Genomic DNA, 230,686 nt, shown 5'->3' on the forward strand with positions numbered 1-230,686 from the left:
GTTGAAGTTTTCGACGATCCGCTCTTTTTTTACCGATTTTGGGATTACAACGACTTCACGCTGAACAAGCCAACGCAACACGACCTGGGCGACGGACTTATTGTGTTTTGACGCGATCGATGTCAGCACTTCGTTGCCGAACAGGTTGCCCCTTCCTTCAGCGAACGGTGCCCACGACTGGTGCTGCACTCCCTGCTCCTTCATAAAAGCGCCATTCTCAATCTGCTGATAAAACGGGTGCGTTTCGACCTGGTTAACGGCAGGCACGATTTCATTATGCATGATGAGGTCCATCAGACGGTCGGGCAGGAAGTTGCTGACACCGATCGCCTTGATTTTACCTTCGCGGTACAGGTCTTCCATTGCACGCCAAGCGCCGTAGTAATCGCCGAACGGCTGGTGAATAAGATATAGATCGAGATAGTCGAGCTGTAGCTTTTTTAAGGATTTGGAAAAAGCCAGCTTGGCGCGCTCGTAGTCGGCATCCTGAACCCAGAGCTTGGTCGTAATGAACAGCTCCTCACGCGGTATGCCGCTGCGCTTGATCGCACGTCCGACCGCTTCCTCATTCAGATAACCGGAGGCGGTGTCGATCAGACGGTAACCAGCCATCAGCGCTTCATATACGGAGTTCTCGCATTCTTCAGCATCTGGAACTTGGTAGACACCAAAGCCGATGATCGGCATTTTCACACCATTGTTTAATGTTACAGTTTGCATTGTAATTCCTCCTAGGGTTTAAGTGTAAAACAGCAAACGGCGCGTATCCCGGGAATCGGGCACTGCAACGCTAATTCCACATACGGCTGAATTTGCATTACAATAAGCTTAGAACCTTCGTGCTACACGAAGGCAAGCGTCTTATAAATTTTTTTTCGAGGAGGGTTTCACATGCATACGGTTAAAGAAGCCGCCAAGATAACGGGACTCACCGAGCACGCCGTGCGTTTTTACACGGATAAAGGCCTGGTGCCAAGCGTACAGCGCAATCAAAACAACATTCGGATGTTCGACGATGAATCGATCAACTGGTTGCATGGCGTCAAATGTCTCAAGCAATCCGGGATGCCAATTGAATTTATCAAAAAGTATATAGATCTATGTCTCGAAGGGGATTCGACCATCCCGCAACGCTTCGCACTCATGATGGAGCATAAAGAAGCGGCCCTCGTTCAGCTCGAAGAAGCCAAACGGCATATTGCACATTTGGAACAAAAGACCGTGCTATATCAGGCCATTTTGGACCAACGTATTCCGGACACGACCAACCCTGGTAACTGGGACAAAATTCAACATATGCACGCTGACGTATTTTACTCGCCCTCTGTTCATAAGGTGTGAGCGATATTCAAGCACATCAACAGGTTTGGAGAAAACCCTCGGTTTAAAACTCTTGATTGGCTTGCAATGAACAAGATTCATGTCAGTCCAGATTGAACTAAAGGGAAACGTTAGTGGAATAATATACATTAATGAGCAGGTACTTCGGTATCCTGCTCTTTTTATTAAATTAATGGGCAGGTTAGCATAAAAGATTATCTTAACGTTCAGAATTACCTTTAATAAGTACATCATTGCGCTATATTATAATTAATTATCGATATGAATTCTCCAAGGAAACTTAATTGTGCACAAATAGTTGCGAAATGAAAACGGTGCATAACTATAATTCTATTAAGAGGAGGGATAGGATGGATTGGCTTATGAGGATGAATCGGGCGTTGGATTACATCGAATTGAATCTAACCGAAAAGATCGAATTGAAGGAAATTGCTCAATGTGCTTGTTGTTCTTCACATCAGTTCCAGAGAATGTTCTCATTCATTACTGATGTGTCTCTTGCGGAATATATAAGGAGAAGACGGCTTACACTCGCTGCAATTGAATTGCAGAATAGTGATATAAGAGTTGTTGACATTGCTATAAAGTATGGTTATGAATCTCCAGTTTCATTCGCAAGGGCTTTTCAATCGTTGCATGGTGTTAACCCAGCAATGGCTCGAGAAGAAGGGACAGCTCTCAAAGCCTATCCTCGGCTTTCCTTCCTTATTTCAATTAAAGGGGAAAAGGCTATGAACTACCGTATCGAGACAAAAGAATCCTTTCAAGTATTCGGAATTGAAAAAGTGCTTCAACTAAACGGAGTGGATACACCAGCAGAATTATGGAAGCAAAGCCATGCTAACGGCGAGGTTGAAAGGCTTGCGAACAATGCAGGCGATTTACCAGCCTTTTTAAATCAGGACTATCATAAAGTGCATGCTGTTTGTAGTTACAAAAAAACAGATGAGAATAGTTTTTCGTATATGCTGTCCGCATTTAAAGGGGATTCAAGTAAAACTGATGGGTACACAAGTATAACAATACCAGCTCAAACATGGGTAATTTTCCCATCTGATCTGTTCACATGGAATAAATTTGATGAAACAATTGAGACATTATATAAACGCTTCTTCTCCGAATGGCTTCCCACTGCTGGATATGAACAGGTCGATGGAATGGAATTTGAGATTACAGGAGGTAAAGACGGGCTTAATTTTGTTGAGCTATGGTTTGCAGTAAGGAAAATAAATAAGGTGTGATTGTATAAGAACGTCTTCTTTTTTAATTATAATTAAAACAAAATTTTTTCAGCTAACGGGAAACTATAATTGATTAAACGACGAAAATGAATCTGCCTGTGTTGGACCGGCAGCTTCATTACGTTAACGGGCAGGATTGTTCAATAACTTCGCGAATACTTTAAAATGGATAATTTTCGTGAAGTCAGTGTTAGCTGAAAGATACGCAAAAATAAAATGATGAAAGGCGGATTCTATTGAAGCCAGGGATTATAGTTCTTCTTAATGGTACTTCAAGTTCTGGAAAGACAAGCATATCTAATGAATTATTAACTCAAATTGATATCCCATTTCAACATTTATCATTTGATAATTTTATTAATGGGGTATTTCATAGTTATAAAGATTTCGTTAATAGCACATATCCGAGTATTGAAACAAATGGTGCAGAGGATGGACAATTAATAAATCAAATTCTTGCAGATCCGTTGATTTCATTATACTACTCGACAATAAAACTATTTTCTGCGATGGGAAACAACGTAGTTGTAGATTCTGTTATAGGTAATGACAAATGGTTCAATACTTGTATTGAATTATTATCAGATCACCCTGTCTTATTCGTAGTAGTTAAATGTTCAAAGGAAGAACTTGCTAGAAGAGAACAACTTAGAGGAGACAGGGAGATTGGTTTAGCAAGTTCACAATACGATAACGTGTATTGCTTTAATGAATATGATCTTGAATTTAATACTGAAATAATGAGATCGAGTGAGTGTGCTAATGAGATATTAAATTTTATAAGATCTAATAAAGAATACACTGCTTTTAAGAAGTTGATTAAGGGGGAAAGTGTAAGTAAGTAGTCCAAAGAAGGCGTATCCATCAGCTAACATCATATTCACGCTTCGGGTCATTCGGCTCTCGGTCCTGTTAAACTAACGGGAAACGATAGTTCAATAATATGAAGAAAGCAGCAGATCAATGTGATCGGCTGCTTTTGTTCAAATAATAGGCAGGATAGTCAAATATCCAGAAAAAGAATCCTTTGTACCGAAAATCAAAATTTTCGGCAATTTTTTGGGGAATCCATATTGCTTTTCCGCAGCGTCTACAAAGTCAAAAATCGATAAAAGATATAAGAGAAAACGAATGTCAATACAAACGATACAAGAGATAACTTTCGATCACTATTCCACGCTCGAAATCCGTTAGCCACATATAAAACAATCACTGAAAAGAGAATGATTAAAACGTTACTCCAAAACAGCAAATTTAAAAGTACAGTTAAGGCAGTCAAACACCATATAACTGTAAACTATAGAGGATACTTCGATAAATATTTTTTAAGCATGTGCTCCTCCTGAAAATCCGTAATGAATTATTAACCTAATCTTATTCGTCACGGTTTGATTAATACCTTTATAGTCGATCATTGTGAACGGCTGTTTTGTTAAGTTATTAGGCAGGTTAGGTTAGTTATAGGATATACATTACCGATGTTTAATGCTAGATTGTAATTTAAGCAATCAGAAGAAAAAGAGAGATAGAGGACCGAGTCATGATGAAAAAAGTGTTACAAATAACTATACTATCAACTTTAGTGTTAACCCTTGTTGCTTGTTCTGTTACAAAAGATGGTGAACAATTATCAAGCGAACAAGGTCAAGCATATGAAAATGCAACCGCTACTGATTATGCGAGGTTTTTCAAAGGTAGAGGACAGACTGTTGTCTTTGCTAATGGAACCTCCCTGCACTATGAAATTGCAGAAAACCATACAGACTCCATGGGTAGCGAAAACGATGGCGATTGGGTAGTCAAAGAGTCCTCGGAACAGCTTATTGTAAGTGTCAACAGCGAAGAAATCAATATTACGGATGCTCTTAAGGAAAAAGGCTATTTTTACTATAGCTATCGGGATGATGTTAACATTCTGCATCGACTATATATCGTTAGAAATGCAGGCGGTACCAAGGATTACGCAGAACGCTGGTACTCCCAAGCTGAATTGCTACCTGAGCTTGGCATGAGTGGAGGTTCAAGAGGACTCAGCGGACCTTTGGGAACGGCAATTATGTCTGCCGAAGTTGAAGTGAAATATGATAATGTTGATCTTGATTTTGCACTACAAAAGCATTTAAAACAATATTGGAACGAATATGGGCAAGACTCATTGTAATCCATAAGCTAACGGGTAGATAGCTTTAATAAAACCAAGAAAGCAGCTGACCAACGTGATTGGCTGCTTTTTGTTCAACTAACGGACAGAATACCACGAAGCTTAGGAGGAGTAGGAAGATGATTTGGGGTGTAATTATTGAAGGGATGTCTACTGTAGGAAAAACATCATTATTTTCTGCTATAAAGAGATTACATAGTCAAACACCGAATAGTGAAAAAACTATAGTTGCAGTAAGTGAACACTATTCACAAGTATTGCATTCATACCAAGGTGTTTTAAGATCCATGGATAAGGAAGAACATATTTCACTTCTAAGTCGACATGTTGATTATCTTGAACAACAATACGATTGGATTAACTCTCTTGGTCATTCAAAACCATCAAAAGGTATATTCTTTCTTTTAGAGAGGTTTCATATAAATCATAGAGCCGAATTTAAAGCCTCTCCTGAGATCGAGTTGCTTGAGAAACGTCTATCCAGCATGAATGCACATTGTGTACTCTTAACCTTGCCCCCGGATGCAGTTGAGCCTAGGTTTATTGAAAGTCGCGGTGAAGCGTGGAAGTCATATGTGATGGGAAAGTCTACTACTACCCAAGTATGTGAAACGTTTTTAGATAATCAAGAAAACCTTCGAATGGCTACGAAACAATCGTTTATTCCAACTTTAGAGATTAACACAGATGAAGCGGATTGGGATGCTTATGCGAAACAAGTCCTTACGGATTTACGTTAAAAGGTGGTGTTCAACGATGAGACGAAGAGGGGGAAATCGAAATGAAGACAATCAAGTGCATGATGGACCACCTGTACTGGGCAGACGGACGTATCTTGGACGCGCTCGAGGAGAGTGGGACGCAGAACAAGGACCTTCTGAAACTCGTTCGGCACGTTGCGGTCGCGGAACGAGTCTGGCTGTCTCGATTGCAGGGCAAGGGAAGTACGCAATATTCGTTGTGGGAGGAATCGGAAGACCTGACGGCGATCCGGACGATGTTCGAAGAAAACGCTGAGCAATATCGCGTCTATATCGAAGGGCTTGAGGAATCTGAGTTGGACGAAATGATCGACTATGCGAATCAGAGCGGGGTTCCATTCCGAACATCCGTCCGGGACATCCTGTTGCAGGTCCTCTTACATGGGCAATATCACCGGGGACAGATCAACCGGGCAATTCGGATCGAATCGGCAGAACCTGTCCAAGTGGATTACATCACGTTCGCGAGGCTCTAACGGGCAGGATAGTGTGGCCTATAGAGGACTGGATATTCATAGATAGGTTTCTTAATAAGAGGAAAAGAAACCTATCCCGAGGATAACCGAAAGAGGATTAGCGAATATAGATTTCAATCAATCATTAAACTCAACAAACACATGCATATACTTATCTAATCCTGGAAGACCGGTCGTTTCTTTGATATCCAAAAATTTAAGTTTTTCTTCCCAGTCCACTCTTTCTTGGTCGGACTCATCAGCAGCTACTTCAAAAATATATGCTAGAACAAAGGCATCGATACTCGAGACTCCGTTTATCAATTGTACCCAATCTTGGGGAAGAGCTACTTGGTTCTTACCCACTGCGATGCTCTTACCAGAGAAATTAAGAATCAATTCCTGTTCTTGATTTTTAATCGTAGTCAGTTTGTTCTTTCCATCCCATTTAATTGTTGCTCCGGATGCTTTAAAGACATCCTTCACTGGAACATAAATGGAGTTATACGTCGTTGTAGTCAACTTGTGGTTCTTTGTGATATTTAGTTCTATCTTTTTTAATGAAGGATTATATGTATACGCGGCACGTTCCTTAAAAGGTAGATCTTTTAAAGGTTGGTCCTTAGCAGATGCAACCGACACTACACCCACAACTAAAGATGACATCAACAATAGAGAAATTATTCGCTTCATCTTGATTCCTCCTTAAGTATTGTTATTCACGTAACATAAACGCTACAAGCCGAGAAAAGGTTTCCTTTAAAATCCATTTGTATGAACGGTGATATATCTTTTTTTTCCAAAACGAAAATTATCCATTAATCTAACGGGCAGGATTGCTTCATCAATTATCGAATGCTTTAACGAACATTTCTATTTAAGGGAGCTTAGGCATGGAAATTAAGATACGAGAAATTGTAGCGAATGATTATAATGAAGTTGTTTTTTTATGGAACGATGTGCTTGGAATTTGCAATGTTAATGATGAAAACTTTCGAGTTATTACAGAAAAAATGAATGAGGAGGGGAATTACAAAACATTTGTTGCATTATTTGAAAATGATGTGGTTGGTTTTCTAACTGTAGTTCAGGCATTAGCTATAGGGGTTTCGATTGGTTATTTACATATACAAGCTCTGGCCGTAAAAAAGGAATTTCAGCATCGTGGGGTAGGTACAAAACTATTAAGACACACTGAAAATTATGCTAAAGAACTCGGAATATCTAGTATTATTTTATGCAGCGGATTCAAGCGAACTGACGCCCATGCGTTCTATGAGCATAATGGCTATGACAAAGATTCATACTGCTTTGATAAGGCTGTTAACCTGGACTAGTAAGTAATAATTAAATCAAATTAATCAATTATTTCCTTTACTTGAGAGGGGATTGAGACGTATAATCCGTTCAGACATCAGAGCAAGAAGAGGGGAAAAATGATTATGAATAACGGGTTGATCAACGCTATTATCGCGTATATTATGTGGGGGTTCTCCCGCTTTATTGGAAGTTGTTTAGCGAAGTGCCGGCAGGCGAGATTCTATCACATCGGGTTGTCTGGTCATTCGTTTTCATGGGTATTCTGGTCGCCGCCCAGCGCCGCTGGGGTGATATAAAGCGAGTTGCGACTAATCGCTCGCTCCTGCTGTCGCTCGCCGCGAGCGGACTGCTGATTGCTGCCAATTGGCTCATCTTCATCTGGGCAGTCAACAACGGCCATGTCGTAGAGACAAGCCTTGGCTATTATTTGAATCCATTGCTGAACGTGTTGTTAGCGGTCGCCTTCCTTCGTGAGAAACCAAACCGCGGACAATGGCTTGCGATTGCCATTGCTGGCGTCGCGGTACTCATCATCGCGATTGACTATGGGCGTTTTCCGTGGGTCGCGATCTCGCTGGCTGCGTCATTTGGTTTGTATGGCCTGGCGAAGAAGAAGATCAAGCAGGACGCTTCTATAGGCTTATTTTCGGAGACGGCTGTAGTCCTGCCTGTCGCGCTCGGCTACTGGATCTATTTGGCCGTCGTGGGGAAAACGACGGCATGGACGCTGCCTGCACCGACGTTCATCGAATTGCTTCTTTCCGGCGTAGTCACGGCGCTGCCGCTGCTCTTTTTTGCGCGTGCAGCCGCCCGGATGTCGCTGTCAACCCTCGGCTTCGTTCAGTACATCGGGCCGACGATCATGCTGTTACTGAGCATATTTGTATTCAAGGAATCGGTCTCGCCGGTTCTGCTCGTTGGCTTTGCGCTCATCTGGACGGCGCTTGTCGTATACGCTACAGCATCGATTCGCGGCACGAAACTCGCGAAGGCGAGCTGATGATAAAGGACCTTAGTAGGGATGAAGTGGAAAGCCCTGGAGCATCAATCAAATGAAAGGTGTGGGATTACCATGATTACAGCCACACTTAGCAAATGGGGAAATAGCAGTGCAATTCGCATTCCTAACCAATTACTTAAGCATCTTAATCTGGAAGAAGGCTCGGAAATTGAAATTTTGGTGACAGCAGATAATGAATTGTTGTTACGTCCAAAAACCAAGCCTGAAGAGTCCAATGAGGAACTACGTAACCATCTAAAGAATTTGCTCTCTAAAGTGAAACAGGATACAAGACATAAAGTAATAGACTTTGGCACGGAAGGGAACGAGCTACTTTAATCATTCCCAGCGAGGCGACCGACCGATGAAGTAACGGGTCTTGCTGTTGTATGTGGCTTAATGAGCCAATCCCTATGAAATCAGTTCTACGCAATGTCCGTTCTATTTTGGCATAATTTAAGATTATTAGCTGTTCGTTTACCAAAATTCACGTCTAACTCAGAGACGTGGATTTTTTTACATACCTAAATAGATTCGTCCATCCTTGACGCTTCGAACAAGAGCCGAAAGGCACTTATAAGTTGGAAAGAAAGATTTTTAATCCTCTGAAATTCTTTCCAATTATAGTATGATAATACTATCGCTAGCTTCTTCAAACATGGCCTGATTTATCTCTGCGGCTAACGGGCAAAGGCCATATCGAATGACCACGAAGACCATCCTATAGATAAAGATAAGGAGATCCAAATATGACAGTAACTTCGATCATGGAACAAATCCGAATTATTGAATACGATCCCTCCTATGCTGCCGCAGTTGCTGATATGTGGAACCGCAGTAACGAAAGTTGGGGAGGTGGCACCAACCAGAGAACGGAAGATACTGTTCGCCGGGAGATGGAGACTTCGTCCAATCTTCATGTATTTCTTGCCGTTCATGAGACAGAGGTTGTTGGCTTCTGCAGTTTTGCCCACTACCGTTATGACGAGAATGCCCTGTATGTACCGCTATTGAATGTGCGCCCCGATTATCACGGCTACAAGGTCGGACGTAATCTGATCCTGAACGCCGTTCGCAAGACCGTGGAAGCGGGATGGCCTCGCCTGGATCTGTTCACATGGGCAGGCAACACCAAGGCTGTACCGATGTACAAGAAATGCGGATTCTTTTGGGAGAAAAAAGATGATAACGTGCATCTCATGAACTTTATCCCGACCATCTTGCAGACGGAAGCACTTGCTCCTTATTTTGAGGAGCTGGATTGGTACGCAGACAGCACGCGTGAACTCGTCATTGAGCCGGATGGCCGACGGGTGCGTGGTTTCGATTTCTTTGATTATTCCTGGAAAAAGGGAGATATCTCCTTGCGAGCCGAATTCGAGAAGTCTGGTCGCGGGCTGACGGCTCTCGAAACACCAGATTACGAAATCTCAACAGAGATCGATGATCATGATCTCGTATTTGGTTCCGCATACAAGGTTCGCTATCGGATCGCGAACCGCTCAACTTCCGAGTTGAAATTCGAGATCAAGGGCCAGGACAACAAAAATATTCGTTTTGCGTTGGACGTTGCAAGAACGGTTGCTTCGGGAGAAACGGTAATTGTGGAGGGTGAGTTCCACCTTGATCCGGTTCAAGAGGAGCAAAGCCAGAATAAGACTCATCCCGTCGTCACGAGTACATGGCTGATCGGTGGCAGAAAGGCCGAGTTTCGTACGGGCGTTGCCCCGAAATTCCCGGCCAAGATCAACACAGCGTTGCCCGTAAAAGAGCTCTATACAGGCATCCCGGCCGAGCTGTACCTGAACGTAGAGAATAATTTTGATTCCGAAGCGGAATTCACTTTTGACCTGCCGGAGGATGCATTTCTAGAGTGGACAGAACCTTCGGTGCGCTTCACGGTCCCTTCAAAAGGCAAAGCCTCTGTACCGGTAACCTTCACCTTGCGTTCGTATGGTCTCTATTCGAGAGAAGTAGAGGTAACGGCTGTTCCGACGGATAGACAGGCGGTCTCTTTCACAACCAAGCTGTCTGTTCTGATGAAAGGTACACAAGGACGTTATGGCGGGAAAACGGAGATCAGTGGGTGGCCGTGAACGGTGCATTCTCCCTCCATATGAGTAAGCAAGAGAACAACATGTGGATTGAATACCCTGGCTCGGTTCACACGTTCTGGTGGACCTATCCAAAGCTGGGTAAGCCATTTGCAGAAGAGTTTTCTAAGAAACAAGCCAAGGAAGTGAACATCTATCCGGAGGGAGAAAACCAGGTTCTCGAAGCACTGTATGAATCGGAAGACTTTCCTGGTTTGGAGATCAAGTCCGTTGCCAAGCTGTCTGCTAATGGAATCGCTGAATTTCACCACGAGATTGGGAATACTCGCAGCGCAGAGCTGGAAGAAGATATGTTCTTGATGACGAACTTCGGTTTCTTCGGCAATCGGCTTATTCTCCCGTACCAAGGCCGTTATGTGGATATGGGTGATGCGTACTCTGGCGATCCGAGCCATTGGGACAGCTCCCAAATTACAGAGAACTGGCTGTTCTGTAAGGAAGAGTACGGTGCTTGCGGTATCTATTGGGACCCTTCCCTGAAGCTGCTTCGTCCGGAACATACACTGGGGTTGCAGCATGAGCTTGGCCGAATTCCAGCAGGAGCCGTTGTACGAACAAAGGCGACCGTATTTGCTCTGAACACCTTTGCCAAATGGCATGATTTCCGAGCTTTCGCTCGTAAACAGCCGATCACGGTTGTACCGACGCTGGACAACCATCTTGAGCTGGAATTGGGTGGTGGTAATCCGTTCGCCCAGGATGTGCTGACAGCAGAACTAATTGAACGGAAAATGGTTCCGCTCGCCGGACAGCTGGAACTGTACGTGCAGAATGGTGGCGCAACGGAGCATTTAGCTGGTGATATGGAATTAAATCGAGAGCAGGATCTGCGCTCTGCTAAATTGGAGTTCTCCCCTAAGGAAAAGGGTACGACCGAAGAACACGATCTTGGCTGGAAGGTTCAGGCCATATATCGAGGTGAGGATCGGATTCATGAACGGACCGCCCTTTGGTATCCGCAGACAGGAACAGCCGTTGATTGCGTGATTGAAGAAGGTCCAGCAGGTCCTGTGTACACGGTGATCAACGGAGTTCTTTCGTTGGCAGCTGCCCCTGGCTTCGGAAGTGTCGTGCATTCCTTGAAGTACCAGGGTGAAGAATGGCTGGACAGTACGTATCCGGAAGCAGCTCCACGTTCATGGTGGAATCCATGGTATGGCGGACTTGGTGTGGGTATCCCTGGTATGAACGGTTTCAGCCGTCAGTTGGAACAAAGAAGTGCAACTTGGACGGAGCGGAAGGATGACTACGGTAACGTCTGGAAAGGAATTCAGATCACGACTCGCATCGAGAAGCATGAAGCGAATCGGGGAATCACGGTACAGCAGCATTATCTCATGCTGCCGGGCGTTCCTGTTCTCTGTGAGTTGCATTCGGTTACGAACGAAAGTGGATTGGCGCTGGATTACTCGCTAGCGGAGGAACATTTCTTCAAACCTTCGCCTGTCTTTGCTGATGGTTGGCTGGAACACCCCGAGCAAGGGCGGTACCCTCTCGGAAAGGTAGACGGATATCTTCAGTCCAAGGGTTTCTTGCGAATGGGTGCAGTTTCGCGTAAAGACATGCTCCATGCAGTGAATCGTTACCCTAATCAGAATGCTGCGGGGTTTGTGAACAATGTGGTGCTTGGTCACAATGTGTATCACAATCTGCCACTGTTGAACGGGAAACGGTCTGGACAGAGCCGACCTATCTGATCTTGGGCAAATTCCTCTGAATCCAGAGGATGTACGTGGCCTTCTGCAGCTAAACTTTGCAACTTCAAAAGGTGAAAAGGAGGCTTAACATGCCGATTATTGATATTCATATTCATCTGTCGGACATCGACAGCTTTCATCGAACGGCGATCGATTTATCGAAAGTGGATTATTCTGCCGCTGGCCTCAAGGCGGAGTTTGATAAGAACGACGTTATTCTTGGCATCGGCATGGGGGTTACGGAGCAGTCGAAGGGAGCATTCCCGGATTCCAGTTCTCCCAACCCGATGGGACTTGATTTGGAAGAAACCGTTCCGTCATTCCTCATGGAATGCGTCGGCATTAATCCAAACCAGCTTGGTGGTGAACACGCTCAGGACGAGCTGGATCGGATTGAAGCACGATTGCAGGCGCCTGAGGTAGCTGGAATCAAACTATATGCGGGGTACTATCATCACTACGTATATGACAAGATTTACACTCCAGTCTATGAACTGGCAGCCAAGTATAATGTGCCGGTGGTTATTCATACAGGGGATACGTACTCCATGAATGGTTTGCTCAAGTATGCACATCCGCTAACCGTAGACGAATTAGCCTTTCAACAGCGCGGTGTGAATTTTATGATCTGTCATTTGGGAGATCCTTGGGTGATGGATGCTGCTGAAGTCGTGGCGAAGAACCCGAACGTTTACGCAGATTTGTCTGGTCTTGTGGTCGGTGATCGGCCCCAATTCGAACGGTTTATGAACGAATCCTTGTTCATGGATCATTTCCGCCGGGCGCTGGTGTATTCAGATCATTACGAGAAAATGCTGTTCGGAACTGACTGGCCGCTTGCGCCGATCGATCTGTATGCCGAATTCGTCCGCCGACTTGTGCCGGAGCAGCATCATGAGAAGGTATTCTACGAGAATGCTTTTGGACTATTTCCGCGTATTAAACAGCGAATTGCAGATCTGGGTTAGGCACCAGATCATTAGTATCTGAGGGGAATGTATGCCATGTATGTCATGGAAGACATACGATGTTGATGCTGGATTCCTATCATGTAAGCTAAGCTCCTGACACTTCTGGTGGCAGGAGCCTTTTTTATCCGGGAAAACAGTGAATTCTACCTACGGCTAACTTGGAATGAGTAAGGGATTAGGAGAACAAAGGTTGAGTTACCATCTTCATATATTTTTTTAAGTCGTCTTTTGCATGTGAGTGTTGCTCCCATACCCCAAGGCTCCAACTCATATAACGGATGCCAAGATAACGGGACGCCAGAGAGAAGTATTTTTCGAATTGCTCTTGTGGAATATCGTATCCGTGGGAACTTAGAGCCTCCCGATATATCGCTACTTGTTTTAAGTGGCTACAGCGTAAAGGAATATCGAAGAACAGGGAGCCATACCTTGCTTCCTCCCAATCGATAAAATAAACATTCTCATTGTTATGTACCAGTACGTTTCCGGGATTCAGATCATTATGGAGCATCGTATGCATATGTTCATCTTTGATTAGAACTTCAAGATCATCAACGATGCTACTGGCTACAGCTTCAATTTTCGATATGATCGGTAATCCAAATTCCTCAATGAATGCCGGACTTTCTATAGCGGTGTTCCACGAAGGTCTCCAACGTTTTTCCATCATGTCGATGATGTGATTTCGATCCACAGTGGGTATCCAGGGAAGTTCTTTTTCGACCCCATATTCGTTCCATGTATGTAAGCCAGCGCTCGTAATTCTTTATTCTGAAGCAGTTCCATATCCAGATGGCTATAATCGGTTTGGTAGTCCACATCCTGAATGCAGATCAAGCTGCGATCTTCAGTATGAGGTTCATTTGATAGACTAAAGGGCACATTAGCCCCTTGTGAAAATAATCTGGACAAGGCGGAGCGTTCAATGAACGTAGCCTTCTTCGTAACGAGAGAAAGGTCCGTTTTTACTCCATTTACTATGAGCTCAATATGATGTCGAAGCAATTCTACGGCCTGAAATCCTGCTTGAATAGAGTTACTTTCCATGCTTAGGATGTGAGCATCCGAGAATACATACTTATTAATCGTTTGTTCTATTAATGGTTGTACTGTGATAGGTTCCATACTCATCTGTTATCTCCTTTCTGTCGGTCAGTTAGTAGCATTTTTAATATTATCATTGAGGACTGGCTCTGCCAGAAGCATAAAGTTATTAATAAATCCATCTTTCTGAAGGAATATGGCTTCCATTTTTTGAGTGTTCATATCATAATAATAGATTCCTCGTTTCTGATCTGTACCTGCATCTGCTTGAATATTTTCCCCTAGGAAATAGAAACCTTGTCCGTCTTTAGACAAGAACAATCCACCGCTAGCCTTAATCGGGAGGTCAATCTTCTTTCGTAGTCCTGTTTTAATATCAACGATACTGTATTCAATTGGATATTTGTTAATATGTTTTGCCGTGGCAATCAGAATCTGATCTCCCCTTGCGGATAGAGTTAGAATTTGTTCCTTGTCCAGTTCAACAACCTTACGTGTCTGTTTCGAAATTCCATCAATCTCGATGATGGTATGTTTTGGAGGAACCATAGGCGTTTGGTTTTTATTAGACTCTTCCATCTGATGAAATTGCTCATCTTCTGAGAACTGAATGGCATAGGTTTTGCTCGTTTCCGGATTATATGTAATTTCCCATGTGGTTGTATCCGAGTCATTGTCATTTAATATAGTTATTTCATGACTTTCTTTATCAAAGAACATGACTTTGACAGGGCGTTCTCCCTTCTTTACTGCAGCTAGTACCAATGTATTGTCAACGGTATTCGGAATAATCGTATTGATTGCAAATAAGCCTGAGCTCATCTGCTGAGTCGTTTTTGTCTTTAGATCATAAGAAAATAACTCATCACCCTTACCTTCTCCACTTCCTGAATAGTAAATGGTTTCATCGGCTAAAGAAGCTACGGTTAAGGGGTATTGGGAGTTATAAGGTAGTTCCGCCGTTTTAGTTATAGATTTAGTAAGAAAGTCATAGGTGTATACATTCATGATCATGCCGTCACTGGTATCCGTTCCATTCACATATTCCGTGTTCGTAATCGAAATATATTCTTGTGGCTCAATAGTTGTCATTTCAAGTGGGTTCACTTCTTTCACTTGATTTTTTCCTGAACTACATCCCCAAGAAGAAGTAGAACAATCATAACTAAAATGAATTTTGCTCGGAAAAATTTGCTTTTCATGATCTCATCATCCTTTTCATCAGAGAAGATACTATAAGGCGACGTAAAATCGTCTTCTTTATAATATATTTTTTTTAACCGTGTAGGAGTATCAGTCTTTAAATAAAGAGAAAAAGACCATTTAAATGAAAAAATCAAGAATAAATGGCCATAAGGAATGTTCGTTGCCTTCTCTAAAAAAAATATTTTCTGCAAACGTTTTTCTTGCTGAAAGATTAGATACGATCTACCGATATAAAGTTATCCCATACAAAATTGGACACTAACATCGTAGAAACGGAAGGTGGATTTATTGTTAATCGCGAAGGCGAGAGAACGCATGATCAACATGTCGTTCAGAGTCAAATTACCGCTGATGATCAGTTTGCTGGTAACAATCGTATTGGTGGTAACAGCGATACTCTCTTACAGCGTAGCGGCTATCATTACGCTGGACAAAAGTAAGGATGAAATTAAAGCAACTTCTGACCGGATTGGTGCAGGTTTGCTTACCTCACTAACGCTGGAAGAACAATCGACGTTTCTGATTACAGCGCATCGCACTTTCCGGGATTTACTGGAGATTCGAAATACGGAAGGACAGAGTGACGAAACATTTTTCTCGGAAAATAGTGAACTGGTGGATAAGGCCAACGGAATTTTAGCAGACAGCTTGGCAGGGATGAAGGGCAACAGCGTTCTTATTCTGTTGGACCGAAAAGGTACCGTTGTTGCAGCAAACAATCCTGAAATACTCGGTGGGGAACGCACCAGCCGTACGTATTTCCAACAGGCCATGCAAGGGCAGAACTTCATCAGCGAAGGTGTGATCTCTGAATCGTTAGGGACACTGGGGACCGTCTCTGCCATGCCGATCTATAATGATAACAAGGAAGTGGAGGGCGTGCTCGCATCTACGGCCTCGACCTCATTTTTTGTGAACCAGCTGCAGGACATCAAAATTAATGAAGAAGGTAAGGTCATTATTCTGGATCGTGTAGGCACCGTGATGTTTAATTCCGCAGATGAGAAGACGGAGGGACAGAAGCTGGAATCCGGTGAATATCAATCACTGGTTGATCTGCCTTCAAATGGAGAGCTGCAACAAGGTGAAATTAGCACGGAGGATAAAGTTGTATTCTATTCCAAAATCCCGAGAGCGGACTGGACAATTATTGTTGAAGATAAGTTAAGTGATGTACGGAAACCCTTGGTTGCTATGGCCAATAAAATGTATATTGTATTGTTTAGTGCCATTGCGGTATCTGTCATTGCAGGCATACTAATCTCGCTGCTTGTCACCAAACCAATCTCGAAACTGACTGTATTGTTCAGACAACTTGCTAGCGGAGATCTCACAGTACAAGCTGAGGGAACATATAGCGGGGAATTCAAGCAACTGGTGGAGAGTTTCAATACAATGGCAGAAGACAATAAACAATTGATCTCCAGCATGAACCACTCTATCGGTGTTCTGAATGCAAGTACAACCGAGCTGGACAGGTCCACACAGCAGACGTCGGCATCTATTGCGGATACAACGACGACCGCAATGGAAATATCACGGGCGATGGAATCTCAGGCGAATGATACGGAAGCCATTGTGGATAAATTCATGAATGTGGGCAACAAGATTGAGAATGTGAACGAGATGTCCCAGGCGGTCAAGCAAAGGGCGGATGGAATTACCGAAGCATTCAAAAATAATCAAGCCGTTATTGATGCACTTATCGCGGTGAATGATCAGAACGAGAGCGAAGTTCGCAATATCTCGCAGACTACTCTACAACTCGCTGAGAGCTCTTCCGACATTCATCAGATCACAGGCACCATCGCCGAGATTGCGAATCAGACCAAGCTGCTTGCCCTGAATGCTTCCATTGAGGCTGCAAGAGCAGGGGAGCATGGGCGTGGTTTCGCTGTGGTTGCTTCCGAGATTCGCAAGCTTGCTGAACAGACAACGTCACAGTCCGAGGACATCAAGCGAATTGTAGGCAGAACGATTGAACATGTTGATCAGAACAATAGCAGTGTACAAGCGATCGAGGCGATTACACAACAGCAGAAGAGCAGTGTTAACCAGACCAAAGAGACCTTTACTTTTGTCACCCAAAACATGAATGACATGATGGATCAGGTTCAGGCTATCGCTTCCGAGATTGAATCCATTGAACGTGATAAGGATGACGTTATTGGAGCAGCACAGAATTTGTCAGCATCAGGGGAAGAAGTATCTGCATCTGTAGAGGAAGTGTCGGCTACAATGCAGGAACAGTCCGGCATGACCGAGCATTTGGCAGATATGGTGCAGACCATTAATGGATTGACCAAACAACTTGCCGAAGAATCATCCCGGTTCAAAATAAAATAGAAACAAGAAACAAGAAACAAGAAACAAGAAACATGGGGCATGTAGCACATGGGTGTTAAAACTGTAACGTTCTTGGTTCATTTCGAACTAAGAACCTCCTTTGAAAGTAATAAATACTAATCCGATACCCCAGCATACAACTGAACCTCCAAGCCCTATTTAGTTAAGGGCGAGGAGGTTTGTTTTTTATAAAAAAAGATCTGATGACATTGGATAAATCCTTTATGTAAAAAGTGAGGTTAACAACGAAACATTTACTGTCTTATTTACGTTTGAATAGGAAAGTAATGTAAATTTAGAGTGAGAAGGTGGTAACTTGATGCAAACACGAAGAAAAGTATTCATTTCCTTCATCGCGTGTCTCTTATTCATTCCTTCAGTAGCTTCGGCTAAAGAAGCTCAATTGAAGGCACCTGTGGTCAAAGCAGTGAAAGTGAAAAAAATCTGTCCTTCAGTGATTCTTGAACCACTTCAAACGCTCATAGACGAATATGAACTGAATAAAACAGAAGAAAAGATCGAAGTGAGTATTATGCTTAGATATGATCTAAACATATCCAAACAAAAGTTTTTGAAAACGAAATTCTCTGCGTTCAAGGACGCTGTCACCGACAAGGAGGGATTTGGGGGATACAGTTTTTTTGCCAAGTTGACGATTACCGAAATAGAGGAAGTGAGTACATGGGAGGCAATCTCTACCATCTCACTCCCATCGGACACGGTGTCCATCTATTAAGTATGTTTATGTTGAGAAGCCTAGAGTAAGCTGATTCTATGGAATCTAGCGAAGTATAAGGTTTTTTTTATGATGTTTCAAAAATATAGGAGGGCAGTATTTATCCAATTCCTCTGACAGAGATAATAAATCAGAGCTGTTTTGGATGCTCATCCATTTTTTGCGAACTCAGTTTATGTATACATAGAGAAGGTGAAGATATATTTTCCTCTGAGAATCGCGTAAGGGGGGATTCCTCAGGAAACGATCAGATTTAAGCTTACAGCGGGTAGCTACACCATAGGAGTCTTAGCTTACGATTCTGCTACGTATGCCTTGGATTGGACGGGGCAAATATCGATTCCGTGACAGATTTATAGGAAGAGAAATTTATAACAAAAGCCGGTCAACCCTTATGGGTGCCGGCTTTTGTCCTATTTGTAGTTTCAAGATCAGTGAGGTTATCGTACGAACCAACTGAGCGGCTGCGACGAAGTGTCTGCGGTATCCCGAAGATCATGGGCCTTGACATTGCTGCCGTAGATCATGGAATCACTGCTCAGTCGATAGGAAGGGAAGCTGTTCTCTGATTGCAGGCGAAGGCAAGGCTCGAAATAGATCTGTTGCTGTTTGTTAATGAGAAAAGGAAGCGAATCCGATTCAATCCGAATGTCATCACTGTCCGGCTCGCTAACGATCAGAAGCACTGCAGTACCATCACATCCGCATCCATCGGTGTCATAAAACAGCTTGAAATAGCCTGGCCGATCTCCCAGCATCGCGTTAAGTCTTGATTCTGCCAGCGGACTGACCTGAATGATCATAACGTCGTTCACACTCCTCTAATACCTTATGAATTCGCTTACAATCTAATATATGGAACATGAATGCAGAATAGAAGGTAAAATAAATGAAAAGAAGCGAAATCGCATTCATATAAGGCTTATCTACAAGGAAAACAGATATTACATATCTCAATGAGTGAGGAGTTTTTTGAGGACATACCCATGGAGAGATGTCGCTGATTCAGTCAAGCAACGGTACACAGATCGTGAATGCCTACGACAAGCTGTTTATTTGACTCGTGAATATGCCTCGGAATGAAACCCATTTCATCCCGATACCTTATCTGGTATGATAAGCAGGAATATTAGAGAAAAAGGATGGTTCCACATATGACACCGATTACTATATATGACATCGCCAAAGAAGCGAACGTATCCGTATCCACGGTCTCCCGTGTGCTGAATGATACGGCACCTGTGCGTGCAAGCACGAGGGAGAAGATCATGTCCATCATTGATAAACACCAGTTCCAACCCAACGCGCAGGCGCGCAGTCTGATCAAGAAAGAAACGGGAACGATTGCGATCATCCTGCCGGACATTACGAATCCTTTCTTTCCGGAAGTGTTCTGGGGAGCGGAGAACGAGGCACGTGGATTGGGGTATACATTCTTCCTGTGCAATACGGCCGGGGATTACAGCCGGGAGTCCGAGTATTTGTCCATTTTGCGCGAGAAGCGGGTAGATGGCATTATTTTTCTCGGTGGACGAATCAATATGCAGGTCTGTCCGGATGACATGGCTCAGGAATTGATTGATATGGGCAAACGCATGCCGATCGTGCTGGTTAATGGCAATATTGCCAAAGGTGGATTCCACCGCGTGTACACGGATGAAGGGGCAGGGGCGGTTTTGGCTGCTGAGCATTTGCTCGAACTGGGACATCGGGATTTTGCTTTTGTGGGCGGTTTGAAGGAGTTGTCTACCACGATGGTTAAGGTCAAAGCCATTCAGAAAAAACTGCGTGAGCATGGACTCGAAATTCCCAAAGAACGCCAACTGCTCGGAAGCTTCTCCATTGAAGACGGCAAACGAGAGATGTCCAAGCTGCTGGATCGCGGAAATCCTCCAACTGCGGTGATCTGTGTGAACGACTACACGGCAATTGGTGCGATTAAGGCGACCATTGAGCATGGCTTATCGATTCCCAAGGATATTTCCATTGTCGGTTTTGATGATACGCCGCTCGCCAGCGCGGTTATACCGGAATTAACGACCGTATCCCAGAATACGTATCAGCTGGGTAAGCTGGCCGTAGATAAGCTGCATGAGCTGATTAATCAGGGCAATCCGAAGAAACAAACTGTTCTGCAACCAGATCTTGTTGTACGCCAGAGTAGTGGACATGCACCACGATAATTGGGGAATGTTTGGAAAAGAAAGCGTTGACATTCCTTCGGAGGGTGAAATATAATGAGGTCGTGAATGAAACCCCTTTCATAAACTGGAACGGGTTTTAATTTTAAACTTTATGAAACCCATTTCATGAAACGGGTTTCAGTTGTCTGATCTTCCATTCATATTTCGAGGGGGCGTACGGTATGAGAAAAAGTTTAAAGGTCATTTCGTTATTGATGTTGGTCATGGTTATGGGTTTGACAGCCTGTAGCAAGGGGGATAGCGGTGCAGCTGGCGGCAAGGTCGATCTTAGCATGACGATCTGGGGCTCGGAGGATGAGAAGAAGATTTATCAGGAGAGACTCGACATTGTGAAGCAAACCTATCCCGATATTAATGTGAAACTGAACGTTGTTGCCGGGGACTATGACCAAAAGGTCCAGACAATGATCGCCGGAGGAACTGCACCGGACATCATGATGATTGCCGAGAACTATCAGGCGTACGCCTCCAAAAATCAAATTGTTCCGCTGGATGATATGATCCAGGCCAACAATGTGAATATGTCAGAGCGTTATTCGGACGACATTGCAAACCTGATGAAATTCGATGGTAAACAGTTCGGAATGCCGGACCGCGCAGGAGCGATGGTGCTCTTTTATAACAAGGATCTGTTTGACAAGGCTGGGGTGGAATATCCGACCAAAGAATGGACACAGGAGGATTTGCTCGCCGCTGCTCAGAAGCTGACGGTGAAGGAGAATGGCAAAACGGTTCAATGGGGTTACTACCCGGGCAGCTGGTGGCCGCAATGGATGCAGCTGATTTATCAAAACGGTGGTTCCCTGTTTGATGAGAGCGGCAAACCTACCTTTAATACCGAACCTGTACGTAAAGCGTTGCAATTCATGAATGACCTTACCTTCACACATGGTGTGGGGCCGACACCAACGGAAATTGCCGACATGGGAAATATCGGTGCTGACCCATTGTTCGCCCAAGGCAAGATTGCGATGGAAACGACGGGATTCTGGAATATCGGTTCACTTGCCAAGGTGGAAGGCATCAATTGGGACATTTCTCCGATATGGGGAGAGACCAACGCATTCTTCAATGGCTTCACGATTACGAACGCATCCAAGCATAAGGAAGAGGCATTCAAAATCATTGAGGCGCTGACTACACCTGAAGCACAATTGCCGATGATCAAAGCGGGTCAGGATGCCCCGGCTACGAAGGCCGGCCTGTCCAGTGATGAGTTCCTGAATGCAGAATACGGCGGCAAGAAAATCAACATGGCTGCTTTCAGCGAATCCACCATTTACGCAGAACCATTCAATCCGCAATGGAATGAAATGATGAAGCTCATTAATGACAAGCTGGGTGTCTACTTCAACGATAAAGCCTCACTGGACGATACGGTGACTGAAATTCAGAGCGGACTGGAAAGAATCTACAAATAGCATCGACAGGGAGCAGACGGAATTCGGCATGAATCCGGGTTCCGTCTGCTCGCTTCGTTATGGGAGGGCTTAACGTGAGAAAAAAGGACGGGAAATGGTTTTATATTTTCATCTCGCCTTGGCTGATTGGATTCCTTGGACTTACCCTGGGTCCGATTCTGTTTTCCATCTACATGAGCTTCACCAATTGGGATCTGTTCCAGTCTCCTGAATTCATCGGTGTGGACAATTACAAAAACCTGCTGACCGATGATCCGATCTTCTGGAAATCCGTCGGCAATACCTTCTTCTACGCATTAATATCGATTCCGCTGGGCATGTCCATCTCGCTCTGGATCGCCTATTACCTTAACAAAAAAATTAAGGGTATTACCTTTTTTCGCATCCTGTTCTATCTGCCTTCCGTCGTTCCGGTGGTTGCAAGCTCACTACTCTTCATCCATCTGCTTGCGCCAACGGAAGGGTTAATTAACCAGGGGCTTGCCATCTTCGGCATTCAGGGTCCTGCGTGGCTTCTCGATCCAAACTGGGTTAAGCCTGCCTTGATTCTCATGTCACTATGGGGCGTTGGGGGCGGCGTGGTACTGCTGCTGGCGGGTATGAAAGGTATCCCTCAGGAGCTGTACGAGGCCGCCGCCATTGATGGGGCGAAGAGCTCGCAATCCTTCTTCCACATTACATTTCCGATGCTGACTCCCGTCATCTTCTTCAATCTCGTCACCGGAATGATCGGAGCGCTCCAGACGTTCGCACAGGTATTCATCGTCACAGCAGGTGGACCAGACAATGCCAGTCAGATGGTCGTTCCTTACCTGTTCCAGAATGCGTTCCAGTTCTACAAGATGGGGTATGCATCGGCCATTGCCTGGGTGCTGTTCATCATCATCATGGCGTTGACCCTGGTTGTGTTCCGTTCGTCGGCGCTATGGGTGCATTACGAGGAGGGAAAAGCCAATGAGTAATCCATCCACTGTGGAGAAAACGATATCCTACATCTTTCTGATTCTGGTTGGGGTGCTGCTTGCTTCCCCTTTCCTGTACATGATCTCCATTGCCTTGGCGAGTGATGCTACAACAGTAAAATCAGCCTTTACCTTCATACCACTCGAATTCCAATGGTCCAATTTCTACACAATCTTCACGAATAACAATCTGGGTACGTATCTGAAAAATTCAGTCATTATTACCGTGATTACCATTGTCGGATCGGTATTGTCCGCTTCGGTCGTATCTTACGGCTTCGCTCGGATCAAGGCGAGAGGCAGTCGGTTCCTGTTCATTGTACTGCTCAGTACAATGATGATTCCGGGCGAAGTGACGATGGTGCCGCAGTTCATCATCTTCCGCCATCTGGACTGGATCAATACATTCTTTCCATTGATCGTACCGAGCTTCTTCGCTGGAGCGTTCAATGTATTTCTCATTCGGCAGTTCGTCATGAGCATTCCGAAGTCGCTGGATGAAGCTGCCATGATCGACGGCATGGGACATCCGGGAATCTACTGGAAGATCATTATGCCGCTCACGTATCCGATACTTGCTGCCATCGCCATTTTCTCATTCTCCTATAACTGGGGGAACTTCATGGGGCCGCTCATTTACATCAATGATCCGGAGAAAATGCCACTCGCGCTCGGTGTTCAGCTTCTGACTACCGTAGGTGGGGACAGATGCCGCCATGGAACCTCGTTATGATTGCTTCCCTGTTCCTGACCATTCCGATGGTGCTGGTGTATCTGTTCGGTCAGCGTTATGTCTATGAAGCGAATATCAGTGGCGGCAGCAGCGGAATCAAGTAACGGGAGGTGCAGCATTGCAGAACCAGCCAAGCGTGAAAGCCAGCGACCGAATACGATACTGCACATGGGGAAAGGGGCGTATGCATCATGGATCATAACAACCCCCCTTTTGAGAACGACAGGAATGATAACCATGTTCATACCAAGCATGATTACAAAAATCGGATTCGGCATGACAGGAATGAACATAACAAGCATCGCCGGTGGTGCAAGCAGAGCTACATTCTGATGAGTGTGGCCCTGGTCGCGCTGCTTGCTGGAGGAGGAATTATCATCAATCATTTTGTCAACGAATCATCCAAAACAATTGCATTCCAAGGTGAACCGGTACGTCTGAAGCTGGAGCAGTCCTATGATCATTTTGAAGGCTGGGGTACGTCGCTCGCGTGGTGGGCCAACAATCTTGGAGGATGGAAAGATCAATCAAAGGTCGATGAAGTCATGGACCTGGTATTTGACCCGGAGAAAGGACTTGGTCTGAACATTGTTCGCTACAACATTGGCGGAGAGGAGAATCCCGACATGAAGGCCCTTCGGCCCGGAGGCGATGTTCCCGGCTTCCAGCCTGAACCCGGCGTGTGGGACTGGGAGGCAGATGCAGGACAACGTGCCATATTACAGGGTTCTCTCGAACGTGGGGTCAACATTGCCGAAGCGTTCTCCAATTCACCACCCTACTGGATGACAATCAGCGGTTCGGTTACGGGTGCGGTGGATGGCAGCAACAATCTGCGAGAGGATCAGTATGATGCATTTGCAGATTATCTGACCGAGGTCGTGAAGCATTATCGCGATGAGTGGGGCATTACGTTCCGCACGCTTGACCCGCTCAATGAACCATCCTCGGACTGGTGGAAGAAGGGCAATATGCAGGAAGGCAGCCATTTTACCAATGACAAACAGGCCAAGATTATCCAGAAGGTTGCGGCATCGCTCAAAAGTAAAGGACTGGATGATACGGTCATCAGTGCTGCGGACGATAACAGCATTGACGAGACCGTTCACAATTTCAGCCTCTATGATCAGGACACGCTCGATGTGATCGACCAGATTAATACGCACTCCTATAATGGTAGCAAAATGGAAGAACTGCGCACGCTGGCTGAACGGTATGGCAAGAAACTGTGGATGTCCGAGTACGGAACAGGCGGTAGCGAACCGCATAGTCACGAGGACATGACTTCCGTGCAGGAACTGGCGGAGCGCATCATGTTTGATCTGAAAATCATGCAGCCTTCTGCATGGGTGTATTGGCAGGCCGTTGAAGATGAAGGTGCCAACAATAACTGGGGCTTTATTCATGCCAACTTTAATGGAGAAGAGCAGTATGAGATGACCAAGCAGTATTATGGCATGGCCCAGTTTACGAAGTTCATCCGTCCAGGTGCAAAGATTATTCCAACAGATGATGGGCGAACACTGGCTGCCTATGATGCAGAGCAGAAGAGACTGGTATTGGTCATTCGCAATGAGTTATCTGCCGGAACTACAGCATTTGAACTGGGGGCGTTTGACCTCAATAGTACGTCTACGGCACAGGTGTACCAGACGTCACCGGATCGGAACATGGAGGAGCTTGAAGATGTTCCGGTGTATGCCAATGGATTGGAAGTATCGACTGCGGACAATTCTATCACCACCGTGGTATTGGAAGGCATAACAATGCAGGCGAACTGAGGGTTAAGCAATATCTAATTTTGAATTACAGGACATATGAACTTAAACACAGAGAAGGAGGGCTTATCTTTGACAGAGAAACCATCCCTTTTGCTTCAGGAGCAGGAGAAGAGTATACAGGCCAGCGCTGAGCGCAGCGTTCAATCCGAACTGACTTACGATCAACGCAGCTTCATCATGAATGGAGAACGAGTCTTTCTGAACAGTGCTACCATCCATTATTTCCGCATGCCGAGGGAGGAATGGAGGGAAGTATTAATGAAGGCAAAGCTGGCTGGCATGAATTGCATTGATACCTATTTTGCCTGGAACGTGCATGAACCGGAAGAAGGACAATGGTCGTTCGAGGGTGACAATGATTGTGGAGCCTTTCTGGACCTTTGTGCAGAGTTAGGCATGTACGTCATCGCGAGGCCGGGTCCGTTTATTTGCGCTGAATGGGATTTCGGCGGCTTCCCGTATTGGCTGGAAACGAAGCCGGGAATCAAGTTCCGACAAAATAATGAAGCCTATCTCTATTATGTAGATCTGTATTTTGACCGAATTATTCCAATCATCCGCGAGCGCCAGCTATCTGCCGGAGGCACAGTTATTCTCGTACAGGTCGAGAATGAATACGAATATCTGATGGATGATGCAGCAGCGAGTGCTCATATGAACCATCTTCGGGATAGCTTGCTTTTACGAGGGATCGACGTTCCGCTTATCACCTGTGTGGGTGGTGCGGAGGGCACAATCGAAGGGGCCAACTTCTGGTCGGGTGCTGATGGGCATTATGCGAAGCTTCGGGAGAAGCAGCCGGATACACCGAAGATCGTTACAGAATTTTGGACGGGATGGTTTGAAAATTGGGGTGGGCCTTCTGCCATTCAGAAGACGGCGCCATTGTTTGAGAAACGCATGATGGAAATTCTTCGCACCGGCTATACCGGAATCAGTCATTACATGTTCTACGGCGGGACCAACTTTGGCGGATACGGTGGCAGAACCGTGGGCAGCAGCGATATTTTCATGATTACCTCTTACGATTATGATGCGCCGCTGAACGAGTACGGGCGGGTGACGGCCAAGTATGCTGTAGCCAAAACGTTATCCTATGTTGTCCATGCGTTTGGAACATTGCTGATGGAGACGGAGGAAGTGCCAGCAGAGCAGATCAAGGTGCGTCATCCACACGGCGTTTCGGTACGAGGCAGGTCTAAAGGCAGCGAGAAGATATGGTTCCTTGAGAGTCACAAGGATGAGCGGGAGACGGTTCACGTCACGCTGGAGGAAGGCCGGACGCTCCCTGTATCTCTGAATCCGGGGCAGATTATTCCGATACTGGACAGGGTGGAGATTGCCGAGAATGTATACCTGACAGGCGGCACGATGATTACGGGCAATGAAGTAGTGCACGGGGAATTGACTCTGTTCATCATTGCGGATGCGGGACAGCGTTCAGTCGTGGAACTGGAAACGAACGCCTTGAATGTAAAGCGTAGCAACATGCAAGTACTGGTTGAACATGATCAGTTAAACGGAGCCTATCGCTTCGATCTGGTACATTTCCGAGAGCCAGGCATCATTCATCTGGAGGCAAGCGGTATCTCCATTCGGTTTGTGATACTGGACAAGGAAATGATGGATCGCACGTGGAGAATCGATGGAGGTGGAGAGCCGGATCAGCTGCGATATGCAATCGGATTTGATGATATTGATGTCTCCCTTTCAGGGCAGGTCACAGGGATGATCTCTGATCCGAATCGAAATATTTTGCTTCTCGGGAGCTGGACGGAAGGTGAACGGACGTTGACTGGACATGAGTTCATACACGGAGAAGGAAACGATTCACAGAGCGGCGTACAGGATGGACATGTTCAGGAGTCATCCGCAGCCATTCAGCATGCGCAGTTCACAACGCCACCAATGCCACCGAAACTGTCGGGTTCCCCTGAGCTGTCTCGTGTGACATTGACAGCGGAACAGCGTGCTTCGAGTGGTCAACCCGATCATTTTTCCCAGTACGGACAGGATTTTGGGTATTTGTTGTACGAGTGCGACTTCGACCGTCCGGAGGATGGAATCACCACGCTCATTCTGCCGGATCTTCAGGACACGGCCAGAATATATGTTAATCGTGTGGAGAAAGCGCTGGTGCGTCAAGTTGGTGCAGCCGGTGTCCAGGTGCAGACGACGAAAGGAAAGAATACACTTCAGGTGCTGGTACAGCATATGGGCAGGCTGAATTTTTCTCCATATTTGGGTGAAAGCAAAGGTCTGGCAGGACCTGTGTATATCGGTGGTTCCGTTCAGGATATCCGCCGGAATTGGCGGACTGAGCATGGGGTGGTTCACCTTGATGAAGTGAATCAGCTTCAGGAGGCTCCGCTTCTGAGCAGAAGCTTTACGCTGGATGGCATGGACCGTGCGATTCTCGTTGGAGCGGTGAGCCAGGGGTTACGCATCAATGGCATGGATGTGCCGATGGATGGATATCAGGACTGGTTTTCGTTCAACACATTGGATCTTTCCATTTACTTACGACCGGGAGAGATCAACACGCTGGAGATGCCTTATCGCAGAACACCCTTGAACCGGTTGGAACTGATCCTTTACCGGAGCGAAGAGGAGTTGAAGGATTGGCGCATGGCAGGTACGGATGCCTTGCTGCCGCAACAATGGGAGACGTATGAGGCATCAAATGAGTCAGGTGATCTCACTAAAAGTGGGCAGGCTGCTGGCTATAGTGGCAATCGTAGTGCCATTTCTGTGGGTAGCGATTCGCATGGTCAGCCTGTTTGGTACCGCTGGCGCTTCTCCAAATCAGCTGTGCCAGAACAGTACCGAGTGAACCTGATGCTTCGCCTTACCGGGATGAGCAAGGGAACACTTCATCTGAACGGGCATCATCTGGGACGTTACTGGCAGATCGGTCCGCAAGAGGATTACAAAATTCCGGTATCCTGGCTGCAGGATGAGAATGAATTGCTGCTGTTTGATGAGGAAGGCCGGACGCCAGAACGGGTGCGCTTCTTGTATGATAACTTGTCCCAGTATCCATGGGTTGTGGTCGAGTAAATCTTCTTTTTATTGTACCCTGCAAGGGAACGGGGTCTGTTCTAATCAGTCGTGTCCTGTTCTAGGTAGTCGCCTTTATTCTCTTAGCCTCTCTTAGCGGAGACTGCTCGGATAATTGAATCTATAGATTCTGAATCTCCGGGCAGCTCGGTTAAGATGGATGGACGATGAGGATCGCTATTACCACTTATTGAAACCGTTTACATAATAGAATAGCGTGTAGTCACATGATCTGTGAGGGGGTGATGTTTGGCAAAAGAAAGATATTCCTGTCCCACATTTTGGATAAGGAGATGACCCATGTTCACAACGAAAAGATGGAGTACAAGGTTATTCACTACTTGTAAGTACGGCATGATCATCCTGCTCGGAGCTGTGCTTCTATTCATCACGTTATTTCCCAATACAGCCAGAGCAGCAACCAGTGTATACACGATCTCGGCTTTTACCAATACGAGCGAATCCAATCTGTATATCTACGAATCCTACAATGCGACGAATTACGGTTTGCTTAAAGGGCCTGCCTATACACCCCCGGCCAATCTGATCCGTGATCCCAGCATCATGAAGCATACGGATGGGCTGTATTATGTCGTTTATACTACGAACTGGTCAGGCAATACGATCGGCATTGCATCCAGCCCGGATAAGGTGAACTGGACGTTTGTCCGGAATATTACGCTATCTGCACCCACCACGATTGCACATACCTGGGCACCGGAATGGTTCAAAGACAGTAATGGCAGTCTGAACATCATCGTGTCCATCTCCCCAGGCAACTATGAGAACTTCAAACCTTATGTCATCACGGCCACCAATGCAACGCTGTCTTCCACAACGTGGTCTGCTGCCACAGAGCTTGCAGGCATTGCACCCAACTACATCGATACCTTCATCGTTAAGACCGGCTCAACTTATCACGCATTTACGAAGAATGAGACAACCAAATATATCGAATATGCTACAGCTACTTCTCTCACCGGACCTTACACGTTCAAAGGGACAGGCGATTGGGCCGGCTGGGGCTCATGGGTAGAGGGACCTGCGCTCGTCCAGCTGGATAACGGTTCCTGGCGAATCTATTTTGATGCTTATTCCACGCAAAAATATTATTACAGCGACTCTGCCGACGGGTTCCAGACCTGGAGTACAAAGCAGGAGCTTGCCGGTCTGACCGGATTGGTTCGGCACATGACTGTGTTGAAGGAGACAGGACAGCCAGGCGATATTCGAAGGTTGGAATCGTACAATGTGCCCGGCAGCTATATCCGCCATTACAACTATCAGGCCCAAATTGACACCAATGTCAGCCCCGCGGTGGATTCACAGTTTCGCATCGTTCCTGGATTGGCTGATTCATCAGGGGTATCGTTCGAGTCCATCAATTATCCGGGCTACTTCTTGAGGCATTACAACTATGACATTGTACTTGTGAAAAATGATGGCAGTGCAACCTTCAAAAGTGATGCCACGTTCAAGCGTGTTCATGGTCTTGCCAACTCTTCCTGGACTTCTTATGCATCCTTGAATTACCCTGACCGTTACTTGAGACATGTGAACAGCGTGCTTCGATTGGAACCGATCGTAACGGCAGTTGACAAGTCGGACGCCACCTTCAGGGAGATTGCACAGTAAAGCGTGAAAAGGTTCAATTAAACTCATTTTACTTCTGAAGGAGTGAATCGAATGAAATGGTTGAAACGAATGGCGGCTCTGTTGATGACAGGCAGTTTGCTCACAGGAAGTCTGGGCTTGGGTACGGAAGCATCCGCTGCGGGTTCTTATACAGCCACGGCTGATCCCTCGAAGCAATATCAGACGATCGAAGGTTGGGGAACGTCCCTTGCCTGGTGGGGGAAGGTGGTTGGAGAGTACTCCAATCGGGATGAATATGCGGAAAAGATGTTTAGCCCTACCAACGGGCTCGGTCTGAATGTTCTTCGTTATAACATTGGAGGCGGCGATAATCCTTCATCGAATGTTCTGGAATATCGCAAAGCCGTGCCGGGATATCAGCCTTCCCCGGGCGTGTATGACTGGAATGCAGATGCCAATCAGAGGTATATGCTGCAAGCAGCCAAATCATATGGAGTTAACGTCGTTGAAGCCTTTGCGAATTCTGCACCCTACTGGATGACGATTAGCGGAAGTGTATCCGGTTTCGGCGAATGGTGGCAATAATCTCAAGTCGGATTATTATGATGATTTTGCTGATTATCTCACAGAGGTCGTGAAGCATTTCCGGGATAACTGGGGCATCACGTTCGATACGGTAACCCCGCTTAATGAACCGATCTCCACTTGGTGGAAGCTGGGCAATAATCAGGAGGGCATGCACTTTGATCGAGCAGATCAGAACACGATTCTGAGCCAGGTGCAATCTTCACTCACAGCAAAGGGACTGTCAACAAAGCTGAGCGCACCGGAAGAATACAGTCTGGATGACACAACTACTTCCTTCAACAGTTACAGCAGTGCTGTGAAGTCTGCGATCAGTCAGATTAACACACATACCTATGGGGGCAGCAATCGTGCATCGTTGCGGAATACAGCGACTTCAACGGGAAAACATCTCTGGACCTCAGAATATGGAGACGGGGATGCCAGCGGACTAACGATGTCACGCACGATCCTTAAGGATATACGCAACATGGGAGCCAGTGCGTGGGTGTACTGGCAGGCTGTAGATAGTGCGGATGGTTGGGGATTTTTCAAAAACGTACTGAATAACACGCAAACGACCAGCTACACCGTGAATCAGAAATATTATGTCATGGGCAACTACAGCAAGTTTATTCGTCCCGGAACCAAGATCATCGGCATGAGTGATGCCAATACACTTGCCGCCTATGATGCTTCTTCCGGCAAAGTGGTACTGGTGACTACCAATTCGGATTCGAGTGATACAGCGGTGACGTATGATTTGAGTCAGTTTACAAGTGTTGGATCGTCTGCTCAAGTGTATCGGACATCCTCTACGGAGAAGTTGCAGCAATTGACCAACATCAACATTCAGAATAAAAAGTTTACAGCGACCGCCAAGGCGGGCTCGGTTACGACCTATGTCATATCCGGCGCGACGTATAATGGCAGCACAGGATATGAATCCGGGGCGATCTACAAGCTGATCAACCGGAACAGCGGTCTCGCTCTGGATGTCAATGGGGCTTCCACTGTCGGGGGTGCAACGATTATCCAGTGGAACGATAATGGCGCAGCGAACCAGCAATGGAAGTTGGAGTCTGCGGGCAACGGTTATTATAAAATCCGTAACGTAGGCAGTGGTCTGCTGCTGGATGTAAATCAGAGTTCCACGCAGGGTGGAGCTGCATTGATCCAGTGGCAGGATAACGGCGGCAACAATCAGCAGTGGCTGCCCGTGGACGTTGGGGGTTATCTTGTTCTTGTGAACCGCAACAGTGGTCTAACAGTAGATATCAATCAAGGGTCCATGAGTGCGGGAGCTTCAACAATCCAATGGGCTGACAATGGCGGGGCCAATCAGCAATGGAGCCTCGTTAAGGTCAATTAGCTTCTGTCCATGTTTGGAGCAGCGTCAGGAGGTGAGGGAGGGGAGAGGCATCAGCTGAAGCTATGAAAAAGCCGCGGTGCTCCGCGGCTGCATGAAGGCCAATCATGATCCGCCCTGTGTATGAGCAGGCTAACCAGAATGTGCTGGTTAGCCTGCTTCGGTATGTTTGACCTGACTGGTCGACTTGACCGACTTGGTGTGAGCATCCTTCCGTCATCTTCATTCTTCGTTTAATCCGGCTTCCAGCGCCTTACCAATGGCTTCCAGTCTGGACGTGACGCCAAGCTTGCTGTATATGCGATTGATATGCGTTTTTATGGTGCCTGTCCCGATATTCATGCGGCTCGCGATTTCACGGTTTGCATGTCCATGGGACATATGGATCAGTACCAGCCGCTCTTTCGGGGTGAGTGAACCGACGGTTTCCATCAGGTGGGGAGCCGTGGAATCCTGCCCGAAAAGAGGGCGGGGGTTGAAGGCCTCAAGCACCTGCTTCACATAAGAGGTGGACGGTTTATTTCTGATGCTCCATTCATGGCTAGGCTTCAGCTGCATATAGGACTGGATCAACCCGGCTGAGGCGGCGCTCTCCTGCAAAAACAGGGTAATAAAATCTTCGGCTTCTGCCAGATGAAGCGCTTGGCCTATATAGATCAGTGCGGCATCCATTCGTCCCGAGCCGGAGAATGCCAGTGCATGAAGTAGATTAGTTTCAATAGCTTCGATGGGGCGTTTCTCCTGTTCAGTCAGTTGATCAAGCCGTTCAATCAGCGGCAGGGCCTGCTCTGTTTTGCCCATTAGGATGAGAAAGCGTGCCAATTGCAAATAGATATGCAAATGATAGATGGAGATGGGATCTGTGGCAGCAAGTTTCCACCGACCAATCCAGTCGATGGCCTGTCTGGTATCACCATTCATCAGGAGCATGCGAGCGAGCTCTGCCTGCACGTGAATGACGGCATCATCCATCTGCTGCTCTTCCAGTTCAGCCACTGCTTCGTTCAGGTATTGCACCGCTTCTTGATGCCGTTGCTGAAGAGTTAGGCTGCGCGCCATGTAGATCCAGCCGGGAAGGCGGATGCTTGCGCGATGTTGTGTATCTTCAAACAGATCAGCGGCTTCCATGCCCAGTTGAATATAATGCTGTGCTTGGTCCATTTCATTCCAGTGATAGTGCAGCTCGCCGAATCCAATATAGAGCCAAGCCAGCACAGGCTGATTCAGATTGCGCATCAGTTCGATAATGTGCAGCAGAAAGGGCTCTGCGATAGGCTTGGCAAGCTGTCCGAATTGACCGCGGAATGCACCAAGCATGGTAGGATGGGCAGGCCCGTCAAACATACCAAGAATAAAGTTGCCCATATGGGGCAGATGCTCCTGGAACTGCTGAAGATTGTTCAGTGCAGCCAGATTGTTCTGTTCGTTGAACGTCGAGTAGAGCGAACGCATTAGCACCAGATTGCCGGATACCGATTGGCGCTCAGTTTCAGTCCAGTTCGCCCCGTCTGAGGCAAGCCTGCGTTCCATTTTGCGCAGTTCGGATTCAAAGCGTATACTTTGGCGTCCGAATAGGAGCGAGAGCAGATAGGAGAAGTGCAGGGTGGGCCGGGCAAGCAGCACGTATTCAGGCAAAGCCCCCAGCCAGCGGCCAATCGTCGACCATTCACGCATGAGGGTACGATCCACCATGTTCTCCAGCAGATCGGCCACCTGATCATAGTTGCCTGCGGCTAGCCATTGCTCTATGGCTTCTTCGGGCATGTGCTGCGACATGCACCACTCGGCAGCCCTGCGTCGTCGTTCATTCTCCCTGCCGGGATATAACTTCATGAGCTGAGCGAGCAAAAACGCGGAGAACAGGGGGTGAAAACGATACCAGCCTCCTGCATCATGTAGCGGAATCAGAAACAGGCCTGATTTCTCGGCTTCATCCAGCATAAGTCCGGGCTGTGGGTGCTGGCTGACGGCTCCGCACAGAGCGGCGTTGAAGCGTGGCAACACACTGCAGTCCATCAGAAATTGCTGCATTGCCGGAGCAAGGTCGCGGAATACTTCCTCCAGCAAGTAGGATTCAAACAAGCGAGGGTTACTCGTAAGCTCTTTGAGCACGTGGTATGTGCTATGCTTTTCCATCGCGAGAGCAGCAAGCTTCAATGCAGCAATCCAACCTTCGGTACGATCCACGAAGGAACGTGAGGTCTGTTCGGGCAGCTCCAGTTTCATCAGATCACGGAAAAACATAATTCCTTCCGCCTCCGTAAACCGCATATCATCGGCTTCAATATGGAGCACTGCCTGTTCAAGCTCCAGTTTGGCAAGTGAAAGATCGGGCAGTTCACGGCTGATCAGAATAACATGCAGGCTGGCAGGCATGAATTCAAGGAAATAAGCAAAGGCGTGCCTGATTTCATCCGCCTGAATGAAATGGAAATCGTCCAGCACGATAATCAGCGGCCCAGCCATTCGACTGAGTTCATTCAATAGATATACCGTCGCCATCTCGTTGTCGCCACTGAGGAGCAGGTGATTGAACGCATAGAGCTTCACACCGAATTCAGGCAGGGCGGTTTGAATACCGGCTGCGATATATTGCCAGAATCGGATAAGCTCGTTATCTCCGGCATCTAGTGATATCCACACCAGCGGCTGTGTGATCTGGCTGCACCAGCGGCTGACCAGCGTTGTCTTCCCATATCCGGCAGGCGAAGTGACCAGCGTTAATTTTCGAAAAAGTCCTTCAGCGAGTAGATGATTCAGACGTTCACGCTCCAGTGTGGGAACATGGAGGTAGGGCAAGCTCAGCTTGGATTGAAGGGTCATCAACATATATGTTTCCTTTCCTGATCATTCGGAGTATATCCCCCATAATTCGACAAAAACACAGGAATTCCTCTTCATCTGCTTGTCCTTCCGAATTCGCGCATGCTATATTGGAGAGATGTGAGGAGATGAGGATATGAAGCTGGTGTCCTGGAATGTTAATGGATTACGGGCGTGTGTAACCAAAGGATTCATGGATTATTATGATGAGAGTCAGGCCGATATTTTTTGTTTGCAGGAAACGAAGCTTCAGGCTGGTCAGATCGAGATGGATCTGGGAGAAGACGTGTATCAATACTGGAATTATGCGGTGAAAAAAGGATACTCCGGCACAGCCATATTTACTCGAATCAAGCCGTTATCCGTCTGGTACGGAATAGAGGAAGACAGCGAGCCGGAAGGCCGGATGATTACGCTGGAGTTTGACCATTTTTACCTGATCAATGTGTATACCCCCAACGCAAAGCGGGATCTGACCCGACTTCCTTACCGACTGGAATGGGAGGATCGATTCCGGGAATATGTGCTGCAATTGGAGCAGACCAAGCCGGTGATCATGTGTGGAGACCTGAATGTAGCCCATCAGGAGATCGATCTGAAGAATCCAAAGTCCAATCTGGGCAACTCGGGATTTACGCTCGAAGAGCGAGCCAAGATGACCGATCTGCTGGCCGCAGGGTATGTGGACAGTTTCCGCCATCTGTATCCGGATCGGACGGATGTGTACAGCTGGTGGTCTTATATGCCGAAGGTCAGAGAGCGGAATGTGGGCTGGCGTATCGACTATTTTCTGGTGTCCAATCAACTGACTTCGAAGGTGAAAGACGCACATATCGATTGTCTGTAAGTTTAAAATAAAGTCGCGACGTTTGTAAAAAAGATGCGATGTTTAAAACAAAGTCGCGATGTTTATAAAAAAGTTGCGAAGTTTTACCCCTTTGGATATGATTGTCTAAAGGGGTGTTTTTGTGGCGAAAAGAAAAAGAACATCTAAAGTCGATAAGTGGATTAAAGAAGGTAGAGGAACTGGAAGTGGGGCAGATTATCAACCATGGCTAAAAATTCAAGATGTTTCCTCATTAGGTCGGTCAACGAGGTTAAAAGGTATAAAAGCCGGCAGACAATATGAGTTTTTATCGGATTTGGAACGAAATTACTTTTATTTGACTGAATTTTCCGATGTTGTCTTAGATATTCGTGAACAATTTCCTTTATTACCACAAGAAGAGACGATTGTCATTGCGGAAGAGCTTGAAATAAACACCCAACTGATCCAAAAACAGGCGATCCAATTGTTATGACAACGGACTTTTTATTAACAGTTGATAAGGGTCAAGGTGTATTTGAAGTCGCTCATACTATCAAAATGAAAGATAAGTTACTAGAAGAGCGTGTGTTAGAGAAATTCGAAATTGAACGGGAATACTGGGAGCGTAAAGGTACTAGTTGGGGTATTGTAACAGAAGAAGAAATCGATAAGACTATGGCTAGAAATATTAGTTATATCCATGATTACTTTGATATTCGTAGCTATGATGTATATCGAGAAATGGCTAACCAACATATAGAAGATTTATCAATGTCTCTTATGAATCGTCTATTGAATAATTCGCAAAGTATCCGGGAAATTACTAGTGAGTTTGATGCAGATACACACTTGCCTTTTGGAAGTGGTGTTACGTTGTTTTATCATCTGCTAGCTAAAAAAATAATGGTTACAGATATGTACAAGCCAATTGATTTAGAGCAACCAATTGATGTTAAGTATATTGATGAAAGTAAATTGGAGAAGGTGAAGTACGGATGATTTATATTAATCAGGTATTTCAATATGTAACAGATTCAAAAAGAATTCGGGTAATAGATATGGAAGAACCGCATGTCTATATAGTTAATATTGACACCAACAGTGCTATGCCACGCAAAGAGCTATACTCTAGTCTAACCACAGATATCAAGCAAGGTGAACTGTTAGCGATTAGTGATCCTTATGCAAAGGTGATTTCCGAAGATGATTTAACAGAGGTGCAGATTCGTAAGCGTGAAGAAGATTGGGGAGATATACAAAAATACTGTGTCCCCAATATGCCAGATTTGCTCCAAAAGCAAGGAAGAGAAAGCAAGATTCGTGAAATCGTTCAAGAGAGCAACTTAGGCAAGACAAAGGTTAAAAAGCTACTAACTCGATATTGGCAGCGTGGCATGACCAAAAACGCCATGTTACCTGACTACTCTAATTCAGGTGGTAAAGGTAAAACGAAAGCTTTAACGAAAGAAAAAGTTGGTCGTCCTAGAAGAGTAAATATAAATAATGAATATCAAATCGGTATTAACATTACAGAAGAAGTAAAGGTCCAAATTGAACACGTTATCAATAAGTACTACAGGAAAAAGAATAAATACTCTTTAAAAGATGTTTATAATTTTATGCTACGTGACTTCTATTCTAATCGCTATAAGGAAAACGGTGAGCTGAAATACCGTATTTGGGATGCTACCCAAACCCCTCATATCATCAGTTTTACTATTGGTTTAAAAAGCTTGAAGATCCGAAAAAAGATATTCAATTTCGTAAAAGTACGAAAGAGTATGAGTTGAAGCATCGCCCGATTTTAAGTAATTCTAAATTGGAAACAAATGGTCCTGGAACTAGATTTCAGATTGATGCAACTATTGCGGATATTTATTTAGTTAGTTCGCTTGATGTAAATAAAGTAATTGGACGACCAGTTATTTATGCGGTATTAGATGTGTATTCACGTATTATCACAGGTCTCTACGTTGGACTAGAAGGTCCATCATGGGTTGGTGCAATGATGGCTTTAGATAATATGGTTGCAGACAAAGTAGAATTTTGTAAGCAATATGGAATTGATATAACTCCTGAGCAATGGCCAACACATCATTTGCCTGAAATAATTATTGCTGACCGAGGTGAGTTTGAAGGTTATTCGGTAGACAACTTAATTAATAATCTTAATATTAAAATTGAGAATACTACGGCTTACCGTGGAGATTTGAAAGGGATTGTTGAAAGAAAGTTCCGTACGTTTAACGGAAAGGTAAAGCAAAAGGCACCTGGAGCAATTCAAAAGGAATTTCGAGAGCGTGGTGATCAGGATTATCGCTTAAATGCTACGCTGAATTTAAAGGAATTTACGTCTCTTATTATCACAATGGCGCTGCATCACAACCAAAAAGTCATTGAAAAATACCCTGTTGAAAAAGAAATGGTTGCTGAAGAATTAGTACCAACGCCAATTAATTTATGGAATTGGGGCATTCAAAATCGCAAAGGAAGGCTAAGAACAATTGATAGAAATATTCTTCGCTTGAACGTGCTACCACGAGGAAAGGCGACAATTTCAAGGGCTGGCATCAAGTTTAAAAATCTCTTATATGGTTCTCAAAGAGCGATTGAAGAAGATTGGTATTTGAAGTTGAAAAATAGAAGTGTAGAAATTGTTTATGACCCCGACACGTTGAAAAAATCTATATTCCACACGATGACGGAATGGACTTTGAGACGTGTGTTTTGTTAGAACCAAGTCAGCAATATAAAGAAGATTTCTTAGAAGAAATTGTATTCCAACAGCAACTCCGGAATGAACTAGAGGAAATAGAACGTACAAATCAAATTCAACACACCGTAAATACTGATGCAGCAATGGAAGAAATTATTAAAAAAGCTGTGAGGAACAAAAAACAATCTTATAACCAACCAACGAGTAAGAAAGCCAAAATAGCTTCTATTCGTGACAACAAGGATGTTGAAAAACAATTAAATCGTGAATCTGAAAAATTTGATTTATCGCCTAATAAAGTTAGTGAATCAGCTGAAGTAATCAACTTCGCTACAAAAGAGAAAGTCGATGAGACACCACCGAAGAAATTACCCTCACGCCTAATGCAAAAACTAAAGAAGAAACGAGATGAGGAATTTGGGAAAAACAAATGACATGGTTGTCTTAAAAGGGGAGTTTAAGAAAGGCGTCTATAAGGAACAACCTTTAAGTGAATATACCAATAATCCTTTCATCGAAGCCCTTCCACCGATTTTTAGTGAGGATGATGTGCTAGAAAGATTTATGGTGACTCCCCGAATTAGCGAGCAAGATAAATTAAGTGCAACGAATATTCGTTATCACGTATTAAAACGTGTAAGGAACTTTATACAGCCGTTGCCGATTCACTTTGAGGTTGAGCGTCGGTTATCCACCCTGATTCGGCGAGGTTATTTAGCACGAAATCCATTAGACATAACATTTTTAGAGCGTGTTCGAGTGTTGCATGAATTACGTGAAGAGGAAGAGCTTGCACATAAGCATATCAAGGACCGTTTAAATTATATTCGCTCTACAGCAGATAGTTTATCAATTATAGGTATCTCTGGTATAGGCAAAACCACGGCAATTGAACGCTTGCTGCTCATGTATCCGCAAGTGATTAAGCATGAAACTTATGAAGGACAATCTTTCAATCGTACACAAATTGTTTGGCTTAAAATCGATTGTCCATATGATGGTAGTTTGTCAACGCTTTGTAAAAGTTTCTTTAAGGCAATTGATGATTTACTAGGTACGAGATATTTAGAAAAATACGGTTATTTGAATCGAGTCACATCGACAATGTTGTTGCACATGACCTCACTGGCGAGTATGTATGGCATTGGTGTTTTAGTCATTGATGAAATACAACACTTACTGCATTCAAAAAATGATCAGGAAGAAATGCTGAATTTTTTTGTAACACTGTCTAATACAGTTGGTATTCCCACGGTCTTAATTGGCACTTCTAAGGCACAAAAGCTATTTAAGGGGAACTTCAGGCAGGCTAGACGGGCTGCAAGTGATGGAGCTATTATTTGGGATCGTATGGCGGAGGATAGTGAAGAATGGGAGTTCTTCCTTGAAACGCTTTGGGAATTACAGTGCTTAAAATCCTATTCCGAGCTTACAGAGAATACGAAAAAGGCATTTTACTATGAGTGCCAAGGAATTACTGCTGTCGCTGTCAATTTGTTTATTCTAGCACAAGAACGAGCTTTATTCGATGAAAATAACCCGAATGAAATAATTACTCCACAAGTATTAAAAAAGACTGCTAAAGAAGATATGCAAACGATTCAACCAATGATGACAGCGATTCGGACGAACAATTTAGCTGACATGATGAAATATGAAGATATCATGATCAATCTGGATGAAGTCATGCTGAATCATAAGCGAAACACAGAAATAGCAGGACGTATTCAGGAGGCGTTTAAAGAGCGCAAAAATACAATCGAGTATAAACGACAAGACACGATTGAAAACTTAAGTGTTGAAGTAGCAGCCCTGGGTATTTTTGATAGTTTGAAAGATAAAGACATTAAAAAAATCGTACAAAAAATTGTTGGGGAAAATCCATTTGATATAGACTTTCATCAACTAAAATCAGATGTAATTCAGCAGGCGATTAACTTAAATCAACAAAAGAAAGATAATAAAGCAAAGGAAAATATGAAAAAGGCAGAGGTTCTCCCATTACTTAAGCTAAGAAAGCGAGCATTAGACAAAAAACAACATCCTCATGAACTATTGAAAGCAAATGGGTACATTAAAAATCCTTTGGAAGAATTCTATTAGGAGGTAATTCAATGCTGCCATTCTTTACGGATCCATATCCAAATGAGTTGATTTATTCGGCGATTGCACGTTATCACTTTTACAGTGGAAATATTGATTACAAAGATACGTTGGAAGAGGTATTTCAAAGTCGCTCTGTGATTCCGAGTGTAGAGATTGGCAGCCATTTTCATGCCTTGGTCCAACAGATGGGAAATCATTATTCGGTAGAGAAGTTGTTAGCGAAACATACCATTTACCCGTTTTATGCCCCGTTCCTTTCCAAACAACGACAGCAAGAGATTATGCAGGACGTCCAAGGTGATGGCAAAGGTCTTTACACAAGGCTAGGTATGGTTTCAGGAGGTATTTGCAAAAAAGATGGATTATACTATTGTTCACAATGCGCCCAGGCTGATATTGATAAATATGGTGAACCATACATACATCGGGAACACCAATTGCAAGGTATAAATTTGTGCGCACATCACGATTTACAACTGAAGAAATATCCAGATGATTTCACCGAACAAAGTAGAATCAAATTTATTCGGTTTGAGGCAAAAAGAATGGATTTTTCAATTTTAGAGGAAGTTAAGTCCCTTGATAATACTGATATTCAAGTAAAGTTAGCAAAAATGGCATATCGACTATTAAATATTGATATAAATGCAATTTCACGCAAGGATATTTTTAAAAGGTATCGATTGCTTCTTAGAGAAAAGAATTTAATTACTACGGCAAATCGAATAAGGCAAAATGAGTTATTTGATACATTCCAAGCAAGGTTTCCAATAGGGTTCTTAGAAAAGTATGATTCAGGGTTAAAACAGGAAAATGAGTACAATTGGTTAAAGGTATTAACTCGTAATGAGGAACGTCATGTACATCCTTTTCGCCATTTGTTGTTTCTATACTTTTTAGAAAAAGATGTAGAGAAGCTTTTGCATGTTGGAGATGATGCAGGTTCATTTGGTACAGGTCCATGGCCATGCTTAAATAAGGCTGCTGATCATTATAAGCAACTGGTAATCAAAAATGTAACGATTACTAGAGATTTTAAATCAATTTCTCCTATTGGGACGTTTAAGTGTTCTTGTGGCTTTATTTATGCCAGAAAGGGTCCTGATAAATCGAACGAAGATATATATCGCATTGGTCGTGTAAAAGCATTGGGAGATACTTGGAAAGCAAAATTAAAAGCTTTAGCAAACGGAGAGGGTCTAAGCATAAGGGCCAAAGCCGAAATACTCGGGGTTGATTCTAAGACAGTGAAAAAATATTCATCTATGGACGGGCAAAACAAAAAGGCCAAAAGTAAAAAAACTTCTCCATTGTTACTACGATACCGTGAGCAACTACTTAAAGGAATAAAGCAATATCCTAATGAATCAAGAACTCAAATTAGAGGACGCTTTCAAAGGGAATATACCTACTTGTATCGCCATGATAAGGAATGGCTATTTAAACAGTTGCCTAGAATTCGGACAATGGGGAAACCAAAAGCAATTGTGGATTGGGAAGCCCGTGATCTTGAATATTTATCAAAGGTGAAAGAGCTTTACAAAGAACTTATTATGCTAAATAAGCCTGTTCGAATTACTATTTCGATTGTTGGAAAACGTCTTGGAATATTATCGAACTTAGAGAAGCATCTTCATAGGCTGCCACAAACTAAACAGTTTCTTGATGAAATCACAGAAACGGCACAGCAATTCCAAATCCGACGATGTTGTAAAATTATAGACCAAATGTTGCAGAAACAAGAACCTGTTAGTTTATGGAAAGTGCAACGAATTGGTGCTGTGAAATCACATCATTTTCGTCAAATAAGACCACATATAGGGTCATATATACAAATGAAACAGGAAGTGGACGATTATGAGCGCACAACAAGTTAAAATTAAATGGCCATTTGGAAAAGACGAAAAGGTAAAGCTAATATGGATTGGAGATCCTTTTCGGTATGACAATAAAATAATGCTGCATGCGTATTTTCGGGCAAGGGGAGTCACAATGAAAATACTATTGGACTGGGGTACGTTGCCTTGCTTGGCTATCCAACATTATTATAGCGATGGAGTAATTACCACTAGTCAGCCACCGCAGGGTGCCAAGGAGGTAGATATTACAATTTATCCTAATAGAGTGCATTACTATGAGAAGCCATGGAAAATCCAAGGAAGCTATGACCCTGCAACCTCACGCAGTTTCATATTTTCCTTTGATAGCAAGCAAGTCATTCTGCCATTCATTGAAGTGTTACGTAGTATATTAGCACCGAACGGCTTTCTTTTATATCGCTTGCTTGAATCAAATTCATTTCCTCAATTTTTCACAGAAACATATGAAACAAATAGGATTCATCTTAGCTTTTCATCACTGTATGAATTAAAATACACCAAAACAACTTTCATTTATCAATTGGTTTGGCTATTAACGAATCGTGATTTACGTCAGGTCTATGAAAGCATCGCCTTTACATGGTTGCAAGAACAGTCATTGAAATTCGAATGGAACTTTACACAGCCAATTATTGTCACTGCACGTGTAAAAGAGGACAATAATACATGGACTGTACTACAAATTGTAAATGTAAAAAATAAGCATATTCCTTATGAAAATATCTCGATTTCACATCCGGAAATACAACATTCAGAGAAGTCAAAAGAAGCGAAGAAATATACATATCGTTCCCTAAACAAAAACGATGATGAAGAAGGCTTTACATTAGACGAGCAAGTAGATGGATCCACGGAGGATTTGATTTAGTACAGATGAATCAGTTGAAACATGAATATACATCGGTGCCAATAGTCAAACGAATAAAACGAGGTTCATCCAAGCAACGTTTGGAAGAGGACAAAATACAAAGAGGTACTATGGAGAGAATAATTCTATTCATTCTACAGCAGATAGTGGCGGACAGCAATTGGCAAGGGGTTTAGAACATCAAATGCTACATGAGATTAAAGCCCAAGGGGAGCTACAGGAATTTATTAATGTCTTGAAAGTATTGGAACAGTATCCAGAGATAAAAGCAATTAGAGCATTTACCGATGTATTACCAGAGGTCCTAGGAGAACGAAAATTTACAAAGCTAAGCGATGGTATTGCAAAGAGACGTTATGTAATTGCTGAAGTATATGTGGTACATGGCAGTCGATTCAATATTATTGAGGTAGAACGCGAAACCCGTTCTTTATCTACTCTTATTTTATATTCTCCCTCAAAACAAGACTGGAGTACGATTTATCATAATCTGCTTATAAATCTTGTAAATGCTAGCGGAGCATGGTCCAGAAAATCTTTAAAAACTATTGAAACTAGAGGAATAAAAATTGTTAAATGCAAACATAGCCGTAAAGGAATAAGACATAGATCAAATATGTTGTTAAACAAATTAATGTAACAATTCGATTATATTCATAAGCAGAGTTGTTTAACCGAGGACACTTTTGACTAGACAGAATTAGAGATGTAAGAATTAAATATAACGAGGGGGAGCTTAAATGTCTAAGGCATTAAGAGAGTTTAAGCAATTTATAAAGAAAAATGTTGATGATTTATCTAATTATGAGATAAAGCTGGCGAAGAGAGCGTGAAGAGGCAACGAAGTCTTTACAGAAGTATAAAGATCAAATTTCTTTAAAGGACCTGTATACAGCTATTTTACAAAATGAAGATAAATTTCAAAATATCTGCCCTGCATGTGAATCAGAATTGTATATAGATGGTGAACTCGCTGTTCCTTTAAATCCTTTTGATAAGCAGTATTTTTAAATGCAACAATCGGGCCATTTAGGGTAATACCAGCGTCCATGCAATCAGGGAAAAAGTAAACTATGAAATGACAGAAAGTATTATACACAGTATTTATACACTATTATTTTAACCCCGTCCCTACTCAGAACGGGGTTATGTATGTTTGCAATTTGAACATTAAATAACTTTATTGTCTTTCAACAGCTTAACGTTGTAAATATGCGTTTATCTTAACCATTCAAAACGAGTGACTTTACAGTATTCAATGTAAAGTTATTCGTTTTTTTATTTCTTTAAAAACTATATAACCATACTAATTTTTATAGTATTTATAGTAAATAAAGAAAGGCTGAATATTACATCCCAAATGAGTCAGCTACTCGAATTAGAGTAGAATCCTACTTACAATGAGAGTGCTGAGGTATACGCCATCGAAGCCAGGCTTTATATTGAGCAGCGGACATGATAGCCTCGTTTGGCAGAGCCAGCTGCATTAAGCTGGTTCTCTGGCGCAAGTTTCATGGCCGCAGAGGCTCGATGTCAAGCCATCTGAACGTAACCGATAGCCCCAGTGGATTAAATATCCGCATTACTTAACAAGACATAAAAAATGATCATCTCGTGTAAACCAACATTTACATTAAATACATGTAAATGATGTGAGAACCGTTGATATTTCAATAGTTCTCACATCGAAGTTAAGATAAGCGCGTTTTGCTTATGGTACCCCTAATTTGACTAACTTTGATTCCTAACTTTGTAATAGTTCAGAGAATAAAAAGTGTATTATATGCATAGTCAAACGTCGAGATTCTCCTTTATATGGATAGATATGCATATACATTGATGGATTAAAGTTCGCTTCAATAATCCCATAAGCATTTTTATTAGCTGCAGGAACTTCTATATTTTCAATAATCAAATCGATACCACTAATTTTAGCTCCCAGTGCAGATACCGCATCCACTGCTATTTTTTTATAGTCATCGGGAATTTGATCTGTCACATCAATCGAATCTCCGCCTGTACTAACATTAGAATTTTCACGCAGATAGACGATTTCACCATTTTTTGGAATCGAATTCATTTGATAACCTTGGCCTTTTAGCATAAGTTTTTCCAAGTCACCTAATTGTATAGTTTCTAAAGGTGTCCTATGGTCTTTTCCTCTTAACGGATCACGATTCTTTTCAATGACTAACTCTTCGATTGTATGTTTACCATCGCCTTTAACATTCGCAGGAACTCGTAATAAAACCGCCTGAACTTTATCATGTAACACAAAAAATCGATATTCTGTTCCATAGAGAAACTCTTCTATTAGTACAGAAGAATCTTCTTTAAATGCGAGTGTGATTGCTTTTTGATAATCTTCGTAATTTGCCTCGTCTTTGAAGATTGATATTCCCAATCCATAGTTTGTTGTTTTCGGTTTTACAACAAAAGGTTTAGCAGAAAACATATTATAAGAATTTAAAGCATGTTCTATATCATTAAATTCCTCACCTGTTGGTACACGTAATCCATGTTGTTGAAGAATTTTCTTTGTTACTGTTTTATTTTCCATAATTAAAGGGGATACATAACTATCTTTACTTGTCATATTACCATTTTTCACATATTCAACATGATCTTTTAATTGAAGCTTCAAAAATTGATCTTGCCGATCCAAAACTTCTACCTTTATTCCTTGCTGTAAGCAATCAAACATTAAAATCTGAGTGGACAACTCCAAGTCAGTAAATCCTGTTAATTGATATGGCTTATCCCATGATTTTTTATAGTTTTCTTTCGCAATACACGTAGCCACTTGACCTTGACTGCTTTTTTCACTCTCTTTATAAAGCCTTCCAGCTAAAGTCTTACTTGGGTCCATTAGCATCTCTCTCAGGTTAACAAATAACGTATCTGAAATAGTCAAATCTAAAATTTCTGCTAAATGTTCCATTTCATCAATCATATTTTTAGCATCTACTTCAAATTGTGTATGCTCTAATGGATGCTCAAGAGCCACTACATCATTGTAAGAATCACCCATTTTTACCCACTCATCACAATTATTACCTTCTTCTTTCCATAGTAAATAAAATAAGAAAAGATGTAGAAATTCTGCTTGTTCATAGCTAATTCCATTCGTTTCAAAAGGATTTAAATCTATATTTCGCAATTCAAGATAACTAACACCATGAGCTTCTAAATCTGAAACATGATGTCCACCTCTTAAACGGACAGATGCATAAAATTCTTTTTCTTCTGATAGAAGCCCTCTTTTAACCATCAAAGAAAGATCTGATATATAGTTCTGTATACTACTATAAGACACTTGAACATCATCAGAATTAGTATAACCAAATTTACTGCTTCTAATGCTTCTTATTGCCCTATTCAAAGAATCTTCTTCAAAAAAATTCTTTTCGCTACTAGGAGAAGCTCCATAAAAATAAGTTACTAACCATCGATAGTGTAAATAGTTTCTTGTGACTTTTAGATAAATCTCTGTTTTAAACTGTAGATAATCTTTTATCTCCGATTGTAAGTTAAATAACGCTTGGATTAACTCATCGCCGAATTCAAAGTTAAAATGAACACCACAAAGCATTTGTTTACGACGGCCATAAGAATTGGATAAAGATTGACGATATAGAACATTTTCAACATTTTTCAATTTCGCAATAACAATATCTTCTTCTTTTTCTGGTAACTGTGGTGGCATGCTTAATGGCCAAAGCATTTCATGATCACCCATAGAACGATAAGCAACATCATGGATGGCTGCTAAGTAATTAAACAGTTCCTCTAATGTCTCAGTAACAGGTGTGATTAATTCCATCTGTGTTTCTGAAAAATCCCGCTGAATATACGGGTGTTCATCTCTTATCGATTTAGGATGATCCGTTTTAGCTAAATTTCCTGATAAGTCAACTCGATTACTTTCTTTTTCAATCCCATAACGGGCTTTTAATAAGTATGGTTTAACACGGTCATTGACTAATATTTTTTTAATATCCATATTAACTATACCTCCTTATTCTCTTACCTTTTAAAAACAATCAAAAACATCCACAATCTAATTAAATGTGAATATTTACCGTTCCGAAATCTTATTTGTTAAAAAGCATCATCTTAATTGCTTCATATGGAATTCGAAATGTTCTTCCAAGAATGTAGAGATGAAGAAATAGCTATGATCATAACCTTTAACTTGCTTATAGTTTATTTCTACGTTATTTGCTTGGGCATTTTCTAAGAAAGTCGTTTCTTCCAATTGTTCTGGATAAAACTGATCTGCAGTTCCTTGTGTAATAAGAATAGGGAGGGTGTCAGTTGCTTTAATGAGTTCTGAAGCATCCCATTCTTTCCAAGAAGCTTTGTCTTCACCTAAATAAGTTGAGAAAGCTTTTATTCCCCAAGGGACTTGACTAGGACTTGAAATAGGAGAAAAAGCAGAAATCGCTTTGAATCTTGCAGCATTTTTCATCCCAATTACTAAAGCACCATGACCTCCCATTGAGTGGCCCATTATACTTTCTTTTCCTGAAAATTTAGGTACTAAAGTGGACGTAATACCTGTTAACTCCTCTGTGATGTAAGTATACATATGATAATTCTTTGCCCATGGATTTTGTGTTGCATTTAAATAAAAACCGGCACCTTGTCCGAGGTCGTATGCATCATCATCAGCAACGTTTTCTCCGCGCGGTGAAGTATCAGGAATAATGACTGCCACTTGATATTTTTCAGCCAATCTTTGAAATCCACTTTTTTGACTAAAATTATCATCTGTACAAGTTAATCCAGATAGCCACCAAATAAGAGGGATTTTTTTCTTTTCTTTATTTGATGGTAAGTAGATACTAAATGTCATATCACATTGTAAAACTTTTGAATAATGGATGTACTTACGTTGTTCCCCATCAAAAGAGCGTTGTTGTTCAATTAGTTTAAGACTCATTTATTTCACTCTCCATTCTCCATTTGTTTATATTGTACGGATTGATTTAACTAATGAAGTAAACCAAATGCCTTATTGATATCCATACCCATAATTACATAATAAAATGCAATCTACAATACTGACGTTTTTGTCACTATGCTATAATAGTAAAAGAAAGGAGCATTACTGTTAGAAAACTTTAAGACAACTTGTAAATAAGAAGCCCTATTGGTATGATGCGGAGATTGCTTCTATAGAAAACTTAACCTGAGCATCAAACAAGGCAAGGATTAGAATTCTTAATATGCGAGAATTTCCGGAAAACCAAAAGGACATTCTAATATCGTTTCGACGGTTTAAACCGTGATATATCAATACTTATAGAGAGAGTGAATATAATTGGAAATTAATTATAAAGATAAAACTTATTTTACTGGAAAAGATTTGGCTTTATCAGTTATAGGTGGACGTTGGAAAATAGTGATTATATGGTGTTTGATGCAGGAGTCTCCATTAAGGTTAAGTGAAATGCAAAAAAAACTTCCCGAAGTCAATCAACGCATGTTAATTAGACAGTTAAGGGAATTAGAAGATGATAACATAATTACTAGAACTGTATATCCCGTTGTACCTCCTAAAGTTGAGTATCAACTAAGTGAAATTGGTTGTCTCCTAGAATCTGTTGTAACTTCAATCTGTGAGTGGGGAGATATTTTTAGCGACTCTTTAGAAAGAGACGCTAATAAAACAGAGATTGAATAACATCTATGTATACTTAGCATGGGTGTAAGAAAGAAAGAACAGGCATTAATTTTTCAGTTCGCGTACCTATCCATTACACTTTTGGTTATTATGACATATTTGTCAGTATGGTAATTTGAATTACGATATGTAATCATGGAAATGTAAACAGCATAGTGTTTCACATTTTTTACGTATTAATGTGTCCATGATGACAAATATGTCAGTATTGTCAACGGTATATTGATATGTAATTATGGGTATGGTAACGCTATAAAACAAAAGAAAGAAGGGTTTCATTTGAAAAGTAAAGCAGCCGTTGCATTTAAAGCGGGAGAACCGCTTCAGATTGTAGAAATCGATGTAGAGGATCCAAAAGCCGGAGAGGTTTTAGTAAAGATACTGTACACTTCAGTCTGTCATACAGATGCTTATACATTATCAGGGGATGATCCAGAAGGCGTATTCCCTGCCGTTTTAGGTCATGAAGGCGCTGGTGTTGTAGTAGCCGTAGGTGAAGGAGTTACTTCAGTAGAACCAGGAGATCATGTTATTCCACTATACACGGCTGAATGTGGGGAATGTAAATTCTGTCGTTCTGGTAAAACAAACTTATGTAGTGCTGTACGAGAAACTCAAGGTAAAGGTTTAATGCCTGACGGAACAACTCGTTTCTCTTATAATGGAGAGCCTATTTATCATTACATGGGAACAAGTACATTCAGTGAATATACAGTCGTTCCTGAAATCTCTTTAGCAAAAATTGACAAAGAAGCGCCACTTGATAAAATTGGTCTATTTGGATGCGGTGTGACTACAGGTATTGGCGCTGTACACAACACAGCAAAAGTGGAAGAAGGAGCTGTGACAGCCGTATTTGGTTTAGGAGCCATTGGATTAGCCGCTATTCAAGGATTGGTTCAAGCAAAAGCAAGCCGAATTATTGCTGTAGACTTAAATGAAGATAAGTTTGAATTAGCTAAAAAAATGGGCGCAACTGATTTTCTAAATCCTGCTAAATTTGATAAACCAATCCAAGAAGTCATTGTTGAAATGACGGATGGAGGAGTAGATTATAGCTTTGAGTGTATTGGAAATGTTGAAGTAATGAGGTCTGCTCTTGAATGTTGTCATAAAGGTTGGGGTGAAAGTACTATTATCGGTGTAGCAGCTGGAGGGAAAGAGATTCATACGCGTCCATTCCAATTAGTAACGGGTCGAGTATGGCGTGGTTCTGCCTTTGGCGGCGTGAAAGGCAGAACGCAGCTTCCAGGAATGGTTGAAGATTATATGAATGGTGAAATCGATATCGATTCGTTTATCACACACCACTTAAACTTTACAGACATCAATGAAGCATTTGATTTGCTTCATAAGGGTGAGTCAATCCGTACGATGTTAACGTATGAAAAATAATGAATATATTCAAGGAGGAAAACATATGACTACCACTAAATTACATCCAAGATTAGATAACGGGATTAATGATTATCCAGAAGTAAAAGACTTTGCAGGAGGAACACTAAAGTGTCTTTGTGAATCCAATAAAGTAGAAGTCAAGGTAGATTCACAAACAATGCACAACCATGCATGTGGTTGTTCTAAGTGTTGGAAACCAGAGGGTGCCAATTTTTCTTTAGTAGCTGTAGCACCTCGTGACAAAGTTCATGTCATTAGAAACGGCGATAAGTTAGAGATTGTTGATGAAACAGCTACAATTCAAAGACATTTTTGTAAAGAATGTAAAGCACATTTATTTGGTCGTATAGAAAATAAAGATCATGCATTTTATGGTTTAGATTTTGTTCATACAGAATTATCAGAGGATAAAGGGTGGTCTGCACCACAATTTGCAGCATTTGTTTCGTCTGTAATCGAAACAGGTACACCGGCTTCAAAAATGGCTGATATCCGAAAAGATTTAAATGATATTGGATTACCTACCTATGATGTCCTATCACCTGAGTTAATGGATTTAATTTCTACTAAAACTGCTGAACTGAATGGCACATTGAATGAATAAAAGTTATATTTTAATGTAGTAATTAAGAAATAATAAACTAGTTACATGTGCTTTCTGTTTTTATAAACTAGCGGTTCTTCATTAATCGTAAAATTGTTAGTTTATAAAAACTATTGTCGTCAAGAGTCCTTTTAAACTCAAGTTTCGCTTCAATCTCACATATTTTAAAGAATTCTGCAGATTGAAAAGATATGCAAAGGCACTTACTCTATTTCAGAGTAAGTGCTTTTGTATATTCATTATTTAGGGTGTGGGTCTAAATCAACCTCTACCGATAGAAAATCTAACTGCAAAAGTAGCAATTGAAAAACTAAGAAATTCCGATGAAGAGATAATAGAGATCGTAACAGACGATGATTCCACTTGGTATATCATAAGAAGCGAGAATGACGGTATTTCGATAGCCGATGAAAATCTTAAACAAATGATTGGTTCAAACGGCTGGGAATTTGAAGCGAAAGAAGGCTCAGGTCTGTTCTTTGAGAAAGAGGATGAACAATTAACTGTTGCTACACAAATGTGGATTAAAAGATACGTTCTTGTTCAGGTACAAAATAAATATATAGAACTTTAAAACATTAGGCTAACGTGCGCGAGATTGTAGAGTAAACTCTTGTGACATACGGAAGAATTTATCAAATCGTAGGAATATATTTTGATTGAGATCAATTTTTGTGTTTCACATCAATTTTTGATAGGATTGAACATTCAAGCACGTAATCGTAATTTATTTGAGTATTTACACATTATTGTATAGTAATAACATTAGAAAAAGGAGATTGAGCGATGATGACTACTTATGAAGAAAATGTAGCTAGTTTTGATAAAATCGATTCCGAAAAAGCACAGGCATTGGTAAAAGGGGAATCCGAAGCCTTAATCTATATTGGAAAGGCTGTTTGTCCTTTTTGTCAAATATTCGTTGAAAAACTAAAAAAAGTTGCTGAGGAAACTGATACTACTATCTACTATGTAAATAGTGTGGAAAAATCTGATATGGAAGGTATTACGGCCTTCCGTAATGAATACGACATTCCAACGGTTCCTGGTTTCGTTTTTACTAATGGTGACACAATAAACGTGAAATGCGATTCATCCATGTCAGAAGAAGAAATCAAAGCTTATATGAATAAATAATTCAATTGCAAACAGTGATCTTCTGCAATCGGGCGCTATTGTGGAACGTCAAGGGTAGAAAGTGATCAAACTTTATTTTAAAAAGTGTAAAAAGTGTATACTAACCCACAAGAAAAGAATCCATTTTGATCAATCATTTTTTCAAAACGGATTCTTTTTATTTGCCCGAAAAATGAGCTTTTGCGGGAACTTTTGATCAAACTTTATTTTAAAGCTACATTGTCATGTCATGGGTAGTGATCATTGCCCGGTGGGTTTAACACTGGAGCTGTAGCTGCAAGATGGCCCGGGAAGAAGTCGGTTTAAGATCATTAAAAAGTGCTACCGCAAGTTTCCGTCGTCGGAGATTTGCGGTTTTTTGGCATGTTATCCATCCCCGCAGGACAGGAAGGCTTAACATCTTTTTACGCCACAGGTAGGGGAGAGAAACTGGACTTTGGTTGGGGAACGAACTGGACCCTGGATTGTTCCGTTTCCACCAGTTCTTGGGTAGGATTGAACAATACATACATAACAAGATCTTGGGGAGTAAGGGGTAGAGAACCGATGAAGAAGGGATTACGGAGAGGATTAAAAGTATTGGGAGGCCTGATGTTCGCAGCGGGTCTTCTAATGCTTGCAGGTACGGCGTATGAGGCCTATCAATCAACACAGGATATGAAGTCCTATCCTCTGCCAGGCAAGCTGTATGAGGTGAGCGGACGCAATATGCATCTCTACACAACTGGCAGAGGAAAAGCAACGGTGGTGTTGGCTTCAGGCTGGGGACACCCAATCCCTATGTTGATTTTAGCCCGCTGTATGACAAGTTGAAATCCCAGATGAGGATTGCGGTGTATGACCGATTCGGTTATGGATATAGCGACTACACGGATCGGCCGCGTGATATTGATACCATTACGGAGGAAATCCATCAATTGCTGCAAGCGTCAGGTCAACGCCCTCCTTACATTATGGTTGGTCATTCTCTGGGATCATTGGAAACACTTCGATTTGCACAGATGTATCCGGATGAGGTGGCAGGCATGGTGATGATTGATGGAGGAAGTCCTGAATATTACAACACCGTGAAGATGGATACACCGGAATGGTATTTTGATTCAATCCGTTTTCTGGTAAAAACAGGTGTTGCGCGCACAATGCTGCATTCCGATCGCATGATGGCATCCCTGGTCATTGACCCGGATCTGGTGACGGAATCGATGAAAAAGGCAGTCACCATATCGACTCTGAAGCATGCTTACAATGACAACGTGATGGAAGAAATCCGGAACTCCAAGGTGAACGCAGCCCGTGTGCTTGAGAACAAACGGAATTCTCCTTTCCGCTAACCATTCTCACAGCCGGTTCAGAGAAGCCAAGCGAAGGCAGTCGAGCGTGGGAGGCAGATCAAGCAGACTTCGCTTCATGGTCGAGACAGGGGATACAGCTGGTTATACCACACGCCGAACACTACATCCATCATAGTCGACCGGGTGTAGTAGCCGATGAAATTCTGAAGATGGCTAAGCCATCCAATGTCATGTGAATAACGTTAGCCGAAATAGCGAACAGGAAGACGAGGGAGATGATAAAGAAGATGGGGGACATCGGCAGATTTCTGTCCTTGTTGTTGGCAAGTTGCCTGTTGTCTTTAATTGTACTGTCAGTGTCCGTTGTATGTATAACGGATAGAGTTGACGCAGCACCTGTTGTTCAATCAGCTGATCGGACAAATTTATCCGCAGCTGAGTTGGAACAGGCTGTCAGCCCGCTGGTATCAGAACAAATCAGAACATTGAAGATCCCGGGAGCTGCTGTTGTCATTACTCAAGGGGAAGATATCATTTTCAGTCAAGGTTACGGTTATGCAAATGTGGAGCAGCAGATCTGGATGGACCCGCAGGACACAAAAGTTCATATTGGTTCACTTACCAAAACAATCACAGCCACTGCTGCAATGCAGCTGGTTGAGCAGGGTGAGATCGAGACGGATGCAGATGTAAATGATTATCTGACCTCGTATCAGCTGGGTACATTTAATCAGCAGCCGATTACGCTTCACCATTTGCTTACACATACGGCTGGACTGGATCAGGTCTTGTATGGTACCGTGGCAGCATCACAAGACGAGTTGGTCGGGCGGAATCTTTCTTACAGCAGTATGTGAAAAACCAGCCTCCTGTCAGAGAACCAGGTACCAGGTATGAGTACAGCAATGCCGGGCTGGGTCTGGTCGGCAATCTCATTGAACAGGTTCGTGGCCAGTCGCTGGATGAATATATGAAGGAGCATCTCTTTCAGCCACTTGGCATGTCTACAGCCGCGTTGGATATGCCAGATGAGAGTCCGGATCTTCCGTTATCTTACGATGTGGATAAAGAAGGCACATATCATCCGGTCTCATACCAGCATTTTAATATTCCGGGAGCGGGTGGACTTAGTGTAACGCCGAATGAGTTTGCACATTTCATGATCGCTCAATTGAATGAGGGGATGTACAAGGGAAACGCCTTGCTGAAGCCGGAAACTGTATACACGATGCAGCATGAACAGTATACGGATCATCCGGAACTAGACGGGGTGGGATATGGATTTTTTCTCGGCAAACTGTCTAATGCCTTACCGATGGTCTACCACACGGGAGAAGTGGAAGGATTCATATCCAAGATGGTGCTGATCCCTTCCAGACAGATCGGGATATATGTTGTCGTCAATGCAGGGCAGTCCGATGTACAGCTTCATAATCAGGTTGTGGAGTCCATTACGGACCTGCTGGGTCCAGTAAACACAGACACCTCACAGGTTATAATAACGCCACAGAGTGCAGAACAAATGCAGAACTATGAGGGTCATTATATGTTACAGCTCAGTCCACAGCATGGTTGGGGCAGATGGGTCAAGTTTTTTGAAAAAGGTGGTTACACGATTCGGGCAGATGGATACAATCTGATCGTTAGCGGAACGTTTCCAGAAGAAGAAGAAGAGCAGCATAAGCGCTTTGTGCCCATTCAGGAAGGCGTTTTTCAGGAGGAAGGTGCAGGCCGGTTCATATGGTTTCATGAACAGGACGGACAATGGAAGGCAACTGGTTTGAATGGGGTGACTATGTCCCAAACATCCTGGTGGGATACCTCGTTATTTCTGTTGGCTGTGTGTGCGTGCTTCATTTTATTTTGGATTTTCATAGCTATCACATGGCTCATTCGTTACATCATTCGTTGGTTCAGCAGTAACCGACGGCCGGTCTCCAGAATGATCGGGGTGATGGCGGTAATCTATGGAATCGCTGTGCCACTACAGATCGTGTATGGTTTGACTTATATGAGTACTGGATTTCCATTCTGGTATCAATGGGGGCTGTGCTCTCTTCCGTGGATTGCTGCATTGCTTGGGGGATTCTGCTTCTGCAAAATGTCCGAGGTACCGTAAAAGGGAAAGGCGTATCGATTGGAAGAGGTGCATTAGCCGTGATTGCTTTGGCTTTTACAGCGTATATGGGATATTGGAATATGCTTTCCATTCATTTTTACTGAATAATGGATGAATTTACCTTGCCTTGCATGAAAAGTGGCCCCGATGCCGCCAAATGCAGGTATTTTTATTTCGAACTGGAAACCTGACAAGTTACATGGTATGTTATATCATTATACTAGAGTAGTAGGCAACTATAGATGAAGACAGGAGAGGATTGAACATGATTAAAGTTGGTATCGTAGGGTACGGTAACCTGGGTAAAGGTGTGGAGAAGGCCATTTCACAAAATGAGGATCTGGAACTGGTTGCGGTCTTTACGCGTCGTAATCCGGAGCAGATGGTCGCTGAAGGCACAGAGGTTCGTTTCGAGCATATCTCTGCGGCTGAGCAATACATAGGCAAAATTGATGTCATGATTCTGTGTGGTGGCTCGGCAACGGATCTTCCGGAACAGACGCCTGCCATCGCCAAATTGTTCAATACGGTAGACAGCTTCGATACACATGCCAAAATCCCTGAATTCTATAAGGAAGTTCATACTGCGGCAGAGCAAGGCGGACATGTGAGTGTCATCTCGACAGGATGGGACCCGGGCTTGTTCTCGATGAATCGTCTGCTTGCTCAATCCATTCTGCCAGAAGGCAAAGAATACACATTCTGGGGCAAAGGGGTCAGCCAAGGGCATTCGGATGCCATCCGCCGTGTTCCAGGTGTTAAAGCTGGTGTTCAGTACACCGTACCTGTCGAAGAGGTGATTAACCGCATTCGTGCCGGAGAGACACCTGAACTGTCCACACGCGACAAGCATTTGCGTCAATGCTATGTGGTGGCTGAAGAGGGTGCCAATCAGGATGAGATTCGTGAAACGATTGTATCCATGCCGAACTATTTCTCGGATTACGATACTACGGTGACGTTTATTACTGAAGAGCAGTTAAAGGCTGAGCACGAAGGCATGCCGCATGGCGGGTTTGTCATTCGCAGTGGAGTTACAGGCGCAGGTCAGAAACAAATTATTGAATTTGGTCTGAAGCTGGACAGCAACCCGGAATTCACAGCGAGCGTGCTTGTGGCGTATGCCCGAGCTGCACAGCGTCTGAGCCTGGAAGGGCAGAAGGGTGCGAAGACGGTATTTGATATTCCGCTGGGTCACCTGTCTCCGAAGTCGGCTGAGGACCTTCGCCGCGACCTGTTATAATACGGTAGGTAGTGCAAGTCAACAGGGCATTGCATTTGAATGGCTTTTTATCCTTTGTAAAATAGAAAATAATAGCCCGCCCTTCGCCTAAAGAAGGACGGGCTATTTGCTGTACAATCCTGCTCTACGCGTATTGGCTGAATCATGCCTAAGACCAATGCTCAGGCATATGCAGATGGACGGGCAGCTTGGTGCGGGCGTTGCCCTTAGCTGCATTGATTTGGGATTGTGTCAGGAAAATGCCGCCGGTCAGATCCGCTCCGCCAAGATGGGCATCACGCAAGTCGGCACCAATCCAATCGGCATGTCGCAGGTCCGCATTGCGAAGATCACAAGCAATCATCAGAGCACCCCGGAAGCTCGCGCCTCGCAGATCAACCCCTGTCAGATTCGCTCCTAAGAAGTCTCTTCCCGTACGTTTTTGGCTCTTCGGCTTTCCCTTTCCATGTTCACGACTCGTGGGTGGTGCACTGGCGCGTACCAATGTACTTGCCTTGACCAAAAGCTCGTTCACCATCGCACGATGAGCAGGAATGTCCAGGCGCAGCAGGGCCGATGGCTCCAGATTGGCAAGATGCTGTATCTCCTCATATCTTTCTCGCAGAGCCGCATGAAGTGTAGATGTTTCCGACCGCATCAGCATTTCATTCAGATAACTGAGCAGCTCGTGAAGTTGTCTCAGGGCAGGTAGGCAATCGAACATCTCGCTTGCGGATTCCGGATGATCTCGCCAATCCTTGCCTGCATAGGTTATCTGGGACAGCTTCTGTCCGGCGCCAAAACAGTCATACACGGTACAGCCCTTGAACCCTTTTTGCCGTAGCTGGGTATGTATTCCGCAGCGATGGTCTGTACGCAGGTTGGGACAGGGAGTACCACTGGATTTGTCAAAAGCAAAATCGGATGATTTGCCATAGGGCAAGGCAACACAGCACAGACCGAAACATTGCTCGCAGTCCGCGCTCAAATGAGGACCGGCTGTGGTGGTGTATGGTTGGTTAGACAAAATGCACACTTCCTTTAATAGTAAAAAAAACAGATTGAATCAGTTCAGTACCACTTTACCATTACACTAGGATTCGATCAATTCGAATCAGGAGTTTTGTTATCTCTACCGGGGGTAGACGCCGGCTTTGCATTTTAATCTTAAAATAGGGTTATTCAATTTGCAGGTACTACACTGCTGGTCATGTGGGGGAGAACAAATGCGGATAAGAAAGACGGGAATTAGTTTGTGGATTGCAGTATTGGTGACAAGTCTGTTGTATGGGTATGGACCGAACGTGCATGCCGACGCCGGTGGTCGAATGTGGGAAGTGGATGTAACCAGATATGACGGGTTTTCGGTCATTGATGCCAAGCCAACGGAGGATGGCGGATATATTTTGGCAGGCAGGAGCGGGAATCAGAGTGCGCTGCTGAAAACGGATGCGGAAGGTAAGGAGTTATGGCGTAAACAGCTGACCGAGGGAACGGAGCCGAGATACGATGTGAGAGCTGTTATTCCGCTGCGGGACAATGAGTACATGTATGCAGCAATCGATAACAATGATCTGAATCAATCCGTCATTGGCAAACTGAATGCAGATCAGGAGATTGCCTTTTCTGTAGTGGTCGAGGGCAGTGTAAGCTCCTTGCTCAAGACAGATCATGAACTGATCCTGTTAACCGGTTATCGGCGTTCTGCAAACGGTGAACTGGACCCAATGGCAGTCATGCTGAATCCAGGAAGCAGTCAGATATTTAATACAACCTATGCGCAGCCCTATAATCAATTTATACACGCCAGCCTTCGCTCCTTTAAGGGCACCCACCTCATTGGAGGTTCGACCCAACAGGATGGAGTCAGCTGGTATACCGATGCGCTCCTGACAGAAGTGAATTTGGCAGGTGTGCAGGTCAATCAGAGAACATATGGTACACCGGATGCAAGCGAAACGATTGAGGCTATGGCACCAGTGAATGATTTTGGGTATATTCTGACGGGAAATGTGGTCATTGGCTCTAAACAGGAGATCATGCTGCTTAAACTGGATGCCAATCTGGACCAAGAGTGGATGAGGACATATCCTGTAGGAAACCATGGTGTGGACGTAAAGCTGGCTTTTGAAGGGGGATATGTGGTATCAGGCACGGATAGCGATCTGAACATGCTTGTATTGAAAACCGATGAAGCAGGCAATATGCAGTGGGTTCACCACCTATCCGAAAAGGGATCAGGTTCAAGCACCAAACAAAACCCTGATGGGAGTTACTCGTTTCTAGGCGGGGACGACAATGGTGGATGGTATGCCCTTCGGGTTGCTGCGCCTGAACAAATTGCCGTGGACGATCTAGCCAATCTTATTGTAGGCACAACACCCGATATGGAGTTTTCAACTAATGCTGGCGTGAGCTATACTTCCTTTGCCGTTGAACCATCACCGACTTTTCCCGGGAATGAAGAGGTGTGGGTAAGGTATCGGAAAGACAGGGAACAAGGTTATGGTGCGGGCCAAGTCCAGGTTCTACAATTTACTGCCAATGCAGCAGATGCCCGTTTGCACAAGCTGGCTATCGATGGATTGCCCTTGACCGGATTCGATCCTGAGCTTGAAGAGTATACGATCCAAGTCTCGAAGGATGCATCATCCATCACGGTAACAGCCAGTACGTATGAACCCGCTGCCAGCCTGCTTCTTGATGGACAGTCTGCACAATCGGGCCAGGGCGTAAATGTGCCTGTAATTGCGCCAACGCAGGACGTCGTTATTGAAGTTACAGCGGCGGACAGGATCAATCAACGAAATTATACCCTACATGTCGTTCAAGAGACTGATCCGGCTACAGGGGAACCGGGAGGACCTGAGAACCCGGAAAACCCGGAAAACCCGGAAAACCCGGGAAATCCAGAGACTCCAGAGGAACCCCCTGTGCAGCCAGAAAATCCATCTGTCCCATTGGTTCCAAGTGTTCCCTCATCTCCAATGGGACAGCAAAGTGCACCGGCTGCACCTGCCATCTCGTCCAACTTAACAGGGCTGAACGTTTCGCCAGGCAAACTTGAACCTGCATTTTCCCCGGAGCAGTTTCGCTACCGGCTAACATTGACAGCAGATACCTCTGCGGTAACCCTGCATTGGCCTGTGATCGGACAAAATATTACGGTGAACGGCTCACCGGCGCAGCAGGGCAATATTACGCTGGTGAACCTGAACCCTGGCAGCAATCCGGTTACGATCGGTGTCAAAGGTTTGGATGACGAGGCCAAGGAATATTACATTGATATCGTTCGGGGTGAGACAGTGTCTTCTGAATCGGAGGAGGGGCCTGCTCTCGGGCAAGATCTCATTGCCATTGAAGGGCAGAGGGATTGGGCAGATCGGGCGATGGCGATTGCGGCTCAAAAGGGCATTGTGCAGGGGTATGGAGATGGCACCTATAGACCGCATGAAATCCTTACCCGGCTGGAATATGCCGTTATGCTGCAACGAATGCTTCAATTGCCTTTGAGGGAAAGAGAGGCAACACAGCGTAGCTTCAAGGATCAGGAGAATATTCCGGCTTGGGGGCTCGAGGCCGTATTAGCGGTAAGTGAAGCAGGCATTATGCAGGGCTATCCGAATGGAAAGTATGCCCCTGATCTTGCCATAACCCGGGCAGAGATGTCTGCCATTGTAGTTAGAGCTTTTCAGTTGAAGAACGAATTGGATTCGGCGAATTCTGCGTTACCGTCTTTCCATGATGTGGATCAGGTGGCCCTGTGGGCACGCCCCTACGTGCAAATCTTGCAACAGCACGGTATTGTCAAAGGCAGAGCCAATAACAGGTTTGCTCCACAGGATAATCTCACCCGTGCTGAGGCGGTAATGGTTCTGCTTCGCATCCAGCAGATGCTGGATTCATAACCAATCACATGTCACATATGAAATGAACATACACTTGTGTTGCATCCTAACGTAATTAACATAAAGGGCAGCTCTCCCGGGGAGAACTGCCCTTTATTTATCTTAGGAAAAATGTCATTACACTGGCTGGCAAATTCCTGTGGTGAATGGGTTTGCCTAAGTTAGACGATACCTTGCGCGAGCATGGCATCTGCCACTTTCAGGAAGCCAGCGATGTTCGCTCCAGCAAGCAGGTTACCTGCACAGCCATACTCATCCGCTGCCTGAACACAGCTGGTGTAGATGTTAGACATAATGTCATGCAGCTTGGCGTCCACTTCTTCAAATGACCAGGACAACCGCATGCTGTTCTGCGACATTTCAAGTGCGGACACGGCAACTCCGCCAGCATTAGCCGCTTTGGCTGGTCCAAACAGAACGCCTTCTTTATGGAACACATCAATCGCAGCCAAAGTGGAAGGCATATTCGCTCCTTCACCGATCGCTTTAACTCCGCCTTGCACGAGCAATGCAGCAGCCTGTTCGTCGATTTCGTTTTGCGTTGCACAAGGCAGCGCGATATCACAAGGGATAGACCAGATGCCTTCACAGCCTTCGGTATACACGGCATGTGGATGCTCTTTGACATATTCGCTGATCCGCAGACGATCAACCTCTTTTAATCTTTTTACGGTATCTAGATTGATTCCTTGAGCATCATAGATGTAACCACCGGAGTCACTACACGCCACAACATTAGCTCCAAGTTCCTGAGCCTTTTGAATGGCATAGATGGATACATTACCCGAAACCGGAGACAACAACCGTGCTGTCCTTGAAGCTCAGTCCTTTGGATGCCAGCATTTCCTTCACAAAGTACACGCATCCGAATCCGGTAGCTTCCTTACGTGCAAGACTTCCTCCGTATAGGAGCCCTTTACCTGTAAGTACGCCGGCTTCATGTCCACCGCTGATACGTTTGTACTGTCCGAACATATAACCGATTTCCCGTGCACCTACACCGATGTCGCCTGCAGGTACGTCCGCATCGGAACCGATATATTTGTACAGTTCAGTCATGAAGCTTTGAGTGAAACGCATAACTTCCAGATCTGATTTTCCTTTTGGATCGAAGTCGGAACCACCTTTACCACCGCCGATTGGCAGACCAGTCAAGGCATTTTTGAAAATCTGCTCGAACCCAAGGAATTTAACGATTCCCGAGTAAACAGAAGGATGGAAGCGAAGTCCGCCTTTGTACGGACCAATTGCGCTGTTGAATTGAACACGGAATCCACGGTTTACTTGTACCTTACCTTGATCATCTACCCAAGGCACGCGGAACGTAATAACACGTTCTGGCTCAACAAGCTGTTCAAGCAAGCCATTCTCCCGATATTTCGGGTGAGCTGCAATGACAGGAATAAGCGAGTCCAGGATCTCTTTGACAGCCTGATGGAATTCACTTTCCTGTGGATTTCTGGCGATAACCGATTCGTAAACGGAATGAACATAATCTGCGGCAGATACTTGAGTTGAATCTTTAGTTATAGTCGACACTTTTCAATGCACTCCTTTATTGTGTTAAAGTCTTGGGATGGCTATTTGTATAAATTGCATAAAAGTTTGTAGTTAAATATACAGGAAACAAAATAAAAATACGAGATGAAAATCCATAAAATGTTTTTTATGGCGTTATTAAAATCTTCTATGGATCTGTCATACGATGTAAAGGTTAAGTTTGGAAGCCGGGTAGGCTGCCCTTTTATCCTTATACAACGCAAAGTTAACGGAATAGCTGGATTAAAAAAATAGTTTTGGTAAGATGGTAGTAAGACCGCGGGATCCGTGGTTTTTTTATCTATATGAAGGAGGAGAACAACATGATGAAGAAAAACATGCGAATCAACATGGAGAACAGGGCTTGTATAGGAGGTGAGATTTATTATGAACCGTAGGTCCTCCTTTCAAAACTGCAGAGAAATGCTGGTGAACCAGCTCATTATATTCGGTGAAGAGAAAAGAACATTTCTCGACGCCTATTTTGACGTGCGTGATCCGGAACGCTCGCAGATGGAACGGCTGCTCGCGAACTATACGACGTGTGTGGAGAAGCTGCTTCTCGGTGCAGATGAAGCTCTGGACTCGGTGGTACTCATTGGTAGCTTGATCCGGTTTGAATACGTTGATTTTCACACATCCGATTCATTCACCATTGGTATGCCGGATGACGCGGACCCGGATGCGGGCGTATTTCCTTCCTCTCCCCTGTGGGCCGGCAATTACTGCTTGGACTTAAGGGAGAAATAAGGTCGATTAATATACCAGCTGGCTCCATGCGGGTACGTATTACGGATATTACGTTGAACAATGAATCCTTGAACAGGATGTCTACTGGGGGTGCAGATCATGCACTTTAAAGAGACGGATTTGCCGGGAATTGGACGCAAATACTGGCTGCACACACGCAGCGGTGAGCATTTGGTCATCGTCATCCATAATGATGAGCGACGTGACCTGTTTCACATGGAGTCAGGTGATTCGCCTGAAGAACTGGGAGACATGGTGTCACTGGTCACACTGGATGATGATGAGGCACGTGCGGTAGCGGCTATTGTTGGCGGCATGACGTACAAACCAACGTTTCAGGATGAGCGTGAAGTGATGCTGGAGGGGCTGTTAATTGAATGGCTCCGTATTGAACCGCATTCAGAGAGCATAGGAAGAACGATCGGAGAACTGAATATTCGCCAGGCAACAGGTGCGGTTATTCTGGCTGTGGTCGAGAAGAACAGGATGAAGCAGTTTAATCCGGGTCCGGACTATACCTTTACTGCGGGGCTACGGTTGTTGTCGCTGGGGAACGGGATCAAATCAAACTGTTAAAACGGTTGTTATCCAATGGACGGCTCTAGCCTATGGATATGCTCATATTCGAAGTGGGAATTGCCGTTGCGCTGATTACACTTACGGGGCTAATATCTGCACGATTACGATTTTCGGTCATACCTTTCTATATCCTGATTGGCATGGCTGTTGGACCGCATGCACCACAGATCGGCATTGTGGATCTGCGTTTTATCGAAAGCTCGTCATTTATTGAATTTATGGGCAGGCTGGGCATTCTGTTTTTACTTTTTTATCTGGGGCTTGAATTCTCGGTATCCCGTCTGCTGAAATCAGGCAAAGCCATTCTAACCGGAGGCATGTTCTACGTTGGACTAAATTTTGCTTCCGGTCTGCTACTGGGTTGGTTTATGGAACTTCCGCTCAAGGAAACGTTGGTAGTCTGTGGCATTATGACGAGTTCTTCCACAGCTATTGTGGCTAAAGTACTCGTCGATTTGAAGCGCACGGCGAACCCGGAGACGGAGATTATTATGGGTATGATCATGTTTGATGATCTGTTCATCGCCATTCATATTTCGATCCTGACGGGACTTGTACTGAGTGGGGCTACCTCATTCCTAAGCGTCTTTCTTGTATCCCTGTCTGCGCTGCTGTTCATTGTACTATTTCTGATTATAGGCAGGAAATGCATCAAGTATATCGATAAAGCACTCAACATCAAATCATCGGAGTTATTTCTGCTCACGGTTATGACGCTGCTCTTTCTGGTGGCGGGTTTCTCGGAAACGCTGCATGTGGCCGAGGCGATTGGGGCTTTGATGATGGGGCTGGTTCTGGGGAATCGAGACATGCCAGCCGAATTGAGCATCAGATCATGCCGTTCAAAGATTTCTTTGGTGCCATTTTCTTTTTCAGCTTTGGCCTGACCATTGAACCTTCATCCCTCGGGGGTGCCGTTGGCATGACCGTCATTGCCGTGATTCTCACCATTGCCAGCAACTATGGTGCGGGCATGATCGCTGGCAGACTCTCCGGGATGTCTGCACGTGCTTCTCTTAATGTTGGATTCACGCTGGTGTCCCGTGGAGAGTTCTCCATCATTATGGCGAACATCGGCAAGGCCGGAGGTCTGATGGCATCCATTCAGTCTTTTGCCGTGTTATATGTGTTGATTCTGGCAGTGCTTGGCCCGATTCTGACTAAAGAATCGCCATGGATTTACAGTCAATATGCTCGTTTGAGGAAAAGAATGAAACGAAAGGAGACGGGATGAATTGTGCATCTGTTTGCCACGTCTTTACAGCGTAGGTTCGTACACAGATGCAAACACGTATTGAATCCTAATCCACTGATAAACCGTACACGCCACACTGCTTGGAGTAAATTCTCTCCTTGGTGTGGCGTTTATTGTATCGGGGATGTCCATCCCTTTATTGACAGATGTATGAAGGCTGTTATACAAAGAAGTATACTTATGGACGTATGTTTTAATGAAAGGTCGTGCAATGCACGGCCTTTTTTTGGATATAGGATCACGCTCATGCAATCTGAATGGGACTGATCTATGACAAGAGGAGAATGTACCGCATGGATAATCTGCCTTCATATCATTCAACATATCATTATTGGAAACAGTATCAAGCCTTCTTTCCGGAAGAATTCAGGCTAGGAGATCATGCGAATCCTGAAGAGGAGTGGTGGGAATCGAACGGGGTTCATCTGCACATCGATCGTCTTCCCGTGCCCGAGTCGCCGATCAAAATTCTGTTCATTCACGGAGCCGGAGGCAATGGCAGGTTGCTCGCCCCTTATGCCCGAATGCTGCACCTCCGAGGCTATGAGGTAGTATCGCCAGATCTTCCACCGTATGGGCTAAGCTATGCGTCGTCTGGGACACGTCTCAATTATGACCTGTGGATCAAGCTGCTTGTTTCACTCGCATAAGAAAGACGGCAAGCCGATCGTGGTGTTGGGAAGCAGCATAGGGGGAATGCTGGCGTATCACACGAGTGCACGCAGTGAGCACGTACAAGGCTTAATCGTAACAACCTTTGTGGACACGAGTGATGCTGATATGCGTGACCAGCTTGCGCCAAACCGTGTGATTAGCCGATGGGGCAAACGTATGATGGACCAGTTCCCCGGCCTGCTTGATCGTATCCGCATCTCCGTCAAACAGGTATCACGAATGCAACTGATTACCAATAATTCGGATTTAACCCGACTTATTATGAATGATCCACAAGCGGCAGCGACGCGTGTCCCATTGGAACTGTTAAGAACATTCCTGAATAAGAAGCCGGAGGTAGACCCGGAACAGTTTGATCAATGTCCTGTCCTGCTGGTTCACCCTGAACTGGACCCGATGACACCATTACGGTTCAGCCAATCTTTTTTTGATCGATTGAAAGTGGAAAAGGAATGCGTAGTGTTGGAAGGAGCGGGCCACTTCCCTATAGAACAGCCAGGGCTGAATCAATTGGAGGAAGCCGTGTTACGATTTTTACATAAGATTCAAGCAAAACATTCATGAAAATTGGATTCGAATGTTCTCTATATGAACCGCGACTCCGCCCACTTGAATTTTTGTAATTTCATTGGAAATGTCCAGCGTTAATTTGGCTCGGATCTCCGAGGGACGGTTCAAGATGTATCCTTGTCTAATCGTATAGATTGTATCAATGGGATCTGAAAGTTGGTTGTATTTATGTAAATAACAGAGTAAAGCACCGTTAGATGTACCTGTTGCGCTCTCTTCTGGAATATCGTAAAGGGGAGCAAAATTCCGGCATTCTGCCAGAGCGATCTCTGCATCTGGTTCGAGTGCAAACACGTGATAACCTACGACATGGTTAGCTTTGCTAATTTCAGCGATAAGCTGAAAGTCAGGAATGATTTTTGACAGAACATCAACATGGTTAACCGCAATCAAGATATCTCGTAATCCGGTAGACACGATCTGCACAGGTAATTCGGCGTGCAAATCTTCTGTAGGAATACCCAGAGAATCCGCAATGGTTTGTCGGTCAACAATCTCTCCAAACTCTGGTAGCGCCTGAGACAGATAGACTTCACCATTATTCTGGACAACCACTTCGAGGATTCCGGCCAGTGTCTCCAGTGTGTACATACCTACCTCAACGATATGCTGTGCTTTCATTAAATAAAATAAAGCAATCGTTGCATGCCCGCATAGATTAACTTCATCACTAGGGGTGAAGTAACGAACTTTGAAATCAGCCTGATCCGATGGCATAACAAATGCCGTCTCTGAAAATCCAACTTGTCTGGCAATCTCCTGCATCTGGGATTCGGATAAGTGTCCTGCTTGTAAAACAACTCCTGCAGGGTTTCCGCCTAGAGGTTTATCGGAAAATGCATGTAACGTACTTACTTCAATGTCCACAATGCTACCTCGCTTGTTCGGTTATTTAGGTTCAACAGTTCTACATTATATCATGGTTCGTGATCAGGATTGTGACCCCAAACCTGCTGCGAATTCGTGAATATAGGTCAAGTGCACGATCGGGAAGGGTAATGAAGAAGGAGAGCATAACGATAATCCTATGGAAAGGCTGGTATCTCTAATGAAAGCCATTGTGATTGAAGAGTTCGGTGGAGCGGAACAATTGAAGGAAAAGGAAATGACCAAGCCGACATGTGGAGTGAATCAGGTGCTGATCCGCATTCATGCTACTTCTGTGAACCCGGTGGATTTTAAAATCAGACAAGGTCATATGAAAGAGGCTGCGGATTCTTTCCCACTCATATTGGGCGGGGATGTCGCCGGTACGGTAGAAGAAGCGGGTTCCAATGTGGCGAGGTTCAGAGCGGGAGATCGTGTATTTGCCCGTCCTCGTCATTTCGGAACCTATGCAGAATATGTGGCCGTGGATGCGGACATCATTGCCCGTATTCCAGAGAAACTGAGCTTCGAGGAAGCAGCTGCTATACCATTAGCAGCCATGACGGCCTGGCAGGCACTTGTTGAACATGGACGGCTTGCCAAAGGACAGAAGGTTCTCATTCACGCGGGAGCAGGTGGTGTAGGAACCTATGCCATTCAGATCGCCAAATATCTTGGCGCTGAAGTGGCTTCCACCGCAAGTGAATCGAATGAGGAATTGCTCCGTTCGCTGGGTGTGGATCATTTTATCAATTATAAAAAAGAAGACTTCTCGGAGATTCTCTCCGGTTATGATGTCGTGCTGGACACGATGGGTGGCGACATTCAACGTGATAGCTTCAAGGTATTAAAGCCCGGTGCACGTCTGGTATCGCTTGTGGAACAACCGGATGAAACGCTGGCTAAGGAAGCAGGTGTAACCGCCAACGTGTTCATGATGGAACCCAAAGGAGACCAACTCGATCAGTTGGCTGAGCTCGCTGCTGAGGGCAAGCTGAGACCCATTATTGATGAGACATACCCCTTGAGTGAACAAGGTCTGCGTGAAGCACACGAAAAAAGCGAAACCCATCATACACGCGGAAAACTGGTCATACGAGTAGAATAGATGAGGTTTACCGTTGAATGTTTAAGTTAGCTTTTTGTTCTAACGTACACCTCCTAAAATTGACATTGGACATACCTATATGGGGAACCGGTGAGATTTTAGGAGGTGTATTTTTTATGCGTAAAGAGAGCACACGAATAATATAATTTGAAAGAATGGAATATTACGGTATATACTTGATGTAAGTGTTGAAAGGAATGAGAACGATGTAGTCTATGGAGACTTAGATCCCAAGGCCAGATCTCCGCCTTAATTCAGATATGAGTGAGGTAGGAGTAAATAAACCTTAGGAGGATCTATAATGAAAAATAATATTTGGACAGGTCATAAAGTTAGATTACGTGCAATTCTCCCAACTGATTGGGATAAGTTCCACAATAATGATTCTGATTCTGACTGTGCTAGACTAAATTTCCCAAGATCAGAAGAGGGTACCAAGGCTTGGGCTGAATTCCAGGCATCTCGTGGTTCTGATGGGGATAAAATTATGCTCGCGGTCGAGACTATAGATGGAGTATTAGTAGGAAGTATAAGTTCGAATAACTGTGATACCCGAAATGGAACTTTTACGTACGGTGTTGCTATCTTCAGAGAATTCTGGCGCAATGGTTATGCTTCAGAAGCTGTAAAAATATTGTTGCGATATTACTTTGAGGAGTTACGCTATCAGAAAGTTACCGCACATATTTATGCTTTTAATGAAGGTTCACTAGAACTTCATGAGCGTCTTGGATTTGTCCAAGAAGGGAAACTCAGAAATATGGTATTCACTAATGGACAGCATTACGATGAATATCTCTATGGTTTGACTAAAAGTGAATACTCGAAAATGAAGATATGAGAGTAGGCTACCCTAGTGGTAGCCTTTTTTCAAATAACGGGAAACGATAAATTAAATCTGAGGCGGATGTAGGCTGAATGATTTCTTCAGTTGGTGCCCCGTTTTGATGATGTTCCTTTTCAAATGCAAATCAAGTAGACAATCTGATATTGAAATACAATGGGAGGTTATCTGATGGTTGATGTTTTTGCTGTATCAGACATTATTGTTAAACATATTAAGACTCATTACCCTCAAGACGTTGCAATTGTCGGCTATTACGGATCATATTTGCAGGGGCGAGCGACTGAACGTTCGGATTTGGATTTCTTCTTCATTCCAGCGACGGCCAAGGGTAGAGAAGCGGAGTGCCAGTTTATGATCGACGGTATCAGTTTTGATTTCTGGCCCATCGGATGGGATCGTGCTGAACGGATGGCAACATCTGAAGAATGGAATACGACGATTATAGCAGACTGTGAATTGTTATATGTCCGATCAGATGATGATCTAGTCAGATTCATGGAACTTCGCGAAACAATATCGAACATGGGGAGTAAAGCCAGAACATCGGATATGATCAACAAAGCTGAATCCGCACTAAAGGAATGCTTGATCAGCATAGCTAAAATGCGTCTTTCCAAAAATGCCAAGGATCTTTCCTATTGTCGAACCCAGGCTCAAGAGATTGCGGGAAACATTTTCATGTCGCTTGGCTTTTTAAACCAAATTTACTATAAGCGCAGTTGGGGTCACTATCGTGAGCAAGTTAGAAATCTCCCCATTAAACCGGATCAACTGGACCCATTCCTTGATACCATTATGTTCAGCCTTTCTCCAGATGAAATAATATCAGCGTGCGAGAATCTGACAGCGGATACACTTTGTCTCATATCGGAGCGACAAAACAGCCAAGAAGAGCTTCGCTCTTATAAAGAGCAACTGCGGGGGTACTACGAAGAGGAAAAAGGTATGATAAATAAACTGTTAACCGCGTGCGAAAAAGGCCATTACGAAACAGCTTTCTTCGTTGCTATTGGGGTGCAAGACGGGTTATCCCGAATATTGTACGCGGCAGAAAAGGGACGCTGGCCTGGCATTATTGACATGGGTGAGCATCGCGAGTTTTACGTTAATTATGGGTATCCTGATCTGGTTGCACTGTTAAATCCAAACGATTTTGAACCGTTGCGATTAGCCGTCCTGCAGCTTATAGATCAGTTGGAGAATCAGCTTAAAAGAGAAGGCGTATCTATCAACCAGTTCGACTCTGTTGCTGAGTTCGAATTATTTTACATAAACAGAGTTTGAGGACAGGGAATAATGAGGCGGAATGAATTCCAAAATGGATAATAAGAAGGCAAGTCTGTGTTTAATTATTATCAAATTTAAAAACTTTACTGACGGAAGATGTCAGTAAAGTTTTTTTATAATAGGGGTATCAAATAGAAGGGGAGTGCATTATGCATATCAAAAAAGTGTATCTTTATGTATTTAATACGATGTCAGACTGGGAGGTGGGTTATTTAATTGCTGAACTAAACTCGGGAAGATATTTTAGAAAAGGGCTGAGACCGATAGAGGTGGTTACCGTGGGTGTTGATAAAAGTCCGGTGACTACCATGGGAGGGATGGACATACTGCCTCGCGTTTCTGTGGATGAGTGTATGTTAGAAAGCACGGATGTGTTGGTTCTTCCGGGTGGAGATACTTGGATGGGAACCATTCACGAACCGATATTGAAAAAAGCTGCGACATCATTAGAACAGGGTCATATTGTTGCGGCAATTTGTGGGGCAACCGTTGGACTCGCAAGGATGGGATTGTTAGACTCCAGAAGTCATACAAGCAACGATCTGGACTATTTGAAAATGATTTGTCCTCATTACATGGGAGAAAAATACTATGAGAGGGTACCGGCCGTAACGGATAACAATTTGGTTACTGCATCCGGCATAGCACCGTTGGAATTCGCGATGCATGTATTGAAGGTACTGGATGTATTTACACCGGAGACTTTAGATTCATGGTTCAATCTATATCAGACTCATGATCCAAAATACTTTTTCGAGTTAATGAATTCTATCAAATAGTTGGTATTTCGATATTTTCGCATAGGGTGGAATAAGATATAATAGGAGGAATTTATTCCATTCTATGTATGAGGTGATTCGGATGTCCAATGAGCTCATTCAAGCGATTCAATTATTAAAAGAAAAGAAGTGGGTGGATCTGACTCATACGTTTGGTCCGGAATCTCCACATTTCTCAGCTTTTGCTGCGGCACAATTTGATACGTTGTTTAATCACGATCAAGGCTTCTTTGCCCAGAGTTTCAGGTTTCCCGGACAATATGGTACGCATCTGGATGCACCGATTCACTTTGTGCGTGATACCCGTTATCTGGATGAATTGGGGTTGAAGGAGCTTGTGCTACCACTGGTAGTCATTGATCAATCTGAGGCTGTAGAGAGCAATCCGGATTTCACGCTGGATGTCGAGCATATTCTTGAGTTTGAAAAAGAGCATGGTGTGATTGAAGCTGGCAGCTTTGTAGCACTGCGTACCGATTGGAGCAAACGCTGGCCCAGTCATGAAGCCTTCGACAACAAGGATGCAGAGGGAAATAGTCATGCACCCGGATGGTCAGTCAGTGCGCTAATGTTTTTATTCGAGGAAAGAAAAATACAGGCGATTGGTCATGAAACCTTCGATACCGATTCAGCCGTGGATTATCAAAAGAACGGGTCGCTTCTGGCGGAATATTATGTACTTGCCCAGGATACATATCAGGTAGAGCTGTTAACGAATCTAGATCAGGTGCCGGCCAAAGGTGCGGTGATCTTCAATATCGTACCCAAGGCGGAAAAGGCGTCTGGCTTTCCAGTCCGCTCGTTTGCCATACTGCCGTAAAACAAGGTTGAATATAGGTATATCGAAATTTGACTCACACACAGTTCTTACCCAATGATCCGAATATGTAAATAGCAAGGGAGATGTATCTCTCTTCTGATTGTCGAGAAACCCAGGTCATGTTAAGGACCTTGGGTTTTTCTTGTGTTCAGGCAAGGAGAGCAGATATGAAATACTCAATTCATAGGGGCATTTGGACCGATCTTGTGTTAACATGTGCACTAACTAACCCAATAGCTTGATTGAGAAGGGGATACCATGTCCATTCGAATAAAAATGTTGCTGTCCTTCACGGGAATGCTCGTCATAAGTTTGCTGTTCATCCTGCTTACGGCAAGTCTGTATACAATTGCGGCGACAGGTGATCTGCAGGGTTTTCGCGATATATACAAAGTACATTATCAGGTCAACCCACTCACGGAACAGGGAGAAACGATCTTTCAAGAGATGAAGTTTCTGGCCAAAAATGATCCCGATGAACTGCAAAACAAGGTTTTGCTGCGCGAGTACGATATGAAGCTTCGAGCCGAGAAGTCAGGACTCTACGTCAGACGGGAGAATAGCCAGATCTTCGAATCGCTGACCTTCAACCAGCCAGAACTGAGACAAGCACTGCCTGCCTATGATCTTAACAATTATCAGATTCGCAGTACCTTCAACATAAGTGAGCGATTCTATGCATATGCGAAATTTGATTTTAAATATTCAGATGGGGAACGAGGGAGCATCTTCGTCATTCGAGAGAGAAGTCCTTTTGCGGAACTTACTCGCAAGCTGCTACCTGTGATGTCACTTCTGCTCATCGGTGTCCTCATCATCGCGAATCTGCTCTTATTCCGCTGGATCACTCGCAGCTTTATTAAGCCATTGAATCAACTTCGGAATTCAGCCGAACAGATTAAGGATGGGAATTTGTCCTTCAAGCCTCAAGTTAGCTCCAATGATGAGGTTGGACAACTCAGCGAAGCATTTGAGAGCATGAGGAATCAATTGCAACGCTCCAATGAGTTACGCCAGCAAGACGAAGCGAATCGCAGAGAACTCATCTCCAACATTTCGCATGACCTCCGCACGCCGATCACTAATATTAAAGGTTATATTGAGGGGATTTCGGGATGGAGTTGCGAATACTCCGGAAAAAATGGAATCATACGTAAATATTATTCACTCGAAAGCAGTTAGCATGGATAAGTTGGTGGATGAACTATTTCTGTATTCGAAGCTCGACTTGAATCAGGAACCCTTCCATTTCAAAGTGGTAGATCTTGTCGATTTCCTGGAAGACAGCATTGAAGAGTTAAGATACGATCTTGAGGACAAAGGGGTGCTCTTGCATTGGGAAAATCGGGCGTCTGATCCGGTCATGGCTTCTGTGGATCTGGATAAATTAAAACGAACCGTTGTCAATGTAGTGGATAATGCCCTCAAATATATGGAGAATGAACAAAAACGATTCGGCATTACACTTCAAGCAGATGACGAATGGACTACGATAGCCTTTAAGGACAATGGCAGGGGAATACCGGAAGAGGCGCTGCCTTATATATTTGAACGCTTTTATCGAGCGGAGCAATCCCGCAATTCCTCAACAGGAGGAAGTGGATTGGGACTGGCGATAGCCCGCCAAATCATCGATGGACACGGAGGCTACATCTGGGCGAAAAGTAATCCCGATGATGGCACAATCATTTATATCAAACTCAAACGGCTGAATGAAGAGTGGAGGCTAGTTGGTAATGACAAACATCTTGATTATTGAGGACGAAACAACGATTGCGGAATTGGAACGGGACTACTTTGAACTCAACGGGTTTTCGGTGGAGCTCTGCCATAACGGAGATGAAGGGCTAAAGCTGGCTCTGGAGGGAAGTTACAATCTCATTATTGTTGATCTGATGCTTCCGGGACTGGACGGCTTTGAATGTTGCAGGCGCATTCGTGAGGTAAAGGAGGTGCCGATCCTTGTCGTCTCCGCGAAGAAGGAGGAGATCGATAAGATTAGAACGTTCAATTTGGGGGTTGATGATTTTATTACAAAACCGTTTAGTCCAAGTGAGTTGGTTGCAAGAGCAAAGGCTCATTTGACCCGATATGAGAGATTGCTTGGCAAAAGCAAACCAGCCGAACAAGATGAGATCCATATTCGCGGGCTTCATATCGACAAGAGCGCGCGCCGCGTGTTTGCTAATGGCGAAGAGGTAGCAATTACAACCAAGGAATTCGATCTACTCGTATTTCTTGCGAGTCATCCCAATCGGGTATTCAGCAAACCCGATCTTTTCGAGCGGATCTGGAGCATGGATTCCAGCGGAGATATTGCGACGGTTACCGTCCATATTCGCAAACTGCGTGGGAAGCTGGAGGCAGATCCCAAAAATCCGGAGTATATTGAAACCGTCTGGGGTGCGGGTTACCGGTTCACCATATAAGTTTCGAGAAAAATTAGATTCAGTTTATAATTTTTTAATATTTTTGTCCTTGGGAGTTTCTTTTTGTCCTCTATTCTATAGTTACAGGCAACTTCAACCTATAGAGGAGGAATTCAGATATGAATCCTATAACCCGGAAAATGGCTACATTTTTAACGATAACTGCATTAGGCGCTACAGCATTCCCGCTAACTGCCAATCAGGCACAAGCAGCTACATACGTTACTAACGTTGCAACTACTGCGACACAGCTTACTGACCACCAGATTGAGGCTGCCATCAAGAAACTGAACAGCTTGGGGATTATGAATGGATATGCAGATCAATCGATGGGTGAGCGTAGGGCCATTACCCGTGCTGAATTAGCATCATTGGTATTTAAGACGTTTAATCTGGAGGGCAAAACGGGAGAACGTGTAGAATTAACAGACATCAGTCCTAAAGCATGGTATGCGCCGTATGCATCAAAGCTCGTTGAACTTGGTATTATGCAGGCGAACAATGGACAATTTCATGCGCAAAGTCAAGTTACGGATGCAGAACTGGAACAAGTCGTATCCAAAGCGATGCAGCGTGATGTGAAATCCGTTCATCATTGGATGAGTACTTTTTACTCCGAGAACGGTTCGACCACGCGCGGTGAAACGGCGGTGTTGTTGCAAACGGCCCATCAGGCCATTCCTTCGGAGCAGGCTCAAATCCAGAGCGTTAAATCACTGAATGCAATTACCTTAATCGTCACGTTCGATAAGCCCCTGACATCAGCAAATGAAGTGTTTTCCAAGGCACAAACCGATTTTGCGCTTAGTGGTGGATTGACGTTGACCAACATGCCTCGTCTGAAAACAGGGTCCATCGCGACTTACATCGTTCCAACGTCCGTTCAACATGCAGAAGAAGTGTACAGTCTCAGGTATAAAGGTCGGGATGCGGGTACCTTTGAAGGCAGTGGTACAAAATTAAGCATGACAACTGCTAGTCAAATAACGAATGATACATTCGAGATTGAAGCATTACAAGAGGACGGTGTAGTGGATTACGGCTATATCATTTCGGCCTACAGCGGTGGTCGAGGGGCCAATGCGTTTGTATTGAATGACCAAGAACAAGCAGAAGGCAGAACGTTTCAAATTATCTCTTCCATGCAGGTAAGACAAGTCGTGATTACGCCAGAAGGTGGCGAGCCAATCGTTGCCAAATATGTTCCGTTCACGCAATCGACAGATGGCAAACAAGAACCGAAGTTCCGTTTGCCTGAAGGACAAACTTTGCAATCCGGTGTCACGTATACCGTTTCATCTGACTGGGCCAACATCAATAACGCTTCGTTCGTCGCGAGATCGTTTGATGCGCTGAAGGTTGCGAATGCTCAAGCTGTGAGTGAAACTTCAATTGAAGTTTCACTGGCACAAGATCCTGGGGATGAACTCTTCTCTGGTCGAAGTGTAACATTAACTTCACCTAGCGGGGCCGTTGTTACAGCCACTTATAAATATTCAAGCCGGAAAGGTGCAACGGGCTTATTCGATCTTGTTAATGATGACAAGTTGATCCCAGGGATCACCTATACGATAAGTCCAGTTGGCGATTGGAGTGTTGCTTCTTCGGTAACAGTGGCACTGTAATAAAGGAGGCAGTATGAGTAAGTCGCTGATGATGATAATTCTAATAAGCAGTATTTTTGTCGTTCAAGGCTGTGTACCTGAAGTGAGAGATGACTCGATGGTGGAGGAGAAGGCATTGACTTCACCAGATGAACAGCTATTTAAGGCAGCTGAGGGTAGAGACAGCGAAAGTATCGGAAAATGGATTCAAGAAGGCGCCAATATCAATGCTCAAGATCAGAGCGGAAGAACCGCTGCCATGATTGCAACATACAACAATGATCTGGCAACAGCTAAACTGTTGATACAAGCGGGTGCAGATGTTAATGTACAGGATGATATGAAGAATACCCCGTTTTTGTACGCTGGCGCTGAAGGTTACTTGGATATTTTGAAGCTGACAATTGAGGCGGAAGCCGACCCATCGATAACGAATAGATATGGAGGGACGGCACTTATTCCAGCTTCGGAGCACGGCTACGTTGATGTGGTACGAGAACTTCTGACCCAAACCTCAGTAAATGTGAACCATGTTAATCAACTGGGGTGGACAGCCCTGCTGGAAGCAATCATTTTAAACGATGGCAATAAACGGCAACAGGAGACGATTCAATTACTCATTGATCATGGAGCAGATGTGAACCTTATGGATCGTGATGGAATATCACCGCTTATTCATGCGAGGAATAAAGGTTTTAAGGAAATCGAAGAGATTCTAGTCCGCGCTGGTGCGAAATAGAGCATCGTTTGTATTTTGCATCATTCGTTTTAGATGAAGAGGCATACAGATAAATAATAAAGGAGGCATATTCCGCCTCCTTTTTATGTGGTTACTTTTGATCCGATGAGGGATCCTGATTAAACCGTTGTGAAATTTTCTTCTCTGTTTTCTTACGCCGTATCCAGCGCTTGAAAATACCTTCTTCTTTTCTTCCCTGCAGTGTTTCTTTCATGCCTTGGATCATAAATTCGGATCTTCGTCTGTCATCCCGACCAATCTCGCGCAATTCCTTAATAAATTTGTCGTCCATATCTGCCTCTCGCTCATTAAGTATATTTTCATTATACCGAACGTACGTTCTTTTATCAAGTTTTACCATAATCGAATTTTTTGGACGATTCTAGTGAGATAGAGCACAGGATTCAGCCTTCTCCATATGTGAAAATGGAATAGAACTTTCAGTAAAATTTGTATAACATGTCTGGAGGGTGAGGGATGAGGAAGGGTGATGAAGGTGAAAGGAAGCATGAATGTGGACCTGGAAGGTCGTGGGTGCTCATTATTATGCAGGGGTTACTGGGCATTGGTGCGATCATTGGAGGGGGAGCACTCATTATCGATCCATCGGGAAATCTTGTCCATATGCCGGATTCATTGTTAGAGCATTCTCCGTTTGGCAGTTTTTTGATCCCGGGAATTATACTAATGTTGGTTCTTGGCGTTGTGCCACTGATCATTGCCGTTTCACTCATTCGCCGCACTCACTGGAAAATAGGTGAGAAACTGAATCTTTACTCGAATCAATACTGGGGGTGGACGTTCTCGTTATATACGGGATTTACTCTGATCATCTGGATTATGGCTCAGGTATACTGGATACAGCATGTATCTATTATCCATCTAGTCTATTTTGCTTGGGGAGTCGGTATCCAGATCGTCACTCTTCTGCCTGGCGTACAGCGAAAATATCAAGCAGATTGCTCAACAAAAACATTCTCCTTATAAAATAAAACGGCTGTCATCTGGATCTTGGATTGATCCGGGAGACAGCCGTTTGTCTGTATTGTTACTTGGAAGCCTGATAGGCGTTCAAGAATTCTTTCACTTTTGCCGGATCGGACTTCAATTCATTTCCGGTCTGAACAAGTGGGCTTACTGTGGAGTACGCCTTAAGTTTATTGTTTTTGTAGAATTGCAGAATGTCATCCTGATTGATGGAGTACAGTACGGATTTTCTCAGGTCACTGCTCTTGGCAACTTCCCGATTGGCAGTGTTGAACAGCAGATAGGAAACCCCATTGCTCGGAATGCTCTGCAATTGCAATTTGCTGTCACCTTTGATGATGTCATATTTCGTTTCAGGCACCCCGTAGTATAAGTGAATTTCGCTACTGCGAAGAGCAGATAGCGCACTGTCGGCATCCGAGATGAATCGTACATTCACCTGAGAAATCTTGGGTGCATATTCAGAGCCTTTACGGTAGCCGGGATTCTGATAGAATACACCTTCATAATCATTTTTATATGCCAAGATATATGGGCCGCTGGCATACAGGGTGTTGTTGTACGAAGCACCTTCAGTCACGGTATTCTGATCGCCGTAAGGAATGTCTTTATTCACGTCAAACGAAGCTACATCATACGTATTGATGCTCTCCACCTGCTTTTTGGACACAATACCAGCAGATTGGTGAGCCAGATAATTCAATACTTGCGGGAAGGGTTCCGTGGTTGTGAGTTTCACAACTTGATACTTCCCGGCAGCGTTATTGGCTTTGTTTTTGTCCGTGACCAGTTCCGTAATTTTGGTGCCAAGCCCTTGTTCCAATGCTTCTTTAACCGTACCGCTGCCACTGGATTGCTGAATGGATTCCAAGGCGCCCAGATCCGTTACCAACTCGGCCTCCTTGATATGTTCGTGAAGGCTGTATGTCCGGTGATCCGGTACGGAATCTTTGTTTTTGGCGCGATCGAGAGAGAAGATGACGTCATCTGCACCGACTCGTTCACCCGTATCTACAGCCTTTTTATTTTCAATCTTCGCAAAGTTGATATCGTCTCTGAGAATGAAATAATACTCCGAGTTCCCCTCCGCAATGCTGAAATTGTGGGAGAGCGATCCCTCTGCTGTGAGCTGATCGTCATCTGTCAGGTTAACGAGACGTACATACATGTTGGTATTCAATTGGTTGATGGAACCGTCGTTTCCTTTGATCGGGTCAAGGGAAGTCAGGACGGAAGCGGTTTGTGTCAGAATTAAGGGTTCTTTTGTATTTTTGGAGCTGTCTTTGAATTCAATAGGTTCCCATGCCATGGCGCGGGATTTGGACAAGCGAACCGTATCTACATTCAGAATGTCTTTATTCACAGCCTGACTTTTCAGGGAAATGTACAGCGGAGCGATATAGGCTTGATCCGTTACCAAGCGGTCCTCCAATTGTTTATACGTATTCTTGTAGTCATCCGGAGTCTGAGTAGCGGCTTGGTCAATAAGTTTATCGATTTCCTCATCTGCGAGAATGCTGTAATCCCCACCCGTTTTGAAAAGAGAACGGACCGCATAATCCGGGTTTCCAGTTACCGTTGTCCAGCTGGACAACGCAATATCATAATTCCCTGCATCCTGCTGGGATTTGTAGCTGCCGTAATCCGGCTGCAGATTCAGCTTTACATTGAAGCCGTTCTTGGTGAGCTGGTCGCGGATAATATTCACGTCATTTTCGGAAGAGCTCTGAGCCAGTAATTCGATGTCTACCGGTTTTTGGTTTTGCGTGTTCTCCGATTTATCGGATGGCGCAGTCTCGGACTGCGATTCCGTCTTGGTCTTCACATTGCAACCTGAGATTACAAGGACGAGAATCAATAGTAGTGCGATCAACGTACGTTTTTTCATGAAAATACCTCCAGATAAGTTCATAGTTCATAATTATTGTTCCAAATTGAGTTGAAGGCGGTAAGTTAAGCCTTTTCCAGCTTTGGATCAAGCGCATCGCGCAGTCCGTCTCCCAGAAAGTTGAACGAGAGCACGAGCAGAATGATTGCCAGACCTGGATAGATGGCCAGATATGAATGGGTTTCCAGATACGTACTGCCCAGCTTGAGAATGTTGCCCCACTCAGGAATATGCGGCTCCACGCCGAGCCCCAGATAACTTAAACTGCTGGTGGCGATGACTGCCCCGCCGATGGTGAGCGTTGACTTAATAATCATGGGTGCGAGTGAGTTCGGAATAATATGTTTGAAAATAATAGACCGATTGTTGTAACCCAGCGCACGTGCGGCTTCAACAAATTCAAAAGTAGATACATAGAGTACACTGGCTCTCATGGTTCGTGCATAGGTTGGGATCGAGCCCAGACTGAGCGCCAGAATAAGATTGACCGTATTGGCCCCGAACGCCGCAATGATGGCGATAGCGAGCAAAATACCCGGAATGGCATAGAGAATATCCAGCAATCGCATGATAATATTGTCTGTATGTCTTCCATAGAATCCCGAGAATGCTCCGAGAATACCGCCAATGAATACCGGAATCAGAGTTGACATGAAACCCACGATTAACGATATACGGGCACCGAATACAATCCGGGAAAATAAACACCGTCCAAAGTCATCTGTTCCCAAGGGATAGGCGAGCGATGGGGACTGAAGCAAGGCCGAGTAGTTATTTTCTACAGCCATGCTGTAATCAAAAGTAAAGAAGCTGCAAATCGATATCGAGAACAGGAAAATGATAAAAAACAAACCGGACATTGCTGTGACATTCGGAGCGAGACGCTCCCACAGATCATTCCAGAAGTTGGATTTTTGTTTACCCTGTCTGCGAATTCGTCCAATGATGGAAATACCCAGCAGCAGTGCGAACACATTGCCTGTGACCGAAGTCAGGATGAGTATCGTACTTACGCCCAGCATCCAGCGCGGGATGATCGAGGCTGAGGTATATCGGGATACGATAAACAGCACAACCAAATCAATCACCAGGATAAACAGCAGCGCCGCCATGGCTGGCAAAAACGTATCCGCAACATACGGTTTGAATATATTGAGTGCCGAGACCCCAATAACGAACAGCTGGGTCAGCAGCATATACACCGCAAATGTATACTCAATGCTCTTTGTCTTTTTGATCAGGTGAAAAGCGGCCGTTACGATAAAGATATTGCCGGAAACGATACCCAGCAGCTGAACCCAGGCGAGTCTGCGAGTCAGCACAGAGATTGTGCCCTGCCGAATCAGGTTGCTCCGAATTCGGAGCGTAAGCACACTCTGGACCAGCGTGAAAAATAGATAGATTCCGAGTGCTGTCAGCAGAAATGGCCTGAACACCTGGAGGCTCCAGTCATAGATGTTGAATAACAGTAACATCGACAAGAGAAGGGAAGTGACCCAGGCGAAGCTCGCCTGACTGTACTCCTGTGAAGACTTAAGTCGAAAACGCATTTCCTGTGTGAGTGAACCCGATTTTGTCATCATGCACCTGCTTTAATATTGTTTCATCTTGGAACGTACCCGCGGGTCAATAAAAGCGTAGAGAAGATCTACCACCACATTAATAATGGAGATTGTAATCGCTGTGTACACTACTCCGCCCATAATACTCGGAATATCGGGTATAAATTGTTTATCCACAATGTAGCTGCCGAGCCCGCTAATATTAAACACTTTCTCTGTTACTGCCGCCCCTCCAAGCATGCCTCCGAATTGCAGGCCAACCACGGTTACAATTGGAATTAATGCATTACGTACCGCATGTTTCAGCATGACATGTCGTTCGCTTAACCCTTTTGCACGGGCAGTCATCACGTAGTCCTCATGAATAACTTCCAGCGTGGAAGAACGGGTCATACGGGCTACTGCAGCGGTTAATCCGGTTCCGAGAACTATCGTTGGCATAATAATAGAGAGCCAGTTCTGCGGATTGAAGGTAGCGGGAAGCCACTGCAGCTTGATCGAGAAATTCAGGATGAAAATAAGTCCTTGCCAGAAATTCGGAATCGATAATCCAATCAATGCAATAAACATGAATGTGTAATCAAACAGTGAATTGGGCTTGATCGCCGAGATAATCCCAATTGGCAATGCAATGACAAGGGCAAGCAGCAAGGAGATAACGGCCAGTGTTAATGTGATTGGGAACTTTCTGGCGATCGTAGCCGTGACATCTTCATTCCCTGAAAAAGATTTGCCGAGATCAAACAGTGCTACGCCCTTGATATTGTTCCAGAGTTGGACAAGGTAGGGCTGATCCAGGCCATACACATGGTTGAAAGCCGCGATCTGTTCCTGTGTCGCCGTCTCTCCGAGAATGTTGGCCGCCGGATTGAATGGAGACAGGTATAAGATGGTGAATACAAGTGTAGCTACGCCCAGAATGACGAATACCGTCATCAGAATTCTTTCAAATATGTACTTTAGATAAGGATTGCCATACAACAGCATTATGACGTACATCAGACAGCCCGGAATAACCGATGCCGCAAGAAACCACGGTTTATCAATCAGGGATTGGAACGTATCCGCCATCGTCAGGCGCTGTGTCCCCAGTTCCTGAAGCTTGCTGAACGTTCGTTCCTTTAACTCCTTCTGAACGGATTCCTTCAGCCACTCCTCCGCCTGGCGCTCAAACTCAGCCTTACTAACTTGCTGCTGAAAGAAACGGTGTTTACGCCTCAACTGTTCTTCCACGTCCGTCCGAAGTTTATCTCGATAAGAACTGGATAACATATCACGCTCAACAGCCTGTTGAACCAGGGCCCAGCCATCCTTTTTTTTTCTGGATTGCCAGACCAGAAGCACAATCAGATTAACGGGCAGTCCGAGAATAAATAGAACATATCGATAGGAGGGATGAAGCAGCATTTTGCCATAAATAAAACCCAGGGTGTATACAAGCTGTGACATTTTGCTGCCTTTTGCAAGATTCAAACCATGCGAGCCTCCTTTCATTTGATTTTAAATTGCATTATTCCGATTGATATAGTATATATTATTTAGAGTCTATTCAATTGTCAAGGTATGGAAGAGTATACATATGAGCACATGTGAAAATATGGATGAGGCTGGTGATCACATGCAACCTTTGCTAAAAGTAAATGAGTTGTCCGTTTCTTTTCATTCCGGAGAGAGTGAATTTCAGGCGGTGAAGGAAGTCAGTTTTGAAGTGCGGAAAGGGGAAACCCTTGGCATTGTAGGGGAATCCGGCAGTGGGAAGAGTGTGACGGCACGTTCCATTATGAGACTGCTTGCTTCTCCTCCTTCGCAGATGAAAAAGGGTGAGATCCTGTTTAAAGGAGTAGATCTGGTCCATAAAACGCAAAAGAGATGGAGAGCATCCGTGGCCGTGACATCGGCATGATCTTTCAGGACCCTATGAGCTCTCTTAATCCGACCATTAAAATAGGGAAACAGATTACCGAAAGTCTGATTAAACATCAGAAGCTATCCAGAGGAGAAGCGAAGAAGCAGGCGATCGCCATGCTGGAGCTGGTTGGTATCACCCGGAGTGAAATACGTTTCAATCAGTATCCACATGAATTTTCCGGAGGTATGCGTCAGCGGGTGATGATTGCCATTGCTCTTGCTTGCCGGCCTGAATTGCTGATCGCAGATGAACCCACAACTGCGCTTGATGTAACCATTCAGGCCCAAATTCTTAATTTGATGAAAGATATGCAAGCACGGCTGGGCACTTCCATTATTCTGATTACCCATGATCTCGGCGTAGTGGCAGGCATGTGTGATCGGGTCGTGGTCATGAAAGACGGGCAGATTGTGGAATCCGGGACAACTACAGAGATTTTTGCATATCCGAAGCATCCATATACGTCCAGACTGCTAAATGCATTGCCTCGATTAGATGAGAAGAAAAAGCCGAAACTCGTTTCGTTGGTGCCACGCGATCTGGAGGATGATCAGCCTCTGTTGGAGGTGAAGTCCCTCAGGCAGTACTTTAATCTGGGCAAAGGCAACACCTTAAAAGCTGTGAACGATATCAGTTTCGAGATTCGCCGGGGGAGACACTTGGGGTCGTGGGCGAATCGGGCAGCGGGAAATCGACTACAGGTCGAGCCATTCTTCGACTGCATGAGCCTACAGGTGGGGACGTCCTGTTTAAGGGAGTACCACTCAATCGCCTTTCTGCCTCAGAGATGAAAACGATGAGGCGGCATATGCAGATTATTTTCCAGGACCCGTATGCGTCGCTTAATCCGAAATTTAGAATCATGGACATTATTGGGGAAGCCTTGGATATTCACGGTCTTGCCGGCAGTCCCGCTGAACGGGAAAAGCGTGTGGAGGAATTGCTGGAGATGGTCGGCCTCGATCCGGCTCATGCCCAGCGTTATCCTCATGAATTTTCAGGTGGACAACGGCAACGGATCGGAATCGCTCGTGCGCTGGCCGTGGAACCTGAATTTATTGTATGTGACGAGCCGTTGTCTGCGCTGGATGTGTCCATTCAGGCCCAGATTGTACAGCTGCTTGAAGAGTTGCAGCAGCGACTTGGTCTTACATACCTGTTTATCGCACATGACCTGTCCATGGTGAAACATATCAGTGATCATGTTGCTGTCATGTATAACGGGAAGATTGTGGAGTTAGCAGAAAGTGAGGAGCTCTATTCGAACCCCCAGCATGCATACACAAAGGCATTGTTGTCGGCCATCCCGGTTCCGGACCCGGCTGTGGAGGCGATGAAAAAACGTCATCCTGTGAGTGAAACACCGAGAGAAACGGTAGAAGTAGAAGATCGCTATAATCTGGAGCAGTCCAGGTGGGTGGAAGTAAAAGAGGGACATTGGGTGGCGATTTCCGGATAAGGTGAAACATTCAACTTCACTACAAAATGAACCCCGGCAGTGATCTGTGGAAGATCATTGCGCGGGGTTCTATTCCATGCCCGGCAGGCACAGTGGATATATTACTTGAACTGAACGGATTTCTTAATGGTATCGATCTCGGCCTTCGATGTGTCATCCAGATATGTGAAGATGAAGTTAAACGCATAACCTTCAATAATCGTACTGTAGTAATCTTGCGTAATGGTTGAACCATTGCCCGCATCCATCGTGATTTGCATCAGGTCCATCTCTTTGCCACCGATGGTTTCGGTTGTGAATTCTTTGTATTCATAAGGGAACTGGCTGTTCACCATAAATTTCTTCGTTGCTTCCAGATAATCTTTACCTGTGCGAATGCCTTGCAGCAGGCTTACTTTTTCAGCAATCGCCATAGCGGAAGGACCAACCTGTCCTCCATCCAATGGATATTGTGAAGCCATCAACAGGTTCAGTGTTTTGGCCTGAGACAGTTCAATTTGTTTTTTCTTCGTTTCATCGTCTCCAGCAATAGCCTCAGAGGAAGCGCTCGTCAGCTCGTTCATGCCGTCTGCATCCTGGAACTCCCAAGCTTCCGGGAATTTCAGTGATACACCGAAATAGTCATTGTTATAAGAGCCTTTTTCCGTAGTTCCCAATTCAACTTCTTTGGAGTTATCTGTTTCCTTGGACTCGGAAGTGGATGCTTCAGAGCTTTCTGTGTTTTCCGTATCTTCCGTCTTGGCTGTGTCTGTATCTGTGCCGGTAGTGGTTTCCGTTGTAGTGGATTCATTCGTTTTGGCGTTGTTATCCGCTTTGTCGCCGCAGGCTGAAGCAACCAACAAAATCATAATCAACATGGAAAACAATGAAGCTTTTTTTGGAATAGACATATTACCCTCCTGGAAATGTGTGTGTGTTCTCTTTGTCTCTCTGTAATCGTGCGTACCTAAAAAGCTTAGCACAGATGTTCGTGTTTACCACCTATAGGAATCTATAGGGGTACCTTTATAGATAAGACAGACGGCTGGCAATTGAAACAGCTTCGGTGCTGGATTGTACACCTAATTTGTTAAAAATCACTTTTTTATGATGATTTACGGTACATTCCTTGATTTTTAATTTCAAAGCAATCGCTTTAACCGTTAGTCCGTTAGAAATCATTTTCAGGATGGTTAACTGGCGTTTGGTGAACTCTACCGATTGCGGTTCTTCGACCGACGCGGCAAGGTTACACTGATAACGATTTTGCATATGAGCCGGGATCAACTTGGCGATTGCAATCAGTTCGCTCTGCATGTCCGCATTAATCGTCGAGACGTCCAGATAGCCGACATGTTGAAGTCCAACAGACAAAGGTGCAGCATAACAGTGCCAGCTACGAAAAAGAGGATTCTCATGCTGCTCAGGTTGCAGCTGGACAGCTCCATGTGTGTCCATTGATTCGGATATGGCATTGACGCCACAGCTTCTGGCCGTAAAGATCATACCCGGACGGATGGGTGACTGCTTCACCACCTGTTCCAAATCAGGGCTGTAATCCATGGCAAGCAGGACCCCATGCGAGTCGGTGAGCAGAAAGAGATACGTGCTGGACAGATTTTCTTTGATATCCGATAGACTTTGCTGGAAGGCACTAATCAGAAAATGATTGATTTTACGAATCCTGTCCAGATTGGCTTTCGTTACATATTGAATATGTGCCGTACCGGGAGCAACTCGTTCGCTCTCGGACCAGCTCTTTCGTAAGGCAGATGTTCGTGCAGACATAAGGTGTCCTCCTTGGCTATCCATTTTCCCAATAAACATTTAAAATTAAGTCTACCTTTTCCGGAATCGGTTTCAAGCGGCTTAAGGATGAATTGCTTATCGTAGGACTTGGGGGTTACGATGTCTATTTCAGGGCGGGAATTTACATGAGTATGAAAGAGTTATATCGAACGCCCTAAGAGCAGCGATTATATGTATGCCTCAATAAGTTCAAACGGATCAGTGAGTGGATGGAGTGGAAAGTTGATTTTGCAAAATAGATATGTTACGCTTACATTACAAGAGAAAAACAACAGAATACGCAATAACATCTTTTGATGGATTGTAACTGTGAAGACAGGCAAAACCTAAACTGATGGTGAAATGAAGGCTCTTTTTTTGCGAGCTATTTTACCTTGAGTTTAGGTTTTTCTTGTTTTTTGGCTTGAAATACAGCCACTTTATCCCGGAAAAACCCAAATAAAATTCGAAAAGAGGTTGTTCGTTATGACCACGGCAAAAAAAGGATTCCCCGAAAACTTCCTGTGGGGAGGCGCTACAGCTGCCAACCAATTGGAAGGTGCATTCGATCAGGACGGCAAAGGTCTCTCTACTGCGGATATGATTGCGCATGTTCCCAAAGAGAAGCGTACAGGTGGACATGCCATGGAAATCTCCTCTACACGAATTGAAGAGATCCTCTCCGGCAAAATTGAAGAACGTTTCCCTAAACGTTTTGGTATTGATTTCTATCATCACTATAAAGAAGATATCGCATTGTTTGCCGAAATGGGCTTCAAGGTATTCCGTTTGTCCATTCACTGGGCTCGTATTTTCCCGAACGGTTATGATCAAGAGCCGAACGAAGCTGGCCTGAAATTCTATGACAACGTCTTCGACGAACTGTTGAAATACGGAATTGAACCACTTGTGACGTTGTCTCACTATGAAACTCCGCTGGGTCTGACACAGAAATACAATGGCTGGGCAGGCCGTGAAGTGATCGGGCACTATGTGAGATATGCAGAAACCGTGTTCAATCGTTATAAAAATAAAGTGAAATACTGGCTGACGTTCAATGAAATTAACGTTATGCTATTTAGCCCATACACTGGCGGCGGTATCCTGATCGATAAAGTGGACAACCAATTGCAAACGACGTATCAAGCACTGCATCACCAATTTGTAGCAAGTGCGCTGGTAACCAAGCTTGCTCATGAGATTATTCCTGATTCCCAAGTGGGCTGTATGCTCGCACGTATGGAAACGTACCCGGCGACCTGTAACCCGGTAGATGTTCGACTGGCGCAACATGAAAATCAGATTAACCTCTTCTTCACGGATATGCATGCTCGTGGTCAATACCCGAACTACATGGCTCGTTATTTTGAAGAAAACAACATCGTGATTCAGAAAGAAGCAGGCGATGATGAAATTTTGCTCAACAACACAGTGGATTTCATCTCCTTCAGCTATTACATGTCCGTAACTAAATCTGCATCCGCAGACAAAGAAGAAACAACGGGTAACCTGACTGGTGGCGTCAAAAACCCTTATCTCGAAGCTTCCGATTGGGGTTGGGAGATTGATCCAATTGGTCTGCGCGTAACGTTGAATAACTTCTGGGATCGTTACCAAAAACCATTGTTTATTGTTGAGAATGGTCTGGGTGCATATGATCGCGTGGAAGAGGATGGTTCCATTCATGACTCCTACCGCGTGGATTATCTGAAAAAACATATTGAACAAATGAAAGAAGCGATCAAGGACGGTGTAGATCTGATTGGATTTACAGCATGGGGCCCGATTGACCTCGTGAGCATGTCCACGTCAGAAATGTCCAAACGTTATGGATTCATCTATGTGGATCTGGATGACGAAGGTAATGGAACACTTAAACGTTCGAAAAAAGATTCGTTTGACTGGTACAAAAATGTAATAGCCAGCAATGGTGAGCAGCTGTAATTGGCCTGATTCCTGTATCTTATCTTGAACCCGGATTGCTTCATATCATTAGGCTATTCGGGATTGTTACCGCATAAGCGGGCAAAACCCAACATTAAAGCAGGCTATCGGTAGCTGATCTGATCTGAAGCCCTTTAAGTTGGTGCATTGTCCGCTTTTTGATGTGATCACGGGCATAGGGGCAACTGTTTTAACAAAGAATGAACATAACGTAACCAGAGAGGATGACAGAGATGACAACACCATTTCCGAAGGATTTTCTATGGGGCGGCGCAGTCGCAGCCAATCAGCTCGAAGGAGCATACAATACGGATGGCAAAGGCCTGTCTGTTCAGGATGTAATGCCGCATGGGATTACGACGCCAAGAACGGAAGGACCGACAGAGGATAACTTGAAATTGATCGGTATCGATTTCTACAATCGTTACAAAGAGGACGTTAAGTTGTTTGCTGAGATGGGATTCAAAGTGTTCCGTACCTCCATCGCCTGGTCCCGTATTTTCCCTAAAGGTGATGAGTTGGAGCCAAACGAAAAAGGTTTGCAGTTCTACGATGATCTGTTTGACGAATGCCACAAATACGGGATTGAACCGCTCGTAACGATCTCTCATTATGAGACACCACTGCACTTGTCCAAAACATATGACGGCTGGGTTAACCGTAAAATGATCGAGTTCTACGAGCGTTATGTAACCGTCCTGTTTAACCGTTTCAAAGGCAAAGTGAAGTACTGGCTGACGTTCAATGAAATTAACTCCATTCTGGAGGAGCCATTCATGAGCGGCGGGATTTACACGCCCAAATCCGAACTCTCCAAACAGGATCTGTATCAGGCAATCCACCATGAGCTGGTGGCAAGTGCGCTGGCTGTCAAACTGGGACATGAGATCATGCCTGGAGCGAAAATTGGCTGTATGGTACTCAGCATGCCAACCTATCCGCTGACACCAAATCCGGATGATGTGGTAGCTGCAATGCATGCGGAACAGCGCAATGACATCTTTGCCGATATTCATGCACGTGGCTATTATCCGAAATACATCAATCGTTACTTCAAAGCGAATAATATCAACATCAAGTTTGAAGATGGCGATGCTGAAATCCTGAAACATACGGTGGACTTCATCTCGTTCAGTTACTATGTAAGTATTTGTGAGACAGGTGACCCACAGAAGCGTGTTGAAGGCAAAGGGAATTTGTTTGCAGGTGTACAGAACCCTTATCTCAAAGCAAGTGAATGGGGTTGGCAGATTGATCCGCAAGGCCTGCGCGTGACGCTGAATAAATACTGGGACCGTTATCAAAAACCGTTGTTTATTGTCGAAAATGGTTTGGGTGCAGCAGATGAGCTGATCACAGACGAAAATGGCAATAAAACGGTGAATGATGATTACCGGATTCAATATCTGAATGATCACTTGGTACAAGTGGGAGAAGCGATTGAAGACGGCGTTGAAGTTATGGGTTATACCTCATGGGGCTGCATCGATCTGGTGAGTGCATCCACAGCAGAGATGAAGAAACGTTATGGCTTTATCTATGTGGATCGCAATAACGATGGAACGGGTACACTGAATCGTTACAAGAAAAAATCATTCCATTGGTACAAAGAAGTTATTGGTACAAACGGCGCAAGTCTAAAATCCGATAACCATTAATTTCTAGTTCTAAAGACATATGTGGGTAGCATCTTCTTGTGTCGTATTTAAGCACATTAACCGCTTTCACAAAAACATTGTCAGATAGATAATTATATGGTAAGATGGGCCTAAGGCTAATGAATACTGGATTGTTACTGTTCAATCAGGCAAAACCAGAAGCGGGCATGTGTTTTATGACCTGTTTTGGTTTTGCCTTTTACTACTTTGACGGTGCAAGGTGATGTGAAGAAATGAAAATTGAGAAGGTGCTGAACAACAACGTAGTTACTGTGATTGATCCGGGAGGAAACGAACTGGTCGTCATGGGACGAGGCATAGCCTTCAAAAAGCATACTGGTGAAACGATAGACGACAGTCTGGTCGAAAAAATATTCTCATTGGAAAGCAAGGAAGTATCGCAGAAACTGAAAACGCTTCTGTCTGATATTCCAGTTGAATATGTTGAATGCTCGGATGAGATTATCCGTTACGCCGAGACCGTGTTGGGTGAGAAGCTTCATGAGAGCATCTACATTTCACTAACGGATCATATTCATTTTGCCATTGACCGGCATCGTCAGGGCTTGCAGATTCGTAACGCATTGTTCTGGGAGATTAAGCGCATGTACCGCAAGGAATATGTTATTGGACTCAAGGCGCTGCAGATTATTGAAGAAACATTGGGCGTCCTGCTTCCCGAAGACGAATGCGCATTCATCGCCATGCATCTGGTAAATGCACAGATGAATGGCGAGATGAGGGAAACCATCAGTATTACGAATATCGTTAAAGATATACTCAACATCGTACGACGCAGCTTTGTCATTGAACTGGATGAGGATTCACTGAGTTATTATCGATTCCTGACGCATTTGAAGTTCTTTGCTCAGCGCGTATTGCATGGTACAGCGATTGAAGATAAGGAAGCAGATAATCCGCTTCATGATCTGGTGAGCAAACAATATCCTGAGGCACATGCTTGTGCTGTTAAGATTAACGATTACACCCGCAAGATCTATAACCGGATCTTGTCCAAGGAAGAAATTCTATATCTGACGATTCACATTGAACGTGTTGTCAGAACGGAACAAACAATCGAATAGTATGGGATTGTTACTGCAAAAAAGGCAAAACCTAAACGTTGAATAATGATAAGCTGAAACTGCTTTGTCATTATTCAGTGTTTAGGTTTTTTTTAACCTTCATTACACATAAAAGGAGCAAAACACAATGGATAAACAACAATTGTCCAAGGATATTCTGAAGCTTGTTGGTGGCGAAGAGAACATTGATCAAGTCACGCACTGTATGACAAGACTCCGGTTCAACCTGAATGACAACAAAAAAGCGGACAAAGCGACGCTGAAAAATACACCTGGCGTTATGGGCGTTATGGAGAATGGCGGCCAGTTCCAGGTTATTATCGGGAACGATGTGCCTGTTGTATATAATGCACTTGTAGGCAACATGTCCAAATCACCGAATGCAAACGCTGAATCAACCGGTGCTTCGGCTGAGAAGAAAAAGAAAAATCCGATAAGTGCATTGTTTGACTTTATTTCTGGAGTGTTTACGCCAATCCTGCCTGCGATTACGGGTGCAGGTATGATCAAAGGGATCGTGGCAATCCTGGTAGCTTTAGGTTGGTTGTCTGATACAAGCTCAACCTATATCATTTTGTCTGCGATCGGTGATGGCGCATTTTACTTCCTGCCGATCATTCTAGCAATCAGTGCCGCACGTAAGCTCGGTAGCAATATGTATATTGCTGCAGCACTGGCAGCGGGGATTATGCATCCGACGATTACAGCCTTGCTTGCCAATGGCGACACCACATTTGTGGGTATTAAGGTTATAGCAGCAACCTATTCTTCTACGGTTATTCCGATTATTCTCGCCATCTGGATTGCTTCCTATGTAGAGAAAGCGGTTGATCGTGTTACACATGCTTCGCTTAAGCTTTTGATTGTTCCAACGGTTACCCTGTTAGTTATGGTTCCTCTGACCTTGATGACGGTTGGACCATTGGGTACAGTGCTTGGTAATGGCTTGTCAGGTGGTATTTCCTGGTTGTTCGACAATATGTCTATATTCGCAAGTATCTTGATTGGTGGTACGATGTCACTACTGATTATTACAGGTATGCACTATGCACTGTTGCCAATCATCGTTGGTTCGATGACTTCACTCGGTTACGATTTTATTATTCCACTGATGTTTGCAGCTAACCTGGCACAAGGTGGTGCAGCACTTGGTGTTGGTCTTAGATCGAAAAATGCTAAAACTAAATCGCTTGCTTATTCCACAGGTCTTACGGCTGTTATGGGGATTACGGAACCGGCAATGTACGGGATCAATATGAAATTCAAAAAACCATTTATTGCAGCCCTGATCGGTGGAGCTGTTGCAGGTGGATTCATGGGTATCGTCAATGTTAAAGCTTATGTACTTACAGGTCTGGTGGGTCTGCCAAGTATCGCAGCATTTATCAGTCCGGCAATTAGCACGCTCATTTACGCTCTGGTTGGTGGTGCGATTGCAATCATCGCTGCAGCGGTACTGACGTACATCCTTGGTTTCCAAGAAGACAGTGCTCCACAATCGGCTGAAGCCGCACCAGCTGCTGAGCCTGCAACACCAGCAGCAACGACTTCTGCTTCCGCAGTAATTGAAGAAACCAAAGCACTGGATCAAGACGTATTTAGCCCAATTACTGGTGAAGTTAAATCGCTGAGCGAAGTTCCAGACCCTGCATTCTCGGAAGAGATTATGGGTAGAGGTTTTGCAATTCAGCCATCCGAAGGTCGTGTGGTTTCTCCAATCAACGGAACGGTATTCTCGCTGTCCAAGAGTGGACATGCTATCGGTTTGGTCAGCGACAATGGTGCTGAGATGCTGATTCATATCGGGATTGATACCGTGAAACTGAAAGGTCAATTCTTCTCCCCTAAAGTTCAAGCTGGAGCGAAGGTTGCCGTTGGTGATATACTCATGGAATTCGATCGGGAAGAAATTGAAAAAGCTGGCTACACAACGATCACTCCGGTAATCGTTACGAACATGCATCAATACAATTCAATTGAATCTGCCGGACGTACAGAGATTAAAGAACAAGAATTGTTGTTCACGGCAAAAGCTTAACGAGCATCAAAACAAAGCAGCAGTCTCTCCGGAGGGATTCCGGTAAGGCTGCTGCTTTGTTATGGGTATAGGCGATATCTTCCATGGCTGATATCTGCTGTATCCTAAACCGAGCGAGAAGGCAGAAGCTCCCGAACCAATTGCACAAAGTGCTGCGCAGGTTTGGACAGATGACGATTGCGATGCCATACAAGCGCAGAATCTACAGTGGATTGCGCATCCTGGATACGATAAACATGGAACGGATGCTCATGATATAACTGCAATACCGTATGGGGCACGATAGAGCTTGCAAAACCGAGTCTTACCAGTTCCAGCAACATGTTAATATCCGAGCATTCGCCCGCGATGGAAGGATTTACGTGATGCTCACGGAATTTCTGCAGTATCAGTTCGAACATCCCGAGTCCTTCCGTACTGGGAAGCAGGAGAGGGATGTCAGCCAGCTTTTGAAAATAAATCCCGCTCTCATCCGCTGATTTCAGCGGTGTGGAAGAAATATAAAGAGAGCTTCCTGAGGTAGATGCAGCACTTCATATTGCTCTGTATGGACAGGCATTCGTACACAAGCGAGCTCAATTTTGCCTTCGCCCAAGAGCTGGCAGAGCTGCGCAGATTCATTTTGCTGAATTTTATAGGTCACCTGGGGGTGTGTTGTCCGAAATTGCTGGAGCGCTTGCGGAATCAAACGATCAGAAATGGTATTAATGCCAAGCGACAGCTTACCGCGAATGCCATAGCGGAAGCTCTGCATCTCCATGACAGCTTCCTCCATGTATTTGGTCATCGTCACCGCATAATCATAGAAGCTTCGACCGGCCTGCGTCAGCTCCATACTGCGTCCTTTGCGTTCAAACAAAGCCACGCCAAGCTCATCTTCCATCAGCTTGAGCTGCTGGCTTAGAGGAGGCTGGGCCATGTGTAATCTGCGCGCTGCAGCCGTGATCTGTCTCTCCTCGGCAATCGCGATGAAATAGCGACATTGTTTGATATCCACGTGTGTTCTCCTTATGTGCAGCAATATGTTTTTCGTATGGGAAACCAACAAAACATGTATTTTTATTATACTTCCATCCTATGTTACCATACATAAGATTTAAACACTTCAAATCACACATATGGATTATGATCTAAAGAATATATGCCGTGAGGATGACGACGAATTGGGGGTCAAGGTTCGATGCTGAACACAATACATGCGGCTGCGGAAGCTGGACATACAGATGATGTGCTGCGATTTATCGCACAAGGAGCCGGATTGAATGACCGGGATACACGCGGACGGACGGCTCTGATGGCGGCGGTACATGGCAACAAGCCAGAAACCGCAAGGTTGCTTATTGAAGCCGGAGCGGATGTCAACATCCAGGATCAACGACTGGACAACATGTTACTGTATGCCAGTGCGGAAGGCTTGCGGGAACTGGTGGAACTGGCTATAAAAGCTGGTGCCGATACCCGGCTTACGAATCGGTTTGGAGGTACAGCACTGATTCCTGCTGCAGATCGAGGCCATGTCGATATTGTGGAAATACTCCTGACAAGCACGGATGTGGATGTAAATCATATCAACAATCTGGGCTGGACAGCCTTGCTGGAAGCGGTCATTCTGGGGGATGGCGGCACTCGTCACCAGCAGATTGTAGCATTGCTTTTGCAGTATGGTGCAGATCCTCTCATTGCTGACCGGGATGGAGTTACAGCACTTGCGCATGCCCGCAGGAATCATTATATAGAAATGGAGCGAATGTTAACCCAATCATGAACAGACATCAAGAGCAATCTTTGCAAAATCATATAAAGGGCGCGTCATCGCTTGCATTGGCAGGCATTCAGTGGTTCTTCTTCCTGTTTACCAACACGGTGGTGGTGCCGTTATCTATCGGACATAATTTCCAGCTTTCACCGGAGGTCATTGCTGCATCGATGCAGCATGCCTTTTTGCTTACCGGGGCGGTGTGTATATTACAGGCGTTCTTCGGACATCGTTATGCCGTAATGGATGGTCCCTCGGGATTATGGTGGGGACTGACGCTAAGCTTAACGGCCTCAGCTTCATCGGCAGGCATGAGTTTGGAGCGTATTGGAGGAGGATTGGCTGCGGGTTTTCTGTTAGCTGGTCTGACGATGATGATCCTTGGCTGGCTTGGAGCGGCGCATGTGCTTCAGAAGCTGTTTACACCTATGGTCAAGAGTGCGATGTTATTCCTGATGACGATTCAATTGACCATGAATTTCTTCAAAGGCATGATTGGATATACTGAGTTTGGCACATTCAACCTGCCTGTAGCGGCGTTGTCCGTTGCGATTGCGTTTCTTGTAGCCTTGATTCAGCTTAAGGGAAGAGGCAAGCTCGGAAACTACTCTATCCTGATTGGTATTGTGACGGGGTGGATTGCCTACAGTCTTGTGTTCCCTGGGCAGCATACGAGCGTATCCGGGCATCATGAGGTAAGCCTGTTTTCCTGGTTTCCTTGGGGGATGCCAAAATGGGAGCCGGGCATTGTCATCACAGCTTTTTTTGTCGGGCTGGTGAATATGACGAACTCCATTACCACGTTAAGCTCCGTCGAAAAGATATATGGAGTGCAGACGACCAACCAACAATATAAACGATCATACACACTCACGGGATTGTTCACCATGTTATCTTCTTGTGTAGGGGTGCTGCCTTTCGGTTTATTCGCTTCTTCGATTGGTTTTCTGGAGAGCACCCGTATTCTGAAACGGGCTGCGTTTGTGGTTGGAGCAGGCATGTTATGTATTTTGGGACTCACACCTTCAGTGACCGCCTTTTTCGCACAAATTCCTCCAAGTGTAGGGAGTGCCGTGCTATTTGTAGCTTATTTGCAGATGTTCGGGACGGCTCTGAGAACACTTGAAGGCACCACCTTTAATTCGAAAACAATCTATCGTGTGGCGCTTCCGGTTCTAACAGGTGTTGCTGTAATGAACATTCCTGCTGAAGCCTTTCATGCTTTGCCTATGTATCTTATTCCGATCATTAGTAATGGACTCGTCATCGGGGTTGTGGTGTCACTTTTGCTCGAAACTACGGTAGATTGGTCCAAGATGGACAATACAACTTCTGCTTCCAAAGCAGCCTAAATACTTGAAATATGGAAACAGTCCGGTTTGTCGGGCTGTTTTTTTGTTAGGTTGGTACTCCCCGGTTACTTCACCATAATTTTGCCTTGTCCCGCCAGCATCCTCATTTCTCTGAATAAACGCTCATGATTGCCTTGCTGGATCTCCAGCTGTACGCCGTAGTGCCATCGGTTATTCTCTTCATTGCCCCAACGCAGTGTTCCTTCCAAATATAAGGGATCTTCAAAAAGCAGCAAATTCATGCCGATTCGGATGGTATTGGACTCCACATGCAGATTTAACGGAAATGAAAGCTGACAGCCGGATCGGCTGATATCGCATAATTCAGCTTGAATGGGTTTGGGTGGTGCAGAGGCGCCGTTAATGCTGAGAATAAAAATTTCGAACGATATTGGTTCCTTTAAAGTATAGCGAAAGGGTTCTCTTCTAAGGTTGATAGCCATGGTTTCCTCCACAAAATCACAAAAAGTCAGTTATGGTTATATCGTCATTTTTGCTAAAAAAATGAAGAGATTAATCTTGTTTGTTAACGCCTTAATTATCTACAAGTACAACAAGATCACAGATAGCTCCGAGGTTCCTTTAACCCAGGTGTATGGCTTGATATAATGGTAGGATATGGTTCTAATCTTCTCTGTTGGATGAGAGGGGAAAGGGTGCGGGGGTTTATTTGAAATAAGAAAGGAAGACGGAAAATGAACGGGAAATTCCAAGTGGTTACGGATACAGCAGCACTGTGCTTGTATGATCTGGCGGCACTGAAGCATCGAATGGAAGACACGCCGGACTGGTGGTCCATTCCCGAAGATGAACTGGCGGAAGTAAATGCAGGCAACGGTTTGTTTCTGAACTTGGGTGAAGATGGACAGTATGAGGTGCATTGGAGTCTGGATGATTCGGTGAAGGAAGTGGAGACAGCACGGGTGTATCATTTACGTGTTCCCTCTGGTACCGTGTATCTGGGAGCTGCCGATGATGTCACCGGAGGCGAGCTGGAGCCCGATGAGTCATGCGGGGGTATGCTGCTCCAGTTGGAACCCGGAAACTATGCGTGCAGGGTAATGAAGGAAGATAATCAAATTTCAATTGCCATGAAGCCTAGTTTGCAAAGCGAGAACAGCTTAAGTGATTTGATTCGAATTTAGCGTATAGATATGCGATTGAGGGAGGCTTATGGACTTGTACAAGGCCCAGTTGGAACGCATACAGGAAAAGCTGGACAAGCTCCAAGCTCTGGACCCGGAACGGAATCTGTTTGGGGCGGAAAATCATCAATATGAGTTGGCTCCCGTATGGACATTGGACGAGATTAAGGTTGGGATGTTGACTGGTACGATGACAGCAAGGAAGAGGACGAGTGGGCAGCGCTTGAACATGAGTATTATGATCCGAAATGGGAGGTGCCGTGTGGGCTGGGAATATGGCATTAGAACAACCAAACCTGCAATTTTACCTGAGGTTGTGAAGAGACTGGGGGATGCCTTAACTTTCTCCGAAATGTATAGGCTGGAGCATTATGAAGATGGTTTTGTATTGCTTCAGGAGGGTTCTTCCTGGCCTGAAGCTCTACAAGTCTCGATTGAAGTGGCATCGGGAATGGATGAGATTGTAGAGGGAGAGTTATACATATATTGTCTGTTTCATGTAGGAGGTGAATTCGCGGCAGATTGGCTGAGAGAGATGAAAACGGCTGCGAACAGGGATGACTGCGCATTGGAATGGTTTGAACTTTAACAGAGATGTGGATTGTCAATACAGAGCCTCTTCGTGATTAGATGGGGCTTTTTTTGCTGAGAAATAAATAAAACCGTTTGGATTGTTCGCCCGTCTTATACCACAGAACGAGAGAGAGGGAGGGGGGTTGCGGGGTGGAAACCAAAGCCGAGATGAAAAAGATGCTGTTCGTACAGAGCGAAGATGAGACAGCATTTGTCCAGTCCATCATGGAGCATCAGGACACACTGATCTCCATTGCCTACAGTTATCTGCGCAATCGTCATGATGCACTCGAAGCGGTGCAGGAAATGACATGCCGGGCCTGGATTAAACGTCGTTCTCTGAAAAATGAGAAGGCGTTCAAATCGTGGATTATTCGTATTCTGATCTACGTATGCATTGATGAACAAAGGCGTCGTAAGCGGGCGACACCACTGCCCAACGAAGGGGTGGAGGAGGAGATATCCGAGTCTGCTATTACAGGATTCAATGATAACAAACTTGCGATGTGGTCCATGCTTGAGAAAATCAAACCGAAATACCGCCATGTGCTACTGCTGAAATACTATAACGACATGACATTGATTGAGATCGCCTCCATTCTCGGCAAACCGGAAGGCACCATCAAGACCTGGCAGCATAAAGGGTTGGAACTGTTACGGAAGCAAATGAAGAACAGGGGGGATTGGTATGAGAACTAGTCCGGAGGAACAGGCACTTTTGGCAGATGCTTCCCAGGCTAAGCTGGAGAGACAACAGCTGAATCCGGCGGACACGGCATTTGCGATTCAGCGAGGTCTGGCACAGGCCAGAACCCGGCGAATGACAGGTCATGTACAATTAAAGTGGATTACGGCAGTGTTGGTAACGGCTCTGGCAGCCGGTTGGCTGATAATGGGTCCACTTGTCGGTTCTACACCACAACAGGCAATGTACAGCCCGCCTGCACAGAATTGGGGAGTTCTTGAACCTTTTCGGGAGTTGGTTGGAAAAGATGTAGACGGCAATACGATTTCATCCGCAATTAACAATGGTTATGTGCAACTCGTGAATCGTTCTGTGAAATCAGGAATATATCAGTTAACCGTCAATGCAGTGATGGCGGATGAAAACAAGATGATCGTATTGTACACAGCCCAGACGGAAACTTCCCAGGAGATATATTCAGTTCCCAAAACGAATATGCTCAATGGCATGACGAACCAATCGCTTGGCAATGGCGGTATAAGCAGCCTGTACACCCCAAATGGTAAGTATACACTTTACGGAAGTAGCACCGTTGAGATGGATGGGAATACACCGCTTCCTGAACAAGTGAAGTTCGATTTTCGCATTTCATCTGTAGTTCCTGAGCTGTTGGCTGACACGAATAAGGTTAAAAAAGATACCAAATACCAATTTTCGAAACCGATGAACGTTTCCTTCAAGCTTGACCCTAAATTTTCGCTGGCTAAGACGGAGAAGATTGAACCTAATCAGTTATTTACGATTGGGGGTATGAGGTGATGTTATCTGAAGTAGAGATATCCCCACTGGTAATACGAGCAAGATTTATCTATGAACCTAATCAAAAGATTGATTATAAAACCAAACTCTCCGTCAGTGATGTGGTTAACCCTACCGAGATTGTCTCTACAACCAAGGATGGGAAGCAGACAAAACTATCCTCGGTGTCAGGTAGCGGAACGGAAGACGGTATGATCTATTCCTTCAGCAGTAATCTGCTGGATGACCCACAATCTCTGGTATTAAAACTTCGCGGTGAACCGGGCAAAGTATACAATGATTTACAGGAAGCCGAGAAACATAAGCTGGAGCTGAAAATTAAATAGCATTTCAAAAGGAAGGGCGATATAAAGTCATGGTTTATGCAGATGACTTTTGTATCGTCTTTTCATTTTTCTCATACGGGGCCTGATGTTGCAAAAAAATAAAAATTAAGACTAAAATGCAATTTTTGTATTGTCACATCCGATGTTACACGATATAATCTACTTGTCTCACAGGATAAAATTATAAAGGATGGTGAAATTTTGAAGAAATTCTCGATTCTTTTACTCGCTGTAACGCTGTTATTGTTGACAGTCTCCACAGTCTCTACGGTGCCCGCTACATATGGTGCGGCCAGTTATCCCAACACAGGTACGAATGGTTTAGCGGGTTTTGCAGGTAACGCAAAAAATGAAAGTGGGGTGTCCAAATCAGCCACGACCGGTGGCAAAAATGGTCAGGTCATTTACATCAGCAATTTGAACGATCTGAGAACACATATGGCTGGCACTGCGGCAAAAATACTGGTCATTGAACAAAATATTTCTTCCTCTACATTGCAAAAAGTCGAATTTGGATCGAACAAAACGTTGGTAGGCTCCTTTGATAAACACACGCTAACGAACATTCATTTCAGATCCACATCCAGCTCAAGCAATGTCATTTTTCAGAACCTGACTTTTGAACACGCTTCCAATATCAACGCCAACGATGATATCCAGATGTATATTACATCAGGCTCCAACTACTGGATCGATCATGTGACGTTCTCGGGCCACAGCTACAGCTCCAGCGGCAGTGATCTGGACAAGCTTCTGTATATTGGGGATCGTGCAGATTATATTACGATTAGTAATTCCAAATTTGCAAACCACAAATACGGAATTATTCTCGGGTATCCGAATGATGGCAACAGCAGCTATAATGGTGTACCTCATGTAACCATGGCAAATAACTATTTTGAAAACCTGTATGTACGTGGTCCTGGTCTCATGAGATACGGTTATTTCCATATCAAAAACAATTACGCCAACAACTTTAACCAGGCCATTACGATAGGTGAAAAAGCACGCATTTATTCTGAAAACAATTACTTTGGTGCAGGCGCTGAAAAAGGCGGCATTCTGGATGATAAAGGGAAAGGTGAATTTACGGATACAGGCAGTACACCTGCGTTAAGCAGTCCATCCTCTCCTCAAACGAGCTGGAGACCAAGCAACAACTACAGCTATGAAGTTCAGACAGCCAGTTACGCACGTGAATTTGTCACCAAGTATGCAGGTTCGTCTAACACCACGCTTGTATTCGGCAAATAAGCTGGATAGTCATAAAAAGCCCGTATCACTGATACGGGCTTTTTTGGACAGGCTCGTGAGAACGGCTATCTGCTGCATGAGAGTGCTGGTGCTGCGCAGTTCAAGCGCAACCGTGGCGCTGTGTCGGATTTCGAATATTCCGCCGTGTATGAGCGCCATCTGCCCTTGGGAAGACGCTGGTGCTGGCTGCTGCTTGAACGGTTTTTGAATCGCGTGGGTGTGCCACTGATGCGTCGGATGAAGCTGTAAACATGCAAAATCAGCGCACGAACGCTGTCTTATACGGGGTGTGCGTGCAGAGTTGGCTCCCCACACAACAGGTCAGTCATCGTGAAGCGTACACTTATTTAGACGCGCCTCCCTACATAAAGGTGCCTGATCAGATATGTTCGGCCAGCTGCACTTCGAAGCCATCCGGGTCGGTAATGTAAATAAACCTCAGATGCGGATTGGGTTGGACGGGGCCACGTGCAATCGGGATGCCTAATGCGGCGAGCTGCTCCATGGCTTCGTCCAGTGACCTTACCTCATAGCCGATCGACACACCGGCCTCTGGCTTGAGGAGGGTATCGCTGCCTTGGATTAGTTCCAGCTTCGTTTCATTTTCCGGACCTAGCATGGCAATCTGCCGTCCCCGGCTTTCGAATCTGCGCTGGATCGGAAGTCCGAGCATGCCGTGGTAGAAACGGAGCGATGCTTCCAGATCGCGTACCCGAAGTGTAATCCAGTTTAATCTGATCAACATAGGTGAATCTCTCCTTTTGGCGTCATATTCATTAACGTTATGTTTATTATACGATAAGCTTGTGTATGGGCCTATAATGGCAACGAAAGGTTTAAGCAGTTGAGTTCTTCCACGCAATGAGGATTACGAGCGGCCAGAATCAGAACTTCCCGAGAGAAGTTGCATGTAAAAGTGAATTCAAAAAAACTGCCCGAGAATATTCTCGGCAGTTTTACGGAGCGTACCGTTCAATGAACGGGCTCTTTTTTTATTTAATCAGGTCAATCGCATCCTGTGGAACAAAGGCTTCTACGCCATTGTAGACAATTACGCCATCCAGGGTAGTCTTTTTGCCATTAACGAGCGCGACATTTTTGTAGATTTGCAGTTCAAGCTTGGTGCTGCCCTTGGTTACGAGGATTTTCGGATTTTTGGCATCCGTCAAATCCAGCTTGTACGTTGCCCCTTTGGCAGTGAAAGCCTTTTTCGCGGGTACAAACAATTGTTTGCTCACGCTATCGAGATCAAGGTTCATCACACGTGCCATGTATTTGGCTACGTCCGTATTGTCGATGACACCGAAAGGTCGATCATTATTTGGAGCGTACGTATACAGGACAACATCTCCGCCTGTGTGACCGCCAGTGGTCCAGCCAATGCCGGAACGTTTGCTGATCATCGGTCCAACCGTATAATTGAGGCTGCCCGGGCTGGCCGCTTTAATGGCAGCGATTTCCTCGGAAGTCAGGTCGGTAATGCCATAGTATTGCTTCATCACCGCTTTGATGTTGGTACGTTTGGCATTCAGCTTGGATTCCAAACCTTCACCTGTTAGCTTGGCCTTTTTCAGAGGTCCGATAAAGGTAGACAGCTGCTCTTTATCATAAGTGCCTGTAGTTGAGGCGTTACCAATAGTCAATCCACCGTTTTGGTGGTCCGTAACAGCGACAACGACGGTTTCTTTATCTTTTTTGGCAAAATCCATGGCTACTTTAACAGCATCGTCAAATGCCAGCACATCACTGATAATGCCGACTGGATCGTTGGCATGCGCTGCCCAGTCCACTTTGCTGCCTTCGACCATCAGGAAGAAGCCGTCTTCGTCTTTGGAGAGAACTTCAATGGCTTTAGAAGTCATCTCGGCGAGGCTTGGTTGCTTCGCTGGATCACGATCCATGTTATAGGCCATGCCTGCCGGTGCAAACATACCCCACAGCTTGCCTGATGTGGAAGCTTTCATCGCTGCCGGAGTCGTTACGTAATCATAGCCCAGTGCTTTGATAGATGAGACGAGATTCTCGCCATCCTTGCGTCCCGCAGGCTCCAAATAACTGCTTCCTCCGCCAAGCACAACATCCATACCGTTATAAACCTGTTGTTTGCTCAGTGCATCATAGTTTTTGCGATCCGGATAGTGAGCCGAGAAGTCAGCTGGTGTGGCGTGCATAATTTCGGATGTCGCAATAATGCCCGTTGCTTTGCCTGCCAGTCTCGATGCTTCCAGGATGGAAGCGACCGGTTTCTTGGCATCTCCCGGGGCGATGGCCTTTTGTCCAGGCATTGTCGCTTTATCCGGCAGTACACCGACATATCCTGTATGTGATTTGTGACCTGTAGCAAAGGCTGTTCCCGCAGGTGCCGAGTCCGCAATCGGCGCATCCGCAGAGTGTGTACGAACCATGCCACTGGCCATGGAGTCCAATGTCAGAGAGGATCCTTTATACCAGCGAGCCAAAGCTGTTGCGTCGTTCGCCATACCATCCGGGATCAGGATGATAACATTTTTGATCGGTGAAGCAGATGAGGTGGTGTCTTCCACAGCCCAAGCTGCACTACTGCCTCCCAGCGTAGCCGTAACAATCGTCGTTACCGCGAGCATCATTTTGGCTGCACGGGTATTGAATCGGTTTAACATGAACACATCCTCCTAAATAATATGTATAGTTTGGTATCCAAGACCAATGTATACAATGAATGCTAAACGAGCGTATGTATTGCATTAACTAAATGTAAATTTTACGATTAGAGAAGAACTGGACGGATTGCAGCATTCTCTTGTATGTTAGGGGAAAATCAGGCACAGGTAGTTCATTATTTCATTGATCAGAATAAGTTCTAGAGGTGGTCAGCTTATCCTATTGTTAAGGGGGTGAAGATGCTTGGAGCAGAATCGGATGAAACATAGACAGGTTCGAACATTTCAACCTCAAACGCTGCAACAGACAACATATGGGCCAATTGACGGCAGAACCTACGAGCCATTCGGTACGCTGGGTTGGCTTGGTGTTCCTTATGCCGCTCCTCCGGTAGGTGAATTGCGCTGGAAAGCTCCGCGTGAACCGGAGGCATGGATGGAAACAAGATCAGCCAAGGAATTCGCTGCAAGCAGTTTGCAATTATCCGGTATAGATACTACAGGCAGTGAGGACTCGCTATATCTGAACATCTGGCGTCCGGATACAATCAGTTCTAAGCTTCCGGTTATGGTGTTTCTGCATGGCGGCGGAAATATGACGGGATCAGGCAAAGATTTTCAGGGGAACAGCTTGCGCGTAACACGAACAGCATTATTGTTTCGGTAAACTATCGATTGGGAGCCCTTGGATTCTTTCAACATGCTGCATTGAAAACTGGAAATGCCCTAGATGATTCGGGCAATTATGGTTTGCTGGATGCATTACGTGCCTTACAGTGGGTTCAGGATAATATAGAAGGTTTCGGTGGAGATACTGCCAATGTTACGTTGGCCGGACAGTCTGCGGGAGCACGTGACGTCCTGGCAGCGATGATCTCACCGCTTAGTAAAGGGCTGTTTCAGAAGGCAGCTGCTTTCAGCGGCGGCCTGACCACTGCTGCACCGGAAGAAGGAGAGCAGAAATCCGAGGATGCCCTCGTTAAATTACTCGTGGGAGAAGGGATAGCGACTTCTGTGCAAGAAGCGCAAACATGGATCGGCACTCAGTCTAAGTCACAGCTGGAGAGTTATCTGCGTGAGTCGCCTGCGGACAAAATTGTTACTGCATTTGGTTCAACAGCAATCCGTATGGAGTCATTCCCGCATCTGTTTCGTGATGGGTCGGTCATTCCAAAAGAAGGTTTCGAGGCTATTGACAGCGGTAACTATGTACAAGTGCCTGTATTGCTCGGCAGTCTGGAAACGGAGTTCTCCAGCTTTGCCTTAGGTGATGAGAACTTTACACGCTCGATTAATGATGAAACGTTGTTCACCGATGAGACCAAGGCAGAGCAGTATGCTGCGGCCCTGAAATACGGTAGTGAGGTTTATGCTGGTTTTAATGCAGAGCGGGTAGCTGAACGCTTGACAAGTAAAGTAGGGCAGCCGTCAGTATATGCCTATCGTTTTGCTTGGGGTACACAGCCAAGAGTTATCTCGGAAAGACTGCAAATGTTGCTGGGCGCACCCCATGGAGCGGACATGGATTTCTACACAGGACACGCAGACGGGGTAGCCACCTCTTTCCCTGAAGAATATTTTAGCGAAACCAATAAACCAGGCCGTGAGGCGTTGTCTGCCGCGATGACAGCATATCTAAAGCAGTTTCTATACACTGGCAACCCGGGCAAAGGCGGATCGTCGGAGTTGGCAGCATGGACACCTTGGACCAAAGATGCCAAAACACCAATCATGCGTCTGGACGCAAGCAATACTACTGCAGAGATTGGAATGTCCACACCGTACAATGGAGACAAAGAAGCTGTGATGGCAAAAATGAAGAATGAATTGTCTGGTGAGACTTATAAGCTGCTGACAGAGAACGTATTTGCGGGACGTTTCTTCTGGGAATAAAGGCTGCATAGCTAGATAAGTCTATCGTTAAAAGGATTGGTTTCTTACAGTAGTTAAGTCACGTGAAAGGACGCGAGAGAATGATCTCTCGCGTCCTTTTCTAGTTATAGGAGAATACCTAATTTAGTTGTTCAGAAGACATCTGATCTATTTTGTTGCAAAAAAACTAAGTGTTCCCGTACTCTCATCTGCACTCACAAACAGGTCGCGTCCATTGACACGATGAATTCCTTCCGGTGACTCTCCAGCAGTGGGGATAAGCCCCAGATAAGCGGGATTTACCGGATCAGCAAGATCGAAGAACAAAATGGCATCTGCTCGTTCGGAAGCGACCGCTGCATACGTTTTGCCTTTAATCGTAGCAACCGTCAGATTCTCGACTTCACTACCTTTGTTCGGACTGCGATCATCCGGGTATAAGCCAACCTGGGCTGTTGCTTCATCGATAAGGTTCTCACTGTCATACAGCCGTTTGCCCTGCAAATCCCAGACAGCGATGTTGCGTCCGCCTGCTTTTACACCATCATCAAATTCATTTTTACCCAAATCACCTTCATTGGCGGTCAGCAGATATTTACCGTCAGCAGAGAAAGCAATGCCATCCGGTTCGTAACGAGCAGTCAATTTCTCGGTAAACTTGACTACGCCATCATCCTTCATATCGGCAAGATGTGAAGTAGTCCCCAGCGCAAAGATGGAGGTAATCTGCTTCGTTTGCAGATCGACGATGGCAACGGCATTGTTTTCCTGCAACGTAATGGCCGCTGTTTTGCTGTCCGGACTAATTGCAACATACTCCGGTTGTGGATCATGCGGATAACTGACTCCAGCTACATGATCCAGAGAAACGGGCAAGTTGGTGATCTCACCTTCCAATACGTTTCCGCCTGCAAAAGAGACAATCATAATGCTGCCTGGACGTTTCGCATTCGCATAATCAATTTCATCGGCTGCTTTGTTAATCTCTTCATCTTCAATGGCGATAACCGCATGCAGGCCATCAGGGACAGGGCAATGGAGTCAGGTCCTATACCAAGTTCATACGTTTTGACTGTTTTGTAAGTTGTGAGGTCGACAACCGCCAGCAATCCCTGACTTGCTTCCGTGTCTGTATCACCTGTACGTATGACCGCCAGTCCATATTTGCCATCCTTGGATACCGTTACGCTCGTTACTTCCGCTTTGGCGGAGAGTTCATGGAAGCTGATGGTACGCAGTACGTGGATATTATTCAAATCGGCAATATCCACGACGGAAATGCTGCCATTGTCCGCTTCGGTTACGAGCAGCCGTTGTCCATCCGGAGTGGATGCTGATATTTCAGCTTTGCCGCCGGGCATTTGAAAGGAAGCTGTACGTTCAAATCCGGTTTTATTTTGTTCGAGGATCAATTGATCCGTAATCAGCTTTATTGTTTTTGGAGATACATAGGTTGTTCCTTTGGTGATGTAGCTTTTACTATCGAGGGAAGTGTTCACACCATTAATGGTAGCTGAGGATGTCCCTACTGGGATTTGTACTTTAGTGCTTCCAACCTGAATATCGACACTGCGACGTTTTCCGTCCCAAGTGACCGTTCCTTGCATATTTTCGATAGCGGTACGTAAAATCACATGATCGTTGACGGGTCCAGATGCGTTAGCCGCACTGACCATGGATGTGTAACTTGTTGCTCCTGCCGTTAAGATGGCTGTCATAGACAGGACGGCTAGCCACTGTTTTCTCTTTTCAATGTAACAGATCCCCTTTACCGTTTCGTATGTGATGACATGTACTGTTTTAGTATAGATTTGAAATGTTATGAAAAGGTAAAAGTATAAAGGGACTTGTGTAAACTGAATATGGATTTAGGTCGGGGACTGGTGGGAAAGAAGAAATTGAGGTAGAATCAAGTGAGAATAATTCTCATTTGTCTCATCCTTTTTATGAGAATCATGATTAAGATATAGACGAGGTGAATACACATGGGCTTTGATTCGTTAGCCGTTGTATACCAGCATTACTTAACGCAGGAACCATTCAGTCAGCAGGATGAAAACACGTACCTGCTCTCTGCTAAAGCGGGCAGTGGCAATATTAAAAGAGTAACCACGTATAGTGGCATCGAAATTGTGTATTCTCAGATTCATTATAGTGAGCCGTGTTCTACGTTCTTTGCGTCGAATATTCCTATCATTGAGCTGCAGTTTGCCTTGTCAGGTGCGCGTTATGTAGACATATCCGGTCAGGAATATACCCTGTCCACTGGACAGGGAGCACTTCTGATGATGCGTGATTTTGAAGCCTGGTTCCATCCGCCTGCGCAGGAGAATTATACTTCTTTTGCTCTCGGGATTCCGATCTCGTTGTTCAATTATGCGGGTGCACATTTGGCAACAAGCCAATGCATTCGGTTTCAGGACATTTTGGGACATCGTATTTTCAAACCCATCGTATTTCAGTTGGATCACAGAATACGAACGATGATTGACAGTCTGATTGTGGAATTGAATAATCCCTATAGATCGTCTTTGATGATGGAAGCGACAGCATTGGAAATATTGAATCGGTTTATGATTCAGCTGTTTGATCTGGCGCCGATTCCGGCGGGGTTCTCCAGAGAGGATATACGGAAGCTGCATACCGCTCGGGAGATCATGGAGGCTTGCATGGTGGACCCGCCATCCTTGTTGGCATTATCCAAACAGGTGGGCTTGAATGATTTCAAGTTAAAAAAAGGCTTCAAGGCGCTGTTCGGTACCACCGTCTTTGAATATTTACGCCAGATTCGTCTGGATAACGCCATGAAATTGCTGCGCAACCAGGAGAACAACGTCACCGACGCAGCGATAGCGGTTGGTTACAGTAATATCAGTGCCTTTTCCCAGCAATTCTATTGCAAATTCGGCGTTAAGCCTTCGGAAATGAAAAAAATATATTAATAATCCGTCTTACCGTCAATTGTTCCGTATGGAGGCAGTCGAGATACACAGAGCCTTGTATACTCCAGGTACAGTGGATACTGTACTGATAAATAAAGGAGTGTATGAGCGTGAACAGAATTAGAGGAAGTATCTTTTTTAGCGTGTTTGCAGCTATGTTGGGTCTTATGCTTATTGCTCCCATTATGCCGCCGCTTATTCGCGAACTGGGGATGAAAGAAAGTCATTCCGGGCTTATTATTTCGCTCGGGTCGATTGCAATGGCTGTAATGGCTCCGGTGTGGGGCAGATTGAGTGATTTGAAAGGCAGAAAACCAATTATTTTAATTGGATTCATAGGTATGTCCATAAGTTGCGCTTTGTTCGCTTTGGCCTTGTATGGTGGATTGAATGCTTGGAGGGGAGGGGGGCTCCTGTTAACCCTTCTGATTGTGACGCGTAGCTTGATTGGGGCATTCATACCGGCGGTGCTGTCTTCTTCCCAGGCATATATGGGAGATGTGACAGAAGGGGAAGATCGAGGAAGCGGCATGGCTATTATTAGTGCAGCGAATGGACTCGGGCTTGTATTTGGTCCTGCGATTGCAGGGGCTTTTACCATCATAGGTCTGCTGTGGCCGCTATATTTTGGCATCTTTATTGCCATTGCTGCCTTTATCATCGCGTTGTTGCTTATTCCAGCAGCCAGACCCGTCATTCAGGATAAACCGCCGAAGGTCAACCCGTTCCAACGCGGATTACGAATGTACCTTGCTGCAGGATTGGTGACGATGGTGGGCATTATGACGCTGCAGGTCATTGGCGGATTTTATTTTCAGGATCAACTCAACCTATCTCCAGCCGCAACAGCCAGAATGGTTTCGTTTGGGCTCATGTTCTCCGGGGCAGCGATGCTGATCATGCAGGTGATTCAGATGAAGTGGCTCAAATGGCGGCCGCGGCCCATGATTCTGCTCGGTTCTCTTTTTCTGCTGGGAAGCATGGTTCTGTTTCTGGTCTCTACTCAGCTGTCCATCTATTATTTCTCGTTTTTCCTGTTCGGTATGGGCTCGGGTCTGATGATGCCTGGTTTTATGGCGGAGCTTCTCTCTGTCAGCAAAGAACAGCAGGGCGGTGCAGCCGGATTGGTTGCAGCGATTCAGGGCATATCGGCCGTGATTACCCCATTGCTGACAACAACGCTGTATCAGGTAGATAAACATATTCCGTTTATGCTGGTAGCCCTATTGGTTGTTGTCATGGGCGCAGTCATGCTGGGGATGAAAACGAATCAACCGAGTTCGGTAACCGGGTAAATTAGTAAGGGGCTAGTATACAGCTGGACCGAATCTGGGCCGCATTCTATCGCAGTTTCAATAAATGCGGCCCGCCTGCTGTTCCAATCTCACCAACTGTTATCCAAATCTGATCTTGAGCACACGCACGCAGCTTTACTTCGCGATCGGATTGGAAGTGCACTCGAAAAAGCCCGTGCTTGCACCTGAAAACATAAGACTTCACTTGGCCTTGATCATCTCTCAGCCGCAGCCTGCATCAGCTTGTAAATCTGGCGGGTCGTGTTTACGTTCCGGACCGTCATATATTTGTACACCTTGGAGCCTACGAGCTTGCTCATACCACTCTTGGTGACAAGTTCTTTACTGACGGAATACAAAATGGCTCCGGGAACATATAGCAATGTGCCGATTTCCGGTTTGATGGGCAGCTTGTCCAGCACTGAAACGTCATTCACCTCATCCCAGAGGAACATGACATCACTTTTAGCCATCGCATCATTGGTCCATTCCTCCGGCAGTGCCTGAACAACAGTCCGGACTTCATCCAGATTACGTACCATGACCTTGATCTGTAAGCCAAAATCGACAGTTATGGCTTGTTCAAGAATCTGGGCTAATTCCACATTCGCATTGACGCGATCCTGATGATCGGCAAAGATAATATTGCCTGAGTTGATATACGTCACCACATCCAGCAAGCCTGCTTGTTCAAACGTTTCTTTCAGCTCTTTCATATTGATTTTATTGTTCCCGCCTACATTGATGCCTCGAAGCAAAGCAACATAAATCATATTCACGCCTCCATATCCCTGGTTGGGTCCTGTACTCTTGGGACCTTGTAAATGTATGTTTTATTTCTAACCATTAGCGAAACGACAAATACTCCAATACATGCACCACATGCTCTTCTCCCAGCAAATCATTCAATCGAGGTTCCACAAGCTTCAGATATTCGGGTTTGGTTTCGTAAGATTCCTCATCCTTCAATTCTCCACCATAAGTCCGTGCAGCTTCTATCAGGATAGCGACTGCGGTAAAAAAGTCAGACAATGACTCAGCGACCCGTGTTGGTTCGCCGCCTTCAAAGGCTGCATACACAGGCGAGTCAGGTGCTGCTGTGTCCACAATCAAGGGATTATCATTCACATTGGCGATGACAACATGACCTGGTTTCCATGAGGCAGCTTCCTCATAAGGCTCGTTCATGCCGACCCATCGATAGCCTAACTGCTGCCGATACAGATGTTCAGGTGCAACAAAGAAGATCACGGCTGCATCATCCGATTTCGACAGCCGCATTTTTCAACTTGAGTGTACCTTCGGCCTTCGCATCGACCATCTCATAGTGACTGTATAGATATTGAAGCTCTAGGGAGAGAGGAATTCGTTCGTCCGCTTCCGGTTGATGATGTTGTGTGAGAGGACGAAGATCATGGTTTTTGAAAAGTCCATAAGCTTCATTATATAAGTTCTGCTGTTCCACAAAACGGGTTAAGGCAGCCTCCAGTTGTTGCATGGGGATTGATTCCTCCTGGTCTTCTGGTATGTGTTCTTGCCTAAGTAGCTACTCCGTTGATCATAAGAATTATACTATATCAGAATGGGAAAGGCTTACAGATTTATTCAGTCTCAACGGGCATCGGATGTAGGATGGGCTGAGCTACAGCAGGAAAATTAATATTTATTATTCATCTCCCAGCATTTTCCGATATAATAACTTAATAGAACGAAAGCAAGAGGATACTACCTCAGAGAGGTGATTGGAATGACGGTTGACGTCCTAGTACGCAACAATGTAAAGGTACTTGGTACCGGCGGGCAAACCATTGTGTTTGCTCATGGGTTTGGATGTGATCAGGATATGTGGCGCTACATTGTTCCGAGTTTTATGGATAACTACCGTGTCGTTTTGTTTGATTACGTAGGCTCGGGCCAATCTCAAATTGACTATTATGATGCTGACAAGTACAGCAGTCTGCAAGGATACGCACAGGATGTGCTTGAAATTATGGAAGCGCTCAATCTGAGAGACGTCGTATTTGTCGGGCACTCTGTAAGCAGCATGATTGGCATGCTTGCATCCATTCAGGCAGCCGAATATTTTAGACGTATTGTAATGCTGGGGCCTTCTCCCCGTTACGTAAATGATCTTCCGAATTATTACGGCGGTTTTGACCGACGCGACATAGATGAGCTGCTGGAGATGATGCAGATGAATTTTGTTGGTTGGGCGAGTTATCTTGCTCCAATCGTGATGCAGAATCCCGAGCGCAAAGAGCTGACAGTGGAGTTGGAAAAAAGCTTTTGTTCAAGGGACCCGCATATTGCGAGGCAATTTGCCGAGGTGACGTTTTTCTCGGATTGTCGGGATGATCTGGAGCGGGCTTCTGTACCCACGTTGATTCTCCAATGTTCAGACGATAGCATCGCTCCAGTTGAAGTGGGGGATTACTTGCATGCTCATCTGAAGAATAGCAGACTTCTACAGATGACGGCGAAGGGACATTACCCTCATTTGAGTCAGCCAGAAGAAACAAGTCGTTTCATTAAAGACTATTTGCAGAGCGTGTAAAGTAAAAGGAGAGGAAAGTGCAATTATTCCATGGACCTACAATTAGATCTGGCACCTTGCGGATACTTCTCCATCTCTGACTCGGGAATCATTCAATCGATTAATCAAACCATGCTGGGCATGCTGAAATATGAACGCACCGATTTGTTAGGGAAGCATATTGAGTCGACGATGTCGGTGACCAACAAGTTGTTTTTTCACACGTATTTTTATCCATACATTCAGCTATATGGTCATGTGGATGAGATGTACTTCTCGTTTCGTACCAGTGATCAGCAGGATGTTCCGGTTCTTCTGAACGGGGTTCGCCAGACTCGCAACGGAGAAAGCATAATTGACTGTGTCGTGGTGATCATGCGCAAGCGAATTGAGCATGAGAAGGATATATTGCAGACCAAAACAAAGCTGCAGGAATTATATCAAGCTACGAATGAGGCGAATAAGGAGCTTGAGCGATTGCATGAGGAGTACAAGGTAAAACAGCAGGCATTAATCAAAGTGAATGATCAGTTGGAGACGATGGCTTCTACGGATTTGCTTACCGGACTGAAGAACCGCAGATATTTCCAGGACAAAATGGTTGAAAGCCTGACGTTTTTTCGGGACTCCCAACGTTGTTTTTCCCTGCTGGTCGTTGATATTGATCATTTCAAAAATATTAATGATACGTACGGGCATCCGATCGGGGATTTGGTGCTCGGCAATCTGGCGGGCCTGCTACAATCGGTGTCACGCAGTACGGATGTGGTCGCGCGTTATGGCGGAGAGGAATTTGTCATTATTCTTGCGGATTGTGATCAGGAGCAGGCGATGCATACCGCAGAGCGATACCGTTCACAAGTCGCTTCCGCTGATTGGGGCGAATATAACATCACGGTGAGTATCGGCGCAGCTACTGTTGCGGAGGAAGACACGGAGCAGTCCCTGTTCCAAAAAGCGGATAAGGCGCTGTATGTCTCCAAAACCGGAGGAAGAAATCGGGTGACACATGCGTCAGAAGCAGAGCGTAACAACTCAAACCTTCATAATTAAATGATAACTGTCGATATAGTATTTAATGCTATTATCCAAATTAGAGGAAGTGAGCACATCATTATGAATCAGGTTGAGGCTGTTTTGACTGCCATGCCGTTCATTCGGGAAGCTGCACGTCAGGATGTATCCATCTCGGTAATGGACAGGGAGAAGTTTTTGTTTTTCCAATCTGGGAATGCCTTGAAATATGATTTTAAGGCAGGAGATCCGCTCCCGGATATCCACAGGGATTTTAAGATGTTACAGAATGAGTCGAAAACAAGGGAGCATTATCCGGCCGAACTATTCGGTATCGCTGCGGATTCTTATTTCCATCCCATCAAGAACGAGCAGAATGAAATAGAAGCAGTGATTTGCATTACATACAGTATGGATACGCAGGATCAATTGAAAAAGCTGATGAATCAGGCTGACGAAGTTACCGGCCGACTGATTGAGGGCATTCAGCATGTTGCTGCTCATTCCGAGGAATTGAGTGCGACTTCGGAAGAAATCTTGAGTAATACGAAACGGGCGGTTGAGGATTCCGGAAACGTTAATGAGGTCGTTCTATACATTAAAGAGATTTCGGAGCAGACCAATCTGCTTGGCTTGAATGCTGCAATTGAAGCAGCGCGGGTCGGTGAGGCCGGGCAGGATTCGGGGTGGTCGCCACCGAAATTCGTAAGATGTCCACGGGAACCAAAGAAGCTACCGGACGGATTGAGCAGTCGCTTGACGCTGTAAAAAAATCCGTATTGAGTATGGAGCAAGAGATTGCCCAGATTTCAGTTTCTTCGCAAGAGCAGGCGAAGCTGGTCACAGAGTTTATGAATGTGATCGATCAATTGAATGAAACAAATCACGGCTTGCGCAGGCTGGTCGAAAAAATAACGGATGACGTGGAATAATTCCGTCGATACATGAACGAAACGCTCAACCACAGATGTGGTTGAGCGTTTTCTTATTTGCTTCAGGATGAACTTGGGTCAGCTTCCTTTTAGGAATACTGTTTATTCAGCAAAGCGGTATCGTAGTATTCTTCAAATGACTTGATCTTGTTGTGTTCAAATTTGAAGATTTGCACGTAAATGCCGTTATACTTGATTTTTTTGTCGTTACCCCAGGGTCCGTTGGCAGTGATGTCGATGTTGCTCCGTGTTTTGGTAACAATGGTATTCGGATTTTCGCCGACTATAAACTCGTCAATCGTCCATTCGAATGTACCTTTCATATCAGTGAAAATCGGATTGAAGAAGCTTTTAACAGCGTCCCAGCCTTCTTGAACAGCATTGTGCAGGACGGCGACATCTGCTGTAACAAACGGTGTAATCACTGCCGGGTTTTCCTCAACCCACAGCGAATAAAATTGGTCCGTATCACCCAGATACAGCGAGAAAAATTCTATAATGACATCCATGTTTTTGCGGGCGTCTTCATTTGCAGTATCCATTGACGCGTTAACGGTTACATTTTTGATCGTTTTGGAATCCATATATTCCACTCCCCTTTCACATCAAAGTATAAATTAAAGAATCTCAAATCATAATAGACTGTTTCAGTAGAGTGTAAAAAAACTGTACAAATACGTCGATATGTAAAGAGAATGGCCAAGACACCATAGCAGCGTTAGAACCTCAGGAGGGAGATACCTATGCTTAGAAAAATCACGCCCAAAGAACTCCTGGCTGAATCCCTGATTGATTTGGCCAAACGGAACCCGATTCAATCCATTACTGTCACCAACATCACGGATCATTGTCAGGTAAGCAGACAGATGTTCTATTATCATTTTTCGAGCAAGTACGATCTGATTGCCTGGATCTATAGTGACAAAGCGGATAAAATCATCAATCAATATATAGAGAAGGAGCCTTGGGGGCGCGTGGCCGGAAGAATTGTAGCGTTTATTAAAGAGGACTATCTCTATTTCAAAAAAGTATTTGACGACGATACACATTTATCATTCTATAATATTATTTTTCAATATACGGTCGAGTGCCATACCAAGCATATCCAGAAAAAATTGGGTCTTGCCTCATTGCCACAGGATATTGCTTTTGCGATCCAGTTTAATGCCTACGGAGGAGTCAATGTCACCAAAGACTGGCTTGAAAACGGCATGAGGGAATCCCCGCCGAATTGGGGAATTAATTTTTTCCGCCATGCCTCAGCCTATTAGAACGTATTTTAACAACGAATCGTAGAATCACTTTACCGGCATTATCCTGGTCACTCTTTCCGGTTACTCGTGGCTCATAAATCCATATCCCTTGGCAGGGGAACTGGCTTGGAGAGTGAAGTCTTCGTTGGCGTCATCCATAAACTTCGGATTCACATACAATGAATGAGCATCATTTCCTGATCCCTCGACGTAGGAGGTGAAGCCGGCATACTCCCTGTTTTTCCAGACCCAGAGCGCATCTTCTTGTGGTGCAGGGGAGTAGTACACGTTATGATCAAACACATTCCCCGAATTACTGGTGTATTCATTGTAGATGAGCACGTCAGAGCTATTTGATACGAGAATGTTCCGCTTGAACGTATTGTTCTTCGTTTGGGCTTGCATGAACAGCTGCCCATTGCCAGCATCCAGCAGGTCGTTATCAACTATTGTATTGTACATAATCGTACTGTCCACGGTAGAACCGCGTTCCTCATCATAGCCGCCCATGGCGATACCTGTCAGCCTGTTATGAAAAATGAGATTATCCTGCAACGTAATGTTGCTCGTTGAACGTCCGGCGTGCTCCGAAGCAATCTCGATCCCGATATCGTTGCGGTATACCCGATTATGGTCGATGATATGATTTTTGCCTCCATCTACATAGATTCCCCGGCAGAATTGCTTTCATTGGGGAGGTTCGTTCCATAGGAAGGGTTGAGATTGGAAGAAATATTATAGATTTCGTTTCCTCGTACAATGCCGTTTCGCACTTGATCATACGTGTCATCTTCGGATGTACCTTCATAACCGATCAGATCAATACCAATGTTGTCGCTGTCATGAATGGTGTTGTCCAAGATGGCAAACGTATCGACATTCCCGTTGACTGCAAGTGACTCACTTGAACCGAGCACGAGATCATACAATTCATTATCCTTGATCATAATGTCCCGTAAGGCTTGGGGATGCTCCGTACCATAGATTGCAATTCCGTGGGCATCTCTACCCTGCAAATCCGGTCCTGAGGGCTTGGCATCATTTGCAATGGAATGAACGGTGTTGCCCAGGATTTGAATGTGTTCCCCTGCTCCGTGAATATAGATGCCAGTAGGCACTTGACCCCGAAGAGAGGTTGTAAAGTTGCGGATATCGAGATTTTGAATCGTAATAAAGCTGGCATTTTCGACTTCAATTAAACCTTCTATACCGCGTACCGACAGACCTTCACCATCAATGATGACTTTCTCCTGTGGATAACTGGAGAACAGGGTGGGATTGCCGGAGGCATTTCCGCTCCGGGTTATTTTCACCTTTTGATGATATACCCCTTCCCGTAAATAAACGGTACTGCCTGGCTTGGCATGATCTGCAGCATGCTGTAGCGTTCTCCAGGGTTCTTGAATGGTTCCTGTATTTTGGTCATTTCCATCGGGTGCTATGTAATAAATTTCTTTGGTGGCGGGTGTATGAACCGAATCTGGTGAAGGCATGGAAGAGCCCTCATCCTGACAACCTGTTGCGAGAAGCATTAGAATCAGGGCCAGAACGTATTGTGTGACTGTACGAAGCAAAGTGTTTCCTCCTTATGAATTTGCTATAAAGTTTGATTATAGCAGATTTGAATGGAGGAATAGGGGTGTGATATGTTCATAGAAAACTAGCATGAGTGGAAGAATGGAGGATTAAGATGTGGAATGGTATTTTTGAACGGGAATGGATAAATCCATAGGGGGGAGCAAGCAGAATGTAAAGTAGGCTGAAGGGAGCAATAATTATGCATAAATTAATCGCAAACGAATTAGTGGATCGGGAGAATCATGCTTGGGAGGAACTCAAGGAACTGTTGGACCATGGACAAAATAAATATACCTATGTTCCTGCACAGCGAGAGGTCGGAGAGGACGCGCTTTATCGCCTACAAGTAAGTACTAAATCCTATTTGGGGGCTGTTGCCTATGAGACAGCGGGCATTGTGCTGGATGATGGCTGGATTACGTTGCTTGGATCGGGAGGTGATCAAACCTTCGGGAGTCTGACCAGTTGGAATGGTGTGGCTGACAAGCCTTGTGTACCCGCACTGGAAGGCATGATGGTCGTCGCTTATGATGCTGCGGGTGGATTTTTCGGAATGGATACGGGTAAGTATGGCTGTACAGGACATGTATACTATTTTGCCCCTGACACGCTGGAATGGGAATCGACAGAACTGGCTTATTCGGGCTTCATCAACTGGTTGGCTAATGGTGATCTGGAGCAGTATTATCAGACCTTTCGCTGGAAGGGTTGGCAGAACGACATGGTACAGCTTCAGATAGGACAAGTATTCGCCTATTATCCACCGCTTTGGACGGAAGAGGGCAGCGGCGAGAGCAGCAGCAAAGCTCCTGTAGCTGTGGAAGAAGCCTGGAAAGCAGCATTGGCTGGGAAATGATGTGCTATGACAGGACTGTATGGAGGGAGTGTATGAATAACTTGAATATCGATAACATTCAGAAGCATTACGGCATTTTGTTTCCGCATGAATATCTGGAGTTTCAACGGGAGGCCGATGGTCAAGCATTTGATATGATTGAAAATGGAGAGGTCATCGACTGGGAGTAATCAGTTCATTGCGAATAACATCAATCTGGTAGATGACGTGAATCCCGATCCACGCCGGATTATTCCGTTTGCTTGGAGTGTCAGCAGCGGCAACAACTACTTATTGGATTACCGAAAGAATTCAGAATCTCCTGCCGTACTGGTTATGGACCATGAAGAAGCGATGGTACGCGAAGATGCCGAGAGTGAATCAGAGACGCCGGAGGAAGCCCAGCAACTGCTGGAGGAAAATGTACGAGAGATCGCTGCCAATTTCAATGCATTCATAGCTTGTTTAAAAGCCAGACCGAGTGATCCAGTTGAGTGATTCACCGTTTGAATATCCTCGTGAACGACAAAAGGCTCGCGCTATTCGCGGGCCTTTTACTCCATCGAATACATGAATGTTTTGATTGAATGATATAGAATACATCCTAGTTTGCAACCTATCCAGTCTCAGTCATTGTAACCGTAGAAGTCGATCGTGCAGCTTTGTTATGCCAGACCACGATGACTAGCGAGATCAGACAGACTAAGAGCAGACATCCATATACAACATGATAGGCTTCCTCTACTGGAACACCCGGAATGCTATGCAGCAGCAGCCCACAGACAGCCACGGATACCGAACCGCCAAAAAACTGGATCAGCTGTAACAAGCCCATGCCGGAGCCGATTTGCGCTTTGGGCAGCACCCGAGATGCTTCGTTATTCAGGGAAGCTATGGAGGCTGAGAGTGCCGGGAGAAAAGAGATATCCGCCGGTGATAATCAAAGCAGACTGATTCAGTCCCAGCATAAACAGAGCTAACACTCCGGCAAGCAAAATGTGTCCGATCATTAGAAAACGCATATTGCCATATCGATCAATCCAGCGACCTACGAAACGGGTGCAGAATGCCGAGACGATGGCTCCAGGAGCAATCAGCAGACCAATAGCCAGTGACGAACGTCCAAACAGATCAGCGAGCACTAGCGGCATCAGGAACAGATTGCCCAGATTTACGACCAGAACGCAGAAGCCGATGATCAGTAGCCGGGAAAACCCGGGTGTTCGGAATACATGTGGATTCACAAAAGGCAGGCTTGCCCTGCGAATATACACGATGTGCACAATAAGTGAAATGACACCGATGGACAGCCATAACCATGACTGCTGAGTGATGGCAACCAGAAGGGTAGTTGCATTAATCACGGTTAATGCTGCACCGATCATATCAAAAGGATTCTCCGGTTTGGCCGTTTCACGCGGGAGAAAATAGAGCAGTACGGGCAGTGCAAGCAGGACCAGCACCGTAATAGCGAAAAGTCCATTCCAACCCCAGTACTCACTAATGAGTCCACCTACGATTGGACCGAGCCCAAATGCCATGGCACTGCCTGATGAAATAAGTGCGATGGCAGCTCCGCGCCGTTCCAACGGGATGTAACGGCTTGCGATGACAAGCCCAAGCCCGGCCATGACCCCTGCACCCGCAGATTGCAGAATGCGTGTCAGCAGAAGGATCGCAAAGCTGTGAGCAAATAATCCGAATAATGAAGATAAACCCAAAATAAGCAATCCCACCGTCAGCAGTTTGCGCACCGGGATACGATCAGATAATCGACTGTAAATCACCGTCGACAAGGCGTAACCAATGGAGTAGCTTGAGATGACCCAGGACCCCAGGTCCGATGTAATCTGAAGATCATGAATAATAACGGGTAAAGAGACGTTAAACATGGTGGTATTCATCACAACGATGAACAGGCAGCAAGTCCAGAGAGGCATTACAATTTTATCTTTCACGTAACCATTCCTGTCTATGAATTCAATGGAGTCATGATAAATGTACCTGTTTTCTGATTCGAACAGGTAACCAAATCAATAAACCATTTTACGCTCAATCTTCTTATATGGCAATAATGTCATAATTACAGTGGGTTGAAAAAATTAGACTCCATTTTCCTTATCTAGCTAGGATCGTCAAGGTTGTATAGGATGCTATAAAAAAATAGGCGCCCTAAATTTAAAGGGCGCCTATTACTGTTAGGCTACGCTGGCTTGTTTCCCCGATTGCGAATCCATTTGATGACATCCATCAGAATGACGGCTGCGAGAGCGAGTCCTCCTGCGATCAGGAACTCATTCCAGCCAAACGCAGCCGGGATGGCAAAGATGCCGCGTACACCCGGGATCAGCGTGATCGCGTAAAGGCAGAGACAAACCAGGATGGAACCAAGAACTAATTTATTGGTGGTGAAGCCGACCTGGAAAATCGTCTGTGTATTGGAGCGTGCTGCAAAAGTTTGCAGACTCCGTGCCAGAATCAAGGTTGTAAAGGCCATGGCCACACTTATTTCCTCCGAGATCCCAAGTCCGATATATTGGGACACGATGACCGCCACCCCGATCAGGACACCGCGAGTAATGACAGCCTGTAACGTTCCGCCGGCAAAGATGCCTTCGTTAATATCTCGCGGTTTGCGTCGCATGACATCCGGTTCAGCTTTTTCGGTACCGAGTGCAATGGCAGGCAGGGAGTCATTCACCAGATTGATAAAGAGCAGTTGCAGCGCTGTAAAAGGATTCACCCAACCGACCACAAGTGCAAACAAAATGGCGATAATCGCCCCGAGGTTTCCTGCAAACAGGTACGCAATGGCTTTTTTGATATTATCAAATACCATTCGCCCGACACTGACTGCATTCACGATGGACACAAAGTTATCATCCGTCAAAATCATGGCTGCCGCATCTTTGGCGACATCCGTCCCGCTGCCCATCGCTACGCCGATGTCGGCTTGTTTCAATGCTGGTGCGTCGTTGACACCATCTCCAGTCATGGCTGCAATCTTGCCTTTGCGCTGCCACGCACGCACGATGCGGATTTTATTTTCAGGAGATACACGTGCGTACACCGAGATATGTTCGAGCTGCTGGTCGAGTTCTTCATCCGACAGTTTGTCCAGCTCTGCTCCGGTAAGGGCCAGGTCGTCCGGGCCTGCAAGTCCGATATCAATACCGATGGCTTGGGCTGTTGTTTTGTGGTCGCCGGTAATCATGATGGTACGAATGCCCGCCTTCTTGGACTCTTCGATCGAACCATATACTGCTTCACGCGGGGGATCAATCATGGCTGTCAGACCAACAAGTGTTAAATCATATTCGTCCTCTATCGTAACCTGATTTTTGTCATCAAACTTTTTGTAGGCGTAAGCCAGCACACGGAAGGCGCGTTTGGAGAACGCTTCGTTCTTCTCTTCAAATTGCGTGCGAATCTCAGGCGTCAATGGCTGAACTTCACCGTTTATGAAAACATGACTACAACGGCTAAACAGCACATCCGGGCCACCTTTGGTCAGCAAAGCGGTCTGTCCCTCAAACGTATGCACCGTACTCATCAATTTCCGATCCGAGTCAAAAGGAAGCTCGGCTTCACGCGGAAACTGGTCACGAATTTCATTGTAATCCTTGTTCACCCGGTTACTGAAGGCGATGAGCGCTACCTCGGTGGGATCACCAAGTTCCTTGCCTTCCTGGTTAATATTCGAATCATTGCAGAGTACTGCAATATGTAACAAGCGGCGTTCCTCTGCAGACCACTGTTTGGGATCATCGGGGAATTGGTCTTTCGTGCCATGGGGAATGTAATAGTCCACCACAGTCATCTTGTTTTGAGTAAGCGTTCCTGTTTTGTCAGTACAGATAATGCTGGCAGAACCCAAAGCTTCCACGGCAGGAAGACGTCTGATAATGGCGTGCTGCTTGGCCATTTTATTCGTTCCGAGAGATAATACAATCGTTACAATAGATGAAAGGGCTTCAGGAATGGCTGCGACAGCTACGGCAACTGCGAACATTAGGGCATTCACAATGGATGGGCCGATATTTTCCGTTCCTTCCGTTAACCAGACACGACCTGCTTCAATAGCAAAAATGAGGATCGACAAGCCCAGGATAAAGAATCCAAGTTTCTTGCTGAACGATTCCAATTTGCGTTGTAACGGTGTTTCTTTGGCTTCAGCATTTTCAATTAATTCGGCGATTTTGCCGATTTCCGTTTTCAGTGCGGTGCCTGTAATAACGAGCATGCCACGACCATACACGACCAGTGAACCACTAAATGCCATGTTGCGACGGTCTCCGATCGGTGCTTCTTCGGGAATGGCATGCGCATGTTTCTCCGCAGCTTCGGATTCTCCGGTCAGCATGCCTTCATTGATTCGGAGACTTCCTGATTCCAATATGCGTCCATCTGCAGGCACGTAATCTCCCGCATCGAGCAGGACAATATCGCCGGGAACGAGTTCCCTCGCCGGAATCGTCTTTTTCTGACCATCACGAATGACCTTGGCTTCGGGTGCAGACATTTGCCGCAGTGCATCCAGAGAACTTTCGGCTTTTTTGGTCTGTACGACACTAATGACGGCATTTAACAGAATGACGAGAAAGATAATCAGCGATTCAATCAGGTGTCCGAGTACTATCTGGACAGCCGCTGCAATGAGAAGCACGATCACCATGGGATCTTTAAAATTTTCAATAAATAGCTTCCAGATGGGGGTTGCAGCTTTTCCTTTTAACTCGTTATAGCCTTCCGTCTCAAGTCTCTTTGCAGCTTCGGAGGTGGTGAGCCCATCCCTGGAACTCTTAACGTCCTGAAGTGTCTCCTCTGCACTGTGTCTGTAATGTTGCAAATGACCAGCTCCTTGGATCATAGATTTCGGATATTAGATTTCTTTGTGTATATAACCTTGCAGGCGTCTAAGAATCAGTAAAACTTCATCAAATTTATGAACTCCATAGGTAGAATCTCCGCGTCTGGTGAATCTCATTCGTTTGCTATGATTGCGCATTGTATATTACAGCTACTTCGTTGCCGAATGACACGGTTATAATGATTACGTTGTGGGACAAATTTCGTTTTATAGATGGGGTTTAAACTATAGTGGGGATACGGTGTGTTCACCTACTGGATGTTAGGAAAAGAACGGAAACACGTATAAATTAAGAAAAGCCCGTACCTGATGGTGCGGGTTTTCGTGTATTGTAGAGTTAATAACACGACTTCATTTAAATATATTTTTGATGTAGTAACACTTAAAACTATGGAGTCTTCAGCCACAGAAAGGATTACAATATGTCCAACAACATAGATTGGGTGGCACAATGGAAGTTAACCAAGCCACTGACAGACCAATGGATGACTGCGGGCAAGCTGCATCACTTTTCAAGTCATGCCTTGCTGCTCATCCTTGACGGGAAAGCCATCTGGAACATCAATAGTCACAGGGTTCAGGTATCTTATGGAGAGTTAATTGCTGTGGAAGAAAACTCTGTAATTGAAGTGATTGAGGGTGGCAATCTGGATCTGGCCGGATGGCATATTCAGTTTGATACATATGCGATGTTTCCTGACCGAGGTGAAATGGAGAAATATGAATGGCATGTACCGTCAGGAGATACGTATCAAAAAGTACAATTAACCGCTGGCACGCTGGCGATTCTCAGTCAGCAATGGAGTGAACACGGTTCTCCTGATTGGAATGCAACCCGGGTTAGAAATCAGTATCTGATATATGAATTGCTGCAACATGTATATCGTGAGCAGCCGGAAGAGCAGTCGAATATTGAGCAAGGTATTCTCCGCTCTGTGGATTACATGCAGCAGCATTATGACCAGGTCATCACACGAAAGCAATTGGCTGAGATCGCTGGTATCACTCCCTGGCATTATTCCCGCAAATTCAGTGAGCGATATGGAAAGCCACCTCTGGATTACCTGGCTCATTACCGAATCTATCGTGCTCAAGAGGAGCTGTTGTTAACAACGGCGACCTCTCAGGACATTGCCAAGAAGACCGGATTCGAGGATGCTCATTATTTCAGTCGTCGTTTCAAACAGCTAACAGGCGTTTCCCCGAGAAATTATAGACAAACGTTGCCCCTGCGTAATATCGTATGTCTTTCCCCGCTTTGTGCGGAAGTGTTGATTCACTTGGGGGTTATTCCACATGCCGTTATGGTGACACCCTTGCTTTTGCCTGAACATCAGCATGAACTATTTGAATTGCATCAGGTGAAGATGCTGGAAGTCCCGCAATATGAGCTGGATGTGGAACGGATTCGGCAAGTTCAGCCTGAATGGATTATAGGAAACGTATGGACAGAAGAGATCAAGCAAAGACTGCGCACCATTGCACCCATCTTAACGGGTCTGAATAACGATGTGGAGACCCTGCTCCATCAACTAGCCGGTTTGTTTCACCGTGAAGATACAGCCTATGAACTTCATTTGCAGCTGCAATTGGAAGTGAACGCAGCACAGCGACAACTGGAACATCTAGTCCAATCTTCCTCCACTGTGATGGTACTGAGGGTAGAAACGTTTGGTTATCGATACATGGGTGGTCATTCTAATGGGGTATCCCATGTGCTGTATGAACAGCTCCCATTAACTCTGCCACAGCCGCTGCAAGCAGGGGAGGCGTGGTTTAATCCTTGCTCACTCGACTTATTGGCCAAAGCTAATCCAGATTACCTGTTTGTTGAGAAACGGGTCATGCAGCACTTTAGTGCTGAAGATAATATGAAGAAGTTAGTGGAGAGCTCCCAATGGAATGACTTGGAGGCTGTAAAAAACAACAGGGTATTTCTCGTGGATACTCGCCTGTGGGTGGATGGTCGCGGAATTATCGGACACAAAATGATTTTGAATGAAATTGTGAATAGTCTGGTCACCAATGTATTGTAGAGCACAATAATCCAACTGAATACGCACCATCTCCTATGGAAGGATCTCTTCCTATTTGCTAGTATTTGATAATAATAATCATTATCAATATTATATAAGGGGCGAGTAGATCATGTCACGAAGGTTTAAGAGTTTTGGAATGGTGCTGTTGGTGTTAAGTTTGGTACTTTCAGCCTGTTCCGGTACTTCCAATAAGGAAGCAGGAGCTTCAACTGAAGATAGAGGGAATAATGAAACGAAGGTTGTTCGGGATCAGTTCGGTGAAGTGACGATTCCTGCACATCCCCAGAATATGCTAGTCTTCGATTCGATCTATGCCGAGTATCTCATTGAGATGGGTGTGATACCGCAAATGGTTATATTCGTTCCGGAGGTTGAACCGGAATATCGTTCTTCTTATTTTGAAGAACACGGCGTGCAAATGATAGAAGCAGAACAATATCAATATAATTATGAACAATTGCTTGCGTTGTCACCAGATATGATTATTACCGTAGGCGAAGGTATGGATAAGGGAGCATATGACGAATTGACCAAAATTGCTCCAACGGTGGCTCTGGAATCCAACAGTGAAATGAAGCAAGCGATGCCGAAGCTGGCTACCCTATTTGACAAAACAGAGGAATCTGTCAAAGTGCTGGCAGAGTTTGATGAGAAGGCGAAGCAGGCACAGCAGAAAATTGCTCAGGCCATCGGCGACAAAACTGTGCTGGTCCTTCGAGTGGAGCACAATCGATATCGTTTCATGGGCCCCAAAGGAGGAAGCAGCAGTGTCTTTTTCTATGATATTTTGGGTCTAAACAGTCCAGAAGTCATCAAAGACTCTACAGACTGGTTTAGCCAGTTTTCCCTGGAATTTTTGCCTGAAATGAATCCGGATTATATTTTTCTAGAAGACAGAACACTGAAAGGCTATGATACGAAAGAATCTATGGATAATCTGAAAGAAAGCAAAGTATGGGCAAGTCTGAATGCGGTCAAAGACAATCATGTCTTTCCGCTGAAAACGAGTGATTTTGTAACAGGTGTAGGCCCTATCGGATCGGCCAAGTTATTGGATTATGTCGTTGGAAAGTTGGTGCCCTAGATGAATACTGGAGCGAAGCAGCCATTGGATATTTACGATATAACGATCGTTGGTGGTGGACCTGCGGGAATGTATGCTGCATTTTACAGCGGGATGAGAGCAATGCGCACCAAAATTATTGAAGCCAAAGAGGAATTGGGTGGATTTATGCGTACGTACCCGGAGAAGCTGGTCTGGGATGTGGGCGGGGTTGATCCGGTTCGTTGTGAGAAACTGATTGATTCTCTGGAAAGACAGGCAAGAACCTTTGACCCCACAATTGTGTTCGGCCAGGAAATTGCGCAGATGGAACGAGGTGAGGACGATATATTCGTGCTTACTTCGAAGACGGGTGAGCGTCATTATACACGGACTATCTTATTATGTGCAGGTAGAGGTATGACGCAGGTTCAGAAGCTGGATATCGAGGGTTCCAATCGGTATGAGCTGACGAATCTTCACTATACCATTACCGATCTGTCGAGATTCAAGGATAAGCGTGTGCTGATCTCCGGAGGAGGGGATTCTGCGATAGATTGGGCGAATGAAATGGAGGGATTGGCGCAGGAAGTCATTGTGGTTCACAGACGACATGAATTTACGGCACATGAGCTGCCGGTTGCCCAGATGAAAGCTTTTGCCCAAGTCTTGACCCCTTACAGCATCTCTCGCTTATATGGTTCAGGAGATAAAATAGGCCGTGTTGACCTCGTGCATGTAGACAACGGGGAAATCATGCCAATTGAAGTGGATGAAGTGGTAGTCAGTCATGGATACGATCGTGATTTCGGTAACCTGGTCCACTGGGGACTCGAACGTGAAGATTACGGTATCTCGGTTGATCCGCGAATGTGCACGAGTCAGCCAGGTATATTCGGAGCCGGTGATTTCATCACCTATGGCAGTAAGGTTCGGCTGATCGCTGGTGCCTTCAACGATGCCGTACTGGCGGTAAACAGTGCGAAATTGTATATGGAACCTAGCGCTTCCGATATGGCAGGGGTATCGTCCCATAATGCAAGGTTCTTTGAGAAAAATAAAGCCATTTCTACCCTGTAAATTACCATGAGTAGAACGGGAAAATAAAATAAGGAGCCCGACCCGTGTTGAGAATTTCTCGAATATGAGTCGGGCTTTTTTTAATAAAACTTCCATGCTCAACTAACCATAAGTTAACCCTGTGGTTCTTGATACAAATCAATATATGCCATAAGTTCCTTCACTCCTGCAAATTGCAGGGCTAGTTGGGTGTTCAGCTTTTGCAGTGCAATCTGGAAGGCTTTATTAATCTGTGAGTAATCCTGCGTGCCGACGGTATTTAATAGTTCTTTCATATGCTCAATGTAGTAGACTGATTTTCTTAAGCTGCTAATGACTAATATCTTTCTTAATTCAACTCGGGTATACATTCGGTACCCATTCAGAGGGGCTCTTTCCGAGCGAATTAAGCCCTCTTTTTCCCAATGTCTGATCGCAGAAGTGTTGACCCCGGCAATATCAGCCGCTTTACCAATGGTAATCGACTCCGTCGTTCCAACCTTTCGATCGTTAGCAAAATCCACTTGTTGTACCATATTCCAAATGTCTTCCATTCGTTGCTTCTCCAGTTGGCTGTTGTACAGCTGGTGGTTCATCAGCCAGAGAGCATCAATTGTATCGCTCTGTTTTACTTGTCTCATGACCTCATATACAACAGGAATCTCGTATCCTTTCAATAATGAACGAATGGCAACAAACGCCTGAAGATGAACAGGGGTGTAGTACCTGTGATTGCTTAGGGTTCGTGGGACGTCGGGAATCAGGTTTTCCTTTTCATAGCGTCGAAGTGTTGTCGTACTGACCTCCAGCCTAGTGGCAATTTGCCCAGGTGTATACGTAGGGTTCATCTGCTTCTGCTCCTCATACTTCAAGTAAAACCTTCAAGTGCTACACTAACATACAACGAGCCAAGTCTATATTTTATCCACATTTTATAATGAAAACCGAAAGATTGCATCAATGTTATACACTGAGGATATCAACTGTAAAGGACTGGTTCAATTGAAGAAAATAATTACATTGTTAAATGGCTCGCAACTTGAAGCGGGTCTGACGGGAGCGCAAAATCGTCGCGTCATTATGCTGCCCATAGCCAAAAAGTCCGTGACCGGACAAGAAGCGGAAACCCTGAGGTTGTGGGGTGTTGATCCTGAATTGGGTGCAAAGTTTATCGCTGGACTTTCGGATGAATTTCAGATTCTGCATTTTGATTATGAAGGCCACTACATGGCACATCCCCATCCGGAACATTTTACGCCCGAATATATAGCTCAGGATTTGTTACGAATTGCAGATCAGATGAATGTGAATCGATTTAGTTATTATGGATACTCCTGGCTGGCTCTCGTCGGGTTGCAGCTCGCCCTTCGGACCGAGCGGATGGAAAGTCTCATTATGGGAGGGTTCCCGCCTTACGAGGGGCCGTATGAGGAAATGCGAGTAGTTATCACAAAGACATATGAGGGAGCAATGGATCAGCATAAGTCAACGAAGGAGAATAACGGAGCAGAAGCCTTTATAAATGAACAGTTTAGCCCGGATGAGGTCGATTGGGACAACATGGAGTTGAAAATTGATCCGGCTCAAACAAAGCAATTTGCGACCTTGTATCAAGATTTAATTGATTTTGATGACCAACATATTCAAACTCAGTTGAAGATTCCCAGATTGGCTTTTGCAGGGGAGAGGGATACGATTGTATACGGTGAGAAATTCGGCAGTGTGACGGTGGATATCGCTGGACGGCTGCAAAAGAATAAATCCATTCTTGAAAACTTCGGTTGGACCGTCGAAATCATTAAGGGAGAGGATATGGATCACACCAAAGCGATGCAGCCCAGTACCGTTCTCCCTGTTATTCATCCCTGGTTAAAAGCTCATTTAAGCTGAGGATCGGCAGGAACAAAGTTGGTAAAGTTGGTATTACTGTATGACATCGTCCAAAGCTCTTAGTTTGCGCTGCTGATAATCCAGAATGGATTCATATAACAACTGTTCGTTGAAATCAGGCCACATCACATCCGTAAACCAGAGCTCGGAATACGCCGCTTGCCATAATAGAAAATTGCTTAACCGTTTCTCCCCACTTGTTCGGATCAGCAGATCGGGGCAGGATTTAGTCCGGTATACAGAAACTTTTCGAATTCCGCCTCGGAGATTTCCGAGGTTTCGTTGTTTTCTTCTTTGTTTTCCTCAATGTACGTTTTGATGGCTTGTACAATATCGTTCTTTCCTCCATAATTCATCGAAAAATAAACAGCCATCCCGCTGTTGGTTTGAGTTAGTTCTACCACTTTGCGCATCGCTTCCTGGGTTTCTTCTGGGAATTTGGAGATATCACCAATAAAATTAACTTTGATATTATTCTGATTCAGCTCCTGGACCGTTGTATCCTGTACAAATTCGACCACCAGACTAATGATGTAATCGACCTCTTCCTTGGGCCTTTTCCAGTTTTCCGTAGAGAAGGCGTACAGCGTGAGAGAGGCGATTCCGTTTTTGTGGCACATGCTTATCGTTTCCCGCATCGTCTGCATTCCTGCATAGTGTCCGGCACTTCGAGGTAATCCCCTTCTTGTCGCCCACCGGCCATTACCATCCATCATAATTGCGATATGTTTAGGTACAAACCCGTTCCAGTCGATGCAATCTTTAACATTTGGTTTTTCTTTAACTACTCGGTGCCACTTCAATGAATGTTCCTCCCGCTCCTCAAGCTAAAATGGGTAAGACATGTATAATGAATTTAATTTGTTCGAGTTGATTTCCAGAATTTATATATATTATATAGGATTGTATAGGAACAGTCATGACTCGCTTATAACCCTTCAATGTTTATAAAGAAACATGCTGCGAAGGAATCATACAAATATGTGAATTTATGGTGAATTCGATGCGCTTTCAGTCCATGATGGTTCGTTCTCCATTATAATAAATCAAAACGGACGAGGAGATGAACTCCAGATGAAAAAACAAATGTGGATCATTGGCGGCTTAGTGATTGTAATTGTGTTGGGAGCTTATCTGATTGCAAGCAATGCAGGGAAGGAAGAAGCAGGTAACGCCGAAGCACCCAATGTCAAAAAAATGGTTGAAGATATCAGTACACGCAAGGTGACACCGGAATCAGCCTCCATTAATGCCACCCAGTTAATTGTCACGGATAAAGGCAACCAAACGACAACCTACGACTTGCCTGAAAATGAATTTTTCCTTTCCATTGCGCCCTACGTAGAGCAGACCCATCCATGCGCAATTCATAGTCTGACCGGTTGTCAGGGCGAAATGGAAAATAAGAAGTTCATGGTGACGATCCATGACTCCGAAGGGAATACGCTCATGAAGGATGCTGAGATAAAGTCCGGCTCCAACGGTTTTATGGATTTCTGGTTACCCAGGGATAGGTCATATCTTATTCGTATGGTGCATGATGGAAAGGTGGCAGAGACCCAGCTGTCTACATATGAAGAAGATAATACGTGCATCACAACGATGCAGTTGAGTTAAAATATGAAAGGTGTATTTATGCAGTTGTTTGATGCAGTGGAAAAATAGGCTACGTGTAGTAGCGAACGTAGCCGTATTTGGGAACAGGATGTCTCCTTTGTTCTGGATGAAGTGATCCGCGGCGATTTTGATGAAGCTTTCAAGCCAATTGGTTTCTACTCTTGAATGCCGAGGCTTATCATCGTAATCAAACCATTCAGAAACCGGGTGCATATACGGCCACTATTCCCAAAACCAATCACGGGGGCTATACCGATCTGGCTGGCGTATCTCCAATCATTAATGAAGCAGGCGCCGATGTAGCAGCCAATTTCCAGCTTATTAATGAACTGTCGCTGAGCTTCTTTGACCAGCATCTCAAAGAAATAACCGGCATACCCTGGATGACATTCGGACTGCGCATCCTGAAATTAACTTGATCAAGTATTAGATTAATAAGTGTTAAGAGAGCCCGCCTTGAATGCGGGTTCTTTTAATTTTGAATTGACAAAATGGCATTCCTACGGGATAATCCATTAGTGATAATGATAATTGTTATCATATAAATACATATAAATAGGGGAGAATTAGGATATGAAAAAAAGATTAAACGGATTTTTATTGCTGACGGTTCTGGCACTTGCTCTAACAGGTTGCGGTAAGGCCAACAGCACAACAGATACAAATGAAAATGCTTCTTCCGGCAGCACACCGACTGAAGAGACCGCAGGTCCAGTTACAGTTAAGCATAGTGGTGGTGAGCTCAAGCTGGACAAACCAGCTAAGAGAGTTGTTACGCTGGAATGGACATATACGGAAGATGTAGTTGCACTGGGTGTTCAGCCAGTAGGTAGTGCGGACAACGCCAACTATAAAGTCTATGTGACGCCTGAAGCAGCTCTGGATGATACGGTGACGGATGTTGGAACACGTGACGAGCCAAATTTGGAGGCGATTGCAGCTTTGAAGCCAGATCTGATTATCGCCAATTCCAATTCGAATATCTATGATCAGCTCAATGCCATTGCACCAACGCTTGAATATGACCTGTATACGGGTGATGGCTATACTTATGACAAAATGACGGAAACGTTTAATAATATCGCGGTTGCTCTTGGCAAAGAAGACCAAGCGAAGAAGGTACTCGATGAACTCGATCAGCATTATGCAGAAGCCAAAGATAAACTTGCTGCTGCGGATAAATCGGAGTTCCATTATGTACTGACACAAGCATTTACGTATCAAAATGCAGCGAGTCTTCGTATGTTTACCGATAACGCTGTCGTTATTGGCACATTGGCGAAGGTTGGATTGATTAACGATTGGCAGCCGGACAAGATCGAGGGGTATGGTTTTTCAACAGTAGGTATTGAATCCCTGCCTGCTGTTCAAGACAGTAACTTTATCTACATCACACAGCCGGACGATGACGTTTTTGGCACAGCGATGAAAGACAATTCGGTATGGAAAGGACTGAATTTTGTCAAAGATAAACGCACCTATCAACTGGATAGTACAACATGGACGTTCGGTGGACCTATCTCGTCCAAAGCTCTGGTTGACGGGGTTGTCGGGGCGATTACCCAATGAGTTCGGTCCAACATTCCCGACCAGTGTTTAACTGGCGCACAATAAGCATTTATGGGGGCGGTCTAACCGCTCTCATCGTGCTTTTTTTTGTAAGTCTGTGTTATGGTGAAGCTTCAATTCCACTCCATACGGTTGTGGACTCACTTATGGGCAGGCAGGATACACTGGAACATAATATGATCTGGGATCTGCGCATGCCGCGTACGGTAATCGGTATACTCGCTGGAGGGGCGCTTGCTGTTGCCGGTTCGTTGTTACAGACCATTACACGCAATCCGCTTGCGGCGTCCGACACACTCGGCATTAATGCTGGGGCCTATTTTGTCGTGGTGTTGGGAACGATTTTTTTTCCAGGCTTGATGCACCAATCGCCATTCCTTTTCGCCGTACTCGGTGGATTACTGGCAGCTGCCGCAGCGTTCTTCATGGGCGGGGAAGAACGTCTAGCCCGGTACGACTTGCGTTGTCAGGCATGATTGTTTCGATGGTGCTTGGTTCTTTTACAAGCGCGCTGCATATTTTCTTCTCTCAGGAGACTCAGGCATTATTTCTGTGGGGCTCCGGAACGCTCGTTCAAAATGACTGGAGCGGTGTGGTGTACGCATGGCCTTGGGTTGTTGGAATTACGATCGTTGCCCTGGTGTTATCCCGTCAGTGGGATATGCTGGAACTGGATGAATCAACTGCTTCCTCATTAGGACAAAAAGTAGGCATGGCGCGTGCCACTGGATTAATTATTGCTGTGTTACTGGCTGCGGTGATTGTCAGTGTAATTGGACCGATTGGCTTCGTGGGACTGGTGGCACCTCATCTGGTTCGATTGAGTGGAATCCGTTCCAACCGATTACTGCTGCCTGGTGTTTTTTTATGGGGTGCAGCACTGCTGGTTGGTGCAGATGTACTTGCCAAGATGGTTCATAACTCCAGTATGGAGTTGCCGACAGGAGCCGTGATGGCGATCATTGGTGCACCATGGCTGATCTGGCTTGTACTTACACGCATGAAAGCAGCGAATGGATCAGGCATGTCTACCTCAATGAGCACAGGAGCACGTTCACGTCGCTGGGCATTCGGCCCCATCGCTGTGATCTTTACTGTACTAACGTTAGCATTGGTTCTGCTCAGTACGATGTTTGGCGGAATGCGTATTCCTATGGCTGATCTTCTGCCAAGCCTGTTTCAATCGGATGGGCTATTTTCTGCCATTATTCAGCTTCGCGTTCCACGTACGCTTGTCGCCGCTGGTGCAGGTGCTGCGCTGGCGATTAGCGGTGTGCTTATTCAGATGGCCGTTCGCAACCCGCTGGCTGATGCGTCCATCGTGGGCGTGTCGTCAGGCGCAGGACTGGGTGCGATGATGGTCATTATCCTGTGGCCGGGTCTTCCGGTGTTCTTGCTACCCATTGCAGCGATTGTTGGAGCAGGGATCGCCGCAGCAATCGTATTCTCCTTGTCCTGGAAGAAGGGACTGAATCCTTCTGCAGTTGTATTACTGGGTATTGCCATGTCTGCTATTGCAGGCGCAGGCATTCAGGTTCTCATCGTTCGCGGCGCTGTATACGGCAGTAGCGGCTTTATCTGGCTGACAGGAAGTACCTATGCACGCACGTGGGATCAAGTGAAGATCATTGGGGTGTTCCTGTTGATTTTGATCCCGCTTGCGTGGTGGCTGGCACGAAGATTCGAACTGTTGGTATTCGACGATAATAGTGCTTCAGGGCTTGGCTTGAATGTTCGCCGGACGCGTCTGTTGGCTATGACAGTTGGTGTTCTGCTCGCCGCAGGTGCAGTGGCCTGTGTGGGAACGGTTGGTTTTATCGGGCTAATCGCTCCACATATGGTCCGCCTGTTGACAGGAAACAAGTTAAGACGGTCGATGTTTCTGTCGGCATTGGTCGGTGCAGTAATGCTGGTGCTGGCGGATACGATTGGGAGGACGGTTATGGCACCAACCGAGATTCCATCCGGTTTGTTGATTGCGATCATTGGAACGCCGTATTTCCTCTATTTAATGTACCGCTCCAACTGGCGCAAATCGGCTTAAACATTCGATCCTAAACAATCCTAAATAATAAAATCCCCTCTGGTTTTCAGTGTTGAGTTCATGTAGACATGATCTCTTTATTCACTGATTACCTTGAGGGGATATTTTCGTATGAGAGCTTTATTTCATGTTATACATGAGTTGTTTTTCTTAGAATTCCACTGTTGTCTACGGATAGGATCGCTTGCTGCAATGTCTCTTTATCCTGAACCAAAGCAAGTCTCACATATCCTTCACCCGAAGGGCCGAAAGCACTCCCGGGCGTTACGATTACCCCGGCTTGGGTAACCAGATCCATGGCAAACTGTTCTGAAGTATCGTAGTGGTCTGGAATCCGACTCCAGATGAACATGGTGGCTTCGGGTTTGGCGATAGGCCAACCGAGGTTGGTGAAGCCATCGCACAGAACGTCTCTACGCTCCTCATAGGTATCTCTGACCTGCTCAATTTCGCTCTGATCCCCTGTAATTGCAGCAATGGCTGCCTTCTGAATCGGCAGAAACATGCCGTAATCCATGTTGGATTTCAACTTCTTAAGCACGGATACGATATCCGGGTTCCCTACACAAAAGCCGATCCGCGCCCCGGCCAATCCATAGGTTTTGGATAGCGAGTTGAATTCAATGCCAACATCCATCGCGCCGGGATAAGCAAGGAAACTTCCGCATGTTTTTTTCATCGAACACCAGCTCGCTGTATGCATTGTCATGGAGAATGATAATGTCATATTTCTTGGCAAACTCAATCAGATCCAGATAAAACTGTTCGGGTGCCATCGCTGTCGTGGGATTGTTGGGATAGGATACAAGCATGAATTTTGCTTTGCGCGCAATATGCTCCGGTATGTCCTGAAGTTGAATGACATATCCGTGTTCTTCTTTTGGGGCATATAATACAGCTCGGCTCCTGCGAGAAGAGGTCCATCGGCAAAGACGGGATAACAAGGATCGGGTACCAGGACCAGATCTCCTTCATCCACGATGGCCAAAGAGATATGCGCAAGTCCTTCCTGTGATCCAAGCAAGGAGCATATTTGGGTTTTCGGGTTCAGTTCAACAAGGTAACGGCGCTTGTACCATTCACTGACCGCTTGCAGCAATTCACTCTGATCATTTACAGCATATGTATAGTTTGAAGCATCTGCTGCTGCCTCGCACAAAGCCGTCATGATATGTTGGGCCGGGGGAATGTTGGGTGTGCCAACACTTAGATCGATGACCGCGTCTCCGTTCTCCAGCCGCTTGCGCTTGATTTCCAGCAAACGGGTGAAAATCCCTTCACTAAAGTGTTCCATACGTTTAGCAAACTTCATGATGATTTATCCTCCATCCTTATAACCCCTTGGGGAATAACACTTGGAGGTATTATAGCAAAGTTTTCAGGTGATAAGTAAGCGCGAAATGCACCTTGAAGATGTTTGCATCTGTTATCCGTACTTAAGCCAAAATTCTAATGTAAACAAAACACATAGGCCCGCTTCCGAGCGGGCGTTGGTGTATTTACAATCCCCGGTCTTGCCCGCTCATGCCTGGTTAGCCATGGCTGGAGGAGACGAATGGCTCATCACCCGCATGACGCTTGCGATATTCTCCGGGGGTCAGCCCGTACCGACGCTTGAACATGCGGATAAACGAGTTTACATTTTGATAACCGACCTGTGTCGCAATGTCCTGAATTCGCAGATCTACATTCACAAGTAGTTCCTTGGCCCGCTCAACCCGCAGATTGTTCAGATATTCGCTGAAGTTGATGTTCGTCTTTTCCTTGAAAATACTGGAGAGGTACCCCGATGTTAAATTCAACTTGTCGGCGACAATATTCAAATTAATATCTTCCCCATAATGATGATCCAGGTAGTCCAGTACAAAGCTGATAACCGGATCACGCGTTTCCAGCTGGCTGCGTACTGCCTCCAGTACAGGTTGAGCCTGAGTCTGAAGCCATTCTCTATATTGTTGCATGGAATGGAAACCATCAAATAACTCTCTCGGAGAAGAAGAGCGAAGCTCTGATTCGATGTGCGTTAGATTCAGCTTCATCACCGTCTTGCCAATTTGTTCTACGGCGCCGATTGCAAAGGTGCGGAAGTCTTCTGCGGCTGCATCCTTGTGCTGCAGTTGTTCCAGCTGGCGATCCAGCCAAGCGAATACGGCCTCATCATTGCCAGATTGCAAGAGGTTGTGCAGTTCCTCCCCATAGGATACCTTCACATGGAAGGCATTCGAAGAAGAAGCACGTGGCTCTACTATAACCTGTGTCTCCCCGTTCAGCCTTCGTTCTTTCAACAGCATGGACAGATTGCTGTACGCATCGGTAAACGGAATCTCCCCGGAATAAACCGGACTTACCGCGATCGTCAGATAGAGCGTTTCTTCGACAGCCAGCAACTCCTTCAGGGTATCCAGCGCCTGCAAAATACCGCTCTGCGGACCAGGATCGAACAGCAGCAGAAGCAGTTGGTCCTGCTCGGGCTGAATGGCAACGCTATTGGTTTTGCTGCTGGTGAAGAGGCTCTGAATCAGCTTCCACAATAACAGGGTATGCTGCCCGAATTCATCCGGCTGGGATTTGAAGCCCACCTGGAACAGAATGGAGACATAGGGCTGCTCGGATTGCTGGGCATCCTCAAGCTCCGCCAGATAGGAGCTGAGCGGGATATTTTTTACTTTATGGATATAAGCGTACTGGCGTACGAGAGAGTTCTTCTGCGCAAGATCGCTTTGAATGAAACGGTTATTCTCCAGAATGGAGCTCAGACGGTCGCCGATCATGGCGAATTCTTTTACACTGCTCCATTTATCTGGCCCGCTGTCCGAATTTCGGTCCAGAGCGGCAATAAGGCGCTGGAGCGGCTGGTTTAAGCGTAAGCTGAAAAATAGGGAGGAAAGCAGGCTAATCAGTATAGCAGCGCCGAGCAGGACAGCCAACAGCAGCTGCATACCTCGCATTTCCGCGGCAATCACTGCGGCTTGGGTAACCCGGACATAGGTAAACCCGGTTTGCTTACCTTTTTCATAGAAGTAATACTGATCGCCGATACGTTCATGTTTGCTTCCATCTGCGGGTAGCTGCGTATTCAGCATCTCCCCCTCCATTGTAGTGAACAGCAGGCGTCCCTCATTGTCCAGAATGTAGAACGGATTATTGCCGGCATCGCCATACGTGTCCTGCATACGCTGTGGATTCAGCATAACAATGCCGTACACATCCTCGTAAGGAATGGCTTTCATCATGATTGGCATCAGTTGACCGAGGGAGCGGGAGGAATGAAGAGTGTTTTCCGTAAAAGCTGCGGCAGGCATCACTTTCAGGAACTGGTTGTTCATCGTTTGAGTTTTCCAGTAATCCGGCGGATATTCTTTACTATAATAATATTTACCGAACATATCGCTGGCACTGCTAAGTCCTTCCTTTTCCAGGACATAGTCTTCTTGCTTGAAATAGAGAATGAAATTGTCGATATGCAAAAAAGGATTGGCATACAGCGTGGAGAGGTCCGACTTGACCTCAGCGGGAATATCGTAACGGCGGTTTTCCTTAATGTGGCTCAAAATGCCTAGGTTGGCTGTCCAGGTATCCGATTGAGTGAGGGCCAGAATCATATTTTGGGTCAGTCGAAAGTGATTCTCATACCCTTCAACTGTCTGAGCAAGGCCCAATTCATTTTGTCTGACCATCTCCTGATATACTTTGTTGCTTAAGTACAGATGGGAGAACAGGTTAAATGAAGCCAAAATCAGGATGACACTGAGGAAGCTCAGCATTAGCTTGACAAACAGTCCATTCAGCGCAAATTTGCTTGTAAGCAGTCCCTTCATTATGACATTCCCCCTTGTAGTACAGCCCCGGATCGAGTGATTTAATCCTATCATAGCGGCATAAAGCTGACACAAACAATATACACTTTTACTGAATTATACGCAGATATCTGGAAAAAAGGTGTAAAGGCGAAAAGTTATATAACATGTAGATAGCGCTTTCTTAATGATAACTGGTATAATGTGGAGATGAACATCGGATTTATAGGGGAAGTTACCTCACATTCAAGTTCAAGTCAACTTACGATCTACTAAGCAAGAGAGGATGCGTCTCACTCCAATCTTTGGTTGAAGTGTCGTGCTTCAAAAAGAACTTCTTCTGCTTAATTACAGGAGTTGAACAATATTTTCACTGGAGGAAATGCAATGAAACGTGCGTACCTGTTTTTATTGATTTTATTTACCCTTAGTGCATGCCAACAGACTAATACGAGTACCAACGAAGATAACACTGCTAAAAATACTGAAATTTCGCCGAGTATGAAAGGGGATTTATTAAAAGCATCCTCAGAATTTTCAGCTCAGAACGAAAGTGATCTATCTGCTTGGGATTTTGAAACGGCTTATAAAATGTGTGCAGCAGCTCTGTCTGAATATTACAAAGCGATTTGGAACGGTTCGGACATTGATTTGGATACTTATATTGCTAACGAAAACCTTAAACAGTATACGCAAAAAAAAGTTACATCTCAATATGATTTATTCCTTAAGAACAAGCTCACTTATAATCAGGTGACAAGCGTTGATATTGGTACTAGACAAGTAGATTATGTTGGAGGGGATAAGAGTTTTTTCTATTTGAAATTAGATGCAAGTGTTCATAAGGATATAGGTAACTTTGCTGAACCTACTGAATTTCTTGTGCAAAGTTTGAATGGGAAGTTAGTTATTGTTGATTGGTATACTAATAGTAAGGATAGCTATGATTCCACTGTACGGGGAGAAAATGAGGCTATTAACAACCCCGATATCTGGAATAACGGTGAATGGGTGAGAAAAATCAACTGATTGAACTTTACATACAAGAGACCCTTGTGTCTTCTTTGATTCTGTTTTTTTGCTGTGTAAGAAAAAAACGTTGAGCCTTTTGAGGTTTTATTTAAGGTCAAAAGAGGGCTGTAACAAACCTCGCACCCCTTCCAACAAGGCATTATCACTTTCACTATCCCCCTGTAGCAATTGAATTCTTGTACTCAATGGTTTAAACGGGCACATATTTTAATATACCTCAACGGGCATTACTCGCTTTAGAAGTGGTATCCACTGCCCCATATCCCGTTTTTAGTGCGAAACCAACCTCCGGTTCTTTATCCGGTAAAGGTACGGCCTATTTACACCGTTTTTTTAGTGGACAATCCGTCAGACTGAGTACTTGTAGGACAAAGATTCATTGTATGACCGATTGCGGCGGTTCGTTTGCTTTCAAATCGGAACGTTCATGACCTTCCGGGCATTGCCACGTATCGCCACCTTCCTCGCATGTCCAGTTAGTTGTTGTTTCTTACTGATGTCATTCGTCCAATTTCTTTGAATTTTCGTTGTAGTAGATACTGTGTATGATCCCGCCTTGATCTTGTTCTCTTCCACATATCTGTAATTCTCTTCACTGTTATAGCTAACGTTAGCGGTTCTGATGTATTCGATTAAGCGAGGGCCAGAATCTTGTTTTGGACAGTCCATTCATTATGACATTCCCCCTTGAGTACAGCCCCGAATCGAGTGATTTAGTCCTATCATAGCGGCATAAAGCTAACACAAACAATATACACTTTTACTGAATTATACGCAGATATCTGGAAAAAGGTGTAAAGGCGAAAAGTTATATAACATGTAGATAGCGCTTTCTAAAGGATTGTAGCTATAATTCGGAGACGAACCCCGGAATTTCAGGGTAAGTTATCTAACATGTAAATCGATTACAATCATCTAAGCAAGAGGGGGCATGCCGATGGCTGATGCTGGCGTAACGCAACGTACACTGCAAAAGAAAGCGCACCGGCCGCCTCGGCGGAAGTCGCGTTTGATCAGAACCTGGAACAGGAACAAGGCGCTATGGCTGCTCTTCCTGCCATGCCTCCTGTATTATTTGATCTTCCGCTATGCGCCGATGTTTGGTCTGGTCATCACGTTCAAGGATTACAATCTCTTTAAAGGAATATGGGCCAGCGATTGGGTGGGATTCAAATATTACCGGATGTTTCTGGAGAATCCCGATTTTTGGCCGCTGATGAAGAATACGTTTCTGCTGGGACTGTATAAGCTGGTGTTTGGCTTTCCAGCCCCAATCCTGCTGGCCATTCTGCTCAATGAGGTACGCAGGGCGGCATTCAAACGTTTTGTACAGACGGTCAGCTATCTGCCGCATTTCATCTCGAATGTGATTGTAGCAAGTATGGTGATTATGTTTCTCTCCCCAACCGGAGGGCTGATTAACAATTTGCTGGCAGGGATCGGCATCGGACCGATCAATTTCATGAATGAACCCGGGCTGTTCCGGGGCATCTATGTCCTGTCGGAAGTCTGGCAGCACATCGGCTGGGAGACCATCATTTATCTGGCCGCGTTGACGTCGATTGACCCGCAATTGTATGAAGCCGCGGATATGGACGGAGCAAGCCGATTACGCAAAATCTGGCATGTCACGCTGCCCGGTATATCCCCCGCCATCGTCATCACGCTGATTCTGAATATCGGCAAAGTGCTCGAGATCGGCTTCGAGAAGGTCTTCCTGATGCAGAATCCGGCGATCTACGATACGGCGGATATTATCAGCACATATGTTTACAGGGTGGGCATGGTACAGGGGAATTTCAGCTATGGTGCGTCCATTGATTTGTTCATGGGAGTCATCAGTCTGATCTTCATTTATACAGCCAACTGGCTCAGCCGCCGATTAAGTGAGACCAGTCTATGGTAGAAAGAGGTGTGGCGTGAAATCACTGCGATTCTCCTGGTTTAACGTTGTGGCATCCCTGATTCTGCTATTTGTTGTTGTGGTCACACTCTATCCGTTCCTTCATATGCTGGCGGTTTCCCTCAGCAGCAATGTGAATGTCATCCAAAACAATATTTCCTTCTGGCCCAAGGGCTTCAATCTGAGCATGTACAAACTGGTACTGGGCGATCCGCAAATCTGGACGGCTTACCGCAATACAATCATTTACACCGTGCTTGGTACACTAATCTCACTGGTGGTCACCTCGACCGGAGCCTACGCATTGTCCAGAAAAGACATGGCACTACGCAATAGTTTCACCGTCCTGATTGTCATTACGATGTTCTTCAGCGGCGGGATGATTCCGACCTTCCTGGTGGTCCGTTCCCTGAATCTGGTGGACACCGTATGGGGCATGGTTCTCCCGGGGGCAGTCAGCACCTGGAACCTGATTCTGATGCGCACATTCTTCTCGGGCATCCCCAAAGAGCTGGAGGAATCGGGACGTATGGACGGTCTGAATGATATTGGCATCTTCATCCGTATTATTGTGCCGCTGTCTAAGGCATCCTTTGCCACGATTGCCCTTTTCTATGCCGTGGGCATGTGGAATAACTTTATCTTTCCATTGCTCTATCTAAGGTCTCCCGATCTGTTTCCGCTCCAGGTGCTGCTGCGTAATCTGGTGTTGGCTGGCAGTGCAAGTTCAGGTGACGTAACGTCCATTGGCGGAGATAACCTGGTGGTGGAGGAATCCCTCAAATATGCGACCATCATGGTCTCAACGCTGCCTATTCTGGTCATTTATCCATTTGTACAGAAGTATTTCGTCAAGGGAGCCATGGTAGGTGCGGTCAAAGGCTAAAGTCTATAGGCGAACAAGGAATGTATCGCAAATTCAGATTAAGGGAGAGAAGCTTATGGGCAAATGGAAATCGTTAATACTTCCCCTGCTGATCGCAGTAACGATGGTGGCAGGGTGCAGTGGTGGCAATGGTGCTGACCCTCAAACGAATACCAAAGGGAACAGTACCGGAATCACCGATAACTCCACTGGAGCGGAAAAGACCTTCACGGCGCTGCTGGACAATAATGCCACGTTCCCTTATTCCAAGAGTTGGCCCGTTTGGAGCTGGTTAAAAGAAAAGACTGGCGTCACGCTGGAAGTACAGACACCTTCCGGCAAGCTGGATGAGAGCCTGAACCTGGCGATTGCCTCCAAAACGCTGCCTGATCTGATGTATATGCCCAATCGCAAGGATTCGAATAAGTTCGGTCAGCAGGGCGCACTGGTGGATTTGATGGAGCATATGGACAATATGCCGAATCTGAAGGCATGGATGAAGGAATATCCTGAGGAGGCGAAGGCTGCCCTGTCCGCTGACGGCAAAATGTATATGTTCCCCAACCAGGGCTTCGGCGAGACGAATCGTATGATCTGGATGTACCGGAAAGATGTTTTTGACAAGGAAGGCATTCAGGTTCCAACAACCTATGAAGAGTTGCATACGGCCCTTAAGACGTTGAAGGAGAAATACCCGGACAGTTACCCGCTCTCCATCCGCTACGGCCAGATCCCGGATGAGATGAATGCGAATATGACGGTGAACTACGGAACCGGTGAAGGTGCCTACTATGATTTTGATCAGAAGGAATGGCGTTATGGACCGACAGAAGATAATTACAAGGCCATGGTGGGGATGTGGAAAAGTTTTTATGACGAAGGGTTGGTCCCACCCGACTTCTTATCCCTGCAAACCAAGCAGTGGCAGGATATGGTCTCTACTGGCAAATCGTTCGTGACCATTGATTATATCAGCCGGATTGATTTTTTCAATAATGCTATGCAGCAGGAGAATCCAGAGTTCAACATGCAGTTTATGGCCCCTCCGGCAGGTATTTCAGGCGGCAAACAGCTGAATCCGTATTTTCATTATATGGAAGGCGGACTGACGGTGGCTTCCACCTCCAAGAACATTGATGATGTGATGAAGTATATGGACTTTTTCTATTCCGAGGAAGGGCGTACGCTCAGCAGCTGGGGAGTAGAGGGCGAGACCTTTATAAAAGAAGGCGATACGATCAAGTTCAAGCCGGAGTATAACGATGTCATTGAGATGCGCAAACAGACAGGGCTTCAGACCAGCGGAACCTATACCTGGATTGATTTTAACGCCCATTTGTCGCTGTTCTCGGACGATCTGAAGCATGCTTATGAAGAAGCGGTCAAATATGATCCTCCCGCCATGCAGCCAAGACCTGCTTTTAGGGAAGTAGAAAATGAAGTCATATCCATTACGGGTCAGGCGATCAAGAAGCACCGGGACGAGAGCTTTGCCAAATTTGTCACCGGCTCCCGGAGTCTGGCGGATTGGGAGAAGTATGTGGAGGAAATCAACAATCTTGGCGTAGATAAGCTGCTGAACACCTATAAGGAAGCGTATGACCGTGTTCAGAATGTACAGCTGAGCGCGAAATGAGCGAATGTACGGCACAGGAATCCTAGACCATTACAGAATGGCAAAGGGAGGCTTCGCTTATGAAAAAGCAGCATCTGCGTGTGTACTCCGGATTCAGACTGGGATTGTTTCTGTTGATCTGGTTGGTGACGATTGGAATAGCTGTTCCTGGAAAGGCAGAAGCGGCGGGTTCAATTTCACTGGACGCGCCTGCGGGCGGATATGTGTCGGATGGAGGGCTGGTGGAAATTGGGGGCAGTTATACGGATTTGTATGACATTCGGTTGTTTGTGGACGGAACGGCCCAATTCGAAGTGGTATTAAATGATCCGGATGGGGATGACAGCGGTACCTGGTCTTATATGCTGGATACCTCAGGCTATAACGGTACGGTGGAACTGGTGGTCCGTGGACTGGATACGTCCACTCGTTACGGGGTGTGGGGCCAGCCAGCCATTCTTACCGTTAATAACCCGGCAGGTGCTGTTCCCGTTGTAACCATTACCGGACCATCTGAGGGTGTGGCTCTTAGCGGTCAGGTTGAAATCTCTGTCGAGACCAGTGCTCCACTTCCAATCATGCTGGTAGAGGTTCGGGTGAACCGTGGACCATGGGAAGAGGCTGTTCAGCAAGGCTCTGCGTATGTATATACCTGGGACACGGTGGGACTTGGCGATCGAACGGTCAGCTTGGAGGCTAGAGCGGCCAGTACGCCGGAGCGTTATGGTTATAGTCCAACGGTGTACGCCCAGGTTGGAATCGGGACGCATGAGACAGCCGTTCCCCTACCTGTACAGGAGCGCGCCATGTGGATCTGGGAACCGGAGAGTTACAAGCTGCTGCTGAACCCTGGATCTCGCCAGGTGCTGGAGTCATTCATCACCGATACGCAAACATTCGGTCAAACGCCAGTCCAGACACTCTATCTCGCAGTGGGTGGTTATGCGGGATACGATGCGCTAGAAGCGCAGGAAGTGGAACTGCGTTCTTTTGTGAGCTGGGCGCACAGCAAAAATTTACAGGTGCACGCGCTAATTGCAGGTGGAACTACACCGGCCTATATGGGCGCTTACGAGAAATATCACCATCATGCCGTGCAGGAAATGGAGCAGGTGATCAATTACAATCTTGCAGCAGGGGATTTGGAGAAATTTGACGGAATCAATGTGGATATAGAGCCGTATATCTCTCCCGACTTTAAAGATCCGAGCCATTTCCTGCAGAAGGAATACTTGGATGGCCTGCAAAAGATGATTGGACGCCGGGATACCGCAGGCATTCGTCTTCCATTCGGCCCTGCGGTGCCCAAGTGGTATGACACATCGGACCAGGCGGCAAATATTATGTGGAACGGCTCCAGCAAATGGCTCTCCGAGCATGTTCAGGATATCTCCGACTATATCTCCATTATGGATTACCGGGATACGGCGGATGGCTCCGCTGGCATTATTGCCGGGGCTGCTGGAGAACTGGTTTATGCGGATCAGATTGGCAAGCCGCATTCCGTGGTCATTGGTGTGGAAACGCTGGATATTGCCAATAGCGGCGACCCGGAGACCATTACCTTCTGGGAGGAGGGCCGCATCCACATGGAAGCAGAGCTGGATAAGGTGTATGCAGCTTACGGGCAGAGCAGCAGCTTCGGTGGTATTGCTGTCCATCACTATGACTCCTACCGGGCACTTCCTTCTTATTGGGGACCAGGCGGTGTAGTGTGGACAGCGCCGGATGACCTGGAAGCCCCTTCAGCCCTTCCAGGGGTTCCGTCTATTCAGGCCACTGATTATCAGACTGTACATCTGAATTATGGAATGGCTTCAGATAACATGGAAGTGGAGCGATACGTGATCTACCGAAGCACCGTGCAGGGTTTCACGCCTGTTGCTGCGGATATCGTCGGATTCGCCCGCGCCCTGAATTACCAGGACAAAGGACTGCTACCGGATACGACATATTATTACCGTATTGCGGCCCGCGATCTGAGCGGAAATATCGGGCCACTCACCGATGAAGTGTCGGCAATCACCAGTAGTACCCCATTGAAGCCTATGATTGTCACAGATATGAATCTGGTTTATAGCGGATCAGGAGTATCCGTCACTCTTAAGGTCAGAGATTATGATACAGGCGCGGTACTGACGGGTGCGACAGTGGAGGGGAGATTTACTTATGCGGCGGGACGTTACACCAGCGGGACAACAGGAGTGAATGGAAGTGTGACGCTTGGCTCAGAAGCGGTGGGAACGGGCAGGCAGGTTGGTTTTGAGCCGCGCAGAATCCGTTACAACGGCTATTATTATGCAGCGGGTCATGATTCGCCGCATACAACGCTGCTGATGCTGAATGCTGGCAATTGATTTAAGCAGGTAAGAAATGTCTTGAAGGAGGAGGAAGCACATGAATGCGGATGAATTGGTGGAACCGCTAAAGAATCATATCGTTGAGCACATGCCAGTGCAGGTTTATGCTGATCGGGATCAGATGGGGGCAGCGGCTGCCGCTGCGGTTGGGGCAAGATTAAGACACCTGCTTCAGGATACAGAGCGCCAGGTTCGCATGGTTTTCGCTGCAGCCCCTTCGCAAAATGAATTATATGAGGGTCTGGTACGAGAGCAAGGCATCGATTGGTCGCGGATCTGTGCCTTTCATATGGATGAGTATATGGGTCTGGAGGATACGGCTCCACAGCTTTTCGGACGATATTTAACGGATCGGCTGTTCAGTCGGGTGCAGCCTGGGCGTGTGGAGCTGTTGGATGGGCTACACGATGTGGAGCAGGAGTGTCTGAGATATGGAGACCTGTTGCGTGAAGCTCCTATTGATATCGTCTGCCTAGGGATTGGAGAAAATGGACACATCGCCTTCAATGATCCGCCAGTTGCCGATTTTGAAGATCCGAGAGTCGTCAAAGCAGTGGAGCTGGAGGAAGCCTGCCGCCGTCAGCAGGTGAACGATGGGTGCTTTGCTCGACTGGAAGATGTGCCTGCAGAGGCGTTGACCATGACTGTTCCGGCGTTAATGGCTGGAAGGGAGCTGTTTGTGATTGTGCCAGGGGCTTCCAAGCGGAATGCGCTTGCAGCAGCTTTACATGATCCGATTAGCACGGCATGTCCCGCTACCATCCTGCGTACACATCCCGGAATCACGATGTTCACAGACCGGGAAGCCTACGGCCTGTGAACATGCCAATGATCGGGAAGCATTACAGAACGGGGATGCCCATTGAGGTGAAAGTCAGAGATGGACGTATCACGGCCGTTTCTGAGCTTGAAGTGTCGCCTCCTGTAGACTGCTTGCCTTGGCTGGCGCCAGGACTGGTGGATTTGCAGGTGAACGGCGGATGGGGGCTGGATCTGAACACGGCCCCGCTGTGTCCAGATACGGTATTGCAGCTGACCCGAAAGCTGCAAAGCCAAGGGGTAACAAGCTATTGCCCGACGTTGATTACAAACAGTTCCGTACAGCTGGTTGAGGTGGCTTCCACTATTGCAAAAGCCGTTCGTCTGAACCGGGATGCGGCCGAGGGAATTGTGGGCATTCATCTGGAAGGTCCATTCCTCTCGCCGGAGGATGGCCCACGCGGCGCCCACCCAAGGCAGCATATTGTTCCGCCTGATTGGGAGGCGCTCAGCCGTTGGCAGGATGCCGCCGATGGGTTGATTCGCATCATTACCCTTTCCCCGGAGTGGCCTGGTTCAGCTTCATTTATTGCCCGGTGCTGCGAATCCGGCATTCTTGTCTCGATTGGACATACGGCAGCAACGCCAGAGCAGATCAGGGAAGCGATCTCCGCAGGAGCGGTGATGTCTACACATCTTGGCAACGGCGCGCACCTGATGCTTCCCCGTCATCCTAACTATTTGTGGGAACAACTGGCGGCCGATGAGCTGTATGGCTGCATGATAGCGGATGGTCACCATCTTCCGCTGTCCGTGCTGGCCGTAATTCTACGGATGAAACGAAACCGTGCCATTCTGGTCAGCGATGCTGTCTCGCTGAGCGGTATGCCGCCAGGCTCCTACCACCTGCATATCGGTGGAGATGTGGTATTGACGGCGGAAGGTCGGCTACACCTTGCTGGCCAGCCTGAGCTGTTGGCTGGCTCGGCGATGATGCTGCCGGATCAGGTGGGGTATCTTGTTGATGCGGGGTTATCCGGGGTTCCCGATGCCTGGGATTGTGCATCGGTGCATCCGGCCCGGCTGCTTGGGCTTGAACAGGCCGCAGGACTTGCGATCGGAGCCCCTGCGGATATCGTTAGCTTCAACATGGACGATGGCAAGTTGAGTGTTTTGCAGTGCTGGAAGAACGGCCGAATCAGTCCACAGAGCCAAGAATAGGGGGAGAGCGATGCAGAGCTTAATACCACAACCGAAGCAGATTGCAGCGACCGAGGGAGGTCCCTTACGTCTGAATGGTGAGGAAAGGCTGAGCCTTTTCATGGAACAGGATGATCCCAGATTGGAAATTCATTGCCGCCGGGATTTTCCGGGGATGGGATATACATGCTCCAGGGTAATAAAGGGTTATTTGCTAGTAATCGAACGTCTTTCAGGACAGGAAACGCAGCAGGAAGTCCATGGGGTTCAAGAAGCCTATGCAATTCATGAAGTCCAAGAAGTCCAAGAAGCTCAAACAGTTCATGAAGCTCCTGAAGCTATGGGAGCACAACCGAAAGGTCTAATCATCTCTGATGTTAGTTCATTCATCGGAAAAGACGAGACAGACCCGTCCGGGCTGGACGGACATCCACAAGGATATAAGCTGGAGGTATCGACCGGAAGGGCTGAGGTGTACGCACTGGATGCTGCGGGTCTGTTTTACGGATTGCAGACATTGGTGCAGCTGCGCGGACCGGATGGTGTCATCCCGGCGGTGTGCATAACCGACTGGCCGGATACACCTTTGCGGGCCATGAATTTCGACCTGCGTCAGACGTTCTCGAAGCCGGAACTGCTGACGGGGTATTTGGCTGAATTCGCCCGTTATAAGACGAATGCGATTTTAATTGAATACGAGGATAAATTTCCATTCAGGACCTATCCCGAGTTCACACATCCCCGGCATGCGTTAAGTCTTTCACAGCTGGAAGAATTAAAGCGGAACGCCCATGAGCATTTTATAGAGATTATTCCGCTCCAGCAGAGCTTTGGACATCTGGAATATGTATTGCGTCACGAAGGTTGGCGGCATCTTCGCGAGACAGAGCAGTCCATCGGGGAGATCTGCCCGTCCCACCCGGAAACCTTTGCGTTGATTACTACGCTGCTCGGGGAGATGATTGATGCCCATCCGGACTCACGTTATATCCACCTCGGCTGTGATGAGGTCTACAGCCTATGCGAATGCGAACGCTGCAAAATCGAGTTTGGAGGCGTGCGGGAACGAGCGTTTATCGCCTTTTTGAACCGTCTGATTGCATTTACGTCAGAACGGGGAAACAGCCGATTTTCTGGCATGACATGCTGGACAAATGTCCGCCAGAGGAGTTGGCTAAGCTGGATCAGCGAAGTATCGCCATGATCTGGATCTACAACGGGCGCAATATCGAAGCGGAGGTTACTTCGCATGCGGATAAATTCAGGTCGTTCGGCATTGAAGTTATGGGAGCGCCGGCAGTCCGCAGCTTTGACTGGGCTGAGCATCAGAATTATCCGGTACTGCTGAACCGGACAGACAACTTGCTTCAGTGGGCAGAGACGGCCGACAAGCTGAATCTTGGCTGCGTGGTTGCGACCAACTGGACGGGGCCTTTCAGCCTCGGTGTTCCGTATGGTATTTTTGAAACCACCTGGTACCCGATGCTGCTGCATGCGGATTTGGCCTGGAATCGCAAAGCGGATGCGGCTACCTTCATCGACCGTTTTCTGGAACGGTTTCATGGCATTGATCCTGTTACCGGACACAGTCTTCTCGGCAATTACAGGGTTGAGGATTATTATGATGTGATCTGGAAGCTGATGGACGAAGTGCGACAGCATAAGGAAGAAGCGGAACTGATTGCGATCATGCATGATTTTGAGGTGGCAACAGATCGTTCGCGGGCCATTCACAAATATGCCTACCGCTGGGAGCTCTATCCCGGCGACGATGCGGAGTGGCGCTCGCTTCATAACAATTATACGAGAAACCGTTGCGGACGTGATGGTGTCCTCCCTCGGATGAAGGCTGCGCTGGAGCGTTACCAGCCTTCTGATATGGCGGAGCATTTTGTGAAATCCAGGTTCTATCTGCATGATTATCTGGAGCGCACGCTCTATCAAGAACTAGGTCTAAATAAAATTCCTACACCATTCGAACTAACAGCAATGAGTCTGGAAGACAAAGTAGCCATGATGTGCGTAGTAGGCACTCCATCGACTCGGGCCGAGCCAGATTTTCGTGGCAGAATGACAGAGCACCGATTCGGGGGCATCGGCATCTTTCCCCATAATATTGAGAGTGAGCAGCAGACATATGCGCTGCTTGCAGAAGTAAAGAACATAGCCCAAGATAACGGCAGCCCTTTGCCTTATTATGTTTCGGTAGATGAAGAGGGCGGCACTTTGTCCAAATTTAAGTCCTTTTTTCCCTATATCCCTGGCAACCGGGCAGTTGGGTTAAGTGAAGACCCGGAAGCCGCCCGGCTGCTCGGTAAACTCATCGGCAGTGAGCTGCACTCCCTGGGTATTCCCATGAACTGGGCACCGGTGCTGGATGTGAACACGAATATAGAAAATCCGGTTGTGGGTGTTCGCTCCTTCGGAGAGGACCCACAGTTGGTAGCCCGGTTCGGTCGAGCCTATATAGAGGGAATGCATGAAGCAGGTGTGGCGGTAACGGCAAAGCATTTTCCCGGCCACGGGCAAGTGAGCGGAGACTCGCATATTGTTTTGCCTGAATGTGAACTCACGTTTGAGCAGTTAATGGAGGGGCCGCTACTTCCCTTTGTTGAAGCGATTGAAGCCGGGGCGGATTCAATTATGATGGGGCATCTGGTGTTTCCCAACATTCCGGAATCCGGTGGACTTCCAGCCTCCCTAAGTCCTTTCTTTACCACGGAACTGCTGCGTAAGAAGTTGGGCTTTGCGGGGGTGATCTGCACTGATGATATCGAAATGGGGGCAATTCGCAAAAATTTCAGCCCGGAAGACGTGGGTGTGTTGGCCGTTCAGGCAGGGAACGATATGATCCTGATGTGTCATACGCCAGAATTTCAGAGTCAGGTGATCGCAGGTATTCTAGCCGCTGTACGGGATGGGCGCATCAACGAGGCGCAAATCGACGAGTCGGTTCTTCGTATCCGGCAGCTTTATGCCCAATTCCAGCAGTACCAGGCGGCTGCACAGCCGATTGCAAGAGAACAGTGGGCGGATGAGGCACTGAAACTGGCTCGTATGACTGTAAAAGTTAACCGGGACCCGGACAGCTTGCATCCACTCAAAGATTCACTGAGATATTTACTGATTTTGCCGCAGCAGGAGCAGCTGACCCGAGCCGATAATAGTGGGTCTGCCGAGATTGGGCTGGCCTCCTTGTTAAAGGCGAAAGGCATAGCTGTGGAGACACGCTACTGTGCGATGAAGCCTGATGCGGAGGAGATAGAATTCCTGGTACAGCAAGCTGCTGATGCGGATGTCGTTATCCAGGGCACCCTTAATGCTCATCTGTTCACAGGTCAGCTGGCGCTGTCCAAGGGCTTGGCTGCGGTTAAACCACTGCTGAATCTGGTGCTGCGCAATCCCTATGATGACGCCGTACTGCCGCAAGCGGCTGGAAGCATATTGCTGTGCTCAACCTCCGATTATTCACTGCAAGCGCTGGTGGAATGTATGACAGACTCAACGTGATATGCAGTAATGAGCTGCTCAACAGGGCAATGAAATATATATATATCCAAAAATCACAAAAGCACAAAAGCACAAAAGCTCATATGCACTTGTCAACCTTTAATCTCAAAACACCCCCCGCTGATCTAGCCTGAAATCACAGGGTCCAGGAGGGAATCCCAAAAGCCCGCTACTGTGCGGGCTTTTGGTCAATCTTTAGACTTTGGTTTTCTTCCCCAGGCAACCGTTTTCATCTTAGCTCTGAATTCCGTCACCCACGTCTGTTTCAAAGACGTTATTGGGCCATTGGGTTATACCCAGTGGCTAACTAGACTGAAATACAACAACATCGTCTTCTAAAAAAAGTTTTATATATCCTTACCTATAGCAATAGCATTTGTTTAAAGCTGTCTCATGACAAGTGGCTTTCTCGACATCACCCATGCTGAAATGAGCAAGGCGAGAGCCACTAATATTCCCGATTCTCCAGTCCATAGCAGAACGTTCTTGCCACTGGAAGATATATCGAAGGCATCCTGAATCACGGCATTCCAACATGCATGAAGGAGAATCGCAGGCCATATGCTGCCCGTTGTTAAGCGCAATCGGCTGATCATATAGCTGAAAGAGGTTACTGAAATCATAAACAGGACAACCGATAAGGCTGGATATGGACCGGAATAATAAATTCCTAAAAGCATTACAGGAAGATGCCATACACCCCAAATAATTCCGCTCGTCAGCACGGGTTTAGGTACACGGGCATTAATTAGTCGAGTGAGCATGTAGCCCCTCCAGCCGAGCTCTTCTCCTGAACTGCTGATCACACCAATTGCAGTACCCGCAAACATCTGAAAAAGTATCGTTCCTGCAAGGATAACGCCAGATGGGCCTTGAATGAATGAATCCGGTGTGACGTACTGGACCAGTCCCGTAATCCAGGCAATTCCATAAGCAAACAAACCAATGACGACTGGAAACAGCAAGATGAAAGGTAACGACTTCAATGTCTGCTTCCCCCAATCCGCAGGGAAATGTCTGAGATGCCTTCACGTAGGACGATACGGGCGAAGATGGAGGACAAGCCCGGTGTCCACATAAGCAGCAGACCAAAAATCGGTGCTTTCGTGATCAGTACATAACTGAGGATGGAGAGCGGGATGAGCATGGCGAAGTATACATACAGCCCCCGCCTGGCCGATTGAATCTGAGCCTTTTCCTCGTCTGAACCTGTGTTAGGGTTGGTGCTAAGATTTGTTCTCATTGTGATAGCTCCTTTAATCAAAATATGTATGTCGCTTTGCAGTATAACAGTGGATATATCCTGATCAGAACAAACTCCAGCCCAGTTTTTGACCAAGACTCTAGCCCAGTAGGAACAGGACTAAAGTATAGCAACGAGGTTTGAAAAATGAGGTGAACCGAGGCAATCCCTAAACAGTATAAATTCGCACAACAACTTGTTGACAGCACAAAGAGCACGTATCAAACGCGCTCTTTGTGTGTTTATTTTTCTCTGGCTGCCATATTTTTTATAATCGCGCTGGCAATTCGATTCGATTATGCGTTCATATCCGTGATCGCCGGAATGTTGATCTCTTTTACACAGGCTGCTTTGGACAGGCTGACGATGCATTTTACGATAGAAACCATATCCTGAAGAGGGATGCGTGTACCATTATATTCGGAAAGAGCGCGGTCAATGCCATCTTTATACGGAACTTCCGCTGCAAGCTCCCCCGGGTTAATACACGTAACCGCAATCCTGTCGTGTCTTGTATGTTCTCTCAAGGCCTCCGTAATCCCTCGAATGGCAAATTTGGAGGCTACAAAAGAAACCTGGCTACTGTTTGCATTGCTTAGACCTGCAGTTGAGCCGATCAGAATTATTTTGCCAGCTGTGGATTGTCTGAGATGGGGCAATAATGCCTGAATGCAAACAATAGCGGATGTTATATTCACATGAATCAGATTACTGATGTCGGCAGGGGTGTCCTTATCGAACGTATAGTGGTCCTCAAACCCCTCTTTTTCCCAAATGCCTACATTGTAAATGAGAACATCCAGTGCCTCGTTCTGGAGTTTATCGACTACAAGTGTGGCTGCATTGAGATCAGACAGATCTGCCTGTATCCATATTCGTTCTACACCATCGTTAAGCTTCAAATTATCAGGTTCGGTTCGAGACACTACCCATACTTTATCGCCTTGATCGGGCACCCCTCTCACAAATGCATCTCCTAATCCTTTGCTAGCACCAAATACGAGATAGGTTTTCAATTAAATCGCTCCTTCTTTTTAAAGTGTCAGTCTATGGGTACCCGCTCAAAAAGCAGGCTCTTTATTTTCCACCAGTATAATTTCTTTTCCTTGTTGTTGCCTTAATGCTATATTTTCCCGCCCCCATGTACACATTACATCCATAATCTTATTAGCGGTAACTCCATACTCCGTAAGACTGTATTCGACTTTAGGGGCATCTGTTGTTACACATGTCTTCTGACAAGGCCGTCCCTCTCAAGCTCGCGTAATTGCTAGATGAGACCTTTTGCGAGATACCGTCTATACTGCGCTGTAATTCTCCTGTCCTTTTTACGCCGGACATTAATAAACAAATGATTAGCGCTTTCCATTTGCCGCCAATAATTTCGAGTGTCGCTTCGATTCCCAGGTTATATTGCTTCATGACATACCACCTCGTTCATGTTACATCTTGTAAATGTGGTATAACTATTCATTTTCTCACAATAGCGCTGATGAAGTCCATACATACTTTGAAGTAACCATCTTACTTTCGGGTGTGTATTTTCTTTTTTCGGGCTGTAGAGAGGTAGTCACACCATTCAAAGCCAGCATCAATCATGTTGGCGCCGTAGCGTTACCGTATTTTGCAGTGTTTGGTGCCTCATTTCAAGCTACTGATGAAGAAATTAACCAAAGTGCACAAGAGTATATCCGTTATATCCATAAGTATCAGAGTGAAGTTGGGAATCTATTGATTTAAGAAATCTACTTCATTACCACTGCGGTATTTTAAAAAAAGTATGTCCAAAGTGGTCCTACGGTCCAGCGTCCCCGGTAGCTCCACAATATTGGAGAAGGTAAGGGCTGCGAGCGTAGATAATAATTGAAGCGTTCATTGCAATCCCCGATGTTTGTATGTAGGATTCCAGCCTGGAACGAAGGTTAGTAACCTCTGAGAGTCTCTTTGTGTATAAAATAGTATAGTATACTAGAGAAAACGTGTGGTCTCATTTTAGTCTCAACTCTAAGAGAAAGAGGTATAAACGCAGCATGTACCCGCTATCGGTTAACCAAAATGATTATGCAGCGCGAATCATCGGATTCGCTCGGGAAAAGCAGGATTTCGCCAGCTGGTTAAACTTGTCGGAGGCCGATTCACGGATCTTTTCCGTCTCCGGGATCGGAGGTATTGGGAAAACGACGCTTCTGACCGAGCTTGCCCATGTGGCAAGAACGGCTGATGTGCGGACCATCTGGATGGATGGAAGAATTTCCATGCAGACGACAGGGGCGTTTTTGACGCATCTGGAAATGAGCCTGGAGGTGGAATACGGCCGAATGCGCAGCGCAGACATGCCCAGCTTGCACATGTCATAGAGGAATTGACGGGACAGCGAACGGTGCTCCTGATTGATAACTGTGAAAATCTGGAACGGATCGAAAGCTGGCTTCTGTCCAGCTTCCTTCCAAGACTGGTTGGAGCACAGTGTCTGTTCGTGTTTGCTTCACGGATTGGTCTGCCCGTGACGTGGCAGGCAAATCCGATATGGGGACAACGAATCGATAGTTTCCAGTTAGAGTTGTTCTCCCGCAAAGAGGTGTTTGATTACGTGCAGGCAAGCGGATTGCCTGTTTCCGTGCAACGGGAGCTTGAGTACCGGACAAGCGGTCATCCGCTGCTGCTTGCACTGACTGTCGACATGCTTCGGCGGCAAGACGGGGAACCGCGGTTGTCACAGCTTCCGGGCATACTAAGCGCGGAGTTTTTGAAGGAAGCGGCTTTGCCTTGGATGGTAGAGGCTTTGCAGGTGATGTCCATTCTCCCTTCCGCTGATCAAACGATCCTCAATCAGCTGTTGGAAAAACCGCTTACAGCCTCGGAGTATATGGACCTCGGCAGACTATCCTGTGTTCGAAGAGAAGCGGACGGCTTGAGTCTCCACCAGTTGGTCTCCTGTATGCTGCGCGAGGATTACGAAAAGCGTGACCCGGGACAGTATCAATCCATGCGCTCCAGGGTATTGGAACTGCTGGTGGAGAGATATCCAGCAGCAACTAAGCTGGGACAGATGCAGATCGCAGCGCATGTGCTGGAGCTGTACCGGGAACAACTGCCTGCTGTGCATGCCTATGCTGATTTTTCTGGCATACGTCAGCAGCATTATGAGCAACAAGCATCCTTGAATCCGAACGAACTGCCCCTGCTGCACCGCTATCTGGAGGCCTCGCTGGCCAGAGGCGATTGGCAGTCGGAACTGGTGGAGAGTGGGCAGCATCATGCATTGCTGGACGATATTGCACGCGTTGCTCCCGAAGGACTTCGCTTAATTCGCAACGGTGACGGCATGCCGCTGGCGTTCTGTGCGGGTTTGTGGCTGAGTGAACGCACATGGCCGTTGATCGAACGTTATGCGCCAGCTTTGGCTGAACTCATGCCCAAACTAGCTGATGATAACGGGTATGATGCGAGACGTGATGGAGATACAGTATGTGTATTGCTGGCTGCGGTGGATGTGGAGCAGCCGTATTATCGCCCGGAGGAGCTGGGGGCCATGCTGTTCCAGAACTGGCTCATTGATACGGCAAACGGCCTGCGTGCGATCATCCCCGCGGCAGACCCGCAACTCGGCACACTCCTCTCGCAGTTGGGCTTCGACAGAGGAGGCAGTATTCCAGATGAGCGCGTGCCATCTAGACGCACCGGGGGAGAGCAGGTAACGTTGTGGGAGCTGGATTTTCGCCAAATCACGTTCGAGATATGGGTCAAACGATTGCTGCAACAAAGCTTGCACGATAGCGGACGAGTGGAGGGGGCGCTGCGTGCCGTTCCCTGGAGTGAAATGAAGCAAATGGTCCAGCATATGTATGATGACTCGTTTTTGGAAGCCCTACCCTCTCTGAAAGCGGCCGGTTGTGAGCCAACGTCGGCAAGGGAACTAATTCTGTGCCTGCTTACAGAAGTGACACCGCGGTATCCGCTCACGGAGTTCGAGCAGCGCATTCTGAGGGATGGCTACCTTCAGCGGAACTTCCGCAAATCGCAGTTGGCTGAAGCCTTACATATGAGCCGTGCGACCTTCTACCGCCATGTACGGCAGGCATTCCAGCATCTGGGTTATGCCTTCACGGAGGCTTGGACGGAATGGATTGCGACGAAGCGATGTAATATTGGGCTGGTTCCAATGCTTCCGACTCAGCAGGAGCTTCCCCTCGGGGAAGCTCCTGCCCTGTATGAATTCCCTTTGGGAGGAAATGGCCCACTGATTCTGGCGGAGTTGCAGCCAACATCGTTATGACGTCTGAGTATCATATCGCCTATGTTACATGGTGAAAAGGAGGAGTCATTATTGATTAAACAAAAAATTGTGATCATTGGCGCAGGGATTGTCGGGGCGTCCATGGCCTATCATCTGGCCAAACGAAACCAGGATGTAACCCTAATTGAACGACACTCCGCGGCGGCATGTGAAGTCACGGATAAATCTTTTGCCTGGATACATACTTCTCATAGAGTGGCTCCCGAATACTGGCATTTGTACGATGCAGCTTTGGAAGAATATCATGCGCTTCAGCAGGAGATACCCGAATTGAAAATTCATTGGCATGGAGCGCTGACTTGGGACACTCCGCCCCTAAGGGAGCAACTCCACTTTCAAAAATTAAATCGTGAGCAGCTTGAAGCATTGGAGCCAAATCTGAAGGAATATCCGGATGAAGCGATGTATGTTAGCGAAGAAGGTGCAGTAGATCCTATAGTGTTAACGGAGCTGTTGTTGAACAAAGCGCAGGAGTACGGAGCAAAGGTTCAGTTCGGTACCAACGTTACACAACTGCAGCAAGAAGATTCCCGCCTGGTTGGCGTCCATACGTCCAAAGGTTTTCTGGAGTCGGATGTCGTGGTATTGGCCGCAGGTACAGGTGTCTCCGAACTTTGCAACCCGTTAGGTTGTTCCGTGCCGGTAACGTCGTCGCCCTCCATTCTGATTCGAATGAAAACGACGAATAAGCTGATCCATACATTGATCTCGAATGCGCAATTTGAAGCGCGTCAACTGACAGATTATACACTGCTGGCTGCGGAAGATTATATCGACGAGTCGGAGGAAAACGGACCAGAGGCTGTTGGTAAACGGGCATTCGACACGTTGCGTCGCAGTCTGAAGGGAGGAAATCAATTGGAACTGGAAAGCATAAAGGTCGGGCAGAGACCTATGCCTGAAGACGGCTATCCAATCGTGGGTTTCCAAGATCACATAAAGGGACTTTATCTGACAGTGATGCATTCTGCAATTACGCTGGCTCCGCTGATTGCACGTTTGGCTGCAAGTGAAATTATCGAACGAGAATCTAGAAGTGAATTAGAACCTTGTCGAATCTCCCGATTTTAGGACCATACGAAAAATAAAAGAGTACATCGCAAAATGATCGATGTACTCCATACTACAAATATTACATACTTCATATCTGCTTAATTCTGTTATTTCTCTCCGGTAGCCACCGGATTCTCCTCATAACTAATCCAGTCACTCCAGCTCCCGGAATACAACTTCACGTTCGAATATCCCGCTTCTTCCAGCGCAATCACGTTCGGGCAGGCAGAGACGCCAGAACCACAATACACGATAATCGCGCCATCCTTTTCCAGCTTACTGAAACGTTCCTCTAATCCTCCAACACCCGTCCAGCGTCCATCGGCATCCAAGATATCTTTCCAAAAATAATTCAGTGCGCCTGGAATATGTCCAGCCTTGGCAGTTCCTACAAATCGGCGAAGCGTCGAGCGTCGCGGGGGCTATCCACACGGTGCTGCCACTCCGCCGAAGTCTGCTTTATATCCTCAACACTTGCCGTCATCTGTGGTTGCAGGTTCACTAAGAACGAAGATGGAAAACTGGACCGGCACATCCACGGGGAGGCAACTATTTTTTATACTAAACAATGAAAAGCAAACTTGGAATTGAGAGGGAAATGATTGTGTTATATGTAAATACAATTTACAATAACAACTGTAGAAAAATACATATTTTAGGGAGCGTAAGATGAGAAGAAAATGGATGTTGGCGTTGTTAAGTGTGATTATATTGTTTGGAGTTGTACCTGTACCTGCATATGGGGCTGAAGCTTCTAGAAATTCTTTAGTATGGTACGGTTATAATGACGATGGAAAATTGGTTGGTATTAATGTTACGACATTCACAGGCAATAAAAGCATAACAAAATCTATTTTTCCTAAGGAAGTTTCAAATTTAAAATTGGTTGGAGAGTGGATATATTTTCTGGTTGTAGACGAGAGAGACGAGTGGACTTATCAGATCGCTAAAATTAAGAAAGATGGTTCAGCGTTTACTTATGTAAACAAAGATGCAGATTTTGCAAGTTTTGATGTTCTAGGGAACATGCTTTATTTTGTCAAAAAGGAAAAGCGCGAGAGTATGCCCGATGCGTTGTCTTTCGGCTCAATGAGAATAGATGGCACAAGCGAACAGACGATATTATCTAAATCTCCTTTTTATAGTTTTGAGATAAACAACGGGTACATATACTATACAAACCGTGATAATGACAAATTTTATCGTATGAAGACTGATGGTACAGGTGCTAAGGCATTGTCCTCAAAAGGTGTATCGACATACGCGTTTTTTGGCGACGTTTTGTTTTTCTCGGAGATGGTGGATGGAGGCTATAGTTACCTAGGTGTCTTTGCAGATCAGAATGGAACCAGAAAAAAAACATTTGCTTCATATCCTTATATTTATCCTATAGCATATGTAAATAATAAGTTATTTTATAGAAGTAATATGGTAGACAAAAATGGCTATAATAAGAGTGATATGTATGTTTATAATCGATATACAGGTAAAAAGAATAAGTTGCTTTCTTTAGATGCTAATGATCGATTTTTGGGAAAAGTAGGGGATGGTCTTGCATTCCTGTCTTTTAAGGAAGGCACTGTATATAAGCTTGGATATGATGGGAAAGTGAAAAAATAAATAATTTGCCCTGGTTCAAAATAGATATACCATCGCAACAAAGATTTCGAGACTAGTAAAAGCCCACGGTGATCGTGGGCTTTTTGTGTACTTAACTTTACTTATTTTTTATATTTCTCTCCGGTAGCCACCGGATTCTCCTCATAACTAATCCAGTCGCTCCAGCTCCCGGAATACAACTTCACGTTCGAATATCCCGCTTCTTCCAGCGCAATCACGTTCGGGCAAGCAGAGACGCCAGAACCACAATACACAATAATCGCGCCATCTTTGTCCAGCTTGCTGAAACGTTCTTCCAACGCCCCAGCACCTGTCCAGCGTCCCTCCGAGTCTAGCACATCTTTCCAAAAATAGTTCAGAGCGCCCGGAATATGTCCAGCCTTGGCATCAATCGGTTCCTCCAGACCGGCGAAGCGTCGAGCATCGCGAGAATCGATCAGTACAGCTGAGCCGTCAGTAGACGCTTGCTGTACATCCTCCACACTTGCCAGCAGTCCTGGCTGCACATTCACTTCAAATGAAGCTGGAATCTGAATCGGCACATCCGTGGTTACCGGAAACTTGGCATTCTGCCAGGCAGAGAACCCTTCGTCCATAACATACACCTGTTCATGTCCCAGATAACGTAGTAACCACCACAACCGCGAGGCGTTCATGCCGCCCTGATCATCGTAGGCAATAATACGTGCATTCGAGCCGATGCCAGCTTTGGAGAGGCGATTTGCCAGTACAGCCGGATCTGGAAGCGGGTGACGGCCTCCGTGGGTAGATACAGGAGCGGACAGATCCTTTTCCAGATCCAGATAAACTGCACTTGGAATATGCCCCGCTTCATAAGCTTCTCTCCCGGTATTGGGTTGACCAAGCAGGAATCGGCAATCGGCAATGACGACATCCGGTTCGTACATTCTGGCGAGCAGCCAGCGCATGGATACAATATTTTTCATGAAAACACACCGCCTTATATGTAATGGGATGGATTTAACCGGAATCTGCGTGATGCAGGTTCACAGGTTCCAGTTGTTTTTTTCAAATATTCAAATACAAACGCAAGTTACACCACTGTAGGTTCGACGGGTCCTTTTCCAGCTACAGGAGCATCTGAGGGAATGGGCTGTGGTTTGGTTTTGCCATACCGGATGAAGATCCATACCCCGAAAATAATGACAACCCCGGCTGACATCTGAAGCCCATTGAGAGATTCGCCTAGCAGCATCCAGGCCAGCAGTGAGGAAAATACAGGTTCGCCCAGTACCCCCATCGATACTGTCGTAGCATTCATATATTGAAGCAGCCAGTTGAAGAGATAATGCCCAAATATCGTTGGCACGATGGCGAGCAGCAGGAAAATTCCCCACTCGGAAGCCGCATAACCGCCAAACGGGTGACCATTAACCAGATTATATACCGCAAGTGTACAGGCAGCTACGAAAAATACCCAGAAGTTATAGGAGAAGGCACTTAGTCCAGCACGCAAAAACTGTCCTAGCAGCATGTGTACCGCCACAGCAATTGTCCCGAGCAAAGAAAGAATGTCCCCTCGCAGCGCTGTGCCTGCCAACTGGAAATCTCCAGCACCAATAGCGATTGATCCGAGCAGGGCGATGCCCATGCCGATGATCATCATACGGTTGATTTTGGCTTTGAACAGCCAGACGGAACCGGCCAGAATCAATATAGGCTCCAAAGCAAGAATGACCGTTGAACTGGCTACACTCGTGAGCCGAAGCGATCCCATCCAGAGCAGGAAATGGAGGGCCAGCATGACACCGGATGCGAGCAGCAAAGCCCATTGTCTGAAATTCAAACGCATCATCTCATGCCGGAATTTCCACACAAAAGGCAGCATGAGCAGATTGGTGAGGAACAGTCGGTACATCGCAATGACGGCGACATCGGCTGAGGACCAACGTACAAAGATGGAAGAAAATGAAATGGCAATAATGCCGACAAAGAATAGCAGAAAGATCGACCTGCCGGCACGGTTCAAGCTAGTCATGGATGTAGCTCCTTCTTGAAGTCAAATGGCGTAAATCAATTTATTATACAGGACAATGCCTCCGCAGGAAAAGTATAAGAGAAGAAATAGATAAGTAGATTGTAACCGGGCTTGTAACTATTCTGTCATTCTCCAGGACCATTTTTCTATTAATCTTCTATATAGAGACATGAAACGATATAATGTACCAATAATCGGGAAAAAATGAAAGTAAGGAAGTGGCCTGGAAGTGAGAGTTCAACAACAGAGAGCGGGAGAGAGTGGCGGCATTCCGCATAGAACAAGCCGAACCAAGACGCATGGACGAAGAAGAATCCGGTATGGGAGACTGAGTGCTGCACTGGTGCTTCTGGCACTGCTCATTATCGGTTTAACATATGCATTCATTGGCATGACGCACTGGATCAAGGATTATGTAGCACCCCCTCCAGTAGCTGCAATTGAACAGCCAACCAAGCTTGGCATGATTGAAATGACTCCGGAGACCAAAGAGGAGCCTGCGCGGTTCCAGGGTCAGGTGCGCAAGCTGGCATACATAACGTTTGATGATGGACCAAGTGAATATACCGATCAATTGCTGGATATTTTGAAGCAGCATGAGGCAAAGGCAACCTTTTTCATGATTGGGCGCCAGTTAAATCAGCACAAGGAAGCGGTGGAGCGGCTTTTCAAAGAGGGCAGTTATCCGGGTCTTCACAGCATGACACATAACTATAACAAATTGTATAAGAGCGGAAACTCCGCTAATTTTGTGAAGGAGTTCAAGAAGGAGCAGAAGATGGTCCATGACCTCATTGGCTTCACACCACACCTGATTCGTGCTCCATATGGCAGCAGCCCACAGATTGGAGAAGACTTCAGGGGCGACATTGCCGCGGCCGGATTCAAAATGTGGGATTGGACCACCGATTCTCTCGATTGGAATTTACCGGGTCAGCCGGACAAAATCGTGGAACGTGTCAGCAGCAGTGTGCACCGGGATAAGGAAGTGATCCTGATGCATGAGCGGGAACAGACCGTAGAGGCACTACCGCTCATTTTAAAACTTCTTGAAGATCGGGGCTATGAGTTTGAGGTCTACGATCCGAGCGCCCATTGGGTGGCTAATTTTAGCGGGGATACCCGGTTATAAGCAATAAGCAGGCATTTTGCATAAATACTGAAATAAGCGATAAGTCATCGAGCGATAGATGCAAGAGAGGAGGCACTCCGAGGTGCTTAGAAGAAAAAAGATAGCTCTGGCCGGGGTCAGCATATTGCTGGCTCTGCTTGTCAGTGCTTGCGGTCAGCCGCAGGTTCCTGCGGCAAATCAAGTCAATCAACTGATTCTTACCGATCAGGAGATGAACCAGAGCTTGAAGGAGATTGTCCGTCATGAACGGGAAGACATGGAGTTGTACGGATCGATTTTGAGTAAAGGAAAGAATAGAAACAGTAACCTGGAGGCTCTGCTGGATCAGGCGGACGGACATATTTCCGAGCGAAGAACTCTGCTTGAACAGGCTGAAGCGGTAATGAGCAGGACAAAAGAACAGATGGAAGAACTGCGAACTTCGCTGGATGAGTTATCCTTTGAAAAGAAGAGAACCTGGCTCAGGCTCACACGGTATTGGATCAATATGAGCAAAGAGCTGCTTCGTTTGCAGCGTTTGTTGCTTCCTACAGACAGAGTCTTGATGCGGACGAGCAATTATATTCATTGATGAGAGGCAGCGTGGAGCCTAATCTGGTCAAGATCAAACGTGCGATTCGGGAACGGAACAGCCAATATGCCAAAGTGGCCGAGTTAAGACAACAGTTCAACAAGCAGACGAAAGCGTTCAACGGAGCCAACGCAAAGCTTGTGCAAATGGAGCAAGCCGGCTGATTACTCATGGTGTCAACGGGCTATTGAACATTTGCATGATTGAGCGTCTTGTCAGCCGTGTAAGTAATACTAAGCTGTCAAGTTAACAAGTCAGGCAACATGGACAAGCATCATTGCGTATAAGCTAACGGAGGTGTTCATATGCGAAATACTATGAATATTAGTGCATCATTACTTGTTTTGGTTATGGGATTCTCGCTTGTGGCCTGCGGCAACAGTAGCCCTACTGCTCAGCCGCCCGCGAATAATACAGAAGAACAGACGACGGCACCAGGGAAGCAGCCTGAGGAAAGTGCTGTGATCGAAGCTGAAGGCATTTTGACCGGATGGGCAGACCCGCACACGGTTGAAATTCGTGTGAATGAGGAACCAATGTCTTTCCAGGTGGGTGAGGATGTGCAGAAGTCTTTTGATGACATTGACGATGAAGATTCCGTTCAATTCAAATATGTAGAGAAGGCCATTGAAGGCGACACGACGGTCAAACAATTGGTGCTTACGGAAATTGCCAAGGTCAAGTCCGATGATGACAATAACGGTTCGAATGCAGGCGGTAATGTTACCTCGGATCGTCCAAAGACGTCTGAGTTGGAAGTGACTGTAGAAGGCATGACCGAAAAGCGCCCGGTTACATTGGCTCAAGCCAAAGGATACTCGTTATATGTCTTTGAACCAATGACATTTGATGCGGGAGATCATGAATTGACCATGAAGATTGATCCGGATTACGAGGTAGAGATTGAAAAACTGCCTTCGGATTATAACCTGAATGAACTGAAGGTGGATGCGAAGAAAGAACTGACAGAAACCGGAGCGGTCGAGCAATTAAGTGAGGAAAAGCTTAGCAATGGCCCCATGAAAGAGGCAAAATTGTTCATGATGTCTCAAAATAATAAGAAAACAGAGTATTTCATCGTAAAAGAGCTGGATGGTACTGGCTTTGCTTTCCATATCCATGCACCGGTTGGCGAACCATCAGAAGGCTTCATGCCAATGGTTTATGCCTCCATTAATTCCATCATGAACGAGTAAGCTTGCTTGGATAAGTTCCTCGCCCAATTGTATTTTTCTTGTCAATCGATGCAAAAATGAATTACCATTTAATTCAGCTGTATCAGATCCTGGGGCGAATGAGGGGTTATTGAATGCGAGAAAGAAAAATAAGGGATATCCGGGTAACAGATGTTCATGATATTTATTTGCTGAATCAGGAATTCAATCCGAATTTGCAAGCATTCTCCGAGCAGCGGGTTAAGGCAAAGATTGAAGTCATTACAACGAAAACCAATGATAAGATTTTGGTGTGTGAGCAGGATAACGAAGTCATTGGCTACATCCATGGAAGTCCATATGAGTTGCTTTTTGCCGACTCTCTACTGAATATTTTGGGCTTTGTTGTGAAGGAGAAGGCTAGAAATCAGGGTATAGGCAGCCTGTTGATCGAGTCTCTGGAGCAATGGGGAAAGAATAACGGTTACTCCGGAATTAAACTACTGTCACATCCAAGTCGAATCCCAGCTCACCAATTTTACGAACATCGTGGATATGTATTTACAAAGGATCAGAAAAATTTTATTAAAACATTTCAATAGGTCATCTTTTTAAAAGAGTCGGGAGGAACGATGCGATAGGCATCGTCCCTCCCGGCTTTCTTGCCGTATGTCTATTCAGTTTGCTGGGCCAAACCCATTTGGCCTATTCTGTGTCAGGTTAAATTTGCAATCGACTTACGTATTAAACTTCTTTACGCCATATTAGGCCATGTGGGAGAATGGAGGAAGTTATTTGAGTCGTTGAATTGAAGAGGAGGGATCGACGATGCTGCTAAAGGATCGTTTCCAAGGTTGTTTCATTGGACTTGCCGCGGGAGATGCACTGGGAACTACAGTGGAATTCAGCAGTCCTGGCACGTTTGAGCCTGTTACCGATATTGTGGGCGGAGGTGTATTTGATCTGGTTCCGGGACAATGGACGGATGATACGTCGATGGCCCTCTGTCTGGCCGAAAGCCTGGTGAGAAAGAGAGCTTCGATCCCGCGGACCAGATGCGCAGATATACGAATTGGTACCAGGTCGGTTATATGAGCAGTACGGGAACCTGCTTTGATATTGGCGGTGCTACTCGCAATGCACTTGAGCGGTTTGCGGCAACCGGTGAAGCGTATAGTGGCTCAACCGACCCGATGACCGCGGGCAATGGTTCGATCATGAGGCTTGCACCCGTAGCCATGGCCTATGCCAACGAGCCGGATCAGGCAGTGCAGTATGCTCGGTTGAGTTCCAAAACGACACATGCCGCTGTTGAAAGTATGGAAGCATGCGAAGTGCTGACGGCGATATTGGTTGCAGGACTGCGCGGAGCGGACAAGGACGTCATGCTGCAGCCTCAAACCTGTCGCCAGTGGAGGGACGAGAAATCTTTTTCACCCGCGATTGAAGAAGTTGTCCAAGGATCATACCGCCATAAAGCACCGCCTGAAATTCAGGGGAGCGGTTATGTTGTTCGTTCACTTGAAGCAGCGTTATGGGCATTCCACCAATCCTCGACCTTCGAGGAAGGTGCGCTTCTGGCAGTGAATCTGGGTGATGATGCGGACACCACGGGAGCGGTGTATGGGCAAATTGCCGGAGCCTATTATGGATTGAGCGGTATCCCGGCACACTGGCAAGAGAAGCTGGCCATGCGAGATACGCTGATTGAATTTACGGAGGCATTGTGGTCAAAGGCGGAAACAAGATAGAAGAGACAGGAGAAGAGAACATCATATGCGTAAGTCAGAATCATCTAATACGGAATTGGGAGTTTCGAAATCCGCTAAGCGAGGGGCGTTTCCCTTATCCCTTTTATGCCTGACGGTAGGGGCTTTTGCTATTGGCATGACGGAATTTATTATTATGGGGCTACTGCCCAATGTAGCAACGGATTTGAATGTGAGCATTCCGCAGGCTGGACAACTGATTACGGGCTATGCGCTTGGCGTGGCAGTTGGTGCGCCTATACTAACTGTGTTCACCCACAAGATTCCGCAGAAAAAACTGCTGGTGCTGCTGATGTGTATTTTTATCATCGGTAACGCGTTGTCTGTTATTGCTCCAACTTATGGGCTGCTTATCTCGGCACGTATTCTGACGGCATTTGCCCATGGTACGTTTCTGGGAGTAGGCTCGCTGATGGCAACACGGCTGGTTGCACCGGAGAGAAGGGCAGGGGCGGTATCCGTTGTACTGGCTGGATTAACGATTGCCAACATTATTGGTGTGCCTTTTGGAACATTTATCGGGCAGCAGCTCGGGTGGCGTTCATCGTTTGGGGCCATTACCATTCTAGGTATCATCTCATTGATTGGCATCATTCGTTTCATTCCGGTGATCCAGCAGGGACCCCCAGCAAATCTGGGCCAGCAATTCCGGAATCTGGTTCGACCACAGGTGTTATTGATACTACTTATTGGTGCGCTGGGTTGTGGAAGTCTGTTCGCTGTGTTCACCTATATTACACCGATGCTAGTCGATATTAGTGGTTTTGCTGAGCAAAGCGTGACCTGGATTCTGGTGCTGTTCGGTGTCGGGGTTACTTTGGGCAATATGCTTGGGGGCCGTCTGGCGGACTGGAAGCTGATGCCTTCCCTGATGGTTAACTTCGGTATACTGGCAGTTCTGTTAGCAGCATTAACGCTGACGCTGGACAATCCGTATCTGGCGGTAATCACCATATTTTGTTGGGGCGTTGCGGCTTTTGGTATTATGCCAGGGCTGCAAATTCGAATTATGAATATGACCCGTGAAGCACCACTGCTGGCGACAACGTCGAGTCACTCGGCCTTTAATCTGGGGAACGCAGGCGGTGCCTATTTGGGCGGGTTTGCAATTACGCATACGGGGCTAATCTCGGTACCGTTATATGCAGCAGTTATTGCGGCACTTGGATTGCTGGGACTACTCATTAGTGTGACAATGGAACGCAAAACACGCTTGCCAGAAATCGTAGAGGTCGCTGAGGCAGCGCCGGTAAACTGAAAAGACAGTCAGAAAGCTTCAATTCTCCTGCTGAACACGGAGAGTTGAGGCTTTTATTTGGTTTCACACATACTCCTGTTTCCGTTCTCCACTTTCAGTTTTTTAGAATAACCTCGAAAAGAGATATACTTTTTAAAGGAAATACAATGGAAATTTAAGTATTTAGATACTTTATAAGTTATTTAATGCGGTATAATGGAATTGATTGGGAAATAAAAATTCATGTTCTCATTTTTGTTCAAGAGGCAGTTAAGGGAACAGACCAATATATACGGAAAGGGGGTGAAGTTCACGTTATTTATGTAAGGGCTTTCAAAATATAGGTCCTATGAAAGGCCTGCTTTAAGTTTGTTCACACATACCAAAATTTAAGTTGGAACAGGAGAAGTGATGATATGAAAAAACGCTTGTCTGTCATTTTAAATCTTTCAATAGCTGCTGCATTTTTTGTGCCAACGATGGCTTTCGCCACTGAATCGAAGGAAGGTGTGTCCGCCGCCGCTCTGCAGGAAATTGGAAGTGGAACTACGAGTGTCTCGAACTACGAAAATGAAAATAGCTTGGCTGCAAGTGCGGTGATACCCGCACCGCCCGGTTATGATTCATACCGCAACAACATCCCACACGGAAATATGAATCTGATCTCATATTATTCCACAACGGTTGGCAATGCACGCAAAGCAATGGTGTATACACCGCCAGGATATTCTCCGAATAAAAAGTATAACGTTCTGTATCTTTTGCATGGCATTGGCGGGGATGAGTATGAGTGGGTTAACGCCATGAAACCGAAGAATATTCTGGACAACCTGTATTCCGAAGGCAAGCTGTCAGACATGATCGTAGTCTTCCCGAATGGCCGCGCCATGAAGGATGATCGCCCGATCGGTGACATTTATGCCCCGGATAAAGTGGCTGCATTTGAAAGATTTGAACAAGACTTGCTCAAGGATCTGATTCCTCATATCGAAGCCAATTATCCAGTGTACAAAGACCGCAATAGTCGTGCGTTGGCCGGTCTGTCCATGGGTGGTGGACAATCCCTCAATTTTGGGTTGAAGAATCTGAATACTTTCGCCTGGGTGGGCGCCTTCTCGGCAGCTCCAAATACAAAGTCGGTTTCCGAACTGGTTTCCAATCCGGGACAAGTCGCAAGCCAACTTAAATTGCTGTGGTTATCCTGTGGATCGAGTGATGGTCTGTTATGGGTCAGCCAGAACTTCAAAAACGGCTTGAGCAGCATGAACATTCCACACACCTGGTATCTGGATGTAGGCGGACACGAACCGTCTGTCTGGAACAGCGGGTTGTACCAGTTTTCTCAACGCATCTTTAAGTAATTACCAGCCTTCATGCAGTAAATGACTGTCAGCCTCAGTTCTGTATATACAGAGCTGAGGCTTTTGGCACGTGAGTTAAGCCATCAACTTGGTTCTCCCATCCTCGAATGATGGGCTCTAATGCTGCTAACATTTATAATAGACTGATATTTTCACAAAGGGTTGAGCGCTACCGAATCTGAGACACGTTATCTAAGGGTTTGAAGCGCCTGCAGCAGGTTAAGGAACCTGAGACACGTTATTTCGCAATTTGAGGCCGTTTGTAGCGTTTTTTTAGAGAATTTCAGGAAATAACGTGTCTGGTGTTCCTTACGTTTGAAAGAGAGGGCTTATTGTCCAAATAAGGCGTCCTCAGTTCCTTAGCCTAGAAAAAGAGCACGCAAACCCACAAGCCTCGGTTCAGGGCAAGGAGCTGCGAGGAGCTGCGGGGGGCCATGAAACGGACGATAAGCAAGAGCATTGGTTAAGTGGCATGCCAGAGTTTGAAGACACGCTCCAGTTCTTTCTCTTCAACAATTGAGTATTCGGTCGTATAGGCGAGTGTTCATGTTATAAGCGTTTGTTGATTGTTTTATATAGGTTATCTCTAAGAGGGAGTCGATGACATGTTTTACTACAAAGGTGCGTTCAGAGAAACGGACAATTTTATCTATTTCAAAAGTGATGTTCAATTAGTCGAGAATGATGTTGTTATATTCGGAGAGAAAAAATATTTTATCGAAAGTGTCGAGAAAGAATTCCTCATCCTTCAGAAAGTGGGCTCCATCGTTTCAGTGAGTGTATAAATCTTCGCGAATAACTTCCCTTTTTCAAGTGTACGTGCACTTCTGGGCACACGCCTACATACAATAAATCGACCCTGTTCCCACATGTGCTCAGGCCAGATCGTTGTAAAACTGCAGGAGGTGTCATCTGTGCCCGGATTGTTTACCGCAATTGCCCTTTTCATCAAAGAGTTAACGTTACTCGTCTCGTATGTCAAAAATAATGCATTTCCCCAGCCACTGGCTGAGGATGATGAAGCCAAACATTTACGCCTTATGGCTGAAGGCAACGCACATTCACGTAATTTGCTTATCGAACACAATCTGCGCCTCGTCGCGCATATCGTCAAGAAATTTGACAATACTGGCGAAGACCAGGAAGATTTGATTTCGATTGGAACGATTGGTTTGATTAAGGCGATCGAAAGTTTTCAACAAGGCAAAGGGACCAAACTCGCTACGTTTGCTGCCCGCTGTATTGAAAACGAAATACTTATGCATTTGCGTTCCCTGAAGAAAACACGCAAAGACGTATCTCTACATGATCCAATCGGAACGGACAAAGAGGGCAATGAAATTACATTAATCGATATTCTCGGAACAGAAGCCGACGACGTTGTAGATAAGGTGCAACTCAAGATTGAAAAAAGTAAGATTTACCGCAATCTCGACATCTTGGATGATCGGGAGAAGGAAGTTGTTATCGGCCGATTTGGCCTTGAGGCAGGCGGGGAAGAGCGCACCCAACGCGAGATAGCCAAGGAACTTGGCATCTCACGCTCCTATGTTTCACGGATTGAGAAGAGGGCGCTAATGAAGCTGTACCATGAATTTTATAAGCAAAAGAGTTAGAAATCTAGAACTCTCATTAACCCGGAAATGTATCCAGCTTTATTCCACAATAGAGCCAATAAAAAAATAAGAAGCTTTCCTGGACAATCTCGTCCAAGGGAAGCTTCTTTGGCTAAAGACCAGCTAAACGCATATTTATCAGTATTGCTTTTCGAAGTTAAGCTTCAGCCAATGAAGGATTCGCTCGACTACTTCCATATACCGCTGGCCGACGAGCAATCCGGTATGGGTCGTGTCCCACAGCCCTGCATATTCAGCGCCAAGCTGTTCTGGCAGTCAATTGACCTCTTCGCTCCTCATCATCGGATTCTACGGCTTTGATGACGAGGCTCGGACATGTAATTAAATCGCCGTTGATGGATACACCTCCGCTTGACCCAAATGCTGCCGAGAACGTGAGAAATGCCTTCGATGACTCCATTTGCAGATATTTACGCTGGAATGCAATGTCTTCTGCTGTTTCGTCGATGCTGCTTTGCTCCTCACGGGCCGGGGAGGGATGACAATGTCAGGTATAATTCGATTTCTCTCAACTATTTCATTTACTGTATCTTGGAGTCAATTGGACGTGAGTGTCCATCCTGGATGACCTCCTGGAACAGTTCTTTGGATTCCGTAGGCCATGTACCCTGCTTTAAAAGTGCTTCCAAATCGCCTATGGTCACCGGGCGTGCGTGTCGTTTGAGCACGTATCCGAGCTGCCCGTTTGGTTCCATCGTGGCCGTTTCCAGATCGGCAATACTTGTAATTCCTTTTTCCCGCAACTGCATCTCCAATTGATCTACCGAAAAGCGCATGCGTTTCAAATTCGGCAGATTTAACTTCCCGTCCTCCACGACAACCTTCGATTTCCCACTCATCAGTTTTTCAAACCAATTAAACTTCAATTGCAATTGTTCAACGATCAGGAGCATGAGGATAAATACCGCAGCTGACCCGATTGCTTTGCCAAGCTCATGGTTCGCGATAGGCTGCACAATCGTGGTCCCGATCGAGATAATGATAACGGTGGTAGCGACACTCATCTGCGTGATTGATTTGCGTCCAGCAATCCGCAGTAAAATCATGCCAATCAGTACAAGTAAGATGGATTTCCAGATCCAGTCCATTGGTTGTATTCCTTTCTGCACCAAATCATCTGTTTATTTCTTAGCCTGTTCTTGATTTGGTTGAAATATACAATTGATTAGGACAAGAGATATAGATAAGGAAAATAGTCCTGATATTATAAGGACCATTATACTACATCCTAAAATAAGGAAATGACCGATATTATGATGGAGAGCTTTTTCTAGCAAAATGAGGAGTGATACAGCGTACAATGTATACGAACCTAATACAAAAACACCTTTCTCAAGGAGATATTGAAGGAGCAATGAAGCAAGTAGCAACGATTGGTCAAAAAAAGGATACATCACAATTGTCTTCCCTGATTGATCTACTGAAATCTACGGAAAACAAAGACCTTCGCAACGAAATCGCGATCGCTTTATCTGACATTGGAGATGATCGAGCAGTCGAACCTTTAATTGAAATCATCACAGACCCCAAGACATCAGGAAGCAGAGGCACGTTGCTGTCCGCTCTTGAAAACCTGAATTATATAGTACATATAGAGAACATTATTCCATTTATCGGTGATTCCAGTCTGGAAGTGAGTGCGCAGTCATTCATGCTGCTGGAGCAAACGATGGATAGGTTATCGGAATCACAAAACCTTAGGTGTCAACAACGAATTGAGTTCCAAATCTCAAATAACCAAAGCAAGCTTTTGGAAGTTGCATTGGACATGTTGAAGAAATGGAGGGAATCTGCTGTAGGAACAAGATGAATCCACTCCTTTCAATCTCACCTCCCTATCGTTTACAATAAGGAATTGAATGCAGCAGATGAAGGAGCGGGTCATATTGGCAAAACAGAAATACTATGTCGTCTGGGCAGGTAAGCAGCCTGGCGTATACAGCACCTGGGCAGAATGCAAGGCACAGACAGATCATTTTACCGGAGCAAAATATAAATCGTATGAATCGAAAGCTGCTGCCGAAGAGGCATATCGTGCAGGATGGAAAGGAAACTGGGGTACGGGAGCAAGCGGATCAGGCAGTGCTTCGAAGACGAAGTCTGGCAGTAGCGGAAGAAGCGCAGGCATGGAGACCTCTGCAGAAATCGACTATGACAGCATCTCGGTGGATGTGGGTACGCGCGGGAACCCAGGTCCGGTAGAATACAAAGGTGTGAATACCCGCACGGGTGAGATCATTTTCTCGGTTGGTCCCATTGCGAAGGGAACAAACAATCTTGGTGAATTTCTGGCCATCGTACATGCCTTGGCGTATCTCAAAAAGAGGGAAGCACCAAGACAGTCTATACAGACTCCGTCAATGCGATGAAATGGTTAAAGCAAAAAGCGGTGTCCACGACACTCGCAAGGGATGCTTCCACGGAAGAGATTTGGCTGATGATTGACCGTGCAGAGCAGTGGCTCCGAACGAATACGTACAGCAATAAAGTGCTAAAATGGCAGACCAAGCAGTGGGGCGAAATCAAGGCAGATTACGGCCGAAAATAGCCCAATTTCTCTACAATTTCTGTATTATTAATTTTCTATGAGAAACGATGTTTACAATTTCCAGTTTCCATTCTATAATCAGTTCATTATGATAAGTTACACATATGAAGGAGCCTGTCATCAGCGGGCTCTTTTATATTTATGGACCATGAAATCCATAGATTGTTAAAAGAGTATACTTTGCAGGAGGCAGACATGAGTTCCATTTATAGAAGTGAAGAAGGCAAGAGCAGCATACTTGAGGAATACGAAGCGTATGTTGAGCAATTGGGCGATGGTTTTACACGAGAGTACGTCGAGACACGTTTTGGACAAACGCATGTTTTATTAACAGGTCCAGAAGACGGTAAGCCGTTATTTATTCTCCAGGGCGGAAATTGTGTGAATCCGATGACGTTGTCATGGTTCTCTTCCCTATTCAAAGAATACCGGATCATCGCGCCGGATACGATCGGTCATCCAGGCTACAGTGAAGAAACACGAATTTCGGCAAGGTTTGATAGTTTGGCTTTGTGGATTTCTGATTTGCTGGACCACTACAAGATCGAAAAAAGTGCGTTTATCGGACCTTCCTTTGGAGGCGGAATTATCCTAAGATTGGCAACCTACATTCCGGACCGAATTGCATGTTCTGTTCTGGTAGCACCCGCTGGCTTGGCCATGGGATCCAAAATTAAAATGGCTCAGGATATCGTGCTGCCACTCGTCACGTACAGAATGACTTCTTCTCCTACTTCTTTGCAAAAGATCGCGGATATCATGTCATGCAGCTGTATGAAAGAAATAGATAAAAATATTATCGGGAAAATCTTCAAATACGTCAGTCTGGAGCAGGATATGCCGAAGCTTACAGAGCAGGAGGAACTGGTGAATTATACATCGCCAACACTACTGCTGGTGGGAGAGAAGGATGTCTTTTTCCCGGCAGATAAGGTCATTGAAAGAGCTGAGAAGATTATTCCGAATGTCAAAGCAGTCAAATACGATACAGGTCATTTTCCATCTCAAGATGTGTTAATCCAGATGAACCAGGAAATTCAGCAATTTTTACAGAAGAATTATTAAATTTAGAAATTTTTCAATATTTCCGCATGAATGTGATTCAAATTGCATCATTTGGTTTATATAGATGGTTGGCGATGAAACGCCTGTCTGTTGGAACCGAATGATGCAACATGCGGCAAGTCTTCCGATCGACAAGGTTGAAAAGAGGGTCTGTTATGAAAAAGGACAATTGCAAAATGGCATTGCAGCGCAATGTAATTTTAAATGATACATATCAGGTAAGACATCTTATGGCTAGCAGCGAGCTGGCTATTGTATATGCAGGAAGAGATCGAAATACAGGGGCGAAGGTAGCGATCAAGGAGTTTTCCCCAGAGACTGGCAGCACGACAGACCGACAAGCGGGGAGTGTTCTGTTCTTCCCGAGGGTTCAATGGTCAGTATCAGGAACTTCTTGCCGCATTTTTGGTAGAAGGAGAGCTGTTATCCACGCTGGAGCATCCTCATATTGTTCCGTATGTGGATCATTTTGAAGAAAATGACACAGGGTATCTTGTAATGGAGTACTGCTCAGGCATAACCCTGACCGAATATCTGATTGAGCGAAATCAAGCGCTGGATGCTGCATTTATTACGGAGACGCTGCTTCCGCTGGTAGATACACTGGACTATATTCATAAGCAGGGAATTCTTCATCGCGATGTGAAGCCATCCAATATTATGGTGATGGAAGACGGTACGCCCAAACTACTGGACTTCGGCTCCGCAGCTCGCTGGCCTGTACAATCCGGAGAAAAGCAGGCGATCTTTACCTCTGCAGGATATTCACCGCTTGAGTTCTATTCCGAGAAATCCAGTCAGGGACCGATGTCAGACATATACAGCCTGGCAGCGTTGCTTCATTATTGGACATGCGGGCAGCCTCCCATGGATGTAAAGCAGCGATTGTTCCGCGATGAATTACCGTCGGTGCGTTCTCATAATGAGTATGTGAACCGATGGCTCGCACGTGTGATTCACTGGGGATTGTCGGTCCGTTCCAAGCAACGCTGCAAGTCCCTCGCTTGGATTAAGAGATCGCTTCAAGTACAAGCCTGGATATGGAAAATACGCAAGCCTGGCACGGTAGAATGGGCCTTGTCCGAAAATGAACATACCCAGATTTACGAAGCGGAGCCGAAGAAACAGCATGAGACGGCTTGAATTCAGTATGGTTTTACCCATATAGTGAAGCTTAACATACGAGTCAGTTTGGTCCCTTCACGGATCGAGCTGGCTTCTTTTTTTGCAGCAAAACGCTGGAGCATATAAAGAAAAATTATTTCTTTTTTTTATTTATTTATGGAAGAATACTTCATTCTAATTCCAGAGTCTGCATATACTCCATTGGAAAGATGGAGTGATAAGCCAGGAAACTGACATAAGCGCCGACTCCCGTCTTACACCAAACTGAGGGGGAATGTTGTGTGACCACCAACAGAAAGGGCTTCATAGTATCTTTGCTGCTAGTCGTCATGATGTCTATGCTGCTTGCCGCCTGCGGAGGAAATGGCAATACGGCGGGTACGCCGAGTCCGGGAAGCACTGGGGAGGCGGGAACGCAAGCTGGGAAGCCGGTGACGTTGGAGTTCTGGACGATTGCGCTACAGCCAACCTTCAACGATTACTTCAACGATTTGATTTCTGCCTATGAGAGCAGCCACCCCGGGGTAACGGTGGAGTGGAAGGACTATCCTTATGATGCAATCTCCCAGCGTTTGTTGACCAGCACAGCCAGTGGCAAAAGCCCTGATGTTGTGAATCTCAATACCGAATTTGCCAGTCAATTGGGAAGCAAGGGAGCGCTGCTGAATCTGAACGAATACCTGACAGAGGAGGAAGCGAAGAGTTACTTTGAAGGTATTTATAATTCTACGGTTTTGGATGGCAAAGCATATGCGCTTCCATGGTACACAGGTATCGAAGTGCTGTTCATGAATACAAAGCTGGTGAAGGAAGCAGGCCTTGATCCGGCAAATCCCCCTCAGACCCGAGAGGAGCTGGTGGAGTGGGCTCGTCAGGTCCATGAGAAGACTGGAGTGGCCGGATATGCGCAGCAGCTCGTCTCCAAGCTGTTTCCAATTGACGGCATCCCGATTCTAAATGAGGACAAAACGGCCGCGGCTTTTAATACACCGGAAGCAGAGGCGATGATCGCTCATATGCGCGACTTGATGGCCGAAGGCGTGGTATTGAAGGAGGATGCGGAATTCAGCAAACAGATCCAGTATTTTTCCGGAGAGCAGGTAGCCTTCCAATTGTCGGGTCCGACGTTTATCAACTTCATCAAGAAGTCGGCGCCGGATGTTTACAAGAATACAATTGCGGTAACGCTTCCAACGGGCAAAGCGAACCTGCGGCTCTCCAATTCCATGGATCTCGTCGTGCCACAGAAATCCAAAAACCCTGAGCAAGCAGTGGAATTTGCCGCCTTTATCACCAATGCAGCGAATCAGACCGCTTTCTCTAAGGTAGCCAACACGCTCCCGTCAAGCAAAGCCTCCATTGAAGATCCGTTCTTTACGGAATCCGACGGTTCACTGGAAGCCGAAGCCAAGGTAGCCTCCTCCCAAAGTCTCGATAAAGCTACGGATTACATGGTCGGTGTGCCGAATGCAGGGGATATCAACTCGGCGCTTGCACGGGGCTTACAGGAAATTCTGATGAACGGGGCAGATATTAAAGAAACGCTCAATGCGGTGGAGAAGGAAGTTAACCGTATTCTTAGTCAGGATTCCTGATTTTTGGTGGTACAGCTTGATGAGGGGGAGCACTCCCCCTCGATCCTGAAGGAGAGGGAGGCGTAGTGGTGTACAAGGCGATTCGATCTGAATCTTTTGCTGCATGGGCGTTTATGGCACCGGGATTGTTGTGTCTGGCGGTTTTTACCTTTTGGCCGATTATTTACGGGATACCCCTCTCATTAACGGATTATTCTGTCATCTCGGAGACGCATTTTGTTGGTCTGGATAACTTCACCCGGGCCTTCCAAGATCACAATTTCCTGATATCGCTGTGGAACTCGCTGGTGTATGTACTGATTGTGCCGGTGATCCAAATCATCTCGATCCTCATGGCCATTCTGGTCAACAGCCGCATTCCGGGCGTCAAAATGTTCAGGGCAGCCTATTACATCCCTGTTGTAACCTCCATGGTTGCGGTGGCACTGATCTGGAGCTGGCTGTTGGGCAATAACGGAGTGGTCAATTATCTTCTGATGAAGGTTGGCATTCTCAGTGAGCAGGTCTCCTGGCTTTCCACGAGTAGTACGGCGCTGTATGTTCTGATGTTCATCACCATGTGGAAGGGTCTCGGCTATTACATGATGCTCTATCTGGCAGGACTCCAGAACATTCCGGCAGATCTGTACGAAGCAGCAAGGGTGGACGGAGCGGGACCACTGAGACTGATTGTTCATGTGACCCTCCCGCTACTGCGGCCGCATATTCTCTTTTGCACTGTAATTTCGGTGATGGGCGCCGTTCGTGTGTTCGATGAGGTCTATATTTTGACCAAGGGCGGGCCGGGAACGTCCACATTGACTTCAAGTGTTTATATTTTTCAAAAAGGGCTGGAGCAGTTCAATTTCGGTTATGCCTCGGCGCTTGGGCTGATCGTCAGTGTGATGATAGCAGCGCTCAGTGTGCTGGTGTTCCGGCTGAACCGGAAAGGCGGGGTGAATACCTATTGATGCGGAGTACGCTATCGTCTAAAAAAATGAAAAAAGGCCTTCGTTATTTGATCACTTACGTATTGCTGATCCTGCTTGCCCTGTTTATGATGGGCCCTTTTCTGTGGCTGCTCAGCGTATCGCTGATGCCTGGCCGTAATGTATTTGCGAATCCGCCGGCGATCCTCCCTACCTTCATCGCGTTCGATAACTACGTACAGGTGTGGGCGTTCATGGATTTTCCACGCTATATCATAAATACTGTGGTGATTACGCTCCTTGGAGTGGTATTCAACATCTTCTTGTCCTGCCTGACGGCGTATCCACTCGCAACCTTTCGGTTCAAGGGACGTAATCTGGTTTTCACGTTGCTCATCTCGACCATGATTATTCCGTCGGCGACGGCGATGATTGTGCATTATTTAACCATTCAGGCCTTTCATTTGGGCAATACGTTTCTTGGGGTTGTGCTTCCGGCTGCGGTGTCGGTATTTAACATCTTTCTGATGCGGCAAACGTTTCTGGGCATACCGACGGATATTCGGGATTCTGGCAAAATGGATGGGGCCTCTGAGTTCCGTATCTTCGTGCAGCTTGTCATGCCATTGGTGAAACCGGGGGTTGCCGTCATTGGCTTGCTTGAGGTTATGGCATTCTGGAACAATTTCCTGTGGCCGATTGTGGTGCTGGATGATCCGCAGAAATATCCGCTGGCTGCGGCCCTGACGTACCTGAACGGGCAGTTCTCGTATAACTTCGGCTGGATTGCCGCCGGGACTATGATCTCGGTGCTGCCGATTATCGTTGTGTTCCTGTTCACCCAAAAATATTATATGGAGGGCATTGCGGGTGCGATTAAAGGATAAGAAACACAGAAAGGGTGATGGCATCCATGCCGAAGCAGTTTAAGCTAACATTTATCCCGTTGGATGAGCGGCCTTGCAATTATGAGTTTCCTTATTTATTGGCGCAAGGAACGGAATTTACATTGGAGCGTCCTCCGCTTGGACTTATGGGTCTGAAAAAGCGTCCGGGCGATGTGGAGCAGTTGTGGACCTGGTTTGAGGAGAACTGTGCCGGGGCGGACGGAGCAGTCGTTGCACTGGATACGCTGCTCTATGGCGGGATCATTCCTTCCCGGCTGCACCAGCTGCAGCTGGATGAATTGACCGCCCGTCTGGAGCGGCTGCGGGGCATTAAGCAGCGGTATCCGCAGCTAACCCTGTATGCGTTTCAACTGATTATGCGCTGCCCGCAATATTCTCTGTCAGATGAGGAGCCGGATTATTACGCTGACTGGGGACGGGAGATTTTTCGCAAAGGTTTCATCAGCCATCGGCTGGAACTGGGGATGGCGACTGAAGAGGAGATCCGCGAGCTGGCTGATATCGATAACCGTCTACCAACGGAAGTGCTGGAAGATTACCTTGGACGCAGGGCGAAAAATATTGAAGCGAACAAGCAAGTGCTGGCCCTGGTGAAAGAGGGAATTATCGAGTTCATGATTGTGCCGCAGGATGATTCAGCGCCTTATGGACATACAGCCAAGGATCAGGAGAAGGTGCGAGCAAGTATTACCGCCCTTGATCTGGAACTTAAAGTGTATATGTATCCTGGTGCGGACGAAGTTGGCTGCGTATTACTCACCAGAATGATGAACAAGGCTTGTGGCAAGATGCCGTTGGTATATCCGCGATTATCATCTGTTCAGGGAGCGTTTGTTACCCCGCTGTTCGAGGACCGTTTTTTCTATGAGACGCTGAAATATCAGATTTTGGCCGCAGGTGGGCTGATTGTACCCAGTGCGACTGAAGCGGATCTGGTGCTGTTAATTAGCACACCGGGGGAAACGATGGCGGAGGCGGTGTCGCAGCAGCATTCTTTTTACAGCTATGATGTATACCGGAATCTGATGGAACTAGTTGAATATGGACATTTTCTACTGAGGAGCAAGGAGAAGCCAGTCGCTGTAGCGGATGTCGGATATGCCAATGGTGGGGATCAGAAGCTGGTCAAGATGCTGCGGCAAAAAGACATGTTATTTGATCTGGCTGGATATGCCGCCTGGAATACCAGCTCCAATTCGCTGGGAACCGTCATTTCACAGGCTATGATCTATCTGCTCTATGGTCGTACACAATCGCATCTTGATTTCCTTGCCCTCCGCTATGCTGAGGATGTCTGCTATTGTTCAGTCGTTCGGGGAGAACTTAGCAATGGCCCGGTGCAGGAGATGGGTTATGGCAAGTACTTACTGGATGGATCTCGTGGCCTTGTTGCCGCCCGAGTAGAGGAAAGGCTGCGTCAAGAGCTTGCTGTGCGGATCGATACTGCAGCAGGGAGTATCCAGATTACCGATTGTTATATGCCATGGAACCGGATGTTCGAAGTGGGCCTGTCTGTACGATTCGTACCATCCAACCCTAGTAAGGAAAGCAGAATATAAGAGAGAGGGTGAGAACCCTGACAAAGGTAGTGCTGGAGAAACTGTATTTGGGGCTGATTGTTTCATGCCAGGCGTTGGCTGACGAACCGCTGCATGGCGCGGCGATGATGGCCCGGATGGCTGCGGCTGCGGAGGAAGGTGGGGCCGCTGGCATCCGGGCCAACGGGGCAGCTGATGTGCGTGCAATCAAGCAGGCGGTTTCGCTGCCGGTTATTGGCATCGTGAAGCGCAATTACCCGGACTCTGCTGTATATATAACGCCAACCCTCAGAGAAATTGACGAGCTGCTGGAGGCCGGCGCAGATATCATTGCATTTGATGCGACCCGCCAGAACAGACCGGAAAATCATACATTGGAGCAAATCACCACTTATCTGAACGCAAGTGGGGCAACTTCCATGGCCGACATCTCCATTCTGGAGGAAGCTTTATACGCTGAATCGCTTGGAGTGAGCTGTGTTTCCACCACCCTATCAGGTTATACACCGTATTCCCGGCAGCAGGAAGGGCCCAATTTAGAGCTGCTGGAGATGTCTGCCCAGCAGTTGAAGATTCCGGTTATTGCCGAAGGACGGATCAGTCAGCCCTCTCAGGTGGAAGAGGCGTTTAATCTGGGGGCATACGCTGTTGTGGTAGGCTCTGCGATTACCCGGCCACAGCTGATCACCCGGCGGTTTGCAGCAGTGACCAGAAAAGTGAGGATGAAGAGTAATGGAAATGAACGACCGAATTAATACGTATTATCCTTCCATGACCAGATCCGAGCAGAAAGTGGCCCGTTGCGTACTGGAGAACCCGGATAATATCATCTATTTTTCTGTGACCGAGCTGGCTGATTTTGCCGGTACAGGAGAGACCACGGTCATGCGATTCTGCCGCAAAATCGGGTTCAAAGGTTACCAGGATTTCAAGCTAATGCTGGCCCAAGGGCTGCCGAAACGGCAATACCAGTCAGACGGAGAGCAGGGAGAGGACGATTACGCTGACCATCTCTATGCCTCGATGGTTGGTGTGCTGCAATCCAGCTTGGGTATGCTGGATCGGGAGCAGTTGGAGCAGGCGGTGAAGTGCCTGGATGGCGCACGTCATGTGCAATTTTTCGGTGTAGGCTCGTCAGGCATTACCGCTATGGATGCCAAGAATCGCTTTCTGCGCATCGGGCGGCGTGCGGAAGCGAATTCCGACAGTCATATCCAGTCCATGATGGCGGTAACGATGCGAGAAGGTGATGTGGCTTTTGGTATCAGCGTGTCCGGCAGCACGCTGGATACCAACGATATGCTGATGAAGGCCAAACAAAACGGGGCTAAGGTGATTGCCATGACCAACTATGCCAAATCTCCGATTGCTTCCATTGCGGATATCCTGCTCTTGACCGCCGGGAAGGAGTCTCCCCTTGAAGGCGGCTCTGTAGGCGCTAAAATCTCTCAGCTGTTCATTATTGACCTGCTCTGCCAGGGACTGGAGCGCCAGCATGGCGAAGAGACCAAAAAGATGAAGGAATTAACGGCGAGGGCGGTTATTGACCGTATTTATTGAAGTGTTGATGTGAATAGGGGGAGAGCAGATGGCGCAGGTCATTGGCGTGGATGTAGGAGGCACAGGCATCAAGGGGCTTGTGATCAATGAAGCCGGAGTTGTTCTGGCGGAGGCTACGTATGCAACAGAGGCCCGACTGGGGCGGAAGGCCATACTTGGTCAGCTCTGTGGGTTAGTAGGAGAACTGCTGTCTAGCTATGGAGAAGTGGAGGCACTGGGCATTGCCTCGGCGGGAAGGGTGAATGTGGAAACGGGAGAAGTGATCCACGCTACGAACAATTTACCTGGCTGGCAGGGAATGCCGCTAACCGAGTGGGCAACCGGGGAATTTGGCCTGCCTTCGACTGCCGATAACGACGCCAATGCTGCACTGCTCGGCGAGGCGTGGCTTGGTACTGGCCGCGGTAAGCAGAACCTGGTGATGCTGACTCTTGGAACCGGGGTCGGAGGGGCCAACATGGCATTTGGCAGGATGCTGCGGGGTGGAGACTGGCGTGGAGGCGATTGGGGACACAGCGTTCTGGTGCCTGAAGGTCGGCCCTGCAATTGTGGTAAACGCGGCTGTGTGGAGCAATATATTTCCGGTAGTGCACTGCTGCGGTTGGCGCGGGAACAGAAGGACAACATCTATACTCATGGTCGAGAGATTATGACCGCTGCAGGCCAGGGAGAAGCAGCGGCGCTGTACATTTTGGAGCGTTACATAGCTGATTTGGCTTTGGTTGTTGAGAATATCGCTGCCTCGGTAGATCCCGAAGTGATTATTCTTGGCGGCGGAGTGACCCAAGCCCAGGCTATATGGTGGCCGATGCTTACCGCTAAGCTATCCAGTGTCGGGTTAGCAGACCGGGTATCCGTAGCAGAACTCGGTAACTGGGCAGGCTGTTTCGGGGCGGCGCAGCTGGCATTGGAACGCCTGCGCGAGGAGGGAGTTGGCTGGTCTGGCGGAAGTGAAGGGGAGGAGACAAAGCATGAGAATTGAACAGGAGAAACGCAGTGACATCATCATTATTGGTGGAGGTCTTGGTGGGACGGCGGCTGCGCTGGCTGCAGCGAAGGCAGGGCAGAGGGTGCTTTTGACGGAAGAGACGGACTGGCTTGGCGGTCAATTAACCTCACAGGCAGTGCCGCCGGATGAGCACCGCTGGATTGAACAATCTGGCAGCACAGCATCGTACCGCGAGTTCCGCAGCAGGGTCAGAGATTACTATAAACGGAACTACCCGCTTACGGAGGCTGCCAAGAGCAATCCTGTCCTCAATCCCGGTAATGGCTGGGTGAGCCGCTTGGCGCATGAGCCGAAGGTCGCGCTTGCCGTTTTGCATGAAATGCTGGCCCCTTACGTGAATACCGGTCGGATCGAGGTGCTCTATCATACCGTGCCAGTTCATGTGGATACAGCAGGTGAGCGGGTGACAGGCGTGATTGTGCGTGAAGGGCGAAGCGGGAGATTGATTAAGCTCCAGGGTGCCTATTATCTGGATGCTACAGAATGCGGTGATCTGCTTCCCCTTGCGGGAGTAGAGTATGTAAGTGGAGCGGAATCTCGGCGGGATACGGGTGAGCCACATGCCCTGGATGAAGCGGACCCGCTAGACATGCAGTCGATTACCCATGTGGCGGCAGTAGATTATATGCCGGGTGGAGATTTCACGATCCCCCGTCCGAGGGATTATGATTACTGGCGACAGTATATTCCCTCGTTCTCGCTGTATCCGATCCTGAGCTGGTACGCTTCGGATGCCAAAGATACCTCCAAGCTGAAAGAGTTCACGATGTTCCCGAATGATCAAGGCATAACCTCCCTGTGGGATTATCGGCGGATCGTTGACCCGGCTATATGGACAGAGCCACTGAATGATGGTGAAGTTACGCTGCTCAACTGGGCACTGAACGATTATTACGCCGGGCCGATCATTGGCGTATCGCCGGAGGAACGCGAGCGGCATCTGGAAGCGGCGAGGCAACTAACTCTTTCCTTAGTATACTGGCTTCAGACAGCAGCTCCCCGCCTGGACGGCGGAAAGGGCTATCCGGGCGTAAGGCTGCGTGGAGATGTGCTCGGTACGGAAGACGGTCTCGCGAAAGCGCCGTATATTCGGGAATCACGGCGAATCCGAGGCGTATATACCATTACCGAGCAGGATGTGAGCAAGGAATTGCGCGGAGCAGAGGGAGCCAAACGTTACGAGGACAGTGTGGGGGTCGGCAGTTATCATCTGGATCTCCATCCAACAACCGTGAGCCAGCGGACTTTTTATATTCCGAACCATCCCTATGAGATTCCGTTGGGTGCACTCATCCCGGTGCGAGTCAAGAACTTGCTTCCGGCTTGCAAAAATATCTCCATGACCCAGATTGCGAACGGTTGTTACCGTCTGCATCCCACCGAATGGAATATTGGCGAGGCTGCCGGCACCCTTGCCGCTTATGCCATTGCACAGCAAGTAGAGCCCTCAGAGGTGAGGGCTTCGGCGAAGCATCTTCACGCCTATCTGGAACAGCTGATTCGCCAGGGTGTTCAGCTTCATTGGACAGATGCGGAGCTGGCAGGGGAGTGTTAGATAGACTTTTAAGAGAACGTTGCTACCTTCACAACACATAAGCACTAGAGATACCAAAGGGATAAAAAAATGATTCCTGTTCTGAACAGGAATCATTTTCTATAAGTCGATTAACTCTCTTTGTGCATCTGTTTTTACAATAGTGTCATTGCAGATGATCGTTCTCATCAACACTGCGATGATTATCCCATGGCCTGCTGTGGATCTTTCTTTTGTCCTACATAGATATTGGTACTTGGTTTGATGGCTTTGTATCGAATTTCAATCTCCGTGACACCATCTTCAAACGTAATATACAACTTTTCATTATACTCCAGAGCTTCTGTATGTCTGGGTTTCACTGGTGTTCGTCCCGAACGACTGTACAGTTCGTGTCATGCCTTACCAATAACGTTTCTTTTTTACCAGCTTCCAGCCAGATTCGTCCTGACTCTGGTACCTTAACCCCAATGTCCATTCGATCAAATAGTTCACTGAGACTTACTTTTCGTCGCTCCAATGAAGTCAGTGGCCAATTCGTTACGGGGATATCTTCTCCGTTCGCAGTAGCCAAGAAGTAGCCTTCCAGTCTTCCACGAAATACAGGTTTTGGTTTCAGCACGAACCAATATAGTGCGAAGATACCACCAGCTGCGAGGAGACCGAGTCCCGTATATAGGAGTACCTTTTCACGTAAAGAATGAATTTGCAACGGGATGTCTGCGGTTATACTGGCGCCTTCAGAATCCGTTGCGGTCACTTTGATGGATGAACTACCGGTGTGAAGCGAAGACCAGCGCAGTATATTGCCTTCAATGACAGCATCTCCGAGTTTGCGCTCATTACCACCTTCAGCGAGGGCATACGTTAATGGATCATTATTGGCATCCTTAAAGTACTTGCTTAGTTCAACCTCTGTATTGCTATTGTCTTTGGATAACACTATGGATTCCCCTGTTGCTACAGGGGCCTGATTCGTAATGTCTACTTCAACGGGAGTGATCTCCCGATAAAAGTCAGGACCATCAATTCGAAGACCCCATGTATATAGATCCGATTTTGGAAAAGTGTATTTTCCCGTAAATCCGCTGCCTGTATTGGTCAAAGGGATATGCTCTGTTTTTCCATCAGACGGGGTCACAATGAGTTCTGCTTCAAGTCCCTTGTAAACATTCAAATCCTGAATGGGTTTAGGGTCCACAGCCTGATCGTAGAGAGAGGCTTCAAATGTGATGCTTTTCCCCTTAATTGGCTGTTCCGTTGCCATATTTGCAACAGCAGACACGTTATAGTTACCGAGTAGGTTGATTTTCACCAGATCCCCGCTGCGCCCCTTGAATTTCAGTTTGAATTGTCCTTTGACCGGACGAATGATCTTCATTAGAGCATATTTATCAGATCGGATGAAGCTGACATTGCTGGACTGATAATAGAGCTGAGCTTCAGAGACAGCATGATCAGAGAGCATGATAATGTTGGCATCCGCCATGCTTGAATTGGGAATGTCCACCGTTACCTCCTGCATTGCCCCTGTTGCTGTTACTGCCGCCACAGATACAAGAACAGATTGAATCTGATCTGCAAAAATCCGGTTAAAAATTTCAGGCAAGTCGTCTGCACTTCCCGTGATAAAGGAAGATCCACCCGTCTCCTGAGCTATCCGCTCCAGTTCAGCGGGGTTAACCGTACCATCGCGGTTTAGTCCGACGGTATAGATTGGATAATTAGCTTTTTGAGCCATCTCAATCACCTTGTCTACATCTTTGGATGAATCAGCTGGTGTTCTGCTCGACGAGCCACGCAAATCCGTTTCCCCATCAGAGAGCAAAATCATAAATGGCTTTCGTTTGTCCGTCTGGGACTGTTCAAGCAAACTCGCACCTCGGCGTAAGCCAAGTCCAAGATCTGTATAGCCTGAGCGTTTTAAGCCATCAACACGACTACGAAGGTTATTTCGTGCCCCAGAGGATGATATATCCATTAGAAGTACGGATGAAGTGATTTGATCATTATAAGCTACGAATCCCAGTCGGGTCTTAGGTCCACTACTCATATCCATAAACATATGTATAACTTCTTCGGCGATGCGATCTTTGTCGGTCTCATTCATAGAGTAGCTAACATCCAGGACAAACATGGCATCGAGCCCTTCATACGCGTGGGTCTTGACAGATGATTCCGCGTAGATGCTGCCAATGTTCCCTGCTGGAATTAAAATGCTAATCACCAATAGGGAAAGCAGTATTTTTTTGCATTTAATTAATATCATGTGAGGCTTCGAATCTCCTTTCTGGTTTGAAAACTTCGCTACATTTTTTGGGAATATTAAATTTTTTTGAATAACTTTTGCTTAATCGCGATATAACGCCGTTATGCGTAGTTTTCATCAATTGAGAATAATGCAACACCGCATACTTTCAGTATTTTTACTCTTGGTTAGGGGAAAACCCCACTAGTCTTAAATCATTGAACTTCATCCAAATTATAGGATATTCTATATCATCGGCATGATTCGTAAGGAAGTGAAGCGAATTCCAAAAATTAGTTCTATAGGTATATCGAAGGTTATAAAATGAGCTTTTAGACCTATAGTGGGTATTATTGACAAAACATATCGCTGATGATTAAGATGAATTCCATAAATCTCCAAAGCAAACGGCATAATCTGGTACATAAGTTCCAGTCGTATGTTGACAGCTCGTTCTATTGGTCTTGTGTTTGCTGGGTGTAGTGATTCTCCTGAATCATGACCGAAGGCTGATAGAGACGTGCGGAGTGTCAAAAATTGATGGAGGGGGAAGCATTCGCCCAATGGATCATCATCTTGGCGGATGTTGCCTGAATGGACATTATTAATCAAACGAACCGAACGATGCTTTTTGAAGAAATTAATCCCGAGAAGTTGGACTTGATCACCATTGTCGGTGATGTTAAGGGCATCGACAGTCTGAGTGACGATAAGATCAAGGAGATTAACGAACATTTGCTTGTTCGTAGCTTCGATGAGTTCCTGGACAAGTTCTCACCTAGCGTGTACTCCTTTTTCAATGCGGTAAACCAGAAAGTCATGTATACGCTTAAAAAGCCGGAAGGTATCCCGGACGAAGCTATCTCGGAGATCAAGATCGACCATAGTAACGACTTTCTGAGAATGCTGTTCACCCTAATTGATACCAAACGCAGTCAAGGTATTACGAACGTTGATTTCAAGTTTGAAAATCTGCTCGATATGATCTCACCGAAGAAAGTCATGGATGACATTCGTCAGGTACGGAAGGAAATTCATTACATGTATGGCCAGCATGAGAAGCTGGATGACGGCGACCCGAAGAAGCTGGATATCGGAGATAAGCTGAACGTCATGTTTGAAGATGCAAGCCGCAACTACAACAATGTCATGGCCATGCTTCCTCTCGCCATTGAAGATATCAAGACCCGTTTGTTGCTGGGCCGTGCACAAGAAGAAACTTCTTCCGAGGCGATTCAGGTAGGGCAACTCACGATTGGTGAGAGCGGAGAATTGAAAATTATCGAAGCTCCGAAGAGTGATAACAACGAGCTGATGCTTCTCGATGAAGCAACAAGCACTGATTTGACGCAAGTATTTGCCGAAGATTATGACTCGCTCTCCGAGACACCTTCGCCGTATGTGCAGGATCTGGTGGTCCGCACATTCTGCCCGCTTCCTGCAGTTCAGTCTGAAGTGGATACAGCTATAGAAGTGCAGAACTACAACACATACCTGGAGTTTTACAAAAACGCCAAGGATGATTTTGTGAAAACCGTTAAACCGCTGGTCGAGAAAATCTTGGGTGTCAAAATGTTCTTTGACCAATATGCGATTAAAAACAAAGGCATGCTTCCTTCCATGCTTATCTCCAATGCCAAGCTGGATATGCTCGTCAAGAGCAGTAATATTCCGCGGCTTGAAACATATCTCAACACTGTCAATGCGAAGAATGATTTTACCGACACGATCTGGTTCGGTATCGTTCCTTCCGTAGAACTGGAAAATACAGGCCAAGTCAAAGTAAGTCGTGCCCGTTTCCGTGGTAATGAGAAAGTGGTTAAACAAGACGGAAATAGCATGGAATCTCTGGCAATGCTCCTTCAAGTCGTTAAGGATTACAAGGTGCAGGTGTTCTTCAGTTTCGAATCAGGAGAAGAAACCACGTTCAGCAGTATGGCTACCGCAGGCATCGATAAGTATATCGATAAATGTGCAGTGTTGACCCGCAAGGAATACAGCGAGTTTGCCATTCCGAGTGCTCCAAACTTCACGATTATTCCCAAGGAGAAATCGGGTGTCGTTATCGACAGTCGCATGCTTCAGACGGAGAATGGTGTGGAACTTTCCAAGGAGAAGGAAGACATCCTGAAACTGTGGATTGAAGGCGTATATGTTGGGGCTTCCTATGTATCTGCAGGGATTGTTGCTGCGTATCAGTGTCCGGAATACCTGAAAGGGGCTTTCAAAAACGTCAACCGTGATTATCCAGGTGTGCGTTTTGATATTGAGGCGGGGACAACAGCTTGCGTGTTGTAACAACGATGACCAAAGAAATTTCCGGATTTACAAATACCATTAAGGATTTGATTAACCGAAAAAACTTTGGATTTATTTTCTCATCCGAAAATGCCCAAATCCAGGATAGCGATATCAAGCGGATCACCGTCTATAAAGCAAGAAGCATGGCGATGTCCGAAGATGGTTTCGATTCCTTGTACAAAACACTTGTAAGTACTTACATTGAGCGTTTGCTCCGTTTCCAAACCGGTGATTTCAAACATGAAAATATCGTCAAATTCTTCAGCAACAATCCGAGCAGTCAGAAGAGCCGGTGGCTGGGAACTCGAGGGTCGATCAATTCGATCATTCAGGAAGGCGACGACATGAGCTTTATCATCGATGAGAAGAGCAACATGTGCCACATTGACCTGGTATTCAACGGCAACGTGAAGAATCTGGAGGTCATGATTACTAAAGGCACTAGTGCGATGAAAGTGTAAGGACCAGCCTTGGAACAAGTCTGACTATTAAATTTGATTCTTCAAACAACGTATTATAGACATTTATTTTGGTGTTAGAGGCAGATTTTATCGTCTTGCCTTTATACATATATTCCGGTGCCTCTCCCGAGATGGGGAGCATGCCGGGCACATTTTTCCTAATCTTAAGGAGGTTTTTATTAATGGGTTTTGTATTGAAAGTAGAAGGCGTAGAAACAATCGAATTGGGAATGGATAATATCCGTACAGTTGTGTATGACACGGATACTCCAGATGATTCCAACGCTAGATCCACAGATGTAGGCGCAACACTTCGCATCAGCGGCAAAATTATCACTGCAACCGATGGTGACAATGCAGATGACACAATGAAACTTGCTTTGTGGTCTCTCGTGCCTGCTGAAAAAGCGGATTGCTATCGCAAAGTAACCCTGGAAGTGGTTGCAGCAGATCAAGTGGTACGCAAAATTTACTTGCCTAACGCATTCGTTGTGGATTACACAGAACGTTTCGGCGATACCGAAGGCGTAGGTGAGTTCAGCCTGTTCATCAAACAGAAAAAAGACAAAACTGAATTCACTAAAATTGAGGGCGGCTTCCCTGTATAAAAGGGAACAACTGTTGTCTTGGGCCAGTTAGTTCTGGTCCGGAACAACGCTGTCATGTTAAGGGGCCCTGGCGCCCCTTAATCTTTATTTACGCCCGAATACGGCAGGGAGGCAGGAAAGAATACCATGAAAGATTATTATGCCGTGCTTGGTGTAGAACGTGAAGCTTCTCCGGAGCAGATCAAGAAAGCTTATCGCCAATTGGCGAAGAAATTTCACCCCGATGTCAATGGGGGAGACGTACAGGCAGAAGCGCGTTTCAAGCAAGTACATGAGGCATACAGTGCACTCGGAAATTCCGAGCTTAGAGCAGCGTATGATCAGCAGCTTCGCACTGGACGTAATACAGGTCAAGCGAAGGGATCAGCATCCGATACAGCCAGATCCAGTAAAGGCAATGCGAAGTCTGGGAGTGCAAATGCCGAGAAGGTATGGTCGGATCCGTCGCGGATGCAGGAACAGTTCGAACAATTTTTTGGCTATCACCCCAAAGGCAAGGAAAGTCCAAACGGTGGCAAAGCCGGTCCCAATAAAGGAATGGATATGTCCGCCATGTTTGACCGATATTTCGGAGTTCGAAAAAAGTAGACCGGGAGCTCGTTATGGATCATGCCGGTTCAGGCGGAGGTTATGGAAGTGAAACGAGGAAGGTCGGTATTGACGATGGGGCTTGACGCTTGCGTCGCCATGATTTCGTTAGCCGTGCTGTATTACATATTTATCATCAACCGGGATAGTAGTGCCCAGTGGGTAACTGGAATTATCGTGGTCCTCTCTGGAGGAGCATACCTGTATTTTAAATACATGCCAGCCACCAAGACGGAAAAGAAGAAATTGTCTTCGCGTGTTGTGAAGCTCGTCCTTCTGGACGACGACGGCACAAGTGTGAAGGAATGGTATATTCAGGGCGAAACGAGTGTTTTGATCGGGAAAAGTTCGAAGAACAGCGAGGCTGACATTGATCTGTCCGATACACCCTATGCGTCTCTCATTAGCTCGCAGCACGCCGTATTGAACAAAGCCTCGGGTCAATGGTTTATCGAGGATATCGACTCGGCCAGTGGGGTAGGTGTACGTAAAGGAAATCAAAGCAGAGCATCCAAATTGGAAATCGAAGAACCCAGCCTAATTGAGGCAGGGGACTTAATTTATATTGCCAATACCCGCATTTTGGTGAAATAACGTTGGCGTACATCATACAAGCTTACGGGGGAATGAAACGAAATGAGTCTGACTAGATGTGGAAACGGACATATGTTCAGCACGAGACGGCACGGCAATACGTGTCCATATTGCAATCTGGCCGTTGAATCGCCAGCTACCAGTAATGGTGAGGCAGCGGGTGCAGTCCCACGCGCACCTCGTACGGCAGAGGACGACAGAACGATGCCTTACCTGGGCGAAACGACAGGAATTGAACCGGTAACGGGATGGATGGTGTGTATCGAGGGTCCGCAGATGGGCCAGGATTATCGAATAATGGCTGAAAAGAACTTTATTGGACGTTCAGAAGAGATGCATGTTCGCATCCTCGGGGATAACACCATTTCTCGGCGTAATCACGCGGTGATTGTGTACGATCCCAAAAAGCGGAATTTCTATTTGCTGCCCGGCGATGCTTCTGGCCTCGCATATCACAACAATGAAGCGGTCTATTCTCCGGTGGAACTGGCTGCCTACGATGTTATCCAATTGGGACGAAGTAAATTCATTTTCATTCCATTGTGCGGTGTGCACTTTGAATGGGAGCAGCAGTGAACACCTTCATGATTTTGTGGAACGACAAGGAGCTAACGCCCTACTGGGTACTTGCGGGTGGCTGTTTGTTGATTTGGTTGCTGTTATTCGTGCGAAGCCGGATTCCGGTAAGGCAGCGTGACGATAGACCGGTTGGAGTTCAGATTGGCAATGGACAGACCATTGGTGCTCGCAATGAACAGGACGATTATTTTGCCTGTGCTGTGCAGCCGCATGGTGTACTTGCTGTACTTGCCGATGGGATCAGTGGATTGTCCGGTGGAAAAGTGGCGAGTACGACTGCCGTGGAAACATTTATCCGGGAGTTTGAAGAGTTGGAGCGGTTTCCTGATCCGGAAGAGTTTTGGGATGCTTCTTCCCATGCGGCAAATCAGGCCATCCTTCGGAATTTGCTGGGCGTTCCCGGAGGGACAACATTGGTGTCTGCCATGATCAAGGGAAAGGATCTGTATTGGGGTGCGGTAGGAGACAGCATCTTGGCCGTGTTTCGCAATGGAGAGCTGCTTGCCATCAATCATAAGCATACCCTGGAAACCCAACTTGAAGAACAGTATATGTCTGGAGAGATCTCCGAGCAGGAGGCGCTTGACAATCCGCAGCGCAAAAGGCTGGTCAACTATTTGGGGTACGACCATTTTAAACAAATGGAAATCGCGGACGAGCCGTTTGCACTGCAGCCGGCGGACAAGATTGTGTTATGCAGTGACGGGGTATACAACTCCCTTACTGAAATGGAACTGGAGACTATTCTGGCCAAAGACATTCCGCCGTTTGATGCAGCACAGGCCATCATTGATTTAATCGAAGAAAAACAGCTCGTGCATCAGGATAATGCCACGATTATCATTTTGGAGCAAGGATGGTAACGGATCGGGCAACGCACAGGGACGGGAAATGGGGAGACGGATGAGGAAGGAGAACAGTGAATTCAAGACCGCTTTTGTCTCGGAAGCGGGGTCTTTCCTGAAAAATTGGGATTTCTACGGCTGCGTTGAGCTGGAAGACTGGGCTTGTTATGTCATTGCAGATGGCCTCGACACCGATACGGAAGTGAATAGTGCACAGATCACGGTGCAGACCATTCTGGAATCCTTTTTGGAAAAACCAACGATGTCCAAACGCAGACTGACGGAGTATATCAAAATTGCGCATGAATGGTTGCAGTATGAAAGCCGCCGGGTCAGGCTCAAAGCGGGTTTCGTCATTGTTGTGACCGATTATACACGCATGGTGTGGGCATCTGCCGGACATAGCCGCTTGTATCATTTTCGGGGAAATAGGCTTGCATTAAAAAGTAAGGATCATAGTGTAGCTGCCCAGCTGGCAGCCGAAGGCCAGATTGCAGAGGATCGTGTGGATCAGCATGATGAACGCGGAAATCTGAATGAATACGCGGGCAAACCTGGCATGATCAAACCGTATGTATCCGATAAGATCAAGCTCGCCGATGGTGATGTGCTTGTTCTATGCACACCTGGAATATGGGAAGGCGTGCAGGATGCCGAGATGATTGATGCGGTGGAAGGTGCCAATGACCCGCAGGCGCTGGCCGATACGTTGGAAGAAGTGATGCTTAGCAAGCAGCGTTCGCGAATCGAGAATTATAGTGCGGCAGCCATCTATGTGAACAAGATTTTTCATGAAGAACCCAAGAACCGTAAGAAGTGGATTAAACGGATTGCCATCATGTTGATTATGCTCCTGATTTTTGGCGGAGCCGGCATATTCTACGCGGTGAAAAGCGCAGCCAAAAAAGCCGAGCTGGTAGTGGATATGCTGCAATACGAACAGAACGCTGACCAGTACGTGAAGGAACAGGAGTACGCCAAGGCCGTCTCAGATTACAGTCTTGCTCGCAACAATTCGATCAAAGTAAAGGACCCTGTGCACAAAAAGTTGCTGACTTCGAAGATGACTGCTGCTCAGACATTGGTTGACGGCGAAGCTCATTTGAAAGAAGGAGATATTCCCAAGGCAACCGCCAGTTACACCAAAGCACTGGAATTGTCTGAGTCCTACAATATGTTCAACCGTGAAGTCATTCAGGAACGTTTGGAACAGATGACCACCTTTCAGCAAGTACAAGACTGGATCACCGAGGGGGATCTGAAACTCCAGAACGGAGACTACAGTGGAGCGATCATCTTGTATAAAAGGGCCAGAACGGCCGCCACGGAAACAGCATACAAGGAGGCACTGAAGGAAGTTTCCACCAAACTGGAGACTGCCGAAACCAAACGGGCGGATATCAAGCGCCAATCCAGACAGCTTCAGGCCGATACCCTGGAACAGAAGGGTGACCGCTTCTCTGAAGCCGGAGATTATAGTGGCGCCATGGATGCCTATGCTTCGGCACAGGAAATTTATCAGGAGATCGATATGTTGGAACGCGTGCTGGCTATGGAGCGGAAAATAAATAAGCTGGATGAGAAACTGAATCCACCTGTACCGGCGGTTGATCTTACTCAGGATGCGGCAGGGTTAGGAACAACAGATACGTCTGGTTCGAACTCGGATTGGACCGGGAATGCGGGAGGAATGAGCGCAGGTAATTCAGTGGGAAGTACTTCTCCTGCAAGTAATGCCTCTTCGGTCGGAAGTGGAACTGTGGATGCTTCTGGATCCGGTTCTTCTTCAGGGAAAACGACAAGCAATGCTAGCATTAATTCCGCATCAAAGGCTAAAGGAAGCACCGACACCACCGAGGCTGAAGCGAATGAACTGGAAGCAACGGAAGGAGGAGATTCGTGATGAAAGATATTATTCGTGACCGTCTAAACAAGATGGAGGATCTGGAACAACGTCGCATGCTCAAAGATCTCATGACAGGCGTTTTTCTTAATCTGGTCGAGTATCAGGAGACGTTAAACAAACAGATCGAGCAACGGGTGTTTGACGAGGTGGTACCGCTGGAGGAACGCCACGATGTATATGTCACATTATGTCCGCGGGAAGATTTGGACCCCATTCATGAATTTCTGTATCCGATTCTTCCGGAGGATGCTACACCGCAGACCGTTTATTTGAGTGAGGCTTCAGAAGCGCTGGCACGTAAGGAAGAAATGAGATTGTTCACGTTCTACATGGAATGTGGGCAACAGGAGCTCCAATCCCTGCTGAAAAGTAATCGGACATTCCGCGGGGAGATTGTAACGAGTGAAGGCAGACATGGCATAACGGTTCGGTTGAAATCAAGTACTGCGTATATCTCCAAAATTGAAGAACTGTACCGGATCTTTCGTAAAAACAGCCTACCATGGAAATCGATTAATGCACCCTATGTGTTCAAATTCGTTGATTGTGTTCTAGTGGGTTCGGACGATGGAGATGCATGGGACAAACAGCATGTGGTCAAAGAACTTTCAATCCATTTGGAGGAGTTTGAGTCTTATAAAAGAACGAACATGATCCCACTTTGGAATATCCAGAAGCTTGATATGAAAACGGGTGGATTCCCTGTCCCGGCTTCTGACCGAATCAATTATGAACATGTGTTACCACTCCGCAAAACCGGAACGGAACACGGATATCTGGTGGATGGAGATGAATCGCATATTCGGTATATCAAAAGATCGGAAGAAGATATCACCATCGTATCTCCGCTGGAGAAATCCGATTCATGGACGGTACTGAAGATAGCCGGTCCCGTTACAACCCGAATCGGTAGAATGGACTTTCCGCTTTTTTCCAACAACAAACGGGAAGGGTTTGCGGGTAAATATGCGCGTCAGGAAGGACGCTCTGTGCGATCCAAAGGGGAGATTGCCCGCATGGTTCATGCTTTCCAGGTAGCGGAGGGATTGGAACTGGAAGATGTGAAAGTGGTGGCACCTGGGCCCACCTTGGGCATCACGTACCCGCTTAATGGATTTGTTAGCGATCATGTCCGTGTTGAGGCAGATAAACATCGAATGATTTTAAGGTTCAGCAAACACGGAATTCAGCCAGAACAGGCTATTTTTCTAGATGATTTGCTGAGCTTTCTGGTATCTGAGATCCAGTTGGCTTTCCCTGAATATCGCTGCGAAGGGGAATGGATGTGAGCTTAACATGAATTATATATGGGATCTGATTATTCGCGCCAAGCGTAATGGAACTGATCTGAGAGACGTAACTTTTGTTCCTGCACGTGTATATTCGCCTTATATTGAATTAAGTCATACGAACCTGAATGCTTCAGACGTGGAACGTACGATGGAAGTCAATCCGTATTATCGTTTTTTTGATATTTTCAGGGATTTGTTCGATATCAATAACGAAGAGCAGGTGGAATTGCGGGAGACGCTCTTTGATTTGGTCATTCATTTTCTGGCGGATATGGATTTGATGCAGGGGATGAATAAAAGGGAGTATTACATTCGCTTCATTTTGAATGATATGCATTCGGGTGTATACGGGAAACGGATACGGCGGCGACTGGAGTTGTTCGGACGAGAGGAACAGGAAGTGATCGCCTGCAATATTCTCCGTCTGTACGATACGGGAGAGGCCGTTCATCTGCTAAGGGATACTCTTGTCCGGATGTTCCCGCGTTCAACCCTTTATGCCAATTGTGAGGAGAAGGATGAATTGCTCTTATATATTGGTCAGGCAGAACGGACGGAAGCGAAGGAGAAGCTGGAATTGATTCTTGAACTCTTCCTGCCGGTTCGTTTTGACACGGAAATATACTGGGGTCATCATTTTGGCATTCTGGATGTGGACTATACGATGATACAGGACGGTATTGCCCTATATTAAGCAGCATCAGCAGTTGTAAGGAGGAAGTATAGATGAAAGGCTATTCATACCGATTGTATCCCGATGCCACGGGCAGGGAACGGGCCAGAGGAACCATGCGTTATACGCGCGAAGAGTTGATGGACATGACGACATTTCAATTACGGAATATTTGTTACAAGGAGCGACTGGTTGAGGGATTGGGGCCCCGCACGGAGCGTGAAGAACTGATTCGGATTATTCTGAAATTTTTGGGAGCGGACGATGTGTTGTGGATCGATCAGTCTGTTGAAGGCGGATTCGAGCGCATACAAAAGGCCATTTCTCGTCATATGACGGCTCCTATGAGCAGTGATGGAGGTATTAGTGTGCCCGCGCGGCTGATTCTGTTCGAAGGATTGAAAGTGGACAAGCTGGATCAGTACGTAGTCACGGCGCCGGGTGGTTTAACTGAATCCAACGTACTTTTGGTCAATGAGAGTATGGAGCTGTGTGGCATCTTTAATCTGGTTAAGGACGAGTCCATATCCGGAACCTTTTATTTGACGGCAGGAAGTGGATCGACCTGGAAACGATCGGGCAACAGACAGTACAGTCTTCTCTTTTCCGTAAACGCGATTCGGAATATCTATATCAGACCTATTACTCTAGCAGGCCTCTTCCTCCGGTTCATATTCAATATACTCAAATTCCACTGGCCGATCTGGACATCCGGGAACTCGAACCGACAGACGCTGTACTTGCAATTGACTTTGGCACCTCCAACACGACGGCAGGCGCCTATTTGCATAATGGTTATATTCAGGCACCAAGCAGCCAGGATTTGCTGAATGGGCGGGTTCGTATGGATGCCATTAACTATGTGGCTTTTCCCGACCCTACATACAAAGACACGGACTGGATCGAGGTCCTGCCTACGGCCATCGGTGTGGCGGAGTGCTCGGATCCAGCGAACATTCGTTACGAGTTCGGCTATGAAGCGCTGCGAAGCATGCGTCGGGGAGGGTACAGCAGCCGGGCGAGTGTCTTCCGCAGCATGAAGCGCTGGGTGAACAACTACAACAAAATAGAAGAGATCGTCGATGTTCATGGCAATGCGGCCATGGTTTCTCGTATGGATCTGCTGCGTGCGTACATGAATTACATCATCCGAACGGCAGAGCATCAGTTTAAGTGTAAGTTTCGCCATGTGCATTTTACCAGTCCCGTGAAGATGAAAACACAATTTTTGCAGATGTTCGGAGAGATGCTTCCGGATTATCGGATTGAGCAGGCATATGCGCTGGATGAGGGAATGGCTGTGCTCTATAACACCCTTGCTGACGGGATGGAACGCGGTGCTTTCATGGAAGGGCAGACGTATCATGCGCTCGTGATTGATTGTGGCGGGGAACAACTGACTTGTCATCTTGTGCATTTACGATCGAGGACGGACATATGGCGTACAAGCTGGATATCCATACCACTTACGAAAATGGGGATACCAACTTCGGAGGTCACAACATTACCTATCGTATTATGCAGTTCATGAAGATCGTATTCGCCGACTACTATAGCGGACGACGTCAGGTGACGGATATCGATAGCCTGATCGAGGCACCGGGTGCGGATGTGTTCCGTCAAGTGGACGAAGAAGGTGTGAAATCCGTCTATCAGAAGCTGGAACAACGCTATGAGGAGGCAGAACATATCATCCCGACTGCGTTTGCGCGTCGAGAGAATCGTTCACGAGATGAGTATCTTCGGGTGAGAGGCAACTTCTACTTTCTGTGGGAAATCGCAGAAGAGATGAAGCAGCAATTTTTCCGCAAAACCGGCATCTTGCGTAACCGATTCCACTCGGAGATGGAGGACGATGGGGATAGTGACCTGCAGATCACGACCATGGAACGTTGGTTTCTGTCCGTGGAACGTAGTGGTGAACTGAAGGATGAATATGAGTTCCCCGATGTGGTGTTTAATATCAAGGAAATTACTCAGCTGATTAAGGCTGATATCTATGAGGTGGTCCGCAAGTTTTTGGATGATTTCTATCGGCAAGGGCGGATGAGCCAATATTCGATTATCAAGTTGACAGGTCAGTCCTGCCGCATTGATGTATTTCGGGAAGCGCTGAAAGAGTTCGTTCCAGGCAGAAGCATTGAGTTTCGGCAAAAACCTGCGGAAGGGCGTGTGCCTGATCTTAAACTTGCCTGCCTTCGAGGGGCGATTCGTTATCAGAGTGCCCGCAAAACAGGAAGCGTTCAAGCCGATATCACGCATGATGCCGCTGTAATTCCTTATACCGTAAGTGCCTACACGCATAATGGACGTGAAAAAATGCTGATCAGCAGTCTGGATCGGAGTGACGGCATTCCGGGCTGCATTTCCCGTCCATTCGAGACGGCAGAAGTGGAGTTGTACCTGAGCGGAAGCGATGGTCAGCTGAGACAGAAATTCGTCTATGCCAACCGTCTGGATGCCTATAAAGAGGTGCTCTACGAAGACATCCGGGATCAGTACGGAGATAAAATCCCGCAGGATGATACGGACTCTATTGTGAATGGAGAGACGAAGTTTTTTGTTTTTCCGGATGACCGTCATTGGGGGTTTCATGTATTACCGGTTGCCCGCAGGAATGAACGGTTGTATCTGGGGCCGCAGAAGCTGCTTCCATTTGAAACAGACTTGTCGGAACTCGACTTCTTTGACGGAATGAAGTGAGGACCAAGAGCAGAAAGGAGGAACACCGCTCATGTTCACATATTCGTATCCGCATTTTAACAAGGGAAGAATTCTGAAAACATCCATGTTGGAGGGGCTACGTGATTTCCCCAGAGACTACATCGAACTGTACTATCGCGGTTATGCAGATGGCATCCTTGCAGGTGCAGAGGTGGAAGTGTTCCCGGACAAGTTGATCGTCTCCCCTGGGATGGTGCTGCATAAAGGAAGGCTTTACATGCTGACAGAGCCTATGGAACTGGTATACCAAGCTACGGGCCGGGTCAATGTGCTGAAGCTTCGGTTTACTGCGGAGGAGACCGTGAGTGACATGACGATAAGCCATTCGGAACTGCTCTTGGATGAAGAGACAACATGCACATCTGGAGAGTTGGAGCTGGCTCGATTCAAGCTGAAGAAGGGGCCCGGCTGCGACGGGACTACCAGACCTTTGCCGATTTGGCAACGGAGTTCAACACGCTGCATGTCATTCATGTCCCTTATGCAGCCGAGGGGGCAAGCACCTTATCCCCTGTTGTCATGAAGGATTATGCCGAGAGATTGCTTCGAACGGGCACCTCTGATCCCCAGGATCTGGTCTTCGCCATGATGTGTCTTAATGAAGGAACGGTTGCGCGCAGCGTCATTTTGCATCACATTGCCAGTCGATTGGGGCTGGAGTACAGAGAATACGATAATGCGCAAATTCATCGATATCTGGATCGTATACTGGCGAATGCAGGTCGGGGAACGGGACGTTCGGGTATGCCGGTGGGCGGACCGCATCGTATGATTGTGGATTGATTCATTAAAAGGAAAGGAAGTGTGTTCCTCATATGGAATATCTTGATTGCAAAGTGATTCCAATATTATATAGCCAACGTGGAAATGAAGATGATCAGAATGGTGCAGAAGAAGAATTGGTTTCATCTGCATATAAATCTCAAGCTGTTGCTTCAGCAGATCTGCCAACGATGCTTCGTATTAGCAAGGAGAATGTGTTTCTAAAACGCACTGAGTTGTATGACAGTAGGGTGAGCATATCCCTTCCCCGTTCGTTGCGTTTAATTTTAGAGAAGGAAGCGAGCATAAAGTATCCTTCGTCTCATCGGCCGGAATGGATCTACACGAACGACTCAGGCACGGTCAATTTTACGTTCAACAGGCTGGAGCATCGAATTTCGGAAGCGGAACTGACTTCCTTTACCGAAACGATGGCGAATGTCGTTCGCGGAACGCAGCCTATCAGACAATGGGACAAACACGGCGTTCGTACTACAGAAATGGGACATGTCATGGGCTATTGCCAGTTTTCCGTACAGGGGTTGAATAATCAGATTTACAACCATATCGGTTTTACGATTTTGGACCAGTCCGTTCTTGTATACGGATTTAATTGCACAGATGAAGAAAAAAGGGATTGGCAGGAGCCTGGCGAGATGATTCTGAACTCACTTGCGATCCTTTGAGACTGAAAGGAGATGGGGAACATGAGTCTGACTTATGAGAATCTGCTTATTGAACCATATGAACTGCTGCATTTGCAAGAACTGACGATCCGCAAAAAGATGAATGAGCACACTCGGCTCGTGTTTAAGGGTATGGTGTCCGAGGAATGGAAAGATCGCTATGTCGATGTAACGGACCGTGATACTTCCATTGAAGTATGGCAAAAAGATGAGGATGGAAACAAAAGTCCGTTGTTCAAAGGCATTCCGTTATCTGTTGAAGTGCAGGTTGTGAGAGGCGTATATACGCTCCAAGTGGAGGCTATCTCGCATACATACCGGATGGACATTACAAAAAGGACGCGAACGTTTCAAAATGTCAAAATGACGTTGCCCGATTTGCTAAAGGAACTGGATCAGCATTATCCGGGACTTGATGTAATTGATGAGGGAACAGGCGGGGCCAAGATCGCCAAGGTTGCTGTGCAATATCAAGAAACGGATTGGGCATTTCTCAGGAGACTTGCTTCTCGCTTTCACACTAGCTTGATGCCTGCCGCCCAGTTTGATAGCCCAAAATTTTATTTTGGCGTCTTTGAGCACGGAAATTCAATTGACCTAGACAATACACGCTATACAATCCGCAAAAATATGACGCCATTCATGTACTTTACAGAAAACGATACGTTAAAGGTCAATGAATCGGACTTCATTATATACGAAATCGAGACAGACCAGGTCATGGAGCTTGGACACCATATTACTTTCCGGGGCAGGAGCCTATATGTGACTGAGGCATATACCGAGCTTGTGGGAGGGATCGTGAAACACCAATATGTACTTAGCCTTCATAGAGGACTGCGGCAAAAGACATATTACAATCCATTAATTGCTGGAAGCTCATTGCTTGGTCGCATCCTTTCAGTACATGGCGGTCATGTCAGAGTGCAGCTGGACTGTGATGAACAACAGGAGGAAGAGGAAGCGTTGTGGCTGCTGTATCAGTCGCCTTACATTGCAGAGGGGCAGACAGGTTGGTATGTCATGCCTGAAGTGGGGGATCCGGTGGCTGTCTATTTTCCAACGCAAAATGAAGAAGAGGCCTACGCGACAGGAGCACCTCGTCTGGATAACCAGATAACCGGAACGAACCAATTGAACAAACCGGACCATAAAATTTTCCGAACGCCCTATGGAAAGGAAATCAGACTGACACCAGATTCCATTTCCATTAGCAGTAAAGAGGGCGAGGTGTTCATTCGGCTCAGCGGGGACGAGGGCATCCAGATCATCGGAAGCCAGCAGGTTCGTATGTCTGCTGGGGGCAATATCTCGCTCAAAGCTGGGAAGAAAATAACATTGTCTGCTGATTCGCAATTGTTGCTCGAAGGTGGAGGAGGAACGTTCAAATTGGATGGACAGGCAAAAATGAGTGGATCGGAAGTGAAAGCCAACTAGCATGGTATGACAGAAAGGGCAGGAGGGGAAGTTCCAATGGTTCGCAAGGAATCTGTATTACATTTTTATACCCATCAGGTGAAACCTGCGCGGGACAAGCTTATGGATGATTTGCAGCATACGCTGCATACAAGGCATGCGGAATTGACAGCCGAGTTCTTGAGTCATTTCAGGTTTATGATTCAGGAAGTCAGCGATGTGCAAAAGCGTGGAGCGAAAGGACGGATCGCTTATATTCAATATTCTATGCTGCGAACTGAACTACTTGGAGGAGATATGAATGTTCTGGTCGAAGCATGCGATGCTTCATGGTTGCTGGATCGCGCACCCATCCGTTCGTTCTATTCGTTCGATTGGGCCTATGAGTGTCTTGAACGGATGCTCAATGGACTAAGAGAAGAACTTCCTCGCTATCAAGGAACCGTTACAGCGGTAGAACTGGACCGAATCATGCTACAGGAAGCGGCATTGGTGAATCGTTATATTGTGCATTTTATACGCCATAGCTCTCGCGCGCTGGAGGACTTTGAGTGGAACTCTCTTATGGAACTGGAACAGATATTTGAAGTACGTGTGGGAGAATACTTGGATGCCAGCGAGTGCGTGTTTCGTCTTGATCGAAGGAATAGGAGCATTGAGGAGATTGGTGAAGCGTTGGAAGAAAGTGATGGTCTGGAGGTCATGTACGCGCACTTTCAGGGACTGGATATGAGCAAAATGGAATGCAGCGATCTGGATTTTCGTTACAGCCGTTTCGATCGTATCGATATGCATTCTACCGATTTTCAACGCTGTGTCTTGATAGAGACACGTTGGCGCAATTGTAGTCTGGAGAACACCGATTTCACCGGAAGCATTCTATATGGGCAGATTTCAGCGGGTGTTCTCTGGAAAATGCTGTTTTCAGGGAGATCATAGGGGAGGCAGGACATCCGGAAGGACTCGTTCAGGGTCCAGAATACGATGCGCTTAACTTCGAGAATTCAAACCTTTCAGGTGCTGACTTCCGAGGAGCACGCCTTCGTGGAGCCATATTCCGTGGAGCCAATCTGACAGATACGTTATGGGATGGTGCTGATGTGGAGGATGCGATTTTTGACGATGCCGAGAGGGGGCGAGGGTTATCCGATACTTTCGTCTAATGGCCGATCCCAGATGGATACACCGCGTAGAGACAGAGCCTGTCGGAGAACTGCAACGCAGGGTCTGGAATCAGGCTTTTCATGATTCGGGCAGTGAGCATACAGCCATTAACCTTTATGTACGAAGCGGATTCCATGTGGATTATACGGATTATTTGGAACAGCCTGTCCCATTGGTTTCAGATCAATTGCTTGAAACACTTATATTGTATTGTCCCCATCTCAAGCGAAGGGCCACCGTATTAACGGACAAGGAGCGAATGACCCAGGAGACATATTGGGCCATTCACCCTCCTGCGCTGGCAAGCGTATTATCTCCCCATACTTGTAGGCGAATGGATGGAAGTCTGGAGCGGATCGTGCTAAAGCAAGAATTCCCTGAGGTACCTCTGTTCCAATTGATGGAGATGCGCGAAACCGTAATCATTGTCAATCTAGCATTGGCTGAGAGCATTCTGCGGCGAGATGTCACGGGAGTGCAATTCATTCCGTTGGAGTTGGAGCAAACAAATTAGAAAGGAGAGTTACGATGGCACAAAGTCAAGAACAAGCTGCCCAGATTCATACGGCTAGAGAAGCCTCCAAAGGCTATGTCGTTGCAGGAGCAATTCTTAAATGTAATTGCGGGACACAGCGTACACGATTGAAAATCCCGTTCAGTCATGGCGTATATATCAAGGGGAAAGCGAAGATGACCGTTGAGGATTATGTTCCGGGCATCCATATTGGGTCGTTCGGTAACTGTTCCAATCCACTAAATCCAGCAGTAGCGGCAAGTACGATGGTTGACATCTATGGGGTTAAGAAAGCGCCTTGCGTTCCCGTGCTGACCATGCCCTGGCTTCACGGAAAGGGAGATACCAAAGTGGAAGGGAAGGCTGCGCTGCTCAGTCACTGTACTCACAAGTGTCTGTACGGCGGAGATATCGTCATCGAGGATGACGGTCAGCAGTTGGACTTTTGACGATGAGTGAAATCACGCAGAAGAAACCGGAGCATATCGGATATGAACAGCTTCGCTTATATTGGCCTTATCGTGCACAGTGGCTGGAGGGCGTACAAATTACCCGCCAGGTGAACGAGCATGCGAAGCTCTATGTCAGCGGCATTCTTCCGGAAGAGGATGGACCTGAAATTCTTCAGGTTCAGGCTGATGGTGAATCTATCGTGCTCAGGCAAGTCGATGAAACTGGCAGATCGGTGAGAAGACTGTTCCATGGCGTCATGACCTCGCTCACGGTTCAATTGTCGGGAGGGATCTATCGATTCGAGCTTGAAGCCTTGTCCAACTCGTATCAAATGGATATCCGTATTCAGGAACGAGCCTTTCAAAACAGAGGGTGGTCGTTCAAGGAACTAATTCAATTCATTATGAATTCATACCGCTATTCGGATGTCATGGATCAGGTTACTGGAAATACCCTATTGAGTGGACTTGTTTTACAATATAAAGAGACTGATTGGATGTTCCTGCGCCGGCTTGCCTCGCGATTCGGTACGGTGTTGGTCCCCGAAATCACGGCGGCATCACCCAAGCTGTTTATCGGTTTGCCCGCAGGAAAGATGTGGAAGTGGCCGGAAAACCAGCCTTATCAGGTTCGTAAAGAATTGGGTGGAATTGACTGGCGTGGTTCCGGAACGGATGATCGATATATCATTCAGGGTCCCAAGGGCACGCAAGGCGTATTGCAGTATACGATGGAAAGTGCAGTCACCTATGCACTTGGAGACAAAGTTGAACTGCCGGATGGCACGGAGCTAACCGTGGTGTATGCCAATTCACGCCTGGAATCCGGGCTGCTCATGACGATCTATCGTATGGTACCCGAGGATCACATTCGCGTACCTAGATGCGACCTATCGGACCTGATTGGCTTGTCGTTATATGGTGAGGTGGTCCGCGTGATTCATGACCATGTTCAGATCAAATTACCCATGGACGAGGGCCCGATGGCGCAAGGGGCCGCATCTCCCTATCCGGTCACCCCAGCATATGCTGCGGAAGGACATAGCGGATTATACATGATGCCGGAGATCGGGGATCAAGTGGAATTATATTTTCCAAGTAGCCTGGAGTCCGGCGCATACATTCGTCATTCCATCTCGGAGGGCAAACGTTCTGCTAACGAGGGGACGGATCATAAAGTCTGGGGCCATCCTGCCGGAAGCTCTATCGGCATGTCGCCTGAGGAGGTTACGCTGCAAGCCGGATCCGGGATAACGATTACCTTGAATGAGCAGGGTGTACTATTGGATAGTCCGGGACATCTGTCGATTCAGGGTAGCAACATCCTGCTTGCAGCCGGAAAGATCGAGGCCACTGCACCGGAAGCGATATGGCTGCTTGGTGGAGGTGGCAGCTTCATTCTGGACGGGGAGGCCAACGTGCGAGCTGGCCTGCTGCAACAAGAGGGCAGCAACAAAGCGCCTGTTCATGTGGCGGATCTGCCACCAGAGCCAGAGCCACCGCTGATGCCGATTGAGGAGTACGAAGCGGCTCAGGCTGCTGCTGCAGAGGCAGCCGCATTAACCCAGGCCTCGACGACGAACCCGAAGGATGGATCCTTGGTTGGAGCTGCATTGGCCATCACTGCTATGATTCCGATCATGGGAGCGCTAGGAGGTATTGCTGCTCAAACCGCCGTCGGTGCTGGTATCGCCGCCGTGGCCACGGGTCTCATCGCGAGTGTACCGAAGATAGGGTCTTTCAAGCCTTCAGGGCTGAATTTGCTGGAACGACTCATGAATGGTTTTGCTGAAATGCAACAGCAGGAGAACGAAGCGAAATGGGCGATGCTTGGTAAAATGCTGACGGCCGCTAAAGTGTTAACTACAGCGACTTCGCCTCTCGATCTGATCAAGAAGTTGCATCAGCAGCATCAGGAAATTAGCATGACGTATTATGAAATTCCAGGTCATATTCGGGAGAAGTGGACGAAACAGCAGGCAGATCAGGACCTGAAAAGTTCGCTGGATTATTTCAACAAAGTGATGAAAAACCCGGAGGAATACAATATTCTTTTTGTAGGTCCCCATTTTGCGAATATTACCTTCGATATTGGCAGGCCTCATATCACGGTAGAGGAACTAGGGAGTTATGACTATTGGAAGGCTCAAGGGCTAAGCCTGGATGAAATGAAGTATCTGTCCTGGAGGCTCAAGGCTCCCATGAGCGAACAAGCCTTTGCTGAACTATGGGGTGAATACGATCAATATGATGCGACGCTAAAAGGTCTGGATACTCAAGTTAATTTTAAGAACAAGAGAGGTTCGGCAGGTGGTCTTGTAGGCTCGGTCCGGCTGATCCCCCAGGCAAGTGGAACAACGCCGCCCAAAGTGAGCACGAGCCCGTCTTCGCCTATAGTGCCCAAAGTGAAGACATTTGTCCGAAAATATTGGGAAGAAAGTCAGCAGATGCGAATCGTATCTGGTGGAGGAAGTCATTGGAGCAATAATAAGACGAACAAAACAGGTGAGACGGCTTCGGGAAATGGAAAGACAGCAAACAGTGGGGGAGGATCAACCTCTAAACCTGTAGAGAACCCGCCGAAGTCGAAAACAAGTTCGGGTAGTTCACCTTCTTCGAAAAAGAATGAAGGAAATTCAACGACAACGTCGAAACCAAGCACGACACCAAAGACGAATCCAGAAAAAAAGAAACACCGAATGAAGTGAATATCTGGAAGCCGCCAACGAAGAAAAAGGACGAAGGTAAACCGCAAGGCGATACGAAACCGCCTAAATCATCCGAACCGGAGAAACCGCAGGAGAATCCCAAAACAAACAAACCGAAGGATGATCCGGAAGGCACTGAGGGGACGGGTAATGTTCCTAAAGTAACAAAAGGTTATGATGTAACACCATTGAAAAGCACTTATCAAGAAAGGCTGAATCAAACTCCTGTAAATAATGGTAAATGGACTGGCGAAGAGGCGAATCAACTTTTATTTCAGATAAGCCTGAAGTAAAACCATATCTTGATGAAGCAGGAGTTAAAGGTGTAGAATATAAGAATGCAATGCCAGATTTATCTCCGTTTTCGAAGGCGGAATTTGAGATTACGGGTATGTCTAGTTCAAGAACTTCTAATTTTTCAAAAGCTGACAAGTTGCTCGCAGAGCAGTGGTCAACACCAGAGAAGCAGTGGACAAAGGCTGAAGTGGCAATATGGAGAACAAAAAACAAGTATACTTGGCATGAACTTAATGATGGAAAAACCATACAATTGGTTCCGAGTAGTGTTAATTCTAAATTTGGACACCTTGGTGGTGTAAGTGAAGTTAAATAAGAAAGGACGATACTCTAAAAATGAAAAAAGATGAGTTGTTTGGAGAAATTGTTTATGAAGATTTATGGATAGGGACGACAGAGATAACTATGTTTGGGAAAAACCAAAAAATACTTTTGAATATTTATGGCGAAGAGAATGAGGAAATTACTCCGAAACCAACGGGATGCTTTTTCGCAATTCAAAGCGAATATGCCTAGCATAGTAAAGGAAAGCGAAGATAAGATTTTAGAGTATTATTTAGAGAACTATGAAGATTATCGAGCAATGCAAAGTGATAGTGAAGAAGTTGAAAAAAATGTTCCAAAGATTTCATCAATAGACGAGTTAGGGAGACTTGTTACGCCTACAGGTTTGCTAATAAGATATGATTTCGAAGATGGTATTAGAAGAGTAGGGATATTATGTGATTGCACTTGGGAACAAGAACATGGATTGGGTATTAGTGTTGAAAATGAAGAAGTAGTAGAAGTGGGTCTTCAAGATATTGTACTTTAACAGGGTCTGTCAAAGACTTAGTGTAAACTTGGTTTATAACCCCAGCAACAAGATCGTACAATGCCACAATGCGAGTTAGCCGCCCGTGTTGTGGTCTTTTTCATTCTCTGATATAGATGGCGGCGGTTAAAGAATAACCCCCACCCAGTGCCGAATGAAGCCATTATTCAACTAATCTCATACTTAACCCATGTAGTATCTGTATAGAGATTTCTTCATTTTGTTTGTACGCACATCAACGCTTGAATTTTATACCCTACTTAACTTAATAGCATCATGTTGAACAGGTCGATTATGGTCAGATACCACCATAATGGATCTGTTTTTTGTATGTTCGCTTTCTCACCGATTTTTCAAATCATTCACAACTGTAAATTACGTTTCTTGATGGATGTAGTGCTAGGAATGTTGCACCAAAATTGCAGGATGGTTCGACCACTATATTGCGAGGCTGTATCGGAACCATTTTTACAAGGAAGCATGCAACGAATTTGATAGTAGTTACGATCTTTATTGTGTAAGGATAATCTGGTGACGACCAGTTGACATAGAGAGTAGTTCATATGGTAAGGTTAGCCGCTCACTCCATCACTATTCGAGGGGGAAAGCAATCATGGACATGCCATTAACGAATTGGGAAGAACTACAGTCTAGAATGTTCAGAAATGCCTGTGCTGAACAACCGGATGAAGAACCGACAGAACTCTATGCAGTCAATACCGCGTTTTATGCCAAAGTTCCTCAAGAAATCCGCCTATGCTTTTTCTTGAAAGGCAATGCGGTTAACGTACTCCTTGAACTTGTATCGTGGGGGATATTGGACAGAGGGATAAAACGGAAAATAGCGGAGTGGTTTGTTATCAATCAGCAAGTGATGGCTCTCCATCTTGGGTTATCGAGAATACCGTCTGCACCAAGGTTGAAGAAGAAGGACTTTATCGAGGTTCAAAGGCGTGGTCGGAGGAACTTCTATCGTCTATGTACGATGCTGAACCCCTGTATGGTCTTGTCAGAAGCCGCTCATGCTTTCTTAAAACATGTCTACAACGAATCCAATTATGATGTGGTTCTTGTGCAAATGGACGACTGGGTGAGAGAGAAGTACCAAGACAGGCAGGACTTGTTTTCGGGAAGCAGTTGTATCGGCTGTTCTGCCAACGATAAAGAGCAAGGACTTCTATCCGTCATATGTGAGAAGAATACAGGAAGATATACGCAATGCAACGCCGAATGAGTTGGGTATGCTGTCATTGGTCGAGTGTCATAGCATTGTACTGGATTTGTGCGGTGAACGGACGGAGGTAATCGAGCGACAGTTACGGCTTCTAGAAGGGTAAGTCTCGTAAGCACCCACCGCGTTGGCATGAGAATTACCACAATACACCTAAATTGTACGGTAGCCTGAATATTATATTATTAGGCTGTATCTGAACTAGACTGTCTCACGATAAGGTATACTGAGCTCCAATGGTAGGAGCGCGAAGCGAAATGGTATGCTGACGGCTGCCAAAGAGTTGACTACATCGACTTCGGTGACCGATTTCTTTAAGAAGTTGGAACAACAGAACAAGGAGATTAGTCTTGCTTATGAGCAAATTCCGAGTTACTTCTGTGAGAAGTGGGCGCGTGAAAAAGTCCAACGTGACCTGCAGAAGTCGCTGGAATTTTTCGAGAGTGTGGAGAAAGACGATGTTCAACATCAAACCTTCTTTTCGCCCTACTACCAAGAAATTTCATGGGCATTAGACAGGGCGGGTATATATCATAATATTACCGTCGAGGAGGTAAAAGATTATAATTTTTGGTTGCGTCAGGACCTGACATTGGAACAAATGGAATATGTAACTCAATTGATTTACAATCCGATTAGCAATGAGAAATTCGTAGAGATGATCTACGATCATAAGATGCATCGCGATTTAATAGAGAACGGAACGATGATTGGCGGTAATCTAAGGGTAAGAACGCTAGACATTAAGGAAAGGTCATGCAAGTTGTTGGTAAAGGATTAAAAAAAGCAGCTGCTTGGTGGGGGTGGCAGCTTCATTCTGGACGGGTAGGCCAATGTGCAAGCAGGCCTGCTGCAACAGGAGGGCAGCAACAAAGCGCCTGTTCATGTGGCGGATCTGCCACCAGAGCCAGAGCCACCGCTGATGCCGATTGAGGAGTACGAAGCGGCTCAGGCTGCTGCTGCAGAGGCAGCCGCATTAACCCAGGCCTCGACGACGAACCCGAAGGATGGATCCTTGGTTGGAGCTGCATTGGCCATCACTGCTATGATTCCGATCATGGGAGCGCTAGGAGGTATTGCTGCTCAAACCGCCGTCGGTGCTGGTATCGCCGCCGTGGCCACGGGTCTCATCGCGAGTGTACCGAAGATAGGGTCTTTCAAGCCTTCAGGGCTGAATTTGCTGGAACGACTCATGAATGGTTTTGCTGAAATGCAACAGCAGGAGAACGAAGCGAAATGGGCGATGCTTGGTAAAATGCTGACGGCCGCTAAAGTGTTAACTACAGCGACTTCGCCTCTCGATCTGATCAAGAAGTTGCATCAGCAGCATCAGGAAATTAGCATGACGTATTATGAAATTCCAGGTCATATTCGGGAGAAGTGGACGAAACAGCAGGCAGATCAGGACCTGAAAAGTTCGCTGGATTATTTCAACAAAGTGATGAAAAACCCGGAGGAATACAATATTCTTTTTGTAGGTCCCCATTTTGCGAATATTACCTTCGATATTGGCAGGCCTCATATCACGGTAGAGGAACTAGGGAGTTATGACTATTGGAAGGCTCAAGGGCTAAGCCTGGATGAAATGAAGTATCTGTCCTGGAGGCTCAAGGCTCCCATGAGCGAACAAGCCTTTGCTGAACTATGGGGTGAATACGATCAATATGATGCGACGCTAAAAGGTCTGGATACTCAAGTTAATTTTAAGAACAAGAGAGGTTTGGCAGGTGGTCTTGTAGGCTCGGTCCGGTCTGATCCCCCAGGCAAGTGGAACAACCCCGCCCAAAGTGAGCACGAGCCCGTCTTCGCCTATAGTGCCCAAAGTGAAGACATTTGTCCGAAAATATTGGGAAGAAAGTCAGCAGATGCGAATCGTATCTGGTGGAGGAAGTCATTGGAGCAATAATAAGACGAACAAAACAGGTGAGACGACTTCGGGGAATGGAAAGACAGCAAACAGTGGGGAGGATCAACCTCAAAACCTGTAGAGAACCCGCCGAAGTCGAAAACAAGTTCGGGTAGTTCACCTTCTTCGAAAAAGAATGAAGGAAATTCAACGACAACGTCGAAACCAAGCACGACACCAAAGACGAATCCAGAAAAAAGAAACACCGAATGAAGTGAATACCTGGAAGCCGCCAACGAAGAAAAAGGACGAAGGTAAACCGCAAGCCGATACGAAACCACCTAAATCATCCGAACCGGAGAAACCGCAGGAGAATACAAATAAACCGAAGGAGAGTTCGAAAGGTACTGAGGGAACGGGGAAAGGTAAGAAGTTAGAACTGTCGGATTTTACTAAAGAAATAATGGAAACTAAACCGATGAATTCACCTATTCCACAAAAATGGTATAATAAGGGTGGTTACATCTCAATAGATAAGAATGGAACTTGGACATATACTAATAAGAAAGGGCAGTCTGTGAGTTATCCAGATGGCTACCCCGACTTTTCAGAGTATTATCATCCTACTATTAAACCAGTAACAATAGAAGTCACTACTCCTAAAAACCCTCAGGCGGACTTCAAGAAGGCGAACTTAGAAGCAGGACTAAATAAGGATTCTGATCCACCAGTTCCTGAACTAAATCAACCTCCAACAGGGTACACTTGGCATCATCATGAAGATGGAAAGACAATGGTTCTTGTTCAGAAGGATATCCATAGGGACTTTAGACATATAGGTGGTCAGTGTACAATTAACGGAAAAAATGATTATAAAGGAGAATAAACATGGCAACGATTTATAACACAAATGAAAAAGTTAAATTAAAAAATATTGAGGAATTTGAAGCAAAATATCATGTCGTGCTTCCGGTTCAATATCGCGATTTTTTGCTTGAGTATAACGGTGGTAATGTAAAGCCAAATGTTTTCAAAATTTCAGATGATGAAGGAGAGACTGCTCTCAACACACTTTATGGGCTAGATATCAATGAATCCTACGATGAGTTATCGAGTGTGTTTGACTCATTATATGGCGAAATCCCAAACGAATTTATATCTATAGGTGATGATTCTGGAGGAAATCAAATTTGTCTAGGAACTAGCGAAGAGTATACGGGGAAAATATATATTTTCCTTCATGATATAGAACCTACTGAAAAGATGAGCAATATGTTTCTTATATCTGATTCTTTTGATAGCTTTTTAGATAGTTTATATGAAGTTTAATCTTTAGAAAATGACGGATGCAGAAAAGCTAATTTCAACTTGAATTATAAGTCGAAATTGGCTTTTTCATTTGTCTGATCCCTGATCTTTGACCAGTAGCTAAAGAAGAAGTGCAAATTGAGTATATGTTAGGTGGAAAAGGCACATACGGAGGAGCAGCGAGAAGAGCTAATTTTGCTCAATCAGATCAAAGCTTAGCTGAACAACTTAATAATTCTCCTGAAATAGCACGCCAATTTGGTATGGAGTCTGGTAAAATTACTGCTAAAGATATAAAGATTTAGCGAGATGAAAATAAACTAATATGGCACGAATTAAAAGGAAACAGATGCTGTACAATTCAAGTGGCTGAATGATAGATTACCAAATAAAGTACAACCAGAAGGAACAACTTGGCACCATAATGAAGAAAGTGAATTGATGAAACTTGTACTTTTGGTATTCATAGTATTACAAAGCATAATGGAGGAAGAACAAAGGGACACTGGGCAGACGCTCCAAGACATTAATTTGAGAGGTGAAATATGTTGAAAATACAAAATAATAGTATAATTTATCCGCTTCCAGGTAGTAATTTAATTAAGCGTGTAGAAGAGAATTTTGAAATCGAGTTTCCCAAAGATTTTATAGATTTTATTTCGAAAAGCAATGGATCTATTCCAATAACTAGATTTTTTGAATTTAAATCGAATAGATATGTGGTTGATCGTTTTCTTTGTTTATTGGACAAGCCAAGCGAGCATGATAATGGTATGTATGATATTAAGGTTGTTTTCAGTCAATTGGATGAAAGGATACTCTCTGATGGAGATATGACAGGTGCTGAATTAGTACCAATTGCAGCTCTATTTGCAGGAGATTTTGTTTGTCTAGACTATACTGAAAGTAAAGTCGATCCAGTTGTTTGTATATGGTATAATGAGGAGTCAGATGAGTATGACCCAGTTACAGAAAAAATTGCAGATAATGTTAATAGTTTTCTTGATATGCTAGAAGAATATATTCTTCCTATAATGCAATCATATGACAACATTTAAAAGGCTTACTCCTACTCGAACAATGAGTCAGGAGTAAGCCTTTTATAGTTTTATGAAATGGCTATAGTTGTTACATCTGTTACCTAAAGGTGTGCTTGTTTAAGCGTTACTTTCCATAAAGATTCTAATCCACCTGTGCCAGCTAGTAATAAACCTCCAGACGGTTATACGTGGCATCATCATGAAGATGGAAAGACAATGATCCTTGTTAATGAAGATATTCATAGAGAGTTTAGACATATCGGTGGTCAGTCAACAGTAAATGGAAAAAATAAAAAAGGAGAATAACTGTGGCGAATATGGATAGAGTAAACGAAAGAATAACTATAAATGATATTCGTGAATTTGAAAGTAAATATGTTCTTAACCTTCCTGAACAGTATGTTGATTTCTTACTTAAATATAATGGAGGATATCTTGAAGAATCGACATTTAAGATTTCTGATGAAGAGGGTGAAAGTGTCATAAATAAATTCTACGGGATTGGTAATATGAAGGGGAATTTGGGTAAGGTATTTGAGGTTTTAGATGGAGAGTTACCTGGAAAATTTATATCGATTGCTAATGATCCGGGAGGAAACGAGATTTGTATTGGAACTGGTGAGAAACACTTTGGAGAAAATTATTTTTGGATACATGATATGGAGTCAGATGAAGAAATGGAAAATATGTTCTTTTTAAAAAGTAGTTTTAATGATTTTTTTGATAACTTATATTAAGAATTCATTTAAAATCCCTAGTGTTTTCATGAGCGTATTTACTAAAACAAGAACTTACATTACAGCCATCAATGTTACACTGCAATTTTCCCTTCTATTTTTCTTATTTCTGTCCCAACGTCCTATTAAATATGAAATGAGGTTGGGCGGCTGACTCCAATTAGACGTAATCCATTTCGGTTGAACGCACACGATCTACTTTAAATTATAAATTAAATAACGCTATACCGTTACATCAAACAGGTTGATTATGGTCAGATACCACTATGATTGACCTGTTTTTTGTTATCGTGGTTCTCTTACGTTTTTTTGAAACTGTAGAATACGCCCGATAAGTAGGATGAAATAGCAATAAATCGCATCTTTTAGAATAGATTAACGCACTATTGAGAGTAAGGCGGCTAATACGAAGGCTTTTTCATATTGTCCGCAACTTAATAGAACCTTTCAGCGATTGTTACAGCGCAAGGAGAAAATCTGCTGATGAGCAGTTGACATAGAAGTTGAGTGCGGTTTGGCTAGCTACCTGCCCAAAGTCGAACCATAATTCGGGTCGTTCAACTGAAGCAGGACTTAATCAGACGCCAGCACCTGAAAATCCCAAGGTTGGATTTAAAGTGGGACGAGGTGAATCCCAGTGCACGCTTAAACCTCTGCCAGATCCTAAAGTACAGAAAATATTTAAATAATATGGTGTTGCATCAGCAGCATCAGGAAATTAGCATGACGTATTATGAAATTCCAGGTCATATTCGGGAGAAGTGGACGAAACAACAGGCAGATCAGGACCTGAAAAGTTCGCTGGATTATTTCAACAAAGTGATGAAAAACCCGGAGGAATACAATATTCTTTTTGTAGGTCCCCATTTTGCGAATATCACCTTCGATATTGGCAGACCTCATATCACGGTAGAGGAACTGGGGAGTTATGACTATTGGAAGGCTCAAGGGCTAAGCCTGGATGAAATGAAGTATCTGTCCTGGAGGCTCAAGGCTCCCATGAGCGAACAAGCCTTTGCTGAACTATGGGGTGAATACGATCAATATGATGCGACGCTAAAAGGTCAGGATACTCAAGTTAATTTTAAGAACAAGAGAGGTTCGGTAGGCGGTCTTGTAGGCCCGGTCCGGTCTATCCCGCAGGCAAGTGGAACAACGCCGCCCAAAGTGAGCACGAGCCCGTCTTCGCCCATAGTGCCCAAAGTGAAGACATTTGTCCGAAAGTATTGGGAAGAAAGTCAGAAGATGCGAATCGTATCTGGTGGAGGAAGTCATTGGAGCAATAATAAGACGAACAAAACAGGTGAGACGACTTCGGGGAATGGAAAGACAGCAAACAGTGGGGGAGGATCAACCTCTAAACCTGTAGAGAACCCGCCGAAGTCGAAAACAAGTTCGGGTAGTTCACCTTCTTCGAAAAAGAATGAAGGAAATTCAACGACAACGTCGGAACCAAGCACGACACCAAAGACGAATCCAGAAAAAAAAGAAACACCGAATGAAGTGAATACCTGGAAGCCGTCTGCAACGAAGAAGAAGGACGAAGGTAAACCGCAAGCCGATACGAAACCACCTAAATCATCCGAAACGAAAAAACCAGAGGAGAATACAAATAAACCGAAGGATAAACTGGAAGGCACTGAGGGGACTGGTAAAGGTGGAAGTGGTAGTAAACCACCATATTTAAAAAACATTGATGATTTCTTATCAGGTAATAAGAAATTTGATGAAGTATTAGATGACTATGCTAAGCATTATGTTGATATCATAAATATTAAAGGATGGTCATGGGAAAAAAGTATACAGGGAGGTGCTAATTTAACAGGTTGACAAAGAAAACTGATTAGAACTAAAGCTGAGGAATTGAAACTTATACCTAAAATTGAAGTGAAGAAAGTAGAAGGTATGCGTTACGGCTTTGCTGATTTTGAGGGGGCTGGTGTAGTAGTGCATACAGATTACCTTCCAAAAGATTTGTGGAAGAAAGGTGACACAGAACAGTTTAACTAGTTGAATAAAAATCTACCAAAAGACATAATGAAATTGGTTGACAACGGATCGTATACATGGCATCACACTGAAGTACCGGGGAAAATGCAATTAGTTCCCTTTGGTATTCACAATATTACTACTCATAATGGTGGTAGATCAACTGGAATGTGGGCAGATGCACCAAGATAAGGGAGGAAAAAATTGTGGAAACGAGAGCAGAATCTATTATTTATCCATTACCATCTGATCAGCTATTGTCAAAAGAAGAAGGTTTCTGGAGGGTAGAGTTGCCTTCAGACTATAAAGAATTTATTAAAATAAATAATGGAGGCATTCCAGAAAGACGTTCTTTTAGTTGTGGTGGTCATAATTACTTAATTACTAGATTTTTGTGTATTATTGAAGATCCGACCAAACATGAATTTGGAATATTTGATATAGATGCCACAAAATCTCAACTTGACGAGAGATTGATTGATGATGAGGACTTGATAGGAGTAGCGTTGTTACCAGTTGCTGTTCTATTTTCTGGTGACTTTCTATGTTTAGATTTTCGTAAATCTAGGAATTCCCCTAACGTTTGTGTCTGGGATCATGCAAATTCTGGTGAATTTGATCCAGTGAGTTATGTTGTTGCGGATAGTTTTAAAGATTTTTTGGCGATGTTAACTGAATAAACAATATACTTAAGCCTGTTATTGTTACACAGGTATTCACAACTCCAACAACAAGATAGTACAAAACGTCCAACAAAACAAACACCTAAAAACTTGACCAATACACTTGTTAAAACTTTCAAAAGCTCTTTCCAACTTGAACCATGAGTAGGAGGAGCCTTTTTTATCTATGCCAAATTAATGATCACTACGCTTAATTAAGGTCAAAATCAGATGGGAGTTGTGGGCTCCTTCAAGCCACCGGCATTGAATTTGCTGGACCGACTTACTAAAGGTTTCGCTGAGCTACAACAGCAGGAGAACGAAGCAAAGTGAAAAACTGTTTGGTAAAATGCTGACGGCCGCTAAAGAGTTAACTACAGCGACTTCGCCTCTTGATCTGATCAAGAAGTTGCATCAGCAGCATCAGGAAATTAGTGCCACATATTATGAAATTCCAGGTTATATTCGGGAGAAGTGGACGAAACAACAGGCAGATCAGGACCTGAAAAGTTCGCTGGATTATTTCAACAAAGTGATGAAAAACCCGGAGGAATACAATATTCTTTTTGTAGGTCCCCATTTTGCGAATATTACCTTCGATATTGGCAGGCCTCATATCACGGTAGAGGAACTAGGGAGTTATGACTATTGGAAGGCTCAAGGGCTAAGCCTAGATGAAATGAAGTATCTGTCCTGGAGGCTCAAGGCTCCCATGAGCGAACAAGCCTTTGCTGAACTATGGGGTGAATACGATCAATATGATGCGACGCTAAAAGGTCTGGATACTCATGTTAATTTTAAGAACAAGAGAGGTTCGGCAGGTGGTCTTGTAGGCTCGGTCCGGTCTATCCCCCAGGCAAGTGGAACAACGCCGCCCAAAGTGAGCACGAGCCCGTCTTCGCCTATAGTGCCCAAAGTGAAGACATTTGTCCGAAAATATTGGGAAGAAAGTCAGCAGATGCGAATCGTATCTGGTGGAGGAAGTCATTGGAGCAATAATAAGACGAACAAAACAGGTGAGACGGCTTCGGGGAATGGAAAGACAGCAAACAGTGGGGGAGGATCAACCTCAAAACCTGTAGAGAACCCGCCGAAGTCGAAAACAAGTTCGGGTAGTTCACCTTCTTCGAAAAAGAATGAAGGAAATTCAACGACAACGTCGAAACCAAGCACGACACCAAAGACGAATCCAGAAAAAAAAGAAACACCGAATGAAGTGAATACCTGGAAGCCGCCAACGAAGAAAAAGGACGAAGGTAAACCGCAAGCCGATACGAAACCACCTAAATCATCCGAAACGAAAAAACCAGAGGAGAATACAAATAAACCGAAGGATAAACTGGAAGGCACTGAGGGGACTGGTAAAGGTAACAAACCTAATCTTTATGATAAGGATGGAAATTATACGGGCGGTAGAACTCAGAAGGAATTGGATGACTTAGCTCGAGATCTAGCAAGTGATGGGAAAATAGAACCTGAAAATATAAGGGAAAGGGAAGTTGGATTAGCAGTAGAAGAAAGAGGTCAATTAGGAAAGCTAATACGTGATCCTCAAGCAGAAAATGGAGCAGAGTTTATTGATACTTCTTCAGGTTTAAAGTTGGACGTGAAAAGCTTTGAATCGTACCCAAGTGGTGACAATGGAGTTCCTATAACAAATCCCAAAAAGGGTGCCTTTACTATCAAACAAGGTATGAAAAAGCTACAAAAAGAATTTGATAATGGGAACAACGTAATTATTGACACGAGAAAAATGGAGCCTAAGCATGTTGAACAACTCAAGAAAGCAATTGATGAAGAAGGAGTAACAGATAAAATAATATGGTATCCTTAAGGAGTGGGAAAATGGAAGGAAATCTTAATAGGAAGTTTGAATTGCATAAAAAGTGGGTTGAGACAATTGGTAAAGAAGGCGAAATGTTAAAGCTAGATGAAGTGGACTTAAGAAGTTTTGATTTATCGATATATTGCTTGAACAAGCATAATTAATAGAGTGTACTTTTGATGATCCAAAACTGGAAAATATTGATTTTCACACATAATTATTAGCCTCGTCAACATTTAAAAATGCATATTTAGATAAATGTGATTTTTATAAATCAGATCTCAGATATACAGATTTTTCTAAATGTGTCATTAAAAAAAGTGGATTTAGTAAAGGTGATTGTTGGGAAGCAATATTTAGAAATGCATATTTAGTAGATTGTAATTTGATTAATGTATCATTTTACTTAACGGATTTTAGTTGGGCAATACTTGAAAATATAGATATAAGTGTAGCGACATTTGAAGAATCTTTATTAAGCGGAGTGACTTTGAAAAATATTAAAGGTATAGAAGAAGCTCATATTAAAAGTATTAATATTGGTACGTTGGATAATCCAATTTTGTTGAAATCAGATGAAGCAAAGAAATGGATGTTAGAAAAATGTGAAGTAAGTGGCTAAGAGGATTGGTTGCCAGTGCCGAGTGGAATGGGTAGCAATGCTCAATCAGACTTACCCCTTATCAGCCCTATATGAAATTTTACTAAATATGTTTGTACTCACATCAAATGCTTTAATTTTATAACCTAAAATTACTATTTCGTTTCATCAAACAGGTTGATTATGGTCAGATACCACCGTAATTGGCCTGTTTAATGTTATCTTTGTTTTCTTGTGTTTTTTAATTACTCACAACTGTAGAATAATCCGCCCCGATAGGAAGATATAATGGAAGTGAATGTCATTTTTAGAATGGATACCGCTACTATTAAGAGTATCGGCTAAAACGAAGGGTTTACATGATCCCCAAAGTTTGATCCTATTAATGGATGGTATGATGTTGAAGTTATTATTACACAAATAGGTGATAGATTAACTGATAATGAAGATTTAGTGGGGATGAATGTAATTCCTATTGCGGCACTTTTTTCAGGAGATTTTATTTGTTTGGATTATAGAGAGAAGAAAGAGCCTGTGGTAGTTATTTGGTTTCATGAAGAGTCAGAGGTGATATCTCCAGTTACACAAAAAGTCGCTCCCAATATATCAGCATTTTTGAAATGCTCAGTGAATAGGGTTGTTCTAGTTCATGTTAGCACGTGACCCAGTTAAAACGATGTGTCTGAATAATTAACAGAAGATGAGAAGATAGATCTATCTAATGACAGATGATAAAAATCAGTAAGGAAGTGGCCAGATGGAATTTGAATATCATGTAACCATGAGTGATCTGAAGCAGAATGAGAAGGAAACCTTTATCAACATCTGTAATAAAGAGAACGTAAAGCCCGTATTGATCGTCTTGGACCAAGGTGAATACATCAATCAGCCAATGATTACAGGCATTGTATATAGCGCGGATTATGAAGAAGTGAAGAATGTTATTGAAGAGGTTGTTGCGAAGTTTCGGGATAACGAACTCACAGTTGTTCGGACGAAGGTGGAAATTCCGGCAAAGGAAGAGACGTATTTTGATCAGCCGATGCTGGCGCAGTCTACGCCATATTTTGAATGGCACGGTAAAGTGTATGTTGATGATGTAGTCAGGTTGAAGCAGTTGTGCGCCGACTCAGGCGGACATATCTCACGGAACTCGCTGAATGCGAATGGGAAAATTAGATTTGTTACGGTCAGAGAATATAATAGTTCTGAAAAATTCTATAGCAGAGTAGAGAAGATACATAATATCTTACAGCAGAACAAAATCGAACTGTTAAAACAGCAATATGAACTGTGCATCTATGACAGTCGGGAAGAACTGGATCGTGGATGGATCTAACCGAATGTTGGGTGCGATGAATAGAGGAGGAGAACAGGTGTCTGGGAAAAATGTACAATTACATAACTTGAACGAGGATGAAAGATTCATTGTTGTGTTGGAAGCCTTATTGAAGCGTGCCTCTCTGGTGAATAGCCCATTTGTATTAAAAGGAAGTTTGCTGACAAGACAGTATTTGGAGAATCCCAATGTACGTTATGTTGATGACATCGACTTTTTGTATGTAGGTCGAATTGAGACTGAGGACCAGGCCAATGAAATATTTACAGACTGGATGATCCGGGTGACGGAAATGGACCTGAATGACGGTATCGTATTTCGAAGCTTTCGGGAGAACACGTTCTGGAGAAGAATAGACTATGCGATGGCGGATGATTTCCCTACGGTGAACACAGAGCTTGCCTTTTATATTGATAGTGAACCAAGGAGCGAAAATGAGTATGAAGATGAGGATGAGCTGCATCTTGATATATCCTTTAACCTCGACTTGGACGAGAAGTCTGTTGCTCTATCGTACCAACCCATGCTTGGAGAAGCTTTTGTCGTTCCTCACACCGTACCACTCTCCATTCAAATTGCATGGAAACTACATCAAACGATAGTGAGGCCCCGATTCAAAGACTTGTATGATTTGCAGCATCTGTTGTCTAACCCGTCATACGACCAACAGGCTCTGCAGGAGACACTACAGACCCTGGTCAACGAGTGCTATATAGACCCAGCAATTACAAGAGAGGATATGAAAAAGGTACTGGTTAACAATCTTCATGATGTGTATTTGAGGTTAAACTACGATTACGACCTGCAATATTATGCAGGAAGTCGTAGTCCTGAAGTGTACTTTATGGAGTTTGTTTCGGAGCTCCGCAAAACGATGAATCACGCTGGGATTAATAGTTACGCGTATGATCATTTACCAAGTTGTATTACGCACAAATAGAGCTTCTCATTTACAAGTAAGCTGAATCATTGTTTGTCTAACCGTAGATAGATTTGAAAGGAACACCCTATCTCCGATACAATGTTCTCATAGAGTCTGAGAGAATGGATTCAATATAGCTCAGAAATGGAGAATTACAATATGACTGATTTTATTAACGCTGAAGATATTAACGACATGATTCTGGCTGCGGCTGCTTCAGAGCTGGAGCAGATGGTGGATAAGATATGTGATCTGTTGGGTACGCCCTTGGAACAAACGACTGAACTGGAGCGGCAGGTCATGGCTGCATTTGGTTTTGGGGCGGTATACGGCATTACTCATCGGGATCAACTTAAGGAACCACAGGCTCATGCACTGAGCATCCGGATGCTAATCAAGCCGTTTAACTACAGTGAACAGCAGGCTGTGGATTTTGCCGATGATCTGATCCGGGTGGCTTCAGACCGTGAGGCTCATCCGGTAATGAACACGATTATTCATCGTGGGATTAATGGACACCGTCAATTTAACCAGGAGGACGACGAAGGGCTGGCCCGCAACATTCAAGAGATTTTGGCGGCGGTACAACCGGAGAGAAACTGAAGAGCAAGGACGGACTTCTCTTCTATCATGGGAATGAAAATATATGGCTGGCCGATCACATTCCGGCACGTTACATCGAGCAATAATTACGGTCTTGAAGTCCAAGCCTGCTGATCCTGGCTGGCGAATAGTAGACCATTTCTAAGGAACTCAGGACGTCTTATTTCGCCTTCAGATGCTCTTTCTAATAAGTAAGGAACCTCAGACACGTTATTTCCTGAAACCACCTGTCAAAACCGCAGTAAACCGCTGTTATTCTGATATAGCGTGTCTCAGGTTTCTTAGATTTCTGCGGTCACTTCAAATCCCTGAATAAGACGCCTCCGATTCGTTAGTGCTCGCATGTTTGTACACTCATGATGCCATGCGCTGACACGTTCAGGTCGGCTTCTGCTTTCCGTGGTTTGAAGACGCGCACTAGGATAAGTGATCTGTTCAGCTTCTATATCGTGTTATAGTTCTTAGCTACATCAAAAAGGACACATCCAACATTCGCTGGTGTGTCCCTTTTTAATTTTTCCATTATTCTCTTCTTCTCTTCTTCACTGTTTATAAAGCAGAGAGAATTCAGATATCTGGAAAGCTCTTATACTCAAAACTTACTTGCCCAAAATCGCTTTAACACCCTCGCTCAATGGTTGAGCCGGACGGCCAAGCAATTTCTCCAATGTATCACTTTCTACAGCCAGTGCGCCTTCACGGATGGCACTTTGCATTTCTACAAGCATCGATACCACAAAGTCAGGCAGACCTGCACCTTTCATAATGTCAGCGTATGCGGCATCGTCCACGTTTTGCACGTTAATGTCCTGTCCAAGTACTTGCCCAACAATAGCGGCGAGTTCAGCTTGGGTACGCAGTTTACCGGACAACTCATATACTGAATTTTCATGTCCCTCACCTGTAAGTACTGCAGCAGCAGCATGTGCATAATCACTGCGAGTAGCCCAGCCCACTTGGCTGGAGTTCGTTGCATGCACCCACGGTGCGCCTTGGGTAACTGCTTGAACGCTTCCTGCTTCATTCTCCAGGTACCAATTGTTACGCAGGAAGGAATAAGGGATGCCCGATTCACGGATAGCCTGTTCAGTGGCACGATGTACTTCAGCCAAGGAAAGGGTGTTTTTCTCTGCATTCACAACGCTGGTATAAGCGATAAATCCAACGCCTGCTTTCTTGGCAGCATTCACGGCAGCCTGATGTTGGCGAATACGCGTCTCGTTGTCACCATCGGTGGAGATCAGCAGCAGCCGATCTACCCCTGCAAATGCTTTTTCCAGCGTTTCGGGTTGATCGAAATCACCGTGACGAACGTCAACGCCTTGAGCACGAAGGGCGTCAGCTTTCTCCGGGTTGCGTACACTTACAGCTAGATCCCCAGCAGATACCGTTTTTAACAAAGCCTCTACGACCAGTGAACCCAAGTGACCTGTTGCGCCAGTAACCAAAATTTTCATTGTCTTTTCCTCCTAGGGGATATGTTTTGTTTTGATATTCGGTGATACACCAATTGGAAACATATGATGTAATCGTATGTGTTATAACAGGTGTGATTACAACGAAAGGTTTAAAAAAAGCTCGCAATGAGCTTTTTCATTCAGACTTTAACCTGATCCATCATCTGCTGTATCGTTACACGATTCAAGCGCTGCTCCATCGCTGTCTGAGCCTCAATCAGCTCAGCACGCAAGGTTTGTTCGATCATGCTGCCAACAGGACAATTCGGATTCGGATGTTTGTGAAAGTTAAACAACGCACCGTCCTCCACGACCTCAAGAGCACGGTATACATCCAGAAGTGTGATGTCTGCCGGGTCCTTTAGCAAGGAGGCACCGCCCACGCCGGGTCTGACCTCAATCAAGCGTGCTTGTTTGAGTTTGGACATAATCCGCCGGATAATGACGGGATTGGTATTCACACTTTGCGCGATAAAATCTCCCGTGCATTCGTTGGGTACAACAGCGATGAGTGACAGCGTATGAACCGCAATGGAAAAGCGACTGCTGATTTGTTTCATTTGTGATCACCACCGTTGTAACTATAATAGTTACAAATAAACCTGATGTCAATTATAAATTTAGAAGCAGTTAGTGAATGAGTTTACATTTCGGACATGTCTCAACCTTTAACAGCCCCGGAAGTCAATCCGCCAACAATATATTTTTGCCCAATCAGGAACACAATCAACACAGGCAGGGAGGTAAGCACGATATCCGCACTGACCAGATTCCACTGAGCACTGAATTGTCCGAAGAAGTTATATACAGCGAGTGTCATCGGCCACATCTCGACGGTATTGAGCATGTAGAGTGGTGCGGTAAACTCATTCCAGACGCTCAGGAAATTAAGAACAAAAACCGTAACCAGTACCGAGGTTAACAAAGGCACAATAATTCGGAGAAACAGCTTGAACCCGTTGCATCCGTCCATAATTGCCGCTTCATCCAGTTCTTTCGGAATATTGGATACAAACGCATACGTTATAAATAGCGAGATCGGAATGCCCATAGCTGTATAGAGCAGAATCATGCCCACATGCGAATTAATCATGCCCAGCGACTTCATGACCTCCATTAATGGAATATAGTTTAGGGGCAGTGTAATGCCCAGAATGAGAAAGAAGTACAGGAACTTGCTTAGCTTCGAATAATTACGCGACAGAGTGAAGGCCGAGAACGCCACAACAAACACCAGTAGCAGGGAAGAAGCAGTTGAATGCAGCAGACTGTTGAAAAAGGAACCACCCAAGTGTCCCTGCTCATAGACGATTCTATAATTTTCAAAGATAAACTTTTCGGGAAGCGTCAGTTTCAGCACTTTGGCTTCGGCATCGGATTTGAATGAATTCAGTACAATGACGACAAAAGGAATCAGTACCACCAGGCTAAGCAGCCAGGCGAGTATATTCAACCCGATGGAAACCAGCCGTTTCTTCATTCGCATCTAGTATTCCACCTTTCGGTTCATCAAACGGATGATGAAGAAGGAGATGATCGCCATAATGACAAACAGAATCGTGGATAATGCACTGCCGAGTCCCCAATAACCTTTGGCAAAAGAGGAATACACTGCTGTGTTAATCACATCTGTCGCGTTGCCTGGCCCTCCATTGGTTAGTACATATACCGCATCAAATACCCGCAGCCCGTACGTAATATTGAGCACCGTGGCGATCGTGATTGTAGGCATAAGCATCGGAATCGTGATTCGAAACAGCTTCTGCCAGAAGCTGGCACCGTCAATCGATGCCGCTTCGTAATAATCGCGAGGAATGGCGAGCAGTCCGGCAATGAACAGCACCATAATGTATCCCATGCCTTTCCACGTGTCCACCGCCATAATGGATGGCATCGCCCAGGTCAGGGAACCTAGCCAGTTTTGCGCCAGAACGTCCAGCCCCAGCGAACGTAGCGTCACGTTAACGAAGCCGTTGTTGGGATCGAGCAGGCTTTTGAAAACCAGGCCGACAATCAGGAATGACAGTACTTGGGGTGAAAATATGATCATCCGGTGCAGATTGGCGGCCTTTACACCGCTGACCAGCAGCAGAGCCAGGAACAAGCCCAGTACGGTTTTGGCGATGGATGTAATCAGGGTGAACAGAACAGTATTCTTGATAAAAAGTAAATACGTTGGATCACCCGCCAGAATGGTGCGGAAATGCTCAAGTCCAACAAAGTTCTTCTCTGAACTGTAGCTGTTCCAGTCGGTGAAGGAATAATAAATGCCCAGCAGGGCGGGAGCGACAATGAACAGCACATACAGCACAATCGCTCCGGAGGAGAAATACCAGGGATAGATTTTGTTTGCATTCATAAGTTGTACCAACCGTCCTTCCTGCCAGAATGGCATGAGCGAGGGTAGCCTCGCTGCATGTCAATGGTGGTCAGCTTCATAAGTTTGCCGGGATATGCGTTGTTATTGCCAGGCTTCATCTTTCAGTACCTTGGCCTGTTCGGCTCGGCGTTTGTCAATATTTTGAAGAATCTGATCAGGGGTCATCGCTCCGGCGAACATGCCGGAAAGGTCCTTGCCGATATCCATCCATTGCGGATCAATGTACTTCACAGCTGCCTGCATGACCGTACCTTTCTCATGAGTTTTCTCATAATCGATGTAATCTTGTGTCAGCTTCGGTTCAATTTCCGGCCAGCAGATGGTCAGGTTGCCTTCTCCGCCATCAAATACACGCTGCAGATGGTCATGCTCGGTGATCCAGCGGAAAAACTTTAACACCTCTTCCGGGTGCTTGCTGTTTTTGTTGCCAAACATCGCAGCCGAACCACCCGGGTTCACACCAATGGTCTGATTATCACCCCATGGCATTACGAAAAATCCCATATTGTCTTTCATGTCTGGATAAGCTTCGGATACTTCCTTTTCGGTACCCGGAACCCGGAGCAGCATAGCTGCCTTCTCCTGACCAAAGGCTTCAATCCCAGCCTCCACTGTATTGGATAGAAAATCCTTGCCGAAGTAACCAAGGTCCGCAAACTCCTTCAGCTGTTCAATGACCGTTTTGAGCTGCGTCAAATCCGCGACGTTCATCTCATTGTTGTTTAGCTTCTCGTACGTTCCCGGCGAAGCCTGCTCATAGTTCGGTCCGGTTTCGAACAATGGCAGCACCTGGTACCATCCGCTGGCAGGCGCCTGATAGAACGGAATGATGTCCTTGTCCTTGATTTTCTGGCTGATCGCTTTGAACTCGGCGTAGGATGTTGGCGGCTCAATGCCAAGCTCTTCGAAGATGCGTTTGTTATAGTACACATACCATATTTTCGATGGTGCAAAAGAAACCCCGTACACCTTGTCGTTATGGCTAACCGTTGGCAAAATCTCCTCGGACATGCGTCCTGTAAATTCCTCATTGGTCAGATCGATGGCATTTTCCTCCGGTCTAACATTGGCCAGCATGCTAAGCGGGTCTACATCCACATTAAAAATATCGGGTGCTTCACCAGAAGCGAGCTTGACCTTAATCAGGTCGCGCCACTGGGCGTCAGGGACCACCTGAAAGTCAATTTTCACACCCGTTTCCTGCTCATACTCCTTCGCCATCGTCTGCATGATTCCCGTACGTGGAATGCCGCTCTGGCTTGTTCCGAAGGTTAGCGTAACCTTGCCTGTGCCTTCAGAATTTTCACTGGTGCTGCACCCGGCAAGAAGCAGGCTGGACAGCAACAGTACACCTACAAGGGATAATAGAAATCGTTTTCTCATCAATGAACCTCCCAAGGAATAAAGAATATTGGCTCTTGCAGAAACGCTTTATGTAAGCGTATTCTTATGTGGATAACTTTACGCGGAAGGAAGAATGCGCTCAATAGACAAAAACGTCCTGTTGGGTGGACATTTTCGAGTAAGTTGCAAGATATCAACCTATAACGAGGTGTGAAATGGTTAAGTACCGATTCAGGACGCTTCAGCAAAGCCTGTTTGCCTACTACTCTGCGGTATTCATTGTTTTTTCACTGATTGTGGCAAGCCTCTTATATGTTTTTCTTGCCAATGACATTCGTAATCGCAGCGCTGAACAGCAGAAACAGCTGGGAAACTCGATGGTGGGCAATCTGGATCAGGAAATCGTCAAAATGAACAATTTCTCCATGAACATCGTATATTCCAACCTGGTCAAGGAGCATTTCAGTCACTATTTATCTCCAGCGGAAGACAAGGAACAGACGCTGGCCAGTGACCCGGCATTTTACAAGGATACAACGACACTGATTGATGTCATTCTGGCGATTATTAGCAGTTCCAACACAGCCAAACAAGCCAATATCTATGATGTGAACGGTAACATGCTGGGTGCGGGCGCGTTCAATGGACAGCTGTCGGTAGATTTGACCCAAAGACCGTGGTACGAGGAAACGTGGACGCGCAATGGCTGGCGTGTCATAAGTGTACTGGATGGTGGAACTTTACCGATGCCAACAGGGCAGGGGGAATCAGGCAAACGATATCTCTCCCTTACCCGGGTGTATAAGGATGGGAATTATGTCTCGCAAGGAGTCGTCGAAATTTTGCAGGATGCCGGAACCCTGTTCCAGCATTTGAACGATGTGCAAGCCGGAAACGAAGAACTGAGCGTGTATGTAGTGAATGAACGAAATGAGATTTTATATCCTTTTTTGTCCCATGAGCAGCAGTTAAAGGCAATAGATTCCGACGTTGTAAACTTGATTGGGAACAATCTCTATCCCTCAGGAACGATGCAGGAAGTGGTAGCTCCCAATGGGAATTCGAAGCAAATGATGACCTACACCACCTCCCAAGAAACGGGATGGACAGTTATCGTCATGCAGTCCAAACAATCCCTTTTCGCAAATTTGAATCGCACGGCTCTTCTGTTCATAGGGGCTACTTTAGTGACCTTGATGCTTATTCTGCTCCTCTCATATCTGATATCCAAACGCGTTACTTTGCCGCTCCATCGTTTGCAGCGTATTATTCAGAAAACAGGTGTCCATGATCTGACTACAGGCCAGGACTCTGGTCAGTTGTTCAAGCTGGAATATCCGGGTTCCATCCGTGAGATGGATGAGCTGAATGATACGTTTATCCAATTGAATCAACAGCTTGTGCAGTCCTTCCAGGACATGCTGGCGGTCAAATCCCAGGAAACGGATGCCAGGTTGCTGGCGTTGCAGTCTCAGATGAATCCTCACTTTCTCTATAACAACATTACGAACATCAGCATTATGGCAGAGGAGGGCATGAATGAACAGATCGTTGTGTTCTGCGGTCACATCGCATCCATGCTGCGTTACATCTCGGCTCCGAACAAAAACGGTGTTCCGTTGGAAAAAGAAATTGACTATTGCGAACGGTATTTGGAGTGTATGAAAATTCGGTTCGAAGATGATCTGCTTTACGAATTCCATGTTCCTGACTCGATGAAAAGCCTTCAGGTTCCCATGCTGCTGATTCAGCCTTTGCTGGAAAATGCCATGAAATATGGACTGCGTGATAATCCGCCCTGGAAGCTGCATATCATTGGAGAGCTGGACAGTATGCAGGAAACATGGCGCATCACTGTCGAAGATAACGGCCCGGGCATGGAACCCGAGGCACTTATGCTCATCCAGCAGTACATACAACAATCACAGGAATGGGAGCGTATGCCGGAACTTGAGATTAACGGTATGGGCTTGAAAAACATCTGGATCAGGCTCAAATTATGGTATGGTTCTGCGGCTCTTATGCATATTACAAATCATTCTTCTGGCGGGGTCAGCATCACGATTGGCGGTTCCATTCGAAAGGGGCACAGTGAGTCTCATGGTCATGACATATAGAACCATTATTGTGGAGGATGAGGCGTTAATTCGGCGCAATGTATCCCGGAAATTCAGCGAGCTGAGCACACGGTTTGAGGTTATAGGTGAAGCAAGGAATGGACAGGAAGCATTGGAACTGATTGAACATACAGTGCCTGATCTGGTTGTTACCGATATTCAGATGCCCGTCATGAATGGGCTGGAACTGGCGAAGCATCTGTATTTTGCCTATCCGCATGTCAAGATCGTGATCCTGAGCGGTCACCATGAGTTTGAATATGCTCGTCAGGCGATCAGTTACAAGGTGGAGGATTATCTGCTTAAACCCCTCACGGAAGGACAGCTTCGGACGCTGCTGGATGCGATGGAATTAAAGCTCGGCAGTGCAGGAGACTCACTGGCACATGTTAGTGCAATGCTGGATGAACAGGTGAAGCCGGAGGATATTGCAGAGGCAGTCAAGCTGTATTTGAAACAGAATTATATGCATGAAATTACGTTGCAAGACATGGCAGGACAGATGCATTTCAGCGTGGATTACCTGGGGAAGTGTTTCAAAAAGGTGACGGGTGAAACCCCGCTCAAATACATGACAGGGCTTCGAATCAACGAAGCAAAGCGCATGCTAGCGACCTTTAAAGAAATGGATATCAAGGCTGTAGGCAAAGCGGTGGGATATAGCGATTCCCATTATTTTAGCCGTATTTTCAAAAACAAGACAGGACTGTATCCCAGCGAGTATCGCCAACAGCTGCAATAACGAAAAAAAGCCCTGTCCATGGTTCTTGAAGAACCACGATGACTGGAGCTGATTATTGTGACAAAGCATCTTCCGTGATTTGGCGGATATCGAATGGGGAGCGGTTGCCTTCCTCTATGATGTCGGGGAGAATATGTTCGAGGAAATAGTGTACACAGTGGAGATCAATATTTTTGATTTTGATCAGGGCATATCGATACATGACGATAAATTCCTTTTCGGTATTGCCACGCTGCAGTTCAGCAAACGCTTCGTACACCTGATCCATTTTGTCGGCTACTTCCAGAATAAGTCCTTCAACCGAGTTGTCTTTGCCTTCACGCAGCTGTCTGCGGAATATGGGCTGGAATTCCTCAGGAATATTTTCGTTAATAAAATGCGCAACCATACCTTCTTCCACCTGCTGCAGCATGGAACGAAGCTCCAGTGAATAATGTTTGACTGGTGTTTTGATATCACCGATGAAGATTTCGCCATAATCATGACTGCTGGTGATTTCGTAAAGTTTTTTCCAATCAATAGCGACCCCATGCTGTTCCTCAATATCGGCAAGTGTTTTGGCATACTGCACGACTTTCCATGAGTGAGCGGATACGCTGTGTTCCTCGAATTTGAATTTTCCCGGGTACGAATGATGCGTTCAAGATCGTTGAGTGACCTGAAGTACGTATGAATTCCCATATAAGTAATCATCCTTTGTTGTTTGGGTATGAACCGACTATACACCAGAGATGTTAAGACAAGATTAACGTCGTTTGGCGTAAAGGTAAAAATCCGTTCAGATGATAGTCTGCCCATAGATACAGAGGTAATTCCACAGTTTGAATGGATGAAATGAGAAATGCGAACTATTGTTCTTATATTGTTTTCGTTGTAATATCTGGAGTGGACGGTTTATGTTCCCTATTTCTTCGAAAGGAAGTTTTTGCATCATGATGGGAAGATCCCACCTCATTATTGGGACCACTGTATCCCTCTCTGTTCTGCAATTGGCAGGTATGCCTGTGACTGCACCGGCGGTTACTGTGGCCCTGATCGGTTCGCTGCTGCCAGACATCGATGAACCGAATTCGCTATTGGTATCCAAGGCATTGCCGAACAGCCTGATTCGACTGCTGCAGACCATCCTGCTGCCTGTCGCTGTATTTGTGTACTTCTATGTTCAGGCGAAACCATGGAATCTGCTGCTTGCCATTCTGATTGCGATGGTATCTTTCCTGCCGTCCCGTTCGCTGCGCAAAGTGTTGATGTTTGCGATTGGATTAGGACTCGTATT

The 230,686-nt window shown here is 45.7% G+C and carries 207 protein-coding genes and 19 pseudogenes (2 of these 226 running past the window's edge); 171 read left to right on the forward strand and 55 right to left on the reverse strand.

What is annotated here, in order from left to right; all coding sequences use genetic code 11:
* Positions 1–720: the 5' portion of an aldo/keto reductase gene (locus ACTWJ7_RS11010; protein ID WP_079350529.1), read on the reverse strand. Its footprint begins 132 nt before the window's first position; the window shows 720 of its 852 coding nt (coding positions 1–720); the start codon lies at positions 718–720; its stop codon lies beyond the left edge, outside the window.
* 171 nt (positions 721–891) lie between these two features.
* On the opposite strand from ACTWJ7_RS11010, the gene ACTWJ7_RS11015 reads away from it, so the two are divergent.
* From ACTWJ7_RS11015 to ACTWJ7_RS11040, 6 genes are all read left to right on the forward strand, one after another.
* Positions 892–1,341 carry a MerR family transcriptional regulator gene (locus ACTWJ7_RS11015; RefSeq protein WP_079350528.1) on the forward strand — a complete coding sequence of 150 codons (450 nt, stop codon included), beginning with the start codon at positions 892–894 and terminating at the stop codon, positions 1,339–1,341.
* 350 nt (positions 1,342–1,691) lie between these two features.
* Entirely contained in the window at positions 1,692–2,582 is an 891-nt protein-coding gene (locus tag ACTWJ7_RS11020; protein ID WP_079350527.1) for an AraC family transcriptional regulator, read from the forward strand.
* Between the two features lie 236 nt (positions 2,583–2,818).
* A complete protein-coding gene (locus tag ACTWJ7_RS11025) occupies positions 2,819–3,427 on the forward strand; it encodes a chloramphenicol phosphotransferase CPT family protein (protein ID WP_079350526.1) in 609 nt (202 codons plus the stop codon).
* 695 nt (positions 3,428–4,122) lie between these two features.
* A complete protein-coding gene (locus tag ACTWJ7_RS11030) occupies positions 4,123–4,743 on the forward strand; it encodes a hypothetical protein (RefSeq protein WP_079350525.1) in 621 nt (206 codons plus the stop codon).
* Between the two features lie 119 nt (positions 4,744–4,862).
* Positions 4,863–5,483: a hypothetical protein gene (locus ACTWJ7_RS11035; protein WP_443145425.1), complete on the forward strand. Its 621-nt coding sequence runs from the start codon at positions 4,863–4,865 to the stop codon at positions 5,481–5,483.
* Positions 5,484–5,524: 41 nt separating this feature from the next.
* On the forward strand, positions 5,525–5,980 hold the full coding sequence (locus ACTWJ7_RS11040; RefSeq protein ID WP_079350523.1) for a DinB family protein: 456 nt from the start codon (positions 5,525–5,527) through the stop codon (positions 5,978–5,980).
* 117 nt (positions 5,981–6,097) lie between these two features.
* Here the strand turns inward: ACTWJ7_RS11040 and ACTWJ7_RS11045 are convergent, their stop codons facing one another.
* Positions 6,098–6,652: a stalk domain-containing protein gene (locus ACTWJ7_RS11045; RefSeq protein WP_079350522.1), complete on the reverse strand. Its 555-nt coding sequence runs from the start codon at positions 6,650–6,652 to the stop codon at positions 6,098–6,100.
* Positions 6,653–6,852: 200 nt separating this feature from the next.
* On the opposite strand from ACTWJ7_RS11045, the gene ACTWJ7_RS11050 reads away from it, so the two are divergent.
* The 6 genes and pseudogenes from ACTWJ7_RS11050 (at position 6,853) to ACTWJ7_RS11075 (ending at position 13,058) form a co-directional block, all read left to right on the forward strand.
* Positions 6,853–7,296 (forward strand): GNAT family N-acetyltransferase, encoded by a 444-nt coding sequence (locus tag ACTWJ7_RS11050; protein WP_079350521.1) that lies wholly within the window; start codon positions 6,853–6,855, stop codon positions 7,294–7,296.
* Between the two features lie 105 nt (positions 7,297–7,401).
* Positions 7,402–8,279 (forward strand): annotated as a pseudogene (rarD, locus tag ACTWJ7_RS11055) (EamA family transporter RarD).
* Between the two features lie 21 nt (positions 8,280–8,300).
* Entirely contained in the window at positions 8,301–8,618 is a 318-nt protein-coding gene (locus ACTWJ7_RS11060) for an AbrB/MazE/SpoVT family DNA-binding domain-containing protein (protein ID WP_285078723.1), read from the forward strand.
* A gap of 410 nt (positions 8,619–9,028) precedes the next feature.
* Entirely contained in the window at positions 9,029–10,375 is a 1,347-nt protein-coding gene (locus ACTWJ7_RS11065) for a GNAT family N-acetyltransferase (protein ID WP_443145426.1), read from the forward strand.
* Positions 10,366–12,090, forward strand: a complete 1,725-nt coding sequence (locus tag ACTWJ7_RS11070; RefSeq protein WP_443145427.1) for a hypothetical protein — start codon at positions 10,366–10,368, stop codon at positions 12,088–12,090. Before ACTWJ7_RS11065 ends, ACTWJ7_RS11070 begins: the two co-directional genes overlap by 10 nt.
* Positions 12,091–12,179: 89 nt before the next feature.
* Positions 12,180–13,058 carry an amidohydrolase family protein gene (locus ACTWJ7_RS11075; protein WP_079350519.1) on the forward strand — a complete coding sequence of 293 codons (879 nt, stop codon included), beginning with the start codon at positions 12,180–12,182 and terminating at the stop codon, positions 13,056–13,058.
* 178 nt (positions 13,059–13,236) lie between these two features.
* On the opposite strand, the gene ACTWJ7_RS11080 is transcribed toward ACTWJ7_RS11075, so the two are convergent.
* The 3 genes from ACTWJ7_RS11080 to ACTWJ7_RS11090 are packed head-to-tail and all read right to left on the reverse strand — an operon-like array spanning position 13,237 to position 15,221.
* Positions 13,237–13,755 (reverse strand): phosphotransferase, encoded by a 519-nt coding sequence (locus ACTWJ7_RS11080; protein ID WP_443145428.1) that lies wholly within the window; start codon positions 13,753–13,755, stop codon positions 13,237–13,239.
* Positions 13,728–14,192, reverse strand: a complete 465-nt coding sequence (locus ACTWJ7_RS11085) for a hypothetical protein (protein WP_443145429.1) — start codon at positions 14,190–14,192, stop codon at positions 13,728–13,730. The genes ACTWJ7_RS11080 and ACTWJ7_RS11085 overlap by 28 nt, the downstream gene beginning before the upstream one ends.
* Before the next feature lie 21 nt (positions 14,193–14,213).
* Positions 14,214–15,221, reverse strand: a complete 1,008-nt coding sequence (locus ACTWJ7_RS11090) for a hypothetical protein (RefSeq protein ID WP_443145430.1) — start codon at positions 15,219–15,221, stop codon at positions 14,214–14,216.
* Between the two features lie 378 nt (positions 15,222–15,599).
* Between ACTWJ7_RS11090 and ACTWJ7_RS11095 the strand changes: the two genes are divergently transcribed.
* A complete protein-coding gene (locus ACTWJ7_RS11095) occupies positions 15,600–17,657 on the forward strand; it encodes a methyl-accepting chemotaxis protein (protein ID WP_301878177.1) in 2,058 nt (685 codons plus the stop codon).
* Between the two features lie 319 nt (positions 17,658–17,976).
* A complete protein-coding gene (locus ACTWJ7_RS11100) occupies positions 17,977–18,393 on the forward strand; it encodes a hypothetical protein (protein WP_301878176.1) in 417 nt (138 codons plus the stop codon).
* 440 nt (positions 18,394–18,833) lie between these two features.
* On the opposite strand, the gene ACTWJ7_RS11105 is transcribed toward ACTWJ7_RS11100, so the two are convergent.
* Entirely contained in the window at positions 18,834–19,208 is a 375-nt protein-coding gene (locus tag ACTWJ7_RS11105; RefSeq protein ID WP_443145431.1) for an iron-sulfur cluster biosynthesis family protein, read from the reverse strand.
* A gap of 339 nt (positions 19,209–19,547) precedes the next feature.
* On the opposite strand from ACTWJ7_RS11105, the gene ACTWJ7_RS11110 reads away from it, so the two are divergent.
* From ACTWJ7_RS11110 to ACTWJ7_RS11155, 10 genes are all read left to right on the forward strand, one after another.
* Complete coding sequence (locus tag ACTWJ7_RS11110; protein WP_301878175.1) at positions 19,548–20,576, forward strand: LacI family DNA-binding transcriptional regulator; 1,029 nt, start codon at positions 19,548–19,550, stop codon at positions 20,574–20,576.
* 182 nt (positions 20,577–20,758) lie between these two features.
* Positions 20,759–22,018, forward strand: coding sequence for an ABC transporter substrate-binding protein (locus ACTWJ7_RS11115; protein WP_079350513.1), 1,260 nt, complete (start codon positions 20,759–20,761; stop codon positions 22,016–22,018).
* Between the two features lie 74 nt (positions 22,019–22,092).
* Positions 22,093–22,980, forward strand: a complete 888-nt coding sequence (locus tag ACTWJ7_RS11120) for a carbohydrate ABC transporter permease (RefSeq protein ID WP_079350512.1) — start codon at positions 22,093–22,095, stop codon at positions 22,978–22,980.
* The gene (locus ACTWJ7_RS11125; protein WP_443145432.1) at positions 22,973–23,713 is read left to right on the forward strand and encodes a carbohydrate ABC transporter permease; all 741 of its coding nucleotides are present in this window, start codon (positions 22,973–22,975) and stop codon (positions 23,711–23,713) included. Before ACTWJ7_RS11120 ends, ACTWJ7_RS11125 begins: the two co-directional genes overlap by 8 nt.
* Positions 23,689–23,817: a hypothetical protein gene (locus tag ACTWJ7_RS11130; protein ID WP_443145433.1), complete on the forward strand. Its 129-nt coding sequence runs from the start codon at positions 23,689–23,691 to the stop codon at positions 23,815–23,817. Before ACTWJ7_RS11125 ends, ACTWJ7_RS11130 begins: the two co-directional genes overlap by 25 nt.
* A gap of 87 nt (positions 23,818–23,904) precedes the next feature.
* Positions 23,905–25,494 carry a glycoside hydrolase family 30 protein gene (locus ACTWJ7_RS11135; RefSeq protein ID WP_301878172.1) on the forward strand — a complete coding sequence of 530 codons (1,590 nt, stop codon included), beginning with the start codon at positions 23,905–23,907 and terminating at the stop codon, positions 25,492–25,494.
* Between the two features lie 69 nt (positions 25,495–25,563).
* A complete protein-coding gene (locus ACTWJ7_RS11140; RefSeq protein WP_301878170.1) occupies positions 25,564–28,554 on the forward strand; it encodes a beta-galactosidase in 2,991 nt (996 codons plus the stop codon).
* A gap of 300 nt (positions 28,555–28,854) precedes the next feature.
* Positions 28,855–30,189 carry a glycoside hydrolase family 43 protein gene (locus tag ACTWJ7_RS11145; RefSeq protein ID WP_079350510.1) on the forward strand — a complete coding sequence of 445 codons (1,335 nt, stop codon included), beginning with the start codon at positions 28,855–28,857 and terminating at the stop codon, positions 30,187–30,189.
* Positions 30,190–30,240: 51 nt separating this feature from the next.
* Positions 30,241–30,735 (forward strand): glycoside hydrolase, encoded by a 495-nt coding sequence (locus tag ACTWJ7_RS11150; RefSeq protein WP_443145434.1) that lies wholly within the window; start codon positions 30,241–30,243, stop codon positions 30,733–30,735.
* Positions 30,704–32,086, forward strand: a complete 1,383-nt coding sequence (locus ACTWJ7_RS11155) for an RICIN domain-containing protein (RefSeq protein ID WP_443145435.1) — start codon at positions 30,704–30,706, stop codon at positions 32,084–32,086. Before ACTWJ7_RS11150 ends, ACTWJ7_RS11155 begins: the two co-directional genes overlap by 32 nt.
* 219 nt (positions 32,087–32,305) lie before the next feature.
* On the opposite strand, the gene ACTWJ7_RS11160 is transcribed toward ACTWJ7_RS11155, so the two are convergent.
* Positions 32,306–34,912 (reverse strand): LuxR C-terminal-related transcriptional regulator, encoded by a 2,607-nt coding sequence (locus tag ACTWJ7_RS11160; RefSeq protein ID WP_443145436.1) that lies wholly within the window; start codon positions 34,910–34,912, stop codon positions 32,306–32,308.
* Positions 34,913–35,042: 130 nt separating this feature from the next.
* Here ACTWJ7_RS11160 and ACTWJ7_RS11165 point away from each other — a divergent pair, with 130 nt between their 5' ends.
* From ACTWJ7_RS11165 to ACTWJ7_RS11195, 7 genes and pseudogenes are all read left to right on the forward strand, one after another.
* Positions 35,043–35,753: an exodeoxyribonuclease III gene (locus ACTWJ7_RS11165; protein WP_443145437.1), complete on the forward strand. Its 711-nt coding sequence runs from the start codon at positions 35,043–35,045 to the stop codon at positions 35,751–35,753.
* A 121-nt stretch (positions 35,754–35,874) separates the two neighbouring features.
* Positions 35,875–36,713 (forward strand): annotated as a pseudogene (locus ACTWJ7_RS11170) (TnsA endonuclease N-terminal domain-containing protein).
* A pseudogene (locus ACTWJ7_RS11175) lies at positions 36,710–38,864 on the forward strand (Mu transposase C-terminal domain-containing protein). The pseudogenes ACTWJ7_RS11170 and ACTWJ7_RS11175 overlap by 4 nt, the downstream one beginning before the upstream one ends.
* Positions 38,839–40,533 (forward strand): ATP-binding protein, encoded by a 1,695-nt coding sequence (locus tag ACTWJ7_RS11180; RefSeq protein ID WP_443145199.1) that lies wholly within the window; start codon positions 38,839–38,841, stop codon positions 40,531–40,533. The pseudogene ACTWJ7_RS11175 and the gene ACTWJ7_RS11180 overlap by 26 nt, the downstream one beginning before the upstream one ends.
* An 11-nt stretch (positions 40,534–40,544) precedes the next feature.
* A complete protein-coding gene (locus ACTWJ7_RS11185) occupies positions 40,545–42,413 on the forward strand; it encodes a TnsD family transposase (protein WP_443145200.1) in 1,869 nt (622 codons plus the stop codon).
* A complete protein-coding gene (locus ACTWJ7_RS11190; protein WP_443145438.1) occupies positions 42,394–43,284 on the forward strand; it encodes a hypothetical protein in 891 nt (296 codons plus the stop codon). The genes ACTWJ7_RS11185 and ACTWJ7_RS11190 overlap by 20 nt, the downstream gene beginning before the upstream one ends.
* Positions 43,285–43,444: 160 nt before the next feature.
* Entirely contained in the window at positions 43,445–43,924 is a 480-nt protein-coding gene (locus ACTWJ7_RS11195) for a Tn7-like element transposition protein TnsE (protein ID WP_443145439.1), read from the forward strand.
* Positions 43,925–45,028: 1,104 nt separating this feature from the next.
* Here the strand turns inward: ACTWJ7_RS11195 and gshAB are convergent.
* Together gshAB and fghA are read right to left on the reverse strand one after the other, a co-directional pair.
* Positions 45,029–47,287 (reverse strand): bifunctional glutamate--cysteine ligase GshA/glutathione synthetase GshB, encoded by a 2,259-nt coding sequence (gene gshAB, locus ACTWJ7_RS11200; RefSeq protein WP_443145202.1) that lies wholly within the window; start codon positions 47,285–47,287, stop codon positions 45,029–45,031.
* A gap of 108 nt (positions 47,288–47,395) precedes the next feature.
* Positions 47,396–48,229, reverse strand: a complete 834-nt coding sequence (gene fghA / locus ACTWJ7_RS11205; protein WP_443145203.1) for an S-formylglutathione hydrolase — start codon at positions 48,227–48,229, stop codon at positions 47,396–47,398.
* Between the two features lie 381 nt (positions 48,230–48,610).
* On the opposite strand from fghA, the gene ACTWJ7_RS11210 reads away from it, so the two are divergent.
* The 10 genes from ACTWJ7_RS11210 to ACTWJ7_RS11255 all read left to right on the forward strand — a co-directional run bounded on the left by ACTWJ7_RS11210 (position 48,611) and on the right by ACTWJ7_RS11255 (position 56,766).
* Positions 48,611–48,973: a winged helix-turn-helix transcriptional regulator gene (locus ACTWJ7_RS11210; protein ID WP_443145440.1), complete on the forward strand. Its 363-nt coding sequence runs from the start codon at positions 48,611–48,613 to the stop codon at positions 48,971–48,973.
* Positions 48,974–49,252: 279 nt separating this feature from the next.
* A complete protein-coding gene (locus ACTWJ7_RS11215; RefSeq protein ID WP_443145441.1) occupies positions 49,253–50,368 on the forward strand; it encodes an S-(hydroxymethyl)glutathione dehydrogenase/class III alcohol dehydrogenase in 1,116 nt (371 codons plus the stop codon).
* A 25-nt stretch (positions 50,369–50,393) separates the two neighbouring features.
* Complete coding sequence (gfa, locus tag ACTWJ7_RS11220; protein WP_443145204.1) at positions 50,394–50,975, forward strand: S-(hydroxymethyl)glutathione synthase; 582 nt, start codon at positions 50,394–50,396, stop codon at positions 50,973–50,975.
* Between the two features lie 250 nt (positions 50,976–51,225).
* The gene (locus tag ACTWJ7_RS11225; RefSeq protein WP_443145205.1) at positions 51,226–51,549 is read left to right on the forward strand and encodes a hypothetical protein; all 324 of its coding nucleotides are present in this window, start codon (positions 51,226–51,228) and stop codon (positions 51,547–51,549) included.
* Between the two features lie 212 nt (positions 51,550–51,761).
* Complete coding sequence (locus tag ACTWJ7_RS11230; protein ID WP_064617367.1) at positions 51,762–52,112, forward strand: hypothetical protein; 351 nt, start codon at positions 51,762–51,764, stop codon at positions 52,110–52,112.
* Between the two features lie 546 nt (positions 52,113–52,658).
* Positions 52,659–52,925, forward strand: a complete 267-nt coding sequence (locus ACTWJ7_RS11235; RefSeq protein ID WP_443145442.1) for a hypothetical protein — start codon at positions 52,659–52,661, stop codon at positions 52,923–52,925.
* A 20-nt stretch (positions 52,926–52,945) separates the two neighbouring features.
* A complete protein-coding gene (locus ACTWJ7_RS11240) occupies positions 52,946–53,443 on the forward strand; it encodes an alpha/beta fold hydrolase (RefSeq protein WP_443145443.1) in 498 nt (165 codons plus the stop codon).
* Between the two features lie 236 nt (positions 53,444–53,679).
* Positions 53,680–54,261: a serine hydrolase domain-containing protein gene (locus tag ACTWJ7_RS11245; protein WP_443145444.1), complete on the forward strand. Its 582-nt coding sequence runs from the start codon at positions 53,680–53,682 to the stop codon at positions 54,259–54,261.
* Positions 54,258–55,523, forward strand: coding sequence for a serine hydrolase domain-containing protein (locus ACTWJ7_RS11250; RefSeq protein ID WP_443145445.1), 1,266 nt, complete (start codon positions 54,258–54,260; stop codon positions 55,521–55,523). Before ACTWJ7_RS11245 ends, ACTWJ7_RS11250 begins: the two co-directional genes overlap by 4 nt.
* Before the next feature lie 265 nt (positions 55,524–55,788).
* The gene (locus ACTWJ7_RS11255; protein WP_443145446.1) at positions 55,789–56,766 is read left to right on the forward strand and encodes a diaminopimelate dehydrogenase; all 978 of its coding nucleotides are present in this window, start codon (positions 55,789–55,791) and stop codon (positions 56,764–56,766) included.
* 148 nt (positions 56,767–56,914) lie between these two features.
* Here the strand turns inward: ACTWJ7_RS11255 and ACTWJ7_RS11260 are convergent, their stop codons facing one another.
* Positions 56,915–57,772, reverse strand: coding sequence for a pentapeptide repeat-containing protein (locus ACTWJ7_RS11260; protein WP_079350503.1), 858 nt, complete (start codon positions 57,770–57,772; stop codon positions 56,915–56,917).
* 199 nt (positions 57,773–57,971) lie between these two features.
* Between ACTWJ7_RS11260 and ACTWJ7_RS11265 the strand changes: the two genes are divergently transcribed.
* Complete coding sequence (locus ACTWJ7_RS11265; protein ID WP_301878166.1) at positions 57,972–60,653, forward strand: S-layer homology domain-containing protein; 2,682 nt, start codon at positions 57,972–57,974, stop codon at positions 60,651–60,653.
* Between the two features lie 161 nt (positions 60,654–60,814).
* Here the strand turns inward: ACTWJ7_RS11265 and gdhA are convergent.
* Positions 60,815–62,192 (reverse strand): annotated as a pseudogene (gdhA, locus tag ACTWJ7_RS11270) (NADP-specific glutamate dehydrogenase).
* 387 nt (positions 62,193–62,579) lie between these two features.
* On the opposite strand from gdhA, the gene ACTWJ7_RS11275 reads away from it, so the two are divergent.
* From ACTWJ7_RS11275 to ACTWJ7_RS11300, 6 genes and pseudogenes are all read left to right on the forward strand, one after another.
* Complete coding sequence (locus tag ACTWJ7_RS11275; RefSeq protein WP_443145447.1) at positions 62,580–62,942, forward strand: hypothetical protein; 363 nt, start codon at positions 62,580–62,582, stop codon at positions 62,940–62,942.
* Positions 62,903–63,052 carry a hypothetical protein gene (locus ACTWJ7_RS11280; RefSeq protein ID WP_443145448.1) on the forward strand — a complete coding sequence of 50 codons (150 nt, stop codon included), beginning with the start codon at positions 62,903–62,905 and terminating at the stop codon, positions 63,050–63,052. The genes ACTWJ7_RS11275 and ACTWJ7_RS11280 overlap by 40 nt, the downstream gene beginning before the upstream one ends.
* Positions 63,042–63,547: pseudogene (locus ACTWJ7_RS11285) on the forward strand (cation:proton antiporter regulatory subunit). The gene ACTWJ7_RS11280 and the pseudogene ACTWJ7_RS11285 overlap by 11 nt, the downstream one beginning before the upstream one ends.
* 3 nt (positions 63,548–63,550) lie before the next feature.
* Positions 63,551–64,755, forward strand: a pseudogene (locus ACTWJ7_RS11290) (cation:proton antiporter).
* Positions 64,756–65,069: 314 nt separating this feature from the next.
* On the forward strand, positions 65,070–65,426 hold the full coding sequence (locus tag ACTWJ7_RS11295) for a hypothetical protein (RefSeq protein ID WP_301878163.1): 357 nt from the start codon (positions 65,070–65,072) through the stop codon (positions 65,424–65,426).
* Positions 65,410–66,015, forward strand: a complete 606-nt coding sequence (locus ACTWJ7_RS11300; protein ID WP_301878162.1) for an alpha/beta hydrolase — start codon at positions 65,410–65,412, stop codon at positions 66,013–66,015. Before ACTWJ7_RS11295 ends, ACTWJ7_RS11300 begins: the two co-directional genes overlap by 17 nt.
* Here ACTWJ7_RS11300 and ACTWJ7_RS11305 read toward each other — a convergent pair.
* The gene (locus ACTWJ7_RS11305; RefSeq protein ID WP_079350497.1) at positions 66,010–66,888 is read right to left on the reverse strand and encodes a PhzF family phenazine biosynthesis protein; all 879 of its coding nucleotides are present in this window, start codon (positions 66,886–66,888) and stop codon (positions 66,010–66,012) included. The genes ACTWJ7_RS11300 and ACTWJ7_RS11305 overlap by 6 nt on opposite strands.
* A 181-nt stretch (positions 66,889–67,069) precedes the next feature.
* Between ACTWJ7_RS11305 and ACTWJ7_RS11310 the strand changes: the two genes are divergently transcribed.
* The 10 genes from ACTWJ7_RS11310 (at position 67,070) to ACTWJ7_RS11355 (ending at position 76,501) form a co-directional block, all read left to right on the forward strand.
* Positions 67,070–67,996: an NADP-dependent oxidoreductase gene (locus ACTWJ7_RS11310; protein ID WP_301878160.1), complete on the forward strand. Its 927-nt coding sequence runs from the start codon at positions 67,070–67,072 to the stop codon at positions 67,994–67,996.
* 301 nt (positions 67,997–68,297) lie between these two features.
* A complete protein-coding gene (locus ACTWJ7_RS11315; RefSeq protein WP_301878159.1) occupies positions 68,298–68,837 on the forward strand; it encodes a GNAT family N-acetyltransferase in 540 nt (179 codons plus the stop codon).
* A gap of 174 nt (positions 68,838–69,011) precedes the next feature.
* Entirely contained in the window at positions 69,012–70,127 is a 1,116-nt protein-coding gene (locus ACTWJ7_RS11320) for a hypothetical protein (protein WP_301878158.1), read from the forward strand.
* A gap of 152 nt (positions 70,128–70,279) precedes the next feature.
* Positions 70,280–70,909, forward strand: coding sequence for a type 1 glutamine amidotransferase family protein (locus ACTWJ7_RS11325; RefSeq protein ID WP_301878157.1), 630 nt, complete (start codon positions 70,280–70,282; stop codon positions 70,907–70,909).
* 82 nt (positions 70,910–70,991) lie between these two features.
* Positions 70,992–71,729, forward strand: coding sequence for a cyclase family protein (locus ACTWJ7_RS11330; protein WP_301878155.1), 738 nt, complete (start codon positions 70,992–70,994; stop codon positions 71,727–71,729).
* A gap of 258 nt (positions 71,730–71,987) precedes the next feature.
* The gene (locus tag ACTWJ7_RS11335) at positions 71,988–72,911 is read left to right on the forward strand and encodes a HAMP domain-containing protein (protein ID WP_443145449.1); all 924 of its coding nucleotides are present in this window, start codon (positions 71,988–71,990) and stop codon (positions 72,909–72,911) included.
* 1 nt (position 72,912) lies between these two features.
* Positions 72,913–73,488, forward strand: a complete 576-nt coding sequence (locus tag ACTWJ7_RS11340; protein WP_443145450.1) for a sensor histidine kinase — start codon at positions 72,913–72,915, stop codon at positions 73,486–73,488.
* Entirely contained in the window at positions 73,466–74,158 is a 693-nt protein-coding gene (locus tag ACTWJ7_RS11345) for a response regulator transcription factor (protein ID WP_079351154.1), read from the forward strand. Before ACTWJ7_RS11340 ends, ACTWJ7_RS11345 begins: the two co-directional genes overlap by 23 nt.
* Before the next feature lie 119 nt (positions 74,159–74,277).
* Positions 74,278–75,783, forward strand: coding sequence for an S-layer homology domain-containing protein (locus tag ACTWJ7_RS11350; protein WP_301878153.1), 1,506 nt, complete (start codon positions 74,278–74,280; stop codon positions 75,781–75,783).
* Between the two features lie 13 nt (positions 75,784–75,796).
* Complete coding sequence (locus ACTWJ7_RS11355; RefSeq protein WP_301878152.1) at positions 75,797–76,501, forward strand: ankyrin repeat domain-containing protein; 705 nt, start codon at positions 75,797–75,799, stop codon at positions 76,499–76,501.
* A 91-nt stretch (positions 76,502–76,592) separates the two neighbouring features.
* Here the strand turns inward: ACTWJ7_RS11355 and ACTWJ7_RS11360 are convergent, their stop codons facing one another.
* On the reverse strand, positions 76,593–76,793 hold the full coding sequence (locus ACTWJ7_RS11360) for a hypothetical protein (protein ID WP_094936863.1): 201 nt from the start codon (positions 76,791–76,793) through the stop codon (positions 76,593–76,595).
* Positions 76,794–76,978: 185 nt separating this feature from the next.
* Here ACTWJ7_RS11360 and ACTWJ7_RS11365 point away from each other — a divergent pair, with 185 nt between their 5' ends.
* Positions 76,979–77,488, forward strand: coding sequence for a hypothetical protein (locus ACTWJ7_RS11365; protein WP_301878150.1), 510 nt, complete (start codon positions 76,979–76,981; stop codon positions 77,486–77,488).
* Positions 77,489–77,549: 61 nt separating this feature from the next.
* Here the strand turns inward: ACTWJ7_RS11365 and ACTWJ7_RS11370 are convergent, their stop codons facing one another.
* The 3 genes from ACTWJ7_RS11370 to ACTWJ7_RS11380 form a co-directional block, all read right to left on the reverse strand.
* Positions 77,550–79,376: an ABC transporter substrate-binding protein gene (locus tag ACTWJ7_RS11370; RefSeq protein ID WP_301878149.1), complete on the reverse strand. Its 1,827-nt coding sequence runs from the start codon at positions 79,374–79,376 to the stop codon at positions 77,550–77,552.
* Positions 79,377–79,441: 65 nt separating this feature from the next.
* Positions 79,442–80,956, reverse strand: a complete 1,515-nt coding sequence (locus tag ACTWJ7_RS11375; RefSeq protein WP_443146365.1) for an ABC transporter permease — start codon at positions 80,954–80,956, stop codon at positions 79,442–79,444.
* A gap of 12 nt (positions 80,957–80,968) precedes the next feature.
* A complete protein-coding gene (locus ACTWJ7_RS11380; protein ID WP_301878148.1) occupies positions 80,969–82,411 on the reverse strand; it encodes an ABC transporter permease subunit in 1,443 nt (480 codons plus the stop codon).
* Between the two features lie 145 nt (positions 82,412–82,556).
* Here ACTWJ7_RS11380 and ACTWJ7_RS11385 point away from each other — a divergent pair.
* A pseudogene (locus tag ACTWJ7_RS11385) lies at positions 82,557–84,306 on the forward strand (ABC transporter ATP-binding protein).
* 101 nt (positions 84,307–84,407) lie between these two features.
* Here the strand turns inward: ACTWJ7_RS11385 and ACTWJ7_RS11390 are convergent.
* A complete protein-coding gene (locus ACTWJ7_RS11390) occupies positions 84,408–85,196 on the reverse strand; it encodes a hypothetical protein (protein WP_301878147.1) in 789 nt (262 codons plus the stop codon).
* Between the two features lie 115 nt (positions 85,197–85,311).
* A complete protein-coding gene (locus tag ACTWJ7_RS11395) occupies positions 85,312–86,073 on the reverse strand; it encodes a LuxR C-terminal-related transcriptional regulator (protein ID WP_301878146.1) in 762 nt (253 codons plus the stop codon).
* Between the two features lie 486 nt (positions 86,074–86,559).
* Between ACTWJ7_RS11395 and ACTWJ7_RS11400 the strand changes: the two genes are divergently transcribed.
* The 4 genes from ACTWJ7_RS11400 to ACTWJ7_RS11415 all read left to right on the forward strand — a co-directional run bounded on the left by ACTWJ7_RS11400 (position 86,560) and on the right by ACTWJ7_RS11415 (position 92,798).
* Entirely contained in the window at positions 86,560–88,017 is a 1,458-nt protein-coding gene (locus ACTWJ7_RS11400; RefSeq protein ID WP_301878145.1) for a glycoside hydrolase family 1 protein, read from the forward strand.
* 233 nt (positions 88,018–88,250) lie between these two features.
* Positions 88,251–89,675, forward strand: coding sequence for a glycoside hydrolase family 1 protein (locus ACTWJ7_RS11405; RefSeq protein WP_301878144.1), 1,425 nt, complete (start codon positions 88,251–88,253; stop codon positions 89,673–89,675).
* 233 nt (positions 89,676–89,908) lie between these two features.
* Positions 89,909–90,760: a BglG family transcription antiterminator LicT gene (licT, locus tag ACTWJ7_RS11410; protein ID WP_301878143.1), complete on the forward strand. Its 852-nt coding sequence runs from the start codon at positions 89,909–89,911 to the stop codon at positions 90,758–90,760.
* A 127-nt stretch (positions 90,761–90,887) separates the two neighbouring features.
* A complete protein-coding gene (locus ACTWJ7_RS11415) occupies positions 90,888–92,798 on the forward strand; it encodes a beta-glucoside-specific PTS transporter subunit IIABC (RefSeq protein ID WP_301878142.1) in 1,911 nt (636 codons plus the stop codon).
* 104 nt (positions 92,799–92,902) lie between these two features.
* Here the strand turns inward: ACTWJ7_RS11415 and ACTWJ7_RS11420 are convergent, their stop codons facing one another.
* Positions 92,903–93,298, reverse strand: coding sequence for a LysR family transcriptional regulator substrate-binding protein (locus ACTWJ7_RS11420; RefSeq protein ID WP_443146366.1), 396 nt, complete (start codon positions 93,296–93,298; stop codon positions 92,903–92,905).
* Entirely contained in the window at positions 93,280–93,795 is a 516-nt protein-coding gene (locus tag ACTWJ7_RS11425; RefSeq protein ID WP_443145451.1) for a LysR family transcriptional regulator, read from the reverse strand. Before ACTWJ7_RS11425 ends, ACTWJ7_RS11420 begins: the two co-directional genes overlap by 19 nt.
* 183 nt (positions 93,796–93,978) lie before the next feature.
* Between ACTWJ7_RS11425 and ACTWJ7_RS11430 the strand changes: the two genes are divergently transcribed.
* Entirely contained in the window at positions 93,979–94,563 is a 585-nt protein-coding gene (locus tag ACTWJ7_RS11430; protein ID WP_301878140.1) for an ankyrin repeat domain-containing protein, read from the forward strand.
* Positions 94,560–95,906 (forward strand): uracil/xanthine transporter, encoded by a 1,347-nt coding sequence (locus ACTWJ7_RS11435; RefSeq protein WP_079351166.1) that lies wholly within the window; start codon positions 94,560–94,562, stop codon positions 95,904–95,906. Before ACTWJ7_RS11430 ends, ACTWJ7_RS11435 begins: the two co-directional genes overlap by 4 nt.
* Before the next feature lie 65 nt (positions 95,907–95,971).
* On the opposite strand, the gene ACTWJ7_RS11440 is transcribed toward ACTWJ7_RS11435, so the two are convergent.
* A complete protein-coding gene (locus tag ACTWJ7_RS11440) occupies positions 95,972–96,349 on the reverse strand; it encodes a PilZ domain-containing protein (protein ID WP_079351167.1) in 378 nt (125 codons plus the stop codon).
* 252 nt (positions 96,350–96,601) lie between these two features.
* Here ACTWJ7_RS11440 and ACTWJ7_RS11445 point away from each other — a divergent pair, with 252 nt between their 5' ends.
* The 6 genes from ACTWJ7_RS11445 (at position 96,602) to ACTWJ7_RS11470 (ending at position 100,708) form a co-directional block, all read left to right on the forward strand.
* The gene (locus tag ACTWJ7_RS11445) at positions 96,602–97,051 is read left to right on the forward strand and encodes a DUF6386 family protein (protein ID WP_301878139.1); all 450 of its coding nucleotides are present in this window, start codon (positions 96,602–96,604) and stop codon (positions 97,049–97,051) included.
* A 34-nt stretch (positions 97,052–97,085) separates the two neighbouring features.
* Positions 97,086–97,640, forward strand: coding sequence for a hypothetical protein (locus tag ACTWJ7_RS11450; RefSeq protein WP_443145452.1), 555 nt, complete (start codon positions 97,086–97,088; stop codon positions 97,638–97,640).
* Between the two features lie 134 nt (positions 97,641–97,774).
* Entirely contained in the window at positions 97,775–98,323 is a 549-nt protein-coding gene (locus tag ACTWJ7_RS11455; protein ID WP_301878137.1) for an RNA polymerase sigma factor, read from the forward strand.
* A complete protein-coding gene (locus ACTWJ7_RS11460) occupies positions 98,313–99,128 on the forward strand; it encodes a DUF4179 domain-containing protein (protein ID WP_443145453.1) in 816 nt (271 codons plus the stop codon). Before ACTWJ7_RS11455 ends, ACTWJ7_RS11460 begins: the two co-directional genes overlap by 11 nt.
* Positions 99,128–99,454, forward strand: coding sequence for a hypothetical protein (locus tag ACTWJ7_RS11465; RefSeq protein ID WP_443145454.1), 327 nt, complete (start codon positions 99,128–99,130; stop codon positions 99,452–99,454). Before ACTWJ7_RS11460 ends, ACTWJ7_RS11465 begins: the two co-directional genes overlap by 1 nt.
* 201 nt (positions 99,455–99,655) lie before the next feature.
* Positions 99,656–100,708: a pectate lyase family protein gene (locus ACTWJ7_RS11470; protein WP_443145455.1), complete on the forward strand. Its 1,053-nt coding sequence runs from the start codon at positions 99,656–99,658 to the stop codon at positions 100,706–100,708.
* 379 nt (positions 100,709–101,087) lie between these two features.
* Here ACTWJ7_RS11470 and ACTWJ7_RS11475 read toward each other — a convergent pair whose 3' ends face one another.
* Together ACTWJ7_RS11475 and ACTWJ7_RS11480 are read right to left on the reverse strand one after the other, a co-directional pair.
* Positions 101,088–101,453 carry a VOC family protein gene (locus ACTWJ7_RS11475; RefSeq protein WP_301878135.1) on the reverse strand — a complete coding sequence of 122 codons (366 nt, stop codon included), beginning with the start codon at positions 101,451–101,453 and terminating at the stop codon, positions 101,088–101,090.
* Between the two features lie 247 nt (positions 101,454–101,700).
* Positions 101,701–103,347, reverse strand: a complete 1,647-nt coding sequence (locus tag ACTWJ7_RS11480; protein WP_079351174.1) for an alkaline phosphatase — start codon at positions 103,345–103,347, stop codon at positions 101,701–101,703.
* Positions 103,348–103,606: 259 nt separating this feature from the next.
* Here ACTWJ7_RS11480 and ACTWJ7_RS11485 point away from each other — a divergent pair.
* Positions 103,607–105,240 (forward strand): annotated as a pseudogene (locus ACTWJ7_RS11485) (carboxylesterase/lipase family protein).
* A gap of 147 nt (positions 105,241–105,387) precedes the next feature.
* Here ACTWJ7_RS11485 and ACTWJ7_RS11490 read toward each other — a convergent pair.
* The gene (locus ACTWJ7_RS11490) at positions 105,388–106,116 is read right to left on the reverse strand and encodes a choice-of-anchor I domain-containing protein (protein ID WP_443145456.1); all 729 of its coding nucleotides are present in this window, start codon (positions 106,114–106,116) and stop codon (positions 105,388–105,390) included.
* Positions 106,117–106,142: 26 nt separating this feature from the next.
* The gene (locus ACTWJ7_RS11495) at positions 106,143–106,937 is read right to left on the reverse strand and encodes a stalk domain-containing protein (protein ID WP_443145457.1); all 795 of its coding nucleotides are present in this window, start codon (positions 106,935–106,937) and stop codon (positions 106,143–106,145) included.
* Positions 106,938–107,204: 267 nt separating this feature from the next.
* Between ACTWJ7_RS11495 and ACTWJ7_RS11500 the strand changes: the two genes are divergently transcribed.
* Together ACTWJ7_RS11500 and ACTWJ7_RS11505 are read left to right on the forward strand one after the other, a co-directional pair.
* Positions 107,205–108,161, forward strand: coding sequence for a helix-turn-helix transcriptional regulator (locus tag ACTWJ7_RS11500; RefSeq protein ID WP_301878132.1), 957 nt, complete (start codon positions 107,205–107,207; stop codon positions 108,159–108,161).
* Positions 108,162–108,271: 110 nt separating this feature from the next.
* Entirely contained in the window at positions 108,272–109,456 is a 1,185-nt protein-coding gene (locus ACTWJ7_RS11505; RefSeq protein ID WP_443145458.1) for an MFS transporter, read from the forward strand.
* A gap of 215 nt (positions 109,457–109,671) precedes the next feature.
* On the opposite strand, the gene ACTWJ7_RS11510 is transcribed toward ACTWJ7_RS11505, so the two are convergent.
* The 3 genes from ACTWJ7_RS11510 to ACTWJ7_RS11520 all read right to left on the reverse strand — a co-directional run bounded on the left by ACTWJ7_RS11510 (position 109,672) and on the right by ACTWJ7_RS11520 (position 110,954).
* On the reverse strand, positions 109,672–110,229 hold the full coding sequence (locus ACTWJ7_RS11510; RefSeq protein WP_301878129.1) for a DUF1697 domain-containing protein: 558 nt from the start codon (positions 110,227–110,229) through the stop codon (positions 109,672–109,674).
* Positions 110,230–110,302: 73 nt separating this feature from the next.
* Positions 110,303–110,737 carry a hypothetical protein gene (locus ACTWJ7_RS11515; protein ID WP_301878127.1) on the reverse strand — a complete coding sequence of 145 codons (435 nt, stop codon included), beginning with the start codon at positions 110,735–110,737 and terminating at the stop codon, positions 110,303–110,305.
* Complete coding sequence (locus ACTWJ7_RS11520) at positions 110,715–110,954, reverse strand: hypothetical protein (protein WP_301878126.1); 240 nt, start codon at positions 110,952–110,954, stop codon at positions 110,715–110,717. The genes ACTWJ7_RS11515 and ACTWJ7_RS11520 overlap by 23 nt, the downstream gene beginning before the upstream one ends.
* A 249-nt stretch (positions 110,955–111,203) precedes the next feature.
* On the opposite strand from ACTWJ7_RS11520, the gene ACTWJ7_RS11525 reads away from it, so the two are divergent.
* The 4 genes from ACTWJ7_RS11525 (at position 111,204) to ACTWJ7_RS11540 (ending at position 113,935) form a co-directional block, all read left to right on the forward strand.
* Positions 111,204–112,010, forward strand: a complete 807-nt coding sequence (locus ACTWJ7_RS11525; RefSeq protein ID WP_079351180.1) for an alpha/beta fold hydrolase — start codon at positions 111,204–111,206, stop codon at positions 112,008–112,010.
* Between the two features lie 30 nt (positions 112,011–112,040).
* Positions 112,041–113,042, forward strand: coding sequence for a sensor domain-containing diguanylate cyclase (locus ACTWJ7_RS11530; RefSeq protein WP_079351181.1), 1,002 nt, complete (start codon positions 112,041–112,043; stop codon positions 113,040–113,042).
* A gap of 63 nt (positions 113,043–113,105) precedes the next feature.
* Positions 113,106–113,771 carry a methyl-accepting chemotaxis protein gene (locus ACTWJ7_RS11535; protein ID WP_443145459.1) on the forward strand — a complete coding sequence of 222 codons (666 nt, stop codon included), beginning with the start codon at positions 113,106–113,108 and terminating at the stop codon, positions 113,769–113,771.
* Positions 113,772–113,782: 11 nt separating this feature from the next.
* Positions 113,783–113,935, forward strand: a complete 153-nt coding sequence (locus ACTWJ7_RS11540; RefSeq protein WP_443145460.1) for a hypothetical protein — start codon at positions 113,783–113,785, stop codon at positions 113,933–113,935.
* Positions 113,936–114,024: 89 nt separating this feature from the next.
* Here ACTWJ7_RS11540 and ACTWJ7_RS11545 read toward each other — a convergent pair whose 3' ends face one another.
* Positions 114,025–114,519 (reverse strand): nuclear transport factor 2 family protein, encoded by a 495-nt coding sequence (locus ACTWJ7_RS11545; protein WP_079351183.1) that lies wholly within the window; start codon positions 114,517–114,519, stop codon positions 114,025–114,027.
* 159 nt (positions 114,520–114,678) lie between these two features.
* Here ACTWJ7_RS11545 and ACTWJ7_RS11550 point away from each other — a divergent pair, with 159 nt between their 5' ends.
* On the forward strand, positions 114,679–115,206 hold the full coding sequence (locus ACTWJ7_RS11550; RefSeq protein ID WP_443145461.1) for a TetR/AcrR family transcriptional regulator C-terminal domain-containing protein: 528 nt from the start codon (positions 114,679–114,681) through the stop codon (positions 115,204–115,206).
* A 63-nt stretch (positions 115,207–115,269) separates the two neighbouring features.
* Here ACTWJ7_RS11550 and ACTWJ7_RS11555 read toward each other — a convergent pair whose 3' ends face one another.
* Positions 115,270–115,857: a right-handed parallel beta-helix repeat-containing protein gene (locus ACTWJ7_RS11555; protein ID WP_443146367.1), complete on the reverse strand. Its 588-nt coding sequence runs from the start codon at positions 115,855–115,857 to the stop codon at positions 115,270–115,272.
* The gene (locus ACTWJ7_RS11560) at positions 115,848–116,762 is read right to left on the reverse strand and encodes a hypothetical protein (protein ID WP_443145462.1); all 915 of its coding nucleotides are present in this window, start codon (positions 116,760–116,762) and stop codon (positions 115,848–115,850) included. Before ACTWJ7_RS11560 ends, ACTWJ7_RS11555 begins: the two co-directional genes overlap by 10 nt.
* Before the next feature lie 203 nt (positions 116,763–116,965).
* Between ACTWJ7_RS11560 and ACTWJ7_RS11565 the strand changes: the two genes are divergently transcribed.
* From ACTWJ7_RS11565 to ACTWJ7_RS11575, 3 genes are read left to right on the forward strand one after another with little or no spacing between them, the layout of a single operon-like run.
* Entirely contained in the window at positions 116,966–117,622 is a 657-nt protein-coding gene (locus tag ACTWJ7_RS11565; protein ID WP_301878119.1) for a DUF2625 domain-containing protein, read from the forward strand.
* A 32-nt stretch (positions 117,623–117,654) separates the two neighbouring features.
* A complete protein-coding gene (locus tag ACTWJ7_RS11570; protein ID WP_301878117.1) occupies positions 117,655–117,792 on the forward strand; it encodes a hypothetical protein in 138 nt (45 codons plus the stop codon).
* Complete coding sequence (locus ACTWJ7_RS11575) at positions 117,761–118,099, forward strand: hypothetical protein (RefSeq protein WP_443145463.1); 339 nt, start codon at positions 117,761–117,763, stop codon at positions 118,097–118,099. Before ACTWJ7_RS11570 ends, ACTWJ7_RS11575 begins: the two co-directional genes overlap by 32 nt.
* 118 nt (positions 118,100–118,217) lie before the next feature.
* On the opposite strand, the gene ACTWJ7_RS11580 is transcribed toward ACTWJ7_RS11575, so the two are convergent.
* From ACTWJ7_RS11580 to ACTWJ7_RS11590, 3 genes are all read right to left on the reverse strand, one after another.
* Positions 118,218–118,466 carry a hypothetical protein gene (locus ACTWJ7_RS11580; RefSeq protein WP_443145464.1) on the reverse strand — a complete coding sequence of 83 codons (249 nt, stop codon included), beginning with the start codon at positions 118,464–118,466 and terminating at the stop codon, positions 118,218–118,220.
* 13 nt (positions 118,467–118,479) lie between these two features.
* Positions 118,480–119,559 (reverse strand): MFS transporter, encoded by a 1,080-nt coding sequence (locus ACTWJ7_RS11585; protein WP_443145465.1) that lies wholly within the window; start codon positions 119,557–119,559, stop codon positions 118,480–118,482.
* Between the two features lie 245 nt (positions 119,560–119,804).
* A complete protein-coding gene (locus ACTWJ7_RS11590; RefSeq protein ID WP_443145466.1) occupies positions 119,805–122,450 on the reverse strand; it encodes a cation-translocating P-type ATPase in 2,646 nt (881 codons plus the stop codon).
* 443 nt (positions 122,451–122,893) lie between these two features.
* On the opposite strand from ACTWJ7_RS11590, the gene ACTWJ7_RS11595 reads away from it, so the two are divergent.
* From ACTWJ7_RS11595 to ACTWJ7_RS11605, 3 genes are all read left to right on the forward strand, one after another.
* Entirely contained in the window at positions 122,894–124,507 is a 1,614-nt protein-coding gene (locus ACTWJ7_RS11595; RefSeq protein ID WP_301878111.1) for a helix-turn-helix domain-containing protein, read from the forward strand.
* Between the two features lie 112 nt (positions 124,508–124,619).
* Positions 124,620–125,594: an ABC transporter substrate-binding protein gene (locus ACTWJ7_RS11600; RefSeq protein ID WP_079351190.1), complete on the forward strand. Its 975-nt coding sequence runs from the start codon at positions 124,620–124,622 to the stop codon at positions 125,592–125,594.
* Positions 125,595–126,632, forward strand: a complete 1,038-nt coding sequence (locus ACTWJ7_RS11605; RefSeq protein WP_079351191.1) for an NAD(P)/FAD-dependent oxidoreductase — start codon at positions 125,595–125,597, stop codon at positions 126,630–126,632.
* Between the two features lie 113 nt (positions 126,633–126,745).
* On the opposite strand, the gene ACTWJ7_RS11610 is transcribed toward ACTWJ7_RS11605, so the two are convergent.
* Positions 126,746–127,459 carry a MerR family transcriptional regulator gene (locus ACTWJ7_RS11610; RefSeq protein ID WP_301878109.1) on the reverse strand — a complete coding sequence of 238 codons (714 nt, stop codon included), beginning with the start codon at positions 127,457–127,459 and terminating at the stop codon, positions 126,746–126,748.
* A 154-nt stretch (positions 127,460–127,613) separates the two neighbouring features.
* Here ACTWJ7_RS11610 and ACTWJ7_RS11615 point away from each other — a divergent pair, with 154 nt between their 5' ends.
* A complete protein-coding gene (locus tag ACTWJ7_RS11615; protein WP_301878108.1) occupies positions 127,614–128,501 on the forward strand; it encodes an alpha/beta hydrolase in 888 nt (295 codons plus the stop codon).
* Between the two features lie 33 nt (positions 128,502–128,534).
* On the opposite strand, the pseudogene uppS reads toward ACTWJ7_RS11615, so the two are convergent.
* Positions 128,535–129,217: pseudogene (gene uppS / locus ACTWJ7_RS11620) on the reverse strand (polyprenyl diphosphate synthase).
* 358 nt (positions 129,218–129,575) lie between these two features.
* Between uppS and ACTWJ7_RS11625 the strand changes: the two are divergent.
* The 4 genes and pseudogenes from ACTWJ7_RS11625 (at position 129,576) to ACTWJ7_RS11640 (ending at position 133,731) form a co-directional block, all read left to right on the forward strand.
* Positions 129,576–130,118: a CueP family metal-binding protein gene (locus ACTWJ7_RS11625; RefSeq protein ID WP_301878106.1), complete on the forward strand. Its 543-nt coding sequence runs from the start codon at positions 129,576–129,578 to the stop codon at positions 130,116–130,118.
* 161 nt (positions 130,119–130,279) lie between these two features.
* Positions 130,280–130,537 carry a hypothetical protein gene (locus tag ACTWJ7_RS11630; protein WP_443145467.1) on the forward strand — a complete coding sequence of 86 codons (258 nt, stop codon included), beginning with the start codon at positions 130,280–130,282 and terminating at the stop codon, positions 130,535–130,537.
* A 154-nt stretch (positions 130,538–130,691) separates the two neighbouring features.
* Complete coding sequence (locus tag ACTWJ7_RS11635; protein WP_301878105.1) at positions 130,692–131,687, forward strand: ABC transporter substrate-binding protein; 996 nt, start codon at positions 130,692–130,694, stop codon at positions 131,685–131,687.
* A pseudogene (locus ACTWJ7_RS11640) lies at positions 131,684–133,731 on the forward strand (iron ABC transporter permease). The gene ACTWJ7_RS11635 and the pseudogene ACTWJ7_RS11640 overlap by 4 nt, the downstream one beginning before the upstream one ends.
* Before the next feature lie 130 nt (positions 133,732–133,861).
* Here ACTWJ7_RS11640 and ACTWJ7_RS11645 read toward each other — a convergent pair.
* From ACTWJ7_RS11645 to ACTWJ7_RS11655, 3 genes and pseudogenes are all read right to left on the reverse strand, one after another.
* Positions 133,862–134,410 (reverse strand): pyridoxal phosphate-dependent aminotransferase, encoded by a 549-nt coding sequence (locus ACTWJ7_RS11645; protein ID WP_301878102.1) that lies wholly within the window; start codon positions 134,408–134,410, stop codon positions 133,862–133,864.
* Positions 134,352–135,043: pseudogene (locus ACTWJ7_RS11650) on the reverse strand (aminotransferase class I/II-fold pyridoxal phosphate-dependent enzyme). The gene ACTWJ7_RS11645 and the pseudogene ACTWJ7_RS11650 overlap by 59 nt, the downstream one beginning before the upstream one ends.
* A gap of 220 nt (positions 135,044–135,263) precedes the next feature.
* On the reverse strand, positions 135,264–137,549 hold the full coding sequence (locus ACTWJ7_RS11655; protein WP_301878100.1) for a helix-turn-helix domain-containing protein: 2,286 nt from the start codon (positions 137,547–137,549) through the stop codon (positions 135,264–135,266).
* A gap of 366 nt (positions 137,550–137,915) precedes the next feature.
* Here ACTWJ7_RS11655 and ACTWJ7_RS11660 point away from each other — a divergent pair, with 366 nt between their 5' ends.
* The 9 genes from ACTWJ7_RS11660 (at position 137,916) to nagZ (ending at position 150,772) form a co-directional block, all read left to right on the forward strand.
* Positions 137,916–138,557, forward strand: coding sequence for a hypothetical protein (locus ACTWJ7_RS11660; protein WP_301878099.1), 642 nt, complete (start codon positions 137,916–137,918; stop codon positions 138,555–138,557).
* 940 nt (positions 138,558–139,497) lie between these two features.
* On the forward strand, positions 139,498–140,466 hold the full coding sequence (locus ACTWJ7_RS11665; protein WP_301878098.1) for an ABC transporter permease: 969 nt from the start codon (positions 139,498–139,500) through the stop codon (positions 140,464–140,466).
* 13 nt (positions 140,467–140,479) lie between these two features.
* A complete protein-coding gene (locus ACTWJ7_RS11670; protein ID WP_053781400.1) occupies positions 140,480–141,349 on the forward strand; it encodes a carbohydrate ABC transporter permease in 870 nt (289 codons plus the stop codon).
* 55 nt (positions 141,350–141,404) lie between these two features.
* Complete coding sequence (locus tag ACTWJ7_RS11675; RefSeq protein ID WP_301878097.1) at positions 141,405–142,964, forward strand: extracellular solute-binding protein; 1,560 nt, start codon at positions 141,405–141,407, stop codon at positions 142,962–142,964.
* Between the two features lie 59 nt (positions 142,965–143,023).
* The gene (locus tag ACTWJ7_RS11680) at positions 143,024–145,300 is read left to right on the forward strand and encodes an Ig-like domain-containing protein (RefSeq protein WP_079351200.1); all 2,277 of its coding nucleotides are present in this window, start codon (positions 143,024–143,026) and stop codon (positions 145,298–145,300) included.
* A 40-nt stretch (positions 145,301–145,340) separates the two neighbouring features.
* A complete protein-coding gene (locus ACTWJ7_RS11685; RefSeq protein WP_079351201.1) occupies positions 145,341–146,123 on the forward strand; it encodes a glucosamine-6-phosphate deaminase in 783 nt (260 codons plus the stop codon).
* Between the two features lie 2 nt (positions 146,124–146,125).
* Positions 146,126–147,283: an N-acetylglucosamine-6-phosphate deacetylase gene (locus tag ACTWJ7_RS11690; protein WP_301878438.1), complete on the forward strand. Its 1,158-nt coding sequence runs from the start codon at positions 146,126–146,128 to the stop codon at positions 147,281–147,283.
* Positions 147,284–147,293: 10 nt separating this feature from the next.
* A complete protein-coding gene (locus tag ACTWJ7_RS11695) occupies positions 147,294–148,466 on the forward strand; it encodes a DUF4838 domain-containing protein (RefSeq protein ID WP_443145468.1) in 1,173 nt (390 codons plus the stop codon).
* Positions 148,406–150,772, forward strand: coding sequence for a beta-N-acetylhexosaminidase (nagZ, locus tag ACTWJ7_RS11700; protein WP_443145469.1), 2,367 nt, complete (start codon positions 148,406–148,408; stop codon positions 150,770–150,772). The genes ACTWJ7_RS11695 and nagZ overlap by 61 nt, the downstream gene beginning before the upstream one ends.
* Positions 150,773–151,152: 380 nt before the next feature.
* On the opposite strand, the gene ACTWJ7_RS11705 is transcribed toward nagZ, so the two are convergent.
* From ACTWJ7_RS11705 to ACTWJ7_RS11720, 4 genes and pseudogenes are all read right to left on the reverse strand, one after another.
* Complete coding sequence (locus tag ACTWJ7_RS11705; RefSeq protein WP_443145470.1) at positions 151,153–151,758, reverse strand: CPBP family glutamic-type intramembrane protease; 606 nt, start codon at positions 151,756–151,758, stop codon at positions 151,153–151,155.
* Positions 151,755–152,015: a hypothetical protein gene (locus ACTWJ7_RS11710; RefSeq protein WP_443145471.1), complete on the reverse strand. Its 261-nt coding sequence runs from the start codon at positions 152,013–152,015 to the stop codon at positions 151,755–151,757. Before ACTWJ7_RS11710 ends, ACTWJ7_RS11705 begins: the two co-directional genes overlap by 4 nt.
* Before the next feature lie 296 nt (positions 152,016–152,311).
* The gene (locus tag ACTWJ7_RS11715) at positions 152,312–153,031 is read right to left on the reverse strand and encodes an SDR family NAD(P)-dependent oxidoreductase (RefSeq protein WP_079351203.1); all 720 of its coding nucleotides are present in this window, start codon (positions 153,029–153,031) and stop codon (positions 152,312–152,314) included.
* Positions 153,032–153,076: 45 nt separating this feature from the next.
* Positions 153,077–153,437, reverse strand: a pseudogene (locus tag ACTWJ7_RS11720) (winged helix-turn-helix transcriptional regulator).
* Between the two features lie 608 nt (positions 153,438–154,045).
* Between ACTWJ7_RS11720 and ACTWJ7_RS11725 the strand changes: the two are divergent.
* The 3 genes from ACTWJ7_RS11725 to ACTWJ7_RS11735 are packed head-to-tail and all read left to right on the forward strand — an operon-like array spanning position 154,046 to position 157,383.
* On the forward strand, positions 154,046–154,372 hold the full coding sequence (locus tag ACTWJ7_RS11725) for a hypothetical protein (protein ID WP_443145472.1): 327 nt from the start codon (positions 154,046–154,048) through the stop codon (positions 154,370–154,372).
* 5 nt (positions 154,373–154,377) lie between these two features.
* The gene (locus ACTWJ7_RS11730; protein ID WP_443145473.1) at positions 154,378–156,291 is read left to right on the forward strand and encodes a bacterio-opsin activator; all 1,914 of its coding nucleotides are present in this window, start codon (positions 154,378–154,380) and stop codon (positions 156,289–156,291) included.
* 51 nt (positions 156,292–156,342) lie between these two features.
* On the forward strand, positions 156,343–157,383 hold the full coding sequence (locus ACTWJ7_RS11735; protein WP_301878093.1) for an NAD(P)/FAD-dependent oxidoreductase: 1,041 nt from the start codon (positions 156,343–156,345) through the stop codon (positions 157,381–157,383).
* Between the two features lie 89 nt (positions 157,384–157,472).
* Here the strand turns inward: ACTWJ7_RS11735 and ACTWJ7_RS11740 are convergent, their stop codons facing one another.
* Complete coding sequence (locus ACTWJ7_RS11740; RefSeq protein WP_079351206.1) at positions 157,473–157,733, reverse strand: sulfurtransferase; 261 nt, start codon at positions 157,731–157,733, stop codon at positions 157,473–157,475.
* 301 nt (positions 157,734–158,034) lie between these two features.
* Here ACTWJ7_RS11740 and ACTWJ7_RS11745 point away from each other — a divergent pair, with 301 nt between their 5' ends.
* Positions 158,035–158,985, forward strand: coding sequence for a DUF5050 domain-containing protein (locus tag ACTWJ7_RS11745; RefSeq protein ID WP_079351207.1), 951 nt, complete (start codon positions 158,035–158,037; stop codon positions 158,983–158,985).
* Positions 158,986–159,086: 101 nt separating this feature from the next.
* On the opposite strand, the gene ACTWJ7_RS11750 is transcribed toward ACTWJ7_RS11745, so the two are convergent.
* Positions 159,087–159,932, reverse strand: a complete 846-nt coding sequence (locus ACTWJ7_RS11750; RefSeq protein WP_301878092.1) for a sulfurtransferase — start codon at positions 159,930–159,932, stop codon at positions 159,087–159,089.
* Between the two features lie 107 nt (positions 159,933–160,039).
* On the reverse strand, positions 160,040–160,984 hold the full coding sequence (locus tag ACTWJ7_RS11755) for a DMT family transporter (RefSeq protein ID WP_301878091.1): 945 nt from the start codon (positions 160,982–160,984) through the stop codon (positions 160,040–160,042).
* A gap of 229 nt (positions 160,985–161,213) precedes the next feature.
* Here ACTWJ7_RS11755 and ACTWJ7_RS11760 point away from each other — a divergent pair, with 229 nt between their 5' ends.
* The 10 genes and pseudogenes from ACTWJ7_RS11760 (at position 161,214) to sigK (ending at position 169,824) form a co-directional block, all read left to right on the forward strand.
* On the forward strand, positions 161,214–162,116 hold the full coding sequence (locus ACTWJ7_RS11760; RefSeq protein ID WP_301878090.1) for a polysaccharide deacetylase family protein: 903 nt from the start codon (positions 161,214–161,216) through the stop codon (positions 162,114–162,116).
* Between the two features lie 82 nt (positions 162,117–162,198).
* A complete protein-coding gene (locus ACTWJ7_RS11765) occupies positions 162,199–162,687 on the forward strand; it encodes a YkyA family protein (protein ID WP_443145474.1) in 489 nt (162 codons plus the stop codon).
* Entirely contained in the window at positions 162,594–162,851 is a 258-nt protein-coding gene (locus ACTWJ7_RS11770; protein WP_443145475.1) for a YkyA family protein, read from the forward strand. The genes ACTWJ7_RS11765 and ACTWJ7_RS11770 overlap by 94 nt, the downstream gene beginning before the upstream one ends.
* Before the next feature lie 141 nt (positions 162,852–162,992).
* The gene (locus tag ACTWJ7_RS11775) at positions 162,993–163,883 is read left to right on the forward strand and encodes a hypothetical protein (RefSeq protein WP_079351211.1); all 891 of its coding nucleotides are present in this window, start codon (positions 162,993–162,995) and stop codon (positions 163,881–163,883) included.
* Positions 163,884–163,996: 113 nt separating this feature from the next.
* Positions 163,997–164,443 (forward strand): GNAT family N-acetyltransferase, encoded by a 447-nt coding sequence (locus ACTWJ7_RS11780; protein WP_301878088.1) that lies wholly within the window; start codon positions 163,997–163,999, stop codon positions 164,441–164,443.
* Positions 164,444–164,669: 226 nt separating this feature from the next.
* Positions 164,670–165,592 (forward strand): annotated as a pseudogene (locus tag ACTWJ7_RS11785) (ADP-ribosylglycohydrolase family protein).
* A 25-nt stretch (positions 165,593–165,617) separates the two neighbouring features.
* Positions 165,618–166,868, forward strand: coding sequence for an MFS transporter (locus ACTWJ7_RS11790; protein ID WP_301878085.1), 1,251 nt, complete (start codon positions 165,618–165,620; stop codon positions 166,866–166,868).
* A gap of 395 nt (positions 166,869–167,263) precedes the next feature.
* A complete protein-coding gene (locus ACTWJ7_RS11795; protein WP_301878084.1) occupies positions 167,264–168,208 on the forward strand; it encodes an alpha/beta hydrolase in 945 nt (314 codons plus the stop codon).
* Positions 168,209–168,813: 605 nt separating this feature from the next.
* Positions 168,814–168,993, forward strand: coding sequence for a hypothetical protein (locus tag ACTWJ7_RS11800; protein WP_301878083.1), 180 nt, complete (start codon positions 168,814–168,816; stop codon positions 168,991–168,993).
* 129 nt (positions 168,994–169,122) lie between these two features.
* Positions 169,123–169,824, forward strand: a complete 702-nt coding sequence (gene sigK, locus ACTWJ7_RS11805; protein ID WP_024628561.1) for an RNA polymerase sporulation sigma factor SigK — start codon at positions 169,123–169,125, stop codon at positions 169,822–169,824.
* 542 nt (positions 169,825–170,366) lie between these two features.
* Here sigK and ACTWJ7_RS11810 read toward each other — a convergent pair.
* On the reverse strand, positions 170,367–170,933 hold the full coding sequence (locus ACTWJ7_RS11810) for a DUF421 domain-containing protein (RefSeq protein ID WP_079349724.1): 567 nt from the start codon (positions 170,931–170,933) through the stop codon (positions 170,367–170,369).
* Positions 170,934–171,145: 212 nt separating this feature from the next.
* Here ACTWJ7_RS11810 and ACTWJ7_RS11815 point away from each other — a divergent pair, with 212 nt between their 5' ends.
* The 12 genes and pseudogenes from ACTWJ7_RS11815 (at position 171,146) to ACTWJ7_RS11870 (ending at position 183,656) form a co-directional block, all read left to right on the forward strand.
* On the forward strand, positions 171,146–171,655 hold the full coding sequence (locus ACTWJ7_RS11815) for a HEAT repeat domain-containing protein (protein WP_079349723.1): 510 nt from the start codon (positions 171,146–171,148) through the stop codon (positions 171,653–171,655).
* A 76-nt stretch (positions 171,656–171,731) separates the two neighbouring features.
* Positions 171,732–172,393: pseudogene (rnhA, locus tag ACTWJ7_RS11820) on the forward strand (ribonuclease H).
* A gap of 195 nt (positions 172,394–172,588) precedes the next feature.
* Complete coding sequence (locus tag ACTWJ7_RS11825; protein ID WP_079349721.1) at positions 172,589–173,458, forward strand: alpha/beta fold hydrolase; 870 nt, start codon at positions 172,589–172,591, stop codon at positions 173,456–173,458.
* A gap of 348 nt (positions 173,459–173,806) precedes the next feature.
* Positions 173,807–174,601 (forward strand): serine/threonine protein kinase, encoded by a 795-nt coding sequence (locus ACTWJ7_RS11830; protein WP_443145476.1) that lies wholly within the window; start codon positions 173,807–173,809, stop codon positions 174,599–174,601.
* Between the two features lie 263 nt (positions 174,602–174,864).
* Positions 174,865–176,178, forward strand: coding sequence for an ABC transporter substrate-binding protein (locus tag ACTWJ7_RS11835; RefSeq protein ID WP_301878080.1), 1,314 nt, complete (start codon positions 174,865–174,867; stop codon positions 176,176–176,178).
* A gap of 68 nt (positions 176,179–176,246) precedes the next feature.
* Positions 176,247–177,128, forward strand: coding sequence for a carbohydrate ABC transporter permease (locus ACTWJ7_RS11840; RefSeq protein WP_301878079.1), 882 nt, complete (start codon positions 176,247–176,249; stop codon positions 177,126–177,128).
* Positions 177,128–177,973: a carbohydrate ABC transporter permease gene (locus ACTWJ7_RS11845; RefSeq protein ID WP_079349717.1), complete on the forward strand. Its 846-nt coding sequence runs from the start codon at positions 177,128–177,130 to the stop codon at positions 177,971–177,973. The genes ACTWJ7_RS11840 and ACTWJ7_RS11845 overlap by 1 nt, the downstream gene beginning before the upstream one ends.
* 26 nt (positions 177,974–177,999) lie before the next feature.
* Positions 178,000–179,553 carry a DUF4127 family protein gene (locus ACTWJ7_RS11850; protein ID WP_301878078.1) on the forward strand — a complete coding sequence of 518 codons (1,554 nt, stop codon included), beginning with the start codon at positions 178,000–178,002 and terminating at the stop codon, positions 179,551–179,553.
* A gap of 17 nt (positions 179,554–179,570) precedes the next feature.
* Entirely contained in the window at positions 179,571–180,287 is a 717-nt protein-coding gene (locus ACTWJ7_RS11855) for an N-acetylmannosamine-6-phosphate 2-epimerase (protein WP_301878437.1), read from the forward strand.
* Entirely contained in the window at positions 180,265–181,092 is an 828-nt protein-coding gene (locus ACTWJ7_RS11860) for a MurR/RpiR family transcriptional regulator (protein WP_079349715.1), read from the forward strand. The genes ACTWJ7_RS11855 and ACTWJ7_RS11860 overlap by 23 nt, the downstream gene beginning before the upstream one ends.
* Before the next feature lie 28 nt (positions 181,093–181,120).
* Positions 181,121–182,074, forward strand: coding sequence for an ROK family protein (locus ACTWJ7_RS11865; RefSeq protein ID WP_301878077.1), 954 nt, complete (start codon positions 181,121–181,123; stop codon positions 182,072–182,074).
* Positions 182,064–183,656, forward strand: a complete 1,593-nt coding sequence (locus tag ACTWJ7_RS11870) for an FAD-dependent oxidoreductase (RefSeq protein ID WP_301878076.1) — start codon at positions 182,064–182,066, stop codon at positions 183,654–183,656. Before ACTWJ7_RS11865 ends, ACTWJ7_RS11870 begins: the two co-directional genes overlap by 11 nt.
* Before the next feature lie 182 nt (positions 183,657–183,838).
* Here the strand turns inward: ACTWJ7_RS11870 and ACTWJ7_RS11875 are convergent, their stop codons facing one another.
* Both ACTWJ7_RS11875 and ACTWJ7_RS11880 read right to left on the reverse strand, forming a co-directional pair.
* Positions 183,839–183,997, reverse strand: coding sequence for a hypothetical protein (locus ACTWJ7_RS11875; RefSeq protein ID WP_443145477.1), 159 nt, complete (start codon positions 183,995–183,997; stop codon positions 183,839–183,841).
* A complete protein-coding gene (locus tag ACTWJ7_RS11880) occupies positions 183,994–185,904 on the reverse strand; it encodes a vWA domain-containing protein (RefSeq protein WP_443145478.1) in 1,911 nt (636 codons plus the stop codon). The genes ACTWJ7_RS11875 and ACTWJ7_RS11880 overlap by 4 nt, the downstream gene beginning before the upstream one ends.
* A gap of 573 nt (positions 185,905–186,477) precedes the next feature.
* Here ACTWJ7_RS11880 and ACTWJ7_RS11885 point away from each other — a divergent pair.
* The 42 genes and pseudogenes from ACTWJ7_RS11885 (at position 186,478) to imm48 (ending at position 221,370) form a co-directional block, all read left to right on the forward strand.
* Positions 186,478–188,645: pseudogene (locus ACTWJ7_RS11885) on the forward strand (transcriptional regulator).
* Positions 188,646–188,827: 182 nt separating this feature from the next.
* A complete protein-coding gene (locus ACTWJ7_RS11890) occupies positions 188,828–189,253 on the forward strand; it encodes a membrane-associated protease 1 (RefSeq protein ID WP_301878074.1) in 426 nt (141 codons plus the stop codon).
* A 126-nt stretch (positions 189,254–189,379) separates the two neighbouring features.
* Complete coding sequence (locus ACTWJ7_RS11895; RefSeq protein ID WP_301878073.1) at positions 189,380–189,841, forward strand: J domain-containing protein; 462 nt, start codon at positions 189,380–189,382, stop codon at positions 189,839–189,841.
* A gap of 21 nt (positions 189,842–189,862) precedes the next feature.
* Positions 189,863–190,435, forward strand: coding sequence for an FHA domain-containing protein (locus ACTWJ7_RS11900; protein ID WP_443145479.1), 573 nt, complete (start codon positions 189,863–189,865; stop codon positions 190,433–190,435).
* A 42-nt stretch (positions 190,436–190,477) separates the two neighbouring features.
* Positions 190,478–191,011 carry an FHA domain-containing protein gene (locus tag ACTWJ7_RS11905; RefSeq protein WP_072734549.1) on the forward strand — a complete coding sequence of 178 codons (534 nt, stop codon included), beginning with the start codon at positions 190,478–190,480 and terminating at the stop codon, positions 191,009–191,011.
* Complete coding sequence (locus ACTWJ7_RS11910; protein WP_301878071.1) at positions 190,996–191,877, forward strand: PP2C family protein-serine/threonine phosphatase; 882 nt, start codon at positions 190,996–190,998, stop codon at positions 191,875–191,877. The genes ACTWJ7_RS11905 and ACTWJ7_RS11910 overlap by 16 nt, the downstream gene beginning before the upstream one ends.
* The gene (locus ACTWJ7_RS11915; RefSeq protein WP_443145480.1) at positions 191,843–193,762 is read left to right on the forward strand and encodes a serine/threonine protein phosphatase; all 1,920 of its coding nucleotides are present in this window, start codon (positions 191,843–191,845) and stop codon (positions 193,760–193,762) included. Before ACTWJ7_RS11910 ends, ACTWJ7_RS11915 begins: the two co-directional genes overlap by 35 nt.
* A complete protein-coding gene (locus tag ACTWJ7_RS11920; protein ID WP_301878069.1) occupies positions 193,762–195,054 on the forward strand; it encodes a normocyte-binding protein in 1,293 nt (430 codons plus the stop codon). Before ACTWJ7_RS11915 ends, ACTWJ7_RS11920 begins: the two co-directional genes overlap by 1 nt.
* A gap of 7 nt (positions 195,055–195,061) precedes the next feature.
* Positions 195,062–195,751, forward strand: a complete 690-nt coding sequence (locus ACTWJ7_RS11925) for an iron-dependent peroxidase (RefSeq protein ID WP_301878068.1) — start codon at positions 195,062–195,064, stop codon at positions 195,749–195,751.
* A 32-nt stretch (positions 195,752–195,783) separates the two neighbouring features.
* Positions 195,784–198,433, forward strand: a pseudogene (locus tag ACTWJ7_RS11930) (molecular chaperone).
* A 31-nt stretch (positions 198,434–198,464) separates the two neighbouring features.
* The gene (locus tag ACTWJ7_RS11935) at positions 198,465–198,977 is read left to right on the forward strand and encodes a hypothetical protein (protein ID WP_443145481.1); all 513 of its coding nucleotides are present in this window, start codon (positions 198,465–198,467) and stop codon (positions 198,975–198,977) included.
* A 17-nt stretch (positions 198,978–198,994) separates the two neighbouring features.
* Entirely contained in the window at positions 198,995–199,237 is a 243-nt protein-coding gene (locus ACTWJ7_RS11940; protein ID WP_443145482.1) for a hypothetical protein, read from the forward strand.
* Between the two features lie 32 nt (positions 199,238–199,269).
* Positions 199,270–199,902 carry a hypothetical protein gene (locus tag ACTWJ7_RS11945; protein WP_301878064.1) on the forward strand — a complete coding sequence of 211 codons (633 nt, stop codon included), beginning with the start codon at positions 199,270–199,272 and terminating at the stop codon, positions 199,900–199,902.
* Positions 199,903–199,923: 21 nt separating this feature from the next.
* The gene (locus ACTWJ7_RS11950; RefSeq protein WP_076288032.1) at positions 199,924–201,339 is read left to right on the forward strand and encodes a phage baseplate assembly protein V; all 1,416 of its coding nucleotides are present in this window, start codon (positions 199,924–199,926) and stop codon (positions 201,337–201,339) included.
* A gap of 36 nt (positions 201,340–201,375) precedes the next feature.
* Positions 201,376–202,257, forward strand: a complete 882-nt coding sequence (locus ACTWJ7_RS11955) for a pentapeptide repeat-containing protein (protein WP_443145483.1) — start codon at positions 201,376–201,378, stop codon at positions 202,255–202,257.
* Positions 202,254–202,481, forward strand: a complete 228-nt coding sequence (locus ACTWJ7_RS11960; protein WP_443146368.1) for a pentapeptide repeat-containing protein — start codon at positions 202,254–202,256, stop codon at positions 202,479–202,481. Before ACTWJ7_RS11955 ends, ACTWJ7_RS11960 begins: the two co-directional genes overlap by 4 nt.
* Positions 202,481–202,996 (forward strand): hypothetical protein, encoded by a 516-nt coding sequence (locus tag ACTWJ7_RS11965; RefSeq protein ID WP_301878063.1) that lies wholly within the window; start codon positions 202,481–202,483, stop codon positions 202,994–202,996. Before ACTWJ7_RS11960 ends, ACTWJ7_RS11965 begins: the two co-directional genes overlap by 1 nt.
* A 14-nt stretch (positions 202,997–203,010) precedes the next feature.
* Entirely contained in the window at positions 203,011–203,445 is a 435-nt protein-coding gene (locus tag ACTWJ7_RS11970) for a DUF4280 domain-containing protein (protein WP_079349700.1), read from the forward strand.
* A 2-nt stretch (positions 203,446–203,447) separates the two neighbouring features.
* Positions 203,448–206,156 (forward strand): adhesin, encoded by a 2,709-nt coding sequence (locus ACTWJ7_RS11975; RefSeq protein ID WP_443145484.1) that lies wholly within the window; start codon positions 203,448–203,450, stop codon positions 206,154–206,156.
* Positions 206,153–206,449, forward strand: coding sequence for a hypothetical protein (locus ACTWJ7_RS11980; protein WP_443145485.1), 297 nt, complete (start codon positions 206,153–206,155; stop codon positions 206,447–206,449). The genes ACTWJ7_RS11975 and ACTWJ7_RS11980 overlap by 4 nt, the downstream gene beginning before the upstream one ends.
* The gene (locus ACTWJ7_RS11985; protein ID WP_443145486.1) at positions 206,398–206,769 is read left to right on the forward strand and encodes an HNH endonuclease; all 372 of its coding nucleotides are present in this window, start codon (positions 206,398–206,400) and stop codon (positions 206,767–206,769) included. Before ACTWJ7_RS11980 ends, ACTWJ7_RS11985 begins: the two co-directional genes overlap by 52 nt.
* A gap of 20 nt (positions 206,770–206,789) precedes the next feature.
* Positions 206,790–206,969 (forward strand): hypothetical protein, encoded by a 180-nt coding sequence (locus tag ACTWJ7_RS11990; protein ID WP_443145487.1) that lies wholly within the window; start codon positions 206,790–206,792, stop codon positions 206,967–206,969.
* The gene (locus tag ACTWJ7_RS11995; RefSeq protein ID WP_443145488.1) at positions 206,962–207,267 is read left to right on the forward strand and encodes a DUF6985 domain-containing protein; all 306 of its coding nucleotides are present in this window, start codon (positions 206,962–206,964) and stop codon (positions 207,265–207,267) included. The genes ACTWJ7_RS11990 and ACTWJ7_RS11995 overlap by 8 nt, the downstream gene beginning before the upstream one ends.
* 613 nt (positions 207,268–207,880) lie before the next feature.
* Positions 207,881–208,501 (forward strand): hypothetical protein, encoded by a 621-nt coding sequence (locus ACTWJ7_RS12000; protein WP_079350493.1) that lies wholly within the window; start codon positions 207,881–207,883, stop codon positions 208,499–208,501.
* A 259-nt stretch (positions 208,502–208,760) separates the two neighbouring features.
* A complete protein-coding gene (locus ACTWJ7_RS12005) occupies positions 208,761–209,279 on the forward strand; it encodes a hypothetical protein (protein WP_079350494.1) in 519 nt (172 codons plus the stop codon).
* A 54-nt stretch (positions 209,280–209,333) separates the two neighbouring features.
* Positions 209,334–210,404, forward strand: a complete 1,071-nt coding sequence (locus ACTWJ7_RS12010; RefSeq protein WP_443145489.1) for a hypothetical protein — start codon at positions 209,334–209,336, stop codon at positions 210,402–210,404.
* A 136-nt stretch (positions 210,405–210,540) separates the two neighbouring features.
* Complete coding sequence (locus ACTWJ7_RS12015; RefSeq protein ID WP_443145490.1) at positions 210,541–211,230, forward strand: HNH endonuclease; 690 nt, start codon at positions 210,541–210,543, stop codon at positions 211,228–211,230.
* A 2-nt stretch (positions 211,231–211,232) separates the two neighbouring features.
* Positions 211,233–211,673 carry an SMI1/KNR4 family protein gene (locus ACTWJ7_RS12020; protein ID WP_079350107.1) on the forward strand — a complete coding sequence of 147 codons (441 nt, stop codon included), beginning with the start codon at positions 211,233–211,235 and terminating at the stop codon, positions 211,671–211,673.
* Between the two features lie 92 nt (positions 211,674–211,765).
* A pseudogene (locus ACTWJ7_RS12025) lies at positions 211,766–211,954 on the forward strand (hypothetical protein); the annotation flags it as partial.
* A 246-nt stretch (positions 211,955–212,200) separates the two neighbouring features.
* Positions 212,201–212,710: an SMI1/KNR4 family protein gene (locus tag ACTWJ7_RS12030; RefSeq protein WP_301878436.1), complete on the forward strand. Its 510-nt coding sequence runs from the start codon at positions 212,201–212,203 to the stop codon at positions 212,708–212,710.
* Between the two features lie 135 nt (positions 212,711–212,845).
* On the forward strand, positions 212,846–212,998 hold the full coding sequence (locus tag ACTWJ7_RS12035; protein ID WP_079350108.1) for an HNH endonuclease: 153 nt from the start codon (positions 212,846–212,848) through the stop codon (positions 212,996–212,998).
* An 11-nt stretch (positions 212,999–213,009) separates the two neighbouring features.
* A complete protein-coding gene (locus ACTWJ7_RS12040; protein WP_079350111.1) occupies positions 213,010–213,429 on the forward strand; it encodes an SMI1/KNR4 family protein in 420 nt (139 codons plus the stop codon).
* 723 nt (positions 213,430–214,152) lie between these two features.
* Positions 214,153–215,259, forward strand: coding sequence for a hypothetical protein (locus tag ACTWJ7_RS12045; protein ID WP_301878060.1), 1,107 nt, complete (start codon positions 214,153–214,155; stop codon positions 215,257–215,259).
* 207 nt (positions 215,260–215,466) lie between these two features.
* Entirely contained in the window at positions 215,467–215,610 is a 144-nt protein-coding gene (locus ACTWJ7_RS12050; RefSeq protein ID WP_301878433.1) for an HNH endonuclease signature motif containing protein, read from the forward strand.
* Positions 215,611–215,624: 14 nt separating this feature from the next.
* Entirely contained in the window at positions 215,625–216,098 is a 474-nt protein-coding gene (locus tag ACTWJ7_RS12055; protein WP_094939947.1) for an SMI1/KNR4 family protein, read from the forward strand.
* A gap of 391 nt (positions 216,099–216,489) precedes the next feature.
* Positions 216,490–217,914, forward strand: a complete 1,425-nt coding sequence (locus tag ACTWJ7_RS12060) for a hypothetical protein (protein ID WP_443145491.1) — start codon at positions 216,490–216,492, stop codon at positions 217,912–217,914.
* 229 nt (positions 217,915–218,143) lie between these two features.
* Positions 218,144–218,200, forward strand: a pseudogene (locus ACTWJ7_RS12065) (hypothetical protein); the annotation flags it as partial.
* A 15-nt stretch (positions 218,201–218,215) separates the two neighbouring features.
* Complete coding sequence (locus ACTWJ7_RS12070; protein ID WP_218671923.1) at positions 218,216–218,527, forward strand: pentapeptide repeat-containing protein; 312 nt, start codon at positions 218,216–218,218, stop codon at positions 218,525–218,527.
* A 390-nt stretch (positions 218,528–218,917) separates the two neighbouring features.
* Entirely contained in the window at positions 218,918–219,169 is a 252-nt protein-coding gene (locus ACTWJ7_RS12075; protein WP_443146369.1) for an SMI1/KNR4 family protein, read from the forward strand.
* Between the two features lie 94 nt (positions 219,170–219,263).
* Positions 219,264–219,845: a hypothetical protein gene (locus ACTWJ7_RS12080; protein ID WP_079349697.1), complete on the forward strand. Its 582-nt coding sequence runs from the start codon at positions 219,264–219,266 to the stop codon at positions 219,843–219,845.
* A 37-nt stretch (positions 219,846–219,882) separates the two neighbouring features.
* Entirely contained in the window at positions 219,883–220,785 is a 903-nt protein-coding gene (locus ACTWJ7_RS12085; RefSeq protein WP_301878058.1) for a nucleotidyl transferase AbiEii/AbiGii toxin family protein, read from the forward strand.
* Positions 220,786–220,926: 141 nt separating this feature from the next.
* Positions 220,927–221,370, forward strand: coding sequence for an Imm48 family immunity protein (gene imm48, locus ACTWJ7_RS12090; RefSeq protein WP_079349696.1), 444 nt, complete (start codon positions 220,927–220,929; stop codon positions 221,368–221,370).
* Positions 221,371–221,969: 599 nt separating this feature from the next.
* On the opposite strand, the gene ACTWJ7_RS12095 is transcribed toward imm48, so the two are convergent.
* The 5 genes from ACTWJ7_RS12095 to ACTWJ7_RS12115 all read right to left on the reverse strand — a co-directional run bounded on the left by ACTWJ7_RS12095 (position 221,970) and on the right by ACTWJ7_RS12115 (position 226,590).
* Positions 221,970–222,827 carry an SDR family oxidoreductase gene (locus ACTWJ7_RS12095; protein ID WP_079349695.1) on the reverse strand — a complete coding sequence of 286 codons (858 nt, stop codon included), beginning with the start codon at positions 222,825–222,827 and terminating at the stop codon, positions 221,970–221,972.
* A gap of 140 nt (positions 222,828–222,967) precedes the next feature.
* A complete protein-coding gene (locus ACTWJ7_RS12100; protein WP_079349694.1) occupies positions 222,968–223,387 on the reverse strand; it encodes an Rrf2 family transcriptional regulator in 420 nt (139 codons plus the stop codon).
* A gap of 101 nt (positions 223,388–223,488) precedes the next feature.
* Entirely contained in the window at positions 223,489–224,313 is an 825-nt protein-coding gene (locus ACTWJ7_RS12105) for a carbohydrate ABC transporter permease (protein ID WP_079349693.1), read from the reverse strand.
* Entirely contained in the window at positions 224,314–225,222 is a 909-nt protein-coding gene (locus ACTWJ7_RS12110) for a carbohydrate ABC transporter permease (protein WP_443145492.1), read from the reverse strand.
* 66 nt (positions 225,223–225,288) lie between these two features.
* Complete coding sequence (locus ACTWJ7_RS12115; protein WP_301878057.1) at positions 225,289–226,590, reverse strand: ABC transporter substrate-binding protein; 1,302 nt, start codon at positions 226,588–226,590, stop codon at positions 225,289–225,291.
* 176 nt (positions 226,591–226,766) lie between these two features.
* Here ACTWJ7_RS12115 and ACTWJ7_RS12120 point away from each other — a divergent pair, with 176 nt between their 5' ends.
* Positions 226,767–228,668, forward strand: coding sequence for a cache domain-containing sensor histidine kinase (locus ACTWJ7_RS12120; RefSeq protein WP_079349691.1), 1,902 nt, complete (start codon positions 226,767–226,769; stop codon positions 228,666–228,668).
* Entirely contained in the window at positions 228,658–229,410 is a 753-nt protein-coding gene (locus ACTWJ7_RS12125) for a response regulator transcription factor (RefSeq protein ID WP_301878056.1), read from the forward strand. Before ACTWJ7_RS12120 ends, ACTWJ7_RS12125 begins: the two co-directional genes overlap by 11 nt.
* 52 nt (positions 229,411–229,462) lie before the next feature.
* Here the strand turns inward: ACTWJ7_RS12125 and ACTWJ7_RS12130 are convergent.
* Positions 229,463–230,091 (reverse strand): annotated as a pseudogene (locus tag ACTWJ7_RS12130) (YfbR-like 5'-deoxynucleotidase).
* 251 nt (positions 230,092–230,342) lie between these two features.
* On the opposite strand from ACTWJ7_RS12130, the gene ACTWJ7_RS12135 reads away from it, so the two are divergent.
* Positions 230,343–230,686 carry the start of a metal-dependent hydrolase gene (locus tag ACTWJ7_RS12135; RefSeq protein ID WP_079349689.1) on the forward strand. The gene runs 364 nt beyond the window's last position, so 344 of the gene's 708 nt are visible here — the first part of the coding sequence; it begins with the start codon at positions 230,343–230,345; its stop codon lies off the right edge, out of view.

The sequence above is a fragment of the Paenibacillus sp. 1A_MP2 genome (genome assembly GCF_052244825.1).
GTDB classification, from domain to species: domain Bacteria; phylum Bacillota; class Bacilli; order Paenibacillales; family Paenibacillaceae; genus Paenibacillus; species Paenibacillus vandeheii.

Bases quoted from the DNA above. Each gene is read 5' to 3' on its own strand.
- ACTWJ7_RS11350 (WP_301878153.1), top strand. From the start codon at position 74,278: ATGAATCCTATAACCCGGAAAATGGCTACATTTTTAACGATAACTGCA.
- ACTWJ7_RS11390 (WP_301878147.1), bottom strand. From the start codon at position 85,196: ATGTCTATTCCAAAAAAAGCTTCATTGTTTTCCATGTTGATTATGATT.
- ACTWJ7_RS11265 (WP_301878166.1), top strand. From the start codon at position 57,972: ATGCGGATAAGAAAGACGGGAATTAGTTTGTGGATTGCAGTATTGGTG.
- ACTWJ7_RS11325 (WP_301878157.1), top strand. From the start codon at position 70,280: ATGCATATCAAAAAAGTGTATCTTTATGTATTTAATACGATGTCAGAC.
- ACTWJ7_RS11185 (WP_443145200.1), top strand. From the start codon at position 40,545: ATGCTGCCATTCTTTACGGATCCATATCCAAATGAGTTGATTTATTCG.
- imm48 (WP_079349696.1), top strand. From the start codon at position 220,927: ATGACTGATTTTATTAACGCTGAAGATATTAACGACATGATTCTGGCT.
- ACTWJ7_RS11110 (WP_301878175.1), top strand. From the start codon at position 19,548: ATGACACCGATTACTATATATGACATCGCCAAAGAAGCGAACGTATCC.
- ACTWJ7_RS11605 (WP_079351191.1), top strand. From the start codon at position 125,595: ATGAATACTGGAGCGAAGCAGCCATTGGATATTTACGATATAACGATC.
- ACTWJ7_RS12110 (WP_443145492.1), bottom strand. From the start codon at position 225,222: ATGCCATTCTGGCAGGAAGGACGGTTGGTACAACTTATGAATGCAAAC.
- ACTWJ7_RS11965 (WP_301878063.1), top strand. From the start codon at position 202,481: ATGGCCGATCCCAGATGGATACACCGCGTAGAGACAGAGCCTGTCGGA.
- ACTWJ7_RS11235 (WP_443145442.1), top strand. From the start codon at position 52,659: ATGAAGAAGGGATTACGGAGAGGATTAAAAGTATTGGGAGGCCTGATG.
- ACTWJ7_RS11880 (WP_443145478.1), bottom strand. From the start codon at position 185,904: ATGATATTAATTAAATGCAAAAAAATACTGCTTTCCCTATTGGTGATT.
- ACTWJ7_RS12095 (WP_079349695.1), bottom strand. From the start codon at position 222,827: ATGAAAATTTTGGTTACTGGCGCAACAGGTCACTTGGGTTCACTGGTC.
- ACTWJ7_RS11800 (WP_301878083.1), top strand. From the start codon at position 168,814: ATGTTTTACTACAAAGGTGCGTTCAGAGAAACGGACAATTTTATCTAT.
- ACTWJ7_RS11035 (WP_443145425.1), top strand. From the start codon at position 4,863: ATGATTTGGGGTGTAATTATTGAAGGGATGTCTACTGTAGGAAAAACA.
- ACTWJ7_RS11850 (WP_301878078.1), top strand. From the start codon at position 178,000: ATGCCGAAGCAGTTTAAGCTAACATTTATCCCGTTGGATGAGCGGCCT.
- ACTWJ7_RS11065 (WP_443145426.1), top strand. From the start codon at position 9,029: ATGACAGTAACTTCGATCATGGAACAAATCCGAATTATTGAATACGAT.
- ACTWJ7_RS11440 (WP_079351167.1), bottom strand. From the start codon at position 96,349: ATGGCTATCAACCTTAGAAGAGAACCCTTTCGCTATACTTTAAAGGAA.
- ACTWJ7_RS11925 (WP_301878068.1), top strand. From the start codon at position 195,062: ATGAATTATATATGGGATCTGATTATTCGCGCCAAGCGTAATGGAACT.
- ACTWJ7_RS11310 (WP_301878160.1), top strand. From the start codon at position 67,070: ATGAAAGCCATTGTGATTGAAGAGTTCGGTGGAGCGGAACAATTGAAG.
- ACTWJ7_RS11565 (WP_301878119.1), top strand. From the start codon at position 116,966: ATGCATAAATTAATCGCAAACGAATTAGTGGATCGGGAGAATCATGCT.
- ACTWJ7_RS11675 (WP_301878097.1), top strand. From the start codon at position 141,405: ATGGGCAAATGGAAATCGTTAATACTTCCCCTGCTGATCGCAGTAACG.
- ACTWJ7_RS12020 (WP_079350107.1), top strand. From the start codon at position 211,233: ATGGCAACGATTTATAACACAAATGAAAAAGTTAAATTAAAAAATATT.
- ACTWJ7_RS11180 (WP_443145199.1), top strand. From the start codon at position 38,839: ATGAGGAATTTGGGAAAAACAAATGACATGGTTGTCTTAAAAGGGGAG.
- ACTWJ7_RS11665 (WP_301878098.1), top strand. From the start codon at position 139,498: ATGGCTGATGCTGGCGTAACGCAACGTACACTGCAAAAGAAAGCGCAC.
- ACTWJ7_RS11545 (WP_079351183.1), bottom strand. From the start codon at position 114,519: ATGGATTCCAAAACGATCAAAAATGTAACCGTTAACGCGTCAATGGAT.
- ACTWJ7_RS12000 (WP_079350493.1), top strand. From the start codon at position 207,881: ATGGACATGCCATTAACGAATTGGGAAGAACTACAGTCTAGAATGTTC.
- ACTWJ7_RS11865 (WP_301878077.1), top strand. From the start codon at position 181,121: ATGGCGCAGGTCATTGGCGTGGATGTAGGAGGCACAGGCATCAAGGGG.
- ACTWJ7_RS11395 (WP_301878146.1), bottom strand. From the start codon at position 86,073: ATGTCTGCACGAACATCTGCCTTACGAAAGAGCTGGTCCGAGAGCGAA.
- ACTWJ7_RS11945 (WP_301878064.1), top strand. From the start codon at position 199,270: ATGGAATATCTTGATTGCAAAGTGATTCCAATATTATATAGCCAACGT.
- ACTWJ7_RS11480 (WP_079351174.1), bottom strand. From the start codon at position 103,347: ATGTTAAACCGATTCAATACCCGTGCAGCCAAAATGATGCTCGCGGTA.
- ACTWJ7_RS11910 (WP_301878071.1), top strand. From the start codon at position 190,996: ATGGGAGCAGCAGTGAACACCTTCATGATTTTGTGGAACGACAAGGAG.
- ACTWJ7_RS11135 (WP_301878172.1), top strand. From the start codon at position 23,905: ATGGATCATAACAACCCCCCTTTTGAGAACGACAGGAATGATAACCAT.
- ACTWJ7_RS11190 (WP_443145438.1), top strand. From the start codon at position 42,394: ATGAGCGCACAACAAGTTAAAATTAAATGGCCATTTGGAAAAGACGAA.
- ACTWJ7_RS11510 (WP_301878129.1), bottom strand. From the start codon at position 110,229: ATGATTTATGTTGCTTTGCTTCGAGGCATCAATGTAGGCGGGAACAAT.
- ACTWJ7_RS11625 (WP_301878106.1), top strand. From the start codon at position 129,576: ATGAAAAAACAAATGTGGATCATTGGCGGCTTAGTGATTGTAATTGTG.
- ACTWJ7_RS11125 (WP_443145432.1), top strand. From the start codon at position 22,973: ATGAGTAATCCATCCACTGTGGAGAAAACGATATCCTACATCTTTCTG.
- ACTWJ7_RS11725 (WP_443145472.1), top strand. From the start codon at position 154,046: ATGTACCCGCTATCGGTTAACCAAAATGATTATGCAGCGCGAATCATC.
- ACTWJ7_RS11230 (WP_064617367.1), top strand. From the start codon at position 51,762: ATGATGACTACTTATGAAGAAAATGTAGCTAGTTTTGATAAAATCGAT.
- ACTWJ7_RS11755 (WP_301878091.1), bottom strand. From the start codon at position 160,984: ATGACTAGCTTGAACCGTGCCGGCAGGTCGATCTTTCTGCTATTCTTT.
- ACTWJ7_RS11920 (WP_301878069.1), top strand. From the start codon at position 193,762: ATGAAAGATATTATTCGTGACCGTCTAAACAAGATGGAGGATCTGGAA.
- ACTWJ7_RS11815 (WP_079349723.1), top strand. From the start codon at position 171,146: ATGTATACGAACCTAATACAAAAACACCTTTCTCAAGGAGATATTGAA.
- ACTWJ7_RS11085 (WP_443145429.1), bottom strand. From the start codon at position 14,192: ATGAGTATGGAACCTATCACAGTACAACCATTAATAGAACAAACGATT.
- ACTWJ7_RS11345 (WP_079351154.1), top strand. From the start codon at position 73,466: ATGACAAACATCTTGATTATTGAGGACGAAACAACGATTGCGGAATTG.
- ACTWJ7_RS11710 (WP_443145471.1), bottom strand. From the start codon at position 152,015: ATGAGAACAAATCTTAGCACCAACCCTAACACAGGTTCAGACGAGGAA.
- ACTWJ7_RS11415 (WP_301878142.1), top strand. From the start codon at position 90,888: ATGGATAAACAACAATTGTCCAAGGATATTCTGAAGCTTGTTGGTGGC.
- ACTWJ7_RS11775 (WP_079351211.1), top strand. From the start codon at position 162,993: ATGCGAAATACTATGAATATTAGTGCATCATTACTTGTTTTGGTTATG.
- gfa (WP_443145204.1), top strand. From the start codon at position 50,394: ATGACTACCACTAAATTACATCCAAGATTAGATAACGGGATTAATGAT.
- ACTWJ7_RS12040 (WP_079350111.1), top strand. From the start codon at position 213,010: ATGGATAGAGTAAACGAAAGAATAACTATAAATGATATTCGTGAATTT.
- ACTWJ7_RS11060 (WP_285078723.1), top strand. From the start codon at position 8,301: ATGAAGTGGAAAGCCCTGGAGCATCAATCAAATGAAAGGTGTGGGATT.
- ACTWJ7_RS11020 (WP_079350527.1), top strand. From the start codon at position 1,692: ATGGATTGGCTTATGAGGATGAATCGGGCGTTGGATTACATCGAATTG.
- ACTWJ7_RS11475 (WP_301878135.1), bottom strand. From the start codon at position 101,453: ATGTTGATCAGATTAAACTGGATTACACTTCGGGTACGCGATCTGGAA.
- ACTWJ7_RS11955 (WP_443145483.1), top strand. From the start codon at position 201,376: ATGGTTCGCAAGGAATCTGTATTACATTTTTATACCCATCAGGTGAAA.
- ACTWJ7_RS12105 (WP_079349693.1), bottom strand. From the start codon at position 224,313: ATGCGAATGAAGAAACGGCTGGTTTCCATCGGGTTGAATATACTCGCC.
- ACTWJ7_RS12015 (WP_443145490.1), top strand. From the start codon at position 210,541: ATGAAGGAAATTCAACGACAACGTCGAAACCAAGCACGACACCAAAGA.
- ACTWJ7_RS11745 (WP_079351207.1), top strand. From the start codon at position 158,035: ATGAGAAGAAAATGGATGTTGGCGTTGTTAAGTGTGATTATATTGTTT.
- ACTWJ7_RS11315 (WP_301878159.1), top strand. From the start codon at position 68,298: ATGAAAAATAATATTTGGACAGGTCATAAAGTTAGATTACGTGCAATT.
- ACTWJ7_RS11100 (WP_301878176.1), top strand. From the start codon at position 17,977: ATGCAAACACGAAGAAAAGTATTCATTTCCTTCATCGCGTGTCTCTTA.
- ACTWJ7_RS11695 (WP_443145468.1), top strand. From the start codon at position 147,294: ATGCAGAGCTTAATACCACAACCGAAGCAGATTGCAGCGACCGAGGGA.
- ACTWJ7_RS12115 (WP_301878057.1), bottom strand. From the start codon at position 226,590: ATGAGAAAACGATTTCTATTATCCCTTGTAGGTGTACTGTTGCTGTCC.
- ACTWJ7_RS11320 (WP_301878158.1), top strand. From the start codon at position 69,012: ATGGTTGATGTTTTTGCTGTATCAGACATTATTGTTAAACATATTAAG.
- ACTWJ7_RS11995 (WP_443145488.1), top strand. From the start codon at position 206,962: ATGCCTAGCATAGTAAAGGAAAGCGAAGATAAGATTTTAGAGTATTAT.
- ACTWJ7_RS11515 (WP_301878127.1), bottom strand. From the start codon at position 110,737: ATGCGGCTGTCGAAATCGGATGATGCAGCCGTGATCTTCTTTGTTGCA.
- ACTWJ7_RS11520 (WP_301878126.1), bottom strand. From the start codon at position 110,954: ATGCAACAACTGGAGGCTGCCTTAACCCGTTTTGTGGAACAGCAGAAC.
- gshAB (WP_443145202.1), bottom strand. From the start codon at position 47,287: ATGGATATTAAAAAAATATTAGTCAATGACCGTGTTAAACCATACTTA.
- ACTWJ7_RS11660 (WP_301878099.1), top strand. From the start codon at position 137,916: ATGAAACGTGCGTACCTGTTTTTATTGATTTTATTTACCCTTAGTGCA.
- ACTWJ7_RS11810 (WP_079349724.1), bottom strand. From the start codon at position 170,933: ATGGACTGGATCTGGAAATCCATCTTACTTGTACTGATTGGCATGATT.
- ACTWJ7_RS11330 (WP_301878155.1), top strand. From the start codon at position 70,992: ATGTCCAATGAGCTCATTCAAGCGATTCAATTATTAAAAGAAAAGAAG.
- ACTWJ7_RS12050 (WP_301878433.1), top strand. From the start codon at position 215,467: ATGAAATTGGTTGACAACGGATCGTATACATGGCATCACACTGAAGTA.
- ACTWJ7_RS11610 (WP_301878109.1), bottom strand. From the start codon at position 127,459: ATGAACCCTACGTATACACCTGGGCAAATTGCCACTAGGCTGGAGGTC.
- ACTWJ7_RS11645 (WP_301878102.1), bottom strand. From the start codon at position 134,410: ATGAAAAAAACATGCGGAAGTTTCCTTGCTTATCCCGGCGCGATGGAT.
- ACTWJ7_RS11430 (WP_301878140.1), top strand. From the start codon at position 93,979: ATGCTGAACACAATACATGCGGCTGCGGAAGCTGGACATACAGATGAT.
- ACTWJ7_RS11915 (WP_443145480.1), top strand. From the start codon at position 191,843: ATGCCACGATTATCATTTTGGAGCAAGGATGGTAACGGATCGGGCAAC.
- ACTWJ7_RS11870 (WP_301878076.1), top strand. From the start codon at position 182,064: ATGAGAATTGAACAGGAGAAACGCAGTGACATCATCATTATTGGTGGA.
- ACTWJ7_RS11375 (WP_443146365.1), bottom strand. From the start codon at position 80,956: ATGACAAAATCGGGTTCACTCACACAGGAAATGCGTTTTCGACTTAAG.
- ACTWJ7_RS11825 (WP_079349721.1), top strand. From the start codon at position 172,589: ATGAGTTCCATTTATAGAAGTGAAGAAGGCAAGAGCAGCATACTTGAG.
- ACTWJ7_RS11950 (WP_076288032.1), top strand. From the start codon at position 199,924: ATGAGTCTGACTTATGAGAATCTGCTTATTGAACCATATGAACTGCTG.
- ACTWJ7_RS11970 (WP_079349700.1), top strand. From the start codon at position 203,011: ATGGCACAAAGTCAAGAACAAGCTGCCCAGATTCATACGGCTAGAGAA.
- ACTWJ7_RS11550 (WP_443145461.1), top strand. From the start codon at position 114,679: ATGCTTAGAAAAATCACGCCCAAAGAACTCCTGGCTGAATCCCTGATT.
- ACTWJ7_RS11075 (WP_079350519.1), top strand. From the start codon at position 12,180: ATGCCGATTATTGATATTCATATTCATCTGTCGGACATCGACAGCTTT.
- ACTWJ7_RS11795 (WP_301878084.1), top strand. From the start codon at position 167,264: ATGAAAAAACGCTTGTCTGTCATTTTAAATCTTTCAATAGCTGCTGCA.
- ACTWJ7_RS11525 (WP_079351180.1), top strand. From the start codon at position 111,204: ATGACGGTTGACGTCCTAGTACGCAACAATGTAAAGGTACTTGGTACC.
- ACTWJ7_RS11145 (WP_079350510.1), top strand. From the start codon at position 28,855: ATGTTCACAACGAAAAGATGGAGTACAAGGTTATTCACTACTTGTAAG.
- nagZ (WP_443145469.1), top strand. From the start codon at position 148,406: ATGCTGGACAAATGTCCGCCAGAGGAGTTGGCTAAGCTGGATCAGCGA.
- ACTWJ7_RS11685 (WP_079351201.1), top strand. From the start codon at position 145,341: ATGAATGCGGATGAATTGGTGGAACCGCTAAAGAATCATATCGTTGAG.
- ACTWJ7_RS11340 (WP_443145450.1), top strand. From the start codon at position 72,913: ATGGATAAGTTGGTGGATGAACTATTTCTGTATTCGAAGCTCGACTTG.
- ACTWJ7_RS11040 (WP_079350523.1), top strand. From the start codon at position 5,525: ATGAAGACAATCAAGTGCATGATGGACCACCTGTACTGGGCAGACGGA.
- ACTWJ7_RS11530 (WP_079351181.1), top strand. From the start codon at position 112,041: ATGGACCTACAATTAGATCTGGCACCTTGCGGATACTTCTCCATCTCT.
- ACTWJ7_RS11780 (WP_301878088.1), top strand. From the start codon at position 163,997: ATGCGAGAAAGAAAAATAAGGGATATCCGGGTAACAGATGTTCATGAT.
- ACTWJ7_RS11635 (WP_301878105.1), top strand. From the start codon at position 130,692: ATGAAAAAAAGATTAAACGGATTTTTATTGCTGACGGTTCTGGCACTT.
- ACTWJ7_RS11255 (WP_443145446.1), top strand. From the start codon at position 55,789: ATGATTAAAGTTGGTATCGTAGGGTACGGTAACCTGGGTAAAGGTGTG.
- ACTWJ7_RS11500 (WP_301878132.1), top strand. From the start codon at position 107,205: ATGGGCTTTGATTCGTTAGCCGTTGTATACCAGCATTACTTAACGCAG.
- ACTWJ7_RS11900 (WP_443145479.1), top strand. From the start codon at position 189,863: ATGCCGGTTCAGGCGGAGGTTATGGAAGTGAAACGAGGAAGGTCGGTA.
- ACTWJ7_RS12125 (WP_301878056.1), top strand. From the start codon at position 228,658: ATGACATATAGAACCATTATTGTGGAGGATGAGGCGTTAATTCGGCGC.
- ACTWJ7_RS11985 (WP_443145486.1), top strand. From the start codon at position 206,398: ATGGACTGGCGAAGAGGCGAATCAACTTTTATTTCAGATAAGCCTGAA.
- ACTWJ7_RS11600 (WP_079351190.1), top strand. From the start codon at position 124,620: ATGTCACGAAGGTTTAAGAGTTTTGGAATGGTGCTGTTGGTGTTAAGT.
- ACTWJ7_RS11165 (WP_443145437.1), top strand. From the start codon at position 35,043: ATGAAGCTGGTGTCCTGGAATGTTAATGGATTACGGGCGTGTGTAACC.
- ACTWJ7_RS11295 (WP_301878163.1), top strand. From the start codon at position 65,070: ATGGATAATCTGCCTTCATATCATTCAACATATCATTATTGGAAACAG.
- fghA (WP_443145203.1), bottom strand. From the start codon at position 48,229: ATGAGTCTTAAACTAATTGAACAACAACGCTCTTTTGATGGGGAACAA.
- ACTWJ7_RS11790 (WP_301878085.1), top strand. From the start codon at position 165,618: ATGCGTAAGTCAGAATCATCTAATACGGAATTGGGAGTTTCGAAATCC.
- ACTWJ7_RS11465 (WP_443145454.1), top strand. From the start codon at position 99,128: ATGTTATCTGAAGTAGAGATATCCCCACTGGTAATACGAGCAAGATTT.
- ACTWJ7_RS11905 (WP_072734549.1), top strand. From the start codon at position 190,478: ATGAGTCTGACTAGATGTGGAAACGGACATATGTTCAGCACGAGACGG.
- ACTWJ7_RS11370 (WP_301878149.1), bottom strand. From the start codon at position 79,376: ATGAAAAAACGTACGTTGATCGCACTACTATTGATTCTCGTCCTTGTA.
- ACTWJ7_RS11335 (WP_443145449.1), top strand. From the start codon at position 71,988: ATGTCCATTCGAATAAAAATGTTGCTGTCCTTCACGGGAATGCTCGTC.
- ACTWJ7_RS11690 (WP_301878438.1), top strand. From the start codon at position 146,126: ATGCCAATGATCGGGAAGCATTACAGAACGGGGATGCCCATTGAGGTG.
- ACTWJ7_RS11935 (WP_443145481.1), top strand. From the start codon at position 198,465: ATGTTCACATATTCGTATCCGCATTTTAACAAGGGAAGAATTCTGAAA.
- ACTWJ7_RS11860 (WP_079349715.1), top strand. From the start codon at position 180,265: ATGGAAATGAACGACCGAATTAATACGTATTATCCTTCCATGACCAGA.
- ACTWJ7_RS12100 (WP_079349694.1), bottom strand. From the start codon at position 223,387: ATGAAACAAATCAGCAGTCGCTTTTCCATTGCGGTTCATACGCTGTCA.
- ACTWJ7_RS11405 (WP_301878144.1), top strand. From the start codon at position 88,251: ATGACAACACCATTTCCGAAGGATTTTCTATGGGGCGGCGCAGTCGCA.
- ACTWJ7_RS11535 (WP_443145459.1), top strand. From the start codon at position 113,106: ATGAATCAGGTTGAGGCTGTTTTGACTGCCATGCCGTTCATTCGGGAA.
- ACTWJ7_RS11360 (WP_094936863.1), bottom strand. From the start codon at position 76,793: ATGGACGACAAATTTATTAAGGAATTGCGCGAGATTGGTCGGGATGAC.
- ACTWJ7_RS11245 (WP_443145444.1), top strand. From the start codon at position 53,680: ATGATAAAGAAGATGGGGGACATCGGCAGATTTCTGTCCTTGTTGTTG.
- ACTWJ7_RS11570 (WP_301878117.1), top strand. From the start codon at position 117,655: ATGAATAACTTGAATATCGATAACATTCAGAAGCATTACGGCATTTTG.
- ACTWJ7_RS11160 (WP_443145436.1), bottom strand. From the start codon at position 34,912: ATGTTGATGACCCTTCAATCCAAGCTGAGCTTGCCCTACCTCCATGTT.
- ACTWJ7_RS12120 (WP_079349691.1), top strand. From the start codon at position 226,767: ATGGTTAAGTACCGATTCAGGACGCTTCAGCAAAGCCTGTTTGCCTAC.
- ACTWJ7_RS11975 (WP_443145484.1), top strand. From the start codon at position 203,448: ATGAGTGAAATCACGCAGAAGAAACCGGAGCATATCGGATATGAACAG.
- ACTWJ7_RS11445 (WP_301878139.1), top strand. From the start codon at position 96,602: ATGAACGGGAAATTCCAAGTGGTTACGGATACAGCAGCACTGTGCTTG.
- ACTWJ7_RS11045 (WP_079350522.1), bottom strand. From the start codon at position 6,652: ATGAAGCGAATAATTTCTCTATTGTTGATGTCATCTTTAGTTGTGGGT.
- ACTWJ7_RS11130 (WP_443145433.1), top strand. From the start codon at position 23,689: ATGCCGCCATGGAACCTCGTTATGATTGCTTCCCTGTTCCTGACCATT.
- ACTWJ7_RS11655 (WP_301878100.1), bottom strand. From the start codon at position 137,549: ATGAAGGGACTGCTTACAAGCAAATTTGCGCTGAATGGACTGTTTGTC.
- ACTWJ7_RS11050 (WP_079350521.1), top strand. From the start codon at position 6,853: ATGGAAATTAAGATACGAGAAATTGTAGCGAATGATTATAATGAAGTT.
- ACTWJ7_RS11435 (WP_079351166.1), top strand. From the start codon at position 94,560: ATGAACAGACATCAAGAGCAATCTTTGCAAAATCATATAAAGGGCGCG.
- ACTWJ7_RS12080 (WP_079349697.1), top strand. From the start codon at position 219,264: ATGGAATTTGAATATCATGTAACCATGAGTGATCTGAAGCAGAATGAG.
- ACTWJ7_RS11030 (WP_079350525.1), top strand. From the start codon at position 4,123: ATGATGAAAAAAGTGTTACAAATAACTATACTATCAACTTTAGTGTTA.
- ACTWJ7_RS12045 (WP_301878060.1), top strand. From the start codon at position 214,153: ATGACGTATTATGAAATTCCAGGTCATATTCGGGAGAAGTGGACGAAA.
- ACTWJ7_RS11460 (WP_443145453.1), top strand. From the start codon at position 98,313: ATGAGAACTAGTCCGGAGGAACAGGCACTTTTGGCAGATGCTTCCCAG.
- ACTWJ7_RS11750 (WP_301878092.1), bottom strand. From the start codon at position 159,932: ATGAAAAATATTGTATCCATGCGCTGGCTGCTCGCCAGAATGTACGAA.
- ACTWJ7_RS11495 (WP_443145457.1), bottom strand. From the start codon at position 106,937: ATGACAGCCATCTTAACGGCAGGAGCAACAAGTTACACATCCATGGTC.
- ACTWJ7_RS12005 (WP_079350494.1), top strand. From the start codon at position 208,761: ATGCTGACGGCTGCCAAAGAGTTGACTACATCGACTTCGGTGACCGAT.
- licT (WP_301878143.1), top strand. From the start codon at position 89,909: ATGAAAATTGAGAAGGTGCTGAACAACAACGTAGTTACTGTGATTGAT.
- ACTWJ7_RS11275 (WP_443145447.1), top strand. From the start codon at position 62,580: ATGAACCGTAGGTCCTCCTTTCAAAACTGCAGAGAAATGCTGGTGAAC.
- ACTWJ7_RS11845 (WP_079349717.1), top strand. From the start codon at position 177,128: ATGCGGAGTACGCTATCGTCTAAAAAAATGAAAAAAGGCCTTCGTTAT.
- ACTWJ7_RS11595 (WP_301878111.1), top strand. From the start codon at position 122,894: ATGTCCAACAACATAGATTGGGTGGCACAATGGAAGTTAACCAAGCCA.
- ACTWJ7_RS11150 (WP_443145434.1), top strand. From the start codon at position 30,241: ATGAAATGGTTGAAACGAATGGCGGCTCTGTTGATGACAGGCAGTTTG.
- ACTWJ7_RS11680 (WP_079351200.1), top strand. From the start codon at position 143,024: ATGAAAAAGCAGCATCTGCGTGTGTACTCCGGATTCAGACTGGGATTG.
- ACTWJ7_RS11895 (WP_301878073.1), top strand. From the start codon at position 189,380: ATGAAAGATTATTATGCCGTGCTTGGTGTAGAACGTGAAGCTTCTCCG.
- ACTWJ7_RS11365 (WP_301878150.1), top strand. From the start codon at position 76,979: ATGAGGAAGGGTGATGAAGGTGAAAGGAAGCATGAATGTGGACCTGGA.
- ACTWJ7_RS11355 (WP_301878152.1), top strand. From the start codon at position 75,797: ATGAGTAAGTCGCTGATGATGATAATTCTAATAAGCAGTATTTTTGTC.
- ACTWJ7_RS11400 (WP_301878145.1), top strand. From the start codon at position 86,560: ATGACCACGGCAAAAAAAGGATTCCCCGAAAACTTCCTGTGGGGAGGC.
- ACTWJ7_RS11115 (WP_079350513.1), top strand. From the start codon at position 20,759: ATGAGAAAAAGTTTAAAGGTCATTTCGTTATTGATGTTGGTCATGGTT.
- ACTWJ7_RS11890 (WP_301878074.1), top strand. From the start codon at position 188,828: ATGGGTTTTGTATTGAAAGTAGAAGGCGTAGAAACAATCGAATTGGGA.
- ACTWJ7_RS11990 (WP_443145487.1), top strand. From the start codon at position 206,790: ATGAAAAAAGATGAGTTGTTTGGAGAAATTGTTTATGAAGATTTATGG.
- ACTWJ7_RS11015 (WP_079350528.1), top strand. From the start codon at position 892: ATGCATACGGTTAAAGAAGCCGCCAAGATAACGGGACTCACCGAGCAC.